Source organism: Arthrobacter sp. ok362 (genome assembly GCF_900102785.1).
GTDB lineage: Bacteria > Actinomycetota > Actinomycetes > Actinomycetales > Micrococcaceae > Arthrobacter.
In genome coordinates, this window is the sequence record NZ_FNGC01000005.1 from 1 (window position 1) to 227,162 (window position 227,162).

The 227,162-nt window shown below is 66.5% G+C and carries 206 protein-coding genes, 3 tRNA genes and 2 pseudogenes (1 of these 211 running past the window's edge); 86 read left to right on the forward strand and 125 right to left on the reverse strand.

Going from position 1 to position 227,162, the window contains the following annotated elements; translation table 11 throughout:
* The 4 genes from BLQ10_RS07960 to BLQ10_RS07975 all read left to right on the forward strand — a co-directional run.
* The coding region (locus BLQ10_RS07960) for a lyase family protein (protein ID WP_254785467.1) at positions 1–459 on the forward strand (459 nt) is incomplete at its 5' end.
* A 27-nt stretch (positions 460–486) separates the two neighbouring features.
* A complete protein-coding gene (locus tag BLQ10_RS07965; RefSeq protein WP_175558524.1) occupies positions 487–2,070 on the forward strand; it encodes an amino acid permease in 1,584 nt (527 codons plus the stop codon).
* Positions 2,071–2,201: 131 nt separating this feature from the next.
* A complete protein-coding gene (locus tag BLQ10_RS07970; protein WP_091560481.1) occupies positions 2,202–3,518 on the forward strand; it encodes an ATP-binding protein in 1,317 nt (438 codons plus the stop codon).
* Between the two features lie 7 nt (positions 3,519–3,525).
* Positions 3,526–4,203 (forward strand): transmembrane-type terpene cyclase, encoded by a 678-nt coding sequence (locus BLQ10_RS07975; RefSeq protein WP_217635800.1) that lies wholly within the window; start codon positions 3,526–3,528, stop codon positions 4,201–4,203.
* A 25-nt stretch (positions 4,204–4,228) separates the two neighbouring features.
* Here the strand turns inward: BLQ10_RS07975 and BLQ10_RS07980 are convergent, their stop codons facing one another.
* Both BLQ10_RS07980 and gluQRS read right to left on the reverse strand, forming a co-directional pair.
* The gene (locus tag BLQ10_RS07980) at positions 4,229–4,888 is read right to left on the reverse strand and encodes an HD domain-containing protein (RefSeq protein ID WP_091560484.1); all 660 of its coding nucleotides are present in this window, start codon (positions 4,886–4,888) and stop codon (positions 4,229–4,231) included.
* Between the two features lie 9 nt (positions 4,889–4,897).
* Entirely contained in the window at positions 4,898–5,833 is a 936-nt protein-coding gene (gene gluQRS, locus BLQ10_RS07985; RefSeq protein ID WP_091560486.1) for a tRNA glutamyl-Q(34) synthetase GluQRS, read from the reverse strand.
* Positions 5,834–6,171: 338 nt separating this feature from the next.
* Between gluQRS and BLQ10_RS07990 the strand changes: the two genes are divergently transcribed.
* Positions 6,172–6,630, forward strand: coding sequence for an Lrp/AsnC family transcriptional regulator (locus BLQ10_RS07990; RefSeq protein WP_175558535.1), 459 nt, complete (start codon positions 6,172–6,174; stop codon positions 6,628–6,630).
* 42 nt (positions 6,631–6,672) lie between these two features.
* Here BLQ10_RS07990 and BLQ10_RS07995 read toward each other — a convergent pair whose 3' ends face one another.
* Positions 6,673–7,128, reverse strand: coding sequence for an Lrp/AsnC family transcriptional regulator (locus tag BLQ10_RS07995; RefSeq protein ID WP_091560489.1), 456 nt, complete (start codon positions 7,126–7,128; stop codon positions 6,673–6,675).
* 118 nt (positions 7,129–7,246) lie between these two features.
* Between BLQ10_RS07995 and BLQ10_RS08000 the strand changes: the two genes are divergently transcribed.
* Positions 7,247–7,909 (forward strand): LysE family translocator, encoded by a 663-nt coding sequence (locus tag BLQ10_RS08000; protein ID WP_091560490.1) that lies wholly within the window; start codon positions 7,247–7,249, stop codon positions 7,907–7,909.
* Between the two features lie 15 nt (positions 7,910–7,924).
* Here the strand turns inward: BLQ10_RS08000 and BLQ10_RS08005 are convergent, their stop codons facing one another.
* The 6 genes from BLQ10_RS08005 to BLQ10_RS08030 all read right to left on the reverse strand — a co-directional run bounded on the left by BLQ10_RS08005 (position 7,925) and on the right by BLQ10_RS08030 (position 13,558).
* The gene (locus BLQ10_RS08005; RefSeq protein WP_091560493.1) at positions 7,925–8,281 is read right to left on the reverse strand and encodes a nuclear transport factor 2 family protein; all 357 of its coding nucleotides are present in this window, start codon (positions 8,279–8,281) and stop codon (positions 7,925–7,927) included.
* An 81-nt stretch (positions 8,282–8,362) separates the two neighbouring features.
* Positions 8,363–9,412, reverse strand: coding sequence for a hypothetical protein (locus BLQ10_RS08010; protein ID WP_254785468.1), 1,050 nt, complete (start codon positions 9,410–9,412; stop codon positions 8,363–8,365).
* Positions 9,413–9,444: 32 nt separating this feature from the next.
* Positions 9,445–9,945, reverse strand: coding sequence for a DUF456 domain-containing protein (locus BLQ10_RS08015; RefSeq protein ID WP_091560495.1), 501 nt, complete (start codon positions 9,943–9,945; stop codon positions 9,445–9,447).
* 95 nt (positions 9,946–10,040) lie between these two features.
* A complete protein-coding gene (locus BLQ10_RS08020; protein WP_175558525.1) occupies positions 10,041–11,252 on the reverse strand; it encodes an NAD(P)-dependent malic enzyme in 1,212 nt (403 codons plus the stop codon).
* A 284-nt stretch (positions 11,253–11,536) separates the two neighbouring features.
* On the reverse strand, positions 11,537–12,124 hold the full coding sequence (locus BLQ10_RS08025) for a TetR/AcrR family transcriptional regulator (protein WP_091560498.1): 588 nt from the start codon (positions 12,122–12,124) through the stop codon (positions 11,537–11,539).
* A gap of 153 nt (positions 12,125–12,277) precedes the next feature.
* Positions 12,278–13,558 carry an MFS transporter gene (locus tag BLQ10_RS08030; protein ID WP_091560500.1) on the reverse strand — a complete coding sequence of 427 codons (1,281 nt, stop codon included), beginning with the start codon at positions 13,556–13,558 and terminating at the stop codon, positions 12,278–12,280.
* A 118-nt stretch (positions 13,559–13,676) separates the two neighbouring features.
* On the opposite strand from BLQ10_RS08030, the gene rraA reads away from it, so the two are divergent.
* The 3 genes from rraA to BLQ10_RS08045 all read left to right on the forward strand — a co-directional run bounded on the left by rraA (position 13,677) and on the right by BLQ10_RS08045 (position 17,571).
* Complete coding sequence (rraA, locus tag BLQ10_RS08035) at positions 13,677–14,153, forward strand: ribonuclease E activity regulator RraA (RefSeq protein ID WP_091560502.1); 477 nt, start codon at positions 13,677–13,679, stop codon at positions 14,151–14,153.
* A gap of 103 nt (positions 14,154–14,256) precedes the next feature.
* Entirely contained in the window at positions 14,257–15,915 is a 1,659-nt protein-coding gene (locus BLQ10_RS08040; RefSeq protein ID WP_091560504.1) for an MDR family MFS transporter, read from the forward strand.
* Positions 15,916–16,107: 192 nt separating this feature from the next.
* Positions 16,108–17,571 carry a sugar porter family MFS transporter gene (locus BLQ10_RS08045; protein WP_091560506.1) on the forward strand — a complete coding sequence of 488 codons (1,464 nt, stop codon included), beginning with the start codon at positions 16,108–16,110 and terminating at the stop codon, positions 17,569–17,571.
* Between the two features lie 118 nt (positions 17,572–17,689).
* Here BLQ10_RS08045 and BLQ10_RS08050 read toward each other — a convergent pair whose 3' ends face one another.
* The 5 genes from BLQ10_RS08050 to BLQ10_RS08070 form a co-directional block, all read right to left on the reverse strand.
* Positions 17,690–18,916, reverse strand: a complete 1,227-nt coding sequence (locus BLQ10_RS08050) for an MFS transporter (protein WP_091560508.1) — start codon at positions 18,914–18,916, stop codon at positions 17,690–17,692.
* 36 nt (positions 18,917–18,952) lie between these two features.
* Positions 18,953–19,435 carry a MarR family transcriptional regulator gene (locus BLQ10_RS08055; RefSeq protein ID WP_091560511.1) on the reverse strand — a complete coding sequence of 161 codons (483 nt, stop codon included), beginning with the start codon at positions 19,433–19,435 and terminating at the stop codon, positions 18,953–18,955.
* Between the two features lie 177 nt (positions 19,436–19,612).
* Positions 19,613–20,761, reverse strand: coding sequence for a mannitol-1-phosphate 5-dehydrogenase (locus BLQ10_RS08060; protein ID WP_091560513.1), 1,149 nt, complete (start codon positions 20,759–20,761; stop codon positions 19,613–19,615).
* Complete coding sequence (locus BLQ10_RS08065) at positions 20,761–22,749, reverse strand: PTS mannitol transporter subunit IICBA (protein WP_091560515.1); 1,989 nt, start codon at positions 22,747–22,749, stop codon at positions 20,761–20,763. Before BLQ10_RS08065 ends, BLQ10_RS08060 begins: the two co-directional genes overlap by 1 nt.
* Before the next feature lie 58 nt (positions 22,750–22,807).
* Positions 22,808–23,536 (reverse strand): TetR/AcrR family transcriptional regulator, encoded by a 729-nt coding sequence (locus BLQ10_RS08070; protein ID WP_091560519.1) that lies wholly within the window; start codon positions 23,534–23,536, stop codon positions 22,808–22,810.
* 185 nt (positions 23,537–23,721) lie between these two features.
* Between BLQ10_RS08070 and ptsP the strand changes: the two genes are divergently transcribed.
* The 3 genes from ptsP to BLQ10_RS08085 all read left to right on the forward strand — a co-directional run bounded on the left by ptsP (position 23,722) and on the right by BLQ10_RS08085 (position 26,264).
* Positions 23,722–25,407 carry a phosphoenolpyruvate--protein phosphotransferase gene (ptsP, locus tag BLQ10_RS08075; RefSeq protein WP_091560521.1) on the forward strand — a complete coding sequence of 562 codons (1,686 nt, stop codon included), beginning with the start codon at positions 23,722–23,724 and terminating at the stop codon, positions 25,405–25,407.
* A gap of 78 nt (positions 25,408–25,485) precedes the next feature.
* Positions 25,486–25,848 (forward strand): helix-turn-helix domain-containing protein, encoded by a 363-nt coding sequence (locus BLQ10_RS08080; RefSeq protein WP_091560523.1) that lies wholly within the window; start codon positions 25,486–25,488, stop codon positions 25,846–25,848.
* A gap of 191 nt (positions 25,849–26,039) precedes the next feature.
* Positions 26,040–26,264, forward strand: coding sequence for a hypothetical protein (locus BLQ10_RS08085; RefSeq protein WP_254785469.1), 225 nt, complete (start codon positions 26,040–26,042; stop codon positions 26,262–26,264).
* Between the two features lie 31 nt (positions 26,265–26,295).
* Here the strand turns inward: BLQ10_RS08085 and BLQ10_RS08090 are convergent, their stop codons facing one another.
* Entirely contained in the window at positions 26,296–27,516 is a 1,221-nt protein-coding gene (locus BLQ10_RS08090) for a PucR family transcriptional regulator (RefSeq protein WP_091560527.1), read from the reverse strand.
* A 244-nt stretch (positions 27,517–27,760) separates the two neighbouring features.
* Here BLQ10_RS08090 and ald point away from each other — a divergent pair, with 244 nt between their 5' ends.
* Positions 27,761–28,879: an alanine dehydrogenase gene (gene ald, locus BLQ10_RS08095; protein ID WP_091560530.1), complete on the forward strand. Its 1,119-nt coding sequence runs from the start codon at positions 27,761–27,763 to the stop codon at positions 28,877–28,879.
* 106 nt (positions 28,880–28,985) lie between these two features.
* On the opposite strand, the gene BLQ10_RS08100 is transcribed toward ald, so the two are convergent.
* From BLQ10_RS08100 to BLQ10_RS08125, 6 genes are all read right to left on the reverse strand, one after another.
* Positions 28,986–30,041, reverse strand: coding sequence for a Gfo/Idh/MocA family protein (locus tag BLQ10_RS08100; RefSeq protein ID WP_091560532.1), 1,056 nt, complete (start codon positions 30,039–30,041; stop codon positions 28,986–28,988).
* A 158-nt stretch (positions 30,042–30,199) separates the two neighbouring features.
* Positions 30,200–31,897: an ABC transporter family substrate-binding protein gene (locus tag BLQ10_RS08105; RefSeq protein ID WP_091560535.1), complete on the reverse strand. Its 1,698-nt coding sequence runs from the start codon at positions 31,895–31,897 to the stop codon at positions 30,200–30,202.
* Positions 31,898–31,981: 84 nt separating this feature from the next.
* Complete coding sequence (locus BLQ10_RS08110) at positions 31,982–34,150, reverse strand: dipeptide ABC transporter ATP-binding protein (protein ID WP_091560538.1); 2,169 nt, start codon at positions 34,148–34,150, stop codon at positions 31,982–31,984.
* Positions 34,147–35,151 (reverse strand): ABC transporter permease, encoded by a 1,005-nt coding sequence (locus BLQ10_RS08115; RefSeq protein WP_091560541.1) that lies wholly within the window; start codon positions 35,149–35,151, stop codon positions 34,147–34,149. The genes BLQ10_RS08110 and BLQ10_RS08115 overlap by 4 nt, the downstream gene beginning before the upstream one ends.
* A 2-nt stretch (positions 35,152–35,153) precedes the next feature.
* Positions 35,154–36,140, reverse strand: coding sequence for an ABC transporter permease (locus tag BLQ10_RS08120; protein ID WP_091560544.1), 987 nt, complete (start codon positions 36,138–36,140; stop codon positions 35,154–35,156).
* Between the two features lie 360 nt (positions 36,141–36,500).
* Positions 36,501–37,133, reverse strand: a complete 633-nt coding sequence (locus BLQ10_RS08125) for a TetR/AcrR family transcriptional regulator (protein ID WP_217635801.1) — start codon at positions 37,131–37,133, stop codon at positions 36,501–36,503.
* A 126-nt stretch (positions 37,134–37,259) separates the two neighbouring features.
* Between BLQ10_RS08125 and BLQ10_RS08130 the strand changes: the two genes are divergently transcribed.
* From BLQ10_RS08130 to BLQ10_RS08140, 3 genes are all read left to right on the forward strand, one after another.
* The gene (locus BLQ10_RS08130) at positions 37,260–37,823 is read left to right on the forward strand and encodes an NAD(P)H-dependent oxidoreductase (RefSeq protein WP_091560546.1); all 564 of its coding nucleotides are present in this window, start codon (positions 37,260–37,262) and stop codon (positions 37,821–37,823) included.
* Between the two features lie 169 nt (positions 37,824–37,992).
* Positions 37,993–39,285: an aminotransferase-like domain-containing protein gene (locus BLQ10_RS08135; RefSeq protein WP_091560548.1), complete on the forward strand. Its 1,293-nt coding sequence runs from the start codon at positions 37,993–37,995 to the stop codon at positions 39,283–39,285.
* A 112-nt stretch (positions 39,286–39,397) separates the two neighbouring features.
* Positions 39,398–39,826 carry a universal stress protein gene (locus BLQ10_RS08140; RefSeq protein ID WP_091560550.1) on the forward strand — a complete coding sequence of 143 codons (429 nt, stop codon included), beginning with the start codon at positions 39,398–39,400 and terminating at the stop codon, positions 39,824–39,826.
* A gap of 4 nt (positions 39,827–39,830) precedes the next feature.
* Here BLQ10_RS08140 and BLQ10_RS08145 read toward each other — a convergent pair whose 3' ends face one another.
* The gene (locus BLQ10_RS08145) at positions 39,831–41,441 is read right to left on the reverse strand and encodes an AMP-binding protein (RefSeq protein ID WP_091560553.1); all 1,611 of its coding nucleotides are present in this window, start codon (positions 41,439–41,441) and stop codon (positions 39,831–39,833) included.
* A 243-nt stretch (positions 41,442–41,684) separates the two neighbouring features.
* On the opposite strand from BLQ10_RS08145, the gene BLQ10_RS08150 reads away from it, so the two are divergent.
* The gene (locus BLQ10_RS08150) at positions 41,685–42,023 is read left to right on the forward strand and encodes a hypothetical protein (protein ID WP_091560555.1); all 339 of its coding nucleotides are present in this window, start codon (positions 41,685–41,687) and stop codon (positions 42,021–42,023) included.
* A 229-nt stretch (positions 42,024–42,252) separates the two neighbouring features.
* Here the strand turns inward: BLQ10_RS08150 and BLQ10_RS08155 are convergent, their stop codons facing one another.
* The 4 genes from BLQ10_RS08155 to BLQ10_RS08170 form a co-directional block, all read right to left on the reverse strand.
* On the reverse strand, positions 42,253–43,800 hold the full coding sequence (locus BLQ10_RS08155; RefSeq protein WP_091560558.1) for a dihydrolipoamide acetyltransferase family protein: 1,548 nt from the start codon (positions 43,798–43,800) through the stop codon (positions 42,253–42,255).
* A 9-nt stretch (positions 43,801–43,809) separates the two neighbouring features.
* Complete coding sequence (locus BLQ10_RS08160) at positions 43,810–44,790, reverse strand: alpha-ketoacid dehydrogenase subunit beta (protein WP_091560560.1); 981 nt, start codon at positions 44,788–44,790, stop codon at positions 43,810–43,812.
* The gene (locus tag BLQ10_RS08165; protein WP_091560562.1) at positions 44,790–46,064 is read right to left on the reverse strand and encodes a thiamine pyrophosphate-dependent dehydrogenase E1 component subunit alpha; all 1,275 of its coding nucleotides are present in this window, start codon (positions 46,062–46,064) and stop codon (positions 44,790–44,792) included. The genes BLQ10_RS08160 and BLQ10_RS08165 overlap by 1 nt, the downstream gene beginning before the upstream one ends.
* Before the next feature lie 147 nt (positions 46,065–46,211).
* The gene (locus BLQ10_RS08170; RefSeq protein WP_175558526.1) at positions 46,212–47,330 is read right to left on the reverse strand and encodes a histidinol-phosphate transaminase; all 1,119 of its coding nucleotides are present in this window, start codon (positions 47,328–47,330) and stop codon (positions 46,212–46,214) included.
* A gap of 106 nt (positions 47,331–47,436) precedes the next feature.
* On the opposite strand from BLQ10_RS08170, the gene BLQ10_RS08175 reads away from it, so the two are divergent.
* Entirely contained in the window at positions 47,437–47,823 is a 387-nt protein-coding gene (locus BLQ10_RS08175; protein ID WP_091560566.1) for a phage holin family protein, read from the forward strand.
* Here BLQ10_RS08175 and BLQ10_RS08180 read toward each other — a convergent pair.
* Positions 47,774–49,243 carry an alpha/beta hydrolase family protein gene (locus tag BLQ10_RS08180; RefSeq protein ID WP_175558527.1) on the reverse strand — a complete coding sequence of 490 codons (1,470 nt, stop codon included), beginning with the start codon at positions 49,241–49,243 and terminating at the stop codon, positions 47,774–47,776. The genes BLQ10_RS08175 and BLQ10_RS08180 overlap by 50 nt on opposite strands.
* Positions 49,243–49,584 (reverse strand): hypothetical protein, encoded by a 342-nt coding sequence (locus BLQ10_RS08185; protein ID WP_254785470.1) that lies wholly within the window; start codon positions 49,582–49,584, stop codon positions 49,243–49,245. Before BLQ10_RS08185 ends, BLQ10_RS08180 begins: the two co-directional genes overlap by 1 nt.
* A gap of 228 nt (positions 49,585–49,812) precedes the next feature.
* Here BLQ10_RS08185 and purB point away from each other — a divergent pair, with 228 nt between their 5' ends.
* From purB to BLQ10_RS08210, 5 genes are all read left to right on the forward strand, one after another.
* Positions 49,813–51,255 carry an adenylosuccinate lyase gene (gene purB / locus BLQ10_RS08190; protein ID WP_091560568.1) on the forward strand — a complete coding sequence of 481 codons (1,443 nt, stop codon included), beginning with the start codon at positions 49,813–49,815 and terminating at the stop codon, positions 51,253–51,255.
* Positions 51,252–51,923: a histidine phosphatase family protein gene (locus BLQ10_RS08195; protein WP_091560571.1), complete on the forward strand. Its 672-nt coding sequence runs from the start codon at positions 51,252–51,254 to the stop codon at positions 51,921–51,923. Before purB ends, BLQ10_RS08195 begins: the two co-directional genes overlap by 4 nt.
* A 142-nt stretch (positions 51,924–52,065) precedes the next feature.
* Positions 52,066–56,919: an NAD-glutamate dehydrogenase gene (locus BLQ10_RS08200; RefSeq protein ID WP_091560574.1), complete on the forward strand. Its 4,854-nt coding sequence runs from the start codon at positions 52,066–52,068 to the stop codon at positions 56,917–56,919.
* Between the two features lie 167 nt (positions 56,920–57,086).
* Positions 57,087–57,590 carry a GNAT family N-acetyltransferase gene (locus tag BLQ10_RS08205; protein WP_091560577.1) on the forward strand — a complete coding sequence of 168 codons (504 nt, stop codon included), beginning with the start codon at positions 57,087–57,089 and terminating at the stop codon, positions 57,588–57,590.
* 142 nt (positions 57,591–57,732) lie between these two features.
* Positions 57,733–58,167: an acyl-CoA thioesterase gene (locus tag BLQ10_RS08210; RefSeq protein WP_091560580.1), complete on the forward strand. Its 435-nt coding sequence runs from the start codon at positions 57,733–57,735 to the stop codon at positions 58,165–58,167.
* Positions 58,168–58,221: 54 nt separating this feature from the next.
* Here the strand turns inward: BLQ10_RS08210 and BLQ10_RS08215 are convergent, their stop codons facing one another.
* From BLQ10_RS08215 to BLQ10_RS08225, 3 genes are all read right to left on the reverse strand, one after another.
* Positions 58,222–58,614 carry a nuclear transport factor 2 family protein gene (locus BLQ10_RS08215; protein WP_091560582.1) on the reverse strand — a complete coding sequence of 131 codons (393 nt, stop codon included), beginning with the start codon at positions 58,612–58,614 and terminating at the stop codon, positions 58,222–58,224.
* Between the two features lie 126 nt (positions 58,615–58,740).
* Complete coding sequence (locus tag BLQ10_RS08220) at positions 58,741–59,931, reverse strand: 4-hydroxybenzoate 3-monooxygenase (protein WP_091560585.1); 1,191 nt, start codon at positions 59,929–59,931, stop codon at positions 58,741–58,743.
* Positions 59,932–60,024: 93 nt separating this feature from the next.
* Entirely contained in the window at positions 60,025–60,804 is a 780-nt protein-coding gene (locus BLQ10_RS08225) for an IclR family transcriptional regulator (protein ID WP_091560588.1), read from the reverse strand.
* A 138-nt stretch (positions 60,805–60,942) separates the two neighbouring features.
* On the opposite strand from BLQ10_RS08225, the gene BLQ10_RS08230 reads away from it, so the two are divergent.
* Positions 60,943–62,241, forward strand: coding sequence for an MFS transporter (locus BLQ10_RS08230; protein ID WP_254785471.1), 1,299 nt, complete (start codon positions 60,943–60,945; stop codon positions 62,239–62,241).
* Here the strand turns inward: BLQ10_RS08230 and BLQ10_RS08235 are convergent.
* Positions 62,238–63,320: an FUSC family protein gene (locus BLQ10_RS08235; protein WP_091560592.1), complete on the reverse strand. Its 1,083-nt coding sequence runs from the start codon at positions 63,318–63,320 to the stop codon at positions 62,238–62,240. The two genes, BLQ10_RS08230 and BLQ10_RS08235, sit on opposite strands and share 4 nt — an antisense overlap.
* A 198-nt stretch (positions 63,321–63,518) precedes the next feature.
* On the opposite strand from BLQ10_RS08235, the gene mscL reads away from it, so the two are divergent.
* Positions 63,519–64,016, forward strand: coding sequence for a large conductance mechanosensitive channel protein MscL (gene mscL / locus BLQ10_RS08240; RefSeq protein WP_254785472.1), 498 nt, complete (start codon positions 63,519–63,521; stop codon positions 64,014–64,016).
* On the opposite strand, the gene BLQ10_RS08245 is transcribed toward mscL, so the two are convergent.
* Together BLQ10_RS08245 and BLQ10_RS08250 are read right to left on the reverse strand one after the other, a co-directional pair.
* Positions 64,013–64,228 carry a helix-turn-helix transcriptional regulator gene (locus tag BLQ10_RS08245; protein WP_091560594.1) on the reverse strand — a complete coding sequence of 72 codons (216 nt, stop codon included), beginning with the start codon at positions 64,226–64,228 and terminating at the stop codon, positions 64,013–64,015. The two genes, mscL and BLQ10_RS08245, sit on opposite strands and share 4 nt — an antisense overlap.
* A complete protein-coding gene (locus BLQ10_RS08250; protein WP_091560596.1) occupies positions 64,225–64,641 on the reverse strand; it encodes a hypothetical protein in 417 nt (138 codons plus the stop codon). Before BLQ10_RS08250 ends, BLQ10_RS08245 begins: the two co-directional genes overlap by 4 nt.
* A gap of 142 nt (positions 64,642–64,783) precedes the next feature.
* Between BLQ10_RS08250 and BLQ10_RS08255 the strand changes: the two genes are divergently transcribed.
* Positions 64,784–65,377, forward strand: coding sequence for a DinB family protein (locus BLQ10_RS08255; protein ID WP_091560599.1), 594 nt, complete (start codon positions 64,784–64,786; stop codon positions 65,375–65,377).
* A 95-nt stretch (positions 65,378–65,472) separates the two neighbouring features.
* Complete coding sequence (locus BLQ10_RS08260) at positions 65,473–66,378, forward strand: ACT domain-containing protein (protein ID WP_091560602.1); 906 nt, start codon at positions 65,473–65,475, stop codon at positions 66,376–66,378.
* On the opposite strand, the gene BLQ10_RS08265 is transcribed toward BLQ10_RS08260, so the two are convergent.
* A complete protein-coding gene (locus tag BLQ10_RS08265) occupies positions 66,375–67,334 on the reverse strand; it encodes a diacylglycerol/lipid kinase family protein (protein WP_091560605.1) in 960 nt (319 codons plus the stop codon). The genes BLQ10_RS08260 and BLQ10_RS08265 overlap by 4 nt on opposite strands.
* Positions 67,335–67,507: 173 nt before the next feature.
* On the opposite strand from BLQ10_RS08265, the gene BLQ10_RS21985 reads away from it, so the two are divergent.
* On the forward strand, positions 67,508–67,744 hold the full coding sequence (locus tag BLQ10_RS21985; RefSeq protein WP_139164199.1) for a hypothetical protein: 237 nt from the start codon (positions 67,508–67,510) through the stop codon (positions 67,742–67,744).
* A gap of 36 nt (positions 67,745–67,780) precedes the next feature.
* Here the strand turns inward: BLQ10_RS21985 and BLQ10_RS08270 are convergent, their stop codons facing one another.
* From BLQ10_RS08270 to BLQ10_RS08325, 12 genes are all read right to left on the reverse strand, one after another.
* Entirely contained in the window at positions 67,781–68,587 is an 807-nt protein-coding gene (locus BLQ10_RS08270; protein WP_091560608.1) for an IclR family transcriptional regulator domain-containing protein, read from the reverse strand.
* A gap of 60 nt (positions 68,588–68,647) precedes the next feature.
* Entirely contained in the window at positions 68,648–69,334 is a 687-nt protein-coding gene (locus tag BLQ10_RS08275) for a 3-oxoacid CoA-transferase subunit B (protein WP_091560610.1), read from the reverse strand.
* A 1-nt stretch (position 69,335) separates the two neighbouring features.
* On the reverse strand, positions 69,336–70,025 hold the full coding sequence (locus BLQ10_RS08280) for a 3-oxoacid CoA-transferase subunit A (RefSeq protein WP_091560612.1): 690 nt from the start codon (positions 70,023–70,025) through the stop codon (positions 69,336–69,338).
* A gap of 5 nt (positions 70,026–70,030) precedes the next feature.
* Positions 70,031–71,230 (reverse strand): thiolase family protein, encoded by a 1,200-nt coding sequence (locus BLQ10_RS08285; protein WP_091560614.1) that lies wholly within the window; start codon positions 71,228–71,230, stop codon positions 70,031–70,033.
* On the reverse strand, positions 71,227–71,682 hold the full coding sequence (gene pcaC, locus BLQ10_RS08290) for a 4-carboxymuconolactone decarboxylase (RefSeq protein ID WP_091560617.1): 456 nt from the start codon (positions 71,680–71,682) through the stop codon (positions 71,227–71,229). Before pcaC ends, BLQ10_RS08285 begins: the two co-directional genes overlap by 4 nt.
* Positions 71,679–72,497 (reverse strand): alpha/beta fold hydrolase, encoded by an 819-nt coding sequence (locus BLQ10_RS08295; protein WP_091560619.1) that lies wholly within the window; start codon positions 72,495–72,497, stop codon positions 71,679–71,681. The genes pcaC and BLQ10_RS08295 overlap by 4 nt, the downstream gene beginning before the upstream one ends.
* On the reverse strand, positions 72,490–73,989 hold the full coding sequence (locus BLQ10_RS08300) for a lyase family protein (RefSeq protein ID WP_175558528.1): 1,500 nt from the start codon (positions 73,987–73,989) through the stop codon (positions 72,490–72,492). The genes BLQ10_RS08295 and BLQ10_RS08300 overlap by 8 nt, the downstream gene beginning before the upstream one ends.
* Positions 73,986–74,570 carry a protocatechuate 3,4-dioxygenase subunit alpha gene (gene pcaG / locus BLQ10_RS08305; RefSeq protein WP_091560621.1) on the reverse strand — a complete coding sequence of 195 codons (585 nt, stop codon included), beginning with the start codon at positions 74,568–74,570 and terminating at the stop codon, positions 73,986–73,988. The genes BLQ10_RS08300 and pcaG overlap by 4 nt, the downstream gene beginning before the upstream one ends.
* A gap of 7 nt (positions 74,571–74,577) precedes the next feature.
* Positions 74,578–75,420 carry a protocatechuate 3,4-dioxygenase subunit beta gene (pcaH, locus tag BLQ10_RS08310; RefSeq protein ID WP_175558537.1) on the reverse strand — a complete coding sequence of 281 codons (843 nt, stop codon included), beginning with the start codon at positions 75,418–75,420 and terminating at the stop codon, positions 74,578–74,580.
* 96 nt (positions 75,421–75,516) lie between these two features.
* Positions 75,517–77,508 (reverse strand): sugar phosphate isomerase/epimerase and 4-hydroxyphenylpyruvate domain-containing protein, encoded by a 1,992-nt coding sequence (locus BLQ10_RS08315; protein ID WP_091560623.1) that lies wholly within the window; start codon positions 77,506–77,508, stop codon positions 75,517–75,519.
* On the reverse strand, positions 77,508–78,389 hold the full coding sequence (locus tag BLQ10_RS08320) for a shikimate dehydrogenase (RefSeq protein WP_091560625.1): 882 nt from the start codon (positions 78,387–78,389) through the stop codon (positions 77,508–77,510). Before BLQ10_RS08320 ends, BLQ10_RS08315 begins: the two co-directional genes overlap by 1 nt.
* A 172-nt stretch (positions 78,390–78,561) precedes the next feature.
* Positions 78,562–79,404: an IclR family transcriptional regulator gene (locus BLQ10_RS08325; RefSeq protein WP_175558529.1), complete on the reverse strand. Its 843-nt coding sequence runs from the start codon at positions 79,402–79,404 to the stop codon at positions 78,562–78,564.
* Between the two features lie 225 nt (positions 79,405–79,629).
* Between BLQ10_RS08325 and BLQ10_RS08330 the strand changes: the two genes are divergently transcribed.
* Complete coding sequence (locus BLQ10_RS08330; protein WP_091560628.1) at positions 79,630–80,946, forward strand: MFS transporter; 1,317 nt, start codon at positions 79,630–79,632, stop codon at positions 80,944–80,946.
* A gap of 141 nt (positions 80,947–81,087) precedes the next feature.
* Here the strand turns inward: BLQ10_RS08330 and BLQ10_RS08335 are convergent, their stop codons facing one another.
* Complete coding sequence (locus BLQ10_RS08335) at positions 81,088–82,176, reverse strand: ATP-dependent DNA ligase (RefSeq protein WP_091560630.1); 1,089 nt, start codon at positions 82,174–82,176, stop codon at positions 81,088–81,090.
* Positions 82,177–82,281: 105 nt separating this feature from the next.
* On the opposite strand from BLQ10_RS08335, the gene BLQ10_RS08340 reads away from it, so the two are divergent.
* From BLQ10_RS08340 to BLQ10_RS08350, 3 genes are all read left to right on the forward strand, one after another.
* The gene (locus BLQ10_RS08340; protein WP_091560632.1) at positions 82,282–83,277 is read left to right on the forward strand and encodes a TIGR03885 family FMN-dependent LLM class oxidoreductase; all 996 of its coding nucleotides are present in this window, start codon (positions 82,282–82,284) and stop codon (positions 83,275–83,277) included.
* Entirely contained in the window at positions 83,274–85,013 is a 1,740-nt protein-coding gene (locus BLQ10_RS08345; protein WP_091560634.1) for an alpha-amylase family protein, read from the forward strand. Before BLQ10_RS08340 ends, BLQ10_RS08345 begins: the two co-directional genes overlap by 4 nt.
* Positions 85,014–85,179: 166 nt before the next feature.
* Positions 85,180–85,416, forward strand: coding sequence for a hypothetical protein (locus tag BLQ10_RS08350; protein ID WP_091560637.1), 237 nt, complete (start codon positions 85,180–85,182; stop codon positions 85,414–85,416).
* Positions 85,417–85,420: 4 nt separating this feature from the next.
* Here BLQ10_RS08350 and BLQ10_RS08355 read toward each other — a convergent pair whose 3' ends face one another.
* From BLQ10_RS08355 to BLQ10_RS08365, 3 genes are all read right to left on the reverse strand, one after another.
* Positions 85,421–85,747 carry a MoaD/ThiS family protein gene (locus tag BLQ10_RS08355; protein ID WP_254785473.1) on the reverse strand — a complete coding sequence of 109 codons (327 nt, stop codon included), beginning with the start codon at positions 85,745–85,747 and terminating at the stop codon, positions 85,421–85,423.
* A gap of 16 nt (positions 85,748–85,763) precedes the next feature.
* Positions 85,764–86,888 carry a WD40/YVTN/BNR-like repeat-containing protein gene (locus tag BLQ10_RS08360; protein WP_091560640.1) on the reverse strand — a complete coding sequence of 375 codons (1,125 nt, stop codon included), beginning with the start codon at positions 86,886–86,888 and terminating at the stop codon, positions 85,764–85,766.
* A 79-nt stretch (positions 86,889–86,967) separates the two neighbouring features.
* Positions 86,968–87,180 (reverse strand): hypothetical protein, encoded by a 213-nt coding sequence (locus BLQ10_RS08365; protein WP_091561015.1) that lies wholly within the window; start codon positions 87,178–87,180, stop codon positions 86,968–86,970.
* A 150-nt stretch (positions 87,181–87,330) separates the two neighbouring features.
* Here BLQ10_RS08365 and BLQ10_RS08370 point away from each other — a divergent pair, with 150 nt between their 5' ends.
* From BLQ10_RS08370 to BLQ10_RS08385, 4 genes are all read left to right on the forward strand, one after another.
* Positions 87,331–87,828, forward strand: a complete 498-nt coding sequence (locus BLQ10_RS08370; protein WP_091560642.1) for a universal stress protein — start codon at positions 87,331–87,333, stop codon at positions 87,826–87,828.
* A 227-nt stretch (positions 87,829–88,055) separates the two neighbouring features.
* Complete coding sequence (locus BLQ10_RS08375; RefSeq protein WP_091560644.1) at positions 88,056–88,418, forward strand: metal-sensitive transcriptional regulator; 363 nt, start codon at positions 88,056–88,058, stop codon at positions 88,416–88,418.
* A 67-nt stretch (positions 88,419–88,485) separates the two neighbouring features.
* A complete protein-coding gene (locus BLQ10_RS08380) occupies positions 88,486–88,716 on the forward strand; it encodes a heavy-metal-associated domain-containing protein (protein ID WP_091561021.1) in 231 nt (76 codons plus the stop codon).
* Positions 88,717–88,803: 87 nt separating this feature from the next.
* Positions 88,804–91,101: a heavy metal translocating P-type ATPase gene (locus BLQ10_RS08385; protein WP_091561018.1), complete on the forward strand. Its 2,298-nt coding sequence runs from the start codon at positions 88,804–88,806 to the stop codon at positions 91,099–91,101.
* 46 nt (positions 91,102–91,147) lie between these two features.
* Here BLQ10_RS08385 and BLQ10_RS08390 read toward each other — a convergent pair whose 3' ends face one another.
* Together BLQ10_RS08390 and BLQ10_RS08395 are read right to left on the reverse strand one after the other, a co-directional pair.
* A complete protein-coding gene (locus tag BLQ10_RS08390) occupies positions 91,148–91,420 on the reverse strand; it encodes a DUF2277 domain-containing protein (protein ID WP_091560646.1) in 273 nt (90 codons plus the stop codon).
* Between the two features lie 98 nt (positions 91,421–91,518).
* The gene (locus BLQ10_RS08395; protein ID WP_091561023.1) at positions 91,519–92,472 is read right to left on the reverse strand and encodes an EamA family transporter; all 954 of its coding nucleotides are present in this window, start codon (positions 92,470–92,472) and stop codon (positions 91,519–91,521) included.
* A 215-nt stretch (positions 92,473–92,687) separates the two neighbouring features.
* Between BLQ10_RS08395 and BLQ10_RS08400 the strand changes: the two genes are divergently transcribed.
* A complete protein-coding gene (locus tag BLQ10_RS08400) occupies positions 92,688–93,230 on the forward strand; it encodes a CGNR zinc finger domain-containing protein (RefSeq protein ID WP_091560648.1) in 543 nt (180 codons plus the stop codon).
* A 58-nt stretch (positions 93,231–93,288) separates the two neighbouring features.
* Here BLQ10_RS08400 and BLQ10_RS08405 read toward each other — a convergent pair whose 3' ends face one another.
* The 3 genes from BLQ10_RS08405 to BLQ10_RS08415 form a co-directional block, all read right to left on the reverse strand.
* The gene (locus BLQ10_RS08405; RefSeq protein WP_091560651.1) at positions 93,289–93,651 is read right to left on the reverse strand and encodes a hypothetical protein; all 363 of its coding nucleotides are present in this window, start codon (positions 93,649–93,651) and stop codon (positions 93,289–93,291) included.
* A gap of 84 nt (positions 93,652–93,735) precedes the next feature.
* Positions 93,736–94,329 (reverse strand): hypothetical protein, encoded by a 594-nt coding sequence (locus BLQ10_RS08410; RefSeq protein WP_091560654.1) that lies wholly within the window; start codon positions 94,327–94,329, stop codon positions 93,736–93,738.
* A 20-nt stretch (positions 94,330–94,349) separates the two neighbouring features.
* On the reverse strand, positions 94,350–95,705 hold the full coding sequence (locus tag BLQ10_RS08415) for an MATE family efflux transporter (protein ID WP_175558530.1): 1,356 nt from the start codon (positions 95,703–95,705) through the stop codon (positions 94,350–94,352).
* A gap of 149 nt (positions 95,706–95,854) precedes the next feature.
* Here BLQ10_RS08415 and BLQ10_RS08420 point away from each other — a divergent pair, with 149 nt between their 5' ends.
* Together BLQ10_RS08420 and BLQ10_RS08425 are read left to right on the forward strand one after the other, a co-directional pair.
* Positions 95,855–96,289 (forward strand): DoxX family protein, encoded by a 435-nt coding sequence (locus tag BLQ10_RS08420; protein WP_091560657.1) that lies wholly within the window; start codon positions 95,855–95,857, stop codon positions 96,287–96,289.
* 145 nt (positions 96,290–96,434) lie between these two features.
* Positions 96,435–97,409 carry an acyl-CoA thioesterase gene (locus tag BLQ10_RS08425; RefSeq protein ID WP_091560658.1) on the forward strand — a complete coding sequence of 325 codons (975 nt, stop codon included), beginning with the start codon at positions 96,435–96,437 and terminating at the stop codon, positions 97,407–97,409.
* A 6-nt stretch (positions 97,410–97,415) separates the two neighbouring features.
* Here the strand turns inward: BLQ10_RS08425 and dnaB are convergent, their stop codons facing one another.
* The gene (gene dnaB / locus BLQ10_RS08430) at positions 97,416–98,801 is read right to left on the reverse strand and encodes a replicative DNA helicase (RefSeq protein ID WP_091560661.1); all 1,386 of its coding nucleotides are present in this window, start codon (positions 98,799–98,801) and stop codon (positions 97,416–97,418) included.
* A gap of 772 nt (positions 98,802–99,573) precedes the next feature.
* Between dnaB and BLQ10_RS08435 the strand changes: the two genes are divergently transcribed.
* On the forward strand, positions 99,574–100,041 hold the full coding sequence (locus BLQ10_RS08435) for a hypothetical protein (RefSeq protein WP_091560662.1): 468 nt from the start codon (positions 99,574–99,576) through the stop codon (positions 100,039–100,041).
* A gap of 3 nt (positions 100,042–100,044) precedes the next feature.
* Positions 100,045–100,617 carry a hypothetical protein gene (locus BLQ10_RS08440; RefSeq protein ID WP_091560665.1) on the forward strand — a complete coding sequence of 191 codons (573 nt, stop codon included), beginning with the start codon at positions 100,045–100,047 and terminating at the stop codon, positions 100,615–100,617.
* Positions 100,618–100,648: 31 nt separating this feature from the next.
* On the opposite strand, the gene BLQ10_RS08445 is transcribed toward BLQ10_RS08440, so the two are convergent.
* Positions 100,649–101,278, reverse strand: a complete 630-nt coding sequence (locus tag BLQ10_RS08445; protein WP_091560667.1) for an FMN reductase — start codon at positions 101,276–101,278, stop codon at positions 100,649–100,651.
* A gap of 139 nt (positions 101,279–101,417) precedes the next feature.
* On the opposite strand from BLQ10_RS08445, the gene BLQ10_RS08450 reads away from it, so the two are divergent.
* Complete coding sequence (locus tag BLQ10_RS08450) at positions 101,418–101,840, forward strand: DUF1801 domain-containing protein (RefSeq protein WP_091560670.1); 423 nt, start codon at positions 101,418–101,420, stop codon at positions 101,838–101,840.
* Between the two features lie 114 nt (positions 101,841–101,954).
* Here the strand turns inward: BLQ10_RS08450 and rplI are convergent, their stop codons facing one another.
* The 4 genes from rplI to rpsF all read right to left on the reverse strand — a co-directional run bounded on the left by rplI (position 101,955) and on the right by rpsF (position 103,726).
* Positions 101,955–102,407 (reverse strand): 50S ribosomal protein L9, encoded by a 453-nt coding sequence (gene rplI, locus BLQ10_RS08455; protein ID WP_091560672.1) that lies wholly within the window; start codon positions 102,405–102,407, stop codon positions 101,955–101,957.
* A 17-nt stretch (positions 102,408–102,424) separates the two neighbouring features.
* Positions 102,425–102,664 (reverse strand): 30S ribosomal protein S18, encoded by a 240-nt coding sequence (rpsR, locus tag BLQ10_RS08460; protein WP_003800144.1) that lies wholly within the window; start codon positions 102,662–102,664, stop codon positions 102,425–102,427.
* Positions 102,665–102,789: 125 nt separating this feature from the next.
* A complete protein-coding gene (locus tag BLQ10_RS08465; RefSeq protein ID WP_091560674.1) occupies positions 102,790–103,365 on the reverse strand; it encodes a single-stranded DNA-binding protein in 576 nt (191 codons plus the stop codon).
* A gap of 55 nt (positions 103,366–103,420) precedes the next feature.
* Complete coding sequence (gene rpsF / locus BLQ10_RS08470; RefSeq protein ID WP_090582123.1) at positions 103,421–103,726, reverse strand: 30S ribosomal protein S6; 306 nt, start codon at positions 103,724–103,726, stop codon at positions 103,421–103,423.
* A gap of 274 nt (positions 103,727–104,000) precedes the next feature.
* Here rpsF and BLQ10_RS08475 point away from each other — a divergent pair, with 274 nt between their 5' ends.
* On the forward strand, positions 104,001–104,684 hold the full coding sequence (locus BLQ10_RS08475) for a DUF1345 domain-containing protein (RefSeq protein WP_091560675.1): 684 nt from the start codon (positions 104,001–104,003) through the stop codon (positions 104,682–104,684).
* 33 nt (positions 104,685–104,717) lie between these two features.
* On the opposite strand, the gene BLQ10_RS08480 is transcribed toward BLQ10_RS08475, so the two are convergent.
* The 13 genes from BLQ10_RS08480 to BLQ10_RS08540 form a co-directional block, all read right to left on the reverse strand.
* Positions 104,718–106,034 carry a M18 family aminopeptidase gene (locus BLQ10_RS08480; protein ID WP_091560678.1) on the reverse strand — a complete coding sequence of 439 codons (1,317 nt, stop codon included), beginning with the start codon at positions 106,032–106,034 and terminating at the stop codon, positions 104,718–104,720.
* A gap of 455 nt (positions 106,035–106,489) precedes the next feature.
* Positions 106,490–107,977, reverse strand: coding sequence for an amino acid permease (locus BLQ10_RS08485; RefSeq protein ID WP_091560681.1), 1,488 nt, complete (start codon positions 107,975–107,977; stop codon positions 106,490–106,492).
* A gap of 285 nt (positions 107,978–108,262) precedes the next feature.
* The gene (locus BLQ10_RS08490; RefSeq protein WP_091560683.1) at positions 108,263–109,030 is read right to left on the reverse strand and encodes a response regulator; all 768 of its coding nucleotides are present in this window, start codon (positions 109,028–109,030) and stop codon (positions 108,263–108,265) included.
* Positions 108,990–110,363, reverse strand: coding sequence for a sensor histidine kinase (locus BLQ10_RS08495; RefSeq protein WP_091560685.1), 1,374 nt, complete (start codon positions 110,361–110,363; stop codon positions 108,990–108,992). The genes BLQ10_RS08490 and BLQ10_RS08495 overlap by 41 nt, the downstream gene beginning before the upstream one ends.
* Before the next feature lie 35 nt (positions 110,364–110,398).
* Positions 110,399–111,289 carry an ABC transporter permease gene (locus BLQ10_RS08500; protein ID WP_091560687.1) on the reverse strand — a complete coding sequence of 297 codons (891 nt, stop codon included), beginning with the start codon at positions 111,287–111,289 and terminating at the stop codon, positions 110,399–110,401.
* 3 nt (positions 111,290–111,292) lie between these two features.
* Complete coding sequence (locus BLQ10_RS08505) at positions 111,293–112,234, reverse strand: ABC transporter ATP-binding protein (protein WP_091560690.1); 942 nt, start codon at positions 112,232–112,234, stop codon at positions 111,293–111,295.
* Positions 112,235–112,414: 180 nt separating this feature from the next.
* Entirely contained in the window at positions 112,415–113,911 is a 1,497-nt protein-coding gene (locus BLQ10_RS08510; protein WP_091560693.1) for a bifunctional phosphatase PAP2/diacylglycerol kinase family protein, read from the reverse strand.
* 54 nt (positions 113,912–113,965) lie between these two features.
* Positions 113,966–115,153 (reverse strand): MFS transporter, encoded by a 1,188-nt coding sequence (locus BLQ10_RS08515; RefSeq protein WP_091560696.1) that lies wholly within the window; start codon positions 115,151–115,153, stop codon positions 113,966–113,968.
* A complete protein-coding gene (locus BLQ10_RS08520) occupies positions 115,150–115,923 on the reverse strand; it encodes a DeoR/GlpR family DNA-binding transcription regulator (protein WP_091560699.1) in 774 nt (257 codons plus the stop codon). The genes BLQ10_RS08515 and BLQ10_RS08520 overlap by 4 nt, the downstream gene beginning before the upstream one ends.
* A gap of 120 nt (positions 115,924–116,043) precedes the next feature.
* Positions 116,044–117,726 carry an ABC-F family ATP-binding cassette domain-containing protein gene (locus BLQ10_RS08525; RefSeq protein WP_091560702.1) on the reverse strand — a complete coding sequence of 561 codons (1,683 nt, stop codon included), beginning with the start codon at positions 117,724–117,726 and terminating at the stop codon, positions 116,044–116,046.
* Between the two features lie 42 nt (positions 117,727–117,768).
* Positions 117,769–119,781 (reverse strand): penicillin-binding transpeptidase domain-containing protein, encoded by a 2,013-nt coding sequence (locus BLQ10_RS08530; protein ID WP_091560704.1) that lies wholly within the window; start codon positions 119,779–119,781, stop codon positions 117,769–117,771.
* 46 nt (positions 119,782–119,827) lie between these two features.
* Positions 119,828–120,484 (reverse strand): response regulator, encoded by a 657-nt coding sequence (locus tag BLQ10_RS08535; protein WP_091560706.1) that lies wholly within the window; start codon positions 120,482–120,484, stop codon positions 119,828–119,830.
* Positions 120,481–121,908 (reverse strand): sensor histidine kinase, encoded by a 1,428-nt coding sequence (locus BLQ10_RS08540; RefSeq protein WP_091560708.1) that lies wholly within the window; start codon positions 121,906–121,908, stop codon positions 120,481–120,483. Before BLQ10_RS08540 ends, BLQ10_RS08535 begins: the two co-directional genes overlap by 4 nt.
* A gap of 188 nt (positions 121,909–122,096) precedes the next feature.
* Between BLQ10_RS08540 and BLQ10_RS08545 the strand changes: the two genes are divergently transcribed.
* Together BLQ10_RS08545 and BLQ10_RS08550 are read left to right on the forward strand one after the other, a co-directional pair.
* The gene (locus BLQ10_RS08545; protein WP_091560710.1) at positions 122,097–123,197 is read left to right on the forward strand and encodes an ABC transporter permease; all 1,101 of its coding nucleotides are present in this window, start codon (positions 122,097–122,099) and stop codon (positions 123,195–123,197) included.
* Positions 123,198–123,243: 46 nt separating this feature from the next.
* Entirely contained in the window at positions 123,244–124,011 is a 768-nt protein-coding gene (locus BLQ10_RS08550) for an ABC transporter ATP-binding protein (RefSeq protein ID WP_254785474.1), read from the forward strand.
* On the opposite strand, the gene BLQ10_RS08555 is transcribed toward BLQ10_RS08550, so the two are convergent.
* From BLQ10_RS08555 to BLQ10_RS08570, 4 genes are all read right to left on the reverse strand, one after another.
* Positions 124,008–125,456, reverse strand: coding sequence for a phytoene desaturase family protein (locus BLQ10_RS08555; protein ID WP_091560713.1), 1,449 nt, complete (start codon positions 125,454–125,456; stop codon positions 124,008–124,010). The genes BLQ10_RS08550 and BLQ10_RS08555 overlap by 4 nt on opposite strands.
* Positions 125,453–126,931, reverse strand: coding sequence for a glycosyltransferase family 87 protein (locus BLQ10_RS08560; RefSeq protein WP_091561030.1), 1,479 nt, complete (start codon positions 126,929–126,931; stop codon positions 125,453–125,455). The genes BLQ10_RS08555 and BLQ10_RS08560 overlap by 4 nt, the downstream gene beginning before the upstream one ends.
* Positions 126,932–128,106: 1,175 nt before the next feature.
* Positions 128,107–128,691 (reverse strand): histidine phosphatase family protein, encoded by a 585-nt coding sequence (locus tag BLQ10_RS08565; RefSeq protein ID WP_091560715.1) that lies wholly within the window; start codon positions 128,689–128,691, stop codon positions 128,107–128,109.
* A complete protein-coding gene (locus BLQ10_RS08570) occupies positions 128,692–130,170 on the reverse strand; it encodes a CCA tRNA nucleotidyltransferase (RefSeq protein ID WP_091560717.1) in 1,479 nt (492 codons plus the stop codon).
* A 171-nt stretch (positions 130,171–130,341) separates the two neighbouring features.
* On the opposite strand from BLQ10_RS08570, the gene BLQ10_RS08575 reads away from it, so the two are divergent.
* The 6 genes and pseudogenes from BLQ10_RS08575 to BLQ10_RS22720 all read left to right on the forward strand — a co-directional run.
* Entirely contained in the window at positions 130,342–130,890 is a 549-nt protein-coding gene (locus tag BLQ10_RS08575) for an NUDIX hydrolase (RefSeq protein WP_254785475.1), read from the forward strand.
* Positions 130,891–130,952: 62 nt separating this feature from the next.
* The gene (gene murJ / locus BLQ10_RS08580; protein ID WP_091560720.1) at positions 130,953–133,025 is read left to right on the forward strand and encodes a murein biosynthesis integral membrane protein MurJ; all 2,073 of its coding nucleotides are present in this window, start codon (positions 130,953–130,955) and stop codon (positions 133,023–133,025) included.
* Positions 133,026–133,196: 171 nt separating this feature from the next.
* Complete coding sequence (locus tag BLQ10_RS08585; RefSeq protein WP_091560722.1) at positions 133,197–134,777, forward strand: protein kinase family protein; 1,581 nt, start codon at positions 133,197–133,199, stop codon at positions 134,775–134,777.
* A 242-nt stretch (positions 134,778–135,019) separates the two neighbouring features.
* Positions 135,020–135,976, forward strand: coding sequence for a thioredoxin-disulfide reductase (trxB, locus tag BLQ10_RS08590; protein ID WP_091560724.1), 957 nt, complete (start codon positions 135,020–135,022; stop codon positions 135,974–135,976).
* Between the two features lie 37 nt (positions 135,977–136,013).
* Positions 136,014–136,340: a thioredoxin gene (gene trxA / locus BLQ10_RS08595; RefSeq protein WP_091560725.1), complete on the forward strand. Its 327-nt coding sequence runs from the start codon at positions 136,014–136,016 to the stop codon at positions 136,338–136,340.
* Between the two features lie 3,601 nt (positions 136,341–139,941).
* Positions 139,942–140,348: pseudogene (locus BLQ10_RS22720) on the forward strand (leucine zipper domain-containing protein); the annotation flags it as partial.
* Between the two features lie 1,825 nt (positions 140,349–142,173).
* Here BLQ10_RS22720 and BLQ10_RS08605 read toward each other — a convergent pair.
* The 8 genes from BLQ10_RS08605 to rpmH all read right to left on the reverse strand — a co-directional run bounded on the left by BLQ10_RS08605 (position 142,174) and on the right by rpmH (position 147,914).
* Positions 142,174–143,436 (reverse strand): ParB/RepB/Spo0J family partition protein, encoded by a 1,263-nt coding sequence (locus BLQ10_RS08605; RefSeq protein ID WP_091560731.1) that lies wholly within the window; start codon positions 143,434–143,436, stop codon positions 142,174–142,176.
* A gap of 68 nt (positions 143,437–143,504) precedes the next feature.
* Positions 143,505–144,572 (reverse strand): ParA family protein, encoded by a 1,068-nt coding sequence (locus BLQ10_RS08610; protein WP_091560733.1) that lies wholly within the window; start codon positions 144,570–144,572, stop codon positions 143,505–143,507.
* Between the two features lie 87 nt (positions 144,573–144,659).
* The gene (rsmG, locus tag BLQ10_RS08615; protein WP_091560735.1) at positions 144,660–145,310 is read right to left on the reverse strand and encodes a 16S rRNA (guanine(527)-N(7))-methyltransferase RsmG; all 651 of its coding nucleotides are present in this window, start codon (positions 145,308–145,310) and stop codon (positions 144,660–144,662) included.
* Between the two features lie 16 nt (positions 145,311–145,326).
* Complete coding sequence (locus BLQ10_RS08620; protein WP_091560737.1) at positions 145,327–145,929, reverse strand: Jag family protein; 603 nt, start codon at positions 145,927–145,929, stop codon at positions 145,327–145,329.
* A complete protein-coding gene (gene yidC, locus BLQ10_RS08625) occupies positions 145,929–146,906 on the reverse strand; it encodes a membrane protein insertase YidC (RefSeq protein WP_091560738.1) in 978 nt (325 codons plus the stop codon). Before yidC ends, BLQ10_RS08620 begins: the two co-directional genes overlap by 1 nt.
* Positions 146,907–146,922: 16 nt before the next feature.
* Positions 146,923–147,333, reverse strand: coding sequence for a membrane protein insertion efficiency factor YidD (gene yidD / locus BLQ10_RS08630; protein WP_254785477.1), 411 nt, complete (start codon positions 147,331–147,333; stop codon positions 146,923–146,925).
* Complete coding sequence (gene rnpA / locus BLQ10_RS08635; protein WP_091560741.1) at positions 147,326–147,736, reverse strand: ribonuclease P protein component; 411 nt, start codon at positions 147,734–147,736, stop codon at positions 147,326–147,328. Before rnpA ends, yidD begins: the two co-directional genes overlap by 8 nt.
* 40 nt (positions 147,737–147,776) lie before the next feature.
* The gene (gene rpmH, locus BLQ10_RS08640; RefSeq protein WP_003800212.1) at positions 147,777–147,914 is read right to left on the reverse strand and encodes a 50S ribosomal protein L34; all 138 of its coding nucleotides are present in this window, start codon (positions 147,912–147,914) and stop codon (positions 147,777–147,779) included.
* A gap of 460 nt (positions 147,915–148,374) precedes the next feature.
* On the opposite strand from rpmH, the gene dnaA reads away from it, so the two are divergent.
* The 11 genes and pseudogenes from dnaA to BLQ10_RS08690 all read left to right on the forward strand — a co-directional run bounded on the left by dnaA (position 148,375) and on the right by BLQ10_RS08690 (position 160,762).
* Positions 148,375–149,796, forward strand: coding sequence for a chromosomal replication initiator protein DnaA (gene dnaA / locus BLQ10_RS08645; protein ID WP_018775671.1), 1,422 nt, complete (start codon positions 148,375–148,377; stop codon positions 149,794–149,796).
* A 587-nt stretch (positions 149,797–150,383) separates the two neighbouring features.
* Positions 150,384–151,508 carry a DNA polymerase III subunit beta gene (dnaN, locus tag BLQ10_RS08650; protein ID WP_091560743.1) on the forward strand — a complete coding sequence of 375 codons (1,125 nt, stop codon included), beginning with the start codon at positions 150,384–150,386 and terminating at the stop codon, positions 151,506–151,508.
* Positions 151,509–151,543: 35 nt separating this feature from the next.
* Positions 151,544–152,491: pseudogene (gene gnd / locus BLQ10_RS08655) on the forward strand (phosphogluconate dehydrogenase (NAD(+)-dependent, decarboxylating)); the annotation flags it as partial.
* A gap of 27 nt (positions 152,492–152,518) precedes the next feature.
* Positions 152,519–153,757, forward strand: a complete 1,239-nt coding sequence (recF, locus tag BLQ10_RS08660; protein ID WP_091560747.1) for a DNA replication/repair protein RecF — start codon at positions 152,519–152,521, stop codon at positions 153,755–153,757.
* On the forward strand, positions 153,754–154,314 hold the full coding sequence (locus BLQ10_RS08665; RefSeq protein WP_091560749.1) for a DciA family protein: 561 nt from the start codon (positions 153,754–153,756) through the stop codon (positions 154,312–154,314). The genes recF and BLQ10_RS08665 overlap by 4 nt, the downstream gene beginning before the upstream one ends.
* A gap of 465 nt (positions 154,315–154,779) precedes the next feature.
* On the forward strand, positions 154,780–156,825 hold the full coding sequence (gyrB, locus tag BLQ10_RS08670; RefSeq protein WP_302847303.1) for a DNA topoisomerase (ATP-hydrolyzing) subunit B: 2,046 nt from the start codon (positions 154,780–154,782) through the stop codon (positions 156,823–156,825).
* 60 nt (positions 156,826–156,885) lie between these two features.
* Entirely contained in the window at positions 156,886–159,624 is a 2,739-nt protein-coding gene (gene gyrA, locus BLQ10_RS08675; protein ID WP_139164200.1) for a DNA gyrase subunit A, read from the forward strand.
* Positions 159,621–160,256, forward strand: coding sequence for a DUF3566 domain-containing protein (locus tag BLQ10_RS08680; protein ID WP_091560755.1), 636 nt, complete (start codon positions 159,621–159,623; stop codon positions 160,254–160,256). The genes gyrA and BLQ10_RS08680 overlap by 4 nt, the downstream gene beginning before the upstream one ends.
* A 98-nt stretch (positions 160,257–160,354) precedes the next feature.
* Positions 160,355–160,428: transfer RNA gene (locus BLQ10_RS08685), tRNA-Ile, on the forward strand.
* Positions 160,429–160,497: 69 nt separating this feature from the next.
* Positions 160,498–160,614, forward strand: a complete 117-nt coding sequence (locus BLQ10_RS22535) for a DLW-39 family protein (protein WP_216699097.1) — start codon at positions 160,498–160,500, stop codon at positions 160,612–160,614.
* Positions 160,615–160,686: 72 nt separating this feature from the next.
* Positions 160,687–160,762: transfer RNA gene (locus BLQ10_RS08690), tRNA-Ala, on the forward strand.
* A gap of 59 nt (positions 160,763–160,821) precedes the next feature.
* Here the strand turns inward: BLQ10_RS08690 and BLQ10_RS08695 are convergent.
* A complete protein-coding gene (locus BLQ10_RS08695; protein WP_091560757.1) occupies positions 160,822–161,190 on the reverse strand; it encodes a cupin domain-containing protein in 369 nt (122 codons plus the stop codon).
* Positions 161,191–161,321: 131 nt separating this feature from the next.
* Between BLQ10_RS08695 and BLQ10_RS08700 the strand changes: the two genes are divergently transcribed.
* Positions 161,322–162,266 (forward strand): DMT family transporter, encoded by a 945-nt coding sequence (locus tag BLQ10_RS08700; RefSeq protein ID WP_091560759.1) that lies wholly within the window; start codon positions 161,322–161,324, stop codon positions 162,264–162,266.
* Positions 162,267–162,360: 94 nt separating this feature from the next.
* Here the strand turns inward: BLQ10_RS08700 and BLQ10_RS08705 are convergent, their stop codons facing one another.
* Together BLQ10_RS08705 and BLQ10_RS08710 are read right to left on the reverse strand one after the other, a co-directional pair.
* Positions 162,361–163,233 carry a glycosyltransferase family 2 protein gene (locus tag BLQ10_RS08705; RefSeq protein ID WP_091560761.1) on the reverse strand — a complete coding sequence of 291 codons (873 nt, stop codon included), beginning with the start codon at positions 163,231–163,233 and terminating at the stop codon, positions 162,361–162,363.
* 200 nt (positions 163,234–163,433) lie between these two features.
* Positions 163,434–164,420 carry a hypothetical protein gene (locus BLQ10_RS08710; protein WP_091560764.1) on the reverse strand — a complete coding sequence of 329 codons (987 nt, stop codon included), beginning with the start codon at positions 164,418–164,420 and terminating at the stop codon, positions 163,434–163,436.
* A 155-nt stretch (positions 164,421–164,575) separates the two neighbouring features.
* Here BLQ10_RS08710 and BLQ10_RS08715 point away from each other — a divergent pair, with 155 nt between their 5' ends.
* Both BLQ10_RS08715 and BLQ10_RS08720 read left to right on the forward strand, forming a co-directional pair.
* Positions 164,576–165,121: a peptidylprolyl isomerase gene (locus BLQ10_RS08715; protein ID WP_091560766.1), complete on the forward strand. Its 546-nt coding sequence runs from the start codon at positions 164,576–164,578 to the stop codon at positions 165,119–165,121.
* Positions 165,122–165,130: 9 nt separating this feature from the next.
* Positions 165,131–165,997 (forward strand): rhomboid family intramembrane serine protease, encoded by an 867-nt coding sequence (locus tag BLQ10_RS08720; protein ID WP_091560769.1) that lies wholly within the window; start codon positions 165,131–165,133, stop codon positions 165,995–165,997.
* Between the two features lie 1,244 nt (positions 165,998–167,241).
* Here the strand turns inward: BLQ10_RS08720 and BLQ10_RS08725 are convergent.
* Together BLQ10_RS08725 and BLQ10_RS08730 are read right to left on the reverse strand one after the other, a co-directional pair.
* Positions 167,242–167,847 (reverse strand): DNA-3-methyladenine glycosylase I, encoded by a 606-nt coding sequence (locus BLQ10_RS08725; protein WP_091560771.1) that lies wholly within the window; start codon positions 167,845–167,847, stop codon positions 167,242–167,244.
* 106 nt (positions 167,848–167,953) lie between these two features.
* Positions 167,954–168,208 (reverse strand): cell division protein CrgA, encoded by a 255-nt coding sequence (locus BLQ10_RS08730; protein ID WP_091560774.1) that lies wholly within the window; start codon positions 168,206–168,208, stop codon positions 167,954–167,956.
* 178 nt (positions 168,209–168,386) lie between these two features.
* Here BLQ10_RS08730 and BLQ10_RS08735 point away from each other — a divergent pair, with 178 nt between their 5' ends.
* On the forward strand, positions 168,387–169,196 hold the full coding sequence (locus BLQ10_RS08735) for a class E sortase (RefSeq protein WP_091560777.1): 810 nt from the start codon (positions 168,387–168,389) through the stop codon (positions 169,194–169,196).
* Positions 169,197–169,366: 170 nt separating this feature from the next.
* Positions 169,367–170,008, forward strand: coding sequence for an anthranilate synthase component II (locus BLQ10_RS08740; RefSeq protein ID WP_091560780.1), 642 nt, complete (start codon positions 169,367–169,369; stop codon positions 170,006–170,008).
* Positions 170,009–170,095: 87 nt separating this feature from the next.
* On the opposite strand, the gene pknB is transcribed toward BLQ10_RS08740, so the two are convergent.
* The 7 genes from pknB to BLQ10_RS08775 are packed head-to-tail and all read right to left on the reverse strand — an operon-like array spanning position 170,096 to position 179,876.
* A complete protein-coding gene (pknB, locus tag BLQ10_RS08745; protein ID WP_091560782.1) occupies positions 170,096–172,078 on the reverse strand; it encodes a Stk1 family PASTA domain-containing Ser/Thr kinase in 1,983 nt (660 codons plus the stop codon).
* A 6-nt stretch (positions 172,079–172,084) separates the two neighbouring features.
* Positions 172,085–173,935, reverse strand: a complete 1,851-nt coding sequence (locus tag BLQ10_RS08750) for a protein kinase domain-containing protein (RefSeq protein ID WP_091560784.1) — start codon at positions 173,933–173,935, stop codon at positions 172,085–172,087.
* Positions 173,932–175,389 (reverse strand): peptidoglycan D,D-transpeptidase FtsI family protein, encoded by a 1,458-nt coding sequence (locus tag BLQ10_RS08755; RefSeq protein WP_091560786.1) that lies wholly within the window; start codon positions 175,387–175,389, stop codon positions 173,932–173,934. Before BLQ10_RS08755 ends, BLQ10_RS08750 begins: the two co-directional genes overlap by 4 nt.
* On the reverse strand, positions 175,386–176,831 hold the full coding sequence (locus BLQ10_RS08760; RefSeq protein ID WP_091560788.1) for an FtsW/RodA/SpoVE family cell cycle protein: 1,446 nt from the start codon (positions 176,829–176,831) through the stop codon (positions 175,386–175,388). Before BLQ10_RS08760 ends, BLQ10_RS08755 begins: the two co-directional genes overlap by 4 nt.
* Entirely contained in the window at positions 176,828–178,645 is a 1,818-nt protein-coding gene (locus BLQ10_RS08765) for a PP2C family protein-serine/threonine phosphatase (RefSeq protein WP_091560790.1), read from the reverse strand. Before BLQ10_RS08765 ends, BLQ10_RS08760 begins: the two co-directional genes overlap by 4 nt.
* A gap of 2 nt (positions 178,646–178,647) precedes the next feature.
* Positions 178,648–179,130 (reverse strand): FHA domain-containing protein FhaB/FipA, encoded by a 483-nt coding sequence (locus BLQ10_RS08770; protein ID WP_091560792.1) that lies wholly within the window; start codon positions 179,128–179,130, stop codon positions 178,648–178,650.
* Positions 179,127–179,876, reverse strand: coding sequence for an FhaA domain-containing protein (locus BLQ10_RS08775; RefSeq protein WP_091560795.1), 750 nt, complete (start codon positions 179,874–179,876; stop codon positions 179,127–179,129). Before BLQ10_RS08775 ends, BLQ10_RS08770 begins: the two co-directional genes overlap by 4 nt.
* Positions 179,877–179,987: 111 nt before the next feature.
* Here BLQ10_RS08775 and BLQ10_RS21990 point away from each other — a divergent pair, with 111 nt between their 5' ends.
* The 3 genes from BLQ10_RS21990 (at position 179,988) to BLQ10_RS21995 (ending at position 183,322) form a co-directional block, all read left to right on the forward strand.
* Positions 179,988–180,197 (forward strand): hypothetical protein, encoded by a 210-nt coding sequence (locus BLQ10_RS21990; RefSeq protein WP_139164201.1) that lies wholly within the window; start codon positions 179,988–179,990, stop codon positions 180,195–180,197.
* Between the two features lie 63 nt (positions 180,198–180,260).
* Positions 180,261–180,343 (forward strand) — tRNA-Leu (locus BLQ10_RS08780).
* A gap of 435 nt (positions 180,344–180,778) precedes the next feature.
* Positions 180,779–183,322 (forward strand): zinc ribbon domain-containing protein, encoded by a 2,544-nt coding sequence (locus tag BLQ10_RS21995; protein WP_139164202.1) that lies wholly within the window; start codon positions 180,779–180,781, stop codon positions 183,320–183,322.
* 185 nt (positions 183,323–183,507) lie between these two features.
* Here the strand turns inward: BLQ10_RS21995 and BLQ10_RS08790 are convergent, their stop codons facing one another.
* On the reverse strand, positions 183,508–184,200 hold the full coding sequence (locus tag BLQ10_RS08790; protein ID WP_091560799.1) for a TetR/AcrR family transcriptional regulator: 693 nt from the start codon (positions 184,198–184,200) through the stop codon (positions 183,508–183,510).
* Between the two features lie 181 nt (positions 184,201–184,381).
* Between BLQ10_RS08790 and BLQ10_RS08795 the strand changes: the two genes are divergently transcribed.
* From BLQ10_RS08795 to BLQ10_RS08810, 4 genes are all read left to right on the forward strand, one after another.
* Positions 184,382–185,770, forward strand: coding sequence for a flavin monoamine oxidase family protein (locus BLQ10_RS08795; RefSeq protein WP_091560801.1), 1,389 nt, complete (start codon positions 184,382–184,384; stop codon positions 185,768–185,770).
* Positions 185,771–185,813: 43 nt separating this feature from the next.
* A complete protein-coding gene (locus BLQ10_RS08800; protein ID WP_091560803.1) occupies positions 185,814–186,737 on the forward strand; it encodes a universal stress protein in 924 nt (307 codons plus the stop codon).
* Between the two features lie 14 nt (positions 186,738–186,751).
* Positions 186,752–188,272: an APC family permease gene (locus BLQ10_RS08805; protein WP_091561032.1), complete on the forward strand. Its 1,521-nt coding sequence runs from the start codon at positions 186,752–186,754 to the stop codon at positions 188,270–188,272.
* An 86-nt stretch (positions 188,273–188,358) separates the two neighbouring features.
* On the forward strand, positions 188,359–188,823 hold the full coding sequence (locus BLQ10_RS08810) for a phage tail protein (RefSeq protein WP_091560806.1): 465 nt from the start codon (positions 188,359–188,361) through the stop codon (positions 188,821–188,823).
* 35 nt (positions 188,824–188,858) lie between these two features.
* Here the strand turns inward: BLQ10_RS08810 and BLQ10_RS08815 are convergent, their stop codons facing one another.
* The gene (locus BLQ10_RS08815) at positions 188,859–189,497 is read right to left on the reverse strand and encodes an NADPH-dependent F420 reductase (RefSeq protein ID WP_091560809.1); all 639 of its coding nucleotides are present in this window, start codon (positions 189,495–189,497) and stop codon (positions 188,859–188,861) included.
* 51 nt (positions 189,498–189,548) lie between these two features.
* Complete coding sequence (locus tag BLQ10_RS08820) at positions 189,549–190,181, reverse strand: hypothetical protein (RefSeq protein WP_091560811.1); 633 nt, start codon at positions 190,179–190,181, stop codon at positions 189,549–189,551.
* Positions 190,182–190,367: 186 nt separating this feature from the next.
* Here BLQ10_RS08820 and BLQ10_RS08825 point away from each other — a divergent pair, with 186 nt between their 5' ends.
* Positions 190,368–190,745 (forward strand): VOC family protein, encoded by a 378-nt coding sequence (locus BLQ10_RS08825; RefSeq protein WP_091560813.1) that lies wholly within the window; start codon positions 190,368–190,370, stop codon positions 190,743–190,745.
* A 30-nt stretch (positions 190,746–190,775) separates the two neighbouring features.
* Here the strand turns inward: BLQ10_RS08825 and BLQ10_RS08830 are convergent, their stop codons facing one another.
* Positions 190,776–191,384 (reverse strand): NADPH-dependent FMN reductase, encoded by a 609-nt coding sequence (locus BLQ10_RS08830; RefSeq protein WP_091560815.1) that lies wholly within the window; start codon positions 191,382–191,384, stop codon positions 190,776–190,778.
* A 464-nt stretch (positions 191,385–191,848) separates the two neighbouring features.
* Between BLQ10_RS08830 and BLQ10_RS08835 the strand changes: the two genes are divergently transcribed.
* Complete coding sequence (locus BLQ10_RS08835) at positions 191,849–193,036, forward strand: diacylglycerol/lipid kinase family protein (RefSeq protein ID WP_175558531.1); 1,188 nt, start codon at positions 191,849–191,851, stop codon at positions 193,034–193,036.
* Between the two features lie 202 nt (positions 193,037–193,238).
* Here BLQ10_RS08835 and BLQ10_RS08840 read toward each other — a convergent pair whose 3' ends face one another.
* The gene (locus BLQ10_RS08840) at positions 193,239–193,634 is read right to left on the reverse strand and encodes a DUF5997 family protein (RefSeq protein WP_091560821.1); all 396 of its coding nucleotides are present in this window, start codon (positions 193,632–193,634) and stop codon (positions 193,239–193,241) included.
* A gap of 133 nt (positions 193,635–193,767) precedes the next feature.
* On the opposite strand from BLQ10_RS08840, the gene BLQ10_RS08845 reads away from it, so the two are divergent.
* Both BLQ10_RS08845 and BLQ10_RS08850 read left to right on the forward strand, forming a co-directional pair.
* Complete coding sequence (locus tag BLQ10_RS08845; RefSeq protein ID WP_175558532.1) at positions 193,768–194,523, forward strand: LysR family substrate-binding domain-containing protein; 756 nt, start codon at positions 193,768–193,770, stop codon at positions 194,521–194,523.
* 39 nt (positions 194,524–194,562) lie between these two features.
* Complete coding sequence (locus tag BLQ10_RS08850; protein WP_091560823.1) at positions 194,563–194,895, forward strand: DUF6221 family protein; 333 nt, start codon at positions 194,563–194,565, stop codon at positions 194,893–194,895.
* A 520-nt stretch (positions 194,896–195,415) separates the two neighbouring features.
* Here BLQ10_RS08850 and BLQ10_RS08855 read toward each other — a convergent pair.
* Positions 195,416–196,108 (reverse strand): GntR family transcriptional regulator, encoded by a 693-nt coding sequence (locus BLQ10_RS08855; protein WP_091560825.1) that lies wholly within the window; start codon positions 196,106–196,108, stop codon positions 195,416–195,418.
* Positions 196,109–196,214: 106 nt separating this feature from the next.
* Between BLQ10_RS08855 and BLQ10_RS08860 the strand changes: the two genes are divergently transcribed.
* From BLQ10_RS08860 to BLQ10_RS08875, 4 genes are all read left to right on the forward strand, one after another.
* Positions 196,215–196,973: a LamB/YcsF family protein gene (locus BLQ10_RS08860; RefSeq protein ID WP_091560827.1), complete on the forward strand. Its 759-nt coding sequence runs from the start codon at positions 196,215–196,217 to the stop codon at positions 196,971–196,973.
* Between the two features lie 111 nt (positions 196,974–197,084).
* The gene (locus tag BLQ10_RS08865; protein ID WP_091560829.1) at positions 197,085–198,422 is read left to right on the forward strand and encodes an MFS transporter; all 1,338 of its coding nucleotides are present in this window, start codon (positions 197,085–197,087) and stop codon (positions 198,420–198,422) included.
* Between the two features lie 49 nt (positions 198,423–198,471).
* On the forward strand, positions 198,472–200,148 hold the full coding sequence (locus tag BLQ10_RS08870; RefSeq protein WP_254785478.1) for a 5-oxoprolinase subunit B/C family protein: 1,677 nt from the start codon (positions 198,472–198,474) through the stop codon (positions 200,146–200,148).
* Positions 200,148–201,911 (forward strand): ATP-binding protein, encoded by a 1,764-nt coding sequence (locus BLQ10_RS08875; protein ID WP_091560831.1) that lies wholly within the window; start codon positions 200,148–200,150, stop codon positions 201,909–201,911. The genes BLQ10_RS08870 and BLQ10_RS08875 overlap by 1 nt, the downstream gene beginning before the upstream one ends.
* Before the next feature lie 444 nt (positions 201,912–202,355).
* Here BLQ10_RS08875 and BLQ10_RS08880 read toward each other — a convergent pair whose 3' ends face one another.
* The 5 genes from BLQ10_RS08880 to BLQ10_RS08900 form a co-directional block, all read right to left on the reverse strand.
* Positions 202,356–203,006: an IclR family transcriptional regulator gene (locus tag BLQ10_RS08880; protein WP_091560834.1), complete on the reverse strand. Its 651-nt coding sequence runs from the start codon at positions 203,004–203,006 to the stop codon at positions 202,356–202,358.
* A gap of 20 nt (positions 203,007–203,026) precedes the next feature.
* On the reverse strand, positions 203,027–204,718 hold the full coding sequence (locus BLQ10_RS08885; RefSeq protein WP_091560836.1) for a thiamine pyrophosphate-binding protein: 1,692 nt from the start codon (positions 204,716–204,718) through the stop codon (positions 203,027–203,029).
* A gap of 76 nt (positions 204,719–204,794) precedes the next feature.
* Positions 204,795–206,174, reverse strand: coding sequence for a 2-hydroxycarboxylate transporter family protein (locus BLQ10_RS08890; RefSeq protein ID WP_091560838.1), 1,380 nt, complete (start codon positions 206,172–206,174; stop codon positions 204,795–204,797).
* 144 nt (positions 206,175–206,318) lie between these two features.
* Entirely contained in the window at positions 206,319–207,191 is an 873-nt protein-coding gene (locus BLQ10_RS08895; protein WP_091560841.1) for a hydroxymethylglutaryl-CoA lyase, read from the reverse strand.
* The gene (locus tag BLQ10_RS08900; protein ID WP_091560844.1) at positions 207,192–208,427 is read right to left on the reverse strand and encodes a CaiB/BaiF CoA transferase family protein; all 1,236 of its coding nucleotides are present in this window, start codon (positions 208,425–208,427) and stop codon (positions 207,192–207,194) included. It lies immediately after the preceding gene.
* A 383-nt stretch (positions 208,428–208,810) separates the two neighbouring features.
* Here BLQ10_RS08900 and BLQ10_RS08905 point away from each other — a divergent pair, with 383 nt between their 5' ends.
* Positions 208,811–209,881, forward strand: coding sequence for an isocitrate/isopropylmalate dehydrogenase family protein (locus tag BLQ10_RS08905; RefSeq protein ID WP_091560845.1), 1,071 nt, complete (start codon positions 208,811–208,813; stop codon positions 209,879–209,881).
* A gap of 131 nt (positions 209,882–210,012) precedes the next feature.
* Complete coding sequence (locus BLQ10_RS08910; RefSeq protein ID WP_091560848.1) at positions 210,013–211,002, forward strand: NAD(P)-dependent oxidoreductase; 990 nt, start codon at positions 210,013–210,015, stop codon at positions 211,000–211,002.
* A gap of 261 nt (positions 211,003–211,263) precedes the next feature.
* Here BLQ10_RS08910 and BLQ10_RS08915 read toward each other — a convergent pair whose 3' ends face one another.
* The 5 genes from BLQ10_RS08915 to BLQ10_RS08935 form a co-directional block, all read right to left on the reverse strand.
* The gene (locus BLQ10_RS08915; protein ID WP_091560850.1) at positions 211,264–211,590 is read right to left on the reverse strand and encodes a hypothetical protein; all 327 of its coding nucleotides are present in this window, start codon (positions 211,588–211,590) and stop codon (positions 211,264–211,266) included.
* Between the two features lie 282 nt (positions 211,591–211,872).
* Positions 211,873–213,033, reverse strand: coding sequence for a glycerate kinase (locus tag BLQ10_RS08920; RefSeq protein WP_091560852.1), 1,161 nt, complete (start codon positions 213,031–213,033; stop codon positions 211,873–211,875).
* Between the two features lies 1 nt (position 213,034).
* A complete protein-coding gene (gene dctA, locus BLQ10_RS08925) occupies positions 213,035–214,522 on the reverse strand; it encodes a C4-dicarboxylate transporter DctA (RefSeq protein WP_091560853.1) in 1,488 nt (495 codons plus the stop codon).
* Between the two features lie 113 nt (positions 214,523–214,635).
* Positions 214,636–215,733 (reverse strand): tartrate dehydrogenase, encoded by a 1,098-nt coding sequence (locus BLQ10_RS08930; protein ID WP_091560856.1) that lies wholly within the window; start codon positions 215,731–215,733, stop codon positions 214,636–214,638.
* A gap of 141 nt (positions 215,734–215,874) precedes the next feature.
* Positions 215,875–216,765, reverse strand: a complete 891-nt coding sequence (locus BLQ10_RS08935; protein WP_091560858.1) for a LysR family transcriptional regulator — start codon at positions 216,763–216,765, stop codon at positions 215,875–215,877.
* Positions 216,766–217,030: 265 nt separating this feature from the next.
* Between BLQ10_RS08935 and BLQ10_RS08940 the strand changes: the two genes are divergently transcribed.
* Together BLQ10_RS08940 and BLQ10_RS08945 are read left to right on the forward strand one after the other, a co-directional pair.
* The gene (locus BLQ10_RS08940; RefSeq protein WP_091560860.1) at positions 217,031–218,560 is read left to right on the forward strand and encodes a CYTH and CHAD domain-containing protein; all 1,530 of its coding nucleotides are present in this window, start codon (positions 217,031–217,033) and stop codon (positions 218,558–218,560) included.
* A 108-nt stretch (positions 218,561–218,668) separates the two neighbouring features.
* Entirely contained in the window at positions 218,669–219,607 is a 939-nt protein-coding gene (locus tag BLQ10_RS08945; protein WP_175558533.1) for a 5'-3' exonuclease, read from the forward strand.
* 82 nt (positions 219,608–219,689) lie between these two features.
* Here the strand turns inward: BLQ10_RS08945 and BLQ10_RS08950 are convergent, their stop codons facing one another.
* From BLQ10_RS08950 to arsB, 10 genes are all read right to left on the reverse strand, one after another.
* Positions 219,690–219,866, reverse strand: coding sequence for a CsbD family protein (locus BLQ10_RS08950; RefSeq protein ID WP_091560864.1), 177 nt, complete (start codon positions 219,864–219,866; stop codon positions 219,690–219,692).
* A gap of 206 nt (positions 219,867–220,072) precedes the next feature.
* The gene (locus BLQ10_RS08955) at positions 220,073–220,690 is read right to left on the reverse strand and encodes a PadR family transcriptional regulator (protein ID WP_091560867.1); all 618 of its coding nucleotides are present in this window, start codon (positions 220,688–220,690) and stop codon (positions 220,073–220,075) included.
* A 153-nt stretch (positions 220,691–220,843) separates the two neighbouring features.
* Positions 220,844–221,758, reverse strand: coding sequence for an alpha/beta fold hydrolase (locus BLQ10_RS08960; RefSeq protein ID WP_091560869.1), 915 nt, complete (start codon positions 221,756–221,758; stop codon positions 220,844–220,846).
* Positions 221,759–221,842: 84 nt separating this feature from the next.
* Positions 221,843–222,952 carry a cation diffusion facilitator family transporter gene (locus tag BLQ10_RS08965; protein WP_254785479.1) on the reverse strand — a complete coding sequence of 370 codons (1,110 nt, stop codon included), beginning with the start codon at positions 222,950–222,952 and terminating at the stop codon, positions 221,843–221,845.
* Positions 222,949–223,326: an ArsR/SmtB family transcription factor gene (locus BLQ10_RS08970; RefSeq protein WP_091560871.1), complete on the reverse strand. Its 378-nt coding sequence runs from the start codon at positions 223,324–223,326 to the stop codon at positions 222,949–222,951. The genes BLQ10_RS08965 and BLQ10_RS08970 overlap by 4 nt, the downstream gene beginning before the upstream one ends.
* On the reverse strand, positions 223,323–223,763 hold the full coding sequence (locus BLQ10_RS08975; RefSeq protein WP_254785480.1) for a DinB family protein: 441 nt from the start codon (positions 223,761–223,763) through the stop codon (positions 223,323–223,325). Before BLQ10_RS08975 ends, BLQ10_RS08970 begins: the two co-directional genes overlap by 4 nt.
* 91 nt (positions 223,764–223,854) lie before the next feature.
* Positions 223,855–224,277 (reverse strand): arsenate-mycothiol transferase ArsC, encoded by a 423-nt coding sequence (locus BLQ10_RS08980; protein WP_091560874.1) that lies wholly within the window; start codon positions 224,275–224,277, stop codon positions 223,855–223,857.
* Positions 224,274–225,704 carry an FAD-dependent oxidoreductase gene (locus tag BLQ10_RS08985; protein WP_091560876.1) on the reverse strand — a complete coding sequence of 477 codons (1,431 nt, stop codon included), beginning with the start codon at positions 225,702–225,704 and terminating at the stop codon, positions 224,274–224,276. Before BLQ10_RS08985 ends, BLQ10_RS08980 begins: the two co-directional genes overlap by 4 nt.
* A 172-nt stretch (positions 225,705–225,876) precedes the next feature.
* Positions 225,877–226,299, reverse strand: a complete 423-nt coding sequence (locus tag BLQ10_RS08990; protein WP_091560878.1) for an arsenate reductase ArsC — start codon at positions 226,297–226,299, stop codon at positions 225,877–225,879.
* A 28-nt stretch (positions 226,300–226,327) separates the two neighbouring features.
* Positions 226,328–227,162, reverse strand: partial view of an ACR3 family arsenite efflux transporter gene (gene arsB, locus BLQ10_RS08995; protein ID WP_302847301.1) — the 3' portion only. The gene runs 266 nt beyond the window's last position; only the last 835 of its 1,101 coding nucleotides appear in the window; the start codon falls outside the window, past its right edge — the gene reads right to left on this strand; the stop codon is at positions 226,328–226,330.

Here is a 227,162-nt window from a genome sequence, read left to right on the forward strand (position 1 = left end):
GCGGTGCAGTCCGGCTCCTCGATCATGCCCGGCAAGATCAACCCGGTCATCCCGGAAGTGGTCAGCCAGGTGGCCTACGAGGTGATCGGCAACGACGTCACCATCACCATGGCAGCAGAGGCCGGCCAGCTCCAGCTCAACGCCTTCGAACCGATCATCGTCCACAGCCTCCACAAGAGCATCTCCCACCTGGAAGCCGCCTGCCGCACCCTCACGGCCCGCTGCGTCCGGGGCATCACCGCGAACACCGAACGGCTCCGGCTCACGGTGGAACAGTCAATCGGCCTCGTCACCGCCCTCAACCCCCAGCTGGGCTACGCCACGGCCACGGCCATCGCGCAGGAAGCCCTGGCCACCGGCAAGGGGGTCGCGGAGCTCGTGCTCGAACACGGGCTGCTCACTGCTGAGCAGCTCACCGAGCTCCTCAGCCCGCAGCGCCTGGCCAACCTGAGCAAGTAGCGCACCTCCGAACCCCGAAGGACCCCCATGACTCATCCCGAAACTGCCCGCGCCCCAAAACAGCCGGCCCCACAACAAGAGGCCGTCTCCGACCACACCATTCCGGCGCATGCCCATGCCTCCGGAGCCGCCCTCCACGCCGAGGACCAGGGCTACCACAAGGGCCTGAAACCCCGGCAGGTCCAGATGATCGCGATCGGCGGCGCCATCGGCACCGGCCTGTTCATGGGCGCCGGCGGCCGGCTCGCGACCGCCGGACCGGCCCTGATCATCAGCTATGCCGTCTGCGGGTTCTTCGCCTTCATGATCCTGCGCGCCCTCGGCGAACTCGTGATGCACCGGCCGTCGTCGGGCTCCTTCGTTTCCTACGCCCGCGAATTCTTCGGTGAAAAAGCCGCGTTCGTCACCGGCTGGCTGTACTGGTTGAACTGGGCCATGACGGCGATCGTGGACATCACCGCCGTCGCGCTGTACATGAACTTCTTCAAAAAGTACTGGGCGCCCATCGCGGACGTGCCGCAGTGGACGTGGGCCTTGGCGGCCCTGATCCTGGTCCTTGGCCTGAACCTCATCAGCGTCAAGGTGTTCGGCGAGCTTGAATTCTGGTTCGCGCTCATCAAGGTCGTGGCGCTCGTGTCCTTCCTGCTCGTAGGCGTCTACTTCGTCATCTTCGGCACGCCCGTTGCCGGCCAGGAGGTCGGCTTCAGCCTGATCGCGGACAACGGCGGCATGTTCCCCAACGGCCTGTTGCCGGCGATCGTGGTGATGCAGGGCGTCGTGTTCGCCTACGCCTCGATCGAACTGATCGGCACCGCCGCCGGCGAGACCGAAAACCCGGAGAAGATCATGCCGCGGGCCATCAACACGGTGATCGTGCGCATCGCGGTGTTCTACGTCGGCTCGCTCGTGCTGCTTTCCCTGCTGCTGCCCTACAGCTCCTACAAGGCCGGCGAAAGCCCGTTCGTGACCTTCTTCGGCTCCATCGGGGTGGACGGCGTGGACGCCATCATGAACCTCGTGGTTCTTACCGCGGCGCTGTCCTCGCTGAACGCCGGCCTCTACTCCACCGGCCGGATCATGCGTTCGATGTCCGTTTCAGGTTCTGCGCCGAAGTTCGCCGCCCGGATGAACAAGTCCGGTGTCCCCTACGGCGGCATCACCCTCACTGCCGGCGTGGCTGTCCTGGGCGTGATCCTGAACGCCGTGGTCCCGGCCGAGGCCTTCGAGATCGTCCTGAACGTCGCATCACTGGGCATCATCAGCACCTGGGCCATGATCGTGCTGTGCCAGATGCAGCTTGCCCGGCTCGCAGCCCGCGGGGAAGTCCTCCGGCCCGCGTTCCGCATGCCCGGCGCACCCGTCACGGGCTGGATCACCCTGGCCTTCCTCCTGGCGGTGCTGGTCCTCATGGCATTCGACTCGCCCGTAGGAACGTGGACAATCGCCTCCCTCGTGGTTATCGTCCCGCTCCTGATGCTCGGCTGGCGCCTCTGCAAGCACCGCATCCTGGAAATCGCCGCCGTCCGCGACGGGTTCACCGGCCCGTATCCGCTTGTCGCCACCCCTCCCGCAGGGAGGAACACAGCGAGCGCCGGCGGCGATTCGGAGTGACACCCCGGCATTCCGCCTCCGCGTAACCGAACGCCGCGCAGCCTCCCGGCCCGGATGGTTCGCATATGCTCAGCAGAGACGCCCATACTGGCGCCCACCGGCTCAGCGACGAACCATCCGGGAGAGACTTCATGACCAATTGGCGGATCAGGGACTTCCATTCGGCGGACCTCGACGGCATCCTGCATCTCTGGGAATCCCTCAAAGAATCGAACGTGGAGCCCGTCTACGCGCTCTCCGAGGTCCTGGCCTCGTGCGAAAAGGACCACGCCGTCGTCGCGGTCCAGGGTGAGCAGGTGGTGGGCGCCGCCGTCGGACGGGCCGCCCATGACCAGGGCTGGATCGTTTTCCTGGCCACGTTGCCCGAGTTCCGGGGCCGCGGGATCGGCACCTCGCTGCTGGCCGCGGTCGAGAACCGGATGGCCCCGCACGGGCTCAACAAGCTCTCGGCCCTGATGCCCGAATCCGAAACCCGGGTGGAGGCGTTCCTGGGCCGCGGCTTCGCGCTGAAGAAAAACCTGCGCTACTTCGAACGGAAAATCCCGGTCCAGCGCCAGGAGCTGGAACCGCTCAGCCTGCTTGGCGGCCGGATCCTGGCCCGTGACCTGTGGGAGAACGTGGCCGGCATGCGCCGCGAAAAGGAACTCCTGGAACGCCGGCTGGTCCTTCCGCTCGCCGAGGCCGATCTCGCCGACGAATACGGCGTGGTGCCACCGCGGGCCGTGGTCCTCTTTGGGCCGCCCGGTACCGGCAAGACGACGTTTGCCAAGGCAATCGCGTCCCGGCTCGAATGGCCGTTCGTGGAGGTCTTCCCCTCCCGGCTGGCCGCCGATCCGCAGGGACTGGCCGGGGCGCTGCGCGAGACGTTCCTGGAAATCGCCGAACTGGAGCACGCGGTGGTCTTCATCGACGAGGTCGAGGAGATCGCCGCGCAGCGCTCGGGCGAACCGCCCTCTCCCCTGCAGGGCGTCACCAACGAGCTCCTCAAAATCATCCCCGCCTTCCGCGAACAGCCCGGCCGGCTCCTGGTCTGCGCCACCAACTTCATCCGCGCCCTCGACTCGGCGTTCCTGCGCCACGGCCGGTTCGATTACGTCATCCCGATCGGCCTGCCGGACCGCCAGGCCCGGGAGGCCATGTGGCAGCGCTTCATCCCCGTTGCCGTGGTGGACGACGTCGACGTCGAGCTCCTGGTGGACCGGACCGAGGGCTTCTCCCCCGCGGACATCGAGTACGCGGCCCGCAGCGCCTCCCAGCGGGCGCTGGAAAAGGCGGTGTACGACGACGGCGGCGCGGCGTCCGGGGGCTACCCCGCCTCCCGCGCGGCTGTCCGGAAGGGCCCCTCGACCCAGGACTATCTCGATGCCGTCCGGGATACCCGGACGACGGTCAGCGACGAGGTGCACCAGGACTTCCTCGAGGACATCGACGCCCTGGGCCGGGTGTAGGCGAAGCGTGAACCTGTTTCTGACCATTGTGAGCGGCCTGGCCTGGACTGTGGTGTACGTCGATGCCATCCGGATCGGCTTCAGGGACAGGAGCTACGCGATCCCAGCCGCCGCGCTCGGGCTCAACTTCGCGTGGGAGGCCATCTACGCCGCCCGCTCCATCGCGACGGGAGTTACGGCGCAGGGGTTCTTCAACATTGCGTGGGGACTGGCCGACGTCGTAATCGTGTACACCTTCCTAAAGTTCGGCCGCTCCGAGCTGCCGGCCTGGGTGACGCGGCGGCTGTTCATCGGCTGGGCGGTCCTGCTGGGCGTCACGTCCTTCGCCGTCCAACTGCTGTTCGTCGCCGAATTCGGCTGGGATGACGCGGCCCGCTACGCGGCCTTCCTGCAGAACCTGCTGATGTCCGGACTGTTCATCGCGATGTTCGTTGCCCGCGGCGGGCCCCGGGGCCAGACCCTGCTGATCGCCGTGGCGAAATGGATCGGCACCCTCGCGCCCACCCTCGCCTTCGGCTGGTCCGGCCACTCGCCGCTGATCCTGGGCGTAGGGATTCTCTGCAGCGTCTTTGATCTGGTGTACATCGGGCTGCTGTGGCGGTCCCGGCCCCGTCGGCAGATGACTCCGATCGGTCCCCGCGGGCGCGGGGGGCTGGAGGCCGCCACCGGAAGCCGGGAGCCCTAGAGGGTGAGGACGTAGGCACGCATGCTTAGTCCCGGGCGGACTCGGTTTCGCCGGCGGGAATCTCGCCCGGCGCTGCGGCCGTGACTCCTGCGGGGTCGTCGTCGTAGGAGAGGAACTCGTAGTCGGTGTCGTCCGCCTCGTCGAGCCTGTCGTCCAGTTCCTTCAGCAGCCACGGATTGATCCGGGCCAGGATTTTCCGGGTTTCCTCGACAGGGACGGCGGCGTAGAGCACCGGCCGGGCGTCGTCGTAGCGGGTGACCGGGGGCTTGTCCGGCCACTTCTCGGCCAGCGCCTTGACGCGTTCGGGCAGCGAATTGTGCGCGTTGTCGGCAATCTTCACGAGCGTTGCATCGTGGTCCTCGGCGATGTACCGGATTCCGGCCTGGTAGTCGTCCGGGTTCTCATGCAGGCGCTTCGTGACCCGTTCGATGATGTCCACTGCGCGCTCGGAGACACCCATGTCCAACAGTGCCTGCCGTGTCATCGGGGTGTCCTCGGCAATGTCGTGGAGGTACCCGGCGATCCGGATGTCGTCGTCGAAGTCCGCCAGGGCATCCCCGACGGCGAGCACATGCTCCCGGTAGGGCCGCTTGAGCTTGTCCTTCTGCCGGTTGTGGGCCACCTCGGCCAGGACCTTGGCTGTCTCGACGGTGAAGCGGGGCTGGGGTTGTGCGGGCTCGGTCATGAACCCAGCCTACGCGCCGCGGCTGTCCGTTCGGGCCCGGATGCCGGTTCCCGGATGTGCTCCCGGCATGCCGGGCCACACCCAGGGTTCGCGCGGCAGGGCGGCCGGGTCGAAGACGGCAAGTGCATGTTCCAGTCGGCCGGGCGGGAGGCCGACGGATGCCAGCAGCGTGTCCCGGACCTGGTCCGCGGTCACGCCGGCCAGGGCCAGGTCGGCAAGCGTAACGGCGCCGTCGCGCTTGGCCAGCCGGGCGCCGTCGGCGTTCAGTACCAGCGGCACATGCGCGTATTCCGGTACAGGCATATTCAGGAGGGACGCCAAATATGCCTGCCGCGGCGTGGACGGCAGCAGATCGTCGCCGCGGACCACCTGGTCGATGCCCTGAGCGGCATCGTCCACCACCACGGCCAGGTTGTACGCGGTCACCCCGTCGTTGCGCCGGAGCACGAAGTCGTCGACCACCCCCGTGTAGTTGCCGTGAAGCACGTCCCGCACCGTCGCCTCCGCCACGGTGGAACGGAGCCGGACAGCAGGCGGCCGGGCGGCCCGTTTGGCCTCGCGCTCGGCGCCGGTGAGGTTCCGACACGTCCCCGGGTAGGCGCCCAGCGGAGCGTGCGGCGCGGACGGGGCCTCCTGGATTTCCCGGCGGGTACAAAAGCACTCGTAGGTCAGGCCGGCCGCCGTCAGCTGCGCGATCGCCTCGGCATACAGGTGCTCACGGTCCGTCTGGCGCACGACGCCGCCGTCCCAGCTCACGCCGATCGCCCCAAGGTCGCGGAGCTGCTCAGCCTCGGCGCCTGCCCGGGCACGGTCCAGGTCCTCCACCCGCATCAGGAACCGCCGCCCCGCGGACCGGGCGAAGAGCCACGCCAGGATGGCCGTCCGGAGGTTGCCCACGTGCAGTTCGCCGGAGGGACTGGGGGCGAAACGGCCAGCTGAGGTCATGGGATAAGCCTATGCGGAGCAGCACAAGAGCCCCTCAGCTACCGATGACTTCGGGAAATCCGACGTCGGTGGCTCAGGGGCTCTTGCCGCGTTGTGGCGCGTTGTGCGGAGTGACGATGCGTGAACAAGAGTCAATCAGCGGCGGGTTCCTTGCGGGAGCCTCATCGGGGGTCCGGGTGATGTGCCGGGGTGTCCGTAGCCTTCGGGATCGTGGCGGTGGCCCCGTTCCCTTTGTTGTCATCATTTGAGCAGAGGCCCTACAGTTGGTGCAACGGACCGGCGCTGAAGTAGCCAATCTGATCAACTACAGCCGCGACAGTGAACAGGAAGTGGTCATTTTGCAGGAGCTCGACGCGACGGACCGGCGGATCCTCGGCGCGCTGGACGAAGATCCCCGCGTGCCCGTCATGGTGCTGGCGCAAAAGCTGGGCCTGGCCCGCGGAACGGTCCAGTCCCGCCTGGAGCGGATGGCGGCGTCAGGCGCTCTCCGTCCGAACAGCAGCCGGGTTCTGCCGTCCGCCCTGGGCCGAGGCGTGGCGGCCGCCGTGAGCGCGGAACTGGATCAGAGCCACCTCAACGAGGCGATCGCTGCCCTGCGCAATATCCCGGAAGTCCTCGAATGCCACGCCCCGGCCGGCGACACCGATCTCCTGATCCGGGTGGTGGCCAAAAGCCCCGACGATCTCTACCGCGTGTCCGAGGAAATCCGGCTGTGCCCCGGAATCATCCGAACCTCAACGAGCATGTTCCTGCGCGAGGTCATTCCCTACCGGACCACGGGACTGCTCGGCGCCTGAACTCTTCGTCGTGCCCGGCGCCCCCGGCCTTCCAGTCTTGGCTTAGACCGGCGGTCCGGCGTTGGCTTTCAGGTTCTTCATGACCAGCGTTGACGTCAGGCGTTCGACGCCGGGCAGCGAGGTCAGTTCGCTGTCATAGAAACGCTGGTAGGACGGAAGGTCCTCCGAGATGACCTTGAGCAGATAGTCCGGTGAACCGAAGAGCCGCTGGGCCTCCACGATGTTGGGATTGTCGGCCACCCGGTTCTCGAAAATCTCCATCGTGGAACGGTCCACCTGCCGCAGAGTCACGAACACGATCGCCTCGAAACCGAGCCCCACGGCAGCTGGATCAATGTCCGCCCGGTAGCCCCGGATGATCCCGGCGGCCTCCAGATCACGCAGCCGGCGATGGCACGGAGCCACGGTCAGCCCGACCTTGGCCGCCAGGGCCGTGGCAGTCATTCGGCCATTCGATTGGAGGTAGCGCAAAATACTTCTGTCAATATTGTCGATCACGCAATTATCTTACCCAAAACCTGCGATTCTTCAGTAAATAAGCGAGCACTTTCGGGCCGAATTTGCCTAGAGTTTTCCTTGTACCCGCCACGAGGTGCCGCACCCCTTGGAGCCCGCCATGAACCCCCAGCTTTTCCTCGCCTTCCTGGTTGTCGCCGTCGCACTGGCATGCACCCCCGGCGTCGACTGGGCCTATTCGATCGCGGCCGGGCTCAGGCAGCGCAGCTTCGCGCCCGCCGTCGCTGGGCTCTGCGGCGGCTACGCCCTCCACACGGCGCTCCTGGTGCTGGGACTGGCGGCACTGCTGGCCGGGATGCCCGGCGTGCTCGGCTGGCTGACGGCCGCGGGCGCCCTCTACCTGCTCTGGCTGGGCTTCAGCACCCTACGGTCCTGGCGCGGAGCCAGCTTCAGCACCAGCAATGCTGCCCCCGCTGCGGCCGCGCCCGCGAGCCAGTTCCGGATCTTCCTCCAGGGCATCGGCATCAGCGGGATCAATCCCAAGGGCCTACTGTTCTTCGTGGCCCTGGTGCCGCAGTTCGTCAGCCCCGACGCCGCGTTGCCGGTTCCGGTCCAGTCGGGACTGCTCGGGCTTACCTTCGTCCTGCTCGTGGGCGTCATCTACAGCTGCGTGGCACTCCTGGCGCGTAAACTGCTGCAGGCCAGGCCGGGCGCAGCGCGTCAGGTGACGCTGGCCAGCGGGATCATCATGCTGATCCTGGGCGCCTTGCTGCTCGCCGAACAGATCGCGCCCGCCATCAGCGCGGCCATGAACCGCGGGTGAGGGCGGGCATCCCGACTACTTGCGCTGCATGTACCACTCAGTGAAGGACGACGCGCGGCCGTCCGCGGTCAACTGGATGACCCACAGGTTGTCATAGCTTCGGCTGTTGCCCCGGTAGGTCGTCAGGCCCTGCACAAAGGCCCGGCCGCCGTCGACCCCCAGTATCTTCCACTCAAACGTCCAGTCATCCGGTTCATCGCGCCCGGCAAGCCAGTGCTCGACGATATCGTCCCGGCCCCGCCACGGTTCGGCTTCCTGGGGGCTGGTGGCATAGATGGCGTCCTCCGTAAACAGCGCCCGGATGTCCTCCGGATCGTTGGTCGTCCACGCCGTGATGTAGTGCTGCATCCAGCGCTCCACCGCATCTCTCATGCCTCGTTTGTACTCCGCGCCAAAGGGGCCCGCAAGAGTAGTCGATACGTGGATTTGGCCGCGATCGAGCGCGGAAGACTGTCAGTCGTCGTCAGCGCGCCCGTATTCGCGGTCCCAGAGTTCGTGCATTTCCGCGTCCTTGCGGATGGCCTTCACGGCCTCCAGCTGTGCCGGTTTGTGGCGCTGCCATTCCCTGGCTCCTAGGGTCTTGCGGCCCGCGTCCAGGAGGAGCAAGGCAGTGTCCGTCAGCGCGTCACTGCGGAGGGTGAAGTCTGTCTTCCTGCGCCGCTGGACTTCCTGCAGGGCTGAACGCGAGGCGGTGTAGGCTCCGAGCCTGCGCAGGGATCGGGCACGCACCAGCAACAGCGCGGCGGCCAGATCGTCCGCGTTCAGCAGCCCCTCGGTCTCCGTCACTACGTCAACGTCGCGTCCCAGCTCGGCCTCAAGCGAACAGCGGGCCAAGGCCAGCGGCAGCGACGGCGGCAGGCCGGCAAGCGCCGCAAGCGCCGCCTCCGTCTGGCCGGTCTCCCGCAGGGAATGGGACAGGGCCAGGAACACGGCCTCCTCGCTGAAGAGCACCGGAACCTCGATCCGCTCCGCCACCTCCACCCTCGTGACGACGCCGGCCAGGTACACGGCCGCGTAGCGGTTGGCGTCCTGGTCGTTGCGCAGCCTCAGGCCGTGCTGCAGGAGCTCGGACGCACGCAGATGCCCGCCGTGGGCATAGGCCAGCAGCCCGGCCATGAGGTAGCAGACTCCAGCCCAGCCGGGGTAGGCGCGGGCCAGGGCGATCAGGGGGTCCGGATCGGTGCTGCCGAAGACGGCGGCGTGCACGGCTTTCATTCTCTTGGCGGACGCCCGGCCTCCCACCCTGCCCAGGCGGGGCACCCCGCCCTCGGCGGCCAGCGTCCCGGGGGCCCGGCCTGCCATGAGCCCGGTCACCACGGAGCCCACGTTGCCAGCCAGGCCGCGGACGGGTGTCCGGACCACAGCCTTGCGGAACGGCGTCAGGTCCCGGGTGTCCGTGTACGGCCTGCGTTGGTCGTCCGGAATTGGGCCGTCGGGAATCCGGCCAATGGGAATGTGGCCGTCGGGAATGCGGGGGGCGGATTCGCCAGGTCCGGCGCTCATGCCCCCATGGTAGTAGGCTCCGGCAGGCCCTGCTAGGCGGCCGAGGCCACCCAGAGGCCGATGACCCAGGTGCTCGCGGCGAGGCAAGCGAGGCCAAATTCCACGATCATGCCAAAGCCCGTGGCCTTCAGGGCGGCCCAACTCGAGGCCACCGCCGTGCCGAAAACGCGCGTGCGCTGCAGCTCGCTGAGCAAGAGCCCGGCGGCGAAGCCCACGAAGAGCCCCACCACGGGGATGATGAACATGCCGGCCACGCCCAGCACCAGGCCCACCACCACGGAACGGCTCGGGATGCTGTGCTCTTTGAGCTTCCGGCCGGTCAGGACGGCGCTGGCGGCCATGCCGGCCAGGACGAACACCAGTCCAACCCCAAAGACCACCCAGCCGGTAGTCCCGGCGCCGCCCCACAGTGCCCAGGCAAGCAGGCTCGCTCCGATCAGGATGCCGCCGGGCAGGACAGGAACGATGGTCCCCGCCACGCCCACCAGGATGGCGAGGCCGCAGAGGACAGTCACCAGAGTCTCGGGGTTCATGGGCCCAGTCTAGGCCGGGATCGGCCCCTACCGTGCCCGCCAACGGCGGCGCTCCCCGAAGGCAGCGCCGCCGTCACTGTGTGGGCCGCAGTGCTCTACTCGGCTTCCACCGCCGCGGCGACGGCAGCGGAGACGGCGGGGGCCACGCGCGGATCCAGCGGGCTGGGCACGATGTAGTCCGCGGAGAGATCGTCCTCGGCCAGTTCTGCGATGGCCCGGGCCGCGGCGAGTTTCATGGCCGGTGTGATCCGGCGGGCGCCGGCGTCGAGGGCGCCGCGGAAGATGCCGGGGAACGCCAGAACGTTGTTGATCTGGTTCGGGAAGTCGCTGCGCCCTGTGGCGACCACGGCCGCGTACTTGCTCGCGACCTCCGGCAGGACTTCCGGGTCCGGGTTGGACAGGGCGAACACGATCGAGCTGTGGTTCATCAGCTTCAAGTGCTCCTCGTCCAGCTTGGCGGAGGAGACACCGACGAACACGTCGGCGCCGAGCAGCGCCTCTCCCGGGCCGCCGGTCACACCGCGCGGGTTGCTGCGCGCGGTGAGCTGGGCCTTCTTGCTTGCCGGATCGGCCGCGATGTCGGCGCGGTCCTTGCTGATCGTGCCGCGGGAGTCCAGGAGGACAACGTCGCCGATTCCCGCCGTCAGCAGGATTTCGGCGACGGCGATCCCGGCCGCCCCCGCCCCGGAGACCACCACGCGCAGGCTATCGAGCGTCCGGCCGGTCACCTTGGCGGCATTGGTCAGGGCGGCGAGGACCACGACGGCGGTGCCGTGCTGGTCATCGTGCATGACCGGGCAGTCCAGCGCCTCGATGACTTTCTCCTCGAGTTCGAAGCATCGGGGCGCGGCGATGTCCTCAAGGTTGACGGCGCCGAAGCTCGGGCGGAGCCGGACAAGCGTCTCGACGATTTCGTCAACGTCGGTGGTGTTGAGGACCAGCGGGATGGAGTCGAGTTCTCCGAAGGCCTTGAAGAGCGCAGACTTGCCCTCCATCACGGGCAGCGAGGCGCTGGCGCCGATGTTGCCCAGGCCCAGCACGGCCGTGCCGTCGCTGACCACCACCACGAGGCGCTGGGCCCACGTGAGCGTCTTGGCGAGCTCCGGGTTGGCGTGGATGGCGCGGCTGACCTGGGCGACACCGGGCGTGTAGGCGATGGAGAGGTCGCGCTTGCTGGCCAGCGGGACGGTGCTGGAAATCGAAAGCTTGCCGCCCTCGTGGGATGCGAAGATTTCCTCGTCGCTGAGCACGGCTACTGCCTCAGCCGGGGAGGTGGAATCGGCGGGAATGATCGTTTCAGTGGACACGTCGTTGTCTCCTGGGACTCACCGTGGGCGCACGGCTCATGGAAGCTCAAGCAGGGATGCTCAAGTTGGTCTGGCGGGGGCGGCGGCGACCAGAGGTGGCGGTCGCCGGTGGATCCCCGATTTGCTGGCGTCAGCCGTATCCGGTCCAGCAATGGTAAACAAGGGATCCCGCCGGTTGCGCCGGTCGGGAGCGGCGATGTGCCCTGGTGAAACGTTTCCCCATGTCTTTAAGTGACCCGGATCACGCGTAGGAAGGTGGTTTCCGGATCTTTGGTCTAGACCGGTTACGCGGCCTGCGGGGTTCGCTGCAGGAGCGAGCAGGCCTTCTTCAGGTCCTCCTCCGCTTCGAAGAGGGACAGCCGGCGGCATCGGACGGCCTGGACCAGTCCCGTAACCGTCAGCAGCAGGACCCGGGCGACGGCGGCGTCGTCGCACGCGGCCGTCACCGCCTTCTCGGCCGTCGCATCGATCTCGCGCAGCAGCCTGGTGGTGTCGGTGTCCTTGGCGTAAACGGCCCGGTTGAGGCTTTGCTCCACGGCGGGCTGCATGAGGCGCATGTGAAAGATCTCCATCACCACGCCCACGAGGGCCTGGGCCGGAGCCTTCCCCGCCTCGGGCGTGCTCCCCGCGAGCAGTTCGGCCAGTTGCTTGCGGTACAGGGCCAAGACCAACTGGGTGGCCGAGGGGAAATAGCGGTACAGGGTCCCCAGCGGCACATCCGCCTTGGCCGCCACCTCGGAAAGGACCACGGAGTCCAGGCCCTTGCGGGCAAACGCCGCGGCAACGTCAAGGATCCGCACGTAACGGAGTCTTTGTCGGGGCAGGGTGGGGGGAGGGGCCATCGGTGGAAGATCTGAGTGAAAATCAGGCATCAGCAGCGTTCCGGGGGTCGTTTTTCTCGGCAGCCGGGCGCGATCCCGCCCACCGCGCTGCCGCGGCAATTGCGGTCCACTATACGCCACGAACCCGGGCCTCCCGCCAGTCAAACGGGGGCACGGGAAACCCCGCCACGGGACGGGTGCGGCTCAGTCCACGCCCTTGATCTTCACCACGAACACGGCGCCGAGAAGCCCGATCACGGCGGCCGCCACATACAGCGAAACGTACCCTCCCCAGAGCGTTACGAACGGAAAGGCAATGAGCGGGGCGAGCACTTGCGGCAGGGAGTTGGCGATGTTGATGACGCCCAGATCCTTGCCCCGGTTCAGGGCCGTGGGCAGCACCTGGGTGATGAGCGCGAAGTCCACCGCCAGATAGCAGCCGAAGCCGATGCCCAGCACCGACGCGCCGATCAGCGCGCCCGGCCAGGTGGGCGCGAACGCAAGAATGAGGGAGGCCGCGGCGATCACTGCGGAAGAGATGATGACCAGCGGCTTCCGGCGGCCCATCCGGTCGCTCAGCCGGCCGCCGATCACGCTGGTGATGATCACCATGACCGCATACAGGCCCGTGAGGATCAGGACACCAAATTCGGGCTCGATGCCTTGGGTTTCGCGGACCCGGACGGCGTCGTGGAGGAAGAACAGCAGGTAGAGGGTGACCATGTGGTTGCCGATGTTCACCAGGAGCCGCGTCAGCCAGGCCCAGGCAAAATCCGGGTGGCGGGCCGGGGAAATCCAAAAGCCCCGCACAAAGCCGGCCAGGCTGAACGACGGACGGGCTTGCGCGGGCAGCGGAACGTCGTCGTTCTTGAAGTAATAGAGCACGACGCCGGCCAGCAGCGCCACCGCGCACACCAGGTAACCGACGGCGAAGTTTCCCGTGACGGCGGCGGCGATCACCGCGCCGAGGAGGATCCCGACCGTCTGGCCCATGGCGGCCAGTCCGCCCACCGTGCCGCGCTGCGGGACCGGCACGCGGTCCGGGATGGCGGCGGTGATGGCGGCGTAGGCGCCGTTGCAGCCGGCCTGCACGAGGCACCAGAGCAGCGTCATGACGGCGACGTTCGGCGCCCCGGCGAGCGCGATCAGGGCTGCGGCGCCAAGGACCGCGCCGAACAGCACCCACGGCACGCGGCGGCCCAGCCGGGAGGTGGTGCGGTCGCTGAAGGCGCCGAACAGGGGGTTGGCCACGAGGGACACGGCCGCCCCTGCCCCGGTCACGAGGGCGAGGATGGCCTCCTTGTCCCCTTCGCTGAACGCCGCCGCCTGTTGTCCGAGCAGCACTTGGATCGGGCCGAAGAACGCCGCATTGATGCCGAGGTTGACCAGGACCACGCCCGCGGTCCAGACCGGACGGACTCGGCGCTCAGGCTCGGCGAGCGCCGCCGACGGCGGAGCAGCGCTCGGTAGGTCGGACAAGCTCATGTGGTTCCCCCCGGAACTGGCGACTCAAGCTGATGATCTGTGTGAGGCCAGACTATCGTGGGCATCAAGATCCGCCGTCTACTTTTCAGCACGTCTACTTTCCAGCAAGGGAGAACCAGTGGCCGCATCCAGCATCAACACCGCCGACCTTTACGATGACCGCGGCGAGGAGCTCAGCTCCTTGGCCGTGCAGTTCCAGTCCCTCGGCGGACAGTCGCACTTCAGCGGGCCGGTCCGGACCATTCGGTGCTTCGAGGACAACGCGCTGGTTAAGTCCGTGCTGGCCACTCCCGGCAACGGCTCCGTGCTGGTGGTCGACGGCGCCGGTTCCCTCCGCACGGCGCTGATGGGGGACATGATCGCGGCGAGCGCCGTCGCGAACGGCTGGGCCGGCGTCGTAATCAATGGCGCCATCCGGGACCGGCTCGCTATCGCGGGGCTGCCGCTGGGGGTCAAGGCGCTGGGCAGCAACCCGCGCAAGAGCGCCAAGGAAGGCGCCGGGGCCATCGACGTGCCGCTGGAGATCGACGGCGTGGCCATCCGCCCCGGTGCGATGATCTGGTGCGATCCGGACGGGGTCCTGGTGGAACGCTGAGGACTTTCTTCTCCCCGCGGTAGTGACGGGAACAATTGAGCCAGTAACATAGTTACTGAAAGCAACTATCAGCTTGATCCCCACACTTCACCTTGGAGCAGTCATGTCCAAAACCACCTCCGTGCGCGCCGCAGGAGAGGTCCTGACCCACCGTCAGACCATCACCGTCATGGTGGGACTCATGCTCGGCATGTTCCTGTCTTCGCTGGACCAGACGATCGTGTCCACCTCGATCTACACGATCGCCAACGACCTCGACGGTCTTTCACTGCAGGCCTGGGCCACCACCGCATACCTCATCACCTCTACGGTGAGCACGCCGCTCTACGGCAAGCTCAGCGACATCTTTGGTCGCCGCCCGCTGTACCTCATCGCCATCCTGATCTTCCTCGCCGGCTCGCTCTACGCCGGCTCGGTCCACTCCATGACCGAGCTCGCCATTGCCCGCGGCATCCAGGGTATGGGCGCCGGCGGCCTCCTGGCCCTCGCCCTGACCATCATCGGCGACATCGTGGCGCTCAAGGACCGCGCCAAGTACCAGGGCTACTTCATGTCGGTCTTCGGCATCTCCTCGGTCCTGGGCCCGGTGATTGGCGGCGCCTTCGCAGGCACCGAAACCATCCTCGGAATCGACGGCTGGCGCTGGGTCTTCCTCATCAACCTGCCGATCGGCCTCGCCGCCCTCGCAGTGGTGTTCATGTACCTGCACCTCCCGGCCAAGCATGTGAAACAGAAGATCGACTACTGGGGCGCGGCCGCCATCACGCTGGCGATCGTTCCGCTCCTTCTCGTCGCCGAACAGGGACGCAGCTGGGGCTGGAGCTCCGCCAACTCCTACCTCTGCTACGGACTGGGCGTTGTCGGCATCATCGCGTTCCTGCTGGCCGAACGGCATGCCGCCGACTACGCGCTGATCCCGCTCCGGCTGTTCCAGAACATCACGTTCGGCCTGTCCTCGCTGCTGAACTTCATCATCGGCATCGGCATGTTCGGCGCCATCGCGATGCTTCCCATGTACCTGCAGCTGGTCAAGGGTCTGACACCCACCGAGGCCGGCCTCATGATGATCACCTTCACGGTGGGCATCCTCACCGGCTCCATCACGGCCGGCCGGACCATCTCCGCGTCGGGCACGTACCGGATCTTCCCGATCCTCGGCACGGCAGTGCTGACCGTTGCCGCCGTCGTGATGGGCCTTTCCCTCGGAGTCGACACGCCGCTGTGGGTACCTGGCGCCATCGCCGTGTTCTTCGGCCTGGGCCTGGGCTTCTGCATGCAGCCCCTGACGCTGGCCATGCAGGTTTCCGTTCCGTCGAAGGACATGGGCGTGGGCACCTCCTCCGCCGCGTTCTTCCGCTCCATGGGCGGCGCGGTGGGCACGGCCGTGTTCATCTCGATGCTCTTCAGCCTCGCCGCGGACAAGATCGCCACGGGCATGAAGGACGCCGCGCAGAATGCGGACTACCTCAAGGTGCTCAAGGACCCGGCCGTGGCTGCCGATCCTGCCAACGCCAAGCTCTACGAGTTCTTCAAAAACGGTGCCAGCAACGATTCACTGAACGACACCAGCTGGCTGCATACCGCCAACTCGACGCTGACCCGCCCCATCACCGAGGGCTTCGCGCAGTCGATCGACGCCGTCATGCTCACCGCCGCCGTGCTCACCGGCATCGCCTTCCTGATCACCTTCGCCCTGCCGAACAAGAAACTCACGGACCCGAAGGCGGCCGCCAGGGAAGTCGCCTCGGCCGCAGCCCACTAGGCACGTTTCGACGGCTGGTTAACGTCACGGCAGGCAGTCTCTTGGACTGCCTGCCGTTCGCCGTCTGCCGCCCGGGCAAAGTGTATGTTTCGTCTCACTTTCCGGGGGTTGTGACAGGCGGCACGCCGGCTCGGGTGTAAGACTGGGTAGCTGCGGCGAAGGCCGTGGACCGCGAACTGCCAAGGGAGCCGTATGACCATCACCCAGGACCAGACCGCCGCCAAGATCCCTAAACGGGTCATTTGGCTGGCCGTGGCGGGCGCCGTCGGCGGCTTCCTCTTCGGCTTTGACTCCTCGGTCGTCAACGGCGCCGTCGACGCGATCAAGGACGAATTCGCGCTCAGCGAGGCCGTGACCGGCTTCGCCGTCGCCGTGGCCCTCCTCGGCTGCGCGGCAGGCGCCTACCTGGCCGGGAAGGTCGCCGACCGCTACGGCCGGATCCCGGCCATGAAGCTGGGCGCGCTGCTGTTCCTCATCAGCGCCATCGGCACCGGGTTCGCGTTCGGCGTCTGGGACCTGATCTTCTGGCGCCTGGTGGGCGGGCTCGGCATCGGCCTGGCATCCGTGATCGCTCCGGCCTACATTTCCGAGATCTCCCCCCGCCACGTCCGTGGCCGCCTGGCCTCGCTGCAGCAGCTGGCGATCACCACTGGCATCTTCGCCGCCCTCCTCTCCGACGCCCTGTTCGCGACTTCGGCCGGCGGAGCGGACCAGACCCTCTGGTTCGGTTTGGAGGCGTGGCGCTGGATGTTCATGGCTGCCGCCGTCCCCGCGGTCGTCTACGGCTGGATCGCCTACACCCTGCCCGAATCGCCGCGGTTCCTGGTGTTCCAGGGCAAGAACGAGGAGGCCCTCAAGGTCTTCAAGTCGATCGCCCCGAACGAGGACTCGGACCGGCACCTGCGCGACATCAAGAAGGCGATCGACGAGGACAAGCTCGCCGGCCAGAAGGGATCCCTGCGCGGCAAGGCCCTGGGCCTGCAGCCGGTGGTCTGGATCGGCATCATCCTTTCGGTGCTGCAGCAGTTCGTCGGCATCAACGTGATCTTCTACTACTCCACCAGCCTGTGGAAGGCCGTGGGCTTCCAGGAAAAGGATTCGCTCACCATCTCCGTGGCCACCGCCATCACCAACATCCTGGTGACGCTCGTGGCGATCGCCCTGGTGGACCGGATCGGGCGCCGTCCCATCATGCTGGCCGGCTCCATCGGCATGGCCCTTTCGCTCGGCACCATGGCCCTGGCCTTCAGCTCGGCCACCGGGTCCGGGGACGCGATCTCGCTGCCCGGCGCGTGGGGTCCGGCCGCGCTGGTCGCCGCCAACGTCTTCGTCATTAGCTTCGGCGCCTCCTGGGGCCCGCTGGTGTGGGTGCTGCTGGGCGAGATCTTCCCGTCCCGCATCCGCGCCCGCGCCCTGGGCCTGGCCGCGGCCGCGCAGTGGATCGCCAACTTCGCCATCACCCTGAGCTTCCCCGTCATGGCCGCGGCCTCTTTGCCGTTGACGTACGCCATGTACGCGCTGTTCGCGGCGGCGTCGTTCTTCTTCGTCATGTTCAAGGTGCCGGAGACCAACGGCATGTCCCTGGAACAGGCCGAAACCCTGTTCGTGCCGAAGGGTTCCGCAAAGGAGTCTGCGAAGGAGTCCGCCAAGGCCTGAGCCGGCGCCGTGTGAGATCGGCGCTGCACTCTGCGACGTGACTGAGAACGCCCATGCTTCCCCGGAAGCATGGGCGTTCTCTGTCACTTCGGCGGCTTCTGGACGAAGCCAGGCGTCGCTAGACCACGTGCGGCTCGTGCGCTGCCAGGTAGCGACGTCCGCCGAAGACCACGGCAATCGCGGCCACCATGGCCAATGCGCCGGCGAAGAACGGCACCTGCGGGCCGAAGTGCTCGCCCAGCTGCGCGGCGGCAAAGGGTGCCAGGGCGCCGCCCATCCAGCGCACGAAGTTGTAGCCGGCGGAAGCCACCGGCCGCGGCGAATCGGAAACGCCCATGGCCAGCTCCGTGTAGATGGTGTTGTTGACGCCCAGGAGCGCCCCGGAAATCACCACGAGGACGACGACGGCGGGAACCGAGTGCCCGGCGGCCAGGCCCAGTCCCACAAGGTCCAGCATCAGCAGGACCAAGGTGCCGATGAGGACCTGGACTGCTCCGAAGCGGTTCTGCAGCACGGGGGCGGCAAACACCGAGAAGACAGCGACCGCGACGCCCCAGCCGAAGAACACACCGCCGATCCCGTAGGCGTCCATGCCGAGGATGAAGGGCGTGAAGGCGAGTACGGTGAAGAAGCCGTAGTTGTAGAACAGGCCGCTGGCCGCCGTCGTCCGGAGCCCCCTGTGCCCCAGGGCAAGCAGCGGATCCCGGAGCCGGACTTTCCGCTCGGGCAGCGGGGTCTTGGGCAGCAGGGCAATGAGCGCGATGAAGGCGGAGGCCATCAGTACGGCCGTGCCGAAGAACGGTGCGCGCCACTGCCAGCCGCCCAGCACTGCACCCAGGAGCGGGCCGAGGGAAATTCCCAGGCCGAGGGCGGCCTCGTACAGGATGATCGCCGTGCCGGCACCGCCGCTTGCGACGCCGACAATCACGGCCAGCGCCGTGGCCACGAACAGGGCGTTGCCCAATCCCCAGCCGGCCCGGAAGCCGATGAGCTCAGCCACGCTGCCCGAGGTGCCGGACAGTGAGGCGAACACGACGATCACCGCCAGTCCGATCAGCAGCGTCCGCTTCCCGCCGATCCGGGAGGAGACGTAGCCCGTGATCAGCATGGCGACGGCGGTCACCAGGAAATAGCTCGTAAAAAGCAGCGACACCTGGCTCGGGGAGGCGTCCAGGTTCTTGGCGATCGCCGGCAGGATGGGGTCCACCAGCCCGATGCCCATGAAGGCGAATACTGCCGCCAGGGCCGTCGCCCACACCGCCTTGGGCTGTTTGAGTAGTGAGGCCTTCTCGGCTTCGAGGGTAACTTCGGCTGCCGGCAGGGTGTCGGCGGGGTGGCCGTGCATGGGGCACTCCTAAATGATGGGAATTTCGGTTAGATGTCAGGCCTGGAGCGTCGCGTTGATCCTGCCCATGACCGGCAGGGCAGCGGCGAGGGCGGCGCGGTCATCGTCCGAGAGGGACGAGAGGATGCCGGCCAGTACGGCGTTGCGGCGCTCATTGGCAGATGCGACGGCGGCGGTGCCGGCCTCCGTGAGGGTCACCCGGACGGCGCGGGAGTCGTTGGGGTCCGGTTCCCGGCGGGCGAGGCCGGCACGCTCGAGCTTGATGATCTGCTCGGTGGCGCTCGGCACTTTGACGCCGAGGTTCCGGGCGATTTCGCCCACCCGCACTCCGCTGGCGGAGGAAGCACTGCCACCCGAGCCGGGTGCGGCGTCCATCAGCATCTTGAGCATGCTGAGCTGGGCGGCGCTGAGCTCGCCGTCGGCGTCCAGACGGCGAACGAGGTAGATGCTGTGGCGCAGGGCCTCGCGGAAGTCCTGGGCGAGGGCGAGAAGGCCGGGGGCCGGTTCACTGGCGTTCATAGTTAGGTAGCCTAACAGTTAGGCTACCTAATGGTCAAGGAAACCGAGTTGCCCTTTCATTCTTGGTCGCTAAAACCGGCCAGGAGCCATAAGTGATAGCGCATCGGAAAGCGCGCCGACGCCGGAACCCAGGCGGGTTCCGGCGTCGGCATTTCAGTGCTCGGCGTGGCAGGAGGGCTAGACGACAGCCTTGGCTTCCTCGATAAGGGACGAGACCGCGGCAAAGAGCGGGTGGTCCGCCGCCAGGCCGGTGACCGTCTCCGTGGCCTCGTCCGGCGTGGACGCGGAGAGAATTTTCGCCAGCTCCACGGCCTCGGCGTCGGCCGGATCCTTGAAGCGCAGGGCCGCGGCGATCGCCCCGAGCAGCGCCTCGGGGACAATTCCGCGTTCGGCCAGCTCGGCAGCGGGGCCGATGAAGCGTTCGTGCCGGCTGAGTTTGCGCAGCGGGGCACGGCCCACCCGGTTGACGGTGTCCGGCAGGTGCGGGTTGGAGAAGCGGCCCAGGATCTTCTCCACGTACGCTTCCTGATCCCCGCGGTTGAAGCCGTGCTTGGCCACCAGCAGCTCCTTGGTCTCATCCAGGACGGCGCGCACGTCGGCCGCGACGTCCTGATCGGCCATGGCCTCGGAAATCTTGCCCAGGCCGGCCTCGAAACCGAAGTAGGCCGCCGCCGCATGGCCCGTGTTGACGGTGAACAGCTTCCGTTCGATGTACGGCTCCAGATCGTCCACGAAGGTCGCGCCCGGGATCGCCGGTTCCTTCCCGGCGAACGGCGTGCGGTCGATCACCCACTCATAGAACGTCTCCACCGTGACGTCCAAGCCCTGCCCGGCCTCCTGGTTGGGCACAATCCGGTCCACCGCCGTGTTGGCAAACACGGCGGCATTGTCCAGGGACCCGGCGGCCGGATCCCACTGGGCAGCGACTTCGGACTTCAGGATGTTGGTTGCGTTGATCGCGTTCTCACATGCCATCACCTGCAGCGGCGCCAGCCCGGGGGCGCGGGCGGCGATCCCCTTGGCGATCACAGGCGCCACAAACTTCAGGATGTGTGGCCCGACGGCGGTGGTGACGATGTCCGCCGTCGCGATTTCCGCGACGACGGCGGTTTCCTGGGTGCCGGAGTTCAGCGCACGGAAGTTCTCGACGGTACGGACGGCGGGGTTCTCTCCCACTTCGTGGACCTGGTAGCTGTCCGTGGCGGCCAGCTCGGTGATGAGGGCGTCCGCGACGTCGGCGAACACCACCTCATACCCCGCCTCGTGCAGCAGCAGGCCCACGAATCCGCGCCCGATGTTTCCGGCTCCGAAATGAACAGCCTTCACTAGGAGTTCACCTTTCCGAACAGGGCCAGCACTTCGTCAACCGTGGTGGCCGCCTCAAGCTGGGCCACCTGGGCCTTGTTGGTGAAGACCTTGGCGATCGAGGACAGGATGTGCAGGTGTTCGTTGTTGACACCGGCCACGCCGACCACGAACTTCACTTCCTTACCGTTCCAGTCGATGCCGTTCGGGTAGCGGATTACCGACACCGCGGACTTCATGATGTGGTCCTTCGCGGCGTTGGTGCCGTGCGGAATCGCAAGGAAGCTGCCCATGTAGGTGGAGACGGATTCCTCGCGTTCGTGCATGGCGTCAACGTAGCCGGAGTCGACGGCGCCGCGGTCCAGCAGCAGCTGCCCGGCCTCGTCGATCGCGGCGTCCCGCGTTGTGGCGGTGCCGTTGAGGACGACGCTTTCGGCCACCAGGATACCCGCAGGACCCGTATCGGCGCCCGTCTCAGCGTCCGGCTCGGCCTCCGCGGGGGCCTCTGTGGTGGCGGCCGCGGCAGTGGCCGCTCCCGCGTCCGTCGTGTCTGCTTCCGTGTTGCTGGCCTCGACCAGTTCCACGATCTCGTCGTACCGCGGGCTGTTCATGAAGTTGTCCACCGAGACATGCACGGCGCTGGCGGTCGCGGGCTTGGCCCGTTCGGTCAGGTCCTGGTGGGTGATGACGACGTCGTACGTGTCGGTGAGGTTGGCGATGGCGGAGTTGGTGACCTTGACGTCCGGGAATCCGGCAGCCTTGATCTTGTTGCGGAGCACCGAGGCGCCCATCGCGCTGGAGCCCATGCCGGCGTCGCAGGCAAAGACGATGTTCTTGATCGGGGTGGCGAGGACGGCGACGCCGCTGGCACCCACGCCCTCACCGATCAGGGCCGCGGAAACCGAGCTCTTCTTGCCCTTCAGGGCCTCCATCCGGTGAGTGGCCTGGTCGAGGTCGTCTTCGGCGGGCGCCTTGCTGGCTTTCAGGACCACCGAGGCGATCAGGAAGGACACCGTGGTGGCAAACAGGACGGAGAGCGTCACGCCGACGTAGCTGTCGCGTGCTGTTGAGGCGTAGACCGCGATGATGCTGCCCGGGGCTGCCGGGGACCGGAGTCCGGCGCCGGTGACGACGAGCGTGAAGATGCCGGTCATGCCGCCGCCGATTGCGGCGAAGATCGTCATCGGCTTCATCAGGACGTACGGGAAGTAGATCTCATGGATACCGCCGACGAACTGGATCACCGCTGCGCCCGGCGCGGATGCCTTGGCCAGACCCTTGCCGAAGAATGAAAAGGCGAGGAGGATGCCGAAGCCCGGACCGGGGTTGGCTTCGAGCAGGAACAGGATGGACTTGCCCTGCTCAAGCGCCTGTTGCGTGCCCAGCGGGGTGAGGATGCCGTGGTTGACGGCATTGTTAAGGAACAGGACCTTTGCGGGCTCGATGAAGATGCTCGTGAAGGGCAGCAGGCCGTTGGTGACCAGGAATTCCACCACGGCGCTGGCGCCATTGCTGAAGGCCTTCACGATGGGGCCGACCACCAGCATGCCGACGACCGCCATGGCGGCGGCAAGGATGCCTGCCGAGAAGTTGTCGATCAGCATTTCGAAGCCGGGCTTGACGCGCCCTTCCCAGATCTTGTCCGCCTTCATCATGAGCCACCCCGTGAGCGGCCCCAGGATCATGGCGCCGATGAACATGGGGATGTCCGTACCGACGATCACACCCATGGTGGCCACCGCACCCACCACGCCGCCGCGCACGCCGTAGACCATCCGGCCGCCCGTGTAACCGATCAGCAGCGGGAGCATATACGTGATCATGGGCCCGACAAGCTTGCCGAGCTCCGCGTTGGGGAAGAAGCCCGCCGGGATGAAGAGCGCCGTGATGAAGCCCCACGCGATGAAGGCGCCGATGTTGGGCATGATCATTCCGGACAGGAACGTCCCGAATTTCTGCACGTGGACGCGCATGCTGGTGCGCGGTTTCGCAACTGTCTCTGTTGCCATGTGAGTTCCTAACCGTCATTCCCGCTGCTTTGCAGGATGGTCCGATAATTTCGCCGAGCTAGCTGGTGGAGCTGTTGGAGATCCGGTGGAGCCATTCGAGGAAGAGCTTGAGTTCCGAGCTGGAGAGCTGGTCCGAGTGGGACGCCTGGAGTGCTGCGTTCAATGCGATGGCCGCCACAACCACTGAGGATTTTCCGCTGTCGACAGAACCGTTGTCCCGGGCCTGTTCGGTGGAAACCGCAAAGATCATGGCGTCGCGGGTCATGGCGGAGAGCTCGAGGTTCCGCTCCGGCACCTTTTCCGCGATCAGCATGAGGGTCACGCCCACGTTGGCCGCCAGGATGGACCTGGCCGCCTCCTTGGGCGGGACGTTGAGCTGGCCGGAGACGGCCGCCTTGTTGAGCATCTCCTCCATGAGGGCCTCGGCATCGGCGACGATCGCCGGACGGCTCTCAGGGCGGATATTGCCAAACATGACGAGGTACAGTTCCGGCTGTTTCAGCCCAAACTGTACATGGTTGTCCCACATCCTCCGGATGTCCTCCAGCGGTTGGCCAGAGGGCGCGAAGTCACGTTCGCCCGCGACATATTCGTCAAAACCTGCTGCGACGACGGCGTCGAACAGCCCTTCCTTGTCACCAAAGTGGTGGTAGAGGGTCGGTGCCGTGACACCGGCCAGCTGTGTGACCTGGCGGGTCGAGACCGCGGATCCGCCCGAGTTGGCCAGCAGCTCGGCGGCCGCGCGCAGCAGCCGGGCCTTGGGTGGTAGCTGGCCATCGATACTCATAACCGCTACCCTAGCACCTATAGCAACGCTATATGAACTGCATCACATACAATTTTTGCAGGTGCCGTAACCCGCCCGTTGACGTAGCCGTCAGCCGCAGGCACAAATGATCAGCAGGGTCAGCGGCGGCACCTGGTTTACCGGCTTAGTGGCCACTGGCCTACGACAGAGAATGAGGACCTTCAGTGCAGAACTTCCCAGGAGTAGGCGTTAGCCCCGGCCGCATCATCGGCACCATCCGGCAGATGCCCAAACCGATCAGCGAACCGCCCACCGGAGAGCAGCTTCCCTCCGGCGTCACGGCGGAGGAGGCGACGGCGGCACTGAAGGCCGCGGCGAAATCCGTCCACGAGGAACTCAAGGCCCGTTCCGAGACCGTCACCGGCGACGGCAAGGCCGTCCTCGAGGCCACGGCCCTCATGGCCACCGACACGATGCTGCTCAAATCCGCCGCCAAACTGATCGGCCGCGGCACGTCCGGTCAGCGGGCGATCTGGGAAGCCGGCGCCTCCGTCTCGGAAATGCTGCACAACCTCGGCGGTTACATGGCCGAGCGCGCCACGGACGTCCTGGATGTCCGGTCCCGGATCGTGGCGGAACTGCGCGGAGTTCCCGCGCCGGGCATTCCCGTGTCCTCCACCCCGTTCATCCTCATCGCCGAGGACCTGGCCCCGGCCGATACCGCCACCTTGGATCCGGAGAAGGTCCTGGCCCTCGTCACCGCCGGCGGCGGCCCGCAGTCGCACACCGCGATCATCGCCCGGTCGCTGGGCCTGCCGGCCGTGGTCGCCGCCGTCGGGGTCGACGAGCTCGCCGACGGCACCGAGGTGTACGTGGACGGTGCGGCGGGCCTCATCACCGCGAACCCGGATGAGTCCCAGCGCGCGGCAGCAGCCCACTGGGCCGCCACGGCGTCGCTGCTGTCCGCCTTTGACGGGACGGGCACGACGTCGGACGGCCACCTCGTTCCGCTCCTCTCCAACGTCGGCGGCGCCAAGGACGCCGTGGCCGCGGCCGGCCTGAACGCCCAGGGTGTAGGGCTGTTCCGGACCGAGTTCTGTTTCCTGGAGCGGGACACCGAACCGACCGTGGAGGAACAGGCCGCCGCCTACAAGGGCGTCTTCGACGCCTTCCCGGGCAAGAAAGTAGTGCTCCGTACGCTCGACGCCGGCGCGGACAAGCCGCTGCCGTTCCTGACGGACGCCACCGAGCCCAACCCCGCCCTGGGCGTCCGCGGCTACCGGACCGATTTCACTACGCCGGGGGTCCTGGAGCGCCAGCTGCAGGCGATCGCCCTGGCCGAGAAGGCATCCGAGGCCGACGTCTGGGTGATGGCCCCGATGATTTCCACCGCGGAGGAGGCGGCCCGTTTTGCCGCGCTGTGCGCCACGGCAGGGATCAAGACTCCGGGCGTCATGGTGGAGGTCCCGTCGGCTGCCCTGACGGCAGAGGCCATCCTCCGCGAAGTCGGCTTCGCAAGCCTGGGCACCAACGACCTCACCCAGTACGCCATGGCCGCCGACCGCCAGCTCGGCCCGCTGGCCGCCCTGAATACCCCGTGGCAGCCGGCCGTACTGCGGCTCGTGGGCCTGACGGTGGAAGGTTCGGCGGCCGAGGGGCACAACAAGCCGGTGGGCGTGTGTGGCGAGGCTGCCGCGGACCCGGCCCTCGCAGTCGTCCTCACGGGGCTGGGCGTCACCACGCTGTCCATGACGGCGCGTTCCATCGCGGCCGTGGCCGCCGTGCTGAAGACTGTCACCCTGGCCGAAGCGCAGGAGCTGGCCAAGCTGGCCTTGTCCGCACCGAGCGCAACTGAGGCCCGGGCATGGGTCCGGGCAAAACTGCCGGTCCTGGAGGACCTTGGGCTGTAACCGCGGGTCCGTCGGTGGGCCCGCGGACCGGCCCACCGACGGACCCTCGCGCTGCGATGCTGCCGCTAGGATGCACACATGGCACTGATAGCTCCCCGGGTGACGGCCGGCCTCCCGGCCGAGGATGCGCAGAAACTCCGGTACGCCCTTGACGGCAGCCACGACATCACCGTGTTCGTCGACGGCACCGTCCACCGGCTGCCGCCCGCGGCGCGGGACGCCGTCGTCGATTTGCTGGGCCGCTTCAGCCGCGGCGAGGCCGTTACGGTCAGCAGCGTCGAGGAGATGCTCACGACGTCCCGGGCCGCAGAGCTTGCGGGGATCTCGCACACGTACCTGCGGAACATGACCGACCGCGGCGAGATCCCGGTCGAATACCGCGGAACGCACCGACGGATCCGGCTGGCGGACATCATGGCGTGGCTCGAAACGCAGAAGTAGCATAGTGCGGGCGCCAGTTCGCCGGCCGGCCAGGATGACGAGGGCGCCGGTGTTCAATGAACAGATGCTTAATGAAGAGATGCTTCATGAAGCAGTGATAAGGATCAAGCAACGATCCCGCTCGCGCGCGGAAACACTGATATCGCGCGGGTTACGCTTGAATTGTGGGTAAATTCAGAGGGTGGCACATCATGGCAGGCATCGCCGCCATGCTGCTCGCTGGCATCCTCGGAACCGCGATGGGCCTGAACATCACCGCCACTTATTTGGCCAGCGGCGTCGCGTTCGTTGCAGTCTCACTCTGGGTGGACAGCCGGATTACCCGCCGACGGAGCGCCGTCCGCCATCCCGGTCCCGACGCCGGCCAGGACGCGAACGTGGCCCTCGACGCCGACTCCTCCAAGCGCGAGGGCTAGGCCGCGGGCTCAAATCAGGCTCAAATCAGGGTTAGATCCGCGGCCGGCCGGCCCAGCGCCGTGCTTTGAGCGCAGCATGTAGTTCCAACCGCACCATTCCCTTCAACGGATCCACGCCCAGCAGCTGGCGGATCCGGCCGAGCCGGTTGTAGATGCTGCTCCGGTGCAGGTGCAGCTTGGCCGCGACTTCCTGGACCGAGCCGTCGTTGTCGTAGAACAGCTCCAGGACGGGCAGCAGCTCGTGGTTGCGGTCATGGTCCTCGAGGATGCGGAAATACACGGATCCCGCGTCTGCCCAGGCCCCCGCGCCGCCGCCGGCCGAGGCCAGGAGCTGGTAGACGCCGGTAGCCCGGCAGTCGACGAGCTCGCCCAGCTGCGGATCCACTGCCGCGGCCTGGGCCGCCTGCCGTGACTGCCGGTAGGCCTCGGCGAGCTCCCGCGGCTTGGCAAATCCCTCGCTCGTGCCCAGGATGATCCGCCGGACGGTGCGCCCGGAGCGTTTGGCGAGTTCCAGTTGGTAGTGGACCAGCACCTGGGCGTGGTCCGCGCGTCCCGTGGATTCCTTGAAGAGCACCACCGCGTGGGTCTCCGTCCCGGCGCTGAACAGGGCGGCGTCCACCCCGATGGTCGCCTGCAGCGCCGCGGAGCGGTGAATGAGTGTGTCGGCGATGGGGTCCGAGCCCCCGGCCCAGCCATCGGCGTCCAGGACGGTCACCAACTGCCAGGGCCCCTTGCCCTGGACCTCTTTCCAGCCCGCCACGGCCGCCGCCGCGTTGGCCTCGCCGGCGCAGGCGGCCAGGAACTCCTGTTCGCGGCGGCGGCGGAACTCGGTTTCGGCCGTGTTGGAATCCAGCAGCAGGGAGGACAGCTGCTCCAGCTCCGGTGCCACGTCCTGCAGTTGGGCGAGGACGGTCGCGGCGCTTGGTTCCTCGGCGTCGAGCTGGACCCAGAGGTACCCCACCCGGAAGCCGCGCACCAGCAGCGGCACGCACACACGGCCCAGCATGCCGAGATCTTCGTTGGCCGGCACGACGACCGGCCGGACCGCCGTCGCAATCCCGTGGGAGAGCTGCCAGGCGATGACGTCCACGGGGACTCGCTTGCTGAGCAGGAAGTTCACCCGGACGCGGTCCGCATGGGATTGGTTGGAGCTGTAGGCGAGGAGCAAACCGTCGAGGTCCTCGAGGGAGAGGCCGCGGCCCAGCCGCTGCGCCACCTGCTCCACGAGCTGCTCCACGTCCTGCTGCTGCATCCTGCCAGACTACTGCCCGGGCCCGCCGCACTGCGAATGCATTCGTGACGGACACCAGCCGACACCTGACGCCCGGCGCCTCGACAAATGTCTATACCCGGATTTGAAAAATCCCGGAATTACGCGGGCGACGGCCAAGGCGCGGCAGGGGCACCTGTCGCGTGCCTCACAGCGGGATTTATTCTGGAAGTACGAATCCCCCGCTCATCCAGGCCCATGAAGCCAACATCCACTGGAGCTATAAATGATCATCGGTGTACCCAAAGAGATCAAGAACAACGAATTCCGCGTCGCCATCACCGCTGCTGGCGTCCACGAGTTCCGCACCCACGGCCACTCCGTCCTCGTCGAGCGCGGCGCGGGCCTGGGCTCGGGCATCACGGACGAGGAATATGCGATCGCCGGCGCCGAGATCGTGGCCGACGCCGATGACGTGTGGGCACGCGCCGACATGGTCATGAAGGTCAAGGAACCGGTCAAGGCCGAATACCACCGCTTCCGCAAGGGCCTGATCCTCTTCACTTACCTGCACCTGGCCGCCGAGCCGGAACTGACCCAGGAACTGGTCAACTCCGGCGTCACCGCCATCGCCTACGAGACCGTCCAGGAAGGCCGGACCCTGCCGCTGCTGGCGCCGATGTCCGAGGTTGCCGGACGCCTGTCCGTCCAGGTGGGCGCCACATCGCTGATGGCTCCGGCCGGCGGCAAGGGTGTGCTGCTCGGCGGCGTCCCCGGTGTCCGCCCGGCCAAGGTGGTTGTCCTGGGCGCCGGTGTTGCCGGCACCAACGCCGCCGCGATGGCGCTCGGCCTGGGTGCCGACGTCACCATCCTGGACATCAACATCAACCGCCTGCGCGAACTGGATGCCCAGTACCAGGGCCGGCTGAAGACGGTTGCCTCCAACGCCTACGAGATCGAGAAGTCCGTCGTTGACGCCGACCTCGTCATCGGGTCGGTCCTGATCCCCGGCGCCAAGGCCCCTAAGCTCGTCACCAACGAGCTCGTGTCCCGGATGAAGCCCGGCTCCGTGCTGGTGGACATCGCCGTGGACCAGGGCGGCTGCTTCGAGGACACCCACCCCACCACGCACCAGGAACCGACGTACAAGGTCCACAACACGATCTTCTACTGCGTCGCCAACATGCCCGGCGCCGTCCCGAACACCTCCACGTACGCGCTGACCAACGTCACCCTTCGCTACGCCGTCTCACTGGCGAACCTGGGCGTCAAGGCTGCGTTCGAGCGCGACGCCGCCCTGGCCGCCGGCCTGAACATCGCCGGCGGCAAGGTTGCGCACCGCTCGGTCTCCGAGGCGCACAACCTGCCCCTCGTCGCCGACTGGCACGAACTGGTCTCCGCGTAACCAGCTGGTTTCCGCGTAGCCAACACTTCATCGGCTGCTCCGTAACCGCCCTTTTGGACCCCCAGAACGGCAGTTACGGAGCAGTCGATTGTTGTTTAAGGCCGGCTCAGGCCAGGGACCGGGCCTGCTCGATCAGCTGCAGCACCTGAAGCGGGCCCGCGGGGTCGACGGGGACGGGCAGCGCAGAGGCGGCACCGCCGTCGGCGATCTTTGCGGCCAGGATCCGGTAGAACTCCGGGTAGGCGCCGCGCTCGGTGGGCAGCCGGTCCAGATGCCCGTCGCGTCCCAGCAGCCCGGCCCAGTCCGGGTCCTCCACGCCGTAGTCGGCGTCCAGCGGGCCGCCGCCGGCCACGATGTAGGGCTCCTGCGGGTCCACGCCGTGCTTGGTGAAGCCGCCCCCGCTGCCCAGGATCCGGTAGCGCGGACCCTGCTGGGCGCACAGCATGTTCATCCAAAGGTGGCTGGTTACCCCGGAGCCGTGCCGCAGGGCCACGAAGACGTCGTCGTCAGCTTTCTCGCCCGGCCGCCGGACCTGCAGTTCCGCGTGCGTCACCGTCGCCGGCCCGAAGAGCTGCAGTGCCTGGTCCAGCAGGTGGGTGCCGAGATCAAACAGCACCCCGCCGCCGTCGTCGGCCGTCGCGGCCGCCTTCCACGCCTTGGCGACCTCGGGCGACCACCGCTCAAAGCGGGACTCAAACCGGGCCACCGCGCCGAGGGCACCCGCGTCTACGAGGGCTTTCACCGTAAGGAAGTCACCGTCCCAGCGCCGGTTCTGGAACACCGTGAGCACCCGGCCCAGCCGCGCGGCCAGGTCGATGAGATCCTGCCCCTCGGCGCTGCGCACGGCGAACGGCTTGTCGACGACGACGTCGAGCCCGGCTTCCAGCGCCGCCTTCGCCAGCGGATAGTGGGTGGCGGGCGGCGTGCCGAGCACCAGCAGGTCCAGCTCACCGGCGAACTCCAAGATAGCGGCCGGGGTATCAACGATCCGGGCCGCCGGGTAGCTGCGCGCGGCGGCAGACTGCCGGCCGGCGTCGGAAGTGGAGATGGCATCCAGCGAATAGGCGGGGTTTGCGGCGATGAACGGGGCGTGGAAGACGCTGCCCGAGAGGCCGAAACCGGCGACGGCGGTGCGGATCGGCCGGGCTGAATCGTTGCTCATGGTGCCTAGGCTACCGCCCGCCCTGGTAGTTGGACCCGTCGGGTTGGTTGAGCGGGTGGCCGGTTAAGCGAACGAGGCCGGCACCCCCGGATGCGTCCGGGGGCGCCGGCCTCGGCCGTGCTGCTTGTTATTGCTTGGTGCTTCTCAGCTGGCTGGTGCTAGCTCTTCTGCCAGCCGACGACGCTCCAGTCCGGGGTCTGGAACAGGCTGGCGCCGTAGTTGGCCAGGCCGGTGCGGGCGAAGTAGATCTGCGGGCCGTTCATGATGACGCCCATGGAGAAGTACTTTTCCATGTGCTTCTTCTCGACGTCCATGGCGGCCTTGTTGCGCTGGGCGTCGTCCTGGATGGACGCGAGGTCCTTGATGGCCTTGTCCAGCTCGGCATCGCCGAGTTTGTTCTCGTTGGTCGTGGACTCGTAGAACTGCTTCACGGCGGAGGTGGCGTCGGCGCCCACCGTGTAGCCGCTGATGGTGAGCTGGAAGTCACGGCTGCCAACCACCTTGCCGAAGTCGGCGTCGCCGCGCTGGTCGATGCCAACTTCCATGCCGGCCGCCTGGAGCTGCTTCTGCAGCGTCTGCACGGTGGCCAGTGCGGTGGGGTCGTCGCCGAAGTTGGTGATCTTGAACGACGCCGGGACGCCGTCCTTTTCCATGATGCCCTTGGCGTTGGCCTTGTAGCCGGCCTCGGTCAGGACCTTTTTGGCCGCGGCGGCGCCGGTTTCCTTGACCGGGTAGTTGTCCTGGTAGTACTTCGAGAACGGCATCAGCATCATCGAGCCCGAGCTGTTCTCGTCCCAGTTCAGGCCGCCGAAGCGGACGGCGCGGATGGCGGGACGGTCAACGGCGGTGAAGATGGCCTTGCGGACGGCGACGTCGGTGAGCGGCGCCTTCAGTGCGTTGAGGTTCAGGCCGCCGGCGAAGAGGCGCTGGCCGCGGCGGACCTCGGAGTTCTTGGAGCCTTCAAGCTGCTTGTACTTGGTCAGCGTGCGGCCGTCGGCCATGTCGACCTCGCCGTTCTTGAAGGCGGCGATCTCGGCGCTTGCCTCGAGCTGGCGGAAGATCACCTTGTCCAGGACCGGCTTGTCTCCCCACCATTTGTCATTGGGAACAAGGGAGACAGTCTTCGCGGCAGAGTCGTATTTGTCGACCTTGAACGGGCCGGCCATCCACTCCGGGTGCATTTCGCCGGAGAAGCCGGTGTTGAACAGTTCCGGGGTGTTGACGGCCTGCGGGATGAATCCCCCGAACATATCGCTGAGCGGGTACACCGGTTGCGTGGTGGTCACAACGACTTCCTTGTCGCTGCTTCCGGCCTTGACGGAGTCGATGAACTCGTAGGCGCCGGAGCTGACGATGTCGATGTCCTTGTTTTTGCCGTTGAGCATCTTCCACGTGTTTTCGAACGTGGCGGCGTTGATCGGAGTGCCGTCGTTGTAGGCGGCCTTCGGGTTGATCTTGATGGTGATGGTCTGCTTGCCGTTTTTGACTTCGCTCTTGAAGTCTTCGCAGAAGTTCTTGTTGAGGTTGGCGGTGCCGTCGAAATCCAGCTTCCAGCAGCCGACGTAGCCGGCTTCGTCGATCGGGTAGTGCAGTTCGGTGTTGTCCGCTGAGTTGCCCGCGTTGGAGAAGCCGTTGAAATCCGGTCCGATGTTGCCCAGGGGCAGCGTCACGGTGCCGCCCTGCTTCAAGTCGCCGGCCTTCTTGGCGTTGACGCTGACGAGCTTGCTGAGGTCGCCGGAGGCATCCTGTGCCTTGGCGCTCTCGGCGGTGGTGGAGGCGCCACCGCTGCCGCAGGCAGTCAGCGCAAGCGCCGCCACGACGGCGGTGAGGGCGCCGATCTTGGTGCGATTTTTCATGAGATCCCCTTCATTTTTTTCGTGCGAGTGTGATGCATGGGTGGTCTGGCGGATTCGTGCTCCGGATGTTGCTTACCGGGTGGGTCAGTGGTTTTCGTGGACAACCACCATGTCCGCGTCCAGTTCGCCGTCCGGGTAGAAGCAGGCGAACTGCTGGTCGGTGGCGGCCGGTTCCAGGACGGGCTCGAGGGTCAGGCACTTCTCCTGCTTGGCCGGCGGCAGGGCCGCAAACACGGGACAGCGGGTGGCGAAGTTGCAGCCTGCCGGCGCCTCCAACGGCGAGGGCAGGTCGCCCTGGAGGATGATCCGTTCGCGGGTGCGCTCCAGCTCCGGATCCGGTACCGGGATCGCGGAGAGCAGGGCCCGGGTATAGGGGTGGCGGGGGTTGTCGAAGACGGCGTCGACGTCTCCGATCTCCACGATCTTGCCCAGATACATGACGGCAACGCGGTTGGAGATGTGCCGGACCACGGAGAGGTCATGCGCCACCATGAGGTAGCTCAGGCCGAGTTCGGCCCGGAGCTTGTCCAGGAGGTTGATGACGCCGGCCTGCACTGACACGTCGAGGGCGGAGACGGGTTCGTCCAGGACAACCAGCCGGGGGTTCACGGCGAGGGCGCGGGCAATGCCGATGCGCTGGCGCTGGCCGCCGGAGAACTGGTTGGGGAAACGGTTGACGTGGTCCGCCTGCAGGCCCACCAGCTCCATGAGCTCCATGATCCGCTTCCGGATGGCCGGCCTGGACATGCCCAGGTTTTCCATCGGCTCGGCCAGGACCTCGTAGACGGTGAAGCGCGGATCCAGCGCCCCGGTGGGATCCTGGAACACCATCTGCAGTTCCCTGCGCATGGCACCCTTGGCCTTGGCGTCGGCGGCGTGCTTGTTGCTCAGCCCGCCGATCACCACTTCGCCGTCCTGGTCCTTGTGGAATTCCATGATTTCCAGCAGGGTGGTGGTTTTTCCGCAGCCGGACTCCCCCACGATCGAGAAGCACTCGCCCTCGCGGATATCGAAGCTCAGCCCGTCCACGGCCTTCACCGTGCCGATCCTGCGCTTGAGCAGGGCGCCCTTCATTAGGGGAAAGTGCTTCTTGACGTCCCGCAGTTCCAGGACAGTCTTGCGCTCGTGCCGCGGAAGCCGGTCAAAGCGGGATACGGGCACGGCCGGAGCGGCGAAAACGGCGTGGGCGTCGACGTCGGCGAGTGCTTCGCTCTTGATGCACGCGGCACGGTGTTCCGTGCCGGGAACCACCGTCCGCAGGTCCGGTTCGCCGTCGAGGCACGCCTCGCTGGCCAGCGGGCAACGCGGCGCGAAGGAGCAGCCAGTGGGCGGGTTGGTGAGGTTCGGGGGGATGCCCTCGATCGGGACCAGCGAGGTCTTTTCCGCGACGTCCACACGCGGTACCGCTCCGAGCAGGCCCATGGTGTAGGGCATCCGCGGGCTGTAGTAAATGTCGTCGACGCTGCCGGTTTCCACCGGCCGGCCGGCGTACATGACCATGATGTCGTCGGCCATGCCGGCGACCACGCCGAGGTCGTGCGTGATCATGACGACGGCGGCGCCGGTCTCCTCCTGCGCGGCGTGGAGCACCTCGAGGACCTGCGCCTGGATGGTGACGTCCAGCGCCGTCGTCGGCTCATCGGCGATCAGTACCCGCGGGTCGTTGGCAATCGCGATGGCGATCATGACGCGCTGGCGCATGCCGCCGGAGAACTCGTGCGGGAACGCCTTGAGCCGGTCCTTGGGGCTGGGGATGCCGACCAGGCCCAGGAGTTCGACGGCGCGGGCTTCCTTGGCCTGCTTGCTCATGGTCGGGTTGTGGACGGTCAGGGCCTCGACGATCTGGGTGCCGACCGTGTACACGGGGGTCAGGGAGGACAGCGGATCCTGGAACACCATGGCGAGGTCGTTGCCGCGGTAGTTGCACATGGCCTTGTCGCTGAGTCCCAGCAGTTCCTTGCCCTTGAGCCGGACGGAACCGCTGATTTCCGCCGTCGGTGGCAGCAGGCCCATGATCGCCATGGACGTGACCGATTTGCCGGAGCCGGACTCGCCCACGATGCCCAGCGTCTTGCCGGGCAGCACGTCGAAGTCGATGCCGCGCACCGCATGCACCACGCCGTTTTCCGTGTTGAACCGGACATTGAGGTCCCGGACGGAGAGGACCGCGTCGGTAGGAGCGTGCAGCCCGGCGACGCGGAGGCGCTCGGCGGTGCTCTGGGCGGTGTCCCGTGCGGTGGTATTGCTGGTCATTTGTTCTTCTTCTGTGTCTTGCCCGTGAGTGTCTTGCCAGTACGGGCGTTGCTCCGCTTGGCGCGGCCAACGGAGCTGGAGCTGGGGTCGAACGCGTCGCGGAGGCCATCGTTCATCATGGCCAGCGAGCCGGTCAGCAGGAACATCACGATCAGGGGAGCCCAGAACATCCACGGAAAGGTGGAGACCTGGGAGGTGGACTGGCCGATCAGCACGCCCAGGCTCACGTCCGGGACCTTGATGCCGATGCCGATGAAGGAAAACGCGACCTCGGCGAGGATGGCGCCGGTGACCCCGCGGGTGACTTCCAGGACCAGCAGGGAGCCGATGTTCGGCACGAGGTGCCGCCAGACGATCCGGCGCGGCGGGATGCCCATGTACTGGGCGGCTTTGACGAAGTCACGCTGCATGAGTGACAGCGACAGGGACCTGATCAGGCGTGCGGTGCCCATCCAGCTGAAGACAAGCAGCACGATGATGAGCAGCAGCCAGCTCGGGACGGCGTTCTTCAGGCCGTTGGCGCCGCCGCTTGTGGCCACCGCAACCACCAGCAGGGCCGGCATCATGATCAGGGCTTCGAGGATGAACAGCATGACCTTGTCCACTTTGCGGCCGAAGTACGCCATGGTGCAGCCGTAGACAGCGGCGATCAGCACGGAGACGAGGCCGACGACGACGCCGATCAGGATGGAGACCCTGGTGCCCTCGACGGTCAGGGCGTAGAGGTCGATCCCGGCCTGGGAGGTGCCCAGCAGATGCTCCGCGGAAGGCGGCACGCCGATGTTGAAAGGGTCGATGGTCTCCTTGTCCCAGCTGCTGAAGAAGCCGCCGATAAAGGACAGGAGGGTCAAGGACAGGAAGATGACCAGGCCAGCGACGGCAGTCCGGTTGCGCAGGAAGCGCCGCAGGATGATCCGCGACTTGCCGATCACGACGTCGTCGCTTTCGATCTTTCCTTCGTCGAGAACGGCGGCCGGGTCAATTGTGTTGAGGTTGGTCATGATTACTGCACCCGCACTCTCGGGTCGACGAGCGTGGTGGCGAAGTCAGCGAGGATCGCCCCGACCGCGAAGATGACGGAGCCGTAGGCGAGGGTAGCGGTGGCCGCGTTGACGTCCTGCAGGGCGATCGAGTCGATGGACCAGGACCCGACGCCGTGCCAGGCGAAGATCTTCTCAGCGAAGAAGCCGCCGGCGAAGATGGCCGGGATGGTGAACGCAATGCTCTGCGCCACGGGGATGAAGGACACCCGCAGGGCGTGGCGGCTGATGGCCTGGTTGCGCGTCAGGCCCTTGGCCCGTGCCGTCCTTACGAAGTCGGCGTTGACGTTGTCCAACAGGTACTGGCGCTGGGCGATCTGGTACGCGCCCCAGCCCACAATCGTGATGGCGAAAGTGGGCACGGCGTAATGGGCGAGCATGTCGACGACCTGGGCCCAGCCGTCGCCGTCGAGCCCCGGAGTGGAGATGCCGGTGACGAAGAAGACCCGCTCCCCGACCGATTCGTTGATGTTGATGGCGCCGAGCTGCACCAGGAAGTAGGCGATCGGGGCGGGAACGATGTACATGAGGTAGCTGTACGAGGTGATGACCCTGTCCGAGGCCTTGTACTGGCGGGCGGCGGTGTAGACGCCGAGGGCGACGCCGATCACCAGGGTCAGGATGATCGAAGCCAGGAAGAGCCGGGTTGAGATCCAGACCCGGTCGCCGAACTCGGCGTTGATGAAGGCACCGTTGGGGCTCCGCCCCCAGTCCCAGCGGGTGAGGATGGCCGTGAGCCAGTCGACGTAGCGCTCCCACGGGTTGAGCGTCGGATCCAGCCCCTTGAGCCGGAAGGAGTTGACCACCTGCTCTGGGGTGGGCCGCGGGATCCGCTCCTGCTCAAGCAGCGCCGGCTGCAGTGTGCTCACCGCCAGGAGGTAGCCGGCACTGGTGGTCAGGAAGATCATGAAGACATACGTGATGGCACGTTTGGCGAGGTATCGAAGCATGGAGCGGCTAGTTCTGGATCGCCATTGCCTGAGCGGATCCGGGCGCCAAGGCGGCGGCTGGACGAGCCGGTCCGCCTGCCGGGGTGACAAGAATATTCACAACTTCGATCCTTCCGTCGTCCCCCATACGGAAGCGGGTTCCGCCGCCGGTCCGGGATCATAGGCCAGCTGGTTTCCGGCCGCCCGCAGGCCTTACGGCTGAGTCCTGGTGGACTATGCTGCGGGTCACATTCCAGAGGAAGCTATCACATATACCGGGCCGCGCCGCGCTCCCGGCGGCCGCGACACGGCGGGTCCACTACAGATCGTTATGAATAACTCCGTGGAATGGATTTTGCCCGCGGAACCGGCAACGCCGCGCTACGGTCCGCCCACGACGCGCGTGACAAGTTCCCGCCAGGTTTCCGCGAGCCGCTCGGGCGCAATCCCGTGCACGCCGACGGAATGGAGCAGCAGTTCCGGCTCCAGCGCCGCCCCCAGGGCCGACGCCATGAGCCACGGGTCCGCCGTCACGCCGGCTTCGCGCAACAGCATCTCAAGGTGGCGCTGCCAGAGGACGGCCGGCGGTACATCGAACCTGTTGTAGGCCGAGGCATCGGCGGCCCGGGCCAGTTCCCCGAACTCCAGGGTCCAGGCAATGCGGGCGGAACCCACGGCGATCAATCGCTCCAGGGGCGGCGCGCCGGGACCCACCGGGGGCGGACCGAACATGAACCGGCCCTGGAATTCGGCCTCGGCATCACTAAGGAGGGCCATCATCAGCCCGGCACGGCTGCCGAACCGCCGGAAGATCGTCCCTTTGCCGACTCCGGCGCGCTGCGCCAGCCGGTCCATGGTGAGAGCGTCGACGCTGGATTCCTCGACGATTTCCCGGGCGGCGCAAAGGAGCAGTTCCCTGTTGCGCGCCGCGTCACGGCGCCCGGATTCTGCGGCAGGCGCGGCGGGACGCCCTCCCCCGGACTGGGCACCGGGACGGATCGGGATGAGGCTCACACCGCTGAGTCTAGCGCCTCGGAATATAACCGGACCGCAGTCCGTTTAGCATGGGTGAAGGCCCCCAAAGCCCCACGATCCGCCAGCCGCCGGAACCATCCTGCGGCGTGATGCACAGGAGTACACATGTCCAAGAAGACCATCCTCACCCTCGTCGGCAGCCTTCGCGCCGGCTCCACCAACCTGCAGCTGGCCGAGGCCATTGCGCTTAACGCCCCGGAACAGGTGGACGTGGTCATTCACGAGAGCCTGGGCAACATCCCGTTCTACAACGAGGACATTGACGTCGAAGGCCAGGTGCCCGCGGCCGCCGCCGCCCTGCGTGCCGCCGCCAACGACGCCGACACCATCCTGCTGGTTACGCCGGAACACAACGGCACCGTCCCGGCGTCGCTGAAGAACGCCATTGACTGGCTGTCCCGCCCGTTCGGCGCCGGCGCCCTGTCCGGCAAGCCCACCGCGGTTGTCGGAACCGCCTTTGGCCAGTTCGGCGGCGTTTGGGCCCAGGACGAGGCCCGCAAGGCCGTCGGCATCGCCGGCGCCCAGGTCCTCGAGAACGTCAAGCTGGCAGTCCCCGGCTCGATGGTCCGCTTCGCCGAGGTCCACCCCAAGGACGACGCCGAAGTTGTCGAGCAGATCAAGGGCGTGTTCGACGCGCTGGCCGAGGCCCCCGCCGCGGAAGCGGCCTAGGCCCTCCGCACTCCGCTCCACAACACCCCGCGAGGCCCCCGGCAGCATGCAACTGCCGGGGGCCTCGCGGGTTCCGGATTACGTGCGGTGTGCGCCGGCGCCTAGCTGAAACCAAGCGCTCGAAAACAATCGTTTCCTCCCGTGCAACATGGGTAGTATCCTAGGGACTGTGACCCACGAAACACTTGATGCCGCCGCAGCAGTACTTCCGGCCGAGGCCATTGACGCAATCGAACGTGCGGCTACGTCCGCCCACCGCCACGAGATCCTGTTCTCGGAGCGCGCAGCAAATATCAAGCAGTCCGCAGTCCGGGACGTCTTCGACATCTCGATGCGTCCCGGCCTCGTTTCCCTCGCCGGTGGAAGCCCCTACCTGCAGTCCCTGCCGCTGGAACGCCTTGGCCAGACCGCGGCGAAGCTCATCGCCGACCAGGGGATGACCGCCCTGCAGTACGGCAGCGGCCAGGGCACCGAGGAACTCCGCGCCCAGATCTGCGAGGTTATGGCAGCGGAAGGGATCCTCGACGCCGACCCCGCCAACATCGTGATTACGGCCGGTTCGCAGTCCGCGCAGGATGTGGCCACCAAGGTCTTCTGCAACCCAGGAGACGTGGTCCTCGTGGAAGATCCCACCTATGTGGGCGCCCTCAACACGTTCGAGGCCTACGAGGTGGAGGTCGAAGCCGTGCCGATGGACGGCGACGGCATCGTCCCGGACCTGCTGGAGGCGAAAATCGCCGCCCTCCAGACCGCCGGCAGAAACATCAAGTTCCTCTACACCATCCCCAGCTTCAACAACCCGTCCGGGATCACCCTTTCCGCAGAACGCCGGCAAGCGGTGGTGGATATATGCCGACGCGCGAATATCTTGGTGCTGGAGGACAACCCCTACGGACTGCTCCGCTTCGACGGCAAGCCGCTCACTCCCTTGCGGGCAGCCAACCCGGACGACGTCATCTACATGGGCTCCTTTTCCAAGATCTTCGCCCCGGGGCTGCGGATCGGCTGGGCCCTCGTTCCGGCCCACCTGCAACGCCGGTATTACCTGGCATCAGAGGCCGTCACGTTGTGCCCGCCGACCCTGAACCAGATGCTGGTATCGGCCTATCTGCGCGATTACGACTGGCGCGGCCAGATCGAGACGTACCGCGGGCTGTACAAGGAACGCTGCGAGGCAATGCTCGCCGCTCTGGCCGAATACATGCCGGACGGACTGAGCTGGACCCAACCCGACGGCGGCTTCTTCGTGTGGGTTACGCTGCCCGAAGGCGTGGACACCTACCCGCTGCTAAAGAAGGCCATCGACGCCGGCGTCGTCTTCATCCCGGGAGCGGCCTTCACACCGTCGGACGACCCGTCGAACAAGATCCGGCTGGCGTTCAGCGCGGTGCCGCCCGAATCGATCCGTGAGGGCGTGCGGCGGCTCGCGCCGGTCCTGCGGGACGCGTTGGCCGCACTGTAGCGTGAACACGGCAGGGTTCGCTGGGGCTCGTTAAACAGCACTAGTCGTTAAGCCGCAGGGCCCATCGAACAGGCACATTGAACAGCATTACTCGTTGAAAGAGGAGCAGTCCATGACCGGAATTATCGTTGTCGGCGTCGACGGCAGTGAAACTGCCCTGCGGGCGGCGCACACCGCGCGCGACCTCGCAGTTTCCATGGGGGCGACACTTCATGTGGTCAGCGCCTTTGACAGCGACAGGACCCAGGTCTTCGGCAGCGGCAGTGACGAGTGGATCATTTCCGACGCCGGCAACGCGGAGAAGGTCGCGCGGACGGTGGCGGACGGCCTGCGCCGCCCGGACACCACCGTCACCCATGCCGCCGCCCGGGGCAAGCCCGCCGAGGCCCTGATCCGGGAAGCCGAACGGACCGGCGCCCGGATGATCGTGGTCGGCAACCGCCGCATGAGCGGGATCGGCCGGGTCTTGGGGAGCGTTGCGAACAGCGTGGCCCACAACGCCCCCTGCGACGTCTACATCGCCAAGACCGACGCCGACTAAGGCGCTACCGCTTCTCTGGCACAGCGGCTGGCTCTGCGGACTGGAGCATCCGGCGCAGGATTTTCCCTGAGGCGGACTTCGGCACGGCCTCGATGAATTCGACCCGGCGGATCTTCTTGAACGGCGCCACCTTGGCCGCCACGAAGTCCATGACGCCCGCCATATCCAGGGCATCGCCGTCCGCGCCGGGCTGGCGGACCACGAACGCCTTGGGCACTTCCTGGCCGTCGGCGTCGAGGGATCCGATCACCGCTGAGTCCGCGATGCCGGGGTGCGTGAGAAGCAGCGCCTCCAGCTCCGCCGGGGCGATCTGGTAGCCGTTGTACTTGATCAGTTCCTTGAGCCGGTCCACGATCGTCACAACCCCGTCCGCCCGCACCGTGGCGATGTCCCCGGTGCGCAAGAAGCCGTCCGCGTCCAGGGTGTCTGCGGTTTCCTGTGGCCGGTTGAGATAGCCGAGCATCACGTTTGGCCCGCGGCACAACAGGTGCCCCGGCGCGCTGGTTCCTTTTGCGGGAACGGGGATGTCCTCCCCCGTGGCCGGGTCCACGAGGCGGCACTGCATGTTCGGCACCGTGTAGCCCACAGAGCTGACGGGGACGCCGCGGCCGTCGCGCGGGATGAGGTGCGATACCGGGCTCATCTCGGTCATGCCATAGCCCTGCAGAACCCGGCAGCCGAGCCGTTCGGCCAGGCGGGTGCCGAGCTCACCGTCCAGCGGCGCCGCGCCGGAGAGGGTGGTGTGCACCGAGCCGAGGTCGTACTCGGCCACCAGCGGGTGCTTGGACAGCGCCACAGCCACGGGAGGTGCGATGAACAGGTAGCTGCACCGGTGCTCCTGGATGATCCGCAGGAACTCGGGCAGATCGAACCTGGGCATCGTGACGAGCCTGGCCCGCTGGCGCAGGGCGAGGTTCAGCAGCACGGTCAGCCCGTAGATGTGGAAAAAAGGGAGCAGCGCCAGGAGCCGGTCCTCGGGTCCGACGCCGAGCAGCCCCCTGGACTGTTCCACGTTGGCGATCAGATTTCGATGGCTGAGCATGACACCCTTCGGCCGGCCCGTGGTGCCGGACGAATAAGGCAACACGGCCACATGCGTGGCCGGATCGAACGAGACGCGGGGCGCCGGCGCGCCCATGGCGAGCAAGTCACCCAGCGAGGGGTGGCCGTCGGCGCCGTCGAGCACCACGAGCCGCGACGCCGGGATCCCGGTCCTTAGGGCGGCCTCCCGGGCGGCCGGCAGCAGCGCCGAGACGGTGAAGAGCCAGCCGGCGCCGGCGTCGGTGAGCTGGTTGGCGATCTCGTCCGCCGTGTACAGCGAGTTGATGGTAGTGACCGTGGCGCCTGCCCGGAGCAGACCGTGGAAGACGGCCGCAAAGGCGGGAACGTTGGGGCACAGGATGGCTGCCACCCCGTGGACGCCGAGACCTTGGGCGGCCACGGCACCGGCGAGGGCATCGATCTGCCCACGGAGCTCCCGGTAAGTGGTTTCCGCACCGCTGGCGCCGTCGACGACGGCGACCCGGTCCAGGTCCTCCTCTGCCAGAGCGCCGAAGAGGTAGTCGTAAATGCCGAGATTGGGAACATCGACGTCGGGGTACGGGCTTGAAAACACGCAACATCTCCTTTGATCCGCGTCCGCCCGGGCTGTCGGCGGCTGGTGTCACTCTAATGCCGGGGCGCATCTCCGGGGCGCGACGGCGCGGACTTGACCGTGTATCGAACTTGATCAGGATCACCCCCTCCCGTGGGCAGCCTCACCGTCCAGTGAGCCTCCCGGAAGGGACCGGCTCGATAAAATGGGAAGTGCCCTGCGATGGTGCGGACAGCCGAGAACCCACCTACCCAAGGGAACCCCATGATCACTCTTCAGCGCCGCCAGCTGGTTGGCCACGACATCCTGCTGGCCCGGCACGGCAACCACATCAGCGCCATGCGCGTGGACCGCAGTGCCGGCCGTGTTGTTGCGTTCCTGGACGACGGATCAACAGACAGCGCCCCCAACTTGATTGCCCCGGGCCTGCGTATGCCCGACACCTTGCGCAGCGTGCTCCGTGAGGACTGGAAGTTCCTCACCGGGATCAGCGCGTGCAGCGTGGTGCTCGCGGGCCTGATGTTTGCCGCCTCGGCCGCCGTCGCAGGCATGAGCGGCGATCCCGCGCTGATTCAGATGCTGACGGCGTACTCGGGAAACTGAGCCGCCCGGGCAGACCGGCCTGATACTGACGTAACCCCGCCGCTGAATGCCTCAGCGGCGGGGTTCTTTGTTTGCCTCTTGGCCGCGGCCCGGGTCGAACGCTCCGTCCCAGTTGCCGGCCCGCGGGACGTCGCGGCGGCCGGGGAACCCGCGGTATCCCGCGGGTGCAGGGCTGCGGGAACCGAAGTAACTGGGCAGGAGCGCAGCGGGCTGCGGTCCGCGGGCCGGGTCAGTCCAGCAGCAGTGCCGGCTCTTCCAGGATGGCGGCGACGTCGGCCATGAAACGGGCCGAAAGGTCACCGTCCACCACCCTGTGGTCGAAGGAGCCGCCGAGGGTGGTGATCCAGCGCGGAATGACTTCGCCGTCCAGGACCCAGGGCTTTTGCTTGATAGTGCCGAACGCCACGATCGCGACCTCGCCCGGGTTGATGATCGGCGTGCCGGTGTCGATCCCGAGGGCGCCGATGTTGGTCACGGTGAGCGTGCCGCCTCGCATCTGTGCGGGCTGGGTCTTGCCTGCCCGCGCCGTGGTGGCGAGCTCGTTCAGGGCCAGGGCCAACTGCTTGAGCGAGAGGTCCTGGGCGTTCTTGATGTTCGGCACCATCAGTCCGCGGGGGGTGGCGGCCGCGATGCCCAAGTTCATGAAGTGCTTGACGTGGATCTCCGCGGAATCGCTGCCGTCCGGGTTGTCCACCCACGTCGCGTTGACACTCGGGTTTCGCGCCGCGGCCCAAATGACCGCCTTGGCCAGGATCAGCAGCGGGGAGACCTTGATGCCTTCGAAGTCGCGCGAGGCCTTCAGGCGCTTGACGAATTCCATGGTGCGGCTGGCGTCGACGTCGACAAAGATGCTGACGTGCGGCGCCGCGAACGCCGATTCGACCATGGCTTTCGCGGTGGCCTTGCGGACCCCCTTGACCGGGATCCGCTCGATCCGCTGGTCCTGCGGGCGGCCGGACTTGCCCCAGAACGAGTCAGCCTTGTCCACCTCGGCGTCACGCTGGGCCTGGTAGCTCACCAGGTCCTCGCGGGTCACCTCACCGCGGGCGCCGGTGGGCACAACGTCGGCCAGGTTGATCCCGAGGTCCCGGGCGATCTTGCGGACCGGCGGCTTGGCCAGCACCTTGCCGACCAGGCCGCTGATGGCACCGCCCAACGTGGGGCGCGGGTCAACGGTGTCGGCCGGCCCGGCGGTTTCGGCAGCCGGGCGGCCGGCGGCGTCCGGGCTGATCCGGATGTCGTGGGCCTCGACCGGTTCGAACACCGGGGCGGCAGCGCCGGGGCCGGCCGCGGCTGCCGGGGTTTCGTTGCCAGCGGCCGAGGTGGCGGCGGGGGCGGAAATCCTCCGGCGGCGCTTGACGGCGTCGGCCTTGGGACCGGAGCCCACAAGCGGGCCGCCCGCCGGGCGCCCGGCTGCTTCGCCGGCGTCGGACGTGTCAGCCTGCAGCGTGCCGTACATGGGCGCCGCGGCGGCCGGCTCCGGGGCGGGGGATGCCGGGGCGGCAGGTGCCGGCGTGGCCGGCCCCGGGGCGGCGACGGCGTCACTCACGCTGATGATCGGCGTGCCGACATCCACCGTGACTCCCTCGGGAACCAGCAGCTCCGTGACGGTCCCCGCGAAGGGCGAGGGCAGTTCCACCAGGGACTTGGCCGTCTCGATCTCGCACAGGACGTCGTTGATGGCCACGGTGTCGCCGGGCTTGACCTTCCAGGCGACGATTTCTGCCTCCGTCAGCCCCTCGCCGACGTCGGGAAGGTTGAACTTGTTGAGCGTCATGGGTCCTCGTCAGTACGCCAGGGCGCGGTCCAGCGCCTCAAGGATGCGGTCGATGTCCGGCAGGTAGTCTTCTTCGACCTTGGCCACGGGATAGGGCATGTGGAATCCCCCGACGCGGATGACAGGAGCCTCCAGCGAATGGAACGCCCGTTCGCTGATCCGGGCGGCAATTTCGCCGCCGATCCCGCCGAAGGTGGGGGCCTCGTGGGCCACGATCAGCCGGCCGGTCTTCTGGACCGATGCCGTGACGGTGTCGAAATCGATCGGCGAGATGGAGCGGAGGTCGATCACCTCGACGCTGTGGCCGTCCTCGGCGGCGGCCTCCGCCGCTGCCAGGGCCACGGGCACCAGCGGCCCGTAGACGACGACGGTAGCGTCGGTTCCCTCGCGGAGCACGTGCGCCTTGAAAGGGTCCGCGGACGCGCCGGGGGTCTCGGTGTCGACCTCGCCCTTGAGCCAGTAGCGGCGTTTGGGCTCGAAAACGATGACGGGATCCTGGCAGTCGACGGCCTGCTGGATCATCCAGTAGGCATCGTGCGGATTGGACGGCGTGATGATGCGCAGTCCGGCCGTGTGGGCGAACAGCGCCTCCGGCGATTCGGAGTGGTGCTCGATCGAGCCGATGCCGCCGCCGTACGGGATGCGGATGACGACGGGAACGGTCAGGTTGCCGTTGCTGCGGGAGTGCATCTTGGCCAGCTGGGTGGTGATCTGGTTGAACCCAGGGAACACGAAGCCGTCGAACTGGATCTCGCAGACCGGCTGGTAGCCGCGCAGGGAGAGGCCGATCGCGGTGCCGATGATGCCGGATTCGGCCAGCGGGGTATCCACAACACGGTCGGCGCCGAACTCTGCGATCAGACCGTCGGTGACCCGGTAGACGCCGCCGAGGGCCCCGATGTCCTCGCCCATCAGCAGCGAGCGGGGGTTCTTGTTCAACGTGGCCCGCAGCCCCTCGTTGATGGCTTTCGCAATGGTCATGGTGGTCATTACTGGGCCGCCCTGTCTGTCTGCTCAGCCTGTGCCGGATCTGATGTTGCCTGTGCGGTTTCGGCGTCGGCGAACCCTGCGCTGTATTCCTCGAACCAGGCCAGTTCCTCGGCCACCAGCGGATGGGCCTCCACATAAGTGTTGGCGAAGGCAGTCCGGATGTCCGGGGTTTCGAGGTCGTAGGTGGTTTTGCGGACATAGGCTGCGAGCTCGTCGCCGTCGGCCTTGACCTGCTCGAAGAAGGTGTCGTCCGCGAGGCCCTCGGCCCGGAGATACTTCTCCAGCCGCGCCAGCGGGTCCTTGGCCCGCCACAGGCCCTCTTCGGCGGATCCACGGTACTTGGTGGGGTCGTCGGCCGTGGTGTGCGCCCCGACCCGGTAGGTGAACGCCTCGATCAGCACCGGACCGTTGCCTTCGCGGGCCTGCTCCAACGCCCACTCGGTGACGGCGTGGACGGCGATCACGTCGTTGCCGTCCACCCGGATGCCGGGGAAACCGTAGCCCTTGGCGCGGTTGGCGAGCGGGATGCGGGTCTGCACGGAGCTCGGCACGGAGATCGCCCAGTGGTTGTTCTGGCAGAAGAAGACCACGGGCGCCTGGTAGGACGAGGCGAACACCATGGATTCATGGACGTCCCCTTCGGAGCTGGCGCCGTCGCCGAAGTACACCATGACGGCAGCGTTGGGCTCCACGGCCTGTCCCGCTTCCGCGCTGGCGGCGTTGGCGGCCGCCAGCTTCTGGTCCCGCTGGATGCCCATGGCGTAACCGACGGCGTGCGGAGTCTGAGCGGCCAGGACCAGCGTGTAGAGGTGGAAGTTCGTGTCCTTCGGGTTCCAGCCGCCGTTGGAGACGCCGCGGAACTGACGCAGCAGCTCGGCCAGGTCCACGTTCCGCGTCAGGGCCACGCCGTGCTCGCGGTAGGTCGGGAAGATGTAGTCCTGCGGCTGGCTGGCCCGGCCGGAGCCGATCTGGGCGGCTTCCTGGCCCGTGAGCGGGACCCACAGGGCCAGCTGGCCCTGCCGCTGCAGTGCGGTGGCTTCCACGTCGAAGCGGCGGATCTTGGCCATGTCCGCGTAGAAGCCGCGCAGCGTGTCCGGATCCAGCTTCTCGGCGTACTTTGAGAAAACCGGGTCCGAGCCCAGAGTGCCGTCAGGGCCCAGCAACTGCACCATCGGCTCGGCTGGGGCGCCCAGTTGGGCCTCGGCCTCCGCCTCGAGCTGGTCATCCATCTCGGTTCCGTCGAACTCGGTAGAGGGCAGATGTGTGGCGCCCATACCGTCTCCTTGCTTGCCGCATCCGAATGCGCCGCAATCGCTGGGATATATGCCGGATACGGAATACATTCCGCGTCCGGCATATATTTTGGCTTACTGGTCCTTACTGTATCCGCACGGGGCGGACTGAACGTGCCGTGTTAAGCGCTAGGAACGCCGTGGCGGTTTTGTATAGATCGCACAGAGCTCCAGGAACCGGGTGTTGGCTTCCGGTTCGCCGATGCTGACTCGGACGCCCTCGTTGCCGAAGGCGCGCACGGACAATGCCCGCTCGGCCGCCAGGGCGGCGAATTCCGCGCTGTTTGCGCCCAGATTGAGCCAGACAAAGTTACCTTGGGCCTCCGGAACGAACCATCCGAGCTCCTGCAGTCCGGCCGTGACTCGGTCCCGTTCGTCCACCAGGCTTTGTACCCTTTCTACAACGTCAGCAAAGTGCTCGATCGACGTCACGGCAGCCGTTTCCGCGATTTGGGACACCGCGAAGGGTGTGGCGGCGACCCGCAGGTGCTGCGTGAGGTCGGGCCGGGAGACGCTGTAGCCCACGCGGAGTCCGGCGAGGCCGTGCGCTTTCGAGAACGTCCGCAGGACGACGACGTTGGGGTACTTGCGGTACATGGCGATGCCGTCCACAGCCTCGCCGGCGCGCACGAATTCCTGGTAGGCCTCGTCGATGACCACTACGACGTCGGCCGGAACGGCCTTGATGAAGCGCTCCGTTTCCTCGGTGGTCAGGATGGGCCCGGTCGGGTTGTTGGGTGTGCACAGCAGGATCATCCGGGTCCGCGCGGTCACTGCGGCAGCCATGGCGTCCAGGTCATGCCGCCCGTCGGCCGTCAGCGGGATCCGGACGCTCTCGGCGCCGGCCAGTCCGACGCAGATCGGGTAGGCCTCGAACGAGCGCCAGGCGTAGATGACTTCGTCGGCCTTGCCGTCGTCGTTCTGGCCGGCGAAGGTGGTCAGCAGCTGGTTCAGTGCGCCCAGGCTGCCGGCACCAGTGACGATGTCCTCGGCGGGAACATCCAGGAAGCGGGCGAGCGATTCGCGCAGCTTGCTGCTGAGCGGATCGGGGTAGCGGTTGAAGTCGGTCTGCGCCGCGATGGCCTGCTGCACTGCAGGGATCGGGGGCAACGGGTTTTCGTTGGAGGACAGCTTGTAGCTGACCAGGCCTTCCACGGGGACGGGCGGCTTTCCGGCCGCGTAGCGGGGGAGGAGGTCTACCACCGGACGGGGCCTGATGCCCCCGGCCGGGTTCTCTGATGAAGTCATGCCAACTAGCCTACTTCGGGTCGCTGCCGCTGTTGGGGGATGGCCGCTGCCGCAAGGGGGAATATGGTCCCTGCCGCTGTCCGCGGGCGTATGACAGCATGGGGCCATGCGCTCATTCATCGTACGAGTCATCATCAACGGGCTGGCCCTGGCAATCGCCTGCTGGATCCTCACCGGGCTGGATATTTCCACCCAGAGTGACGGCACCATCAGCATCGTCCTGGGCTACCTGTTCATCGGTCTGATCTTCGGCCTGGTCAATGCGTTCGTCAAGCCGATCGTCAGCCTTCTGTCGCTGCCGATCACCATCCTCACCCTGGGCTTGTTCACGGTGGTCATCAACGCGGCGATGCTCTGCCTGACGTCCTGGATCAGCAGCTACACCACTGTGCACTTCACCATCGACTCGTTCTTCTGGACCGCGGTGTTCGCCGCCATCATCATCAGCCTGGTGTCCCTCGTGGCGAGCTTCCTTCCCGCCCTCGACCGCTAGAAGCTCCCGGGCCGTGCCGCGGTCCAGGAGCCGCGGGCGGTCCCGGCGCTGCTGGCGTTCCCCGCGGTGCCGGCCGGTCCTCGCGCCGGAGCGAGAACCGGGTCACCGTCGCGGCCCCACCGGTTCCCACCACTGCGGCCAGCGCAGCTGTGGAGTCCTGCAGCGTGTTGTCCCGGCTCGCCGAGACGAGCGCGGCACCCTCCGCGTAATTCTCCAGCCGGTGCCCCGGACCCAGGCCAAAGTCCTGCAGCGGCGCCACGGCCAGCGGGTTGGTGAGGGTCACGGTCACCCGGTCCCTGGTGTCCGGGTTGGCCAGTCCGTCCGCTCCCGGCACCCAGTCCTGCTCGTGTTCCAGGTGCAGGCTGCGGATCCCCGGTCCCGGGCTGATACCGCCAACCGGCGAGCCCGCGGTCAGCACGAATTTCAGATCGTACTCGGCCAGGACAGCCCGGTCCTTGCTGAGGTTCATCGCGTGGATCCCGCCCTGGCTGTAGCCAACAGCCACGAGCTGATCGCCGGCCTCGGCTCCGGCCTGCTGCAAAGCCTGCCGGATAGCGCCTGCCGTCCATGCCGAGTCGTAGCCCAGTGCTTCGGCGATTCCGGCGGGGTCAAAGGGGTTGGTGCCTTCCGGCAGGCCGCCCTGTTGGGTTCCGGGGATGATCACCACCCACGCGGGCCGGGTCCCGCCGTCGACCTCGATGACCTCGATCCGGCCACCTTGCTCCCCCACTGCTCCGGCCCGCCGCAACAGCCCCGCCGGTGAGAGGTCGACGTCGGCCGAAAACGTCTCCCGGCCCACGATGCTGACAGGCCGGGGCTTGAGGAACGCGAGTCCCGGCGCGTCCGCGGCGTCCCGGACCAGGCGGCGGATGTCAGTGGGCCCGCTCAGGGCTCCGGCGACGGCGGCCAGGGGCCCGGGCAGGCCAAGCAGCACGGCGAGATTCCGGGGCGCCATGGCGATCCAGTCTTCAACGATGCCGCGCACCCCCGGCAGGGCGAAGGGCTCCGGCGCTGCGCCGTACTCGGAGCGGTGAAGCCCCATCCGCAGCAGCAGGGCATTCCGGGCTTCGGCATATTCGTACTCGCGGTGGCTGGCGCGGACGTCGTCGCCGATGCGCTGAAGTTGTGACCGAACGCGGCCGATGTCCCGGCCGGCCTCCCCCACGGCGATGATGGCGTCGCTGCCGCTGGTGTAGGAATCGAACTGATAGGGGAAGAGTGCGCGCCGGGCGGCGTCGGCCTCCACTTCAACCGATTGCAACTGCCGGACCACTCCGTCCAGCGCGGCAGCACCGGCCAGCAACTCCTCAAACTGGAAGCTCACCCCGCCGATTCCGCCCCGGATTCGCAGGCTGCCGTCGGCCGGCGGCGCCGAAACCCCGGGGGTGCCGCCGGAGCCTGCCGGAGTCACCTCCGCCATCAGGGGCCCATCCGGTCCGCGGGCCGCGCCACGTTCCGGGCGTGCCGGAGCACCACGGCAACAGCATCGAGCAGGGAGTCCCGGCTTCGGCGCAGCGCGGCCGCGTGCAGGGACAATGCCAACCGGTAAGCGCGGCCGGCCGGTGACTGCCACGTCTGCAGCTCAAGTCGGGCGAGGGCGGAGAGCACCGCATCCGCCTCATCGGCGCACCTCGCAACGCGCCCAGCGAGCTGCTGGACTTCATAACTGCGCGAAGCGCACTCGAGGGCATCGGCGGCCGTCACGCCAAAAACAGCCACGCTGGCTGCCGCTCCGGGCGCCATCCCACTGCCCTGCGACATCCAACTACTCTGCGCCATCCCACTGCCCTGCGACATCCAACTACTCTGCGACATCCAACTACTCATGAACCGACGCTAACGGGCAGCCAGGACCGACCAAAGAGCGCCGCCGGGCTATGTGGACAACGCCCCGGACGCCGTCCCGTACGGGCCGGGCAAAGTCACACGGCGATGTCATAAGGACAGGTGCGCTTAAGGCCCGGTGGCACTTCGTGAAAGAATCGGCACATGCCTGAAACTGCCGCCACAGCTGATACCCGCACGCCGTCCGGACGCCTGGCCCTCGCCGCGTCCGACCACCAGATCGCGCTCGGTCCGCTGGATGGCCGCTACCAGTCCGCCGTCGCGCCGCTGGTGGACTACCTTTCCGAAGCGGCCCTAAACCGCGACCGCGTGGCGGTGGAGGTTGAGTGGCTGATCCACCTCACCGGCAACAGCGTCCTGCCCGGGGCCGGCCCGCTCACTGCGGAACAGCAGCAGCAACTGCGCGCGATTGTCACGGAGTTCGACGCCGGTTCCGTCACCGAACTGGCCGAGATCGAGGCGGTGACCGTGCACGACGTCAAGGCTGTCGAGTATTACATCGGCCGCCGCCTGCCCGGCATCGGGATCGACAACCTGACCGCCATGGTGCACTTCGGCTGCACGTCCGAAGACATCAACAACCTCTCCTACGCCCTGGGCGTCAAGGGGGCCGTGGAGGACGTGTGGCTGCCCGCGGCCCGCGCCCTCGTTGCCCAGATCAGCGCCATGGCCGAGGACAACCGCGCGGTGCCGATGCTCTCCCGCACCCACGGCCAGCCGGCCACGCCCACCACGCTGGGCAAGGAACTGGCCGTCATTGCGCACCGGCTCAACCGGCAGCTGGACCGGATTGCCCGGACCGAATACCTCGGCAAGATCAACGGCGCCACCGGCACCTACGCCGCCCACGTTGCCTCCGTCCCGGGCGCCGACTGGGAGCACGTCTCCAAGGGCTTCGTCGAAGGCCTCGGCCTGACCTGGAACCCGCTCACCACCCAAATCGAAAGCCACGACTGGCAAGCCGAACTGTATGCCGACGTCGCGCGTTTCAACCGCATCCTGCACAACGTCTGCACCGACATCTGGAGCTACATCTCGATCGGCTACTTCGTCCAGATCCCGGTGGCAGGCGCCACCGGCTCCTCGACCATGCCGCACAAGGTGAACCCGATCCGTTTCGAGAACGCCGAGGCCAACCTCGAGATCTCCTCCGGCCTGCTGGACGTGCTGGGCTCCACCCTGGTCACCTCCCGCTGGCAGCGCGACCTCACCGACTCCTCCTCGCAGCGCAACATCGGCGTGGCGTTCGGCCACTCGCTGCTCGCCATCTCGAACGTCGCCAAGGGCCTGGACCGGCTCAAGGTTGCCGAGGACGTGCTGGCCGCTGACCTGGACACAAACTGGGAAGTCCTCGGCGAGGCCATCCAGATGGTCATGCGCGCCGAGGCCATCGCCGGCGTCGAAGGCATGGAGAACCCGTACGAGCGGCTCAAGGACCTGACCCGCGGACAGCGCGTGGACGCCGCCCGGATGCAGGAATTCGTGCAGGGCCTCGGCCTCTCCCCCGACGCCGAAGCCCGGCTGCTGGCCCTGACCCCGGGCAAGTACACGGGCATCGCGGACCAGCTGGTGGACCACCTCAAATGAGGCTCCTGCTCATCCGGCACGGCCAGACGCCCGGGAACGTCCTCGGCCAGCTGGACACCGCCCACCCTGGGCCCGGGCTGACCGAGCTCGGGGAGCGGCAGGCTGAGGCCTTGTCCCGCGCCCTGGCGAACGAGCGGATCCATGCCCTCTACGCTTCCACCCTGATCCGGACGCAGATCACGGCCGGACCCCTCGCCCGGGTGCATGGGCTGGAAACCGAGGTGCTGCAGGGCATTCACGAGATCGAAGCCGGGGCACTGGAGAAGCTGACGGACCACGAATCGCACAAGCGGTATATGGGCACCATTTTTTCCTGGGCGGACGGCGACCTGGACCGCCGGATGCCCGCCGGTCCCAGCGGCCGGGATTTCTTCGAGCGCTACGACGCCGCGATGGCCAATGTAGCGGCACGGGTCAACGGAGCGGGAAGCACAGGGTCCGTAGCCGTGGTCAGCCACGGCGCAGCCATCCGGGTATGGGCCGGCCTGCGGGCGGGCAACATCGGACCGGACTTTGCCATCAGGCACGTGCTGGACAATACCGGAATCGTTGCGCTGGAGGGCGATCCTGACAGCGGCTGGGAGCTCATCCACTGGGACGACAGCCCAGTGGGCGGCCTGGCGCTGGCGGACCCGACGGCGGAGGATCCCACCGGCCGTCCGGCGTAGTAGGCGGTCCGACCCCGGCGCGGCGTACCCTGATTGCCGGGACTGGACTGCCCACCGGAACGCGGCGATGATGAAAACAGGCGTGGGTGCAGGATGGTCGGCCGCGACATGCGGTTGATCCGCGCAATGGAGGCGCAGGGTCATGTCAGGCAAATCGGTACACCCGGGGCATGCGCCCGGCGGCGTCTTCCCCGGCATCGATGAACAGTTCCTCGCGGCGTACTACGAGCACACTGCGCCCGAGGACCTGCAAGGCTACAGTCCCGAAAATTTGGAGCAGAGGGCCAGGCGACATGCTGCGCTGGCGGACAGCCGCCGGGCAGGCTACGCGGCCGTCGACGTCCTGAACGAAAGGGATGCCAGCGTCCTCCTGGTGGTTGCCGACGCCATTCCGCACCTGCTCCATTCGCTCACTGCGGAGCTGGCCCGCCAAAACGAGTCAATCCGATTACTGGTGCATCCCAATTTTCTGGTCCGGCGGGATCCGTCGACGGACCGGTTGCTGGAAGTACGGCATGGGTTATCGCAGTCCGGGCCGGCGGGCCGAATCGCCGGCATCCCGGGCGCCGCGGCGACCGGCACCGCCCAGGACCCGCCGGGCTGGAGATCCGAAACCTGGGTGGCGGCGGAGATAGGCCGACTGCCGGGGTCGCATGCCATCGCGGAGCTCACCGACAGCGTGCGGCGTGTCCTGGCGGACGTCCAGTTGGTCGCTGATGACAGCTCCGCCATCCACGCCAGCCTCGCCCGCGCCATCAACTCCCTGGACCGGCTGCCCGCCGGCATGGTTCCAACTCCGGAGCAGCTCGGTGAGCTCTTGGGCTGGCTGGACCGCGGCAATTTCATGTTCCTGGGATACAGCGAATATGAATACTCGACGGAGGGCCCGGATGTTGTGTCGTTGCGGCCCGGCGCGGGGCTGGGCCTACTCAGGGACGGGCGGCCGGAGGCCCGCCAGCCCGTCACGGGGCTGCCCCATCCGCAGGTCCTCACCATCTCCATTTCGGATCTGAGATCGTCCGTCCCCCGCCCGGCTTACCTGGATGAAATCCTCATCGGGACCTTTGGCAGCGCCGGGACGGCCACGGGAGAAGTCAGGTTTGTTGGCCTCTTCACCCCGGGCGCCACGGGCCGGTCCGTGCGGCGCATCCCGGTCATCCGGGACAAGGTACGCGCCGTCCAGGAGCGCTTCGGCTTCACCGGGGCCTCCCACCCTGGCAAGCAGCTTCTGACCGTCCTCGAGTCCTTCCCCTTGGACGAGCTGTTCCACCGGGACCTCGATGAACTTTCCGGGCTTGCCCGTGAGATCCTGCTCCTGCAGGCCCACCATCAGACACGGGTATTCCTGCACGCTGACAGTTACGGGCGCTTCATGACCGCCTTGGTGTTCCTCCCCCGGCACAGGTACAGCACGGCCATCCGTCTTCGGATTGAACACGAGCTTAAACAGGCTTTCAGGTCCTCCTCGCTCGAGTTCGAAGTCAGGCTTAGTGAATCCCCGATGGCCCGCGTGTTCTTCCGGATATTGCTGCCAGCCGGCGGGATGCCCGACGTCGATCCCGCTGCAGTGGAGCGGAGCATTATCAGCGCGACGCGAACCTGGGCCGAGGGCCTGGACGAAGCGCTCCGTGACGGGTTGCCGTCCGCGGAGGCCACCCGGTTGTCGGCCCTGTGGTCGGCCGCCTTCCCGGCCAGCTACCGGGCTGATTTCGAAGTCGAGGACGCGGTTGAGGACATCAGACGGTTTGAGGAGTTCGATCTCGACGGCATGGGCGGGCGGCCGCTGAACGATCCGCAGCTTTCCGTATATGTCCGCGCCGATGCCTCCCCGACGCTGGCCGAAGACGCACGGATCCGGCTTTACCTAACCAAGGCCCATAGCCTGACGCGGATCCTGCCGTTTTTCCACAACCTCGGGTTGGAGGTGCTGAATCAACGGCCCTTCGATGTGATGCGCGGGAGCGACGGGCCTCTGTTCCTTTATGACCTTGGTGTCCGGTACCCAGCCGGCGTGGATCCGGGCCGGACCAGCGGGCTGCTGGGGGATGCCTTCGGAGCAGCAATGCGTGGGGACTCGGAATCGGACCGCTTTGACGGCCTCGTACTCCGGGAGGGCATCGAATGGCGCCAGGCGGCCATCCTGCGCAGCTATGCCAAGTACCTGCAGCAATTGGGCACAACGACCTCCTACGGCTTTATGGCCGACACCCTGCTGGTCAATGTCAGGGCAACCCACGCGCTCCTGGCACTGTTCCGGGCCAAGTTCGATCCCGAGTTGGAGGCGCCAAGCCGGTTCGGGGACACCGAGGCGGCCCGAAGGGATCTGCTGGACGCGATCGACGACATTCCCGTCCTCGACGCCGACCGACTGCTGCGCACCTTCATGAACCTGGTGGAATCCACGCTCCGCACAAACTACTTCCAGGGGAGGCCCCACCTGAGCTTCAAGCTGAAGCCTTCCGCCATCTCGGGTGCGCCGTTTCCCCGTCCAAAATACGAAATCTGGGTGTACTCGCCCCGCGTGGAAGGCGTCCACCTGCGCTTCGGGGCACTGGCCAGGGGCGGGCTGCGCTGGTCCGACAGAAGCGAGGATTTCCGTACCGAGGTCCTTGGCCTGGTCAAGGCGCAGAACGTGAAGAACTCGGTGATCGTGCCCACCGGCGCCAAGGGCGGTTTTTATCCCAAGCAGTTGCCGGACCCCTCCTTGTACCGCGACGCCTGGCTGACGGAGGGCCTGGAGTGCTACCGGATCTTCGTCCGCGGGCTGCTGGACGTAACCGACAACCTGGTCACCACCGCGCACGGCGAAACAGTGGTGCCTCCGGCGCGCGTGGTGCGGCACGACGACGACGACTATTACCTCGTGGTGGCGGCGGACAAGGGAACGGCGTCATTTTCCGACGCCGCGAATGCGGTGGCCGAGGAGTACGACTTCTGGCTGGGCGATGCCTTCGCGTCCGGCGGGACCGTGGGCTATGACCATAAGCAGATGGGCATCACGGCCCGCGGGGCCTGGGAATCGGTGAAACACCATTTCCGCGAACTCGGCATGGACTGCCAGGAAGAGGACTTCACCGTTACCGGCATCGGCGATATGGGCGGCGACGTCTTTGGGAACGGGATGCTCCTCTCCCGTCACATCCGACTGGTGGCGGCTTTCGATCACCGGCACATCTTCCTCGACCCGGCGCCGGATGCGGGGGCTTCGTTCGAGGAACGGCGGCGGCTCTTTGCCCTCCCCCGCTCATCCTGGGCGGAATACGATCCAGCGCTGATCAGCGAGGGCGGTGGTGTCCACTCCCGCCGGGCCAAGTCCATCAGCATTACTGAACAGGTCAGGAGCTCTCTCGGCCTGGACCCGGGTACCGTGTCGCTGCCACCCCACGCACTGCTTCAGGCCATCCTCCGGGCGCCCGTGGACCTTCTGTACAACGGCGGCATCGGAACTTACGTCAAGGCCTCGTCGGAGGGCAACGCGGACGTTAGCGACAAGGCGAACGACCCCGTCCGGGTCAACGGCAATGAGGTGCGGGCGAAGATCGTCGCCGAGGGCGGGAACCTGGGAATCACGCAGCTCGGCCGGATTGAGGCCGCCCTGTCCGGCGTCCTGCTGAATACCGATGCAATCGACAACTCAGCGGGCGTGGACTGCTCGGATCATGAGGTGAACATCAAGATCTTCGTGGACCGGATGATCGCGGCGGGAAAGATGGCGTCGCCGGAACGCACCGGCTTCCTGCATTCCATCACGGACGAGGTGGCCCGTCTTGTCCTAGCCAACAACGCGGACCAGAATGTCCTGCTCTTCAACGACCGGCAACTGGTGCGGGAGTGGAGCCCGGGCTTCGAACGGACCATGGATTGGCTCGAGAACGCCACCGACCTTGACCGCAGGCTGGAGGGCCTGCCAAGCAACGAACAACTCCGGGAACGGCTGCGGTCAGGTGAGGGCCTGACCGCGCCGGAACTGTCGGTGCTGGCCGCCTACGCCAAGATCGAACTGGCAGGGGAGCTCAACTCCAGCGACCTTGCCGACGACCCGTGGTTCCGGCGCGTCCTCCGCGGCTATTTCCCGCGCCAGCTGTCCGAACGCTTTGAAGCAGAGTTGGAGGCCCATCCGCTGCGCCGCCAGATCGTTTGCACAGTCGTGGCCAACGACATGGTCAACCTTGGCGGAATCACGTTCGCTTTCCGCGCCATCGAGGAAACCACTGCGACGGCCGCCGGTGTAGCCAGGGCCTTTGTGGTGGCGCGGGAAGCCTACGACCTGCCGTGGATCGTCAACCGGCTGGCCGCACTGCCCGCCGGATATCCCAACGAACACGTCGCCGAAGCGACCCTGCACATGCGCAGGGTCCTCGACCGGGCAACGCGGTGGTACGTGACTCACGACCATCGCGACCAGCCGGTGGACACGGCCTTGGGCAGGATCCAGCCCACAATGGAACTGCTGCGGACCCGCACAGTGGACTACCTCCGCGGCTCGGACCTGGACCGCGTGCAAGAGACGCTCGGGCACTGGGACGCCGTCGGGATGCCCCGTGAGCTGGGCCTGCGCGCCTCGGACCTGTTGGAGAGTTTCGGGCTGCTGGACATCTCCGTAATCTCCGAACAGGTGCGCGAACCGATCGCGACCATCGCCGACGTGTACTACGCGGTGTTCCAGCGAATCGGCGCCGCGAACCTGCTGCTCAGCATCACCGACCTGCCGCGGCAGAGCCGCTGGGACGCCCTCGCGCGGGCCGCCCTGCGCGATGATGTGTATTCCGCCGTGGCGGACATGACTGTCTCGGTGATGGAGACCACCCAGGGCCATAGTGCCGCAGACGCCGGCACGTCCGATGCCGTGGAGCGCATCGTGGTGTGGGAACGCGGCCACCAGGAGCAGCTGGTACGTATCAAGGACACCTTCGCGGAAGTCACCAAACCGGGCCAGGTGGATATCGCCTCGATCTCTGTGGCGTTGAAGCTCCTGAGGACAATGGTGCGCCGATAGACTGTGGCCTTCGCCAGGTCCACCCGGAAGTCGAGTTGGAAGCCGCAACTGCACTGCCATCCATCCATCCATCCACAGTTCTCCCGACGCTTACCGGCATGAAACACACCCGAAACGGCTGGTGCCTAGCCTTAGGTTGCATAGCACTTCGGCGAATCGAGGCAGTGATGCAGACCAACCCGCGGCTCAACATCCGTCAGGTCACTTGGGCGAACCCCGTCGGCGCGGACCTGAGGGCCGCCCAACAGGCAGAACTCGAGGCGCGCTTCGGCCGGCCCGACCACGAACCCGGGCCGCCGCCGTCGGAAGCGGACACGGCAGTGTTCCTGGTGGCGCACGACAAGGCCTCGGGCCAGCCGGTCGGCTGCGGCGGCCTTCGCATGCTGGACGCCCTGACCGCCGAAATCAAGCGCCTCTATGTGCTGCCCTACACCCGCGGCTCCGGGGTAGCGAGCTCCATCCTCGCGGCGCTGGAAGCCCACGCCCACGCATTGGGGGTCACCACCCTGACGGCGGAGGCCGGCTCGGTGCAGACCGACGGCCGGCAGTTCTACGAGAATTCGGGTTTTGTGCCCGTGCCGAACTTCGGGCCGTATGTCGGCGTGGTGCACTCGTACTGCTACGCGAAGCCGATCGATTCGCACAGCGCCGCGCACACCGCGATGGCCTGAGGGCGGGCGGCAACGCAGACCGGCGCCGGCGGCGGAAGTGGAACTGCCAGCACCGCCGGTGCCCGTGCCGTGCCGTGCCGTGCCGTGCCACAACGCTGCGTCACACAGCGCCGCCCGTCACGTAGTCGGCTAACCTCGCACTATGGAATCGGCCGACATCACCTTCCGCACCCGCAAATGGGTGCGCCCCGAGGACCTCAACGCCAACGGCACCTTGTTCGGCGGGAGCCTGCTGAAGTGGATCGACGAGGAGGCGGCCATTTACGCCATCCTGCAGTTGGGCAATGGCCGGGCGGTCACCAAGTACATCTCCGAAATCAACTTCGTCAGCTCAGCCGTCCAGGGCGACCTGATCGAAATGGGCCTGACCGCGACCCGCTTCGGCCGGACGTCGCTGACCATGCGCGCCGAAGTCCGGAACATGATCACGCGCCGAAGCATCCTCACCATTGATGAGATTGTCTTCGTGAACCTGAGCCCGTCCGGGAAGCCCGAACCGCACGGCTACACCGAAATCACCTATGACCGGGACCGGATTCCGACTCATCACCTGACCGAGACCCTGGAGCAGGACTAGGCCGCGCCTGTCACGTCGGCGCCTGGCACGCCGCCGTCGGACGGTGCCGTTCGGTCAGGTCCAGAAATCGTCTGCCTTGGCCGTGTCCTCGAAGTACTCCCGCCCTTCGGCGATCTTTCCGTCGCGGACCACAAACGTGATGACGGTAGCCAGGTCAATTGTCTTGCCGTTGCCTTGGGCCTGGGTCTGCTGGATCCCCACGGTGTACTTTTCACCGCCGACGACGTCTTGGAGGTTCGCTTGGAAGGAACCCTGGGAACGGGCGCCGAGCTCGCCGAAATAGCTCATGATTGCGTCCCGGCCCTGCTTGGTCCCGGACAGCACGCCGCTTCCGGCTGCGTACCAGACTGCGTCCTCCGCGAACAGGTCGCTGAGCGTCGCCATATCCCCTGAGTTGAAGGCCGCGTACCCCTGCCGGACCAGTTCAACATTCTCTGCGGTTCCCATGATCAGTCACGCCTCCGTCATCCTTGTCGGATCATGCTGGGACGGTTCAAGGGTAGTCCTGGCCCCGGTGCCTGTCGATGGAAATATCCACTGCCGCCGGTGCCCGGCCGGCCCCCGCGGGTGTGCCTAGCGGGCTCCCGGCCAGCCGGTGTAGGCCTCCGCGAGGTAGGCGCGGCCGTGGCGGGAGGACACCACGGAATGAAGCTCGCCGAGCTGGCGGGCGCGGGAGAAGTCGTCGGCGTCGGCGTGGGTGTGCAGCATGGAGGTCATCCAGTAGGAGAACTGCTGGGCCTTCCACACCCGGTTCAGGGCGCGGTCGCTGTAGGCGTCCAGAAGCACGGTGGAGCCGGTGGAGTAGAAGCTGTCGAAGCCCTCGAAGAGGACCTTGACGTCGTTCAGCGCCAGGTTCAGGCCCTTGGCCCCGGTGGGCGGCACGGTGTGCGCCGCGTCTCCGGCGAGGAACAGGTTGCCGTGCCGCATGGGGGCGTGGACAAAGCTGCGGAATTTCAGGACCGTCTTGTCGATCACCGGCCCTTCCTTGACCTCGAAGCCGTTGCCGTTGACGCGGCTGCGGAAGGCGTCCCAGATGCGGCCCTCATCCCAGTTGTTGACGTCCTCGTTGGGGTCGCACTGGAAGTACATCCGCTGGACCGTCTCAGTGCGCTGGCTGATCAGGGCGAAGCCGTTCTCCGAGTTGGCATAGATCAGCTCGTCGGAGCTGCGCGGCGCCTCGGCCAGAATGCCGAACCAGGCGAAGGGGTACTGGTGGAAGTACCATTTGCGCTGCGCCTCGGGAATCTGGACGCGGCAGTGGCTGCGCGAACCGTCCGCGCCGGCGATGAAGTCGGCCTGAAGTTCGTACTCGACGCCGTCCGCATCCGTAAACCAGACCTTGGGCTTGGCTTCGATGTCATGGATGGTGGTGTCCGTGACGCTGTACCGGACGTCCCCGCCGTCGGCCAACCGGCGTGCGGAGAGGTCCAGGAACACGTCCGTCTGCGGGTAGAGCCAGACCGATTCCCCGACGAGGTCCTGGAAGTCGATCCGGTGGCTTTCGCCGTTGAAGCGCAGTTCGATTCCGTCATGGCGGTCGCCGTCGCGCAGCACGCGGTCGGAGACGCCGCTGTCGACGAGCATGTTGACCGAGCCGTGCTCCAGGATGCCGGCGCGGACCGTCTCTGAGATCTCCTGGTGGCTGCGGAGCTCCAGGACGGTGGATTCGATGCCTGCCTTGGCCAGCAGGTGGGACAGCATGAGCCCGGCCGGGCCGGCACCCATGATGGCTACCTGGGTGGTGATGACTTTTCGCTGTGCCATGTGCGTCTCGCTTCGTTGCGGGGCCCGGGCGCTCAGAGCCGGGGCCGTTTTCGTCTTCTGGCTAACAGTGTGCTCGGCGGGGCGTGATGCGCGTTACATGAATTCCGCTGAATGGAATGAGGGGCTCTCGCGGGGCTCGCCAAGCCGCCGCCCGATCCCGCGGGCTGCGGTCTGGAGGGCGGGAACGAGCGCCTGCAGGCGCACTTCGCGAAGGGGAACGACGACGCCGAGGGCCGCCACGGCGCGTTTCCTGCGGTCCAGCACGGGCACGGCGATCCCCCACGTGTCCGGGTCTACGACGCCGGCCAGCTGCGCATACCCCTGGTGGGCAGCTTCGCCAAGGAGCGCACGGAGGTCCTGGGGGGCCAGCCGTCCGGTCGGATCGCTGAATCCTTCGAGGTACTCGGCCTGGACGTTGCGGGGCTGGTTGGCCATGAGCACCAGCCCGGCGGAGGATACGTGCACGGGCATCCGGCCGGCCACCTGCGCACGGTTGGCGACCGAGCCGCGGCGGGACATCCGCTCCACAAAAAGCGCTTCCCGGCCTTCCAGCACGGCGAGGTTCACGTTTTGGTTGAGCACCTGCTGGATGTCCTCCATGAACGGCAGGGCGGCCTGGCGGAGTTCAAGCGTGGGGGAACTGCGGTTGGCCAGCTCCCAGAGCCGCAGGCCCAGGCTGACGGACCCGCCGGGACCGACCACAAGCAGGCCGTGCCCGGCCAGCTGCCGGACGAGCCTGTGCGCGGTGGTCAGCGGGAGTTCCGCCCTCGCGGCCAGCTCCGAGAGCTGCAGAGCCGTGACACCCTCCGGGAAGGCGGCAATCAGCCGCAGGATCCGGTCCACCACCGAATCGCCGGAGTTCGAATTGGCCACGACGCTCCTTCCATTGAATGGTTTTAAGTGTCCCACGCAACACGGTCGGGTGATAGAACTCTCACAATAGAAGAGGCTGGCCAACACTGGCCGGGCACACGGAATCACGTAAAGAATATCGCTGAGGTAGCAATGTCAATGTCGTCATTGGGTAACAAATCACGGTGGCCCGTGTGGCTCTGCTGGCTGGCCATGGTGCTGGACGGCTTTGATCTGGTGGTCCTCGGCACGGTCATTCCGACCCTAATCAAGTCGCAGGAACTTGGCTTCGACGCAGTCGGAGCGACATTCGCGGCGACCATCTCCCTGGTGGGCGTGGGGCTCGGCGCACTCTTCATCGCCCCGCTCTCGGACCGCCTGGGCCGGCGGAACCTGCTGGTGGCCTGCGTGAGCTGGTTCTCCATCTTTACGATCGCCGTCGTCTTCGCGCCCAACGTGGCCTGGTTCAGCACATTCCGGCTGCTTGCCGGCCTCGGCCTCGGCGCCTGCCTGCCCGCCGCGCTGGCCTACATGAACGACTACGCCCCTGCCGGCACGGCCGGAAAGTCCACCACCCGGACCATGACCGGATACCACGTCGGCGCCGTGGCCACGGCGTTCCTGGCCCTCATGGTGATTCCGAGCTGGCGGACCATGTTCGTGGTGGGCGGCCTGGCCGGCCTTGCCCTGGCCCCTCTCCTGTGGTTTAAGCTTCCGGAAACCCTCCCGCCGGTCCTCCACATCCCCGCAGCCGCCAAGTCCCCGGCGGCCGCCTCACCGGCCGGCGCCCCGGTCCGCGCGGAAGCCGCGGCTGTGGCCGCACCGGCGGAAGAACGCGCCAGCTTCCGGGATCTGGGCCGCAAGCCCTACCCGCTGATCGCAGCCGGCGTGGCCGTGGCGTCCTTCATGGGGCTGCTGCTGGTCTACGGCCTGAACACCTGGCTGCCGCAGCTCATGGCCTCCGCCGGCTACAGCCTGAACGCCGGCCTCGCCCTGCTCCTGGTCCTGAACGTGGGCGCTGTTGTGGGCCTCCTGATCGCCGGGGTTCTGGCGGACCGGCACGGCACCAAGAGGATCGTCCTGCTCTGGTTTGGCCTCTCCGCCGTGTTCCTCGCCGCGCTCAGCATCCAGATCCAGAACGAAGTCGTGCTCTATGCCGCCGTCTTTGTCACCGGCGTGTTCGTCTTCAGCTCCCAGGTCCTGGTCTACGCCTGGGTCAGCCAGCTCTTCCCGGTCCGGCTCCGCGGCACCGCCCTGGGCTTCGCCGCCGGCGTAGGCCGGCTGGGAGCCATTTTGGGCCCGGCCGTCACCGGCGCGCTGGTCGCCGCCGGCATTGCCTACCCGTGGGGCTTCTACGTTTTCGCCGCCGCCGCAGTCCTGGCGGTCCTCGCCCTCGCCTTCGTCCCGCAGACCGTCGCGGCAGTGTCCCGCACCGGCGCCAGCGTCGGGCGCTCCTAGGAGAAGCGCCCGGGGGTCCTCGTCCCGCGGCAGCCCCTGAGGCGGCGCCACGCGCCGGGCGCCAGCACGACGGCGATGCCGACGGCGGCGCCGATGATGGTCTCCACGATCCTGTCGCGGAGCAGGATGCCGGGCGGCACGGGTGCCACGAGGAGCGTGGACGTCAGCGCCAGCGGCGTGACGAAAACCTGCGCCAGCATGTACTGCCGGGCGATGAACATCTCGGCGCCGAACTGGCACGCGGCAATCACCAGCACCGTCTGCCAGGGCGTCGGCTGCAGGAGCAGGATTCCGGCGAGCAGCACCAGCCCCAAAGCGGTGCCCGCGATGCGTTGCAGGCCGCGGCTGACGCGGTGCCGGGTGGTGTGACCCACGAGCGGAACGACGGCGGCCACCATCGCCCAGTAACTGTGGCCAACTCCAAGCCACTCCCCGGCCAGGGTACCCAGCGTTCCTGCCACCCCTGCCGCCACGAGGTAGCCCGCGCTTTCGTGCCACGCGGTGCGCTTCTCCTCCGGCGTGAGGGCCGCGGGCCTAGGATTCACCCACGGGGTCCGGTGGCTCCGGGCCACCCGCGAGGACTGGCCGATCACCAGGGAGAGAGCGACCGTGAGCACCGCGACGAGCATGCACTGCCACAGCGGCGGCTGGTTGGGGATTGACGCGATGGCCGCGAACGCAAAGATATGGAACAGCGAGCCCGCGGGACGCAGGCGCCACCACGCGACAACCAGGGAGCAGCCCCACGCGATCACCGTGGTGGCCACCACCAGGACCCAGGCAGCGCCTGCCGCGGAAAGCCCGGCAAGAGCGTCCACACGCTCAGTGAGGGCGGCCAGGAACATCACCAGCAGCATCAGCCCACCGGCCCGCACCTGGAGGGTCAATCGCCTGGCGTGCGGCTCATTCCGGCCGTAAATCCCGGTGAAGGCGCCGAAGGAAGCGAAGATGGCCAGATCCAGGCGGTCCAGCAGCACCAGCGTGATCAGCGGAACAAAGACCCCCACGGCGCAGCGCAGGGCGACCTGGTGGTCCTTGTTGCCCGGGGCGATGGTGAACATCTCGGAGAACAGCTTCACGGGCTTGTCTTCACGGGTCGGGGGGCCTTTCGCAGCGGTCGGAGTGGTACGACGGCGTCACTGGCATCCACGCTGGATGTTACTCCGGAACCCCGCAGCTGCAGCATCGAGTCCCGTTGATCGGGATCTGCCGGACGCCCGCGAAGTGGTAGCGTCTATCGGTTGAGTCAAGCCAGCAACGTACACCGGAGGTTCCCCATGCTCAAAGGATTCAAGGATTTCATCCTGCGTGGCAACGTGATCGAACTGTCCATCGCCGTCGTGGTCGGCACCGCCTTCACCGCCCTGGTCAGCGCTTTCACCACAAACATCGTCAACCCGATCCTCGCTGCTGCCGGCGGCGTCGAGACCCAGGGCCTGGGCTTCCACATCTGGCCGGGCAACGACAAGACCTTCGTCAACATCGGCGCCGTTGTGACGGCCTTCCTGACCTTCCTCATTACCGCCGCGGTGGTGTACTTCATCTTCGTGGCCCCCATGAACCGGATCAACCGAATGGTCAAGCACCGGCTCAGCGCAGCCGAGCCCGCGGAAGAGCCGATCCCGGCCGACACCGCGCTGCTGGCCGAGATCCGCGACCTTCTCGTCAACCTGGCCGGTCCGGTGTCCGACGGCGGCCGCGCCGGCGTCGCGGAGCATCCGGCCGGGAACACGCCGTCGGCCGTCCCTGCCGGAGTCACAAGCCGCCAAGCTTAAGACTCTGGGACTTCTTGTTCCTCGGGCGGGGTAAAGATGGACTCAATGGGTTGACCGAAGAGCCGGGCGATACGGAAGGCCAGTGGCAAAGCGGGGTCGTAGCGGCCTGTTTCCAGCGCGTTTACGGTCTGCCGTGAGACGCCGAGCCGGTCAGCGAGTGCACCCTGGGTCCAGCCGCGGCCCTCCCGCAGTGACTTGAGCTGGTTTTTCATCGTCTTCCAACGACCGCGCCGGAGATAATCCACCCGAGCATGCCTGCGCCGTAGATGATCCACCCGACTCCAGAAATGCTGAGCCCGGCGATCTCCAGGAAGGCCAGGGTCACGGAAGCAATCATGGCGACGGCAAACCCTCCCCCGAGCGCCTGCAGCAGGAGCAGCCGCTGGTAGTCGTCAATCCGCCGCACATGGCGCAGCACGGCGCGCACGATCCACAACGCCGGAATCACCGGCAGGACCGCCCAGAGGAATCGCCACGGACTATCGCCGTCGAGGCCCCCCCACACCAGCACGCCGACGAGCACCACCGCGTAAGCGAGTATGCCAGGCCAAAATTCACGTTGATACGCGCGGGATTTCTCGCGATCGCCCTCGCTACGATCCTTGCTGTCAAGTTTGTTTGTCATGGCTCTATCTTGGAGTCATGCGCCAGCCCTGTCAAGGACGCTTGTCATTGATATTTGGCCGGCTCTATGGCGGGCAGGAGGTCCGGAGTACTTTGATGTAGACGCCCCCGCCACGCGAGCCTGGATGCCGAGGAGGAACACCATGCCGGATGTTCACTGGAACCACGAGCTGGTGGATCAATTGGACTGGCATTTTGCCAATCAGGCCCGCCCGAGGCTGGATGGGTTGACTGACGACGAGTATTTTTGGGAGCCGGTTCCGGGCTGGAGTCTCCGACACAGGGACGCCTCAACGGCCCCGACCGCGCCGGGTACGGGTGATTTCACCATTGATTTCAGCTACCCGGAGCCCGTTCCGGCTCCGGTGACGACCATTGCCTGGCGCCTGTGCCACATTCTGGTCGGCGTGCTGGGCGCGCGCACGGCATCGCACTTTGACGGTCCTGCAGTGGATTACCAGAACTTCGCCTACCCAGGCACTGCGGCCCTGGCACTGGCCCAACTGGACGAGTATTACGCCCGGTGGATCCAGGGCGTGAAGAGCCTTGACGAGGCGGGTTTGGGGGCACCCTGCGGCGCGGCCGAAGGTCCGTTCGCCGATGCACCCATGGCAGCACTGGTCCTGCACATCAACCGCGAGACGATCCATCACCTGGCCGAGGTCGCCCTGCTCCGCGACCTCTACGCGCACCGTCACTTGCTGCAACGCGGCTCGGAGGGTGAACCAGGCCTGTAGCGAGTCCTCTCCTGCACTGTCCTGGTCCAAGTGCCGGTCCGAAACCGTCACCCGGCGGCAACCCGGCCGAAACAGCTGGCCGGAATCATGGGAGTATGACGCGCAAAGCCCAGCCCCCCGCCACCTCCGAGTTGCGCTGCGAAGTGTGCGGCCAGATGCCCGAACCGACCAAGGCGCGGCTGACCCTCGCCAATGTCGCCGTGATGCTTCCGATCGAATTGCTGGTGCACGCGGCTGTAGTGGAAACCCACTTGCCTTACGTTGCAAAGGTCCTGGTTCTGACCATGACCGCGACCATCCTGGTGATCTGGGTGGCCGAACCCTCGGCAGCCCGGATGCTCAGGGGCTGGCTGCATGCCCCGGCCCTGCGCCACCGCAAACGGCTCGTCGCCGCGCCTGCCCTGTGGCGGGCGCGGACCGTCCTGAAAGACAAGCCCGGGTCGCTGCAGAAACTGACGCAGGCCCTGGCCGGGCTGAACACGAACATCCTCAGCATTCATGTTCACCCCGTGGCCGGCGGCGTGCTGGACGAGCTCGTGCTCTCGGCACCGGGCGAAGTCCGCGAAACCGAGTTGCTCCGGGCGCTGCGGGCGGGCGGCGGAGCGGATCCGCACGTCTGGGCGACCACCGCCCTGGCCATGGCCGACGGGCAAACCGGCGCACTGAGCCTGGCCGCCCGGATCGCCGCCAGTCCGGAGGAGCTGCCGCTGGCAGTGGCGGAACTGCTGCGGGCGCGGATCGAGCCGGCGGCGGATGCGGACACTGCGACGGCGGAACGCGACCTCGCAGGGAACGGCACCCCACGGGAGGGCACAGGCAGCACCTTCCTGAGGATCCCGACCGCTTGGCACGGCCCGATCACCTTTTCCCGGTCTGGCGAACCGTTCACTCCGGCGGAGTCCGCGCGCGCCCACCGCCTGGCCGAACTTGCGGAGATCCTAGCGCACAGGTCGGGCTCGCCGGTTGCCGGCGGCAGATCCCCCGAAGCGGAGTCCGCCTAGACGGCGGCCATTCTGATCTTGAGCGCGTCCGGATCCAGGGTCACGGCCAGGTGCTTCCCGGTGCCGAGATGATCGCCGTCCAGTTGAAACTCCTGCTCGCGCTCCAGGGTGATTTCGGCAGTTCTTCCTTGGAAGTAATCCACGGACTCGGTCTCGTTCTTGTTCCGGCCGAAAATGCCGGCAATCACGCCGAGCCAGCCGAGCCGCCCACGGGGGGACAGGATCAACAGGTCAAGCACGCCGTCGTCCACTTCCGCCTCAGGGAAGATCTCGATGCCGCCCATGATTTTGCCGCAGTTTCCGACCATGACGCTGCGGATCCGCCGCCGCACGGGGTGCTGGCCGTCAATGCTGATCCTGGCCTTCACCGGCTTGCCGGGGAGTTTGCGGATGCCCGCCTCAACGTAGGCAAGCCAGCCCATCCGGTCTTTGAGCACATCCACGGTGTCGGCCATGATGGCGGCGTCATACCCGAGTCCGGCCATCACCAGGAACACCTGCTCGTCATCCGACCCGTCAAGGGTCGCCTTGACGACGTCGACGGATCTGTCGCTGCCGCTGAGGACGTCGTAGCTGGCGGCCACGGGGTCGGTGATGTCGACGCCGAGGTTGCGGGCCAGCAGGTTGCCGGTGCCCAGGGGCACCAGGCCCATCGGCGTTCCGGTGCCCGCGAGGACCTCCGCCACGCAGCGGACTGTTCCGTCGCCGCCCGCCGCGATCACGACGTCGACCCCGGCGTCCAGTGCCTCCCGGGCCTGGCCAAGCCCGGTGTCCTCCTTGGTGGTCTCCAGCCACAGCGGCTCGGCCCAGCCCTGGGTCTCGCACAGGCGGAAGAAGGAGGCACGGAAGCTCTCGCCGGGAGACTTCATGGGGTTGATAACCACGGCGGCGCGCCTGGACGCTGCGTTGTCCTGGGTGTTCGGGGTTCCCGGAGTCGCGGTGTTGTTCTCTGTCATGGCGTCCTTAGGGGCAATTGGGCGAAATAGTACCCGAACTGAAATCCTAGCCGCAGTGCCCGCGTAACCTCCGCAGGGCCGGCGCGAATCGTGGACGTGCGCTCCGCCACCTCACTAGACTGGGCTTCGTGATGTTCCGGGGGCTGCACTCCGGACGCCGAAAGCGGGGGCAGATGACTGAACCAGAGAATTATTCAGCAACAGCTGAATCATCCAGCATGGATCCCCACGACTGGGGCCGGGCGATGGCACTGGCGCTCACGCGACTGGCCGAGCAGATCGAGCCCGAAGGCAGCGACGACATCCATGCCCTGGTGGTGGGCCGGGACCTGCACCTGAAAATCAGTGACGAGCCCGGGGGCGTCACGATCACGGTTTCCACAGAGCCCATCCGAGACCCCGCTCCCTGACGGTCCTTTTCCCAGACGTCCCGTCAGAGACGTGGTTCACCGTCCCGAGGTCAGGTCCTCGGAGATAACTTCCGCTGTGGCCACCGTCGCCTCACGCACGGCCTTGAGATAGGCAGCGGGGTCGGCCTGAGCGGACACCGTCTGGGCCTGCAGCGAGACGTTGATGGCCGCCACCACCTTGGGCCCGTCATGGACCGGCGCCGCAATGGACATCAGTCCCAGCTCCAGCTCCTGGTCCAGCAGGCACCAGCCCTGGGTGCGGACCGTATCCAGCTCCGCCAGAAGGGCAGCCCGCGTTCCGATGGCTCCCGGAGTGAGCGGCCGGATCTCGGCGGCCGCGAGGTAGTCTTCCAGCTTCGCCGGCGGCAGGGCCGCGAGCAGCACCCTGCCCATGGACGTCGCGTAGGCGGGGAAACGGGTGCCCACCGTAATGCCGACCGTCATGATCCGCCGGGTGGACACCCGGGCGATGTAGGCGATGTCGGTGCCCTCGAGCACCGCGGCCGACGTCGACTCCCCCAGTTCGAGCGAGAGCTCCTCCAAATGCGGTTGGGCCAGCTGCGGCAGGGACAGCCCGGACAGGTAGGCGTAGCCGAGCTGCAGCACTTTGGCGGTCAGGGCGAAGATCTTGCCGTCCGAACGGACATAGCCCAACTCCGCGAGCGTGTGCAGGAACCGCCGGGCCGTGGCCCGGGTCAGCTCGGTCCGGGCCGCCACCTCGGTCAGCGTCATCTTGGGGTGATCCGTGTCGAACGCACGGATCACGGCGAGCCCGCGCGCCAGCGACTGCACGTACTGGTCGCTGGCCGCAGGCGCGCCGCCGCTCTTGGCTGGCTCAATCATTTCTCGCCTTTCGGTCCCGCATCACTTTAGCCGTGCGCAGGTCATCCGGCCGCAGGCCCTTCAGCTCGGGTCCGCCGCCCGGAGCGGCACCGGGACCATGGCCTGGAGTTCCTCGAGCGTGCAGCCGAAGGTCTCGCGGACCTGAACGCCGTCGAGTCCGGTCAGGAAGACGGCCTTGTCAGTGTAGATGCGGGTCACGCAGCCGATCCCGGTCAGCGGGTAGGTGCAGGCCTCCACGAGCTTGGACACGCCGTCGCGGGTCAGGAGCGTCATCATGACGAAGACGTCCTTGGCGCCCGTGGCGAGGTCCATGGCGCCCCCGACGGCGGGAATCGCGTCCGGCGCCCCGGTGTGCCAGTTGGCGAGGTCCCCCCTGGCCGAGACCTGGAAGGCGCCCAGCACGCAGATGTCCAAGTGCCCGCCGCGCATGATCGCGAAGGAGTCCGCGTGGTGGAAGTAGGACGCCCCGGGAAGCTCCGTCACGGGGATCTTGCCGGCATTGATGAGGTCGCCGTCGATCTGGTCCCCGGCAGCTTCCGGGCCCATGCCGAGCATGCCGTTCTCGGTGTGGAGCGTGATGTTCTGCTCCGGCTCGAGGTAGTTGGAGACCAGCGTGGGCTGGCCGATGCCGAGGTTCACGAAGGACCCGGGCTGGATGTCGCGGGCCACAAGGCGGGCGAGGTCGTCACGGCCCAGCGGCTTGTCGGATGCCTGGATGCCGGCCTGGCTGTTGGACTGGATGCTCATCTCAGGCCACGCTTTCTGTCTTGCCTGCGGCTGCGGCCACACGGACGATGCTGTTGACGTAGATGCCGGGGGTCACGATGACTTCCGGGTCCAGGCCGCCTGTGGGTACGATCTCGGACACCTGGACGATGGTGTGTTTCGCGGCGGCGGCCATGATGGGACCGAAGTTCCGTGCGGTCTTGCGGTAGACGAGATTGCCCCTGCCGTCCGCCGTGAGGGCCTTGATCAGGGCGACGTCGGCGTGGATGGGAGTCTCGAAGACCTGGCCGCGGCCGTCGAGGATGCGGGTTTCCTTGCCCTCGGCGAGCATGGTGCCGTAGCCGGTGGGCGTGAAGAAGCCGCCGATCCCAGCTCCCGCGGCGCGGATCCGCTCCGCGAGGTTCCCCTGCGGGACGAGTTCGAGTTCGATCTCGCCGGCCCGGAACTTGGCGTCAAAGTGCCAGGAGTCGGACTGCCGCGGGAAGGAGCAGATCATCTTCTTCACCCGGCCTTCCTTGATGAGCAGGGCCAGGCCCTGATCGCCCTGGCCGGCGTTGTTGTTCACCACGGTCAGGTCAGTGGCGCCGCAGTCCAGCAGCGCGTCGATCAGTTCGAACGGCTGCCCGGCGTTGCCGAAGCCGCCGATCATCACGGTGGAGCCGTTCTTGATGCCGGCGACGGCCTCCCCGACGGTGTCAATGAAATTCAGCATCTCCCTTAACCCTTCACGCCAGAAGTTACGTTTTCGAGCACGACGGCCAGGCCCTGGCCGACGCCGATGCAGATCGCGGCGACGCCCCAGCGCTGCCCGGAGGCCTGCAGGCTGCGGGCCAGGGTGCCGAGGATGCGCCCGCCGGAGGCCCCGAGCGGGTGGCCCATGGCGATCGCGCCGCCGTGCCGGTTCACAATTGACGGGTCGATGCCCCAGGCGTGGATGCAGGCCAGGGACTGCGCGGCGAACGCCTCGTTGAGTTCGACGGCGCCCACCTGGTCCCAGCCGATGCCGGCCTTCGCGAGGGCCTTGTTCGCGGCCTCGACGGGGGCGTAGCCGAAGTACTGCGGGTCGTTGGCGTGCGCTCCGCGCCCGGCGATGCGGGCCAGCGGGTCCAGGCCGAGGATCCCGGCGGCGGCCTCACTGCCCAGCCACGCCGCGGAGGCACCGTCGGAGAGCGGGGAGGCGTTGCCGGCGGTGACGGTACCGTTCTCGGCGCGGAACACTGTCTTGAGGCCGGCGAGCTTTTCGGCTGAGGAACCGGCCCGAATGCCCTCGTCGCGGACCAGGTCCGTGCCCGGGACCGGGACCACGAGGTTGTCGTAGAAGCCCTCGTCCCAGGCCGCGGCGGCCAGGTTGTGCGAACCGGCCGAGAATTCGTCCTGCTGTTCGCGGGTCACGCCGTACTTCTCGCGCAGCCGTTCGGTGGCCTCGCCCAGCGAGATGGTCCACTCCTTCGGCATGGCCTGGTTCACCAGGCGCCAGCCCAGCGTGGTGGAGGCCAGGGTCAGGTCCCCGGCCGGGTAGGGCTTCTCGGTCTTGGGCAGCACCCAGGGCGCGCGCGACATCGACTCGGCACCGCCGACCAGCATGAGCTCGGCGTCGCCGGTGTTGATCTGCCGGGAGGCGATGATCGCCGCGTCCAGGGAGGACCCGCACAGCCGGTTGACCGTGGTGCCGGGGACCGAGACCGGCAGCCCGGCCAGCAGGGTGCCCATGCGGGCGACGTTGCGGTTTTCCTCGCCGGCGCCGTTGGCGTTGCCGAAGACCACCTCGTCGATCCGTTCGACGTCGAGGGCCGGGGAGCGCTTGACGATCTCACCGATCACGTGCGCGGCGAGATCGTCCGGCCGGACCCCGGCGAGCCCGGAGCCGAACTTCCCGAACGGGGTCCTGACGGCGTCGTACACAAAGGCCTGGTTCATGGGTTCTTGTCCATTTCTGCCTCGTCCATGGAATGGAACACTTGCTGGGCGGTCTTGAAGGCGGTGTTGGCGGAGGGGACGCCGCAGTAGATGGCGGTCTGGAGCAGGATTTCCTTGATCTCGTCCCTGCTCAGGCCGTTGGTGATGGCGGCGCGGATGTGCATGGCCAGTTCTTCCCAGTGCCCGTGGGCCACCATGGCGGTAAGGGTGACGGCTGATCGCATCTGGCGGCTGATCCCGGGCCGGGTCCAGATGCCGCCCCAGGCGATCCGGGTGATCATGTCCTGGAAGTCCTCGGTGAAGGAATCCTTGTTGGCATTGGCGCGGTCCACGTGCGCGGCGCCCAGAACCTCGCGGCGGACTTTCATGCCGCCGTCGTAGATTTCCTGGCTGGTCGCGCCGGGCTGGACAACACCATTGCGTTCGGGCCCATTGCGTTCCGGCCCGGTCATGCGCCCGCTCCCTGGGTTTCGGTCCAGGTGATGAGGCCCTTCAGCAGCCCGGCGATGTGGCCCGGCGCCTCGAACGGCGCCAGGTGTGCCACGCCCTCCAGGCTGACGGCCGTGGCAGTGCCGCCGCCGGAGGTGATGCCCGCGGCGACTTCCTCGGCCATGGACGGCGGGGCGACGGCGTCGAGGGCGCCGGCAACAACCTGGGTGGGGACGCGGATGGTGCCAAGCTGGTCCCTCACGTCGAAGCTGGCCAGGGCCTCGCAGCAGAAGGCGTAGCTGAGGCGGTCGGCGTCCCGGAGGGTGTGCAGGAGCCGGCTGCTGAGCTCGGGCTGGCTCTCCATGAATCCCGGGGCGAACCAGCGCTGCGCCGAGCCCTGGATCATCACGGGGGTTCCCTGTGTGCGCACGGTTTCGGCGCGCTCCAGCCAGCCCTCGGGAGTGCCGATCTTCGCGCCGGAACACTGCACGGAGAGGCTCTTGAGCCGGTCGCCGTGCTTGATGCCAAGCTGCAGGCCGGTGGCCCCGCCGAGGGACACCCCGGCGTAGTGGAACCGCGCACCCGGGGCGATCGAATCGACCAGGCCGATCACGGCGTCCGCGAGGTCGGCGACCGTGAAGGTCTCCTGGGCCGCCGGCGAGACGCCGTGCCCAGGCAGGTCCCAGGCGACGACGTCGACGTCGTCGCCCAGCAGCGCGCCGGTCTGGCTCCAGACCAGGGAGGATGTTCCGAGCGAGGGTCCGACGATGAGGAGGGGCTTCTCGCCCAGCGCGCGCTGGGGCGAAAGCAGGACTGCTTTGACGGTGGGTCTAACCACGGGAGGCTCCATTCTGGAGTTGGTGGGCGGCGCCGGCCGGGCCGGCGGCGTATTCCGGGTAGGCCGCGAGGATGCGGCGGGAGATGTCGACGGCCTGGCCGAGGTAGTTGGCCGGGTGCAAAAGCTCCTCAAGCCGGGCGTCGGTGAGCAGTTCTTCGGGGACAGCCGCGCGAAGGAGTGCCCGGTAGATCCCCGCCTGCTCCGCGGCCGGGGCCTGGAGTGTCTTGTCCACAACGGCCTGCAACTGCTGTTTCCCGGTCCGGCCCAATCCCGTCTCGGCGCTGCGCAGGTCCAAAAGTGGCGCGACGGCAAAGTTGACGGCTTCTGAGAGCAGCAGCGGGCCGGCGAGGTTCAGGTTGCGGCGCATCGCTGCCGGGAAGACCTCCAGGCCTTCGGCCAATTCGCGCAGCTGCGCCGCGGCGCCGAGGGCCAGACGCAGCAGCTGGCGCAGAGCCGCCCATTCGCTGTGCCAGGCGCCGTCGGGGCGTTCGTCGTTGAAATTGGCGGCCGCGAGGTGCAGCTGTGCGGCCAGGGCGGGGGCCTGCAGGGCGGCGCTGCGGATCAGCACGGAGAGCACCGGGTTCTGCTTTTGCGGCATGGCGGAAGACACGCCCCGCCCCGCGGCGCGCGGTTCCGCGAGCTCGGCCACTTCCGGCCGGCTCAGGAACAGGACGTCCGCGGCCATCTTGCCGGCCGCGTCCGTCACGGCCGCCAGCGCGTCGCCGAGCGCGGTCACGGCCAGCCGGTTGGTGTGCCACGGGGCGGGAACGGTGGCGAGACCCAGGCGGGCGGCAAGCCGGTCCGCGAGGTCCAAGGGAGTCAACACAGTCCCTTCGGTCAGCACCGTCCCGGCGGCAAGGGTCCCGGCGGCGCCGCCGGTCTGTACCGGCAGTTCGAGGGCCTCGAGCCGGCTGGCCGCGGCGGCAAGTCCGTTGAACCACTGCGCGGCCCGCAGCCCGAAGCTGTAGGGCAGCGAGTGCTGGGTCAGGCTGCGGGCAACACAAAGCGTGTGCCCATGGGCTTCGGCAAGGCTGGCGAGAGCGGTCGTTGCCGCCTTGAGCTCGGCGAGCAGCTCGCGCACTGCCCCGGCGGCCAGCACCATCAGGGCCGAGTCGAGCACGTCCTGGCTGGTCAGCGACGTGTGCACGGCCTGTACCGCGCCAAGTCCGGCAGCGTCCAGGTTCCTGACCTGTTCCCGGAGGTCGGCGAGCAGCGGAATGACGGGGTTGCCGCCGCCCTGGGCGCGGACGGCGATGCCCGCGACGTCGTACCGCTGCACGTCCGCGGCGGCGGCCACCACCGCGGCGGACCCGGCCGGGGCGAGGCCCGCCTCGTCCAGGACCGCCGCCCAGGCAGCCTCCACCTTGAGGATGGCGGCGAGCACGGCACGGTCCCCCGCCAACGCTGCCACCAGCGGGGACGCCGACACGGGGCTGAGCAGGCCAAAATCACCGGGCAGGCCGGCGTCGCCGTCGGTTTCGAAGGAAGTCACGTCGAGGGACCCTCGGCGTCGCTGAAATCCAGGAACACGGTCTCGCCCTCGCCCTGCAGGCGGATGTCCCAGCTCAGGCCGCCGTCGGGATCCCGGCGCGCGATCAGGGACCGGCGCCGGTCCGGGTCCAGCGAGCTGAGCAGCCGGTCCCGGGCCAAGGCAGCCTCGTCCTCCGGGAGGTAGACCCTGGTGAAGAGGCGGTTCATGAGGCCGCGAGCGAACACGGCCACCGCGATGAACGGCGCAGCCCCGGCTTCGGTGGGGCCGGGGTTCACGGTGGTGAACGTGAACGTGCCGGTGTTCCCCACGGCTGTGCGGCCGAAGCCCGTGAAGGTGTAGCCGTCACGGACCAGGGAGCCCGTGTGGTGCGGGACGTTGCCGTCCGCGTCCGCCTGCCAGATTTCCAGGATCGCGTCCGGGATCGGGTGGCCCGCACCGTCATACACGGTGCCCTGGAGCCGGACGGATCCCGGGGAACCGGGGGCCAGGAGCTCGCGGTCCTTGGCGTAGGGCAGGGCGTAGCCGAAGAACGGTCCGACTGTCTGCGCCGGTGTCGGCGCCAGTTGGGTGGGCTTATTCATGGCGCTCCTATTCATGATCATCGCCTTCCGCTCCGAGGGCCTCGTTTTCGGTCCAGGTCCGCTTGGACCCGGTCAGGACGATGTCCCAGTTGTAGGCCATGGCCCATTCAGGTTTCGTCTGCTCATGGTTGTAGGTGGCCACGAGCCGGTCGCGGGCGTCCTGGTCCACGATCGACTGGTAGATCGGGTCCAGCGGGAACAGCTGGTCTCCCGGGAAGTACATCTGGGTGATGATCCGCTGGGTGAATTCCGAGCCGAACAAGGAGAAATGGATGTGAGCCGGCCGCCAGGCGTTGAGGTGGTTCTTCCACGGGTACGCGCCGGGTTTGATGGTGGTGAAGCGGTAGGTGCCGTCCGGGCCCGTGATACAGCGGCCGACGCCGGTGAAGTTGGGGTCGATGGGCGCCGGGTGCTGATCGCGCTTGTGGATATAGCGGCCGGCGGAGTTGGCCTGCCAGATTTCGACGAGCTGTCCGGCGACGGGGCGTCCGTCGCCGTCGAGCACGCGGCCGGAGACCACGATGCGTTCGCCCAGCGGCTCGCCGTTGTGCGCGATGGTGAGGTCCGACTCGAGCGCGTGGACGTCCATGTGCCCGAACGCCGGAGAGTACAGTTCAATGGTTTCCGGGTCCGCGTGGTGCAGACTCTTCGTGGGGTGGCGCAGGACGCTGCTGCGGTACGGCGCGTAGTCCAGCCGCGGCTGGATCTCGGCCGGGGCACCGCCTTTGAGGGCCCGCGCGTAGGCCTCGCCGATCGCCTTCATTTCGGCGCTGAGTTCCGCCTGCGACTCCGCGGCGGCATCGAGCGGCGCGTACGTCTTTGGTGCGGCCTCCGTGGTCTCGTTGGCCAAGTCCTCGGTGATCGTGTCAGCGTTGAATATCTCAAGGTTGATTTCTTCAGGCACAGCAGCCTCCTTTCGATGGTGTGGTTGTTGTTCGGATGGGGATCAGGGACGACGGGCCAGCTGGTGCAGGTGGTCGTACTGGACGGCGTGCCGCACGGGCGCGTTCGGAGCGCCGTAGCCGTCGTAGGCGCCGCGGCGTTCCACCATTTCGAAAAACACGCTGCCCACCGTGGCCGTGTAGAAATGCAGGAATTCGCCGTCGGCATCACGGTCATAGAGCAAGTTGAGGTCGCGGAGCGTGGCTAGGAACTCCGGCTCCAGCGCGAACCGGGCATCGAGATCCTCGTAGTAGTTCGCCGGGATCTGCAGGAAGTCCAGGCCGCGGTCCCGTGCAGCCCGCGCCGTCGCCACCAGGTCCTCCACCGCGAACGCGATGTGTTCCTGGTAACCGGAGCGGGGGCCGGCAGCTGCGCCCGGCGTGGTCCCTTCCTGCTGGATCAGCGGGGCCAGGTTCAGCACCAGGCGGACGCCCCGGTCCTGCGTAAGCATCACCTGGGACCGGACCAGCCCGGTGGGGCTGGCCACCTCGGCGAACGGCTGCGGTTCCAATGCGAGGGCGCTGGCGTAGAAGAGCACGGCCTCGTCGAAGTGCTGCCACGGCTGCGCGAGGTTGACGTGGTCGATCACGGCGCCCGGGTTCCCGGCCCGGTCCGCCGCCGGGAGGTCCAGGCCGTCGCCGAATTCCCGGGTCCACGCGGCGGTGCCGTCCGGGTTTCCCTGGCACAGGAAGATCTCGGTGGAGTCCGGCGCGGCGAAGCCTTGGAAAATCTCCTCGTTGGCCTGGCTCTTGCGCGGCACGGCCGGGGCCTTGAGCTGCTGGGCGCGGGCGGCGGCGATCACCGGGGAGTCGACGTCGAAGCCAACGGCGGAAATTGCAGCGGAAATGGCGGGCGCGGCGGCTGGCGCCTGCTGGCCCGTGGTACCACCGGCGGACGCGGCGGTCGCTGCTGTGCCGAAGGCGGCCGGTTCCTCGTTGATGATCACGCGGGCCTGGCCCATGGTCCACAATTGCACGTCCTTGGTCCGGTGGCGCCCGTTGAACGCAAACCCCAGCTGGCCGAGCAGGGTTTCCAGGCCGGCGGTGTCCCCTGCGCGGACCTCGGCGAAGTTGAAGCCGGCGGGTTCCGCCACCCGGGGAAGCGTGGCAAGCTCCATGGGGTAGCGGCGCCGGGCCGGGGCGCCGGCCGCCTTGCCTGCGGCAGAGGCCGGATTTGCCTCAAGCCACGCGGCGCTCTGCTCTTCGAGCCAGATCAGCGACCGCATGGCGTCCACAGCTGTGCGTTCGATGTCGGACTGGCGGAAAACGTCGTTGAACACCTCCAGCGACACCGGCCCGGTGTAGCCGGCGCGGACCACGTGGCCCATGAACTTGGCGAGCTCGAACTGGCCCTCGCCCGGAAACACCCGGTAGTGCCTGCTCCAGGACAGCACGTCCATGGACAGCTTGGGGGCATCGGCCACCTGCACGAAGAAGATCTTCTCGGGGTTGAAGGCCTCGATCGGCGCGGTGTCCCAGTCCCGGGAAAGGATGTGGAAGGAGTCCAGGCAGGTGCCCAGGTTGGGGTGGTCCACCGCGTCAACCAGCCGGTGGGCGTGCTCGTAGTCGTTGACGTACTTGCCCCAGGCCAGGGCCTCATAGGCAACCTTGACGCCGTGTTCACCCGCGAGGTCCGCGAGCCGGGAGAGCTGGGCGGCCCGGAGCTCGTCATCGTCGATCGTGGCCGTGCCAACGTTGGAGCAGAGCAGCATGGTGTCCACGCCCAGCCGGGACATGAGCCGGAACTTGGCATCCGCGCGGCGCAGGTTGGCGGCGAGCAAGTCCTCGGGAACGCTGTCGAAGTCGCGGAACGGCTGGTAGAGGTCCAGGTTGAGGCCGAGGTCGGCGGCGAGTTTCCGGACGTCCTCCGGGCTCAGCGGGGACGTCACGAGGTCCTGTTCAAAGATCTCGATCCCGTCGAAGCCGGCCACGGCGCAGGCCTGCATTTTTTCCCGCAGGGTGCCGGCGAGGCAGACGGTGGCGATTCCGGTGCGCATCAGGCGGCCACTTCTTCCGCGGCCACAAGTTCCAGGAAGTGGGAGCGCATGCGGTCGGCGTCGGCCTGGCGCCCGGTGAAGATCCGGAAGGCGTCCGCCGCCTGGCCCACGGCCATCCGGCCGCCGTCGAGCACGTCGCAGCCCTTGGCGCGCGCCTCGCGGACAAGCTCGGTTTCGATTGGCCGGTACACGATGTCGGCCACCCAGTGCCGGGACTCCACGAGGGACATGTCCAGCGGAACGCCCGGGTGGGCGGCCATGCCCACGGGGGTGCAGTGCACCAGACCGTCGGCCCGCGGCATGAGCTGCGGGAGCTCCGCCGTCGTCCGGGCACTGACGGTCCGGTCCGGGAAGAATCCGGCGAGTTCGGCCGCCCGGGCGGCGCAGCGCGCCGCGTCGGTGTCCACGAGGTCCAGCTCGCGGACCCCCGCGGTGAGCAAGGCGTAGGCGACGGCGGAACCGGCGCCGCCGGCACCCAGCTGCACCACGCGGTCCAGGGTGGCGCCGGGGAGCCCGGAGGCCAGCGCCGCCGCGAAGCCGGAAAAGTCGGTGTTGTAGCCGATGAAGCGGCCCTCGCGGATGATCACGGTGTTGACGGCGCCGAGGCGCCGGGCGTCGGCGGAGACCTCGTCGAGGTAGTCGAGCACGAGCTGCTTGCAGGGATGCGTGATGTTCAATCCGTTGAACCCGAGGCTCCGGGCGCCGGCGAGCAGCTCCCCCACGGCCTGGCCCGGCAGGCCCAGTTCGGTGAGGTCGATGGGGCGGTAGAGGTATCGGAGGCCCTGCACGTCGCCTTCGCGTTCGTGCATGTAGGGCGTGAGGGAGGGCATCACGCCGTCTCCCACGAGGCCTACGAGGAAGGACTCTGCTCGATTGCTCATCCGGTTAGCTCCTTTGACAACTGCACTCGGCGGGCGGTGACGCTTGCGGCGTCCGCGGCGGACCGGGTGATGGGGATTACATTACAGGCTTTGTTCACATGTTGCACTATTGTTCGAATGACGAACATATTATGGCGACGGCGGCGCCGGCGGGCTTCCGCCAGCGTTGCCGTCACCGCTGGGGCAGCCTGGCCGACAGCTCCGCGGCCGCCGCCTGGAGCAACGGCACGAGGGCCACCAGGGACTCCATGCTCAGGCGGAACACCGGGACCGCCGTGGCCAGCGAGGCGAAGGCGTGCCCCTGGGCGCTGAGGACCGGGACGGCGACGGCGCGCATGCCGAGCTCGTTTTCCTCGTCCATGGTGGCGAAGCCCTGGCGCCGGACCTGCTCGATTTCCGCCCGGAAAGCGTCGCGGTCCGTGATGGAGAGCGCCGTCAGCGGTTCCAGGGGCAGCTCTTCGACGAGCTGGGCGCGGGTAGCGTCGTCGGCGAACGCCACCAGCGCCTTGCCCACCGAGGTGGTGTGCAGTGCGCCAAGATGCCCGGGGTCGCTCGTGACCCGGAAGGTCTGCGGGCCGTCCACCTTGTTCACCGTCAGGTGGTGGATGCCATCCCGGACGGAGAGGATGGTCGCCTCGCCCGTTTCCTCGGTGACTCGCCGCAGGATGGGCAGGGCCGTACCCGCGAAGCCGTGGTGGTTTGAGACGCGCTGGCCGAGCTGGAAGACCCGCAAGCCCAGGTGGTAGCGGCGGCCGTCGGGCTCGTAGTCCACGAAGCCGTCCCGCGTCAGGGAGCCAAGCAGGCGGTAGGTGGTGCTGAACGGCAGCTCGGCCCGGCGAGAGATTTCCGCGGCACTGGCGCCGCGCGGCTCATCCCCCAGGAGGACCAGCAGGCCCAGGGCCTTGCCCACCATGTCCGTCCGCGAGTCCTCCCGGGCGGCCTTGGCAGGCTTCGAGGGAGCTTCTGCCGGGCGGCCGGAAGCGGCGGGGACATCTGTGTCTTGATTCACACTCATGCATTCATGTTCCCACATAGTGAGAGCTATTTCTAGATGGTGATTATTTTTCTTGACAAGTGACTGCGCTCACAGTCATGCTTGCTACATCGCACAAGTAGCTTCCACCATGTGGCTACTCGTCCGGGTCTTTCCACGGACTTCCGGTTGCACCACACTTGAACAAACGGCAGCCGAGACCTTCCTGATCCATCCGCGACAACGTCGTCACACCAAAGGAACACCATGAGCCACACTGTCCCGTCCACGACGCCGGGTATAACCACAGGAGGGACGCCGAAGAAGGCGGCCCTTGCCAGCTTCCTGGGCAGCGCCGTCGAATACTACGACTTCTTCATCTTCGGCTCCGCAGCGGCGCTGATCTTCCCGCACGTCTTCTTCCCGGACGCGGACACCAACGCGGCCATCATGTCGTTCGCGACTTTCGGTTTCGCCTACGTGGCCCGTCCGGTCGGCGCCGTCATCCTCGGCCACTTCGGCGACAGGGTGGGCCGTCGGAAGGTCCTCATGTTCACGCTGCTGCTGATGGGTGCCTCCACGTTCGTTATCGGCTGCCTTCCGGACTTCAAGACGGTCGGCTGGTGGGCTCCGGCACTGCTGGTGCTGGCACGGCTCTGCCAGGGCCTGTCCGCAGCCGGCGAGCAGGCGGGTGCGTCCTCGATGACGCTTGAGCATGCCCCCGATGGCCGCCGCTCCTTCTTCACTTCCTGGACCCTGACCGGCACGCAGGGCGGCCAGATCCTCGCGGCCCTCGTCTTCATCCCCGTCCTGGCCCTGCCTGACGAGATCAAGTACACCATCGGCTGGCGCATCCCGTTCTGGCTCAGCGCCGTGGTTGTGCTCGTCGCGTTCTTCATCCGCCGTACCCTGCACGAGCCGCCGGCATTCGAGGAAGCCCGGAAGACTGCCCAGATCTCCAAGCTCCCGGTTGCCGACCTCCTCAAGAGCCACTGGCGCGATGTCCTCCGCGTCATCGCCTGCGCGTTCATCGCCGCAGTGTCCACCGTATTCGGCACCCTGGCCATCAGCTACGCCAAGAACGTCGCCGGCGTGGACGGCACCACCACCCTCTGGCTCGTGGTGGGCGCCAACTTCCTGGCCCTGGGCACCCAGCCGCTGTTCGGCATGCTCGCGGACCGGATCGGCCGCAAGCCCGTCTTCATCTACGGCGCACTCTCCAGCGCGGTCCTGACCCCGGTGTTCCTGCTGAGCCTCGAATCTGGCAGCGTCCCGCTGATGTTCCTGGCAGCCATCGCCTTCTTCTCCTTTGGCTACGCGGCAGCAAACGCGGTCTGGCCCTCCTTCTACGCCGAGATGTTCAGCACCAACGTCCGCTTCTCCGGCCTCGCAATCGGCACCCAGCTGGGCTTCCTGATGGCCGGGTTCGCCCCTGCGATCGTCGCGGCCATGGGCGGCATCCAGGCCGGCGGTTGGGTCCAGATCTCCGTCTTCACGGCCGTCATCTGCGCAATCGCCACCATCGCGGCACTGACGGCCAAGGAAACCTTCCGCGTCCCCACCCGGGAGCTCGGCGTTAAGTAACCCCGCCAAGTAACCCCGCCGCGACACTCCCGCCCGGTTGCCCGGGCCGCATCACCGAAAAGCCCGGCGTGTTCACGCGACACGCCGGGCTTCCTGCGTGTCCCGCGCCTGTACGGAAAAGCGACCGGGCAGGAGCGTCGGTCAGTCCTTGCCGGCGCCCAGCACCGCGGCGAGATCGAACTTCACTGGTTCCTCCAGCTGGTCATAGGTGCACGAGCGCGGATCCCGGTCCGGACGCCAGCGCACGAACTGGGTGGTATGGCGGAACCGTTCGCCCTCCATGTGGTCGTACTTCACTTCCACCACGCGCTCGGGCCGGAGCGGGGTGAAGGACAGGTCCTTGCCGCCGCTCCACCGGCTTCCCTCGGCCTTCCGCGGCGTCCGCGCCCCCTCCTCCTGCCGGGCCCAAGCCCAGGGGTGGTCCTCGAAACCGGTGACCAGCTCCTGCAGCTCGGCAAACAGCTCCGTGCGCCGTGCCATCGGGAAGGCGCCCACGACGCCGACATTCGCCAGCACCCCGGCGGCGTCGTAGAGTCCCAGGAGCAGCGAGCCGATCCGGTCGGGACCGGAGGTGTGCACGCGGTATCCGGCGAGCACGCAGTCCGCCGTCCGTTCGTGCTTGACCTTGACCATCGCACGCTTGTCCGGCTGGTAAGTACCCTCCAGCGTCTTGGCCACGATGCCGTCAAGTCCGGCGCCCTCAAACTGCCGGAACCAGCGCTGCGCCGTGTCGCGGTCGGAAGTCGCGGCCGTCAGGTGGACCGGGACCGCGCTGGCTGCGAGTGCGCGTTCGAGCTCCCGCCGGCGCTCGGCGAAGGGTTTGCCCGTGAGGTCCTCGTCGCCCAGCGCCAGCAGGTCGAACGCCACGAAACGCGCCGGGGTCTGTTCCGCGAGCAGCTTCACCCGGCTGGCGGCCGGATGGATGCGCTGCTGGAGCGCTTCGAAGTCGAGCCGGTCCCCGGAGGCCGCCACCAGGATGATCTCGCCGTCCACCACGCAGCGTTCCGGCAGCTCCGTCTTCAGCGCCTCGACGAGCTCGGGGAAGTAGCGCGTCATCGGCTTACCGTTCCGGCTGCCGATCTCCACCTCGTCGCCGTCGCGGAAGATGATGGAGCGGAATCCGTCCCACTTCGGTTCAAAGAGCCAGCCCTTTCCGGGGTCCTGCACCGGCAGGGCTGGGAGTGCTTTGGCCAGCATGGGCGCAATGGGAGGCATCAACGGCAGTCGCATAGCGCCCATTCTTGCGCCGCGGGCACGGCACCGCCAGCCCCGAGGCAGGGTTTCCTCAACGAGGGGTTCCTCGACACGGCCCCGCCCCCACGGTAGACATGGGTGATGGCTACCATCGGGTTCCACGCCTCGCATGAACAGATCAGTCCCGGCCATCTCCTGAAGGACGTGCAATTGGCGGAGCAGGCCGGCTTCGATGCCGCCATGTGCTCGGACCATATTGAACCGTGGTCCGTCCGGCAGGGCCACTCCGGGTTTGCCTGGTCCTGGCTCGGGGCCGCGCTGGCCACCACCGGGCTGCGCTTCGGGGTGGTGACGGCGCCTGGGCAGCGTTACCACCCGGCGATCATCGCGCACGCCTCAGCCACCCTGGCGGACATGTTTCCCGGCCGCTTCTGGATGGCCCCGGGCAGCGGCGAGTACATGAACGAGCACGTCACGGGCGAGGCCTGGCCGCCGAAGGAGACGCGGCAACGCCGGCTGGAGGAGTGCGTTGACATCATCCGCCGGCTCCACGCCGGCGACGTGGTCACGCACCACGGGCTCGTCACCGTGGAGCAAGCCCGGATCTGGGACGTTCCAGAGACCAAACCCCCGCTCATTGCCCCGGCCGTGAGCGTGAAAACAGCGCGCAGGGCGGCGGCCTGGGCGGACGGACTCGTCACCGCGAACCAGCCGCCCGAAAAGCTGAAGGACATGCTGAGGGCCTACCGGGACGCCGGTGGCCGCGGGAACGCTGCCCTCCAGGTCCACCTGTCCTGGGCGCCGACAGAGGCCGAGGCCGTCGCGATCGCCGTCGACCAGTGGCGCACCAACGTCTTTGCGCCGCCGATTCCCTGGGACCTGCCCACGGCGGCCCATTTCGACAGCGTCGGCGCCGGTGTCCAGGAGGACCAGGTGCGGGCGGCCGTCAACGTCTCCGCAGATGCCGGGCAGCACGCCCAATGGCTCGCCTCCTACCTGGACCTCGGATTCGATGAGCTGTACCTGCACTTCGTCGGCCAGGAGCAGGCGCCGTTTATTGACGCCTTCGCCGAACACGTCCTCCCCCAGCTCCGCCCCGCTGGACAAGCCCTGACCGGAACGGACGGTGCGCTGTGAGAATCGCCGAAACCTCTGACCTCTGGTGGAAAAACGCGGTGATCTACTGCCTGGACCCGGAGACATTCTTCGACGGCGACGGTGACGGCACCGGAGACTTCGGCGGGCTGATCCAGCGCGTGGACTATCTTGCCGCGCTCGGAATCACCTGCATCTGGCTCATGCCCTTCTACCCCTCCCCGGACCGGGACGACGGCTACGATGTCACCGACATGTACGGCGTGGACCCCCGGCTCGGGAGCCTGGGGGATCTGGTGGAATTCATCCGCACCGCCAACGACCGCGGCATCCGGGTGATCGCGGACTTTGTCATCAACCACACCTCCGACCGGCACCCGTGGTTCGTCCAGGCCCGGAAGTCCGTGGACAACCCCTACCGCGACTACTACGTCTGGCGAAAGGACACGCCGCCGGACACCTCGGACCAGGTGGTGTTCCCAGGCGAGGAAACGTCCATCTGGAACCAGGATAAGGCCACCGGTGAGTGGTACCTGCACATGTTCGCCAAACACCAGCCGGACTTGAACGTGATGAATGCCAAGGTGCGGGACGAGATCGCGAAGTCGATGGGATTCTGGCTGCAGCTGGGCCTGGACGGCTTCCGGCTGGACGCGGTGCCCTTCTTCCTGGAGTTGCTCGGCGAACCCAAGGACGAGGCCGCGAAAATCGACCCGCACCAGTACCTGAGCGCCCTGCGCAGCTTCCTCGACCGGCGCCACGGCAGTGCCGTGCTGCTGGGCGAGGTCAACCTCCCCTACAAAGAACAGCTGAAGTACTTCGGCGGCCCGCCCGGCAACGAGCTGAACATGCAGTTTGATTTCCTCTCGATGCAGAACATGTACCTGTCGCTGGCCCGGCAGGACGCCCGGCCGCTCGCCCGGACGCTCAGCAGCCGCCCGAAGATCAATCCTGACAACCAATGGGCCATGTTCGTCCGGAACCACGACGAACTTACGCTGGACAAACTCAGTGATGCCGAACGCGAGGAGGTCTTCGCAGCCTTCGGCCCTGATCCCGACATGCAGATGTACGGCCGCGGACTGCGGCGGCGGCTGCCCACCATGCTCGGCGGCGACCCGGCCAGGATCCGCATGGTCTACTCCCTGATGTTCTCGCTGCCGGGCACCCCGGTGCTCTTCTACGGCGAAGAGATCGGGATGGGCGAAGACCTGCGGGCGAAAGGCCGCTCGGCCGTCCGCTCCCCCATGCAGTGGGACGACGCCGGGAACGGCGGCTTCTCCACCGCCCCGCCCGGGGACCTCGTGGCCCAGCCCGTGGACGGACCCTTCGGGCCAGCGCATATCAACGCCGCGGCCGCGAAACGGGATCCCGACTCGCTGTGGAACTTCATCGCGACGCTGATCCAGCGCTACCGGGAATGTCCCGAGCTCGGCTGGGGCAGGTTCGAACTCATCAAGCACGCCTCGCCGGCGATACTGCTGCACCGCTGCACGTGGGACGGCTCCACGGTGATTATCGCTCACAACTTCGGCGCCGAACCGGCGTCTGTCACGGCCGCGGCGGCAGCGCCGGAGGAGGAGGGCGAGGAAGGCGGGCCAGATGGTCCGGACGGGAAGGGCGGTGCGGGGCGTTCGTACGCCGGGGCCGTGCTCCGGGACCTGCTCGGCGGCGAGGACATCCCGCTTTCCGACGACGGCGCTTTCGAACTCCCGCTGGACCGCTACGGGTACCGGTGGTTCCGGGTCCAGCACCCGGGGGAACGCCGACTCCCCTGAGGGCGTCCGCCGAATGTGCGGCCGCGGCATGAAGGGAACCGGTAACCGCGGCGCCGTCGAAAACTAACCGGCCCCTTACCGTGCTGAAACGCGGACGCAACATTGGCGCAGGACACTGGAAGTGCCGGCAAGAGCAGGCACCCACTCCAGTCCGGGAGGCCCCGCCATGTTGAAGGAAGCGAAAACCCATGTCACCCGTATCCGCGCCCTCGACCAGTTGCACCGCGGCGATGAGATCGAGGCGCGCCTGCGCGTGGGCCCGAACTACGACGACGTCGTGGTCCGCCGCGGCAGCGTCCAGGAAACGGCCCCCGGAATCGGCGTCGTCTGGATCATGGACCGCCAAACCGGCATGCGCAAAGCCATCGATGCGGACGAATGCACGCTCTGGCGGGTCGCCTGACGCGTCAGCCGCCGGCCACTGACTGGATGATGAGGACCTCCTGGCCCGGTGCCACGGCAGTCACCAGGCCCTGCAGCCGCCGGATTTCATTCCCGTTGACGTATATATTCACGTAACGGCGAACGGCTCCCGTCTCGTCCCGCAACCGCCGCGACAACGCCGGATAGTCCCCGGTCACCGCGTTCAGCAGCCACTCCACCGTCACCGATGCCTCCGCGGGCGCAGTCAGGATGGACTGCCCGCCGGCCAGCGGTTGGAGGACGCTCGGCAGGACCACACTGATCGCCGAGTCCGCCGGCATGGCGCCGCCGCTGATCATGGCGCTGTTCATGGGATTTGTCATCCCTTCACGGCCGCGCCGGGAGCAGGGCCGCGGAAACCACCGCTGCCCGCACGCACAGCACATCCGGCAGGTGCGAGGCCACTTCGGTGAAGTGTTCCCCCTCGTCAGCGCTGGCGTAGACACTGCCGCCCCGCGTCCCGAAGTAGACGCCCGCGGGCTCCGCGCCATCGACGCTGGCGGCATCGCGCAGCACGGCGTTGTACTCGGCGTCCGGGAGCCCGGCGTCGAGCCGTTTCCAGCTGGCGCCGGCGTCATCCGTCCGGTGCACGGCCAGCTTCCCGTCCGGCGGAATTCGTTCGCCGTCAGCCTTCAGGGGGATCACCCAGGCCGTACCGGCCCGGCGCGGATGCGTCAGCATCACAAAACCGAAGTCCGCGGGCAGCCCCTCGGCGATCGACTCCCACGATTCGGCGTCGTCGTCGCTGCGGTACACGCCGTGGTGGTTTTGGGCGTACAGGCGGCCGTCGACGGCGGCGTCGGCCGCGATCTTGTGGACACACTGGCCGAATTCCGGGTTGGGATCCGGCATGAAGTAGGCGGAAATCCCCTTGTTGCGGGGCTCCCAGGAGGTGCCGCCGTCGAGCGAGCGGTAGACCCCTCCCGTGCTCATGGCGACGTGGACTTTCTCGCCCGTGGGGTCAACGACGATCGAGTGCGCCGCGGCGCCGCCATAGCCGGCGCCCCATTCGCTGCGGTGCGGATGGTCCCAGAGGCCGCGGTTGAGTTCGAAGTGCTCACCGCCGTCGGTCGATTTCCAGACGGAGATCGGTTCGCAGCCCGCCCACACGACGCCCGGGCGGGAGTCGGCGTCGGGGTGGATCTGCCAGATCCGTTCCAAGGCGGCGTCGGTGCCGTCGGGGAACGTGATGGCGCCGTTTTCGGGTTCGTTCCAGGTTTCGCCCAGGTCATCGGAGTGGAAAACCGTGGGACCCCAGTGCTCGGAGCGGACGCCCACCATGATCCGGGTCCTGCCATCCCGGGTATCGATCCCGATGCTGGGCACCTCACTCATCAGAAAATGCGGTCCTGACAGGGACCAGTCCCTTCGGTCCGGGCTGGTCGCCAGCCAAAGGCCCTTCTTGGTCCCGATCGCCAGGACATAACTCTCTGCATTTGCCATGCGTCCCATGCAACCATCCCCGCCGGAAGGCCGCAATGGTTTTCTACCGGCGCCGCCGGTATGCGCTACCGCGCCGGCGGCATCCGTATCAGTCGACGAACTCCGACTGCGTCTCGATGAAGTCCCAGTCCGTAGCCGTCAATACTGCGGCGCCGCCGGCGGACGATTCAGCGGAACGGGGGCCGCCGGCGGCGGCGATCCCCTGCTGCACGGCCTCGGGCAGTTCGATGGTCCGGAGGTTTTCCCGAAGCCATTCCTTGCTCGCCAAATCCAGATCCAACCACCACATGTAGATCTCCACGGTGGCCACCTCCTCCTGTGTTCTTCAACCGTAGGCCCCGTCCGCGGGCTGTTCAAGGGACTCCGCGGCAATCGGCGTCAGCACCGCCCGAGCTGCGGGAAGGGGAAGTAAGCCCCTGTTCAGGGCGGCACCGCGGCGCCAGAATGAAGTATGTCTGACGACTCCGCCAACGGCCCGGCGCCCCTCGTGGTGGGCGTGGTTCCGGGACAGCATCCCGAGGTGCTGCGGGTGGCGGCATCCCTTGCGAAGACCTTAGCCGCGCCCATGATCTGCGCCTACGTGGATGAGGCAAGCTACCTCGTGGAGTGGGATCCGACGCGGTCCGCGCACCGCCTGTCGCTGCATCCGGACGCGGACGACGCCCGGATCCGCGCGACCACCCAGGAGTTGCGTTCGATCATGGAGGCACGCTGCGCAAGCCTGGGGATCGACTGCACGCTGCGCACCCTGGCCGGGGACCCGGCCCGGGCGATCGGCAGGCTGGCCGCGGACGCCAACGCGTGCATGATCGTGGTGGGGACCCCCGAACGCGGCATCGGCCACCGCATTACCGCGGCGCTCAACGGCTCCGTGGCGGCGTGGCTGAGCCATCATCAGGAGCGTCCGATCCTGATCGTTCCGGCGGTCGCTCCGGCGGGTAGAAAATAAAGCGAAAGTACTTATTCGGAGCGCTGGTGTTATCCCACTACCGCCGAGTAAGCTCGATGTGTAGGCCGGACGAACCGCCTACCCCATAGCTGCTCCGGAGTGCGTATCCCCCAATAACGCACTCCGGAGCTCTTTAATTTGCACAACGTTCCAGATTCAGCGCCAGCCCGCACCGCCACCCCGCACGGAGGCTTGAAAGATACCCCTAGGGGGTATAGGTTGAGTGCATGAGCGAGTCAGAACTTCCCGGCACGGCGAGCCTGGACCCCGCGAGCTTGGACACGGCGCCCCTCGAGCAGCACGGCTACACCGCCAACAAGGATGCCTACCTTCGCCGGCTCAAGCGGATCGAAGGGCAGGTCCGCGGCATCGCCCGAATGGTTGACGAGGACAAATACTGCATCGACATCCTCACCCAGGTCGCCGCCGTCACCAAGGCCCTGCATGCCGTGAGCCTGGGGCTCGTCGAGGAACACATCGGGCACTGCGTGGTCGGCGCCGCCGCCGAGCCGGATCCGGAGCTTCGGGCCGAGGCCATCGATTTCAAAGTCAAGGAAGCCACCGATGCCATCGGACGCCTCCTGCGCTAGGACCTGCACCACCCACCACACCACCGGGCCGGGGAACCACCACCTGCCCAGCGACAAGGAGCACGCCATGGCCACCGTTTCCACCACCGTCAACGTTTCCGGCATGACCTGCGGCCACTGCGTGTCCTCCGTCAGTGAAGAACTTGAGGCGCTCTCCGGCGTCGAAAAGGTCGACGTCGATCTCAAGGCCGGGGGCATCTCCACCGTCACGATCACCTCCAACGAAACACTCTCGTCCTCCGAGATCGGCGAGGCAGTCGCGGAGGCCGGCTACCTCGTGGTCGCCAGCGAAGCCTAAGTGACGTTCGCGGCGGGCGCAGACGCCGGCCAACGGCAGACGCCGTCGGACGGCACCAAGCTAATCGACCGGGAAAAGAAGGGCGCAGTGAGCAGCGAGCAGTTGTTGGACCAGGCCGAAAGCCGCGTCATTGACCTCGATATCGAGGGCATGACCTGCGCCTCCTGCGTCAATCGGCTCGAGCGCAGGCTCGGAAAGCTCGACGGCGTCGAGGCCAGCGTCAACTTGCCCCTCGAGTCGGCCCGTGTCAGCGTCCCGGCGGACATTACCGACGACCAAATCACCGCCACGGTCGCGGCCGCTGGCTATAAGGCCACGATCCGGTCCCCCAGGTACCCGGGCACACCGGTTGAGCCTGCAGAACTCCCGGCCAGCACCGGGGTTCCGGCCGGCTCGGCCGCGCCCTCGCTCCGCCCGCGGCTCGTCGCGGCAGCCGCCCTCACCGTGCCGGTGTTCGCGATCTCGATGATCCCGGCGCTGCAGTTCCCGAACTGGGGGTGGGCGGCCGCTGTCCTGGCGTTGCCGGTGGTCACTTGGGCGGCGTGGCCTTTTCACCGTGCCGCGGCCGCCAACGCCCGGCACCTGGCCTCGACCATGGACACCCTGGTGTCAATCGGCGTGATTGCAGCCTATGCGTTCTCGGCCGGCCAACTCCTTGCCGACCCGCGCATGACCGAACACCCGGCAGCCGAGGGCATGGGCTCCGGCGGCCTGTATTTCGAGGTCGCATCCGTGGTCACCACGTTCCTGCTGCTCGGCCGCTATCTGGAGGCCAATGCCAAACGCAAGGCAGGCGACGCCCTCAGGGCCCTGCTGGACTTGGGGGCAAAAGACGCGACGGTCCTGCGCGACGGCACCGAGCACAAGATTCCGGCCGATCAGCTGGCCGTCGGAGACGTGATCGTGGTCCGCCCCGGCGAGAAGATCGCCACCGACGGCGTGGTCTTCGACGGCTCCTCGGCCGTGGACGCCTCCCTCGTGACCGGCGAATCCGTGCCGGTGGAAGTCGGCCCGGACAGCCAGGTCACCGGGGCCACCATCAACACCTCCGGCCGGCTCCTGGTCCGCGCCACCCGCGTCGGATCCGAAACCACCCTGGCCCAGATGGGCCGCCTCGTCTCTGCGGCGCAGACCGGGAAAGCCCCGATCGCCCGACTCGCAGACCGCATCAGCGCCGTCTTCGTACCGGTCGTCCTGGCCATCGCCACCCTCACCTTCGGGGCCTGGCTGATGGCGGCCGGACCGGCCGTGAGTCCCGAGGAAGTCCGGGCCGCCTTCACCGCCGCCGTGGCCGTGCTGGTCATCGCCTGCCCCTGCGCCCTGGGGCTGGCCACGCCGGTGGGCCTGCTCACGGGAACCGGCCGCGGCGCCCAGCTCGGCATCCTGATCAAGGGGCCGCAGGTCCTCGAGGACACCCGGACGGTGGACACGATCCTGCTGGACAAGACCGGGACCGTCACCACCGGCCGGCTTGCCGTGGACGGCATCCAGGGCTTCGGACCGTACAGTGAAGCCGAGGTCCTGCGCCTCGCGGGGGCCGTGGAAAACGCCTCCGAGCACCCCATCGCCCGGGCCATCGCCACTGCGGCATTGGCCGCGGAGCGCTTGAACAGCGACGGCGCCGGCCACCCCGCCGTCGCCGGCTTCCGTTCCGCGCCCGGCGGCGGCGTTCAGGGCACCGTGGACGGCCGGCTCGTAGCCGCGGGGCGCACCGGCTGGCTGCTGGAGCTCGGCATCGCCCCGGCACCGGCACAGCGGGAGGCGCTGGCCGCTGCCGAAGACGCGGGCGCCACGGCCATCTGGGTTGCCGTTGACGGCGAAACCGCCGGCATCATCCGCCTGCGGGACACCGTCAAGCCCGGCTCCGCAGCCGCGGTCACCCGGCTCCGGGAACTTGGGCTCCGGCCGATCCTGCTGACCGGTGACAACACCGCCGTGGCCGCGCAGGTGGCGGCCGCCGTCGGGATCAGCCCGGACGACGTCTTCGCGGGTGTGCTCCCGGAGGGCAAGGTCGGGGCCGTGCGGAAGCTGCAAGCGGCGGGCGCCATTGTGGCGGTGGCCGGGGACGGGGTCAACGACGCCGCGGCGCTGGCGCAGGCGGACCTGGGCATCGCGATGGGCTCCGGCACCGACGTCGCAATCGAGGCTGCCGATCTAACGGTGATGGGCAACGACCTCGGGCAGGTGGCGCAGGCGATCGAGCTCTCCCGCCGGACGCTCGGCACCATCAAGACCAACCTATTCTGGGCGTTCTTCTACAACGCCGTGGGCATTCCGGTGGCAGCCCTGGGCCTGCTCAACCCGATGATTGCCGGCGCCGCGATGGCCGCCAGCTCGGTGCTGGTGGTGGCCAACTCGCTTCGGCTGCGCAGCTTCGGCAGCTAAGCCGGCATTCGCCCGGGCGCCGCTGCCTCAGGCGGGCGCCGCTGGCTCAGGCCGCGCCGTAGCGGACGGCAGCCCGGGCTTTGGCCTTAGCGGCTTCCTCCCCGCGGTCCTTTGCCGGGGCGTGGGTCACCAGGGAGTCGAGCAGGTGCTGCGTCGCGTGGGCAATCTCATGCACAGCCTGGTTGAAGGCCTCTTCGTTGGCCTTGGAAGGCTTGGTGCTCCCACTGATCTTGCGCACGTATTGCAGCGCCGCAGCCTCCACCTCGGCGGTGGTCGCGTGGGGCTCAAAATTGTGGAGGGTCCGGATGTTTCGGCACATATCTCCATGCTAAATGCCTTCGGGCCAGGGAACGAGGGCCCTGGCCCGAATGCTGGCACCCGGCAGGCGGGCCTGCGAGGGCTGAGGTGGGTGGCGGCTTACGGCACGGGCTCGCAGTCGTTCGCGTGATCCAGCGCTGCCGCGCCGGTGCCGGCCGGGGCGCGGAGCTCGTCCAGCCGGACCAGCACCACGCCCCCGACGATCAGCAGCCCGCCCAGGAGCTGGATGGATCCGGGCAGTTCGCCGAGCAGCAGCCACGCCCAGATGACGGCGAACAGCACCTCGGTGAGCGAGACAAAGGACGCGACTTTCGAGCCCAGCGCCCGCGCGGCGACAATTCCGGACACGTACGCCACCACCGTGGCCAGGACCACGAGGCCGCCCAGGGCCACCCACCACGGGGTCACCCAGGGTCCGAGGCGGGTGTCGGCGGTGCTGAAGGCCATCGGCAGCAGCCCGGTTGCCGCGGTCAGCCACATGACGATCGCGCCCACCATGAGCCCGCCGGAGGCCAGGACGATGGGCGGGAGGGTGTCGTTTTCCTTGGCCGTGATGAAGAAGTAGATGGCGAGGCAGACGGCGGCCGCGATCCCCCACAGCACGCCGATGAGGTCGACCTTCACGGCTCCCGTGAGGTCCAGGACCAGGACCAGCCCGCCGAGGGACAGGAGCGTGCCGGCAATGGTCAGTGGCCGCGGCCGTTTCCGGCTGACGGCCCACAGCCAGAGCACGATCAGGACCGGCGCGAGGTACTCCAGCAGCAGGGCGACGCCGACCGACAGCCGGGACACGGCGTTGAAGTAAAACAGCTGGCAGGCGGCGACGCCGATGAATCCGAACAACACGACGGTCAGCCAATTGTCCCGGAGCTGGTGCCACCGCCCGCGCAGGGCGAAAATGGCGGGGACGGCCAGAATCAGGGCCGCGCCCGTGAGCCGGGCCGTGACGGCCGCGCCGGGTGTCCACCCCGTTTCCAGGAGCGCCTTGGCGAATGACCCGGAGAGCCCGAACACCGCGGACGAAAACAGGGCGACCCCCAGGCCCGAGGCCATGAAGCCCGATGCCGCGCCGGCCCGCTGGGCCCCCTGCGCTGCTCCTTGGCTCGCGCCCCGCGTGGCGCTGCCCGGTTCGGAGGCGGGCCGGTGGGCGGCAAGGTCTCGTACCGGGGCGGCGGCGGGGCGGTGGGGGGCAGACACGGCAATCTCCTGTCAGGAGTAAAGTAGGGTTATGGTCATGACATTACGCCCGGACGAGGTAAGGAGTCAAGATGGTTTTTGCCCCTGACACGGAAGTTGCCCTGCGCTCTGTGGTCAACCTCATCAACACCTCCGCCAACGGCGAGGAGCATTTGGCCACCGCGAAAGATCTGGACGACTTCCTGGACGCCGAGGGCTTCACCGGTTCCCGGATCCGGGACGAGGCCGAGCTGGCAAGCGTGCGGCACCTGCGCAGCGAGCTCGCCGAGCTCTGGCTGGCGGACGAGGCCACTGCCGCGGAGACCGTGAACCGGCTGCTCCGGGAGGCCCGGGCGCTGCCCCAGCTGGTCAAGCACGATCCTTGGGACTGGCACCTGCACGCCACCACCCCGGAGGCCCCGCTGGCCGACCGGATGAGTACGGAGGCGGCCATGGCGATCGTTGACGTGATCCGCAGTAAGGAAACGGACCGTCTGCTGGTCTGCGCCGCGGACGACTGCGACGCCGTCGTGCTGGATCTGAGCCGCAACCGCTCGAAGCGCTACTGCGACACGGGAAACTGCGCCAACCGCGCGCACGTGGCCGCGTACCGGGCCCGGAAAGCCGCGTCCTGACGGCGACGGCCCGGGCTGTGGCCCTCGCTGCTAAGCCTGCGGCGGTAGGCCTGCGGTGTTAGGCCTGCGGGCCGCCGTCACGGGAATCGCCGGGGCCGGCCTCGGGGCGGGGCTGCGCTGACGGGCCGCCGTGGCCGGAGGACGGGCGCTTGGAACTGAGGTTGACGCCGGAGCCCTTGCCCAGGTCCGCGGGGTTGTCCTTGTGGCTCATCGCGAGCATGGCGGCCACCACCAGGATCACAATGAAGGCGATCCCGGCGCCGGTCAGCGCGAGGTCGAACCGGGGTGAGCGGGCGCTGCCGCCCGAGGCGAAGATCAGGACGCCGAAGAACACCACCACGGCCCAGAACGCCGAGAACATGAGCGGTCCCTTGACCGAGGTCCGCAGGCTGCGGGGCGCTCCGGGTTTCTGCTGTGCCAAGGTGTTTTCCTCCTGCAGCCCGCGCGGGGAAGCGTGGCTGTCTTGTTACCGCAATTGTTCTACGCCGGGTAGAACCTGTCCGTACTAGTTTACGGCCTCCACGGAATCGCCCGGAGCATCATGCCGCAGGGTCAGGCCGGACAGCATCCACAGGACGCCGCCGATGATGGCCCCGCCGCCCGCAACACCGAGGAGCGCGTGCGCGCCGAGGCCGATGAAGAACGGCAGCGCGATTGCAGTGCCCAGCCCGATCACGCCGGAGGCGATCCAGTCGCGGGCCAGCACGGACCGTCCGCGGGCGAGGACGCCCGCGACCAGCTCCGCGGCGCCGGCCACGCCCAGGCCCACGGCCGCGATCGTTCCGAAGACGAGTGGGGCCGGGATCAGGGCTACGGCCGCGCCGGCTCCGGCCAGGGCTGCTCCGCCGGCGGAGAGGATCCTGCCGGCGCCTTCCCGGGGGCGGAGCCCGGTCTTGGGCACGGTCCAGAGCATCGCCACACCGGTGGCCAGCAGATAGAGGCCGCCGGCCCAGCCCATGCCGGCCTCGGACGGCGCGGCCCAGAACACGGTGACCGCACCAAACACGAGCGCAACGGCCGCCCTGACGAGCACGGGCTTCCAGAGGTCGGCCGCGGCGCGGATGGCAGGGGTCGCGTCAGGCGCTGCGGGAAGAGTCACCCGTCCAGTTTAGTGCGAACTCAGCGGGCGCCGAGGACCATCCACTTCTCCGTCCGGGCCCGGAGGCCGAGCGTCAGCGCGCGCGCCGCCATGTAGCCCAGGGAGAAGGCGGCCCACAGCCAGAGCAATCCCGCCCCGGCACTGGCGCCGGAATACCCCACGGCCAGCAGCAGCGGTAAGTAGGCCGCGAGATTGACGACGCCGGCGATCGCCAGATAGCGGGCGTCGCCCGCGCCGATCAGGACGCCGTCGAGGACGAAGACGTAACCGGCCAGCGGCTGCCCGGCGGCGAGCACCCAAAGGGCGAGCGTCAGCGCCCCCCGGACTTCGGCGTCGGACGTGAAGAGGGCGCCTGCCCACGGCGCCGCCGCAGCCAGGACGATCCCGGTCAGGACGCCGAAGCCGAGCCCCCACCGCGTCATGGTGCGCGTCAGCGCGCGTGCCGTCACCGGCCGGCCCGCGCCGAGTTCCTTGCCGATCAGGGCCTGGGCCGCGATCGCAAGGGCGTCCAGCGCGAAGGCGAAGAACGTGAAGATAGTCATGGCCAGCTGGTGTGCGGCGAGATTGACGGGACCTTGGGCGGTGGCCACAACCACCGTGGCGAGAATCGCGATTCGAAGGCTGAGCGTGCGCAGCATCAGCCAGGAGCCCACCCTGGTCAGGGCCCGGATGCCGCGCCAGTGCGGCCATAGGGGCACCCCGTTGTTGCGGGCGTTGCGCCCGACGATCAGCACATAGACGCCCGCCATGGCCCACTGTGCGATGCTCGTGCCCACGGCCGAGCCGGTCACGGACCAGCCCAGTCCGTAGACGAGGACCAGGTTCAGCGCGATGTTCAACGTGAAACCGGCGGCGGCGACGAATAGCGGGGTCCGGGTGTCCTGGAGTCCGCGCAGCACTCCGGTGCCCGCGAAGATGAGCAGCATCGCCACGAGGCCGGGCATGGACCCGCGCAGGTAGTCCACGGCAAACCCACGCACCTCACCGCGGGCGCCCATCACTTCGAGGAGCGGCCCGGCGGCCAGGAACCCGGCTACCGCCAGGACGAGTCCCAGCAGGAGCGCCAGCCAGACGCCGTCGCGTCCTGCGGCGAGGGCTTTCGCAAGCTGGCCGTTGCCAATTGCCCGCGCCACTGCCGGCGTCGTGGAGTATGCGAGGAACACCATGAGTCCCACTGCCGTGTGAAGGACCGCCGATGCCAGCCCCACGCCGGCCAGCTCGGCCACGCCGAGATGGCCCACGATTGCCGAATCCGCGAGCAGGAACAGCGGCTCGGCGATCAGCGCGCCGAAGGCCGGCACGGCCAGGCGCAGGATCTCCCGCCGGTGCCCTGTAGACGGCGGCAGGGTCGTGGACAGCGGAGGGGAAGGATGCACGGCTTAACCCTAGCCGGGCCCATGAATCGACACCGCACGTCTTTTAGTTGACATTTCAACTAATTTTCGGGAAGACTTGATCTTGAACGCAATCGAAGTCGCGGCGGCAAACAGCCACGACGCCTCCTATTTACGAAACGGTATTTCCCATGAACCAGCCCGCACTGACCACCTCCGCCCGAACCGTCCTGCGCGTCATCGCGGGCTTCTTGTTCGCTGCCCACGGCTGGCAGAAGTTCTACGAGTTCACCATCCCCGGCACCCAGGCCGCCTTCACCCAGATGGGCGTTCCGGCGGCACAAGTCGCTGCCCCGGTGATCGCGACCCTCGAACTGGTCGGCGGTATCGCCCTGATCCTGGGCGTCCTGACCCGCGTGTTCGCCGTTCTCCTCGCCGTGGACATGCTCGGCGCCCTGTTCCTCGTCCACGCCTCCGCTGGAGTGTTCGCCGCTACCGGCGGCTACGAACTCGTCCTGATCCTTGCTGCCGCCGCCCTGGCCGTGGCCCTGGTCGGGGCGGGCAAAGTCTCCGTGGACAAGGTGCTCTTCAGCGGCGCCAACTCGAAGCTCCGCGTCCTGGCCTAAGGCATTCACGGCATACAGCGCGCGACGGCGGGCGGTCACCTCCTGGTGGCCGCCCGCCGTCGCATGTCATCGGGTTATGGCGTCCCGGACAGCGATTGTGTCGCAGGCCCGCGGCTCCTGCCGGGCCTTTCAGTAAACTCGCAGCATGAGCGAGAACGCGCCCAATTCCGTGACCCTGCGCTTCCTCGCGGCCCCCACCGATGTCGGCCACAGCGGCTCGGTCGACGCCGGCACCGTGCTCGAGTGGGTGGACAAGGCGGCCTATGCCGCCGCCGTCGGCTGGGCAAAGTCCTACTGCGTGACGGCCTACGTGGGGAACATCCACTTCGCGGACCCGGTCAACAGCGGCGACATGGTGGAGGTCGAGGCCACGATCGTCTACACCGGGCGGTCCTCGATGCATATCCGCACCGTGGTGTCCTCAAGCGATCCCAAGGGCGGACCGGCCACCATGCGCAGCCAGTGCATCGTGATCTTTGTGGCCGTGGGCGCGGACGGCAAGCCCATCCCGGTGCCGCAGTTTGAACCCGTGACGCCGGAAGAAATCGATCAGCGGGACGACGCGCTGGCCCGGATCAAGGTCCGCGAGGACATCGTCCACGCCATGAGCGGACAGGAATACACCGACGCCGGCACGGCAGAGCGCGTGGTGCTGCGGTTCATGGCGGCGCCCACGGACGTGAACTGGGGCGGCAAGGTCCACGGCGGCATCGTCATGAAGTGGATCGACGAGGCCGCCTACGTCTGCGCCTCCCGCTACTGCGGGAAGGACACCGTGGCGGTCTTCTCCGGCGGTGTGCGGTTCTACCGGCCGCTGCTGATCGGCCACGTCGTGGAGGTGGAGGCCCGGCTGGTCTACACGGGCACGAAGGGCATGCACATTGCCGTCCATGTCCGGTCCGGAGATCCCAAGGGGCGCGAGCTGAACCTCACCACCTATTGCCTGACGGTCATGGTCGCCCGCGACGAGGCCGGCACCTCAGTCCCGATTCCGCAGTGGGTCCCGGTCTCCGGCGAAGACGTCCGGCTCCACGCCCATGCTCGCGAACTGCTGGAAATCCGCGGCCGGGCGCCGGGCAACCGGCTGCCCAACCACCTGCTTGCGGCAGGCGAAATCTAGGGCCGGCTAGAAGCCGCCGCCACCGCCGGCGTCGGCCGCCATGTTGGCAAACCGCGAGTAGTGGCCCTGGAAGGCCACCACAATGTCCTTTGTGGGACCGTTACGGTGCTTGGCGATCAGGATGTCCGCCTCGCCGGCGCGCGGGGACTCCTTGTCATAGACGTCTTCGCGGTGCAGCAGGATCACCATGTCGGCATCCTGCTCGATGGAGCCGGATTCGCGCAGGTCCGAGACCATGGGGCGCTTGTCCTGGCGCTGCTCGGAGCCACGGTTCAGCTGCGACAGAGCGATCACGGGCACCTGGAGTTCCTTGGCCAGGAGCTTCAGGGCGCGGGAGAACTCGGAGACTTCCTGCTGGCGGGATTCCACCTTCTTGCCAGAGCTCATGAGCTGCAGGTAGTCCAGGATCACCAGCTTGAGGTCGTGCTGCTGCTTCAGGCGCCGGCATTTGGCACGGATTTCCATCAGCGACATATTGGGGCTGTCATCGATGAACAGCGGGGCATCGTTCATGCGGCCCATGGTGGTGGCGATCTTGGACCACTGCTCGTCTTTAATGGTGCCCTTGCGGAGGTCCTGGAGACCGATGGTGGCCTCGGCGGACAGCAGGCGCATGGCGATCTCGTTGCGGCCCATTTCGAGCGAAAACATGACGGTCGCGAGGTTGTTCTTGATGGCGGCCGAGCGGGCGAAGTCCAGCGCGAACGTGGACTTGCCGACGGCGGGGCGGGCGGCGATGACGATCATCTGGCCCGGATGCAGGCCGTGGGTCAGTTCATCGAGCTCATAGAAGCCGGTGGGGACGCCCACCATGCCCTCGCCGCGGTGGCCCGAGGCCTCGATCTCGTCAACGGTGGATTCCATGACGTCCTTGAGGACCACATAGTCCTCGGCGGTCCGGCGTTCGGCGACGGCGTAGACCTCGGCCTGGGCCTGGTTGACCAGGTCTTCGACCTCGCCGTCCTGTCCGTAGCCGAGCTGGACAATCTTGGTGCCGGCATTGACAAGGCGGCGCAGGACCGCGCGTTCGCCCACGATTTCGGCGTAGTAGCCGGCGTTGGCGGCCGTGGGGACGGTCTGGATGAGTTCGTGCAGGTAGGCGGGTCCGCCGATCCTGTTGATTTCGCCGCGCTTGGTCAGCTCGTCCGAGACCGTCACGGCGTCCGCGGGCTCGCCCCGGCCGTAGAGGTCGATGATTGCCTCGTAGATGGTTTCGTGGGCCGGACGGTAGAAGTCCTGGCCACGAAGGATCTCGACGACGTCGGCGATGGCGTCCTTGGACAGCATCATGCCGCCCAGGACTGACTGCTCCGCGGGGATGTCCTGCGGGGGCTTGCGGCTGCCCTCGCCTCCCCGCGTACCCTCGACTGAGTCCAGATGCGTAACTGACAAAACTGCCGTCCTTCATTGTGTGCCGTGGCGGATGTCCGTTCGCCGCGGCGCGTAAGCCCAGTGCCTTAATGCCCTGTGCCTTAGAATCCTGCGTCTTAATGCCCAGTGCCTGAGTGCCCAGTGCCCTGTTGCTCAACCGCCGTGTGGCCCAGCCGCCGTGTGGCCCACCTGCAGTGATGCCCAGCGGCAGTGATGCCCAGCGGAAATACCCGGCACATGCCGGCCGCTCAATTTTTATCAGTGAGCTCCGACAGTTCTCGCCGGTCCGGCGCACCGCTGTTATCCACAGCGTTGGTGCGGCCGCATGCCACCGGGATCCGGGGGCGGGGTCCTGGTTGGCACCACCCGGCGACCGCAGGTTTTCCGCTTCCCAGGCCCGATATCCTGCAACGTTATCCGCCGATCGGGCAGGCACCAACCCGGCCTCCCCGCTCCCCTGTGGATAAGCTGTGCACTAGTGCCTGGTGCTTGTGCACAGTCTGTGGGTATACCTGTGGATAGAAAAAAAGTTAAGCCCGTAATCCGCACTTGACCTGCGGAAACATTGGATTCATCTTGTGGACACAAAACATTTTCCGCCAACCTTCATCCACAGCCTGCACCTTGCGGCTGGGGAATACATTGTGGCGCCGGAGGCCACATTCGCCGCCCAATGTGCACATTTTGTGACCGGACTCATGCCCCCGGGCCGAATTGACGCCGGCCGCGGCGCACTGTAGGAGAGGTGCGGAACATGCTGTGGATAAACCGCAATCTGGCATAAGCTCTAAACATGGGCGATGTACTGGTAGTCATGTTGCCTGCCCTCATACTGACGGCGGTGCTGTGGGCGGCGACCACGGCCCTGAAGCCGCGGAATTTCGGCATCTCCGAGGCCGAGCGCTATCAGCGAGAACTGGCGGTAAAGTCCCAGGCCCACTACGCGGCGCAGGTCCAGGCTGCAGAGGCCGCCCGTGCCCGGATCGAAGCGACCACGCGCCCCAGCCAGAACTCACAGCAGCAGTCGCAACAGGCCGACCACGCCCGCTCCGCCCTGCTGACCCGGGGCGGCTCCGCCCCCGCAGGGGCCCGCCGCGGCCACGAGGACGCGCTGCTCGCCGTCGGACACCTAAGCCCCCAGCTCCTCTTGGAACTGCAGTCGCTGGCCCGCGGCGGTCACAAGCTCAAGGCCATGCGGCTGCTGCGGGAGTCGACCCACTCGGACTTCAAGACCGCCAAGAATTACGTAGATCGGCTGTAGCGCATGGACTCCCTGCTCATTCCCGTACTGATCCTGGTACTCGTGGCTGCCAGCGTACTGCTGGCCATCCGGGCCTGGAACCACCGCAGCGAACACCCCCGTCCGGCTGCTGCGCCACAGCCAAGCCCCGACTCCGCGGAGCTGGCGCGCGCGGCGGCCGCAAGGCTCACCCAGGAGCAGCACCGGCGGCTGTACGCCCTGATCGCGCAGGGGCAGGCGATGGCCGCCATCAAGGTGTACCTCGAGGCCACAGGCGAGGGCCTCCGCGCGTCCCGCGACGCCGTCGCGGCACTGGCGGCGCACCCCCAGCCGTTCCGCGCCCCGGAGGCCGCGCCGGAAGCCGTTCCGGACGAGGACGACGTGCCACAGCGGTTCGCATACCGCTACCGCGCGATCGCCAGCAAGGGCGATGTCACGCGCGAGGTGAGCAGCAACATGCTCAATGATGAGATCTACGGGAGGATCCGCACCCTGGCCAAGAGCGGCGACACTGAGGCCGCAGCAACAGCCCTGACCCGCCACTCGGATATTTCCATGAAGCAGGCCAGGGAATTCATCGCACTGCTCGGCGACTGAGCAACCAAAGTCCGTGGCCCTGTGCGCTTCTCTACCGCTGGCCGGTGATCCCGGCGAGCAGCTGCTCAAACGGCAGCGACTCCAGCGCGGCCGGCTTCTGCCGCGGGCCTGAGTCCTGCAGCAGGCCGACAAACTCCCCCGCCGCCCGGTCAACGCGCACCGAGAGCGGCGAGCCGCCGTCGTCGTCGTTGTTTCCCCAGTCCTGCGGTCCGGCGAAGACCGCGGTGGGGGCGATCCGGGTGCGCAGGTAGGTGAAGAGCGGCCGCATCGCGAAGTCCAGCACCATCTGGTGCCGGTCCGTGCCGGCGGTGGCCCCGAGCAGAACGGCCTTGCCTTCCAGCGTCTTGGGATCGAGCACGTCGATGAAGGACTTGAAAAGCCCGCTGTAGGAGGCGCTGAACACGGGGCTGACGGCGATCACGCCGTCAGAGGCCACGACGCCGGCGATCACTTCGGCCAGCCGCGGAGCCGCATAGCCGGTCACGAAGTTGTTGGCGATGTCCACGGCGAGATCCCGCAGCTCCACGACCTCGATGTCCACGGCGTAGCCGGCCGCGGCAAGCTGCCGTTCGGCCGAGGCCGCCAGCTGGTCCGCCAGCAGGCGGCTCGACGAGGGAACGCCGAGTCCGGCGGAGATAACGGTGATACGGCGGGTTTCCACGGAGCGCTCCTAAGTTGAATCCTGGTCAGCAATGCAGTTACATGCGTTTGCATCTACCTCTAGAAGCGGCGGGTGCGTGGATTTATTCCCGGCACACGTCTTGCCTGACAGGGCTGCCGCGCTCTGCCAGACTGCCCTCATGGCTGAAAACAAAACGCAGGCAACCGGCGCGTCGGTGGAGGAGTTCCTGGCCGCCGTCGAGCATCCGGTCCGGCGCGGCGACGGGTTCCGTCTGCTGGCGCTGATGTCCGGAATCACGGGGGAGCCGGCGCAAATGTGGGGTCCGACGATTGTGGGGTTCGGCCGCTACCACTACAAGTACGCGAGCGGCAGGGAGGGTGATGCTGCGGCGGTCGGATTCTCCCCCAGGAAATCCAGCCTGTCGCTCTATGGCCTGACCTACGGGCCGGAGGCTGCCGAACTGCTCGGCAGGCTGGGCAAGCACAAGGTCGGTGCCGGCTGCCTGTACGTCAACAAGCTCGACGACATCGACGAGGCCGTGCTGGCGGAACTGATCCGGCTCGGCTACCGGCATGTCACCATGGTGCTTCACCACGGCTAAGTGCAGCCGGCAGGGTTGTTGGCCGGGTTAAAGCAGAAGGCCCCCGCCTTCGGTCCCTCAGAGGGGTCCGAAGACGGGGGCCTTCCAGCAGTTCAGGACTGCAGCCGGTGAGGGCTACTTGCCTGCGACTACGTCGAGTTCGATCACAGCGGAAACGTCGTCGTGCAGACGGACGTTTGCCTGGTAGGAACCGGTCGACTTGATGTGTGCCGGCAGTTCAACCTTGCGCTTGTCGATGCGGCCCAGGCCAGCGGCCTCAACAGCGTCGGCGACGTCGCCCTGCTTGACGGTGCCGAACAGGCGACCGGTAGCGCCAGCCTTGACGATCAGCTTGACCGGCTTGGCGGAGAGTGCAGCAGCCTGCTTCTGAGCATCTTCCAGGGAAGCGTGCTCGCGGGCAACGCGAGCAGCCTTGATGGACTCAACCTGCTTCTCGCCACCCTTGGACCAGGTCAGGGCGAAGTTGCGGGGCAGCAGGTAGTTACGTGCGTAACCGTCCTTGACCTCGACAACATCGCCAGCAGCACCGAGACCGGTTACTTCGTGGGTCAGAATGAGCTTTGCCATGTTAGTTAATCCCTTCCTTAGCCGCGGCCAGCGCCGGAGTAAGGCAGCAGAGCAACTTCGCGGGCGTTCTTGATTGCCTGGGCGATCTTGCGCTGTTCCTGCACCGTGACGCCAGTGACGCGACGGGCGCGGATCTTTCCGCGGTCGGAGATGAACTTGCGCAGCAATGCTACGTCCTTGTAGTCGATGACAGTGATGTCAGCGGCCTTCAAGGGGTTGGACTTTGGTTTGGGCTTACGGAGTTCAGCCTTAGCCATCGTGGAGCTCCTATTCGATGGAGCCCGTGGATATTGATCCACGGGATGGTGGTGATCCGGCGCGGTCTGCACCCGGCCGCCTTGCGGCGTCCAGGCGGTTTTCGTTGCCGGACCTTAGATGTTGTTTAGAAGGGAGGTTCGGAATCCGGGCCGTTGCCCCAGCCGCCGCCCGCATTGCTGACCCCGGGCGTGGCCCACGGGTCTTCCTGCGCGGCGGGCTGGTTGCCGCCCCATGTTCCACCGGTGTTGCCGCCCTGGTTTCCACCCTGGCCGCCACCGAAGCCACCGCCGCTGTTGCCGCCGCCGAAGCCACCCTGTCCACCCTGACCGCCGGAGCGCTGGGTGCGGTTGACCTTGGCATTGGCGTAGCGCAGGCTCGGGCCGATTTCATCGACCTCGAGCTCGATAACGGTGCGCTTCTCGCCTTCTTTTGTTTCGTAGGAACGGCTCTTCAGGCGGCCGGAGACGATCACGCGCATGCCCTTGGTGAGGGATTCGGCGACGTTTTCGGCTGCTTCGCGCCAGACCGACGCGCGGAGGAACAGGGTTTCCCCGTCCTTCCACTCATTGGACTGCCGGTCGAAGGTGCGGGGAGTAGAAGCGATGGTGAAATTCGCTACGGCCGAACCGGACGGTGTGAACCTGAGTTCGGGGTCATTGGTGAGGTTACCGATAACCGTGATAGTGGTTTCGCCTGCCATCTACTGCCTCCTTGTGCGTTCCTGCGGGGATGAAGATTGAAGGTTGGCTGCTGAATTACTCAGCAACAACTTTCTGCTCTTCGGGGCGGGTGATCTTGGTGCGCATGATGGTCTCGTTGAGACTCAGCTGGCGGTCAAGTTCTTTGGCGGTAGCCGGCTCAGAGGTGAAGTTCACCACGGCGTAGATACCTTCGGACTTCTTCTGGATTTCGTAAGCCAGGCGACGACGGCCCCAGATGTCAACCTTTTCGATGGTTCCACCATCGTTGGTGATGACGTTCAGGAACTTCTGAAGCGACGGCTCAACGGCACGCTCTTCGACCTCGGGGTCGATGATTACCATCAATTCGTAAGGACGCATATGTGAACCCACCTCCTTTGGGCTAAGCGGTTACGGCATTTCCGTAACAGGAGGTTCATTTGCGGTGTCATGCAGTGCCCGGCCGCCGGAACGGAGGCAGGGCGCAGCACAGACTTCAATATCCTAGTGCATGGGGGTTGGTTTCGGCGATTCCTGATGGGGCCACGCTAGCCCCGGGCGCCCGGCGGCGGGAACCGGGCACGACCCTCATGTGGAAAACCGCCGCACACCCGGGATCGGGGAGCAGGCACAGGGTCTGTGCCATGATCTGAAAATGGATTCCGACACTGACACCACCGCCCTGCCGCCGCCGGTCCGCCGCAGCCGGCTCCGCTTTGCCGTCATGGTGCTGGTGGGGTTGCTGGCCGCCGGGGCGACCGGCCTGTCGGGTCACTGGGTGGAGGCTCCGGCCGTCGGCTGGGGTTGCGCCGCGGCCTGCTACATCGTTTGGGTCTGGCTGGTCGTGGGCCGCTTGGACCCCGCCGAAACGCGCGACCACGCCACGGCCGAGGACCCATCCCGCAGTGCAACCGACCTGCTGATTCTGGCGGCGAATGCGGCGAGCCTCGTGGCGGTGGTCGCCGTCGTCATCGATTCACACAGCAGCGACAGCGCCGCCCGACTCGGCGGCGGAATGCTGGCGCTGGCCTCGGTGGCTCTGTCCTGGCTGCTGGTCCAGACCTTGTTCACCCTGCGGTATGCGGAGCTCTATTACAGCACCGAGACCCGTGCGGGAGCGGCGGTTGGCGGGATCAACTTCAATCAGACCGGACCCCCGCAGTACACGGATTTCGCCTATCTGGCCACGAGCCTCGGCATGACATACCAGGTCTCGGACACCGCGCTGGAGAACCATAGTGTGCGTGCCGAGGCGCTCAAGCACAGCCTGTTGTCGTATGTTTTCGGGACCATCATCCTGGCCGCCACACTCAACCTCGTGGTCGGGCTGACCGCCTAGCACCGACTAGGGCTGGGCGTGGCGCCGGGGAAGCTACGTCGCCGTCCGGAAAAACGTCCGGGTCACCGTGGCAAGCCGGTGCGGGTCCTCGACTCCGCAGAGTTCGCGCGCCGAGTGCATCGACAGCAGGGGCACGCCGACGTCGACCGTCCGGATTCCGAGCCGGGTGGCGGTCAGCGGGCCGATCGTCGAGCCGCACGGCATCACGTTGTTGGAGACGAATTCCTGGTACGGAATCCCGGCGTCGGTGCACAGCCGCGCCCAGAGTGCGGCCCCGGCGGCGTCGGTCGCGTAGCGCTGGTTGGCGTTGATTTTCAGCAGGGGGCCGCCGTTGAGGACCGGCCGGTTGGCGGGATCGTGCCGCTCCGGATAGTTCGGGTGCACGGCATGGCCCGCATCCGCCGAGACGCAGAACGACGCCGCGAAGGCCTGCCGCCGCTGGCTTGCCGAGGCTCCGAGCCCGTCGGAGACCCGCACGAGGACGTCCTCGAGGATCGGCCCGCACGCGCCGGAGCGGGAGGCTGAGCCGATTTCCTCGTGGTCGAAGGCGGCCACCACGGCGATCGGCGCACTGTTCGGCAGTGGCGTGGCGGCGTGGGCGATCAGTGCCGTGAGCCCGGCGTGCGTCGCGGAGAGGTTGTCGAGCCGGCCGGAGGCGAAAAATTCGCCCCGCGCACCGAAGACCGCCGGGGCCTGGGTGTCCGCAATGACGACGTCGTACCCGCCGATCTGCGCCGGATCCACCGCGGCATCGGTAACCCTGTCCGCGAGGAGCCCGAGCAGGTCCTCGCCGGCGGGATCGCCCAGGCCATAGACCGGATTCATGTGTTGCTGCTTGTCCAGGGCCAGGCCTTCGTTTACGGCCCGGTCCAGGTGGATGGCGAGCTGCGGGAAGCGCAGCAGCGGGCCTGTGGCTGTGAGGTGCTGTGTGCCGTCGCGCATGACGAGCCGGCCGGCGAGCTGGAGTTCGCGGTCCAGCCAGGAGTTCAGGAGGGGCCCGCCGTAGACCTCGACGCCGGCCTGCAGCCAGCCGAACTTGCCGGTGGTGGGCTTCGGCTTGAGTTTGAAGGACGGCGAATCCGTGTGGGCGCCGAGGATGTTGAAGCCCGTGGTCGGTCCGGCACCCGGTGGCACCACCCAGGCGATGAGGGCGCCGTCGCGGATCACGTAGAACTTGCCGGCAGTCGCGGCCTCGGCCTCGGGCCAGGGCTGCAGCTCGTCCAGGCCCGTGAAGCCCGCCGCGTCCAGCCGGCGCGCGGCTTCGTGGACGGCGTGGAAGCTCGACGGCGACGCGCTCACATACGCGCCGAGGTCGTGGATGTGCTCTTCGGCAGTGCTCGGTGTTGGCATGGCTCCGAGTCTAGCCCGGCACGCCCGGAGCCCCGGGTTGGTTCGGCGCCGGGCGCCAGGGGACTATGCGAATGGACATGTCCCGCGGTGCGCACGAACATGCCCATCCCTCGGTCTAAGCAATGGACATGTTGGCGCTATGTCCACTCTTGGGCGTTCGGGGAGGGCATGTCCGGAGTTCAATCCTCGAAAGGTGCTCTCCGGCTGCAGCGACGACGTGGACATGTCCCCGTTGCTCCGGACATGCCCACGTATCCGCACACGGGAATGGGCATGTCCCCCGATCCCCAGGGACATGCCCAGCCCCCGGGCCAAAGGATGGACATAATGCCGCTATGTCCACTCGTGGGCGCCGGGGGAGGGCATGTCCGGTGGTGTGGGGGGCCGGAGACCGGGTGACCTGCGCCCGGCGTACCCGTGACCCGAACCTGGGCCGGCCCTGAACCGCCCCGGACCTACGACACCGGGCGCGCGCCCATCACGGCGTCCTCGGCAGGAGCGGCGGCAGGAGCCTTGGCGTCAACCACCGCGGCGTCCTCGGCAGGAGCCCCGGCGGCCCCGGCAAGAGCATCTGCTGCGGGAACCGTGGCCTTGGAGCCGTTGCTGCGGTAGCGGAAGACGCCGATCCCCACCACGACGGCGGCGAGAGCCAGCGAGAGCAGGAGCGATTCCCGCGTGGATTCCAGGATCACCATCCCGATCAGCAGGGCCACAATGCTGACGATGGACACCCAGGTCAGGTACGGGAACAGCCACATTTTCAGCTGGAGGTCCTTGGCGGCGGCGCCCATTCGGCGGCGCAGGATCAGCTGGGAGGAGGCGATCACGAGCCACACGAACAGCGCGATGGCACCGGAGGTGTTGACCAGGAAGAGGAAGACCGTGTCCGGGGCGATGTAGTTCAGGCCAACGGTGATGAAGCCGACCACCGTGGAGGCCAGCACCGCGGCCGCGGGCACGCCGTGCTTGGAAATTCGCGTCCATGACTTGGGGGCGTCGCCGCGGCGGGACAGCGAGAACAGCATGCGGCTGGCCGTGTAGAGGCCCGAGTTCAGGCAGGAGAGCACCGAGGTCAGCACCACAATGTCCATGATGGTTCCGGCGCCGGGGATGCCGAACAGCTCGATGACCGCAACGTAGGGGCTCTTGGCGACGGAGGCGGAGTTCCAGGGCAGCAGGGTGACCACAATGGCGATGGAGCCGATGTAGAAGACGAGGATGCGCCAGACGGTGGACTTCACGGCCTTCTTGACGGCGTCGACCGGGTTTTCGGACTCGCCGGCGGCGATGGTGGCGATTTCCGCCCCGAAGAAGGAGAACACGACCACGAGGATGCCGGCCAGGACGGCGCCGGGACCGTTGGGCATGAACCCGCCGTTGCCGATCAGGTTGTCCAGACCGGGCGCCGGAACGCCGGGGACGAGGCCGAGGATCGCGGCAGCGCCGAAGAGCAGGAAGAGCACGATTGCCGCCACCTTGATGGAAGCGAACCAGAACTCGAACTCGCCGTACGACTTCACCGACCCGAGGTTGGTCAGCGTCAGCAGCACCATGAGGGCAAGAGCCCACACCCACTGGTCAATGCCGGGGACCCAGCGGTGCATGATCGCGGCCCCGGCCGTGGCCTCGATGCCGAGGACAATGATCCAGAACCATGCGTAGAGCCAGCCGATGCTGAACCCGGCCCAGCGGCCCAGGGCCTTGTCGGCGTAGGTGGAGAATGAGCCGGTTTCCGGGTTGGCCGCGGCCATCTCCCCCAGCATCCGCATGACGAGGATGACGACGAGTCCCGCCGCGGCGTAGGCAACCAGAATGCCCGGGCCGGCCTGCTGGATCGCCGCACCCGAACCGACAAACAGTCCGGCACCGATCACGCCGGCGATGGCAATCATGGACAGATGCCTGGGTTTCAGGGATTTTGAGAGCTGCTGGTCAGCGTGCATGGAAGCGCCGTCCTTCGTGGGGGTTCAGGCCCGCTCTTTGCCGGCACGGAATCGAATCCATGCTGTGCGGCGGACCACAATGTCGTTTCACACTAGACCGCGCGGCATGAGCTCCGTCTTGTGCAGTCCCACAAATGACGCCCGACAGGACCGGGCCATCTCCCAACAGGAGAGCCTTAGAGGCAACCAAAGTTGCCCCCTAGGCAATTCGGCAATGTGTGTGAAACCACTGCTTCAGGTACTACCCGCCCGTAGCAGACTCTCCCGGCCGGCGGGCCGCTCCCGTCAGTAGTCCGTGTTGCTCGGCACCACGAGGCCGGTCTCGTACGCGTATACGACGGCCTGGACCCGGTCGCGGAGATGGAGCTTGGTCAGGATCCGGCGCACGTGTGTCTTGACTGTGGCCTCGGACAGGAAGTACCTGTGCGCGATTTCGGCGTTGGAGAGCCCCTCCGCCATCGCCCCGAGCATCTCGTTTTCGCGGGGGGTTAGGTCCTCCAGCAACGGATCCCTCGCCGGGCGTGCCGGGCTGCCGGCCGGCTGGCCGCCGCCGTCCGCCCCGGCGCGCTGTCCGCCGTCGCCGCCGTCCATTGCGGCAGGATCCATGCCGGCTCCGGCGCCGCGGACATAGGTCTCCAGCAGCCGCTGGGTAACGCGCGGGGCCACGACGGCGTCGCCGCTGGCCACCACCCGCACCGCGCTGATCAGTTCCGCCGGCGCCACGTCCTTGAGCAGAAAGGCCGAGGCCCCGGCCCGCAGCCCGGCAAAGGCGTATTCATCGAGGTCAAAGGTGGTCAGGATGATGATCTTGGCGTCCGAACCCGAGGCCGCGATGGCCCGGGTGGCCTCGATCCCGTCCAGCATCGGCATCCGCACATCCATCAGGACGACGTCGGGCGCGAGTTCCCGGACGTGGCGGACCGCTTCGGCACCATTGGACGCCTCGCCCACGATGCACAAATCGTCTTCACCTTCCAGGATGAGCCGGAAGCCCATCCGAAGCAGCGGCTGGTCATCCACCAGCAGGACGCGTACCGGTCCGTTGTCGAGCATTGTTCCCCCCTGTATCCGTGGCATTCTCGCCATTGCAGTTCAGTTCCGCGTGCACGCGCCAGCCGCGCTCACCCGTGCGCCCGGCGTGCACGGTGCCTGCGTAGATCCTGGCCCGCTCCCGCATCCCGGCGATTCCGTGCCCGGTCCCGACGGTGTCCAGTGAGTCGGCCTGCGCGGCGGCCCCGGCACTGCCGGAATCAACTTTGCCCCTGCCGTCGTCGACCACTTCAATGCTGACGCGCGAACCGTTGCGGACAATGCTGACGTCCACGCGGCTGAGCGCACGGCCATAGCGCAGCACATTGGTCAGCGACTCCTGCACAATCCTGTAGACGGTCAGCTGGAACGCCGCATCGCCGGGCAGGGACGGGCCGGTGTGCGTGTAGTGCAGCGGCAGTCCCGCGGTGCGGAAGCCCTCGAGCAGTGTGGCCAGGCTGCCTCCGGACACCAGCGGCTCGCGCGGGGCGTGTCCCGTGGCGGCGTCCTCGCGCAGCACGCCAAGGACGCGGCGCATGTCGGCCAGCGCGGTGCGTCCCGTCCGGGAAAGTTCGGCCATGACGCCGGCGGCGCGGGCCGGATCCTTTTTGACCACGACGGCGGCGCCGTCCGACAGGCTGATCATGACCGTCAGTGAGTGCGCCACGACGTCGTGCATTTCGCGCGCGATCCGGTTCCGTTCCGTGACGGAGCCCAGCTGCTGGGCGCGGGCGGCCCAGGCGGCGATCTCGTGTTCGTGCTCGCGCCGCTGCCGCACGGAGATCCCGATCCCCGTCGCGATCACGTTGGAGAGCGTGATGCCGATGCCGGCCGCGATGCTCGTGAGCAGCTGGAAATTCTCCGGCGTGCGGACCGCCATGTCCGGGAGCCGCCCGTCCAGAGGCCCCACGGCCAGCAGGAAGTACAGGAGCAGAAGCGGGGCTGTGGTCAGGGCCAAAGCGGCGAGGGCGAACCGCCGCGTGCGGACGACCGCGACGGCGTACAGCGAAAACCAGAGCCCTGCGGAGACATTGGATCCCCAAGGATGCAGGAAGGTGACGGCCAGTTCCAGTGCCCCCACGGCCACCGCCACCTGCACCGGATAGGCCCGTCGGAAGAGCAGGACGGGCGCGGCCGCCGCGAGCAGTACCGCCACCGGCCAGTCGCCGTGCATGATCGACTCGACCGCCGTCGGCGTGACCAGGACCAGGTAGCAGAGCACCACCAGGACATCCATGACCCGCGGATTGGCCAGCAGGTAGCGCCGGAGCCGGCCGCGGCGACGGGCGGTGAGTTCGGCGAGGGACGCATCGGCCGGACCGGCCGACGCGTCCCTCACAGGTACTGCATCGATCATGCTCTGAGCCTAGACGCTGGGCTTGCGGGCCCGGGCTAGACGTCCCGCTTCTTGAGCAGGATGGCGGCCAGGAGCACCGGGACCACAACCCAGGCGCCCAGCACAAGGCCGGCCTGCCAGGCTTCCAGGGTGTCCGGGACGTGCTCCACGGCGGTCAGGGGATCCACGGTGTTGCCGGGCAGGTACTTGCGGGCCTCCACGAAGAAGTCGCCCGGAATCAGCTGGAACGCGATGGGCGCCACGAAGAACAGGCCAACCAGGCTCATGATGCCGCCTGCCGAGTTGCGGATCAGCGTACCCAGCGCCATGCCGATCGCCGCGACCGCTGCCACGTAGAGGCTGTTGACAACGAGCAGTTTGACGGACTGCGAGCTGCCCAGGTCCAGGCCGAGGCCGTAGTTATCCAGGATGGGCACCGACACGAACCCGGCCACCACGGTGGAGGCGGCGGTGATGACGAAGGAGGTCAGCACCACCACCACGAGCTTGGCCGCGAACGCAGGGATGCGTTTGGGCACCGCCGCGAACGTGGACCGGGCCATGCCCGTGGTGAACTCCGAGCTCATCAGCAGCACTCCGAGGGAGCCCAGGATCAGCTGGGCAAACGCGATGCCGGAAGTAGGTACGCCGACGGCGAGGTCACCGCCCTGCGCCGCGAACCTGGCGCCCGCCTCCGGGTCCTGGGCCGCGGCTTCGGAGAACTGTCCCGTCCCCCAGGCCGAAAGCGCCCCGAACCCCACCATGACCACCACGGTGGAGCCGAGCAGGATCAGCGTGGAGAGCAGGGTGCGGAACTTGATGAATTCGGAGTTTAGGACCCGCGGGAAGCTGGGGCCGGGGCCGGAACTGCTGCCGCTTCCGGAGAGCTGCGCACGGGTATCGGCGCCGCGGGGCGATGGCGTGGATTCAACGGTTGTGGAGCTCATGGCTTAGTTGCCTCCGGCTTCGACGGGAACGGCGCCCGTGGTGATCAGCGAGTGGTATTCGACCTCATCCTTGGTCAGTTCCATGTAGGCCTCCTCGAGGCTGGCCTGCAGCGGGGTGAGTTCGTAGATCATGACGTGGTTCTCCAGCGCTGCGGTGGCGATCTGCCGCGGCTCCAGGCCTGAGACTTCGAGGAGCTCGCGCTCCTGGACCTCCACCGAGACGCCGGTTCCGGCCAGCAGCTGCATGAGCCGGTCCGGCTGGTCTGTGCGGACCCGGGTGCGGCCCTGGCCCTTGCCGGTGATGATTTCCTGGATCGGGGCGTCTGCAATGATCTTCCCGCGGCCGATCACGATCAGGTGGTCCGCCGTGACGGCCATTTCGCTCATGAGGTGGCTGGAGAGGAAGACCGTGCGCCCCTCGGAGGCCAGATACTTCACCAGGTTGCGGACCCACACCACTCCTTCCGGGTCGAGACCGTTGACGGGCTCGTCCAGGATGACGGTCTGCGGGTTGCCGAGGAGTGCGGCGGCGATGCCCAGCCGCTGGCCCATGCCCAGTGAGAAGCCGCCGACCTTCTTCCTGGCCACCTCGGCCAGCCCGGTCATCTCAATGACTTCGTGGACCCGTTTCTTGGGGATGCTGTGGGTCGCGGCCATGGCCAGCAGGTGGTTGTAGGCGGAGCGGCTCGTGTGGACGGCCTTGGCGTCGAGCAGTGCGCCGACGTCGCGCAGCGGGGCGGTGTGCCCGGTCAGCGGCGACCCGTTGACGGTCACTGAGCCCGACGTCGGCCGGTCCAGCCCCATGATCATGCGCATGGTGGTGGATTTTCCGGCCCCGTTCGGACCCAGGAAGCCGGTCACCCGGCCGGCCTCGACGGTGAAGTTGACGCCGGCGACGGCGGTCTTGTCGCCGTAAACCTTGGTCAGGCCTCGTGCTTCGATCATGGAAGCGTTCCTTTGCGTAGCGGGAGATGGTCCGGGGCACCGCAGTCACGGGCCCGTCTGCACACCACGCTACCGAGGCCGTGGGCGTATTTCGCCGGTCTCAGGGATGATTCAGGGGCGAATCAGGGTAGTCCGGGAGGATGACACTCCTGCCCGCCGCGGATCTGGGGGCGGGCGGGCTTAGCCGAGCGGCGAGTAATAGGTCAGGGCGTCGCGGCGGACCGTGAACTCCACGCTCCGCACCCCGGGCATGACCTCTCCGTCGACGGCGAGGACCATGGGCCCGTCGCCGGGTTCCACCGTGATCCGGTCCGTTTCGCTCAGATGGGTGATCCCGGACGTGCCCACGGTGCCCGTGAGCACGGCCCAGAGCAGCCGCAGCCGGGCGAACGGCTCATCGGCAGTGATCATCCGCAGGTCCAGGACCCCGTCCGCCAGCACGGGGCGCACCAGCGGTGCGTGGTCGCGGGGGTAGTAGCGGCCGCGGCCGATGTACAGGATCCACAGCCGATGCCGCACGCCGTTGACGATCAGGGTGGTGGGGGTGCCGGCCGCGAAGGTCCGGAACATGGCCACCACTCCGGCCAGGGGTTTGCCCAGTGCTGGCTGGAGCTGTTCGCGCCGGCGGACCAGGTTCGGGTAGAGACCGATGCTGGCCGTGTTGAGCATTATCAGTTCGAGGTGCTCCGGACTGTCGGGGAGCCCACGTTCGACGCTCACGTGGCCGACGTCGGCCACTGCGGCCTCGCCGTGGGAGGCCGCCTGGACCGCCGCCACCAGGGTGGGCGTCCCGGCGTCGCGGGCGAAGTGGTTGAGCGTTCCGCCGGGGAGCACCAGCAGCGGGAGGGAACGTTCGACGGCGGCGGCCGCCGCGGCGCCCACGGTTCCGTCACCGCCCCAGACGCCCAGGGCCGCGATGCCCGGCTGTGTTGCGACCCGGGCGATGCCTGCGTCGACGGCCCCGTCGTGCCCGATTTTCTTTATATACGCTTTGGGGAATGTTTTTTGCAGGGCGTCAACTGTCTCGTCGGCATAGGACCCGCCGAGGGTGTTGACCGCGATGCCGAGCCCCTGACCCTCCGGGAGTTCCGCGGCCCGGACGACGCCGCGGCGGGTTTCCGGGAACGGCGGCCGGACGGGCCACCACTTCCGCGTCACCATGGCCGCGCCGGCGCCGATCGCGGAACCGAACAGCACATCCGAGGGCCAGTGGGCCCCGGTGTGGACCCGGGAGTAGGCCACCCCGGCTGCGACGGGGGCCAGCGCAGCACCCAGCGCCGGGCGGACCATGCCGACTCCGAGCGCGAAGGCCACCGCGGAGGCCGAATGGCCCGACGGCATCGACGAACTCGTCGGTTGCGGGTTGACGAAGCGGAAGGCCGGAAGGTGTTCGGGCAGGGGGCGCGTCCGGGGCAGCAGGGTCTTGAACACGAGGTTCGTGACCGCCGATGCCACGCCCTGCGCGATGAGCCCATGTACCGCTGCCCGGCGCGTCTTTCCGGACACCAGGGCCATGGCCCCGGCAACGCCGAACCAGAGTTTGCCTTTGTTGGCGGCAGCGGACAGGCGGCGGAAGAACTCGTCATGGCCTCCGCCCGGCAGATTGGAGACGCGGCGCACGAGTTTGCGGTCGAATTTCGACAGGCGGCCGGGGGCCTTCCTCAGCATGGATCGCATTTGACCACCATACTGCCGGATACGCCCAGCCGAAGGCCGGTCTCGGCGGGGCACCTACCTCGAGGGCAAGGGCTTCGCGGCTCCGGCGAGCACAAGGGCCACCAGAATAGGAATCCCGATCGCCAGCAGGGCGGTCCTGATACCGGTGGCATCGCCCAGGTAGCCCAGCAGCGGCGGCCCGGCGAGGAAGGCAATGTAGCCCAGCGTGGACACGACGGCCACCCGGGCGGCGGCCTTCCTGGGGTCATCCGCCGCGGCGGACATCCCGATCGGAAATGCCAGAGCGGCGCCCACGCCCCAGAGCACGGCACCGGCAGCGGCCAGCCAGATGGTTCCTGCGAACACGAAGAGGCAGAGGCCCGCGGCTGCTGCGGCCATGCTGGCACGGAGCACGCCCACGCGGCCATAGACGTCGATCGCGCGGCCGCCGAAAAAGCGCATGGCGGTCATTGCCAGCACAAAAGCGGCGAACAGCAGCGCGCCCGTGGATTGTTCAGCGCCCAGGCCGTCAACCGCAGCCTTGGCAATCCAGTCGTTGCCGGCGCCTTCAGTCAGGGTGGCGCCGAGAACCACCACGCCGATCAGCAGCGTGCGGCCATCCCGCCAGGCCAAACCGCCCTTGCCTTGGTCCGTGTCCCCGGCGGCGGGCGCCTCGGCGGGCAGATGGGGCAGGAAATACCGCGGGGCCACCGTGGTCAGGACGGCGACGACGGCGGCTATGACCAGAAGGTGCGCCGGGAGCCCGACCCCCAGGGTGGACAGTCCGGCGCCGATGAGGGCGCCGACGAACGCGCCGCCGCTGAAGGCCGCGTGGAACTGCGGCATGATGGTCCGGCCGAGCCGGTGTTCGACGTCGGCACCTTCGATGTTCTGCGAAACGTCCCAGAGCCCGACGCCGATCCCGAAGAAGAATAGGGCAATCGCAGTCCCCGGGACGGAGGCCGCCATCAGGGACAGCGCGACGCCGACGCCGGCCGCCGCGGCCACCAGGCCGGCACCCCGGACGGTGTTGGCGGTGCCGATCCGGCCGACGACGAACCCGGCCGTGGGCAGGGCGATCAGCGAGCCGACCGCCAGGCACAGCAGCAAGGTTCCCATCTGGCCCGCGGTGATGTGCAGGATCTCCGTCACCGCCGGGATGCGGGCTGCCCAACTGGCGAAGACTAATCCGTTGATCCCGAAGACAAGGAAAGTCGCCCCCGCGGCAGCCTTCAGTTGCGGGACGGTTGCGGTACTGGTCATACGATCACTGCTTCCACCGAGTGTTGTGCGAGTTGGCCAAGTTCTTCACGGCTGAACTGCCGGTCGGTCACGATGGCATCCACGGCGTCCAAGGATGCGACGAGGGCGACGGCGCTGGCGTTCCATTTGGATCGGGCACAGGCGACGATCACCCGGGCCGCGGATTCCAGGCCGGCGCGCTTGACTGCGGCGTCGTCGAGGTCGTGAGCCAACAGCCCGTCCCTGAGGTTCACGGCGCAGGGCGTGACCACGGCGGCGTCGAAGCGCAGCGAGCGGATGTTGGCTTCCGTCATGGGCCCGCGGAAGGACAGTTCACCGGGGACGAGGCTGCCGCCCGGCATCAGGAGTTCGGGGCGGCGCCCGGCAGGCACATCGTCCAGGGACAGCGCGGTGACGGCCCGCAACGACATTGGCATGATCGTCATCTCGCGTTGGCGCAACTGGCGGGCGATCTCCGTGGCGGTGGTGCCGCTGTCCAGCCAGAGGTGTCCCCGGTCCTGGAGCAGGGCGGCCACACCGGCGGCGATCCGCACCTTGGCGGTGTGGTCCTCCAGCTCGCGCTGTCCGTATTGCGGGTTTTCACCGCCGAAAACCAGGCTCTTGGCTCCGCCGTGGACCCTCCGCAGCACACCGTGCAGGGCCAGGGTGTCGAGATCCCGCCGGATGGTGGCACCGGAGGCGCCGCAGGCGGCCATCAGGTCGTCCACCGTCACCTGGTCCCGGTTGCGAAGCAGTCTTCCGATCAGCCGGTGCCGCTCATCAGTGTTCATGCTCAAATGCTAACGGCTTGTGATCATTTAATCATTTGTTGCGCGGCTCTTACAGCCAAGCGCGCTCACTCAGCGCCCCTGTATTCCAGCGGAACCGGCGCTGCATGAGCCCGTGTCGGCTTAGCGGGCGCGTTGGACGCGCTTTTCGTCCCAGACCGGTTCGGCCGACTCGTAGACCCTGCCGTCGGAGCCGAAGACCAGGAAGCGGTCAAAAGTGCGGGCGAACCAGCGGTCATGGGTGACTGCCAGGACGGTGCCTTCGAAGTGGTCGATCGCCCGTTCCAGGGCCTCGGCCGAGTGCAGGTCCAGGTTGTCGGTGGGCTCGTCGAGCAGCAGCAGCGTCGCGCCGGAGAGCTGCAGCAGCAGGATCTGGAACCGGGCCTGCTGGCCGCCGGAGAGGGATTCGTACTTCTGCTCGGACTGCGCCGCCAGCCCGTAGCCGTCCAGCGCACCGGCGGCGGCTTCGCGGCCCATCCCGGAGCGGTGCTCGTCGCCGCGGTGCAGGATTTCGAGCAGCGTCTTACCCAGCAGGTCGGGCCGGACGTGGGTCTGGGCGAAAAAGCCGGGCCGGATCCGCGCGCCGAGTTTCACGGTGCCCTCATGGGGCACCTCCGCGATCTCGACGTCGGACACCGGCAGGTGCTCCCGCTCCGGATCCGTGCCGCCGGTGGCGAGCAGGCGCAGGAAGTGGCTCTTGCCCGAACCGTTGGAACCAAGGACGCCCACCCGGTCGCCAAACCAGATCTCGGTGGAGAACGGCTTCATCAGGCCCGTCAGTTCCAACTTCTCCGCCACGACCGCGCGCTTGGCGGTGCGACCGCCCTTGAGCCGCATCTGCACGTTCTGCTCGATCGGCAGCGCCTCGGGCGGACCGGCCTCGAGGAACTTCGCGAGCCTGGTCTGCGCGGCGTGGTAGCGGTTGGCCATGTCGGAACGGAACGCGGCCTTGTTCTTGTACATGTTGACGAGTTCCTTGAGCTTTACGTGCTCCTCGTCCCAGCGCTTGCGCAACTCCTCGAAGCGCGCGTTCCGGTCGGCCCGGGCATCCACGTAGGAGCCGAAGCCGCCGCCGTGGATCCAGGCGCCGGCGCCGTTGATGCCCGGTTCCAGCGTGACGATGCGGCCGGCGGCGTTGTTGAGCAGTTCGCGGTCGTGGCTGATGAAGAATACGGTCTTCTTCGACTCGTTCAGCTTGGCCTCGAGCCAGCGCTTGCCCGGGACGTCGAGGTAGTTATCCGGCTCGTCCAGCAGCAGCAGTTCGTCGGGGCCGGCGAAGAGGGCCTCGAGGACCAGCCGCTTCTGTTCGCCGCCGGAGAGGCTCGACGCCGGGCGGTGCTGCGCCCGGTCGAACGGCAGGCCCAGGGCGGCCATGCAGACCTCGTCCCAGACCGTTTCGACGTCGTAGCCGCCGGCGTCTCCCCAGTCCACGATGGCCTGCGCATAGGCCATCTGGGTGGGCTCGTCGTCGTGCTCCAGCATGGCGAGTTCAGCCTCGTTGACGGTGCGCGCGGCGGCGGCCAGCGCGGGCGGGGCCGCGGAGACCAGGAGGTCGCGGACCGTGGAGTCATCCCGGACCTGGCCCACGAACTGGCGCATGATCCCCATGTTGCCGGAGCGGCCGATCACGCCTTCATCTGCAACGAGGTCGCCGGAAATGATCCGGAACAGCGTCGTCTTGCCGGTGCCGTTGGGCCCGATCAGCGCCGTCTTGGTGCCGTCCGGGACCTTGAACGTCACCCCGTTGAGCAGCTGGGTGCCGTCGGAGAGGAAGTAGTCGATGCCGGAAACGTCAATATGAGCCACGCGTTCAATCTTCCCACGGGCTCCCCGGCCGGCGGCGCCGGCTCAGCCGGCCCGGGTGAGGAACTCCTTGAGCAGCGGCCCGGACGTGGTGGCTCCAAGGCCGCCGTCCTCGACGAAGACGGCGACCGCCAGGTCCCCGTGTGTCGCCACGATCCAGGCGTGGGTCTTGGGCGGGGTGTCGTCGCCGAACTCGGCCGTGCCGGTCTTTGCCCCGACAGGCGCGCCGGGGACGGAGGCCAGGAACCCCGCGTGCCCGCTGGTCACGACGGCGCGCATCATGTCCTTCAGCGACGCCGCCTCGGCTGCCGTGACCGGCGTCCCGGCGGCCTTGGCCGGTGCAGGGGCGGCCGACGCCGCCGCATCACCGGACGGCGGGACCGGCGCCGAGCCGGTAGTCTCAGTGCCGGGTTTTTCAGCGCCGGCGGCCGGGTCGGCGACGCCCTCGTTCGGGTTCAAGACGAGACGGGCCGCGACCGGGGCACCCTTGGCGACCGAACCGGCCATGATGGCGGCGGCCAGCGGGGACAACAGCACCTTGCCCTGGCCGATCATGGAGGCGGCGTGTTCGGTGCCGGCGGCCTCGCCCGGGACCGAGCCGAGGAAGGCGGCTGCCCCCAATGCGGATGCTTCGACGGCGACACCGAGGGAGGTGGCGGCTGATTCGAGCTGCGCCTGGCTGACGCCGTCGCGCGCATTGATGAAGGCCGTGTTGCAGGAGTGGGCAAAGGCATCACGCAGCGTCACGGACCCAAGGGAGGACTCAGGGTAACCCTCGGCGTTCTTGAAGGTGCGGCCGTCCACCGTGAGGGTTGGCGGGCAATCGACCTTCGAATCGGGGGTCATGCCGTTACGGAACATGGCCAGGGAATCGACCATCTTGAAGATCGATCCGGGAGCGTACTGGCCCAGCATGGCGGTGTCGTAGCCGTTGCTGCCCGGTCCCGAGGCTGCCGCGAGGACGGCACCGCTGGAGGGCCGGAGTGCCACGATGGCCGATGCCGGGCCGACGTCGGCCAGGATATCCTCGGCCAGTTGCTGCAGCTTCGGATCCAAAGTGGTCTTCAGGGGCGCCCCGGCCTTCATCTCGGTCCGGAACAGCACCCTGCGCGGGTCAGCCGCCTTGATCTCCTCGGCAGTGAGGCCGGCTTTCTGGGCCCTGATCGCAATCCCGGCGCTTCCGCGCAGCTGGGCGTCATACTGCTGCTGGAGGCCGCCCGTGCCGGTGGTGTCGCCGGGCTTAAGGGCGCCGCCGGACTTCTCGATCTGCTCGGCGTTCGCCTCGGCGGCCGTCCCCAGCAGGGCCCGCGCGAACGTGCGGGTGGGCGCCAGGGGGAGAGAGTCGGGGATGGCCCGTCCGCCGGGAATCGCCGAAATCTGCGCGTCCGTAATGGTCCGGTTGCCGTCCTCGCGCAGCGTGATAGCGGGGACGAAGGCCTCGGGACCGGCCGCAGCGACCTGCTTGGCGTAGGCCGCCGGATCGACGCCCACCAGCTGGGCCAGCTTGGTGGCCGAGTCTGCTGCGTCGGCACCTCCGAGGGCAGGCTTGTCGACGCCGACATTGACCACTGGCCGGTAGGTGACCAGGGGGACGTCACCTGCACCCAGGATGGCGGCACGCTGCGGGGTTTCCGTGGACCGGGTGACGATCTCGCCGTCAGCGAGGTCTGGCACCAGCATGGCCGGTTTCCACACGGTGAGCCACTTGTCGCCTGACTTCTTCAGCTGCGCGGAAACGGTGTATTTCCATTCCTCTGCGCCGACTTTCCAGGTGTAGTTGAGCGGAACGGTGGCCGTGTCCGCGTCGAATTTCAGCTCTCCGGCCTGCACGGCGGGTTTGTCCGGGTCAAGTCCCTTGAAGATTTCCTTGAGCTGGTCGTTGGCGGCGCCGGAGTCCTTCCCGTCAAAGCCGACGGATCCGACGTCGAGCGCGGACACCGCGGTGGCGAGCTGCTTGGCAGCGTCGGCGGCACCGGCCCGGCCGTCGCCGCAGGCTACCAGCGAGGCGCCAAGAACAAGACCCACAAGGGCCAGTGAAAGTTTTGATGAGTTCCCCATGGCGCTATTATGCCCCGGACCACGGACAACTCCCCTGTCACACCGCCTAGGGCCGCCGGATGATCCTGCGCTGCGCGGCCACGGCGATCGCGGCAGTGCGGTTGTCGACGCCGAGCTTGCCGTAGATGTGCACCAGGTGGGTCTTGACCGTGGCCTCGGAAATGAACAGCTGCTTCGCGATCGCCCGGTTTCCCATCCCGGTGGCCAGCAGTTCGAGCAGCTGGATCTCGCGGGCGGACAGGGCCGGCTCCGGATTCCTGATTCGGCCCATCAGCCTGGCGGCGACCTCGGGTGCCAGCGCCGTCCCGCCGGCCGCGGCGGAGAGCACCGCCTGGCGGATCTGCTCCGGCGGGGCGTCCTTGAGCATATAGCCGCTGGCGCCGGCCTCGACGGCGGCGAGGATGTCGGCGTCAGAGTCATAGGTGGTGAGGATGAGCACCGGGGGCGCCGGCTGCCCGGCCTCTCCGGCTTTGATCCGGCCGGTGGCGGTGACGCCGTCCATGCCCGCGCCCATCTGGAGGTCCATGAGCACCACGTCCGCGGGCTCGCCCAGGGTATGGAGCTTGGCCAGTCCGGTGAGGGCGGCGTTGCCGTCGGCGGCCTCGGCCACCACGGTGATGCCCTGCAGATCACCCAGCATCGCCCGCAGCCCGGCCCGGACCACCGGGTGGTCGTCCACCAGGAACACCCGGATGTTATTCATGGCCGGTCCCCGCTGGCTTGCGCCGACGCGGCGTTGGAACCGGGCGCGGTACCGGGCGCGGTACCGGGCGCTTCGCCCAGTGGCAGCCGGATGGCCACGACGGTTCCCTCACCCGGGGCAGACTCGATGTCCAGCTGGCCGTGGAGGGCGGCCACGCGTTCCCGCAGCGACGTCAGCCCATAGCCGGAACCATCGGGACGGGCCGGCAAGGCCGCGGGGTCGAACCCGGTGCCGTCGTCGTAGATGTCCATGGCCACTTCCGGGCCCAGGAAGGACAGGGTGACGACGGCGGTGCTCGCCTGCGCATGGACCCGGACGTTGGCCAGGCTGGCCTGTGCGGCCCGGAGCAGGGCGCTCTGGTGGGCGCCGGGGAGTTCCACGGGCACACCTTCGACGTCGAGGCGGCAGCGCAGCCCGGTACCCCGCGCGGCGGTCTCCACTTCGGTCTTTTCACACAGCCGGAGGAGGCCGGCCACGAGGGAGCCGTCCTCGAGATCGGGGGACTGGAGGGCCCGGACGAAGTTGCGGGCCTCTGCAAGATTGGCGGCGGCCGTGTCCCGGACAATGCGGAGCCTTTCCCGTGCGACGGCGGGTTCGCCGTCGTCCAGGGCCTTCTCTGCTGCGCGCCCCATCAGCACAATGCTGGACAGGCCCTGGGCGAGGGTGTCATGGATTTCGCGGGCCAGCCGGGTGCGCTCGGCCAGGGTACCGGCATCGTGCTGGGTTCGCGCGAGTTCAGCACGGGTGCGACGGAGTTCCTCGGCCGCCAGCCGCTGGTTTTCCGCCTCCAGGAACAGCGCCCGGTAGGCCAGCCCCGTGACCACAGCGAAGGCTGCGCCGAACGCGGGCCCGAGCACCATGGGCAGCTGCGGCGCCAAGCTGGCCGGATCCGCACTGGCCTGCTCCGACGGTGCAATACCGCCGTTGTGGAACCAGAGCGCCCCAACGACAAAAAGGGTGCTGAGTGCGATTGCCGGCAGCGCCAGCCGGCGCCGGAGCACGTGCAACTGCAGGAAGAACAGCGGGAAGGCCAGCCAGACGAAGTCGGCGCTGGTCCAGATCAGCAGCAGCCACAGGACGCTGACGCCGCCCAGCCACCAGGCCGAGTAGGGCCGCGGATCGAACCGGGTCCGGTGGGCTGCGTGCCGTTTCTCCAGGACGGTGCCTACGAGGTAGAAGGCGGCGAGCAGCAGTGCCAGCAGCAGGGTGGCCCAGCCCTGGCCCGCGATTCCGCCAGCCAGGAGCCGGACCAGCGCCACCAGGAGCAGTACCGCGAAGCCGACGTGAAGGCTCACGCGAAGGACGCGCAGAATGACGGCCGCCCCGGTGGACTCCGCGCCCGCATGCGGAGCGCCGCCATGCGGCGTGCCCTCGTGCCGTGTGCCGTGGACCGTGTTGCCGGCGTTGCCGGCGTTGCCCTCCATGCTTCCAGCGTAGTGCCGGCAGGGCAGGGCTCCTGCGGAAAACGGCCCGCCACCGGCGGAATCAACCTTTTGGTTGACCGCCGGGCCATCCGCGCAGTGCCGGCGATCCAACCGTGCGGCCGATGCCTCCGAACCGGGCGGCGGGAAGGCTTAAAGCAACGTCACAAACTTCACGAAAAAGGACAACCATGTATCTCGCCATCCGCGATATCCGCTTTGCCAAGGGCCGGTTCGCCCTGATGGGCGCGGTCGTCGCGCTCATCACGCTCCTGCTCGTCATGCTTTCCGGGCTCACCGCCGGACTGGGAAACCAGTCGACGTCGGCCCTCGCTGCCCTCCCGGCCGACCAGCTGGTCTTCGGCGCCCCGGCCGGGAGCGCACCCAAGGCCTCGTTCACGGAATCCGAAGTCACGCGCGCCCAGCAGGCGCAGTGGTCGGCACGCGATGGCGTCGCCCGGGCCGATGCCTTAGGGATCAGCCAGAGCCGCTTCCAGGCGCTGGGCGCCGGAGGCGTACCGGCACGCACGGCAAGCGTGGCCGTCTTCGGCACTGAGCCCGGCACGCCTCTGGCTCCCGCCCCGCTGACAGAGGGAACCATCGCCGTCGGAGCGGGACTGGCGAAGGACCTCGAGCTCAGCATCGGCAGCCGCGCCTCGGTGGGCGGCAGGGACCTCGTGGTGGCGGCCGTCGTTCCGGAGCAGTGGTATTCACACGCCGGAGTCGTGTGGACCACGTTGGCTGATTGGCAGAAGCTGGCACATATCCAAGACGCGGGCGCCGCGACGGTGCTGGCCGTGAAGTTTGACTCCGACACCGGGTCCGGGACGGATACCGGTGCCGCCAACAAAGCCGCGGGAACCGTCAGCACCACCGTCGACGGATCCTTCCAGGCCCTGGAATCCTACAAGAGCGAGAACGGCTCGCTGCTGCTCATGCAGGCGTTCCTGTACGGCATCTCGGCCCTCGTGATTGTCGCCTTCCTGACGGTCTGGACAATCCAGCGCACCCGCGACATCGCCGTGCTGAAGGCACTCGGCGGGTCCGCCCGTTACATCCTCCGGGACGCCATGGCGCAGGCCGCTCTGGTTCTGCTGGCCGGCGCCGCGGCGGGTGGGCTGGCCGGAGTGGCCGGCGGGATCCTCGCATCCCAGGCGGCGCCGTTCCTCCTCACGCCCTGGACAACGCTGCTGCCCATCGCCGGAATTGTGCTCCTGGGTCTGGCCGGGGCAGCCCTGGCGGTCCGCAACGTGGCCCGCGTCGATCCGCTCATCGCCCTCGGCGGCAACTGACCGGCCCCCGGGCCCGGTTCCGTACATTCTTTGAAAGGCATATCTCGTGAATTCCGCACTGAACATTTCCGCACTGAACAAGTCCGCCCTTAACCTTGTCAACGTCACCCTGGAGTACCCGGACGGAGACGGCACCCTCAAGGCCCTGGACGACGTGAACCTCAAGGTTCGCGCAGGGGAGTTTGTGTCCCTGATCGGCCCCTCGGGGTCCGGAAAGTCGTCCCTGCTGGCCGTCGCCGCCACCCTCGTCCGGCCCTCCGCCGGCTTGGTGGTGATCGATGGCCAGGACGCCGGCGGACTGCCCGACGCCGGGCGCACCGCACTGCGCCGGGACAAGATCGGCATCATCTTCCAGCAGCCCAACCTCCTGCCCTCGCTCACGGCGATGGAGCAGCTGGTGATCACCCAGCGCCTGCGCGGGGGGGCCGCCCGGGCGGCCGGGGAACGCGCCGCAGGCCTGCTGGACCTCGTGGGTCTCGGGCACGCCCTCGCGAAGCGGCCCCACCAGCTCTCCGGCGGGCAGCGCCAGCGCGTCAACATTGCCCGGGCACTCATGGGAAATCCTGCAGTGCTGCTCGTGGACGAGCCGACGGCGGCCCTTGACCACCACCGCAGCGAGGCGATCGTCCGGTTGCTGCGGCAGGTCACGGACGAGTTCAGCGTGGCGACCGTCATGGTCACCCACGACACCGATTTCGTCCCGATCACGGATGCCGTGGCGAGCATGCGCGACGGACGGCTGTCCGCCACTGCGGCGACGGCGGCGACGCCGGTGGCGGCGGACACGCGGTCGGGGGCCCCGGGATTGGGTTAGGGGACCCGGTAGCCGAGGTCCGGGACGCCGAGCCCGAACATGTCCTTGAGGGCATACCTGGCGGCGAGGAAGCCGGGCATCCCGGTGACGCCGGGACCCGGCGGGGTGGACGACGAGCACAAATACACGCCGGGCAGCGGCGTCCGCCATGGAACCGGGCTCAGCACCGGCCGCCGCAGGACGCCCCAAAGGTCCATGCGGCCGGCGCCGAAGTCCCCGCCGACGTAGTTCTCGTCGTACGCCGCCAGCCCTGCGGCCGTCGTCACCTTGAACTCGACCACCAGGTCCCGGAAGCCGGGCGCGAAGCGCTCCAGTTGCGCCATGACCGCGTCGCTCATATCCACCGTGGAGCCGGCCGGAACATGGCAGTAGGTCCACAGGATGTGCCGGCCGGCCGGGGCGCGGCCGGCATCGAAACGCGAGGGCTGGGAGAGCAGCACGTAGGGCCGGTCCGGATGCCGTCCGGAGGCAACCAGGCGCTCCGCTTCGGCGGTTTCTGCCCTGGTGCCGCCCACGTGCACTGTTCCGGCATCGGCAAGGGCCTCCGCCGCCCACGGCACCGGTCCGGAGAGGATGAAGTCGACCTTGCAGGCCGCGTTGCCGAAGCGGAAGGACTCCAGGGCGCTCCGGTAGCGTGCCGGGAGCCTGCCCTCCGCCAGGTGCAGCAGCGCGGGGGCCGCCACATCCAGCAGGGTCACCCGGGCCGGCGGCAGCTCCGCGAGTGAAGTGATCTGCCTCCCGGTCTCGATTACCCCGCCATGGGCTTCGATGTCGGCGGTCAACGCCTGGGCAATCGCGGCGGATCCGCCGCGCGGAACAGGCCAGCCGCCGGCATGCCCCAGGGCGCCCAGCATAAGGCCGGCGCCGGCGGCGGCGACCGAGGGCAGCGGCGCCACGGCGTGTGCGGCGACGCCGCTGAGCAGTGCGGGAGCCAGGTCCTGACTGAACCTCGCATTCCACAGCGGCGAGCCTTGTTCGAGCGCCCGGAGGCCGAATGCGGCGGCAGCCACGGGATCTCCGGGAATCCGCAGCAGCTGGTTCAGGGTCAGGTCTGCGACTCCCTCCACCCGCCGCACAAGAGGCTCCATGAGCCGGCGGTACGCGGCGCCGTCGGGCCCGAGTTCCGCAACAGTACGCTTCAGGGAACGGTAGGCAAGCGCCGCACGGCCGCCGTCGAGCGGGGATCCGTACGAGAGTTCCGGCACCTCCAGGGGCACCCGCCGGGCCAGCTCAAACCGGCGGAAGAAGGGTGAGGCCAGAACCATGGGGTGCACGGCCGAACAGACGTCGTGGAAGTGGCCCGGTTCCATCAGTTCGGCGGTACGGAGTCCGCCGCCGGGGGTGGCGGCCGCCTCGAACACGTGGACTTTGAGTCCGGCCCGCGCCATGGTCACCGCCGCGGCCAGCCCGTTGGGGCCGGAACCGACGACGGCGACGTCAGTCATGTGCTGCGGCCTTCCGCCACGGCACTCTTCCGCCACGGCACCAGGGACGCCGCGGGCCGGCGGAGATTTATCCGCAGCCAGTCCGGGGCACCGTCGAAGGGTCCGCCATGCGGATCATCGATCCGGTGGCCGCGGATCACGTCGGAGGACGGATCCCAGATGTCCCAGGCGACGCGGGCCATCAGGTAGGCGGTGGCGAGCATGTGGGCAACCACCGCCAGGACGTAATAGGGCATATCGATGTTGTGCTGGGTCGAACCGCCGCTGGTGGCCTGTCCGAGGTACATCCAGATGGCGGCCCAGTGCAGTGCTTCGATGGTCTGCCAGATGAGGAAGTCACGCCAGCGGGGCCGGGCGAGGGCGATCAGGGGGATCAGCCACAGCACGAACTGCGGCGAGTACACCTTGTTGGTCAGGATGAATGCGGCGACGATCAGGAATGCCAACTGCGCGATCCTCGGCCGCCGGGGTGCTGTCAGCGCGAGGACCCCAATCAGGATGCAGGCCAGGAGGAACAGGTCCATTGCGAGGGAGTTGATGGCTTCGGCCTGAAGCGGGTTCCAGCCCAGCCGGTCGGCCACCAGGTTGTAGGCGAACCAGGGGGAGCTGTAGCCCGCCGGCCGCTCCTGCGTGAACTGATAGAAGTACTTCCAGCCGTCCGGATTTGCCGCGGCCACCGGGAGGTTGACCGCCAGCCAGGCCGCGGTTGCGGCACCGGCAGTGATCAGGAGCGCCCGGATGCGCCCGCTCCGGAGCGCCAGCAGCAGAACGGCACCGAGGATCAATAGGGGGTAGAGCTTGGTGGCCGTGCCCAGGCCGATGAAAATTCCGGCGAGGACAAGCTTGTTTCGCGAAAAGAAGTACATGCCAAGAGCCAGCAGGCCCACGGCCCACATGTCCCAGTTAATGACGCCGGCAAGGATGATGCCGGGAGCGAGTGCAACCATCGCCGCGTCCCAGGACCGCCGCCGGTTCGTCCGCGCCGTGGCCAGCACGGTGATGACCCAGACGGCGGCGATCAGGGTGGCGTTGACGTCGAAGTAGCCAAGGACGCGGGGGTCCCCGGTGCCGGCGCCGGGCACCAGAAGCGCCGTGGCGCCCGCGATGAACCCCATCAGCACGGGGTACTCAAAGAGACTTCCCTGGGTGATGAAGGGGAAGGCGCCGTCGCCGAGGCCGCGGTTGCGGAACAGCTCCGGAAAGTCCGAGTAGCACGTGGCGTAGAACTGTCCGGGTGTTTCCCAGCCGTTGGTGCGGCAGAAGTTCTTCAGCAGAATCCCGGCCAGGGCGGCGAGGACTGTAAGAATCACCAGGACACGCTCCACCGTGAAGAATCCTGGCGAAACGATCCCGGGCGCCGAGCGGTGGCCCAAAGGACCGCCTACCAGTTCCGTGAAGTTTCGGAGAAAAGGGTCGCTGCGGCTCGGGATGACCAATCGGACCCGTTTGCGCTCCGGCGGCTTTGTCTCCTGCATGACCTTGAGCTTACCGGGGGCCGCTGCCCGGTGCCGCGCTGCGGCGTTCCTGGCACGTCGGATCGCCGGCCACGCCGTAACGGGGGAGATGGAGGGGCTTAAAAGGGGGAGCCCGTGCGTCGCCGCACGGGCTCCCCGGGGATCGGTTCCGATTTCAGTCATCAGGTTCTCCTTCGCTGCGGACAGTCCTGCCAGTAACAGGCTTCGTCCCCGCACGGGATTGGTCCATGCACCAGTGGCGACAGTGTCCGGTAGTCAGCAGATCAGGGGTTCAGCGAATCAGGCCGGCCTGATGCATGGCGAGGAAGGTGTCGTCTCGCCTTTGGTCCAGGAGTTGGCCGTTGAAGCGGGTTGACTCCCTGTGTGCCAGCTTTCGGAACAGGACCCTATAGAGCTTGTTCATCATGGTTCTTACCTCCCCTCGGGGGCTTGATCGGTGCGTCTTGGCGGCGGATACGGCGGTGCGGTGGGTTGAAGCGGTGGTTGCGGTAGCCACAGGGACCTTTCGTTGGTGGGGGATGCTGCCCGGCCGAAGGCAAACAAGGGGGCAAACAGGAGGCATTAGAAATGGCCGGATGAAACGGACGGGCGTATTTTTGGGCGCGACAAATAGAGCCGTGGTGTGTTGAATTCGAATAGCCGATTCCAGGCGCAACAATTAGTCGCAAAATCCCTGGGCTTTTACTAAGCCGGAATTCCGGAAACGGAGAAGTTATTCGATGGAGAATGGCCCCTGGACGCGGTAACGCCGAGACCCCAACAAGAAGCTCGGTTCCGAACTATGGGGAGGCTGCGCAACCGCGTGGTTCCGCCTGTTCAGGCTGCCGTCACTAGGCGTTCCGTTGAGGAAGCCAGCTGCCGCCGGCCCCAGGCTGTATTACCTGTATTACCTGGGACGGGAAAGCGGTCAGGAAACAGTCAGTCCGACATTTGGGCGCGGCACAGCGAACGAGGCCGGGGTGGCGGTGGCGGTGAACATCCATCCGCTAGTCAAAGTAATCATCATTTTCCCAACCTCCTTTTCTGTCCTGCCGTGGCTCCGGCTGACTGACCGGGCGACGCGCGCCGTGACCCCGGCAAGTCGCTCTGGGGTCAGAAATAAAAATACACCACGAATGCGGCAGTTGCCTACCGAATTCATAAACTTTCTTTGACTTTTGTTTTAAAAACCGGTTTTAGAGTCCCCAGCGCACGATTGCCGGGGTCTTCTTGTCCCATCCCAGCGTGCAGACTTTGGCAGTCCCCAACACGAAATGCCGGCCCTCGCGGGGGTCGAGTCCGAGCCACCGGGCGGTCAGGATGCGGGAGAAATGTCCGTGCGCGACGATCAGCACATTGTCCAGGCCCGATTCCAGAACCCGGGCCACGATCTTGTCCGCCCGGGCGGCGACGTCGTCGAGCGCTTCACCGTTGGGCACGCCGTGCGTCCAGATCAGGTATTCGGGGTTGTCCTTGCGGATGAGGTCTGAGCTGATGCCCTCATAGTCGCCGTAGTCCCATTCCACCGCCAGCGGCTCCAGTTGGGCGTCGGGGTAGCCGGCGAGCTCGGCGGTCCGGCGGGCGCGGCGCAGGGGCGAGGTCAGCACGAGGTCGAAGTCGACAGTTTCGAGCACCCTGCGCGCCTCCACCGCCTGCTGCTCACCCTCCACGGTGAGGGGCATGTCGGTGAGCCCGGTGTACTGCCCGCTCTTGGACCACTCTGTTTCGCCGTGCCGCAGGATCCACAGTTGGGGGCGGGGGCCGTTGGATGGTGCAGTCACTTAGGACTCCTCAGTAGTGGAAAGTTCGGCGCCGGCGGGCGCCGCCTCGGGCTGGGCCGCCCACCAGTCCCGCAAGCGGGATTCGGCGACGGCGGGATCGAGCGGACCGTGCTCCATGCGTTCTTCGAGCAGGAATTTGTAGGCGCGGCCCACCACGGGACCCGGCCTGAGACCGAGCAGGGCCATGATCTGGCCACCGTCAAGGTCCGGGCGGACGGCGTCGAGGGATTCCTGTTCGCGCAGCGCCGCAATCCTGGCCTCGAGGTCATCGTAGGCGAAGGACAGCCGGTCCGCCTTGCGCTGGTTCCGGGTGGTGACGTCGGAGCGGGTGAGTCGGTGCAGACGCTCCAGGAGGGGCCCGGCGTCGGTGATGTAGCGGCGGACCGCGGAATCGCTCCAGCCGGCCTCACCGTAACCGTAGAAGCGCATGTGGAGCTCCACGAGCCTGGCCACGGCCTTGATGGTGTCGTTGTCGAAGCGGAGCGCCTTCATGCGCTTGGCCGTCAGCTTGGCACCCACCATGTCGTGGTGGCGGAAGCTCACCGCACCGCCGGGTTCAAAACGGCGCGTGGCCGGCTTGCCGACGTCATGCATCAACGCCGCGAACCGCAGCACAAAGTCCGGGCCGGGAACCGGGCCGTCCGCCTTCGATTCCAGGGCGGCGGCCTGTTCCAGGACCTGGAGCGAGTGCTGGTAGACGTCCTTGTGGCGGTGATGTTCATCGGATTCGAGTCGCAGGGCCGAGACTTCAGGCAGCACCAGGTCCGCGAGTCCGGTATCGACCAGCAGGTCCACGCCGGCCCGCGGCTGCGCGGCGCAGATGAGCTTTATCAGTTCATCGCGCACACGTTCGGCCGAGATGATGCTGATCCGTTCCGCCATGCGGACCATCGCCTCGCGGACTTCGGTGTGCACCGACACCCCCAGTTGGGCCGCGAACCTCGCCGCGCGCATCATGCGCAGGGGGTCGTCGGAGAAGGACGTTTCCGGCGGTCCCGGTGTGTTGAGGATCGAGGCGTGCAGGTCGCGGACGCCGCCGAAAGGATCGACGAGCTCCAGCATGGGAAGCCGCAATGCCATGGCGTTGATGGTGAAGTCCCGCCGCAACAGGTCATCCACGAGGGATGTTCCGAAGGCCACTAGCGGCTTGCGGGACTCCGGATCGTAGGCGTCGGCCCGGTACGTGGTGATTTCGATCTGGAAGTCGTCCTTGCGCATCCCGATGGTGCCGAAGGCGCGCCCGATCTCCCAGTAGTTGTCCGCCCATTTCTTGATCAGGGCGACGGTCTGGTCCGGAGTGGCGTCGGTGGTGAAGTCGAGGTCGGGCGAGATCCGGCCAAGAAACAGGTCACGGACGGGCCCGCCCACGAGGGACAGCTCGTGGCCGGCGTCGACGAAGCGCTGCCCGAGCTCCAGAACCACCGGATCCACCTGGAAAGAAACGGTGTGGGAGTCAGTCTTGTGATGTGCGTGCGCCATAGTTACTTAAGCTTGTCAGAAAACCGCGCCAGCACCACACCGGAACCCTCGAGGATCCGGCCGGTTCGTCACGATTGCCGACGAACCGACGCGGGCCGACTTTCCCGGCCGTCCACTTTCCGGCCATGTTTAGGTCATCAACTGCGGGCAAGAGTAGTTAGAGTGGACCTCATGGCCCATCCCGTACCGAGCGCTCCCGGCAGGAGGACAAACGCACCGTTGCCGTCGGCAATAGGTGCCAATGTCGCGCCTGTCCAGCACACGGGCCACGCTTCCCTGCCCACCGTGGAGGAAATCTCCGCCGGGGGCGTCGTGGTGGACATGTCCGACGCCGACCTGCGGGTAGCGATCATCGCGCGTCTCAACCGCGGCGGCCGTCTCGAGTGGTGCCTGCCGAAAGGGCACCCGGAAGGCAAGGAAAGCAACGAGGAAGCTGCCGTCCGCGAGATCGCGGAGGAAACCGGGATCGAAGGCAAGATTCTGGCACCGCTGGGAAGCATCGACTACTGGTTCACCGTTAGCGGCCACCGCGTCCATAAGACCGTGCACCACTACCTGTTGAGGGCCACGGGCGGGGAACTCACCATCGAAAACGATCCGGACAAGGAAGCCGTTGACGTTGCGTGGGTTCCCATCCAGGAGCTGGCCCGCAAACTGTCCTTCCCGAATGAGCGCCGCATCGCGGACCTGGCCAAGGAAGTCCTCCCGGAAGTCCGCTGAAGGCCGCAGGTGCGGCCGGTCACGGCCACCGATAGCGACTAATGCCCCAAGCGGGTGAGACGATGAAGACGATGTCATCTGCCAAACCCGCCCCCGTCCCCTCCGGCCCCGCCGATTCCAAAGCTGTCCAGTCCGGAGAAGCCCGTTCCAGCGCCATCATGGCGGCCGGAACGCTCATTTCACGTTTCCTGGGCTTCGCCAAGACGTGGATGCTGGCGGCCGCCTTGGGACTAGGCTCCTCCGTCAATGACACCTTCATCAATGCCAACAACCTCCCTAACCTGATCTTCCTGCTGGTCGCGGGCGGGGTGTTCAATGCTGTTCTGGTGCCGCAGATCATCAAGGCCAGCAAGGCGCCGGACAAGGGTGCGGATTACATCAGCCGACTGCTGACGCTAGCGGTCCTGGTGCTGCTAGTGCTCACGCTGCTGGTCACGGTGCTGGCGCCTATGGTCATTCAACTGACCACCCAGGGCTACTCGCCGCAACAGAAGGCCCTCGCGGTGTCGTTCGCGTTCTGGTGCCTTCCGCAGATTTTCTTCTACGGCCTGTACGCCCTGTTGACCCAGGTCCTGAACGCCCACGGAGCCTTCGGGCCCGCGATGTGGGCGCCGATCGTCAACAACATCGTGGCAATCGCCGGGCTGGGGATGTTCATCGCCATCATGGGCGCCAACGAGGCCAATCCCCACACGATCGATAACTGGGGGTCCTTCCAGACCATCCTCGTGGCCGGGTTCTCCACGATCGGCGTCGTTACCCAGACCGCCGTCCTGCTCATTCCTGTGTTCAGGCTCCGGCTGGGGCTGCGGCCGCGCTTCGGCTGGCGCGGGGTCGGGCTGGGCCACGCCGCGAAGCTGAGTATCTGGACCCTGGCGACGGCCGCCGTGGGGCAGTTGGCCTTCCTTTACGTCATGCGCATCGCCACGATTCCGGGCGCGGAACGGGCCCGCCTCCAACAAGCGGGGGATCCCGCGGCGGCCGGCATTCCGGGCAACGCCGTGCTGGAGGTGGCCAGCCAGCTGTACCTGCTGCCACACTCCATCATTGCCCTGTCCCTGGCCACCGTGCTGTTCAACCGGATGACCCGGGCGTCGCAGGACGGAGACCGGGCCGCGCTGCGCAGCGCGCTCTCCCACGGGCTGCGGACCATGGCCGTGGCCACCGTCTTCGGCGCGCTGGCGCTCTTCGCGCTGGCCGGGCCGCTGGGCATGTTCTTCTCCGGCAACGTGCGCCTGGACGGCGTCATGCTGGCCCAGACCCTCACCATCCTGGCCCTCAGCACCCCCTTCATGAGCGCCAACTTCATGATGTCGCGGGTGTTTTACGCCAATGAGGACGCCCGGACGCCGTTCTTCATCCAGCTGGTCCTGGCGCTGGTCAACGTGGCGGCCGCGTTCGCAATCCAGTTCCTGCCGTTCGATCAGATCATCTTCGCCATCGCCATCCTCTACACCGGCGGCAACATCCTCTCCGTGGTCGTCAGCGCGGTCTTCCTGCGCCGGCTCCTGGGCCACCTCGACGGGCCTCGCATTGCCAGCTCCTACATCCGGATGGGCTACGCGGCCCTGGGTTCCGCCCTGGCCGGAGCCGTGGCCCTGTGGATGCTGGGCAGCTACAACCCGGACGGCTACGCCTGGAGCGACCGGATCGCCGCTCTGGTGACGATCGTCGTCGTCGGTCCCGTCATGCTGGCCGCCTACTTCCTGCTACTGAAGCTCTTCCGGGTGACTGAGCTGCAGGACCTCCTGCAGCCGCTGCTGGGGCGGCTCCGGCGCCGGGCCGCCGAGCCGGGCACCGAGCCAGGCACTGAACCACAGGCCGATGGCGCACCGGGGGTGCGAAGGGCACCGGAGCGGGCCACCACCTCGGTGGATACAGGCCTGATTCCGCGAATTTCCGGCGGATTCGACGCCGAGTCGTTCCGCGTCGGCCCCGACATCCGGGAAGTGGACCCGTTCCCGTACGGGCGTCCGCCCGGTCCGGAAGGCGGATACCTGCCGGCCGAGGACCTCCCCAGCACCGCACAGGGCGGTTTGGGCCGGGGCGATGCTCCTTTGCCGGGCCGCCGGACCTACCAGGGCCCGGCCGGTCACAACCCCTATTTCCCGTTTGGCCGGAAAAAGAAAAAATGAGCCCGGCTCCGTTTCGAACCGCCGTGCTCACGCGGCCCGGACAGAGCATCGGCTAGGATCGAAGACTAACAAGGGAAGTTGCGGACCAGCGGTCAACCGGCTTACCGGAGGGCACACGGTCGCTCTCGGAGTGACCACGTCGGCAGGTCCCGGATAGTCTAGGAGGAGCCCGTGTCCCACCCGATCGATGTCGGATCAGTACTCGGTGGCCGCTACAAGGTCACAGCCACCGTACTGACCTCACATGACCAGGATCTGGTGCTGGACGGTGTGGACCAGGTGCTTAACCGTCCCGTGAGCATCCTCGTCGCCGGCCCGGGCAACGCCGATCAGGTGGCCCAAAGTGCCCGTGAAGTGGCCACGGGCGAACGTCCCGGCAGCGTGCAGATCCTTGACCTTGGCGTCAGCGATTCCACCACGTATCTGATCACCAACCACACCTCGGCGGCGGACCTCCTGGATCTTGTGGTGTCATCCAACCCGCCGTACGTCGAACCTTTCTTCACGGACACCTTGGGCAGCGAAATCTTTGGGCAGGCCCGCTCCCACGAACCCGAAACCTACGACGGACTCTACGACGACGAGGAAGTCGACGCCGGGTACATCAACTACGGGCAAACCCAGACCGCAGCCGGACAACCGCCGGTTTCCCCCGCGGCTCCCCCCGCCGGAGTACCGTCCCGGCCCGCGTCGGCGCCCGCCGCCGCGAATGGTGCGGCAGCGGCAGCGGCCGCCGGAGCGGCAGCAGCGGCCGCTAGGGCCAGCAAAGCCCCCACAACCGCACCACAAGAGACCGCGGCACATACGACGGCGCCGCAGCCCGTCCAGGGCGGCACGGCATCCCGCCAGGCCGGCTCGGCAGCGCAGCAGCCGGCAACCGCCGCTGCACCTAAAGTTTCCTTGTGGTCCGACGACGACCACACCGGCGACGACACCGGCAACAACCAGCATGGTGCCGAGCACCACGGCGGCGCAGCCGCGGCCGCCGGCCTGGCCGGAGCCGGTTTCGACACGGCGGATCGGGCTCCGGGCACCTTCCCCGCCTCCGCGCGTGCCGCCGTCGATGAGGATGAGGACGAGTACGAAGACGGAGACGAGCCCAGCCGCGAACCCCGCTCCATGCGCTGGCTGGTGGGCGGGCTCCTGGCTGCCGTGCTGGTGGTGGGCCTCATCTTCGCGGTCACCAACCTTGGCAGTCTCTTCAAGAGCAGCCCGCAGACCACCGCCGCAGCCTCCGCGGCGTCCAGCGCGCCGGAACAGTCCACCGCGCAACCGACGTCGACCGCCAGCGTGGCGCCGGCCGCCGGGCCGCCCGTCATCGAGGGCGTGACGCGACTCGGCAACTTCGATTTCGCCGGAAATTATGACTCAGACCTCGTCAAGACGTTTGACGGGAACGGCGCGAGCTTCTGGTCCGACATGGAATTCGCCACCGAAGACTGGGGCGGACTTGCCTCCGAGGTCCCGTTGGTCGTCAAGCTGAAGGACCCCTCCAAGATCTCCTCCGTCACCCTGAGCCAACTCGGCGCCTCCGGCGGCAGCATCAGCGTCTTCACCAATGACAGCCCGTCCCTGGACGGCGCGAAGCAGATTGGCAGTAACAGCTTTACGTCTCCGGACCTGACGATGCCGCTGGCTGAACCGGTTACGGCGCAATACGTGATCGTGTCCATCAAGACGCTTCCCAAGCTGGCCGCTCCCAAGACCCGATACGGGTACGGCCTGCGCTTGGCCGAGATCAAGGTTCAGTAGCGGCCCTGTTCAGTAGCGGACCCTGTTCAGTAGCGGACACTGTTCAGTGGCGGCCCGTGTGCGGTCGCGCCCCTGTAATCCGGGGCTGTGTCCGGGTCCGGCCGCGGCAAACCGGTACCCTGAGTAGTGGTGTTGCTCCGTAAGGCCCATTTCGGCCGGAATATTCAATGCCCGGTAATAGTTGTGCCATGTGGCCGGCCATAGAGGCGGGCGCATCGACAAAGGAAGAGGTTCACCGCTCAGTGAGCAACGCAGAAAACACTGCCTCCGAAGTGCGTGATGTCATCATCGTCGGCTCCGGCCCGGCGGGCTACACCGCAGCGGTGTACACGGCGCGCGCAAACCTGAAGCCGCTGCTCCTGGCAGGCTCGGTCACGGCCGGCGGTGAACTGATGAACACCACGGACGTGGAGAACTACCCGGGGTTCCCCGACGGCATCATGGGCCCGGACCTCATGGAGAACTTCGAGAAGCAGGCGGCGCGCTTCGGCACGGAAATCCAGTTCGAGGACGTTACCGAGCTGGATCTCGACGGCGACGTCAAGACCGTCACCATCGGCACAGGGGAGACCTTCAAGGCCCGCGCGATCATTCTTTCCACCGGCTCGGCCTACCGTGAGCTTGGACTGCCGAACGAGAAGCGGCTTTCGGGCCACGGGGTCAGCTGGTGTGCAACCTGCGACGGTTTCTTCTTCAAGGATCAGGACATCGCGGTAATCGGCGGCGGCGATTCCGCCATGGAAGAGGCCCTGTTCCTCACCAAGTTCGCCAAGTCCGTCACCGTTGTGCACCGCCGCGACACCCTCCGCGCTTCAAAGATCATGGCCGACCGCGCCTTGGCCCACGAGAAGATCAACTTTGTGTGGAACACCGGCGTGGAGGACGTTTCGGGGCAGGACAAAGTCACCGGATTGCGGTTGAAGAACCTGGTGGATGGCGCGGAAACGGAACTTGCCGTGACCGGAGTGTTTGTTGCAATCGGCAATGATCCCCGCACTGATTTGGTCAAGGGCAAGCTCGAACTGACCGCAGAGGGAACCATCGCGGTCGACGGCCGCACGTCAAAGACCAGCGTCCAGGGTGTTTTCGCCGCCGGCGACGTGATCGATCCCACGTACCGCCAGGCGATCACCGCGTCCGGTTCCGGTTGCGTGGCGGCCCTCGACGTCGAGCACTACCTCGCAGATTTCCACGCCTAAACGGCGCGCAGCAATCAACGGAAGAGAGACAAAGGTTATGAGCAACGCAAAAGACGTAACTGACGCCAGCTTCAGCTCTGATGTACTGGCCTCCGAGAAGCCGGTCATCGTCGATTTCTGGGCCGAATGGTGCGGCCCCTGCCGCAAGCTGGGACCGATTCTTGACGAGATTTCGGTCGAATACAGCGAGAAGGTTGATGTGGTCAAGGTAAACGTTGACGACAACCCGGCCATCGCAGCCGAGTACGGCATCACCTCCATCCCGGCTGTTTACCTGTTCCAGGGCGGCGAGGTCAAGAGCACCGTTATCGGTGCCCGGCCCAAGCAGTTCTTTGAGAAGGAATTCGCGGACGTCCTGTCCTAGGCTGACCGAAAATGGCCCCCGCTTCTGGCGGGGGCCATTTTTTTGTGCCCCACGCCACTGAAGGCAATGGGGCTGCTCGGGTCGGCTGTCCGGCTCGCGCCAAGTCCTTTCTGGACGAATAGAGCAAGTCTCAAGGGTTGCCTATCGATGCAATATTCTGTCCGTGGGACGTTACAGCCGATATCTCAGAACCCTGTCGTTGGGGGATGCGTCTACCCGTTGTGCAGGAGTCCTGGACTGCTCGCATCACCCTGTCTGGTCGCGAGGTCGGGTCGCCGGTCGTCGAGTTTCACGTGAAATTCGTGTTTCACGTGAAACATGGGGATCGGGGGACTCGTGCGCGATTGCGCATATCCCGAGGAACACAGGGTCGGGGAGCGGCTGGGTTGTACGAGCGTGCGCGCTCCAGTGACAATAGCACGGTCGCGCCGGACGGTTTCACGTGAAACGGTGAATCCAGGTGCGGGGGCCAGGCCACCCTGATGGAGGCGGGGATGGTACTGGCAGGGCCCGAGGCAATAGTGGGCAACGTGCCGAAGTCGACATCGCGGATGGCTTTCTCGGCATCATCATGAGTTACGACTGCAGGTCGCGCGGCGATTGGCTGATCACGCCCTACATACCAACGTAGCCATTCTCTGTCGGTGCCGAGGCTATACCGCCACTGCGGGAATGCACGGTTTTCTGCACTGGCCCCTCGCTGTAGTCCAGGTTCCACGCCAGGTGAGCATGCGATCCGGAAGGATTCCAGACCAAGTGAGCGGGCGATCTCGGAGGCATTCACCCACCGAGTGTCGGGATTTCCGGAGTAGCCGACGAAATCCCCGCCTTTATCCAGGCCCGTGAACGATTCTTGTTCCTTGTTGCCGCCAACCAACCACGCGCCCTCGTTGCAAGCCCGGTACAGCAAATGTTTCACGTGAAACATGGCACGACGCTCAAGCCGGGATTGGTCGACCAGGCCCCCGCAACGATGTTTCACGTGAAACCGGGACTAACACCCGGCACTGACGACGACTCGACAGTAGAAATGACAGTTCACTATTAGATATCTCTTCAGTTGCGACCGCTGACATCCCCTTCCCATTCACTGAGGAGGCGCAAACGGGGACCCCGTCTGTTCCCTTCCTGCGCCCGTGGTCTTCCTTCCGTTGCGCCCCTGAGCACCATCTGCAGCAATGCATACAAATTGCTCAACACCAGTGAATGTCGCAGAGAAAGAGCCATTCTACTCATCTCCATAGCAATTTTGCCCACCTGCGGCCTCGATCCCCACTATTCGTCATCTCAATTCCCGCGTAGATCACGACGGGATAAGAGCCAGCTGCAGCATTCTCGGGTTTCACGTGAAACATACCAAGGGACTTGGAAGCACCGGAAGAGCCGCAGCCACCAAAGCCTCTCTGGTACCTAATGGGGGATAAGCGCCCGTTCCAGGTTCCGTCAGCCGCGCCATCACCGGGTAGGTGTGAAGAAGTCAATGGGCGGGCGGCGCGTGAATAGAGCGCTCAACCGGCAGGCTAACGTCATAGGGCGACGACCGGTACCACTTCATCGGTTCCCCATACGGCCTCCCACAGGCAAACGTCCGAGACTGCATGAGGCTGCTCGGCGCGGGACGCTGTGGACCACCCCGAATCGCTAAGCGACGCTGCCGCCTGTGACGCGTCGGGGAAATATCGACAGTAAGTTGAATGCACAGCCATCTCTGGACAGCTCATGTTGTCTGATTTAAGGGCACGCCAAGCACCAGCGATCGAACTCGGGGCTACTGCGGCAGCAGCCATAGCAAGGAACTCTTCCGTTTAACTCCTTGGATGACGCATGGCGGGCCGCTTATGGCAGATCGGAAGCCGGATCACAGTTCCCTTGCCACCGCGCGTTCGCCGGCCCCACGCGAGCCTGGCGACGACAGTTCCCGCCGCGACAGATCCACACCGGCTCCCGCGCATGGTGGGGCCCCGCGACAGATCCACACCGGCTCCCGCGCATGGTGGGGCCCCGCGACAGATCCACACCGGCTCCAGCGCTTGGTGGGCCCCCGCGATAGATCCACAACCGGCTCCGCCATGGTTGGCACCCGGAAGCTGGCCAAACAAAGCCAGCCAGTTCTCTAGGCCCCACCTTGCCCCAGTCGCTGATCTGCTCGTCTTGGCACGTCCAGCCAGGGCCAGGTTCGGACGTCGTCCCGATCGTGCCCTCCTCGTCCATCGCCTGCTAAGCCGGACTGCTGACCTCCGGCTCAGTTCAGTTTCTAGCTAGCTCAAGCCCCATGACGGCGCTCTAGCTAGCCGGGCCATCGGGGGCCCCTTGTCTGCGGAAGGAGGCACTCGTTCTGCGGTGGTTTTGTGTACGCCGATTATCCGGGGTTGTTCGTTGCTGGGAAAGAGGGAAGTGCGCTCACCCCTCATCCCCACGTTCGTGTCCATGCTTTCCCCGTCGAACTGCTGTAGGTGTCTGCGTCCCGGCGACAGCTCCATCCATGACCGGCTGTTGCGGACCGACCGAGTGCACTCATACCGCCGCCCTCCAGGCGAGATCCTCGATCGCTCCGTGCCCATGAGCAAATACCGCCCAGGAGCAAATCACCGCTGCCTTGATAACACCGTCTTGTGAACCCCATGCTCCAGTTATGCGCCAACGAGGATGCATCTCGGATGTCATCCGGGTCGCAAATTCGAGGTCAAGGAGGCCCGCAAATTCATGCGCACCCAGCGCGTCTAGGAACTGCAGGAACCGTCACCTCAAAGATATCCACCACGTTCTCCACAGAAGTTATTCACACAGTTATCCACAGGGCATGAGAGATTGTTCACACCCACACCCTGAAGACCGACTAAGCGTCGTTGGGTCTTCCGGCACTGACCGATAGGCAGGCTGTCCACGGTGCCTTGGTATTGCCGCGAGAAATCCACCCAGGCCCTTGGTGACCCGGCCAAGAAAAGAGCCAAGTACATAGAAAAATTAACCCTAGGACGTCGATTTAATACATCTTCACCAGTGCTTCCGGCCTCGTCCTTCCAGTCAACGATTATGTTTCACGTGAAACAGATCATGAGCCCCAACCGAAACATCGACGTGTGCGCCACCACCCCCGCTGACGTCCACTTCAGCCCGCCCCACGGAGCTTCCGTCCGAAACTAATCCACAAAGTTATCCACAGCGATATCCACCGCAGTATCCACCGCTCTATCCACCGTGGGCTGGCAAGGGCAGAAGCCTTGGACGGCACGGAGAGCCTCGCCTCGTGACGCCGCTCAGCCGCCGTACCGCAGCCCCTGGAGCACCGTGCCCACCAGCTCTCACGAGTCCGATGATGTTGGCCCGGACCGCTTCACCACGAACGACTCGACCATTCACCGACATGCAGCACCTGCCAAGGCGGAGCGAACAGCGCATGCCCAGGAGGGGGACCGGGGGAGCCGACCGGTTCTTCATCCGTGCTCCCAGCTTCGGCAATCCGCCATTGGTCACATCTCCGTGTCATGCTGCGCGGTACGCCAGTCTCGGACTGGGTGTACCGCGCCGGCACGTTTGTTGACACGCGGGACCTGAAAACGAGGAGGACCGCCGAGCTAGGTGGAAGTGCGTGGCTGCCGGCCGCCCTGCCCATATCGCGGCGGAGCTGGGCATGCCCCGGCAGACCGCGCACCGGTCGTTCAGGAGGTTCCGGGCCGAGGGGGCGGCAGGGCTGCCGGACCGCTCGTGCCAGCCCAGGTCGACACCCACACGCGCGAGTGCCAAACGTGAACGGGCAGTCGTGGACGCCCGCAGGTCCTCCCGGTTCGGTCCGCCGCGGGTCGCGGCGCTCACCGGGGTCCCGGCACGGACAGTGTGACGGATCCTGCAGCGGCACGGGTCCCGCGGCTCGCGGAGTGCCATCCGCTGACCGTGGCTCCGATCCTCACTGTCCGGACCACCGCGAACCGGTACGAGCGCGCGGCCCGGGGAACTCATCCATCTGGACCTGAAGAAGCTGGGGCACACCCCGACGGCGGCGGCTGGCGGCCAACCGCATCTTGCCATTCGGGTCAGATCGGCTCTGCTGCAGGCACGACCGACCCATAATCTGAATCGAAACGGCACTGAGTGTCCTCCACCCACGATTCACCGGCATTCCGCATTGGGAGCCCCGCGCATCACTGATCCTGGTGGAAGTGCCCCCGAGACTTCCTTGGAGCGGGAGTGACTGGCGTCCGGTGGCGCTTTCATCGTCGCTGCGCTCCCGCAGAACGCACAGTGGCAAGCTGGGGCACCCGGTGGCGCTTCATTGTCGCTGCACTCCCGCAGAACACGTAGTGGCAAGCTGGTGGGCACGGCGCAGTCGACGAGTTCGATGGGGAAGCCCCGATACCGGCGTGGCGCTGTACTGCCGTGCTGCTGTGTCGGGGCACGCTGACATGAACGAACTGACATCCATAGCCAGAACCGCAACTGGCGGAGGCCCAGGGATGGCGCGGCAGGCAGACGATTATGGTACGGCCGGCGAGCCGGCCGGGGGGATCTACAGGGCTCGCAGCTCCGTATTACCAGGCAGCCCCGTTCGACTCCGATGAGGGGCGCTCCGCCGCATCCCTTGCGAGGTTAGATTTTCCGGCTGCGTCGGCAACACATAGACTTCCATCCCGAGGCCCACGTTAGGGTCCTCAGGCTGACAACGACGCCCGGATCAACGGCCAAAGCTCGCCGGTCCGGCGCAATTAGACGGTGTCGCTCAACCCTGGGACCGCAGCAACCCGTTGGCGGTGGACCGAGCGCGTTGAGGGCAAAGGGCCACGCCATACCCGGCCCGGGCACCCACCGACCGGGCACCTTGTGACAGCCTCATTGACTGGGTCACAAGCGGGACATTCGAATCCCCGCGGTTGCCTTCAAGCGTGCGCCGCAACGACCCCACGTCGGAAGCATGCGGCGGGTTTGCAGGGTCCTAGAGCCGGCCGCGCTAAGCGGGCAGTTCCAGCAGCCGGGACGCGTGACCACCGGTGGGCAACAAACAGGAACGGGCACGTTTTCTTGAGAGGCTCAACCTTCGTGGCGCGGCCCCTGGGTACCTGGTCGATCATCTCGAATCGGTCGACCTCCCTGCCCAGCGCACCGCCGGTTCACAGCTGCAGTGCGGTCGCTCAGCCGCATCGCAGTCGCCCAGTCGGAGTTCGCGGTCGGAGTGCGCAGGACGGAGTGCGCGGTCGGCGAGCCGAGCCCCGGGCGGACGCTGACCGTCGGGGCGGCCGGGGTCAGCCGTCGAACGGATGCTTGCGCGCGGATCCGCTCTCGTCCTGCGGCCTCGCCCGGCCTACGGGGAAGAGATGAGTGCCTTGGTCTGAATTCGCCGGTCCTGTTTCACGTGAAACAGTGATCGACTGCTCGTGAGCAGATCCTAAATAAGCAACGGAAGAGGACGATGACGACCGCCCCGGGGCGACACGATTGTGGAGTCGCGGACTCTGCAGCGCCATTCCCGCCCGCACGTGGTCCGTCCAGCGACTCCGCAGTCCCAGGAAGGCCCGGCCCCGTAGGCACCGGCAGGAAGAGTGGACCCTGCACAGGGCATTTCCGAGGACCGCTGCGCTGAGAACTATGAGTTCACTATTCCGGGCAGTAGGGGTGAGTGCCTCGCTGCCTGCGATGAACACGCGCTCAAAGCTCAGCCGCAGAGTACTTCCACGCGTCCGTCCCGCGAAGTGAAGCCCCAAAATGGGCGGTCCTCCAAAGCGAAAATAGTGGGCGTCCGCGCCGGGGAAATCGTTGGGCACTGCAAAACCGGAGATAACGAGAAAGGAGGGTCTGTTTCACGTGAAACAGACCCTCCCGGAAATACTCAGCGATCTAGGACCTAGCTGGGCGCCCCAGGCGTCAGTACGTCCATGATGCGGTTCAGGTCCTCGACGCTGGCGAACTCAATGCTGACACGACCCTTACGGGCGCCGAGCGAGATCTTGACGTTGGTATCAAGGCGGTCAGACAGCGAGGACGCCAGGTAGTCCAGCCGTTCGTGGCGGGCTCCTGGGCGCGGGATGTTGTTCTTGGCCGGCGAGGCGGGGCTCTGGTAAAGGGTGACGGCTTCTTCGGTCGCCCGGACCGACATACCTTCCGACACAATCTTCTGCGCCAGCCGTTCCATGGCCGCGGCGTCCGGGAGTGCCAGCAGCGCGCGGGCGTGACCTGCCGAGATAACATTTGCGGCAACGCGCCGCTGAACCAGCGGGGGAAGCTTCAGCAGCCGCAGTGTGTTGGACACCTGGGGCCGCGAACGTCCGATCCGGTCCGCCAGCTGCTCGTGGGTAGTTCCGAAGTCCTCGAGGAGCTGCTGGTAGGCAGCAGCCTCTTCGAGCGGATTCAGCTGGCTGCGGTGCAGGTTCTCCAGCAGCGCATCGCGAAGGAGGTCGTCATCGGTGGTATCACGGACAATCGCGGGGATCGTTTCCAGACCCGCGGCCTGTACTGCACGCCACCGCCGCTCACCCATGACGAGCTCGTAGGGTTCGCCACCTTCTTCGGTTGACGTACGGACCACAATTGGCTGAAGGACCCCGATTTCCCGCACGGAGTGCACCAGCTCCGCCATGTCGTCTTCGTCGAAGACCGAGCGCGGCTGTTTGCGGTTGGGATGGATATCAGTGACTGGAATTTCGGCAAACCGGACACCGGGCACCTCAACGAGTTCTACAGAGCGATCGTCGTCTTGCTCCGACGTCGACTCGAACGGCAACTGTTCGCCGGCGTCGGGTTCGGACGCCTTGGCAGCACCAGGCGATGATTTCGGCACAGCCGTTTTCCGGGCGGGAGTCTTCTTGGACCCTGCATCGGCACCGCCGGCAGCTACGTCGGTTTTGGAAACAGCGCTGCCGGCTTCAGCGGCATCAAGAGTGACGTCAGAAAGATCATCGGCCTTGGCGCGGTCGGACTCCGGTGCCGTGGCCTGTCCGGCGTCGACGTCAAGGAGCGCCTCCGCGTCGGAAGTCTTTTTTCGGGCTTCAGGAAAGAAGAGGTCCACGGGCCGGGATGGGGCAGCGCCGTTTCCGGAGGCGTTAGCCGCGGCGGAACTTGGAATGAGTGCGCCAAGTCCACGGCCGAGGCCGCGTCGCTTATCGCTCATGGATAAATCCCTCCAGTGGAAGAGCCGGGATTCACCTGGCTCTGGCTAGTGCAATTCTTGAAAAGATTCTAACGTTCCGCGATTTCCGCTGCGGCTTCCAGATAGGACAGGGCGCCGCTGGAAGAAGGATCATACGTCATGACAGTTTGCTGGTAGCTCGGTGCCTCGGAAATACGCACCGACCTCGGCACCACGGCACCGAGCACCTGCTTCGGGAAGTGCTCCCGAACCTCGGCTGCCACCTGGGCAGCGAGGTTGGTCCGGCCGTCATACATTGTCAGCAGAATCGTGGAAACAACCAGATCGGCGTTCAAGTGCTTCTGGATCATCTCGATGTTCTTCAGGAGCTGGCTGAGTCCCTCGAGGGCGTAGTACTCGCACTGGATCGGGATGAGGACTTCACCGGCCGCACAGAAGGCATTGACCGTCAGCAGCCCGAGGCTCGGCGGGCAGTCAATGAAGATGTAGTCCAGCCGCTCCTCGCCATTCTTGGCGCGCTCCTTGGAGTACACATCGATTGCGCGGCGCAGCCGCTGCTCGCGGGCCACCAGGCTGACGAGTTCGATTTCGGCGCCGGCAAGGTGGATGGTGGCGGGCGCACAGATCAGGTTGTCGATGTCGGGGCACGGGGCCACGACGTCCTTCAGCGGGACATCGTTGATCAGCACATCGTAAATGCTGTCGACGTCTGCGTGGTGCTCGATTCCCAGAGCTGTGGAGGCGTTGCCCTGCGGATCGATGTCGATCACGAGCACGTTCAGGCCCGCGGCGGCAAGCGCGGCGGCGATGTTGACGGTCGTCGTCGTCTTGCCGACGCCGCCCTTCTGGTTGGAGACGGTGAACACCCGGGTTTTTTCCGGTTTGGGCAGTTGGCGGCCGAGCAACCGTTCGCGGCGCTTGTTTTCATGCGCGAGTTCCCGGGCGATGGGGCTGGAATCGTCGATGGAGTCCAGCACATTTCCGGAGTGTGGAAGAGAGGTTTCACGTGAAACACCGGCCATGCCGGTCGACTTTGCAACCGAAGCCGTGTGATTTCCGGAGTAGTCAAAAGCTACTGCAGGAGCCGTAAACGCCCGTGCGGACCCCAAGGACACAAACGGCGGGATCCGTTGTGTGGAGGCTTCGCTACTGCTCACTATGACACGCTCACTCTCATTCGGCTTTGACTGCCGGTTACTAGCCTAACCTCTTCCCCTCAGACTCCCCGGGCACCGGGGCCGGTGCTAGGTAATCTTTTGAGGCTTGTTCACTACGATTCGCACAACGGTGGTGGGTTCCTCGAGCAGGTCCTCACCCACCACCACCACGGACGTCTTAGTGCCGCCCAGCTTGCGGATAATCTTGGCGGCCTTTTCGATTTCCTCGCCGGCGCTGCGTCCCTTGATGGCAACGACTTCACCCTTGCCGGCCAGGAGCGGAATGGTCAGTCCGGCGAGATTGGACAGCGCGGACACGGCGCGGGCCGTCACGACGTCGGCGTTCACGAGTCCCACCGCGAGTTCCGCGCGCGTGCGCATGATCGTGACGTTCTCGAGGCCCAGGTCATCCACCACCTCCTGGAGCCAGATGACGCGGCGCTCCAGCGGTTCGATCAGGGTCAGTTCCAGGTCCGGCCGGGCGATGGCCAGGCACAGTCCGGGCAGGCCGGCACCGCTGCCGACGTCGGCGACATGGCTTCCGTGGGCAATTTGGTTCTCGATCACGGCGCAGTTAAGCACGTGCCGGCTCCACAGCCGGGGTACTTCGCGGGGGCCGATCAGGCCCCGTTCTGTCCCGGACGTCGCCAGGTGCTCGACGTAGCGGGTCGCCAGTTCCAGGCGGTCACCAAAGATGGACTCTGCTGCCTTGAGTTCGGGGGCGGTAATTTCAACCATCAAGCTAGTCAACGGTTCAGTCTGCGGAGACAACGATGTGCCGGTCGGCGCCTTCGCCTTCGGACTCGCTGACGAGCCCCAAATCGGCGACGGCGTCGTGCACGATCTTGCGTTCGTAGGCGCTCATCGGAGCCAAGGCAACGGCCTCGCCGGAATCCTTGACTGCGGCGGCGGCGTCTTCAGCAATCTTCTGCAGGTCGCCGGCACGCTCCGCACGGTACCCGTTGATATCCAAGACCAGGCGGGACCGGTTCTCCGTCGAGGACAGCACGGCGAGCCGTGTCAGTTCCTGGAGCGCCTCAAGGACTTCGCCGTCACGGCCCACAAGGCTTTCCAGCCCGGCCGATTCTTCCTCGGCAACGATCGAGATATACGTGCGACCGTTGCGGACCTCGATGTCGATGTCGCCATCGATGTCCGCGATGTCCAGCAGCTCCTCGAGGTAATCCGCAGCGACGTCGCCTTCTTCTTCGAGGCGGCTTGCGGAAACACTCTTGCCGGTGCCGGCCTCTGCGTCCTGGGATGCGTCCTCAGACGAGTCCTGGGCCGCGTCCTGGTCGTCGTCCCGGTCTTCGTCAAACTCAGCGGAAATAGCGTGTTCGGTGCTCTCGGCAGACATTACTTCCTCTTCCTGTTCTTACGTTGCGGCTGGACGCGCTGGGACTTGCCCTCCACGGCGGCGGCAGTTGCGGACGCCTCGGCTGCCTCGGCGTCGACCTTCTTGCCGCCCAGGAGAGGCAGTGCGGGCAGGCCCCTGGCGGCCCGGCGCTCGGCGAGGGCCTTGGCGGCCGGGGAACCGGGCGTAGGCATCCGGCGGATCACGAAGAACTGCTGTCCCATGGTCCAGAGGTTGGTGGTGGTCCAGTAGATCAGGACGCCGATGGGGAAGTTGATGCCGCCCACGCCGAAGACCACCGGCAGGATGTACAGCATCATTTTCTGCTGGCGCATGAACGGGCTCGCGAGGGCCTCTTCGGACATGTTCTTGGCCATGATCTGCTTCTGCGTGATGAACTGCGAGGCCGTCATGGCCAGGATCATCACGATGGAGAGGATCCACACGGCCGTTTGATTGCCGCCGCCGCCGTGAAGCAGGGAGGCCGAGAGCGGGGCGCCGAAAATGGTGGACTCGTCGAATTGCTTGACCTGTTCGGCGCTCATGGCGCCGATGCCTTGGCCGCTGAGCTTGGCGGAGCTGATGCCGGAGAGCACCTGGAAGAGGGCGAAGAAGAAGGGCATCTGGATCAGCATGGGCAGGCAGGCTGAGAACGGGTTGGTGCCGTGCTTCTTGTACAGGGCCATCTGTTCCTGCGCCATGGCCTGGCGGGACAGCTGGTCGGTCTTGCCCTTGTACTTATTCTGCATCTTCTTCAGATCCGGCTGCAGCAACTGCATGCCGCGCTGGGCCTTGATCTGCTTGACGAAGACGGGAATCAGGGCAGCGCGGATAACCAGCACGAGCCCGATGATCGACAGGGTCCATGTCCAGCCATTGGCCGCCGGCATGCCGATGGCGCTGAGGCCGTCATGGAAGCCCACCATGATGGCTGAGACCAGCCATTTGAAAGGCGCCAAGATTGTTGCAAACAAGTCCATACGATATCCCTATTCGTCAGGCCGCAGAGCGGCCTTCTCCATCAGTCTGAGCAGCCAGGTACTTGTCCGGATTGTTCAGCACAACAATTGTGGGGGTGCGGTCTGCGGGCCACTCGCATTTGCCGGCGGGGACATGGTCCACACCGCCGGCATTCCATGGGTGGCAGCGCAACAGGCGCTTGGCAGCCAGCCAGCTTCCTTTCACGGCACCGTGTACCGTGATCGCCTCAAGGGCATAGGCCGAACAGCTGGGGAAGAATCGGCACACCTGGCCGTACAGCGGCGAGACCACCTTGCGGTAGGCCATCAGCAGCAGGATGAGGATGTTGCGGGGCAGGTTCCAGACGGCAGCCGCCAACCGGCTCAGTGCCGATCCGGGCGCCGCAATGAACAGGCGGGGGACGACGGCGGCAGTTGAGTTACGCACGCGGGGTCCCTTCCTGTGTTGTCTCATAAGAACCTGGTGAAGCAGCCTCTGGAAGGCGGTTGCCCAGCCGTTTCATGGTCGTTTCCAAAGCGGCGTCATAGTCGGCGAGCAGCTGGTCCCAGCTGGCCCCCGCCGCGGCGGGCAGTGCCCGGACCACGATGGCGAACCCGCTGCCGTATTTCTGCAACGACAATGCGCCGGCTTCTCTCAGTCTCCTCTTAACGAGGTTCCTGACAACAGCGTTCCCGACACTCTTGGAAACGATGAATCCGATCCGGCTTGGTTCATCGGCAGCGAGAGCTGCCGCATATAACACTACGTTCCGGCGTCCATTGCGGACACCGGAACGTACAGTTGTTGAAAAATCGGTTGATGTCCGCAGACGGTTCCTGGTGGCTAGCACCGTTCAACTCGCACAGGGATATGGACCGACGAGTCAGTTATTAGGCCGACAGTTCGGTGCGGCCCTTGCCACGACGGGCTGCCAGGATGGCACGGCCGGCACGGGTACGCATACGAAGGCGGAAGCCGTGCTTCTTGGCTCGACGGCGGTTATTCGGCTGAAAAGTCCGCTTGCTCACGTTAGTTACTCCAGTGGATCAAAGGTGCGCCCACCCGATCAAGGGGAAGAACTGGCCGACGCTAAGTTTTGTATGTGCCACAGCTCCGACTCACACGACGCGGGGCGTCGGGGAGGTTCAAATGAAAGCGAAAAGCGGACACAAAGGACTTCACAACGTTAGGCCAAATCAGACATGAGAGTCAAACCGGCAGGGGGTCCGCAAGCTTTCCCCAGCTGTGGCTAACCCGCCCGCCAGCCTGTGGATGAGCCCGGTCACAGGCCCCTTTTGAGAACCACAACGGTGTAATTATCCACAGGACTGAACCCAGCTATCTTCTGGCGTTTTCATCCCCTACAGTGTCTCAGTAACCCCTTATCCACGGACTGTGCATAACCCTGTGGATTGAGCCGGGCCGGTGTACCGCTCCGGACCGCGTGGATGCACGTAATGCAGGCCAGCAAGTTTGAGGAACTGATTGATGACAGTAGACGAAGCCAACCAAGCCAACACTGTCGGAAGTTCCTGGCGGCGGGTTGTGAGCCTTCTGGAGAACGACCACCGAGTGTCGCCCCGGCAGCGCGGCTTCGTCATCCTGGCCCAGGCCCAGGGCCTGATCGGTTCCACCCTTCTGGTGGCCGTCCCCAACGAGCTCACCCGCGAAGTGCTGCAGACCCAGGTCAAAGAAGCCCTCGACGACGCCCTCCGCAGCGTGTTTTCCGACGAAATCCGCTGCGCGATCGACGTCGACACGGATCTGGTGCCCCTGCACACAGAACCCGAACCCGCTGTCGAACTTTCCCTGGCCGCTGACCCGACCGTGGAGTTGAAGCCGCAGCCGATGCTGCCGAGCACCTCGCACGAATTCGGCCGCCTCAACCCGAAGTACGTCTTCGACACGTTCGTGATCGGTTCTTCCAACCGGTTCGCCCACGCAGCCGCCGTGGCTGTGGCGGAGGCGCCGGCGAAGGCCTACAACCCGCTGTTCATCTACGGCGACTCCGGACTCGGCAAAACCCACCTGCTTCACGCGATCGGCCACTATGCGCGCCGGCTCTACAGCGGGATCCGGGTCCGCTACGTCAATTCCGAGGAATTCACCAACGACTTCATCAACTCCATCCGCGACGATGAAGGCACCAGCTTCAAGACCACGTACCGCAACGTGGACGTGCTGCTGATCGACGACATCCAGTTCCTGGCCGGCAAGGACAGAACCCTGGAGGAGTTCTTCCACACGTTCAACGCCCTGCACAACAACAACAAGCAGGTGGTCATAACCTCGGACCAGCCGCCGAAGCTGCTCGCCGGCTTCGAAGACCGCATGAAGTCGCGCTTCGAGTGGGGCCTGCTGACCGACATCCAGCCGCCCGAACTGGAGACCCGCATCGCGATCCTCCGGAAGAAGGCGCTCAGCGAAGGCCTCTCCGCTCCGGATGATGCCCTCGAATACATCGCCTCGAAGATTTCCAGCAACATCCGCGAGCTTGAGGGTGCCCTCATCCGCGTCACGGCCTTCGCCAGCCTGAACCGGCAGCCGGTAGATGTGGCCCTGGCCGAGATGGTGCTCAAGGATCTCATCACCGACGACGGTGCCCAGGAAATCACCTCGGCCCAGATCCTCACGCAGACGGCCGACTACTTCAAGCTCAGCATGGAAGAACTCTGCAGCAAGTCGCGCACCCGCACGCTGGTGACCGCACGGCAGATCGCGATGTACCTGTGCCGGGAGCTCACGGACATGTCCCTGCCCAAGATCGGGCAGGAGCTGGGCGGCCGGGACCACACCACCGTGATCCATGCCGACCGCAAGATCCGCGAACTCATGGCCGAGCGTCGGGTCATCTACAACCAGGTGACCGAGCTGACCAACCGGATCAAGCAGCAGCAGCGTAATTCCTGAGCCCTCCGTCGGCGCACTCTTACCTTATTAACAGGGCCCTGTGGACAACCCTGTGGATACTTAAGGGGACAACCGCGGTTAATGGGCTTAAAACCCTTAAGGCGCCTGTGGATCGGCGAATCGACCAAAAAACTTGTCCCCATCCACACCCTGTTTAAAACCTGCTCCGCCCACAGTCCATGAACAGGGCTTAACCGCGGATTCGCACGGCAGGATCGAGTTATCCACAGTTTCCACAGCAGTTATTAACACTACTAATCCCAAGAAAATGAAATTCCCTCAAACAACAATCTCCTTCCCACCTCCGAGCAGTGCCCCGGCCCGTTCCGGCCCGGCACAGAAGACCGGGCCGGCGAACAACACTGATGTAACCCGGGGATGGGAGAAACGCTCACCTTGGGGCTAAGCTGTCAGCAGTGCGTCCGTCCCGGACATCTTTTGTGGTTCCCTACCGGGCCATGAGGCCCGGGGAGGGCGGACGATTCCCTTGTTAGCGGAGTTCGGCATCCCTGCCGAGGTCCGCGGCAGCTTGAGCAGTCTTAGCGATTTTCAGCACTAACAGCAGCAATGAAAGGCGGCACCCTTCCGTGAAGTTCAGAGTCGAACGGGACGTCCTGGCAGAAGCCGTGACATGGACCGCCCGGTCGTTGTCTCCGCGGCCGCCCGTTCCCGTACTTTCAGGCCTTCTCCTGAAAGCTGAAGCCGGTACCGTCAGCCTCTCGAGCTTCGATTACGAGACCTCCGCAAGGCTCGAAATCCCTGCTGACATCAGCACCGAAGGCACCATCCTGGTATCGGGCCGCCTTCTCGCGGACATCTGCCGCAGCCTGCCGTCCGCACCCGTCGAGGTCGAAACCGACGGCAACAAGGTGACACTCACATGCCGCCGGAGCAGCTTCCACTTGGCCACGATGCCCGAGGCCGAATATCCGCCGCTGCCGGCCCTGCCGACCATCAGCGGCACCGTTCCCGGCGATTCCTTCGCCCAGGCGGTATCCCAGGTGATCATCGCGGCCAGCAAGGACGACACCCTGCCGATCCTGACCGGCGTGCGGATGGAAATCGAGGACGACCTCATCACCCTCCTGGCCACCGACCGCTACCGCCTGGCCATGCGGGAAGTCCCCTGGAAGCCGGTGACCCCCGGCATCTCCACGAGCGCTCTGGTCAAGGCCAAGACCCTCAACGAAGTGGCAAAAACACTGGGCAGCAGCGGTGACATCAACATCGCCCTCGCCGACGACGACAGCCGGCTGATCGGCTTCGAGAGCGGCGGCAGGACCACCACCTCGCTCCTGGTGGACGGCGACTACCCGAAGATCCGTTCGCTTTTCCCGGACTCCACCCCCATCCACGCCACCGTGCAGACCCAGGAGCTGGTGGAAGCCGTCCGCCGCGTCTCGCTCGTGGCCGAACGCAACACCCCTGTCCGGCTCGCCTTCACCCAGGGCCAGCTGCACCTGGACGCCGGCACCGGCGAGGACGCCCAGGCCTCCGAAGAGCTCGAAGCCCAGTTGTCCGGTGAGGACATCACCGTGGCCTTCAACCCGCACTACCTGATCGAGGGCCTGAGCGTCATCGAAACCAAGTTCGTGCGCTTCTCCTTCACCACCGCACCCAAGCCGGCCATGATTACAGCCCAGCAGGACGCCGAGGGCGAGGACCAGGGCGACTACCGCTACCTCGTCATGCCCGTCCGGCTGCCCAACTAGCCCGCACTGCTGCTCCGGACCTCCGGAGCAGCAGCAGCAGCTGTTGGCCGGCACGGCCGTCCCCAACGAAGCACCCAGCGCAGAAAAGAGTTCATCCCGTGCACATCGGACTAGTCGGCCTTGGAAAAATGGGCTTCAACATGCGCGAACGACTGCGCAACGGCGGGATCGAGGTCACCGGTTTTGACCGCAACCCCGACGTTGCCGACGTCGCTACCCTGGACGAACTCATCGCCGCCCTCCCGGCGCCGCGCGTGATCTGGGTCATGGTGCCCTCGGGCGACATCACCGACGCCGTGATCACCGAACTCGGCACCAAGCTCGACGCCGGTGACCTCGTGATCGACGGCGGCAACTCCCGGTTCACGGAAGACCAGAAGCACGGTGCCGCGCTGGCCGAAAAGGGAATCCACTTTGCAGACTGCGGCGTGTCCGGCGGGGTCTGGGGCCTCCAGAACGGCTACGGCCTCATGGCGGGCGGCGATGCCGCGGATATCGAACGCGCCCTCCCCGTCTTCGACGCCCTCCGTCCCGCGGGCGACCGGGCCGACAGCTTCGTGCACGTCGGCGGTGTCGGTGCCGGCCACTACGCCAAGATGGTCCACAACGGGATCGAATACGGCCTGATGCAGGCCTACGCCGAGGGATACGAACTCCTGGCCGCGAAGGAAATCGTCGCCGATCTTCCAGGGACTTTCCGAGCCTGGCAAAAAGGGACGGTCGTGCGCTCTTGGCTCCTGGACCTCATGGTCAAGGCCCTTGACGAGGACCCCGGACTGGAATCCATCTCCGACTACGTCGAGGATTCGGGCGAAGGCCGCTGGACCGTCGAGGAGGCTATTGCCAACGCCGTGCCGGCACCGGCGATCACGGCTGCGCTGTTCGCCAGGTTCTCCTCCCGCGAGGACAACTCGCCGGCCATGAAGATGGTGTCCGCGCTGCGCCACCAGTTCGGCGGCCATGCGACCCGGCCGGCCAATTAATCCTGCCTGTAAAGTCCTGAATCCCGCGTGTACCTAGAAAAACTCTCGCTCACAGATTTCCGCAGCTATGCCCAGGTCGATCTAGCCCTTGAGCCCGGAGTCACCGTCCTGGTGGGCTCCAACGGCATCGGCAAGACCAACCTGATGGAAGCGATCGGGTATCTGGCCACGCTCAACTCGCACCGGGTGAGCACGGACGCGCCGCTGCTGCGCTTTGGTGCCGAGCGGGCGATGATCCGGGCAAAGCTGGTCCGTGGCGAGCAATCGACCGTGCTGGAACTGGAAATCAACGCGGCGCGGGCCAATCGCGGACGCATCAACCGGAGCAATCCGGTCCGCGCCAGGGACCTGCTTGGCATCTGTCAGACTGTGCTCTTCGCTCCGGAAGACCTGGCGCTGGTCAAGGGCGATCCGTCCAGCCGCCGCCGGTTCCTGGACGAGCTTCTGGTCAGCCTCATGCCGCGCCACGCCGCGACCAGGAGTGACTACGACCGGGTCCTTAAGCAGCGCAACGCACTGCTTAAGTCGGCCCGGGCCGGGAAGTTCAGCGCCGGGCACGAGGCAACACTGGATGTCTGGGACCAGCACATGGCCAGGGCCGGGGCCGAACTGCTGCACGCGCGCCTCGAGCTGGTGGACCGCCTGCAACCGCACCTGAAGAACGCCTACGCGCAGCTGACCGACGGCTCCAAGGAGGCCGCTGCGGTGTACCGTTCCACGCTGCAGGACATCCTGGACGACGACGGCGCTGGGGCCAGTTCTGGAGCCAGAGCTGCGGACGGCGCCGCCGCAGTGACCGATGCCGATGCGGCTGCCGCACCGGCGGAGGACCTGCGCCTGCTCTCCGTCGAGCAGCTCACCGACCGCTACATCCAGGCCTTTGTCGCCGCCCGCCGCAAGGAACTGGAACGGGGCATCTCACTGGTCGGGCCGCATCGCGATGAGCTTGAGCTCGTGCTTGGATCGGCCCCGGCCAAGGGCTACGCCTCGCACGGAGAAACCTGGTCCATGTGCCTGTCTCTGCGCCTGGCCTCCTACTACGTCATGCTCGACGATGCCCGTACTGGCGGCTCGCCCCCGATCCTGATCCTGGACGACGTTTTTGCCGAACTTGATGTCCAGCGGCGGCGTAAACTGGCGGCAATAGTATCCGGCGCCGAGCAGGTGCTTGTCACTGCCGCCGTCGAGGACGATATCCCGGCGGAACTGACCGGACGGCGGGTGAAGGTCATCCCGGGAGGAATCGATGAGCAGGATAATCGATGAATAAGGATACCGACGGCGGCCTGCAGCCGGGCCGGGATCCCGACGACATCGATGCCGCCCAGGCAGCACTGAACCGGATGCGCGACGCCGCAGCGGCCCGGGGTGAAATCCGGCGGGCGCTCCCGCGTTCCGGTGCCGGCGCCCAGAAACCCGCCCGCGCCGCGCGGGGAACCCGCGGGTTCTCCCAATTCCATGGCACCGGCCGGGACCCGCTGGGTCTGGGAAAGGTCGTGGGACGCCTCGTGGCCGAACGAGGCTGGAGCTCGCCGGTGGCCGTCGGCTCCGTCATGGCTCAGTGGGCGGTGCTGGTGGGCCCGGAGATCTCGGCGCACTGCACTCCGGAGAGTTTTACGGACACCACCTTGCATGTTCGCACCGATTCCACGGCATGGGCGACCCAGCTGCGCCTGCTGAGCAGCAGCCTGCTGGAAAAATTCCGCACCGAGCTTGGCGACGGCGTGGTCACCAGCATCCAAGTGCTCGGACCCGCCGCCCCGAGCTGGCGCAAGGGCCTCCGGACGGTCAACGGCCGCGGGCCCCGCGACACGTACGGATAGCCGCGCGGCCCCAACCGCGCACCGGATGTGAAGCACTTCTTGCAAAAACTCTTGAAAAATCCGCAAGTGGCGTGTAGGGCGCTCGAACGCCCCGGAGTCGTATAGGCACCCTAGGGACGGACCCCGAAAGCCTTGCAGGGGGAGCCAGCGGCCTCTCAGCGGCACTTTCCCGCCCGTTTGGCGCCCTGGAATGCGGGTTTGGGTCCAATAACACGATAGAATCGGTGTAGATAACTGGGCGCCGGTGAAGCGTTGACTGAGTCCGTTTCCGACGCAATTTTAGCGTGCGGCGGACGGACCCAAGTCAGCGGAACACCCGGCGTCGTCAGTGACGTGCCTGTTGGCAGGAGCCTTTTCCACGGAAGAGGCAAGGGCCGGCCTTCAACGAACATAGAGGAGTCGAAAGCGCCTGTGGCTAACGACAATGCAGAGATCCCGGCAGTGGAAGACGTAGCGGAAGCGGTAGTGCAAGTCGCGGCAGCGGCGTCGTCGTCGGGGACCGCGACATCGCGCGAATACGGCGCCAGCGACATCACCGTACTTGAAGGTCTGGAAGCGGTCCGGAAACGTCCCGGCATGTACATCGGTTCCACCGGTCCCCGCGGCCTGCACCACCTCGTTTACGAGGTGGTGGACAACTCGGTTGATGAGGCACTGGCCGGCTACTGCACCCACATCGAAATCGTGCTGCAGGCCGACGGCGGCGTCAAAGTTGTGGACGACGGCCGCGGCATCCCGGTCGACATGCACCCGACCGAGCACAAACCCACGGTGGAGGTCGTCATGACTATCCTGCACGCCGGCGGCAAATTCGGCGGGGGTGGCTACGCGGTCTCCGGCGGCCTGCACGGCGTCGGCATCTCGGTGGTCAACGCGCTTTCCAGCAGGGTCAACACCGAAGTCCGCCGCCAGGGCCACGTCTGGCGGATGTCCTTCGCCGACGGCGGCAAACCGCAGGGCGGCCTGGTCCAGGGCGAGGAAACCTCCGAGACCGGAACCACGCAAACGTTCTACCCGGACGCCGGCATCTTCGAGACCACGGTGTTCGACTTCGAGACGCTGCGCGCACGCTTCCAGCAGATGGCGTTTCTGAACAAGGGACTGCGCATCACTCTGACCGACGAGCGCCGCGTCCCGGAGGAGCCGTCCGACGACGCCGACCTGGACCTGGACGCCGTCCACACCGAAGGCGAAGTCCCCGCGGAATTCCACACCGTGGTCTACCAGTACGACGACGGCCTGCTGGACTACGTCAAGCACCTGAACTCCGGCAAGAAGGTTGATGTGGTCCACGAGGACGTCATCGCCTTCGAGACCGAGGACACGGAACGGCACATTGCCCTGGAAATGGCGATGCAGTGGACCAACGCGTATTCCGAGAGCGTCCACACCTACGCCAATACCATCAACACGCACGAGGGCGGCACCCACGAAGAGGGCTTCCGCGCCGCGATGACCTCCCTCATCAACCGCTATGCGCGGGAGAAGAACATCATCAAGGAAAAGGAAGACAACCTCACCGGAGACGACATCCGCGAGGGCCTGACGGCAGTCATTTCCGTGAAGCTTTCCGAGCCGCAGTTCGAAGGCCAGACCAAGACCAAGCTCGGCAACTCCGAGGTCAAGGGCTTTGTCCAGCGTGTTGTCACCGACGGCTTGGGCGACTGGCTCGAGCGCAACCCCGGCCCCGCCCGGGACGTCATCCGCAAAGCCATTTCCGCAGCCCAGGCACGCATGGCGGCACGGAAGGCCCGCGACAACGCCCGCCGCAAAAGCCCGCTGGAGTCCTTCGGAATGCCCGGCAAGCTGTCGGACTGCTCTTCGAAGAACCCGGAGAACTGCGAGGTCTACATCGTGGAGGGTGACTCGGCCGGTGGTTCCGCCAAGCGCGGCCGCAACCCGGAGACTCAGGCCATCCTGCCGCTCCGCGGCAAGATCCTCAACGTGGAACGGGCCCGCCTGGACAAGGCGCTCGGCAATACCGAGGTCCAGTCCATGATCACGGCCTTCGGCACTGGCATTGGCGAGGACTTCGACCTCGCCAAGCTGCGCTACCACAAGATCGTGCTCATGGCCGATGCCGACGTCGACGGCCAGCACATCACCACGCTGCTGATGACCCTGCTGTTCCGCTACATGCGCCCGCTGATCGAGAATGGCTACGTCTACCTCGCCCAGCCGCCGCTGTACCGGATCAAGTGGTCCAATGCCCCGCACGACTACGTCTACAGCGACCGGGAACGCGACGCGAAGCTGCTCTCCGGCCAGGCTGCGGGCCGCCGTATTCCCAAGGACAACGGCATCCAGCGCTACAAGGGCCTGGGCGAGATGGACTACACGGAACTCTGGGACACCACCATGGACCCGGACCACCGCACCCTCCTGCAGGTCACCATGGACGACGCCTTGGCGGCGGACCAGACCTTCTCCGTCCTGATGGGCGAGGACGTTGAATCGCGCCGAAACTTCATTCAGCAGAACGCCAAGGACGTTCGGTTCCTGGACATCTAGCGGCTTCCGAGCCCTGAATATGCCCGGACTGATATATACCTGAAACGGAAAATATAGACTATGAGTGACGAAACACCCGAGGTGCCGGCCGGCTCCGAGCCCGTCCTTGAAGGCGCCATCCTCGACGGCGACGTACTGACCGACCGCGTCGAGCAAGTGGACCTGCAGACCGAAATGCAGCGCTCCTACCTCGACTACGCCATGGCCGTGATCGTGGGCCGCGCGCTGCCCGATGTCCGCGACGGCCTCAAGCCCGTCCACCGCCGCGTGCTCTACGCGATGTTCGACGGCGGCTACCGCCCGGACCGCTCCTTCAACAAATGCGCCCGTGTGGTGGGCGAGGTCATGGGCCAGTACCACCCGCACGGCGACACCGCGATCTACGATGCCCTGGTCCGCCTGATCCAGGACTGGACCATGCGCTACCCGCTGGCGCTCGGCCAGGGCAACTTCGGCTCGCCCGGCAACGACGGCGCCGCGGCCCCGCGGTACACCGAAACCAAGATGGCCCCGCTCGCCATGGAAATGGTCCGGGACATCGACGAGGAAACCGTCGACTTCCAGGACAACTACGACGGCAAGAACCAGGAACCCACCATCCTGCCGGCGCGGTTCCCGAACCTGTTGGTCAATGGTTCCTCGGGCATCGCCGTCGGCATGGCAACCAACATCCCGCCGCACAACCTCCGCGAGGTCGCCGACGGTGTGCAGTGGTACTTGGCCAACCCGACAGCCAGCCGCGAAGAGCTGCTCGAAGAGCTGATCCAGCGCATCAAGGGACCGGACTTCCCGACCGGCGCCACGATCCTGGGCCACAAGGGCATCGAGGACGCCTACCGCACCGGCCGCGGCTCCATCACCATGCGCGCCGTGGTCAACGTCGAGGAACTCCAGGGCCGCACCTGCCTGGTGGTCACCGAACTGCCGTACCAAGCCAACCCGGACAACCTGGCCATCAAGATCGCCGAACTCGTCAAGGACGGCAAGATCTCCGGCATCGCAGACCTCCGCGACGAGACCTCGGGCCGCACCGGCCAGCGCCTCGTCATTGTGCTCAAGCGCGACGCCGTAGCCAAGGTGGTACTGAACAACCTCTACAAGCACACCCAGCTGCAGGACAACTTCGCCGCCAACATGCTCGCCATCGTTGACGGGGTACCGCGCACACTCAGCCTCGACGCGTTCATCCGCCACTGGGTTACCCACCAGATGGACGTCATCGCCCGACGCACGCGCTACCGCCTGCGCAAGGCCGAGGAGGAAGCACACATCCTCCGCGCCCTGCTCAAGGCCCTCGACATGCTCGACGAGGTCATCGCCCTCATCCGCGCCTCCAACACCACCCAGGCCGCGCGCGACGGGCTGATGCAACTGCTCGACATCGACGAGCTGCAGGCCACGGCCATCCTGGACATGCAGCTGCGCCGGCTCGCGGCCCTGGAGCGCCAGAAGATCCAGGACAAGCATGCCGAACTCGAGACCCTGATCGCCGAGTACAACGCGATCCTGGCCTCCGAAGAGCGCCAGCGCGAGATCATCAGCACCGAACTGGCCGAAATCGTGGCCAAACACGGCGACGACCGCCGCACCAAGGTGCTCATGGGCTTCGACGGCGACATGTCGATGGAGGACCTGATCCCCGAAGAGGAAATGGTGGTCACCATTACCCGCGGCGGCTACGTTAAGCGCACCCGCAGCGACAACTACCGCTCCCAGCAGCGCGGCGGCAAGGGCATCAAGGGCGCCCAGCTGCGCGGGGACGACGTCGTGGAGCACTTCTTCGTCACCACCACGCACCACTGGCTGCTCTTCTTCACCAACCTCGGACGCGTCTACCGGGCCAAGGCCTACGAGCTCGCCGAGGCCGGACGCGACGCCAAGGGCCAGCACGTGGCCAATCTGCTGGCCTTCCAGCCGGATGAGCACATTGCCCAGGTGCTGGACCTTCGGGACTACCAGCACGCCCCGTACCTGGTGCTCGCCACCAAGCGCGGGCTGGTCAAGAAGACCCGGCTGGAGGACTACGACACCAACCGGTCCGCCGGCGTGATCGCCATCAACCTGCGCGACGGTGACGAGCTCGTCTCGGCCCAGCTGGTCTCCGAAACCGACGACCTCATGCTGGTCTCCCGCAAGGGACAGTCAGTCCGCTTCACCGCGACAGATGATGCGCTGCGCCCGATGGGCCGTGCCACCTCCGGCGTGACCGGCATGAAGTTCCGGGAGGACGACGAACTCCTCGCGGCCGACGTCGTCAAGGACGGCTCATACGTCTTTATCGTCACCGAAGGCGGCTTCGCCAAGCGGACCGCAGTGGAGGAATACCGGCTGCAGGGCCGCGGTGGGCTCGGCATCAAGGTCGGCAAGTACCAGGAGGAGCGCGGGCACCTTGTCGGCGCCCTCATTGTCCAGGAAGAGGATGAAGTCCTGGTGGTCATGGAGGGCGGCAAGGTGGTCCGCTCCTCGGTCACCGGTGTGCCCGCAAAGGGCCGCGACACCATGGGCGTGATCTTTGCCAAGCCGGACAAGAACGACCGCATCATCGCTGTTGCACGCAACAGCGAACGCGGGCTGGAAAGCGACGAGTCTGCCGAAGGCGAAGATACAGGCGACTATGCCGGCGAAGATGCACGTGACGACGCCGAAAATCGGGCTTCCGCGCCGGATGACGTAACGTTGGCTGAAAATGGCGGACTGCATGAAAAGTCCGCAGCGGCAGAATCAGTACCGGCCCCGGAGTCAGATGAGTCATCAGGCAATGCCGAGCTGGACGAAGACAACACCGGAGGTAACGAGTGAGTAATTCCGACTCATATCCCAATCCCAGCAGCGGCGTGCCGGGCGGTGTGCGGCAACCCGCCGCCGCACCGCGCGTAGGTGGCGCTCCCTCGCGTCCGCAGCAGCGCCCCGGCGTGTCCGGCGCAGCCGCCGGAACGGGACAGCGTCCCCCCGCGCCCGGCCAGCGCCCGACGGTCCCCGGACAGCGCCCCGCCGTCCCGGGCCAGCGCCCCGCCCAGTCCGGCGGGCAGGGCACAGCCGGGCTGATCAAGCCGGCTCCCAAGGCCAAGGTGCGCCGCGCCAGGCTGCTGGTCAGCAAGGTGGACCCCTGGTCCGTGCTGAAGATGGCCTTCCTGCTCTCCGTGGCGCTGGGAATCGTCACGGTCGTGGCGGCGATCGTGCTCTGGACCGTTTTGGACCTGACCGGAATCTTTGACCAGGTGGACAGCCTGCTCGGGACTCTCGCCGGCTCCGAAGGCGGCGGCTTTGAATTGAAGAAGGTGGCGTCCCTGGGGCAGGTGGCCTCGTTCGCGACCATCATCGCCGTGATCAACGTGGTGCTGCTGACGGCCCTGTCGATGCTTTCGGCGGTGCTGTACAACATTGCGGCGACGCTCGTGGGCGGTATTGGCGTGACCCTCACGGACGACTAATTCCCGTGCCTTTCCGCGGAATGCCGCGGGAAAAAGCCTCGATTTGAGATCGGGCCGGGATGTGCTGTACAGTCATATCTCGGCCCGATGAGGCATCGGGGCGTATAGCTCAGGCGGTTAGAGCGCTTCGCTGATAACGAAGAGGTCCCAGGTTCAAGTCCTGGTACGCCCACGGAACCAGTACTGGTTCTGGCAGAGGTTAGTGAAGGTTCGTCGATGACTGAACCGGAACGGAGTGCATGTGAAGAAGTTGCTGGTTATCGCAGCCACGGTCGCAGGCGTTCTCCTCTACAGGAAAGTGCAGGAATCCGAAGCCCGGAAGGTGATCTGGAGCAATTCAACCGATACGGTTGACTAGCCCGGAAGCTGGGGATGGAAGCTGGAAATCAGCTCTCCGGACCTAGGGTATGATTGTCGGGTTGCTTCTTATGGGGGCATGGCGCAATTGGTAGCGCACCTGCTTTGCAAGCAGGGGGTTCGGGGTTCGAGTCCCCGTGCCTCCACCATAGGAATAGCCCCGGACCGCGGAAGCGCGGTCCGGGGCTTTTTTCATGCCCTCCCTCAATCACTCCTTCGGCTTGGCGTAATCCGCCATTCCTTGCCAGTCGATGAACACATACGGCTCGTCGCCGAGTACCCAGGCATCATGCCCCGGCGGGATGACGCCGAAGTCGCCGGGCCCGAATTCGAGTTCTTCGCCGTCATCCATGACGACTTTGATGCGGCCGGAAATCGTGTAGCCGGTGTGGCTGGCCATGCAGCTGTCAGTTTTGGCGATCGGCTTGACGTGATCTGACCATTTCCAGCCTGGGAGGAAGGTGGCCCGTCCAACCGGGCCGGAGTCCAGGTTGACGAGGTCCACCCGGCCCATGCCCTCGGCAACAGGACGTGATTCTTCGGGATCGTCCAGGCTCTTGCGGATCATTGACGCCATGATGGTCTCCTTCTTCGATGATGGCGAAATCGGGATGTGAGACCGCGACTTAAGATTGGCACTGCGGTATGTGCCGGTCAAGACATAGCGGCTGTGACGGCCACCGAGGTCCGTCCCATTAGTGTTGGAACGTGAACTTCTTGCTTGCAGCCGTAGGGGTGCTCGGTGTGGCCTCGTCCGGACCGCTCATTGCCGCCACGCTGGGCGCCACGTCGGTCAGTGCCCTCGCCATCGCTTTCTGGCGCAACGCCATTGGAGCAGTCGTGATGGCCGGTCCGGTTGTGGTCCGCAGCCCCCGTCAGTTCGCAAGGGTGACCGGAGCGGAGTTCCGCTGGTCGCTGGCCGCTGCCGTGGCCCTGGCGTTGCACTTCGCCTGCTTTATCACCTCCCTGCAGCTGACCTCGGTCGCGGCGGCGACGGCGCTGGTGTGCCTTCAGTCAGGCTGGATCGCGATCTTCCAACTCTTCCGGGGGGTCCGGCTCCGCTGGCCGGTGCTGGTAGGGCTGGGGCTCGCCTTCGGCGGCGTCGTGACGATTACCGGTTTTGATATGGGTACCTCGCCCGAGGCGCTCGTAGGCGATCTCCTGGCCGTGGCCGGCGGCGCCCTCGCGGGCATCTACACGCTCGCCGGAGGCAAGGCGCGGCAGAGCATGGGCACCGGCGTCTACACGACCCTGTGCTACGGCATGTGCGCTGCAATTGTGGCGGGAATGGCGCTGTTGGCCGGGCAGCCGCTGGCAGGGTTCGAAGCCACCGGCTGGCTGGGGATCCTCGCCATTACCGTGTGCGCACAGCTGGTGGGGCACACGGCGTTCAACTATCTGCTGGCGACCATGAGCCCGCTGGTGGTGTCCATGATCATCCTGCTGGAAATCCCGGGAGCGGCGCTCTTGGCTGCGGCGTTCCTAGGCGAGACGCTTCCGGTCGGGACCTATGCCGGACTGGTGATGATCCTCGTGGGGCTCGCCGTCGTGGTCCTTGGGCAGCGCGGCTCACGGTCCGTCCGGGGCACAGCAGAGGGGCGCGCTGCGGAGGGCCCCGGAACAGAGCGGCTGGCGGAACTCGGCACCGACTAGACGCCGGCTAGGCCGCGCTCAGCGGCCCCCTAATTACCGCGTCTATTTACCGCGCTAGTCGGAAGTGCTTGTTGGCCGTGCTTGTTGGGCGCGCCTACTGGCCGCCGCGGCGGGCCGGCTGGGCCACGTTGACAGTGTGAATGGCGCGGAGCAATTTCGCCGGGAAATAGACCGAGAAGAAGACCACCATGGGTGCCTTCAGCGCCATCTTCTTGACGTTGTGGGCCTTGTAGGTGCGGTCGAAGCGCGTCACGTAGTAGCGGTAATCCCGCGGCGAGTCCTCAAGCCGCCGGGCCGACATACCCGAAATCATCTGCGCCCAGTACTGGATCCGGAGCTCGTGGTCGGCCAGGTGCAGCGAAAGGTCGATGTCCTCGTGCATCTCGTCCCGCTCGTCCCGGCAGGCTTCTGTTCGGATGGTTTCCCAGGCCGAGCGGCGCAGTGCCATGTTGGACCCGAAGAGGAAGTGATACTGGTGCTTAGCAAGCCTGAGCATCAGCTGACGCATTCTGTCGTCTGCCTTGAGCCCAAACCGGCGCAGGGGCATGTCGTAATAGACCACCGGACCGGTCGCAGCGTGCACAGACTCGTCAGCGAAGGCTTCCTGCACCTGCTCCACCCAGTCCGGTTCCAGCACGGAATCGGCGTCGATCCGCCCGAGGATGTCGCCCGTGGCGTGGTCCAGACCGAAATTGCGTGTGGGGATGAGCCCCTGATCGCGGTCCTGGCTGAGCAGGATGATGGGACTCTCCGGGTACTCCAGCTGCATCTGCCGCACGATCTCCGCCGTGCGGTCCTTGGACAGGTTGTCCACCACAATGATTTCGTGCGCAGGGACCGACTGATAAACCGCGGCGATCAGACACTGCCGGATGACGCTTTCCTCGTTGTACGCCGGGATCACAATAGATACAGTCGGCGGCGGAGCAATGAGCAAGGCATCCTGGGGTGATCTATGGGGTGACATCAACACAAATTTAGCATCTAGCCTGGCATTTGAAGGGGGACCGCGACGCGCCTCCGTCACGCCGTGTGAAAGCTGGCGGGTGAAACAAAAGGAGGGATCCCGCCGTAGCGGAATCCCTCCCTGGGAGAGTGCAGGACACCTGCCGGCAGCCGGACTGCCTCTGGCAGAGCCTCGACCCAGCCGGCCTGTGCCAGCCGGAGCTACTGGCCCGGCTTGTTTGCCCCGTTGTTCAGGTTGGACGCGATGTTGCGGACGGCCGTCTTGGCATCGGTGGCCACCTTTGCGGAAGTCTTCGCGGTGTCGTCGGCAACGTCTTTGGCCGCTTCCTTCACCTTGTCCGCCGCGTCCGCTGCGGGCCCGGATGCCTCGGTGGAAGCCTCGGCCGCAGAGTCCGCTGCCGCAACAGTCGCGGAGCCGGCCTTGTCGGCGGCGTCCTTCAGCGTTTCGCCGGCAGGGGTGGCCGCGGGAGCAGGCTTTACCGGCGTCGGTACCTTCCAGGGGTCCTCCACCGGCTTGGATGCCTTCCAGGCGGCGACACCGGCGGCAACTGCGGCAGCGATGATGCCGAAGATCAACAGGCCGCGGTGTTTGGGTTTCTGCTGCTTGGCAAGCTTGGCGCTAGCCGTCTTGCTGACATCGCTGGCGGCCGCCTTGATGTTCTTTCGTGCAGTCTTTGCGTGTCCCTTGGCAGTCTGGGCCTGCGCCTGGACACCATGGACCACACCAGAATCAATAAGCATCTGTGCGACGGCGTCCACGTGGGCCGGAGCGTTTTCCAGCGTGCGGTGGACGGCCACGGAAGCCTGCCCAATCTGGTCGGAAAGCCTGGGAAGGTACTCGACAACCACCCGGTCGCGTGCGTTGGCGATGACAGGTGCTGCCCTGTCCACAGCCTCGTGCAGGCGCGGCGTCGCGCTTTCCGCGGCGTCGTTAATCTTCGGCGCAAGCTGGGCCAGGCCATCCTGAAGGCGGGGGGTGACGGTGGCAACGCCACCGGCCAGATTGTAAGCCGCCGACTTGAGCCCCTCCTGGATTTTGGGAGAGGCGGTGTCCAGCCCGTGCTGCAGCCGGGGAACAGCCCAGTTCACGGCCGCCTCAACCCGCGGGGCCGCCCAATCCTTGGCGCTGTCTACTCCGGTGCTGACTGACTGCTCCAGGTCACGGGCAATACGATCCGTTTTCTTCACAACTACCTCCCGATTAATGTGACGGTTCTGTTGTTAGCCTACGTGTCTAGGAACGCACCGGCTATTCTTCAGACCGATTTCCAGTGGATTTCACCCAGCGCGGAACTGACTGTGCGGCCCTATGTGGGCGGGGCCGTCATGGAAGAATGGGCGCTATGACTGCCAACGCAACCGCAAAAGCCACTATCCACACGAGCCTCGGCGACATCGTCGTCAACCTCTATGGCAACCACGCGCCGAAGACCGTCGACAACTTCGTCGGGCTGGCCACCGGTGAGAAGGCCTGGACCCACCCGGAAACGGGCGAGGACAAGACCGGCACGCCGCTCTACAACGGCACCATCTTCCACCGCATCATCAAGGACTTCATGATCCAGGCGGGCGATCCCCTGGGTCGCGGCACCGGTGGACCGGGCTACAAGTTCGACGATGAAATCCATCCGGAACTGACTTTCAACGAGCCATACAAGCTGGCCATGGCCAACGCCGGTGTCCAGATGGGGCGCGGCACCAACGGTTCGCAGTTCTTCATCACCACCATCCCCACCGACTGGCTGCAGGGCAAGCACAGCATCTTTGGTGAGGTCGCCGATGCGGACTCCAAAAAGGTCGTCGACGCGATCGAAGGCGTCCGCACCGGCATGGGCGACCGCCCCGTCGAGGATGTCACCATCAACAGCATTGACATCGAAAAGCTCTAACCCCACACCATGAGCTACGGAGTTCCGGCGGCAGAGCCGTCCGCAGAGGTCCCGGTATGCCCCAGGCACCCGGACCGGCCCGCCTATGTGCGCTGCCAGCGGTGCGGGCGCCCTGCGTGCCCCGACTGCCAGCGGGCGGCCGCCGTCGGATTCCAATGCGTTGACTGTGTCAACGAAACCAAACGCACGACCCCGACAGTCCGGACCGTCTACGGCGGCGCCGTGACCGTCGGCAAACCCGTGGTCACTTTCGTGATCATCGGGCTGTGCGCCCTTGTCTACGCACTGCAGTGGATAGTTCCCAACGATGGGATCTACCAGCAACTGGCCTACGCTCCCGCCCTGACTGACGTGGAACCGTGGCGGCTGCTCACCTCGGCGTTCCTGCACTCGCAGGGATTCCTGCTCCACATCGTCCTGAACATGTACACGTTGTGGATTTTCGGCCAGATCCTTGAGCCACTGCTTGGCCACGCCCGCTTCCTGGCCATCTACCTGCTCTCGGCCGTCGGCGGATCCGTCGGCTTCCTCCTGCTGACCCCGGTATATCCCGTGAACGGCCCCGTGGGACTCGTGGGTGCCTCCGGCGCCATTTTCGGGCTGTTCGGCGCGCTGCTGGTGGTCCAGCGTCAACGCGGCGGCGAAGTCCGCCAACTCCTGGTCCTGATCGCCATCAACGGCGTCATCGGCTTCATGGTGCCCCAGATCGCGTGGCAGGCCCATCTCGGCGGCCTCGTAACCGGCGCCCTGAGCGCCGCTGTCATTGCCTACACCCCCCGCGGTCCCCGGCAGTCCCTGGTGCAGGCCATCGGCCTCGCCGCGGTCCTTGCCCTGGTGATCGTCGTGTCCGTCGTCCGGATGGCCAGCGCCGGCTAATCCAGCGCCGGCTAATTGCGACTGCGTCCCGCGGCGGCGCCCCTAGTATGCCTCTCCCTGCTTTGCTGTGCACCCCAGCGGCAGCCCCTGCTGGTTAACCCTTGTGGCGACGCTGCCGTGCACCTCTCTTCCAGTCCGGATCCGTCCGGGGGCACTTCGACACGAAGAAACCGCTTCTAGCCGACATATCGCGGTGACCGGCCCTCGAAGTCGCCCCGGACGGCGCCCCCACTCAGCTTGCCGGCAGGATCCCGGGCATCCGGCTGCACCCCGCAGAAAGCCAGACCGGAACCGGCATGGAGTACTGCGCGCGGAAGTTTTCCACATGGGTTATCCACATTGTTAATAACTTACAAGCGTGTAGTTCACAGCGGCGACCTGGATCTGACCGCCCGAGCTGGCGATTTTCCAGCGTTCAGGGGATGCGGCCGGCCTGATCTCCACACCTGTGGATAACTTCTGTGGGTTGTCCTGTTAGTAAGTGGACAACTTTGATCATTGAGTCCGTTACTTCCGCCGGCCGGAACCACGCGCTTCAGGGTCGTGCGGCCCCTAACGAACTGTCTCTGCCGCACTCTTCATCGTGCTGCCTTATCGCGCTGCTAAATCGCGCGGCGGTGTCGCTGCTGCCAAGGGTCAGGAGCCCCACAGCCGCCAGGAGCGGAACTGCGCACCTGCGACAGCCGGGGGTGTTTCAACAGGGTTATTCACAGAGTTAATAACTTGTCGGTCTGAGTATCCACGCGAATTCGCCCGCTTCATGGCGCCACCGCGGGGTTTGAGCCTCCTCCGTCCCGCCGGTTATCCCCAGCTGTGGATAAGTTGTGGGTAGAGGACTGTTACTAAGTGGATAACTTTTTCGGAGTGCGGACCCGGACCGGCAGATCCGTTCAGGCGCGTTCGAGTACCAACGTCCACGTCCGCCAGGCGCCAAATTGGGGCTTGGAGCCGGGCGCGGCACTTATCCACAAGCAATCCACACTGTTAATAACTTACAGCTGTGTAATTCACCTGCGGCGGGTCCGTCGCCGTCTTCTGTCCGCCCGGCACTGGGCCGTGACGCGAGCCGCGGCGGGCAGATATGCGGAAACTTATAAACAATGTGGATAAGTTTCCCCAGACTTGTGCACAGCTGTGGATAAACGGCATCCTCCGCTGCGCGGCACACGGCTGAGCACTGCGTGAGCTCCGCACGCGGTCGGCAGAGGTGCGGCCAGGTCAGGGGACTACACCGGCCCGCAGTGTTAGTGCGGCCAAACGCCCGACGTTCCGCGCCGGTGGCTGTCCAGCAGATGGGTGTCCACCATTCCGATAGCCTCCATGAGCGCGAACATCGTGGTGGGCCCGACGAAGGCGAAGCCCTTCTTGCGCAGCGCCTTCGAGAGCGCGATGGACTCGGCCGAGGTGGTGGGGACCTGGTCGTGGGAGCTGGGCCGGGGTGTGGCCACCGGCTGGAAGCCCCACACGAAGTCAACCAGGCCGCCGTCGTCCCTCAACGCCAGAGTAGCCCGGGCATTGGTGATGGTTGCCTGGATCTTCAGCCGGTTACGGACGATCCCGGCATCGAGCATGAGCCGCTCAACGTCGGCGTCCGTGAAGAGGGCCACGAGTTCCGGGTCGAAGTCCTTGAATGCCGCGCGGAAGGCCGGCCGCTTGCGCAGAATCGTCGCCCAGGACAGGCCCGCCTGGAACCCCTCGAGGCTGATTCGTTCGTAGAGGCCGTGCTCATCCCGGACGGGCATGCCCCACTCGGTGTCGTAGTACTCGCGCAGCATGGGATCAACAGATGCCCACACCGGCCGCGCCAGTCCGTCGTCGCCAATGGTTGCGCCGTTTAATGCCGGGGTCATCTGGATTCCTTCGCTGGGGCCGGGGATTAGTGCCGGGGGATTAACGACGACGGCCGGCACACTGTGTGTACCGGCCCGTCAGGGATTTGCGCCGCGGGGCCCTGGTTCAGGAACGCCAGCGCGTGGTCATCAGGAACCCGATGATCGCGATTCCGAATCCAGCGACGATGTTCCACGAGGCCCAAGACTGAACCGGGAAGGCGCCCTCGGTGATGTAGAACGTGATGATCCACAGCAGGCCAATGATCATCAGGCCAAACATGACGGGCTTGAACCAGACCGGATTGGGCTTGTAGGCCTCCGCAGCAGAAGTCTGCGGGGCCACACGGGCAGTCCTTTTACGCGGCTTCGACTCGGGCACTGATCCTCCTTGGCGGCTGGAACAAGAGCGGCAACGTGGCTTGATATCCTGCGGGAAGTGAGCCCCGCCGGCCAACGCGCTCTTGGTCAAGTTTGAATTCGTTTATCGGAGCCAATTCTAGCTGTAGTTCCGGCCAGACCGTGGACCCCGCAATCGCCCAGGAGGAGAACCCACAGTGATGCAGTTGGAGCAGGGATCCGGCCCGACGGCCCGCAGCCGCCGCGATCTGCTCCTGCGCAGCGTCCAGATCGCGGGCGAGCTGCTCATGAGCGCGGGCGCCATTCTCCTGCTCTTTGTCGTGTGGCAGCTGTGGTGGACGAATGTGGCCTCCGATGCCCGGCAGCGCGACGTCGTGAAGGACTTTGCCCGTGGGGCGGGAACAGCCGCTCCCGCAGTGCCCAGTCTGCCGGCGGCAAGCGGAGCGGCCGGCGGGGCGGCAGACAACAACGGCCCGGCGGCGGTTGCCGCCAAGCCGGTCGTTGCCCCCGAACCCGCCGAGGGCGCGACAATCGGCATTCTGTATGTTCCCCGGTTCGGTGCCGGGTACACGCGCCCCATCGTTCAGGGAACCACGCCGGCGGTGTTGGACACTCTGGGCATCGGGCACTATCGGGGCACGGCAATGCCAGGGGCCGCGGGAAACTTCGCCGTGGCCGGCCACCGGCAGACTCACGGTGCAGTCCTGGACCATATCGACGCCTTGGTGCCCGGGGACCGGATCTATGTCCAGACCCGCGAGGGCTACTATGTCTACGTGTTCCGGAACAGCCAGACAGTCCTCCCCTCCCGGACCGATGTACTGTTGCCGGTGCCGACGCAGCCGGGCGCCGCGCCGACGGAGAGCTACCTGACCATGACGAGCTGCAACCCGCGGTTTGGGTCCCAGGAACGCTTTGTGGCCTACGCCGTGCTGGAGCGGTGGCAACCTGTTTCCGCCGGGCCGCCGGCTGAAATTGCCCAGGCGGCCCGCGCGGCCAGGGAAGGCTGACGGATGTATGGCTGGCTTTTCCGCCACCTTCCCGGTCCCTTGTGGCTCAGGATTGCGACTGCGCTGGTGCTGGCGGCCGGAGCACTGGTATTGATGGTTCAGTTCCTTTTTCCCTGGCTGGCGCAATTCACCCAGTTAACAGATTCAACGATTGGTTCAGCAAAGCACCCATGAGTACAACCAAGATCCTGGTCGTAGACAACTACGACAGCTTTGTCTACACCCTGGTCGGCTATCTCCAGGAGCTCGGTGCCGAGACCACCGTGGTCCGCAACGACGACGTCACGCTCGCCGAGGCGATCGAAATGGCCGAGGCACGGGACGGTGTTCTCATCTCTCCCGGGCCGGGGAACCCCGCCGGGGCCGGCGTCTGCATTGAGCTGATCAAATGGTGCGGCAGCCGGGACAAGCCCATGCTGGGTGTGTGCCTGGGCCACCAGGCGCTGGCGGAGGCCTACGGCGGGACGGTGACGCACGCTCCCGAACTGATGCACGGCAAGACCTCCCTCGTCGAACATCACGGAACCAGCGTGTTTGCCGGGCTGCCCTCCCCGCTCACGGCCACCCGCTACCATTCGCTGGCGGCTGTCCGAGAGAGCATCCCGGAGGTCCTGGAGATCACCGCGGAAACGGGCACCGGCGTTGTGATGGGCCTGCAGCACCGCACCGCCCCGCTCTGCGGTGTCCAGTTCCACCCGGAATCTGTCCTGACCGAAGGCGGCTACCAAATGCTGGGCAACTGGCTCGAGTCACTCGGCATGGCCGGCGCCGCTGAACGGGCAGCGGACCTGAGCCCGCTCATCAAGCACTGACCCGGCGGTCACTGACGCGCCGGCCCTGACCCGGCCTGCCCGCGCCGGCGCGGCTGTCGCCGGCACTTCGGCGCAGCCCCGACCGGATTAGGGGAACAGTCCGTCCAGGACCGCGCCCTCCTTGGACGTGGTCTTGGTGGGCGTCGGCGTCGGAGTCGGCGTCGGTGTCGGCGAGGGAGGTGGCGCTGGTGCCTTCGCCACGGTCACGGTGATGGTCTTACCCTGTTCCACGAGAGAATCCGCGGCGTCGGCCTGGCCCGTCACCTTCCCCGGAGCCACCTGGGAATTCTCGACTTCGGTGGCTTTAAGTTTCAGGCCCTGCGCCGTCAGTTTCGCCTCCGCCTCCGCCCGCGGCAGTCCGATCAGCTGCGGCACAGCCACCTTCCCGGTGGAGACGACGATTTCGACGGCGTCCGCGACGGCCACGATCTGGCCCGGGGCCGGCTTGGTGGTGATGACAATGCCGACCGGGACCGTGGGGTTGTTGGACATCTTGGTGGTGAGGGAACCGGTCAGTCCCGTCTGGTGCAGGAGATCGCGGGCCGCCGCCTCCGTCCGGCCGGGCAGGTCGGTGGGGATGGTGATCGCGCTGGGGCCTTCCGAAATGTTGAGGATGATGTCCGAGTTGGCGTCCATGGAACTTCCCGACGCCGGCACGGTGCCAATGGCGGTGCCCTTGGGGATGCTCTCGTGCTGGAGCCGTTGGAGCTGTGGCTTGAAGCCGGCGTTGTACAGCCGTTGCAGGGCCTCTGATTCCGTCAGGGACGTCACCGTGGGAACCAGGACCTTGGTTGCCTGCGGCGGGGCCTGATTCATGAGGCTGTACAGCCACAGGCCGCCCCCGGCCAGTACCAGCAGCGTGAGGACCATCAGTGTCGCGATCCAGGTGCGGCGGCGCGACTTCTGGCGCGGCGTGTGCTCGCGTTCGACCGGCAGCGCCAGGGGCAGGTTGCCGGTGTCCGCCGTGCCATAGAGTTCGGTGCCCGCGGGCTGCAGCAACTGCTCGTCGTCGGACGTATCTTCGGCGGGCCGCAGCCGGCCGCCGGGGGAATCGTCGAGGAACTTGGCCCCTGTCAGCGAGAACGCTGCAGTGGGCGCCAGGGGGTCAGGCCGGGGAACGGCGTTGGTGGGGTCGGTGGGGGCCTCACTGGCGGTCGGTGCTGTCACCGGAACGCCGCTGCGTGCGGCCCGCAGGGCGCGGCGGAAGGCGGACGCGTCCTGGAAACGGTCCGCGCGGTTCTTTTGCAAGGCCTTCATCAGCACGCTGTCCAGCGCCGCGGAGACGTCCGGGTTGAGGCTGCTGGCGGGCTCGGGGATCTCCCGAACGTGCTGGTAGGCCACAGAGACGGGGCTGTCGCCGATGAACGGCGGCCGGTCGGTCAGCATCTCATAGAGAAGGCATCCTGCGGAGTAGAGATCGCTCCGCGCATCGACGGTTTCGCCCCGTGCCTGTTCGGGGGACAGGTACTGGGCAGTGCCCACGACGGCCTGGGTCTGCGTCATGGTGGCCGACGAGTCCGCCATGGCGCGGGCGATCCCGAAGTCCATGACCTTGACGCTGTTCGAATCCGCGCAAAACATCACGTTGGCCGGCTTGATGTCGCGGTGCACGATTCCGGCCTTGTGACTGTAATCGAGGGCGGACAGCACGCCGAGGGTGAAGTCGATTGCCTGATCGATGGTGACGTCCTTGGCCCGCACCATGTCGCGGATCGTCTTGCCGGAAACGAATTCCATCACGATGTAGGGCACCCGGACGCTGTCGTCGTGGTCACCGGGGACCGCGTGGTCCCCGGTGTCGAAGACAGCCACAATCGAAGGGTGATTGAGTGCCGCGACAGCCTGGGCCTCGCGCTTGAACCGTGCCTGGAACTGGGGATCCCTGGCCAGGTCAGGGCGAAGCAGCTTGACGGCCACAGTACGTCCCAGCCGGGTATCGACGCCGCGGAAAACGTCCGCCATGCCGCCACGGCCGATCAGCTCACCCAGCTCATAGCGCCCGCTGAGGACGCGCTGCGTGTTCGCCGGGCGTTCCTCCCTGTGCGACGGAGTGCGGGATGTATTGCTCATGATTGTTTAGGGTCCGGACTTAGTAGGTGAAGGTGTTGTGTCGGTGGCATTGGCTTCGGCGAGGTGGTAGGTCACGACGCTGCCGGCGGTCACCTTGGACCCGGAAGGAGGCTGCGAGCTCACGAAAGTGCCCGGCTCTTCCTTCTTATTCGTGGGACTGACGTCGGCTCCCTTGGCCCACCGCAGCCCGGCGCCCTGGATGGCCTGCTGGACCTCAGCCTCGCTTGCGCCCGACTTGATGGACGGGACGGAAACCATTTCCGGTCCCTTGGAGTAGCTGACGGTGATGGTGTCCCCGGGCTGGACCGCACCGGAGGGATCAATATTCGTGACGGTGCCCGGCGTCGCGTCGTTGACAACCTCGGCGCCGGTGACTTGCAACCCCTTGCCAATCAGCTCGTTGCGGACGTCGTTGTACGGCCGTCCCAGGTAGGCATCCGGGATCAGGTTAATGGCTGCCGGAGTGGACTCCGTGGGCGTCGCCGAACTGGGAGTGGGGCTTGGAGTCTCGGAGGGGGACGCGGAGGACGCCGAGGGGGTGGCGCTGCTCGGCTTCGCGGCACTGGATATGGCACTGGACGTGGCCGGCGCCTGCGAGGGAAAGAGATTGCCGGCCTGGCTCAGGACCACACCGACCAAGACGAACACCACCAGGAGGATCAGCGCAATCAGCGGCCACGTCCACGGGCTGCGTCCGCGGCGCTTCGGCTCTTCCTCCGGTTCGTCGTAGTCTTCCTCCTCCTCCTCCTCTTCCGGCACCCAGCTCCGCTCGGCCGCGAGGGCATCGGCGCGGTTGAGCGCGTTGCGGGCCCCGTAGCCGCTAGCGGCGGCAGCACCGGCAGCCAGGCCGGCCGCCGCGCCGGCACCGGCGGCGCTAACGACGGGCAGCGCGGAAGTTGCGGACGTCGACTTGTCCTGCGCGGCGCTGGAGCCAATGACGCTGGTGGCCGCTGTGGGGACGTCTACGGGGGCCGTGATGGGTCCGGTGGCTGCCTCGAAAAGCAGCATGCCCGGCACAGCTGCGTGTGCGGCGTCGATATCACCGTTGCGGATGGCCTCGGCTGCCTCGGACAGCTTGATGGCGTCAGCCGGGCGGTTCTTCGGATCCTTTGCCAGCATTGACATCAGCAGGGCGCGGACCGGCCTGGGCAGCGTGTCCGGCAGCGGCGGGGGCGCGTCGTTGACCTGGGCCAGCGCGATGGCGATCTGGGATTCCCCGGAGAACGGACGGTGTCCAGTGAGGCACTCGTAGCCGATCACGCCAAGGGAGTAGATGTCCGAGGCTCCGGTGGCAGTCTGCCCCGTGGCCTGTTCCGGTGCCAGGTACTGGGCGGTGCCCATCACCTGGCCGGTCTGGGTCAGCGGAACCTGGTCGGCCAGGCGCGCGATGCCGAAGTCGGTGACCTTGACGCGGCCGTCCGGGGTGATGAGCAGGTTCCCCGGCTTGACGTCGCGGTGCACGAGTCCCTGCGCGTGGGCAACAGCCAGGGCACGCGCCGTCTGCGCGATCATCGAAAGGGTGCGGTCCGGCGAAAGCACCTGTTCGTGCTCGATGATGCTGCTCAGCGGCTGACCCGGAACCAGTTCCATGACCAGGTAGGCCGAACCCTCTTCCTCGCCGTAATCGAAGACGTTGGCGATACCCACGTGGTTCAGGAGGGCGGTATGGCGTGCCTCGGCGCGGAAGCGCTGCAGAAATCCGGGGTCACCCGTGTATTCCTCCTTGAGCACCTTGATGGCGACAATGCGGCCAAGGATCAGATCTTTGGCTTTCCAGACTTCTCCCATACCGCCGATCGCAATGCGCGTGGTCAGCTGGAATCTGCCGCCGAGGGTGATTCCCGAAGTTGGCCTCACTTATTCAACACCGCCTCAAAAATCTTCTTCGCGTTCGGACTGGTTAGGTTTGCGCCAGTGGTGATGTCTACGCCTTCCATGACGATGGTGACAGCCACTTGCGGGTCATTTGCCGGGGCAAACCCGGTAAACCATGAGTTGTTCAGGCCGTTGCCGAGTTCCGCGGTGCCGGTCTTGCCGGCCACCGGGACACCGGGCACGGCCGCCCGGCTGGCGATGCCGTCGTCGACGACGCTGACCATCCACTCGTTGATCTGCCGCGCGATCTCCGGGGTGGTGGCGGTGCGCAGGGCCTGTGGTTTCGGTTCGCTGATCGCCCGCAGGTCAGGTGCGCGTACGGCCTTGATCAGGTTCGGCTGCATCTGCACGCCGTCGTTGGCGATCGCCGCCGTCATCGTGTTGATCTGGAGCGGGGTGGCCCGGACATCGCGCTGGCCGATCGAGGACTGCGCCAGCCCGGCGTCGTCCAGCGGATCGCTCGGGAAGAAGCTCGGGGCACTGTCCAGCTTCAACTGGTCGCCGAAGTCCTGCCCGAAGCCGAACTTCCCCGCCTGGTCCCCGATGGCCTTCTGCCCCAGGTCCAGGGCGATGCTGGCGAACGGCGTGTTGCAGGACTGCTGCAGGGAAAACGCGAACGACGCCGTGGTGCGGGTATAGCAGTTGCCGCCCGCGTAGTTGGGCAGCTTGTAATCGATGCCAGGGAATGACATCTCCGCCGGGTTGGGCAGGACGCTGTCCTTGTTGTACTTGCCCGAATTCAGCGCCGCCGCCGTGTCAATGAGTTTGAATACCGATCCTGGCGCCAGCAGGGCGCCCGTGGGCCCGCTGACGTTCTGGTTCAGGTTGATCCCGGGGACCTTGTTCAGTTCGGTGTAATTGGCCTGTTCGGCAACCGGGTCCTGGGTGGCAATCAGGTTGGGGTCATAGGACGGTTTGGAGACCATGGCCAGGATCGCGCCGGTCTTCGGGTTGGTGACCACGATCGATCCGCGCTGGCCGTCCGGGATGAGGTCGTAGGCCAGCTTCTGGATCTTGGGGTCCAGGGTCAGCTCCACGGACGCGCCCTTGGGCTGGTTGCCGAGGAACAACTGGCCCACCCGGTCCAGGAACTGCTGGTCCGAGCTGCCTGCCAGCTCATCGTTCATCGACTTCTCGAGTCCGGTGAGGCCGTAGTTCTTGGAGAAGTATCCGGTGATGCCCGCATAGAGCTCCGGCTGGGAGTAGGTCCGCTGGAATTTGCAGCTCTCCGTGGCGGGCACGGACTCAGCCACCGGGGTACCGCCGACAATGATCGCGCCGCGGTCGTTGCAGTAATTCTGCAAGATGGCGCGCCTGTTCCAGGCGTTGGCTTTGAGCTCGTCGGCGCCAACCACCTGCACATAGCTGAGCGCGCCGAAGACCAGCACGAACATCGCGATGGCGGCAATCCATGAATTGCGGATGGCCTGGTTCACAGCTGTTTCACCGCCTCGGTGGGTGCGTCGGGACTGGTTCGGGGATCCGGTGCCGGTTTGGAGGGCAGCATGGGGAAGTTCTTGCGGAGGCCCGGTTCCTGGCCGGGCGGCAGCGGCGTGGTATCCACCGGACCGCGCGCGGTGTGCGAAATCATGAGCAGCAAGCCGACAATGATCCAGTTCGCCAGGAGCGAAGACCCGCCGGCGGCGAGGAACGGCGTCGTGAGTCCGGTCAGCGGGATGAGGCGCGTGACGCCGCCGATCACCACAAAGCACTGCAGCGCGATCGCGAAGGAGAGCCCGGTGGCGAGCAGCTTGCCGAACGCGTCGCGGGTGCCGAGTGCGGCGCGGAAGCCCCGCGTGAACAGCAACAGGTACATCAGGACGATCGCGAAGACGCCGATCAGCCCGAGCTCCTCACCGAATGAGGCGATGATCATGTCACTGTTGGCAAACGGGACGAGGTTGGGCCGGCCCTGGCCGAGCCCGGTGCCGACCAGGCCGCCGTTGGCCATGCCAAACAGGCCTTCGACGATTTGGAGACTGCCGCCGAACTGCCGCCCGTACACCTCATCGGTGAAGGCGTTGAGCCAGCCGTCGATCCGCAGCGCGACGTGCGAGAAGACGCGGGCTGCCACGAAGCCGCCCACCACAATCAGGACCAGACCGATGATCACCCAGCTGATGCGGCTCGTGGCGACGTAGATCATCACCAGGAACAGGCCGAAGAACAGGATCGAGGAGCCGAGGTCGCGCTGGAAGACCAGCACGCCGATGCTCACGAGCCAGGCGGTGATCATGGGGCCCATGTCCTTGAACCGCGGGAACTGCACCGGGCCGATCTTCCGGCCAGCCAGCAGGATCAGGTCCCGGTTCGAGGACAGGTACCCGGCAAAGAAGATGGCGAGCGTGATTTTGGCGATTTCACCCGGCTGGAAGGTCATGGAACCGATCTTGATCCAGACGCTGGCACCGAGGACTTCTCCGGCGGAGATGCCGGGAACCAGCGGCAGGATCAGGAGCACGGCGCTGACGGCCAGCGAAATATAGGTGAAGCGTCGCAGGATCCGGTGGTCCTTGAGGAACCAAATGACCGCAATCGCGACCCCCATGGCAACCAGCGTCCAACGCAGCTGGTTATTGCCGGTGTCCTCGCCCACCCGGTCCAGCCGGTGGATCATGGCCAGGCCCAGCCCGTTGAGAGCCACCACGAGCGGAAGTATTACTGGGTCGGCATATTTTGCGCGGATCCGCAGGACCAGGTGGAACGCCAGGGCGGCCGCTGCCAGAAGGCTGGACTGGAACCAGAAGTCGGTATCGAACGCTTTTTGCCGGTCCACGCCCACGAGGGCTTGGGCGCCAATCCCGACAGCGAGGGCAAGGACCAGGAGGACCAGCTCCACGTTACGTCGTGGCCTGGGCACGGGGTCGATGGGTGTCATTTGGCCACCTCGCAAGTCGTAGTCGGGGTGGCGGATGGCGACGGCTTGGCCGTTCCAGCGGAGGCCGTGGCACTTGGTTTGGCCGTCCCTGCGGAGGCCGTGGCACTTGGTTTGGCCGCCCCTGCGGAGGCCGTGGCACTTGGTTTGGCCGTTGCGCCGGGGGAGGGAGTGGCGCCGGCGGCCGTCGCTGCGGGGGACGGGGTGAGGCATTCATCGGCCGGGGCGGTGGTGCCGGTGCGTTCCAGATTTTTGACGATCCGCTGCGCGTCGTAGAGATCGCGGGCGGGCACTGTCTGGCGCACTCGCTGCTGCGAAAATTCCGGAAGGTCGGACATCTTGATATCGGTCACCGCTTCGAGGGTGGAAAGTTGGATGGGCCCCAGACGCTGGGAGACGCCGTTGAAGATGGCCACGTGCTGATCGTGCTCGCCGATGTAGTAGCGCGTCTGCGTCCAGGCGTAGCCAAGCCACAGTCCGACGGCAAGTAGCGCGACGATCGCGGCGGCAATGGACACTGTGAGCCACCGGCGCGGCCGTCCGGCGGCCCTGAAGTCGACGGCGTCCTCCCGGTCCTGTTCCGACTTGTGCGTGAGGACCGTGGCCGCGCGCCGGGCCACGGTGCGTCCGGCGATAGAGGGAATGGACCCCGATTCCGCTGCCGCGGCGGCGGCCCCGACGAGTTCGTGGGGGCGCATGGAGAGTTCTTCACGCAGGACTTCAGCCGAGAGGTGTTCGCCCAGATGCGGGTCGGTGGTGATCTCTGGTTCCTTGCCCTCGGCATCCATCTGCGCGGCAGCGGCCGGCGTGCCGTCGGCCGGGGCCCCAGGAGCAGGGTCGGCCGTCGGCGGGACCGATGCACCCCCGGCCGCGGCCCGGGCAGCGGACCCGGCGTCGCTACCGGAGTCGTTCTTCTTCCCGGACTCGCCGGCGGACTTCTCGGCACCAAACAGAGGTCCGGCTGCCGCAGCGGGCGTCGAGGTCCCGGCGGCCGGCGCGGGCACGACGTCGACGGCGGCGGTCCGGACGTCATCGCGAGTCGGCTCGGCGATGTCGAGCACCACCACCGTCACGTTGTCCGGGGCGCCGGCCTCCAGCGTCAGTTCAATCAGCAGTTCGGCGCATTCGTCCAGGTCCTTCGTCTCCCGAACCGTGCGCTCCACGACGTGTCCGGCCACGTAGTTCAGGCCGTCCGAGCACAGCAGCCAGCGTTCCCCGGCCTGGACAGCCAAGGTGTCGAGATCCAGCTCCGGGCTGGCATCGACGTCCCCCAGCACGCGCATGAGGACGTTTTTGTGCGGATGCGTCTCAGCCTCTTCCGGGCGCAGGCGGCCTTCGTCAATCAGCCGCTGGACAAAGGTGTGGTCGATGCTGACCTGTTCGAACTCGCCGTCGCGCAGACGGTAGGCCCGTGAGTCGCCAATGTGGGCGAAGTGAAGCTTGCCCTCGGCTAGGAGGAGGGCCGTCACCGTGGTGCCCATCCCGGCGAGCTTGGGATTGATGTGGACCAGCTCGGACAGCAGGGAGTTGGCCGTCTGGATTTCGTCGGCGAGGACAGTGCCGGCGTCGCCGTCGTAGTCGTCATGATCCAGGTGGATCATGTCCAGGACGGTCGCGGCGGAGGCGACATCACCGCCTGCATGGCCACCCATGCCGTCGGCAACGACGGCGAGGTGCCGGCCCACGTAGGCGGAGTCGTCATTTTTGGCGCGTATGCGGCCGACATCTGAACGCGCGGCGTAACGCATGATGAGCGGCCGCTTCGGGGCTGTTGTTTTACCTTCGACCCTGTCTGCGGGGCGATCCGGGGCAGACATGGCTACGGCCTCAATTCAATGACCGTCTTGCCGATTCTCACGGGGACGCCCAGCTCCACCGGGAGGGCCCGGGTCAGCTGCTGGTCTGCCAGATAGGTGCCATTGGTGGAGCCGAGGTCCTCGATGAACCAGCGGCTGCCCTGCGGGAACAGGCGGGCGTGGCGGCCCGAGGCGTAGTCGTCCTCCAGGACGAGAGTGGCTTCCTGCGCCCGACCAAGGAGGATTGGGCTCGCCGCGAGGGGGATGGTGGTGCCCTTGAGCGGTCCCTCCGTCACGATCAGCTGGCGGGCCTGCTGTTTGACGGGGGCGGGCGGGGGCTCGGCGAGGGCCGGGTTCTTGCGCACTTGGCGTGCCGTTGGGGCCCCGGCCGCCGCTTTGCGACCGATCATCAGGTCGCGCCGCATGGCAGAGACAATGCTGAAGATCAACACCCACAGGAGGATAAGAAACCCGAAACGCAGGGCCGTGATGGTCAGTTCGCTCATGCGCGACCGCCTGGGTTGGCGGGCAGTAGGCGGAAGATGATTTTGGTCCGTCCCATCATGATCGTGGCGCCGTCAGCAAGTTCGGAACTGCCCACGATCTTTTGGCCGTTGACGTAGCTGCCGTTCGTGGAGCCGAGATCGATCGCCTGGGCCGCACCAGGCCCAGTCCGGATTTCCAGGTGGCGGCGCGAAACGCCGGTGTCGTCAATGAGGATGTCTGCTTCCGACGACCGTCCGAGGACGATCGACGGCGCGTTCAGCGAGTAGCGCTGACCGTCGATGTCCAGTACGGGTTGAAGCTGTGCCGGCTGGCGTGTCGGGGCCGCCGGTAGGTTGCCGTGAACTCCCTGCTGCGCAGGGGCGGACGGGGCGGAGGTTTTCTCGGTCCGCGAGATGATGTCGAAATCCCCGGCGCGGTGCTCTTCGTCGCGGCGGAAACTGATCCGGACCGGTCCTTGGAGGGTGTAGCCCTGGCTGCGGACATGGTTGATGACGACGTCGCATAGTTCTTCCGCGAGCGGCGTGCCCCATTCCTGGGCGCGCTGGAAGTCGTCGTCACTAAGGAGGACGTCAAAAACGTTAGGGGCCAAGGTGCGTCCCGCGGCAATCGTGATTGCCTTGTTGTCCACCTCGGTGCGGAGCCGGCTCGCGATCTCGACAGGCTCAACCTGGGCGCGAGAACCGGTGGAGAAGACTCCGCGGACGGCCTTTTCGATGCCGCGCTCGACTTTGTCCAGCAATCCCATGGTCCTTCTCCTTTCCTGTTGGCTGCAGCGCAGCGTTCGTTCCGGAACTCGGTTTCCAACTTTTTGCGAGCCCACTGTCAGCGGACACTCCTACATCAGATACTACTGGGCGTGTCTGGGAATGGCCTCAACGGACGCAGCCGGGCCGACGTCGAAATGAGCGCCAACTGCGCCCTGACGTGCGAGGACACCGCCGCGGCGGCCACCCGGGCAGGGCCCGGCGTGACGTTCGGCGACCGGACCCGCGTGGCGGGGAACACGCCGGGAGCGGGACCTGTCCGGCTCGATTGGTGTTTTCCCGCAGTTGTCCGTTATGCTTGATCTCGCTGCTTTTACGAGGTTGGCGGTCCGGGAAACCGGCCCTATCCGAGTGGAAGAAGTTGCGCGCGAGTGGCGGAACGGCAGACGCGCTGGCTTCAGGTGCCAGTGTCCGAAAGGGCGTGGGGGTTCAAATCCCCCCTCGCGCACGCATTCAATGAACCCCGGTCTTCGGACCGGGGTTCTTTGTTTAACCCCCTGCTGATGGGATCCGGGATCCGTGGCCCACGCGTCAGCAGGCCCGGCCTCTGGGAATCGATGGTCCCAGACGGAAGTCGGTCTCCGACAAACCCTTTGTCCTGCGGCCATTGGCGCTGCAAGAGGGGAGATCTCCAAAATCGCCCAAAAATGCAGCGAATTCCCGGAACGGACTGAACCTTGGGGGCCCTCCGCGGGGACTCCCCGGGAATTTGCGTAACCCATCGATTTAGAGAACGTTGACTTGCGCTCATGTTGCCCATTTTGTTGCGGGATACCATTTACGGCCCGACAGACCCGGAAAAAATAGGTCATGCGTAACTTGACCTTACAACAGGGTATTCTTCTCAACTGACTCAGCACGAAAATAGAATATTGGGGGATTAATGATTGAACAACAGCATCCGGAACTCAGACCGGCTGGGCCAACTAACGACAAGCCGACCGTCGCCGCTAACGGCGCATCCGGTGACGGAGATCGATCGGCGTCCGCGACTGTATTGACGTCAATGTCGACCATCTTGAAAGACTTTGACTATAAATCCTTGGTTCCCGGAGCTCTGGTCGGACTCGTCTCTTACCTGGCGATGGTCGTTCTCGCGGTAGTCACTCTCGTCCTGGCGTTGGTCGGCGTGAGCGCCAGCAATGGGGGCAGCGCAGAGATTCCCTCCAGTTCGATGTTCCCCAGCGGTACAGCGCCGTCACTCTGGTCAGTGGTGGTGCAGCTGGCAGTCCAGTTGGTCGTTATGAGCCAGCTCGGCGTCCTCGGTACCAGCGTAGACGCGACCATTCCTCTGCTGGGAAACGTGCACGGATCAGCAAACCTTTTTGCCGTCCCGCTCCTTCTGACAGCCCTGTCGGTCGTAATTCTCTTTCTTGGGGGCCGAATTGCCGCCAGAAGAACAACCGCTGAGGTCGGGGATGGATTATGGCGTGGATCGTTAGCAGCGGGTCTGGTTTTCAGCTTGTTAGTCAATGTCGGAGGCGGAATATTTAGCATTGCGCTGCCTCCGTCAGTAGTGAAGATTTCTCCGGTATGCGCTGTAACTTTTGGTTCGGTCGTGACTGCTGTAGTCCTCGGAATGTTCGCGACCCTGGCCGGTCGATTGTCGATGCGGCGTCGAGCCCAGGCCAAAACTGGGGTGAGGGCTGGGGCCCGCGCCGCTATTGAGGCAGTCGCAGTACACTACGGAATCTTCCTCGGCGTTGCGATCCCTTTTGCGGTCGTGGCCATGGGGATCAAGCTCGGCTGGCAGGCAACGCTGTCAGCACCACTGTGGGCGCCAACTGCAGGTTTGTTCCTGCTCGGGCTTGGTCATCTAAGTGCCCTAAACCGAACCTGGAGCGTCGGTTCGTCGATGTCTTCATCCGCGAATTCTTCCGGATCGGACATCGGATTCGGTTTCGGCAGCGGGCTGACGCAGTTCGGCGTCCCTGGCTGGATCGGTTGGCTGCTGCTGCTCTTGGCCCTCATCGCCATGGTTGCGACGTCTGTGTTTTGGTACTTGCGCCGCGGACCGCTCGCCGCGAAAAAGGCGTCGGACTGGGCGGTACTTCCTGCCGCGTTTCTGATTGCGGGGGCGCTGTCGACGTGGATCAGCACCGCCTCTGCCGCTTTTGAGGCCGGATCATTCGCATCCGGTGCCGGCACTGTGTCGCTGGCAGGATGGACGGCATTTGCCCTGATGGTCTGGGGTGCCGCGACGGAGGCGTCAGCTCGCTATTTGGCGCCTCATCTGAGCCGATACATACCCATGCGCCTGGTCCACAGGGTCGTCCACAACCAGGAGGAAAACCCCACGCCCGCAGCATCAGCCGATGCCCAGGATCCTTCCTCGGCCACTCGTCCGGTCGGCAAATCTGCGGGGGAGCCAGTTTTTGCAGCCCACCCCGCCCTGTTGCCGCGGGAGCCAATGGGTGCCGGGCGGAGGCGGGCACTCGCCTTGGTGTTCAGCGGAATAGGTCTGGTGGTGCTCCTGATTGTGGGAGGAGCCATCACGATCAATGTGCTCAAGGCCGGAAATGGACCAGCCAAACCCGTGGAAGCCTATCTCCAGGCACTGAAAAACGGTGACGCAACCACGGCGATGGCTTTGTCCGACCCTGGGCTTGCCAACGATCAGAGAGTGCTGCTGACCGACCAGGTGTATTCCAAAGCGAACAAGCGCGTTGACAGCTTCGAGATTGTTTCGTCAAAGGTCTCCGATGACACAGCGGTCGTCGTTGCGGAACTGCACCAAGACGGCCGAAAGACACAGACGAGTTTCAGCCTCCGCAAAGCGAATCCGGAACTACTGGATGATCACTGGAAGATGGAATCGGCGCCAATAGGGAGTGTGTCGGTTTCCACGAACAGCCCCGTGAACACGGTTCTCGTAAATGGGCAGGAAATCAACATCGGTTCCCGCTCGGCTGGCCTAAACCTGCCGGCGCTGCCGGGAGAATACGTTGTGGAACTACCGTCGTCCCAGAAGTACTTGACCGCAGCGAAGTCAACCGTTCTGGTTCCGTTGGACCTCCAAACCACGCCCACACTCTCCCTCGAAGTCGAAGCCTCCGAGGCGCTCAAAGCGGAAGCCATGGCGCAGGTCGATGCCCACCTCGCCGAATGCCTTAAGTCGACTGAGGGGCAGCCCACTGACTGCCCGTTCAGCATGTATAGCTCATCCAGTCACGCCAGGAACTTCCACTGGTCCATGCCCTCAAAACCGTCGTTCAGCCTGACGAGGGACCCGTACAGTGGCTCCGACTTTGCCCTACGTCTCAGCACGATTACGTCCGGCAAAGCGACCGTTAGCTATGAAGAGGACAACTCCTATGGCTTCGGTTCTCCAGAGTGGAAGCCGGCAACAGACACAATGTCCTTCTCCCTGGATGCCACGGTCACACTGGAGAACGGCGAAGTGAAGATCGTATACAGCAGGTACTAGTTGCACTGACGATGGTGGGACCACACAACAAGCCGCGGTAAAAGGGGTTCAAATCCCCCCTCGCGCACGCAATCGAAAGAACCCCGGTCTTCGGACCGGGGTTCTTTGTTTAACCCCATGCCTTATCTCAGGTTTAGCCCGGAGGGCCGGGCGCCCGGCCGGCAAGACTGCCGGCCCGGCGACCGCTAGGCCGCCCGCAGCGCCCCGAGTCCGGCGAGGAGTGCCTCGAGTCCCAGGCTGAAGGCGACGTCGGCCGGTTTTTCATGGCTGCCCTCGGCCAGGCGCTGGACGGCCGAGGTGAAATGCGGCGTCGAGGCGGCCATGGTCCCGGAATCAAATATGTCCGCCGGCGCCGTGACGTCGTACGCGGAGCCAAAGATGAAGGATTCGAACGCCACTATGGCCGGGACGATCCGCTCCTGCGGGAAGCCTGCGCGGAGGAAGCCCGCGCTGACGGCCTCATACATAGCCAGCGTCTTGGGGGCATCGGCCACGGGCAGCACGGCGATGACGGGGATCAGCGGTGTGTGCTTGGAAAACACATCGCGGTAGCTCCACGCCCAGTCACGCACGGCCTGCTCCCAAGGCCCGGCCTCGAAGGCCGCGACGTCCACGAATGAGGTCAAGTGGTCCTGGACCAGGACCAGCACGTCCCGCTTGGAGGAGACGTGGTTGTACAGCGCCGAGGGTGCCACATTGAGGGTTCGCGCCAGGGCCGCCATCGTGAAGCCGTCATAGCCGCTCTTGCCGATCAGTTGCAGGGCTGCCGTAGTGATGCCGTTCTGGTCCAGCACAGCCGCGGCGGGTCGGCCCACCCGGCGGCGCGGCTCGGCGACGGGGCCGTGCGGATCGGCGGGGGCGCTGGTTGCTGCCGTCATTCGGCGCCTTTCTTCTTAGCTCGGCTGGCGGTTTCGGAGATGTCTCCATTCTGCCCCTACTTTACGGGCGAAATTCACTCGGCATTGGGTCTTCCCTGAAGCGGAAGCAAGGTCTATCATTTTAAATGAACGGCATTCATTTAGTGGTCAGCATCACTCTAGCGGCCACGGAGAGGACATCATGCTGGAACTTGACCGCGACGTCGTCATCGTAGGGGCGGGCCCTTCCGGGCTGACCGCCGCCCGCGAGCTGAAGAAGGCCGGACTGAGTGTCGCAGTGCTCGAGGCACGGGACCGCGTGGGCGGCCGGACCTGGACCGACACGGTCGACGGCGCCATGCTCGAAATCGGCGGACAGTGGGTTTCACCGGACCAGACGGCGCTGCTGGCGCTAATCGATGATCTTGGACTGCAGACCTACTCCCGCTACCGCGATGGCGAATCCGTCTACATCGGCGCGGACGGCAAGCGCACCTTGTACACCGGCGAGAGCTTCCCCGTCAGCGGAACCACCGCCGCCGAAATGGACAAGCTCACTGCCCTGCTGGACTCCCTCGCCGCGGAGATCGGCGCCGAGGAGCCGTGGGCACACCCCAAGGCCCGCGAGCTGGACACCATTTCCTTCCACCACTGGCTCCGGCAGAACTCAACGGACGAGGAAGCCTGCAACAATATCGGCCTCTTCATCGCCGGCGGCATGCTGACCAAGCCCGCCCACGCCTTCTCCGCCCTGCAGGCCGTCCTGATGGCAGCCTCCGCCGGGTCCTTCAGCAACCTCACCGATGAGGACTTCATCCTGGACAAGCGGGTTGTCGGCGGGATGCAGCAGGTTTCACTGCTGCAGGCCGCGGAACTGGGGGAGGACGTCGTCCTCGACAGCCCGGTCCGCACCATCAACTGGACCGAGGACGCGAGCGGGGGACACCGCGTCACCGCAGTCTCTAAACGGGCCACCGTGAACGCCCGCTTCGTCATCATGGCCGTGCCGCCGAACCTCTACTCCCGGGTGTCCTTCAACCCGCCGTTGCCCCGCCGCCAGCACCAGATGCACCAGCACCAGTCGCTCGGCCTGGTCATCAAGGTCCACGCCGTCTACAGCACGCCGTTCTGGCGCGAGGACGGCCTCTCCGGAACCGCCTTCGGCGCCGGCGCCCTTGTGCAGGAGGTCTACGACAACACCAACCACGAGGACCCGCGTGGCACGCTGGTGGGCTTCGTCTCGGATGAAAAAGCCGACGCCATGTTCGAGCTCAGCACCGAGGACCGCCGCCGCGCCATCCTCGAATCCATCGCCTCCTTCCTCGGCCCGAAGGCCCTCGAGCCTGAGGTTTACTACGAGTCCGACTGGGGTTCCGAGGAATGGACCCGTGGTGCTTACGCCGCCAGCTATGACCTCGGCGGGCTGCACCGTTATGGCAAGGACCAGCTGAAGCCGGTCGGCCCCATCTACTGGTCCTGCTCGGATCTCGCGGCGGAGGGCTACCAGCACGTCGATGGTGCCGTACGGATGGGCCAGACCACGGCGGCCAGGATCGTCACCGCGGCCGACCGCACCTCCGTCACCTCCTAGAAACACCCCAACAGTTCGGTTCAGTTAAGAGAGGAACGGCCAGATGCGTTACGTAGTGGGGTACTCAGCCAATGCCAGAGGCCACGATGCCGTAAATCTGGCCGTTTCCCTGGCGCTGGGGCGCGGAGCGAGCCTGGATCTTGTGCTGGCGGTTCCCGAAGTGCAGCAGTCCGGGCACGCCCTCGCACCGAAGGTTGGCTTTGAAAATCTGCTCAATGAGCAGGCCCAGGAGTGGCTGGACCAGGCACTGGCACTGGTTCCGTCCGGTGTACCGGCCCAGACCCATCTCCGCAGCGGTGAGTCGGACGCGCACGCTCTGATCGAGGCTGCCGAGGAGTTCGGAGCGGATCTGCTCATCATCGGCGCGACCAGCAACGGGATCTTCAAGCGGTTCTCGATCGGGCCGGTGGCCAGCGCTCTGCTCCACGCCTCGACCGTCCCGGTAGCGCTGGCGCCGCACGGCTACCACCGCCAGGAGGCCCTGACGCGGATCAGTTGCGGACTCGGAAGCCGGGCGGGCGCCGAGAAGCTGCTCGATTTGGCAATCGGCATGGCCGCGAACCGGGACCTGCCACTGCGCGTGGTGTCACTGCTGGAACTCGACGGCGGCGACGCGGCCGATGCAGCCGGCGGCGCCGATGCGGCCCGGGAGTACGCGGCGAAGCACCTTGCCGCGGCCCTGCCGGGCGGCGATCAGGAAGCCGGGGAGGAACCGAAGACGGAAGTGGTCGTCGGACACGGACGGAGCATCGAGGAAGCGGTGGACCGGCTGGACTGGGAAGACGGCGAGGTCCTGCTGATCGGATCGAGCAGGCTTGCCAAGGGCCGGTCCATCTTCCTCGGCAGCACGGCCAACCGCATTCTGCGCGCCCTGCCGGTGCCGATGATTGTGGTCCCGAGCGACTATGAACTCAAGCAACCCAACCAGCCGGCGTCGAACGACATTCCCGGAGAGGCACAAAAATGAGCACCGAACGCGCGATGCCACAGGCATCGCACCCCGGACAACACACCGAACAGCACCACGGGCTGAGCGAGAAGGGCCTGAAAGCCGGATCGGTGGGGCTGATTGGCGCCGTCGTTATTGGCATTTCATGCATCGCGCCGGCCTACACCCTCACGGCGGCCCTGGGCCCCACGGTCTCCGAGGTCGGCGTGCACCTGCCGGCGATTTTCCTGGTGGGCTTCGTTCCCATGCTGCTGGTGGCGCTCGGCTACCGCGAGCTGAACAACGCGATGCCCGATGCCGGAACCTCCTTCACCTGGGCCTCGCGGGCGTTCGGCCCGTGGCTCGGCTGGATGGGCGGCTGGGGCCTGATTGCCGCGACCATCATTGTGCTCTCGAACCTGGCCGCCGTCGCGGTGGACTTCTTCTACCTCATGCTGGCGCAGATTTTCGGCAATCCTGAGCTCGCCGACCTCACTACGAACCTGCCGCTGAATATCGCCACGACGCTGGTGTTCATCGCCCTCGCGTGCTGGATCTCCTACCGCGGCATGGAAACCACCAAGTCAGTCCAGTATGTGCTCGTGGGATTCCAGCTGCTGGTGCTCGGCTGGTTCTCCGTGGCTGCGTTCAGCCACGTCGCCAACGGCACCGCCTTTGACGCCACCGCCATCCAAGCGGACTGGTTCAACCCGTTCGCGGTCGAATCGTTCTCCGCCTTCGCCGCCGGCGTTTCCCTGTCCATCTTTATCTACTGGGGCTGGGACGTCACGCTGACCATGAACGAGGAGACCAAGAACCCGGAGAAGACCCCGGGCCGTGCCGCCACCGTTACGGTGCTGGTCATCGTCATCATCTACATGACCGTCGCCCTGGCCACTCTTTCCTACGCCGGCATCGGCGACACCGGTCTCGGTGTCGGAAACCCGGAGAACCAGGGCAGCATCTTCGCCGTCCTGGCCGGCCCGGTGATGGGTCCCTTCGCGATCCTGATGTCCCTGGCCATCCTCAGCAGCTCGGCCGCGTCCCTGCAGTCCACCTTCGTCTCGCCGGCGCGCACCCTGCTGTCCATGGGCCACTACAAGGCCCTGCCGCAGAAGTTCAGCCGGATCAGCCCCACGCACAAGTCGCCAAGCTACGCCACGATTGCCTCGGCTGTGGCTGCCGCGGCGTTCTACGTCATTACCCGCACCACGTCGGAAAACGCACTGTGGGACACCATCACGGCGCTGGGCATGATGATCTGCTTCTACTACGGCATCACCGCCCTGGCCTGTGTCTGGTTCTTCCGCGCCGAGGCTTTCAGCGGCGCGAAGGCGTTCTTCTTTAAGTTCCTCGCACCCCTCCTGGGCGGCGTCATGCTGCTGGTCATGTTCTTCAAGACGGCCTACGATTCCATGGATCCCGCCTACGGTTCCGGCTCCTCGATCGGCGGTCTTGGCTTGGTCTTCATCCTCGGCATGGGCGTCATCCTGCTGGGCGTGGTGCTCATGCTGGTAATGGCCAAGCTCCGCCCGGAGTTCTTCAGGGGCAAGGTCCTGTCCCGCGGGCACTGAGTGCGCGGCCAGCTCACAGCGTTCGGACGTCGGCGCAGCACGTCGTCACGTTATCGTTGGTCCAACACATCTCATTAGGAGGGCGCATGCCGTACGTTGTTGACTTCGAGAACGTTTCCACTGTCGGCCTGGAATCGTCTCCGGTCGCCGAGGCACTCGCTGGGTTACGCGCCAACGAGGGCCGCTACTACCGCAACAAGTACGACCACATCTTCACCGTTAGCCCTGCAAGCGAGGTTCCCGAGGTGGTCGACCGGGTGAGTCGTATCCTCAGGGACGAGCGCGACATCGTCATCGGCTCCCGCCCGCTCGAAGCAACCGCCTTCGAAGTCGACGGTTTGCGGATGGATTACGTGTTCTACGAGTCCGGGCTGTCGATCAACGTCATGTACAGCATCGAGGACGGCGGGAAGCGAGCGGTCGGATTCAAACTGACCGACGGCATGGAGGTTCCAGAGGAACTGGCATCACGTTTCAAGTTCGCCCGCCAGAAATCAAAGCTGGCAGGCGTTATCCGCGGCTCCTACTTCGTGATCAAGGGCGAGTACTGATCAACTGATTTGGTGACGCCAACAGGGAGTCCGCCCTAATCGATGATTTTCAGGCCGGTGCCCCAGTTGAAGTTGGGATACGCGGGGTTGGCCTGCAGCGCCATCACCAGCAGCTGGAAGCCCTCCAGTTCGCGGGCGTGGCGTAGCCCGCCCACTTGGAGCGGACGCAGCCCGGCGGCCGCGGCGAAGGCCGCGACCTCGTTGCGGGCCTCTTCGGAGTCCGAGGCGATGAACACATCCACCGGCATGCCGCCGGCCGATCCGGAGCCCAGCGGGCCGGCGAAGGTGGTGTTGAAGGCTTTCACCACGCGTGCGCCCGGCAGCAGAGCGGCTATTTCCTCGGCGGCCGACGTCCCCGGGGCAACAACCAGCGAATCGAAGGTCTCGGTGTCGATCGGATTGCTGATCTCCACCACGGTTTTGCCGCTGAGCGTATCGCCGAAGTGCGTGGCAACTTCCTTGGCCGGGCCGAAGTAAAGCGCCAGGACGACGATGTCGCCGCCGGGAACCTCGCTCAGGCCGCCGGAGGTAGCGTTGCCGCCAAGTTCACCCGCGAGCTTGGCGGCATTCTCCGGCGTCCGGTCCAGAACCTGAACGGAGCGGGCGGCGGCGACGGCCCGGGTGCCGATCGCCCGAGCCATGTTGCCGCTGCCGATGATCGTGATGTCAGTCATGGTGTTTCCTTCCGAAGTTGCCTGGAACTGCGGGATCAGCAGTTCCCGGAGTCAGTTGCGGGCGTGGTCCGGGCCGGGCAGCCCCGTCGGGTTGACGCCGGCCGCGCGTTCGGCGACAGCCAGGGCGCGTTCCAGCTGTTCCACTGCAGGAGCGTAGGCGGCGTCCGTGCTGCCGCGCTCCGTATGACCACCGAGGCGCTCGGCAGTCCTGATGGCCCGGATCAGGGCCGCAGTTTCCGGCTGCCGGGGGTCGCTCATCGCGGGATAGTCAATCGAGAACCCCGGATCCAGTTCGTACCGCTGCCACCGGGCGAGGGCGCTCCGGTGCCGTGCGGCCGCCGCCTCGTTCTTGTGCTGGGTCTCCCGGCTGGCCCGGCGGGCATCCTGCCTGGCCAGCAGCCGGGGTGCCGCAGCCAGTGCCGCGAGGGCCGCCCCTGCGGCCAGCATCCCGAGCACCAGGCCGGCCCAGGGCCACGTCGAGGAGGCAAGGACCATGACGGGCACAACGACGGCGAGTCCGGCGAAAACGTCCCAAAATGCGCCGTCTGCACCTTCTGAGAGTCCGTCTTTATCTGCTAGATGCTTGCGGGCCAAGTAGACCGAGGCGAACGCCGCCCCGGTAACCAGGACGGCGAGGGCGAGGAACTGCCAGGCCGCGAGGGCACCGGATAGTGAAAGCGTCATTGCACACCTCCCCGGAACGGTCCCGGGCGGGCGCTGTTCCGCTAGTTCCATTGGAATCCCTGGCGGCGGGGTCGTCAATGCCCTGCCGGCCGGGGCGATGTCCGCCGCCAACACCGGGAGCCAAGGCCTGACCCGAAGGCCGCGTCGCGGTTCCGCCACGCTTTCTCCCGGCGTAGCCTTGGGGCCATGCGACTGAAAATGTGCAGTATCCACGTCAAGGATCCAGCCTCGGCCCATGAGTTCTACACCGGCATCCTGGGCTTTGAAACCCTGATGGCCATGCCGGAGCACAACCTGTTCATCGTCAAGGATCCGGACGGTGCCGGGGGCGCCGGCCTGCTGCTGGAGCCCAGTGACAACCCGATCGGAGCGGCCTACATGAACGGCCTGCACGACGCCGGAATTCCAGCCATCGTGTTTGGCGTGCCCGACGTCCGCGCCGAATATGCCCGGCTCGCGGCCAAGGGCGTGATGTTCCAGGCAGAGCCGTCCGAGGGGCCTGCCGGGACCACCGTGGTGATGGATGACGGCTGCGGGAACTTCGTGCAGCTGCACCAGGACTAGTTACCGGACCAACCGCACCCAGGGCAGGGCCTAGCGGTTCACCTTGTCCTTGTCCGGGTGCTCATCGCCGATATGACCGGGCGCGTTGGCGGCCAGGACCCGCGCGACGAAGGAGGCATACTCCTCCATGTAGTGGCGCAGCAGCCCGGCCGTGGCTTCGTCCGTGACCTCGCCGTCCTCGCCGTAGACTTCCGGGACGAAGCGGATGTACGCCTCGGGCGCATTCAGCTGCGGAGCGTCGAGGAAGCTCAGCACGCTGCGGAACGAGGACTGCATCACGGCCGTGCCGATGCCGCCAGGGGAGGCGCCGATGATCCCAGTGGGCTTGCGGGCGAAGGAGTTGGAGCCCCACGGCCGGGATCCCCAGTCGATGGCGTTCTTGAGCGCTCCGGGGATGGACCGGTTGTACTCGGGCGAGACGAACAAGATGCCGTCGGAAGCGGCGACGGCATCCTTGAGGGCCTGCCCTTCGGGAGGGTAGGCGGCATCAAAATCCGGGCTGTACAACGGCAGGTCCTTGATGGGGACCTCCGTGAACTCCAGCTCCGCGGGTGCAAGCCGGATCAAGGCCTTGGACAGCGTGCGGTTGATGGAATTGCTCGAGAGACTCCCGACAAAATATCCGATCTTGAAGGCCATGGCCTGTTCCTTCCCGATGCTCCGCCGGAGGCTGGTGAATTGGGATACGGAGGGGGATCGGGCCGGCGGTCCCGACTCATTCCGCGAGCATAGTCCCGCGGCCGCGGGATGAGAATAGGGGCCAGCGTTTAGGACGTCTCGGGACCTAAGGCTCTATCGTTCCTGTTCCGACGGTCAAGACTTGAGGTGAGAGACCGCGTCCCTCCAAGGTGCTCGAGCAACTGCTGGGGGCGACTGAGCGTCTTCGGCCGCCCCGAGGATGATATCTGAAGCATCCGGTCGTTGCCACGGGCCTCTAGCTCCGGGGCTTCGCCGCCGAACCGGCGGCAGAGCATCGCGGCACCGGGCGTCGACGCCGAATTGCAGCAACGGCCGCCGATCGTAGCGTGGCTCGTCCGCCGCAACTTCCGAGGAGAGCAATGCCCCGACTCCACCCGCCGCCGCCACTGCGCCAACACCCAGTCGTGACCAGGTTCCTGGAGAAGCGCGCCGAGCGACTGAACTTCGCGGTGAGTCGTTCGAGCAGATCCGACACCGGTTGGGTTGGGGCGTTCGTCGCCGGTATGGTGCTCGCCTTGGTGGGCATTGCGGTCATCCGCGGTATCCGCGTCCTGCGACGGTCGGAACCTCCGGGCCGCGCCGTTCCGCCGGCGGGCCATGCCGCCTTGATCGTGAACCCCCGCAGCGGCGGCGGTAAGGCCGATCGCCTTGGCGTGGTCAATGAATGCCGGGTCCGCGGCATTGAGGTGCTCATCCTGGAACCGGGACAGGACCTGACCGGGCTGGCCGAGGCCGCGGTGGCCCGCGGCGCCGATGTGCTCGGCATGGCTGGCGGGGACGGCTCGCTTGGGCTGGTCGCGGACGTGGCCGCCCGGCACGGTGTGCCCATGGTCGTGGTGCCCGCTGGCACCCGCAACCACTTAGCCGTGGACCTCGGCCTCGACCGCGGCAATGTTATCGGTGCGCTCGACGCGTTCGGAGCGGCGGTGGAACGCCGCATCGACCTCGGGCAGGTGAACGGCCGGGTGTTCGTCAACAACGTCTCGCTCGGGCTGTACGCGCAGATCGTCCGCTCCCCGGAGTACCGAAATGCCAAGGTGGACACCACCCTGAGCATGCTGCCGAGCATGCTCGGGCCCGGGAGCCGACCTTTCGACCTGCGCTTCAACGATCCGGCGGGGGAGCGGTACACCCGCGCGCACGTCGTCCAGGTCTCGAACAACCCGTATGGTTGCACGCCCGCCACCCTCGCCAACCGGCCGCGACTCGACGGCGGCCACCTCGGGGTGATCGCCGTCAAGCTCCCGGACGATCCGGCGGAAGCACGGCGCCAGCTGGCCCAGGCCAGCGGGCACCCGGAGGCCTTTCCCGGCTCCGTCGCCTGGGAGCCCTCGAGGTTTGAGGTGGATTCGGGTGGGCCGATCGACGTCGGCATGGACGGGGAGGCGATCCGCATGGCGGCCCCACTGCGGTTCACCATTCGGCCGGGAGCGCTGCGGATCCGCCTTCCCCGAGAGACCCGGCTCTCACCGGCGGCCCGTCCGCTCCCGGCCCGCTCGGCTCTGCGGGACTTGCTGCGCAGCGCGCTCGACCGTTGGTTGGAACTCCGGCCACCGCGGCCGCGTACCACCCCGCATCACCCGCCCGGGTGAAACGGCATCCCTACCGCGAAACTGGTATCCGAGTCCGACGCCGGAACTGCCCCTCTAATCTGCGCGCTAACCGCCATTTTCCGCTACCAGTCACATACCTCTAACGGCCCGCGGAAGAGTAGCAGGCCAAGTAGCGTTGCGAAAAACGTGCCAGCTGACTCTGCGAATCAGGGCCGGAAGGAAGCGTGTGGTGCTATTCAGCCTAGGCGCGGGCTTTTTTGGCGTCCTTCTTGGCGGCCTCGTCCTTGACCCGCTGGGCCTCGGCGCGGACGGCGGCATGAGTGGCGCGCTCGGCGACCAGCCATGCCGGGGGAGCCTGGAGCAGCGCGGTGATTTCCGCCGTCGTCAGCGCTTCCTCAACACCACCGCGGGACAGGCCGCTGATGGAAACGTTGAGTTTCTGCGCCACCACGGGCCGCGGGTGCGGGCCGTTACGGCGCAGTTCCGCGAGCCACTCCGGCGGGTTGGCTTGGAGCTCGGCGAAATCAGCGCGGGTGATGGCCGAATCCTGGAACTCCTGGGGTGTAGCCGGCAGGTAGATGCCAAGCTTCTTGGCAACGGTGGCCGGCTTCATGGACTGGGAGTTTGCAGAGGTCATAGTTCAAGGGTATCGGGCGGGATGCCCGCAGGGCACCAAACCCGCACCAAAACAGCACCAAACCAGCACCAAACCAATAAGGTGCCGCCACCGGGGCGGACCCCGGCGCCACCCCGGGCGGTACTGTGAACATGTGTCCGCAGCAGAAGAAGCACCCCAGACCCCCGACGAAACCGCCGTCGCCCCGGCCGAAGAAGTTGGGCGAGAGCTGCGCTTCGCGTACGTCGCCGGTGTGACACCCGGAAAATGGATCCGGCGCTGGGAGGAGCGGATGCCGGGCGTGCCGTTGCACTCCTTCATGTCCGACGACGGCGCGCAGCTGTCCGTGCTCCGCGACGGTTCCGCTGACCTGAGCTTTGTCCGGCTCCCGGTCGAACGCGAGGGTCTCAGTGTGATCCCGCTCTACGAGGAACAGCCAGTGGTGGTGGCACCCAAGGGGCATGAGATCTCTTTGTTCGAGGAAGTGGACCTGGCGGACCTGTCTGCCGAGACTTTTCTCGACGCACACGAGCTCGGCGGCGCCGCGATGGCCCTGCAGGTGGTGGCGTCCGGTGCAGGGCTGGTGATCCTGCCGATGTCCGTGGCCCGGCATTTCAACGTCAAGGACACCGTGGCGCGGAAACTCACGGGTGCGCCCGGCACGGAGATCGCCCTGGCCTGGCCCAGCGACGCCACGGACGAGGTCATCGAGGAATTCATCGGGATTGTCCGCGGACGCACCGCGGCGAGCTCCCGCCAGCCCTCGGCGCAGCAGGAGAAACCCAAACGCGAGCCCAAGCCGGACAGGCGCGGCACCGGAGCCGCCAAGAAGCCCAAGGTGGCGCAGCGTTATGCGCCGAACCCGGACAAGGGCCGCGGCAAGGGATCCCGGAAAAAGGGGAAACGTTAGGCGTAGCCGTGTGAGCGCGGCCGCGCATAGGCTCGGTTAGTGGACATCGTCGAGTTTTTGACCGCACGGATAAAAGAAGACGAAGCTGCCGCCCTGAAGCTGCTCGGCGACCCCACCCTTGCCGTGTCCGGCGAGTGGTATGAACGCCGCCTGCTCCGCGAGTGCGAGGCCAAGCGCCAGCTCATCGGCATCATTGAATCCGCCCGCCAGTCCGTGCTGGCCACCTTGGTCAGCCAGGACTATGGCGACGCCGGATGGGTGCCGGACGTCATTGAATGGACCACCCTGTCCCTGAACACCCTGGCCCTGCCGTACGCCGACCACCCTGAATACCAGGCCGACTGGCGGCCCCCGGGTAGGGACAACGGGTAGGGACAACGGGTAGGGCCACCCGGTAGCGGTCAACGCGGAAGCCGTCCACGTGCGCCGGAAACCTGCAGGAAACCTCTGCGGCCTACTCTGGTCACACCGCGGCATCCGCGGTCGAGGCGCTCATCGACTCCGACAGCGGGCCGCCCACCAGGAACAGGACCTTCCCCGTGGACCTGGTCCTCCGGGCGTCCCGCTGCTGCGTGCCGGTGCCCGCTGCGCCCGCCGTCCCGGTGGTGGCTGGGAAGTAGCGCGGGATACCGCAAACGAGAGCGACCCGGGTTGGCCCCCAAGAGGTCAGCCCGGGTCGCTGGTTTATTGCGCGGGTATTCGCTGGGCTGCCAGCGGGCCGCCGACGGCGCCGGCCCACCCGAATGGCGGGAAGCGGAAGCAGGTGCAAGCCTGGACCGGGCATCCGACGCGCAGAGTTTTCCTCGCCACGCGAATTTCCTACCGATACGGGAATGCCGGTGGCGGCAACAATTTCGCGCGTCGCGGGGCGTGCGCCCGGGCGGAATGCGGCTCAGTCCCCGTGGACGGCGGCCTGGCGCTCCTCGGAACGGTCCAGGTAAGCCAGCAGCAGCTCGCCGGCGCGGTCCAGGTCCCCGGCTTCGAGGGCGTTGCAGATTTCCTCGTTGTCCGGCAGGTAGCCCCGGTAGAAGTGCGCGTCCACGGTGGCCTTGTGGAAGAACAGCCGCATCTCGGCCAGGACCTGGGCCATGATGGTGTCCAGCCGCCGGCTGCCTGCCAGGGCCACGATCGCGCGATGGAAATGCTGGTTGGCGTTGCCTAGGCCCTCTTCGTCGTTGGCGGCGGCCGCGGCTTTGCCCTCTTCCACGGCCGCGCGGACCGCCGCCACGCGCTTGGCGCTGCCGCCGCCGCGGATTGCGCTCACTTCGATGGCGCGGCGCACGGTGTAGACATCGCGGATATCGCCGGGGCCAAGGCTGGCCACAAACACGCCCCGGTTCGGGTGTCGGACCACGAGGCGCTCGGCCGCAAGTTCGGCGAAGGCCTCGCGGACCGTGTTGCGGGAAACGCCCAGATCTTCGGCGATTGTCGATTCCGTGAGCCGGGCTCCCGGCAGGAGCAGGCCCTCCGCCAGTTGCAGGCGCAGTTCGGCCGCCACGCGGTCCGCCACGGAGGGAACGGCCACCCGCAGCCGCGCCGCGGCCGCGCCCAGGGCGGAGCCGGCAGCTGCGTCGGAAGTCGTCATAGTGCCGAATCTACACGATTGTCCAAATATTGAATCGTCGGATTGTTGAACAATCGGCCGAAGTGATGCATCCTAGTAGGGGGCTATCATGAGACGAGGATCACAAATGGCAACCATTGACCTGAACAGCGACGTCGGCGAGTCTTTCGGACGCTGGACCCTGGGCGACGACTCGGCGATGTTCCGCTCGGTCACCAGCGCCAATGTGGCTTGCGGATTCCACGCGGGCGACCCCAGCGTCATCCGACGGACCTGCCGCGAGGCGGTTGCCGCGGGCGTCGTGATCGGCGCCCACGTCGGCTACCGCGACCTGGCCGGGTTCGGCCGCCGCTTCCTGGACATCGATCCGACCGAGCTGGCGGACGACGTCGTCTACCAAATCGGCGCGCTGCAGGCGCTGGCCGCCGCCGAGGGCGGCACGGTCCGGTACGTAAAGCCGCACGGCGGACTCTACAACGCGATCGTCGCGCACACGGGCCAGGCGAAGGCCGTCGTCGACGCCGTGAAGTCCGTTGACCCGAACCTGCCGATCCTGGGCCTGCCGGGCTCGGAAGTGCTGCGCCTCGCCGAGGCCGCCGGCCTCCGCGCGGTCACCGAAGCTTTCGCCGACCGCGCCTACAACCCGGATGGCACCCTCGTATCCCGTACGCTCCCCGGAGCCGTGTTGGAGGACCCCGCTCTCGTCACTGAGCATGTCCTCCGGATGGCCACCGATTCCGCCGTCCGCACCATCGATGGCTCCATCCTGAAGATCCATGCAGAGAGCATCTGTGTGCACGGCGACTCCCCGGGAGCCGTCACCATGGCCGCTGCAGTGCGTGAGGCGCTCAACGCCGCCGGGATCGACACCGCCGCGTTCGTCTAAGGCACCTGCCTTCGCCCCGGCCGAACCTCACAGCGTTCCGCCGGACCCACCCGTATTTACCGCTGACTCCGCCCAAACAACAGGCAGCACCCGCACACCTGGAGGAAAACCATGACCACACCGCAGCAGGCCACCCCGGCCGCCCGCAAGCGGAAGATGCCGCCCGGCGCCCTCAAGGCCTACGTCGCGAGCCTTACGGGCACGTCGCTGGAATACTATGACTTCGCGATCTACTCCGTGGCGTCGGCCCTGGTGTTCCCCAAGGTCTTCTTCCCCGGAAACGACGAATACGTCGGGCTGCTGCTGTCCTTCTCGACCTTTGCAGTGGGCTACCTCGCTCGTCCCATCGGCGGCGTGATCTTCGGCCGGCTCGGTGACAAGATCGGCCGCAAGCACGTCCTCGTGACCACCCTGCTGCTGATCGGCCTCGCGACCGTGCTGATCGGCGCGCTTCCGGGCTACGCCACCATCGGCCTGGCCGCTCCAACCATCTTGGTGCTGCTGCGCCTGGCACAGGGCATCGGGGTCGGCGGCGAATGGGGCGGTGCCGTCCTGCTCTCGAGCGAATTCGGTGACGCCAAGCGGCGCGGCTTCTGGTCCTCCGCCGCGCAGATCGGTCCACCTGCCGGCAACCTGATGGCCAACGGCGTCCTGGCCGTGCTCGCCGCGACGCTGAGTGACGAGGCCTTCCTCTCCTGGGGCTGGCGTGTGGCCTTCCTCGCCTCGGCCTTGTTGGTGGGCTTCGGCCTGCTGATCCGGCTGAAGCTGGAGGAAACCCCCGTTTTCAAGGCCATCCAGGCCCACGGCGAACAGCCCAAGGCCCCCATCAAGGATGTCTTTACCAAGGAACCGCGCGCTCTCGTGTCGGCCGCCCTGTGCCGCGTCGGCCCGGATGTGCTGTACTCCCTGCTCACCGTCTTCATGGCCGTCTATGCCACCAAGGAGCTGGGCATGACCACGAGCAACGTCCTCAGCGCCATCCTGATCGGCTCGGCCTTTCAGCTGGTCCTGATCCCCGCGGCCGGGGCCCTCACGGACCGAGTCAACCGCCGTCTCGTTTACGGCATCGCCGCCGTCGGAACCGCAGCGTACATCCCCCTGTTCTTCCTCATGATCCAAGGCAAGTCGGTTCTCATGCTGACCATCGGCATCGTGATCGGACTGGCGTTCCACGCCTTCATGTACGGCCCGCAGGCCGCCTTCATCACCGAGCAGTTCCCGGCCCGGCTGCGCTACGCCGGCAGCTCGCTGGCTTACACCCTGGCCGGTGTGGTCGGCGGCGCCATCGCACCGTTGGTCTTCACCGCCCTCTTCGCCGCCAGCGGCAACTGGTTCCTGATCGCCGGCTACCTCGCGGTCGCCTCGGTCGTGACGGTGATCGGGCTCGCCATCGGACGCAACCCGCAGACCGACGAAGAAGAGCGGCTCCTCCAGGATGCCCGAGCCTGAGCGGCGCGGATCCTGTCCACCGGCACCGGCACAATGAGTGAGGCACCTCGTGATTGAGACAGCAGGGGAACCCCCGAAGGTAGGGAACGCAACAGTTCACAAGGTCCGCTCCGTGCGGGCCGTGGGAACGCGCGCGGTCCTGGCCGAGCTCTCCGGCACCCAGGACGTGCTTGCCCTGCAGGCACTGCTGCTGGAGAAGCCGCTGCCGGGCCAGCAGGACGTCCTGGCCGCGGCCGAGACCGTCCTGGTCAAGGCCGATTCCCCGGCCTCGGCCCGGCGCATCGCCGCCCGGCTGCTGCACCTCGACCTCACCGCGCCCGTCCGGCTCGACGGCGGGCTGGTGGTCATCGACACCGTGTACGACGGCGAGGACCTCGCCGAGGTCGGCCGGCTCACCGGACTGGGAACGGAGGGCGTGATTTCCGCCCATTCCGGCCAGGTCTGGACTGTGGCCTTCGCCGGCTTCGCCCCCGGCTTCGGCTACATGGTGGGGGAGAACCAGCAGCTGGAGGTGCCCCGGCGCAGCTCGCCGCGCACCGCCGTGCCCGCAGGTTCCGTGGCGCTGGCCGGCAACTATTCGGCCGTGTACCCGCGCCGCTCCCCGGGCGGCTGGCAGCTGATCGGGCGCACCAACGCCCGGATGTGGGACCTGAACCGGGACCAGCCCGCCCTGGCCGCCCCCGGCCACCGGGTGCAGTTCCGGCCCGTCCGGGATGCGGTCACGCTCGCCCCTGAGCCGGCCGGCACCGCGCCGGAACCGGCTGCCGCGGACGTCGCTTCCGGACTCCGGATCGTTGCGCCGGGCCTGCAGAGCCTTGTCGAGGACCTCGGTCGGCACGGCCATTCCGGCCTCGGCGTGTCCGCCGCCGGTGCGCTGGACCGGGCCTCGCTGCGCCGGGCCAACCGCCTTGTCGGGAACGCGCCGTCGGCCGCGGCCATCGAGACCGTCGCCGGCGGCCTCAAGGTCCAGGCCGTGGCGGACCAGGTCCTCGCGGTCACCGGCGCGCCGTCGGCACTGAGTATCGAGTCGGCGCCGGACAGCGCCGGCGAAACGTGGCACCGCACGGTGCCGATGGCCGCCCCGTTCGCGCTGCTCGACGGCGAAACCCTCAGCCTTGGCGCGCCGCGGAGCGGCTTCCGCAGCTATCTCGCGGTCCGCGGCGGGGTGGTTGCAGCCCTGGTGCTGGGTAGCCGCTCCACGGACACCATGTCCGGGATCGGCCCGGCGCCCCTGACCGCCGGGCAGGTGCTGGCCGCAGGCGGGGAGGCCGAATCCGGCGTCGTCGGGGCCCCCGAACTGCAGCCGGACTACCCGGGCACCGGGGTGACCGTCCTCGACGTCGTCCCCGGCCCCCGCGCCGACTGGTTCGATCAGGCGGCGCTGGACTCTTTCACCGCCCAGGACTGGTCCGTGCTGCCGCAGTCCAACCGGGTCGGCATGCGGCTGGACGGGACCGCGCTGCAGCGCAGCCGCCAGGGCGAACTGCCCAGCGAGGGCACCGTGGCGGGCGCCCTGCAGGTCCCGCCGGAGGGCCTGCCCGTGCTCTTCCTGGCCGACCATCCCATCACCGGCGGCTACCCGGTGATCGCCGTGGTGGTCGACTCCCAGCTGGACCTCGCCGCGCAGGTACCCATCGGCGGCAAGATCCGCTTCCGCTGGGCCGAATCTGCCACCACCGAACACGGCAACGAAGCCGCCACCACCGAAGAAGAAGCGAGTAACTGATGCGCAAGGTCCTGATCGCCAACCGTGGAGAAATCGCGGTCCGCATAGCCCGGGCCTGCGATGACGCGCAGCTGGCGTCCGTCGCCGTCTACGCCGATATCGACGCCGACGCCCTGCACGTCTCCGCCGCAGATGTTGCCTTCAGCCTGGACGGCAACTCGCCCGCGGACACGTACCTGAACATCCCCAAGCTCCTCGCCGTGGCGGCCGAGTCCGGAGCGGACGCCGTCCACCCCGGCTACGGCTTCCTCTCCGAGAACGCCGACTTTGCCCAGGCGGTCCTGGACGCCGGACTGACCTGGATCGGTCCGACGCCGGACGCGATCCGGCTGCTCGGCAACAAGATCACGGCCCGCGAGGCGGCCGTGCGGGCCGGCGCACCCTTGGTGGCCGGCAGCGACGGTCCCGTCGACACGGCTGCCGAGGCCCGGACCTTCGCCGAACAGCACGGCCTGCCGATCGCCATCAAGGCCGCTTTTGGCGGCGGCGGCCGCGGCATGAAGGTGGTCCGGGCCATCGACGAGGTCGAGGAAGCCTTCGACTCCGCCGTCCGTGAAGCAGTGTCCGCCTTCGGACGCGGCGAGTGCTTCGTGGAGCGCTACCTGGACCGCCCGCGCCACGTCGAGGCGCAGGTCCTGGCGGACTCGCACGGCAACGTCGTGGTCGTCGGAACCCGCGACTGCTCACTGCAGCGCCGGCACCAGAAGCTCCTGGAGGAGGCACCCGCACCGTTCCTCAGCCAAGAGCAGACCAAACTGATTTACGACGCCGCCAAGGCTGTCTGCCGGGAAGCCGGCTACTCCGGCGCCGGCACGGTGGAATTCCTGGTCGCCGCGGACGGCACCGTGGCATTCCTCGAGGTCAACACCCGACTCCAGGTGGAGCACCCCATCACCGAGGAAACCACGGGGATCGACCTCGTCCAGGAACAGTTCCGGATCGCAGCGGGGGAGCCGCTGCGCCTGGCAGAGGATCCGGCCCCGCGCGGACACGCCTTCGAATTCCGGCTCAACGCCGAGGACGTGGGCCGCGGCTTCCTGCCCTCACCCGGCACCATCGGCGAGTTCGCCGGCCCCACCGGCCCGGGCATCCGCCTCGACACCGGCGTCCGCTCCGGCTCCTTCGTCGCGCCGCAGTTCGATTCCCTGCTCGCGAAGCTGATCGTCACTGGCGCGGACCGCCAGCAGGCCCTGCGCCGCGCCCGCCGTGCCCTCGCCGAAATGCGCATCACCGGGGTCGCCACCGTGCTGCCGTTCCACCGGGCCGTGCTGGAGTCCCCGGACTTCACGTCCGAGGACGGGCTGGGCATCCACACCCGCTGGATCGAAACCGATTTCGCGGACAGTGCCTCGATCTCTGCCGATCCCGATTACAGCACCGCGGCGCCCGGCGGCGAACGCCGCACCATCACCGTCGACGTGGACGGCCGGCGCCTCGCCGTCGGCCTTCCGGCCGACTTGCTGGACGGTTGGACGCGCTCTGGCAGTCCGCTGCCCGCCGGGCTGTCCCTGGAAGCAGCGTCCGACGGCGGCGCTGCCGCCCCTGCCGACGCCGGGGAGCTGCGCGCCGACATGGCCGGGACCGTGGTGAAGTGGCTCGTTGAACCCGGCGCCGAGGTCTCGGCAGGGGACCCGGTTGTGGTCCTTGAAGCCATGAAGATGGAAACCCAGGTCTCCGCGCACCGGGACGGCACTGTCACTGACGTCCGCACCGGAGCCGGTGGAGTGGTCGCGGCCGGGGCAGTGTTGGCGCTGATCGGCTAGGTTCCCGAAAGTCCGGCTGGGCCGTCTCGCCGGTTTCACTGTCTCGATTTCGCCGGTGGATGACCGGCGCTGGTGTTCGGATCAATTCCCTGGGGATAGTCGCGCGGGGATGGCGTCGCCAAGGCTCAATTGTCCAGACAACGACTGGCAATTGAGTGGCGGCCAGAACGTCGATTCCCAGACCGAACATCGACAACCGATCATGTGCCGCCCTGCCGCTGGCAATCGAGTCAATAGCGTCAAGTTAGGGTCTGAGAGTTTCCCGCGCCATTGTCAGAAAAGATGCATCCGAACCCTATTCTGATACCCTTTCGGCCCCCTGCCTGACGTCAGGTTGGGGTGTACGGCAAGCTGGCTCTACCTCCGCGATCCCCTACTCCCGATCCGAGTGCCCAGGGGTTCCCAGGCCTGCGCGTGAAGCTCTAGCAACAGGTTTGGTACGTCTCATGTGCCTGTCGTGGCTTCCGCAATCCGGCGTGCGGCCTGAACCACCACATCGCCATAGTCCTTTCCGGGGGAAGTGGAGACCCGGGCCAGGGGCATGGCGAGGCAGACCGCGGCAATGATCGCCCCGTCGGCCCAGACGGGAGCACTGATCGAGCCCAGTCCGGGAGTGCGAACCCCAACAGATTCGATCCAGCCCGTCGCCGCCAATTCAGCCATAACCTCGTCGTCACCTGCGAGTAGACGGCCGCTGGACCCAAACGGCAAGGGCAGCCTTGACCCGGGAGGCAGTGTGGCCCGGAGCTCGTGCCGGCTGTCGACGCTGAGCAGGCAGAGGCGGTCATCACCCCGACGGACCCACAGCTGCGCTGACTCACCGGTACGGTCGCGCAGGTCATGAAGGACAGGCAAGCTGGCGTTTTCCAGCGCCGACCGGACGAACCGGTCACCCAGACGGAAGGCGCCGGAGTCGGCACGGCGAAGGAAGCCGTATTCGGCCAGTTGCAGCGCCAGGCGGTGCGCCGTGGACAGCGATAGGCCGGTGCGGCGGGACAGCTCACTGGCTGAAACGGCAGACCGGCCTACGGAATCGAGGATGGCGGCTGCACGTTCCAGAGTGCGGTTGCCGCCGTTTTTCTCAGGAGTGGGCATAGGGTCAGCCTACGTGTCCTCTATCCCTTCGCGGCCACGGACTCCACCATCCATTCGGCCACCACTTTCTGGGAGATCGCTACGTCCAGGACGAAGACGCCTTCGTCATGGGTGGCGAGCCAATTCTGAAGGTGCTGCAGGTCTGCCATGGTGCGAACCTTTGCGCCGGAGGTGCCGAGGGCGCGGCCGACGGCGGCGAAGTCTACTTCGTCAATCAGCATCGCGTGATCGTGCAGCCCCTTGACGGCGTATTGGTGCAGCTCTGCACCGTACGCCGAATCGTTGAGCACCACCACCACGCCTCTGCGGGTGGCCCGGATGAAGGTTTCGAAGTCGGCGAGGCCCATCAAGCCGCCGCCATCACCGCTGACTAGCACGGTGGTGCGCTCGGGGCGGGCAACAGAGGCACCGGCGGCGGACCCGAACCCGAGGCCGATTGACTGGAATCCACTGCCCACGAGGATCATGCCATGAGGGTCGGGGACGGACAGGTACATGGGTGCCCAGCCGATGAAGTGTCCGCCGTCCATCACCACGGAGCGTTCCGATGGCAGGATTGCGTTCAGGGCGGCTACGACTGCCCGGGGATTCAGCCGGCCGTCCGGGCCGAACTCCTCGGGGTTCTCGCTGGGGAGGGACGAGCGGAACGCGGGGCTTGCTACTTCGGGGGCACTGTCCCGCCAAGTTGTTGTCGTGGCAGTGGCCACGCGGTCCAGCAGGCCCTCGACGAAGGGGCGGATGTCCGCCCGGATGTACTCCGCGGACGGGATGTTGCCTGGGTCCGGTTCGTTATCGATCCGGACGATCTTCGTTTCCGCGGGGAACAGGGTGCCATAGCGGGTTTGGAACAGGTTCTGGCTGGCTCCCACGACCAGGACCATGTCTGCCTGGCGGGCGATGTCGAGGCGGTGAAGTCGGGTGAAGCCGCCTGCTATGCCCAGGTCCCAGGAGCTGTTGAATGCGTTGGCTGCCATGAGAGAGGTCATGAAGAGGGCGCCCAGGCGGTCGCCGAGATGGAGAAGGGGAGCTACTGCGTCGGCCAGGAGCATGCCCCGTCCGCCCAGGATCAGCGGCCGCTTTGCGGCGGTGAGAAGTCGGGCCACCAGGTCGAGGTCGCCAGGATTGGCGGGCCACGCCCGTTTGGTGGGCATAGGTTCAAGGGGCAGGGGATCGGATGGCGGGGCCGTGGCAAGGTCGTAAGGGATGGCCAGCACCACGGGCTGGACGGTCTGCAGGGCGAGGTCGAAGGCGCGGTGGGTGATGGCCTCTGCGTTGCCCGGGCCGGCGACGAGGGTGACGACACCGGCAGCTTCTGCCGCTTTGGCCTGGTCGACGTCGAAGGGCCGGGGACCGGTGGAGGGCGCGTCCCCCACCACCAGGACCAGCGGGATCCGGGCTATCCGCGCCTCGGCGAGGGTGGTGTAGGCGTTAGTAAAGCCGGCGCCGTAGGTTGTAGTCGCTGCTGCGATGTTTCCGGTGGCCCGATAGTAGGCGTCAGCCATGGCAACTGTGGCTGACTCGTGGCGTGCGGAGGTGAAGGGGCAGCCGCGGCGCGTCAGGCGGCTGATGAGGTGGACGTTGCCGTTGCCCATGAGGCCGAACAGGTGCGCCGCGCGCTGCGCAACGACGTCGGCGACAGCGGCCGCGACATGTCCCTCGTCCGGGAGTCGTGGCCGGTCCGCGAGTATGGCTTCAGTGCTGGTGCTGGTCATGGTTGTCCTTTCATTGGTATGGCACACAGCGGTGCCCGGCTGCTTGAGCCGGGCACCGCCGTCGAAGATCCTGCTGTTAGGCGAGGAATGGGACGATCAGCGACGTCACGAACAGGACGAGTGCTCCGCCCAGGCGGTTGGTGAGGGCGGCGAAGGGCATGAGGTGCATGCGGTTGGCGGCGCTCAGGACTGAGACGTCGCCGCTGCCGCCGGTGTCTGCCATGACCAGGCCTGGTGTGATGGATGCTTCGACGAAGTTGAACTTCACCAGCCAGCCAAGGACGCCGGAGGTCAGGGTGGCGATGACCACGGTGCATACGGTGAGCAGGATGAACAGCGGGTTGCTCAATGAAGCGAGGACATCGGTGATGTTGATGTAGGTCAGGCTGACGCCCACCAGGAGTGCCGGGACCAGGATGGCGCCGATCAGGTCGCCCCAGTCCGCTGTGGAGTCCTCAACATCCTGCGGGAGCAGGCCGAAGATCTTGACGGCAGCTGCTGCGATGATGGCCCACGCGTAGGGGTGCAGTCCGGGGGCGAAGGCGCCCATCAGGTTCCCGAAGACGAACAGGCTGCCGGCGATGAGCAGGCCTTTGCCCAGGGCGATGAACGAGGAGGCGTCGCGCTTGGGCGGCAGGGTTAGCTCGTCGGAGCGGCCCTTGATGCGCAGCAGCTGGCCGTGGCCGTTGAAGCCGACGAAGAGTTGCTTTTTGCGTTTGCCGAGGCCGTTGTAGATGCCGGCGATGAGGATGCACACGACGTTGGCCATGACGACGGCGGACATCAGGTCCCCCATGAAGTTGGCGGAATCGCCGCCGGTTGCCGAGGCGTACATTTTGGACATCGGCAGGGCTCCAACGCCCAGGCCGCCTGCCATAATGGGCGCGGCGACAAAGAGGATGCCTTGGATGAACCCGAAGCCCGTTGCGGCGGCGATGAGCCCGACCAGGACGAACGTGGCGATCAGGCAGCCCACAACGGGGACCGCGAAGCGCGGGCCGGCCTTGAGCAGGAGGGCGCGGGGCATGCCGAGGATGGATCCGGCGATGATGCCGACGACGAAGAAGTCCAGGAAGCCGTGGCCGTCGATGAAGTTCTGGACCACGGTGACCAGGTTTTCGGGCATGAGGCCGAGGTAAGCCAGCGTGGCGGGAGCGAAGGTGCACAGGATGGTCGGCAGCCCGAAGTCGCGGACCACCGGGAAGAGGTTGCCGATCCAGATGAAGAGCCCGCCGAGGAGGATGGTGGTGGCAAAGCCGACCACCATCGTGTCCGGGAGGTTGCCCGTAATTGCGGCGGTGAGGACCAAAGCGGCGAGGACGAGATAGAGCGGGGCGGGGATACTGGCGATTTTAAACCCGAGCCTGCCGGGGTAATGGGTGCCGGGACGGGTTCCCACAGTCTTGGTGACGGGGTGTTCGATACCACCGGTGGGGCCGGGGCTTGTCTCGCTCATGGCGTCATCCGTTTGTTCTTTAGTGGTCTCCGTGGTGCGTGGGTTTGTTGACATCATCGTCTCCAGAATGGTGGGAAGGAACTGTTCGGTGTGGAGGGTTTATTGAAGTGTTTTGAGGTTGAGCAGGGTTTAGCCGGTCGGGAGTTAGGGTGCCGGGTCCAGCAGCGCTGCGGGGGAGTGCGCCAGCACGTCGCGAGCCAGACGGACTGCGTCTGCCAGGCGGTTCTCATCGATGCCTGTCTCGTGGCCGGCGTCGTGCAGGTATTTGACGAGTTCCTCGGTGGCGATGTTGCCGTGGGCGCCGGGAGCAAACGGGCAGCCGCCGTAGCCGCCCAGGGCGGCGTCAAAGCGGACGACGCCGGCACTTGCCGCCGCGCCCGCCGTCGCCAGCGCCTGGTGGTGGGCGTTGTGCAGGTGGAGGTAGTAGGTCAGGTCTGGTTCGGCGTCGCGGACGTAGTCCAGGCTGGCCAGCACCTGCGCGGTGGGTGTGGTGCCCAGGGTGTCGGCCAGGCCGACGTCTTTGATTCCCATGTCTCTGAAGGCACGGACCACGCGAAGCAGGTACTTGGGGTCGATGCTGCCCTCGAAGGGGCAGGTGAATGCTGTGGAAATGCCCGCGAAGAAATGGGTTTGCGGGTACCGGGCAACGGTTGCGCCGATGTTGGCGAGGGCGTCCTCGACGGCTTGTCCGGCGTTGGCGTTGCTGTGCGCCTGGCTGGCCGAGGTGACTACCTGGATGTCCTGGGCGCCGGCCCCGACGGCACGTTCGATGCCCTTTCCGTTGAGGGCAAGGCTGGTATAGGTCACGCCCTCGACTGCCGGGAGCGAAGAGACTACGTCAGCGGCGTCGGCCATTTGCGGAACCCGCCGGGGATTTACGAAGGAGGCGGCCTCGAGGCGCCTGATTCCAGCTGCGATGAGGGCTTGGGCGATTTCCAGCTTGTGGGCTGTGGAGACGATGACCGGTTCATCCTGCAGGCCGTCACGCAGGAAGACGTCGGTGATCTGCACCTTCACCTAGCGCACCTCCTGCAGTCCGAGTTCGGCGATTTGGTCGTCGTCCATGCCCGCTAGGTCCCGGAGAACCTCATGGGTGTGTTGGCCCAGCTCGGGGCCGATCCACTTGACCTGGCCCTGGTGACCCGGGATTTTGGGCACGACGCCCGGGAAGCGGATCAACTCAGGTTCGTCCTCGATGACCACCTCGTGGGTCTGGATCATGTCGCGGGCCAGGTAGTGCTTGTCAACGGCGATGCTGGGCGCGTCATAGACGGGGCCAGCCGGGACGCCGGCGTGGTCCAGCTTGTCCAGCACCTCCGTCAGCGGCATGCTTCCGGTCCAGGCGGAGATGGCGCCGTTAAGCTCTTCCTCGCGGGCGCCGCGGGCCTCAGTGCCGAGGAGGGTTTCGTCCTCGGCGAGGTCGTCGCGGCCGATGGCCCGCATGAGCCGTTCAAAAACGGAGTTCGAGTTTCCCCCGATGACCACCTCGAGGTTGTCCTGGCACAGGTACGAGCCGGTAGGAACGACACCGGGCAGGGCGCCGCCGGTACGCTTGCGGATCATGCCGTAGGCGTCATAGTCCGGGACGAGGGATTCGAGGAGGCTGAAAACGCCTTCGTAAAGCGCGACATCGACCACTTTGGAGGTGCCCGTGTCCAGTCCACGGGCTTTCTGCAGCATAAGCATCAGGGCACCGATCACCCCGTAAAGGCCGGCGACGGTGTCACCCATGCTTGCTGCCGCCCGGCCCGCGGGACGGTCCGGCTCGCCGGTGACGTAGCGGAGTCCGGCGAAGGACTCGGCAGAGCTGCCGAAGCCGGCGCGGTTCTTATACGGGCCGGTCTGGCCGTAGCCGGAGATGCGGACCATTACGAGGTCGGGGTTGAGTGCCTGCAGTACTTCCGGGCCCAGGCCCCACCTTTCCAGCGTGCCGGGACGGAAGTTTTCGATCACGACGTCGCACTGCGCGGCGATCTTCTTGACCGCCTCGAGGCCGCAATCGGAGCGGAGGTCAAGGGCCACGGACTTCTTATTGCGGCCGATGGTGCGGAACAGCATGGACGTCGTGCCGCGGGTCTTGCGCCAGTCGCGAAGCTCATCGCCGCCGTCAGGCTTTTCAATCTTGATGACCTCCGCGCCGAAATCGGCAAAGAGGCGGGCCGCAAACGGCCCTGCGATAAAGCTGCCAAGTTCCAGCACGCGGATGCCCTGGAGCGGGAGGGAGTTCCCCTCAAAGTGAAGTTCCTGCGTCATGTTTTCCTGCCTGCGTCATTGAGTGCAAAGTCACCCCAATTCCCACTGAGTGGGAGAAGCTTGCCATATGGCGGATCGACGATAGCAGCGCAATGTGATGTGCGCAACAGGTCGGGGGTGGGTTCTCAGAAAGAAGGAGGAGTCGCGGCGGTGGTCGCGGCGGCGGCGGTCACCAGGCGCGGTGGGCTCCACGTGCTGCGTCAGCTGCTCCGAAGTTCATCTTGTGAGCTAGGTCATCTTCTGCTAGCGTCTTCCCACTTAGCAAACAATCTTTCCCATTGCGTGGGATTTGCTCGAGGGAACGCATCCGCGAAAGCGATGCTTACGCCCCCGGAGCGGACACCCTGCGCGGAAGCGCTCGTAATCAGCAAGGCAGGAAAACCATGACTCACTATGACATCGCTGTCATCCCCGGGGACGGAATCGGACCTGAAGTCGTCGAAGCGGCTCTGTCCGTATTGAATGAATGCGAAGCGCGCTATGGGCTGAAGCTTAATTACACGTTCTACGACTTCAGCGCAGACCTTTACCGCCGTACAGGAAGAAAAATCACCGCTGCCGATATGGATGAAATCGGCCAGAAGGACGCTGTGCTGTTCGGCGCGATGGGGCTCCCGGACGTGCGCGGACCGGAGGGTCTGGAACTGGGCGCCCAGGTTGAAATGCGGGCCCACTACGGACTTTTCTCAAGCCTTCGGCCGGTCCGGCTTTTTGAGGGAGTCGAGAGCCCTGTTAAGGCGAAGGACATCGACATGCTCGTGATCCGTGAAACCTCTGAAGGAATGTTTGCCGGACTGGCGGATCATCATGAGCCCAGTGACGAGAGTGCCAGTGACCGTATGACGATCACCCGCGCCACGTGCGAGAAGCTGTTTGACGTCGCATTTTCACAGGCGCGGGCACGCCGCAAGAGGGGCACGCCGGGGCATGTGACGTTGCTGCACAAGTCGAACGCATTGCGCAGCAACGTTTTGATGGAGAAGGTTTTCGACGAAGTCGCCGCCAAAAGCCCCGATGTCGGAAGTGCAAAATACTACATCGATGCGGGATCCATGTACATGGTGACTGATCCGGAACGCTACGACGTCGTCGTTTCAGAGAACATTTTCGGCGACATCGTGTCGGAGATCGCCGCCGGCCTCGTCGGAGGTCTCGGCGTCGCGCCTTCTGCGGACGTCAGCCTTACACACGGCGTGTTCCAGCCGTCGCACGGGAGTGCCCCGGATATCGCGGGCCAGGGGGTTGCAAACCCGGCCGCGATGATCCTGTCTGCCGCGATGATGCTGGAATGGCTGGGCGAACGCCGCGGCGACGACCTCTGCACCCAAATAGCACAGAACATTCAAATCGCCGTCGAGTCAGCGCTGGCAACAGGACCCTTGGCACGCGACTTAGGGGGACCAGCCGGAACCCAGGAAGTGCTGGACACCGTCGTAAAAGCCTTGCCGGCCTAGCTGATAGGTAGGCGGCCCCGTCGGCCCGCCGTGGCCATGACCGACTGACACCCCTCGCAGACACTCGTGTTCTGCTCACTCAGATTGTCAGGTCGCAGTCGACAGACATTGACTCAAGAAAGATGCCACCAATGACATACAAGGTTCTGTTCGTAAACCCACTGAACGATTACGTCGACCGTATTCTGGAATCGACGCCAGAGGGCTTCAACGTGAAAGTAATGCCGCTATCGGCGGATGTGTCGGAAATCTGCCGTGAAGTCGCGGACGCAGATTTCCTGATCTCCGGCGTCGACGTTCCCGAAGAGGTATTCCGGGCCGCCAAGAACGTGCAGTTTATCCAATACATGAGCTCCGGCTACGGCCAGCTTCCAGTCAGCATCCTGGACGAACTGGGTGTTCCGGTGGCCCAGATGAAGACCCATTCCATCTCTGTCGCGGAGCATGCTCTGACGTTGATGCTGACGGTGCTGCGGCGGATTCCAGCCTCCACGCAGTTGCTACGAGAAGGAAAATGGCGCCAGGACCTGGACGAGACGTCCTATTCAGAGCTGTACAACAAAACAGTCGGCATTGTCGGGCTGGGGAATATCGGCCGCTGGGTCGGCAAGATCGTCCACCACGGTTTCGGCGCCAATGTGATCTTCTACGACAATGCCGAGATCCCGCTGACCGTGTCGGAATTGGTCCCCGCCCGCGGCGTCCCGCTGGAGGAGCTGATGGCGGTGTCCGACGTCGTTTGCCTGAGTCTTCCCCTCGACGAGCAAACAAACAAGCTGATCGGACGGGACGAACTTGCCCTGATGAAGCGAAGCGGCATTCTCGTCAATGTTGGTCGCGGTGAAGTTGTGGATGAGGACGCGCTCATTGAAAGTTTGCGGCAGGGGCGCATCGCAGGAGCCGGACTTGATGTCTTCGACAAGGAGCCGCTGGATACCGGCAGTGAGCTGCTGAATATGGAACAGGTAGTCTGCACGCCCCACATGGCAGGCGTGGGCTGGGAAAACGTCCAACGCCGGATCGCGACCGTGTGGCAAAACTTCGACGCGGTCCTCCGTGGCGATCTTCCAAGCGGAGTTGTCACGGCGACGAAGCGCGCGGCCAGCGTCTCGGCCGCTTAGAGTCCGTCCGGGCGGAGCCGCCGATCTTCATCAGCAGCAACGTAGCCGTGTTTGCTCCGTCAGTACTTCAAGCACCGGCTTGCGGCCAGCCCCGCCCAGCCTCGTTCAGGTTGAGGAAAGGTACGCTATCGGCTCATTACACAGTCGAGGGGGGAGCGAGGTGTAGGTGATCCGCGCACGAAACCCGGAACGCAGGAGTCGTTGAAGGACCCAAGCCGGTCCCTGAACTCCATCGGCGCGAGGCCGAGCTGCATGTTCAGTTCAACGTCGCCTTCGAAACCGTTCATCGTCAAGCAGGCCGCGCCAGCCGTCCCCAGGGTCAAGCGCGTACAGGTCCTCGATGACTTCCACTTGGTCCAGCAGGCACCGGACCGCCAACTCCTGGGCCACGCGGGAGGGACCGGTCCAACCGTGGATCAGCGCACCGGCCATGTCGGCGGCAATGACCAGAAACTGCTGGGCAAACCGGGCTTCGTAATTCTCGGCGTGTCTGGGCGGCAGCCCGGACAGCACGAAGCTGCCGGCAATGTCCTGCCGGGTGATGTGGGCGAGGCTTCGCAGCTCGGCGACGTCCTGGAAGAGCTGCAATCAGGACAGCAGATGCCTCCCAGCGCGCACCGGCCAGCAGCCCTGCCTGGAACAGGCACTCGTCCCGCTGCCCGGGGGCGACAACTCCACGCGTTCTACGTCTCCAGGTCATCCCGTTCATAGCGCTGGGGTCTTCAGGACGCAGCTTGTACCCCCGACTGCTCAATACTGATGCCGGTCAGCTCGTTTCCCGGGTGCCGGCAGCACTAGCCAGGACCTTTTAGCGCAGCGAACGCCCGCCTCGGGTTACCCGGGCGGGCGTTTCTGTCTTCCGCGGCGAGGCTACAGCAGGCTCGTGCCGATGTCCTTGCCGATCCGGCGAAGCAGCGCGGCGGAAAGCTCGGGGTCTTTGGACGAGTTCTGATCGGTGTACTCGGCCAAGGTGTAGACCCGGGTGAGGTCCATTTCGGACCACCGTTCCTGGGGCAGGAGGGAGCGGCCGGCGACGGCGATGATTGGACGGGATCCGGATCGCCGGGCCACGGCCGCGGGCAACTTCCCGGCAAGGGTTTGTTCGTCGATGCTGCCTTCGCCGGTGATGACGACGTCGCAGGTGTCCTTGCGGGCATTGAAGTCCAGCAGGTCCAGGAAATAGTCGGCGCCCGAGACCTGCTTTGCCCCCAGCAGCAGGCACGCGTAGCCGATTCCTCCGGCGCTGCCGGCGCCCGCGTGTCCAGCCAACCGGGCCGCATCGGTGATGCCCGCCGCCGTCAGCCTGGCGACGACATGTTTGAGGCCCTTGTCGAGGGCCGCGATCTCCGCCGGTCCGGCGCCCTTTTGCGGACCGAAGACCGCCGGTGCGCCCTGGGCGCCGAGCAGCGGGTTGTGAACATCGCTGGCGACAATGAGCTCCGTGTCGGCCAGTTCGGGAAATGTGGTCCGTTCGATGGTGTGGATCTGTGCCAGCGCCCCGCCGCTGCCGTAGAGCTGCCGGCCGTCGGCGTCGCGGAAGCTGAACCCGAGGGCGGTGAGCATGCCCATGCCGCCGTCGGTGCTGGCGCTGCCGCCCAGGGCAAGGACGATCCTGGCCGGTTTCAGGCTGAGCGCGAACAGAATCGCCTCGCCGAAGCCGCGGCTGGAGGCATCCAGCGGCTCCATTGTTCCGCCCGGCAGGAGTCCGAGGCCGCAGGTGTTGGCCACCTCGACGACGGCGGTGGCGCCGTCGAACGCGATGCTGGCCTGGACGGGCCGGCCGGTGGGTCCTGCGACGGTGTAGCTGCGCCGGGTGAAGCCGGAGGCGACGGCGGCGTCCACGCTGCCGTCACCTCCGTCCGCCAGCGGAAGCAGTTCGCAGTGGATCGTCCCGGCCCCGCCGGTGACACCAGATGCGGAGCGGAGTCCTGATGCCAGGGCATCGGCCACTTCGCCGGCCGTGAGGCTGCCTTTGAACTTGTCGGGTGCGATCAGGGCTCGAACGCTTTTCGGGGCGGGTGCTGTGAACATGTCAGATGGTTTTCGAGTAGGCGGAACGGCGGTCGTCGCTGGATGGCTGGTCAACGTCGGCCGGTTCTGGGCGCTGGGGACTGATTTCCCTGGGCGTGTGACGGTCGTAGTCGGTCAGGTCAGCAGCGATGTCCGTGAACTCGTCGAGTGGTGTCGGATCCTCGCTGGGCAGGGGCTCAACCACTTCGCCGTTGAAGACGCGGCGGACACGGTCCGCGTCCAGCGTCCGGTCCCACCAGGCGATGAACAGGGTGGCGACGGCGTTGCCGGTGAAGTTCACCAAGGCCCGGCATTCGGACATGAACTTGTCGATGCCGAAGATGAGCATGATGCCGGCAGCCGGGATGGTTCCGATGGTGGCCAGGGTGGCCGTCAGGGCGATGAAGCCGCCGCCGGCGACGCCGGCCGCGCCCTTGGACGTGAGCAGCATGACCGCGATCAGGCCCAACTGCTGGCCGATGGTCAGCTCGGTGTTCGTGGCCTGGGCGATGTACACGGCGGCCAGCGAAAGGTAGATGGCGGCGCCGTCGAGGTTGAAGCTGTATCCGGTGGGGACCACGAGTCCGACGGTTTCCTTCTTGACCCCTGCATGCTCAAGCTTGCGCATCAGGCCCGGCAACGCCGGTTCGGCGGTGGAGGTGCCGAGGATGAGCAGGTATTCCTCCCTGAGGTGGCGGATCATCTTGAAGATGTTCAGCTTCAAAAAGGCCATGACGGATCCGAGGACCACGACGACGAACAGGATCGAGGTGGCGTAGAAGAGCACGATCAGCCCGCCCATGCTGGAGAGGGAGGAGACGCCGTACTTGCCGACGGCGAAGGCCATCGCGCCGAAGGCACCCAGCGGGGCGGCCTTCATGATGAAGCCTAGGATCTTGAACATGACCCCGGTGAGGCGTTGGACCCCGTCCAGGACCGGCGCGCCGACTTTGCCCATGGCGTTCAGGGCGATGCCGAAGATCACGGCGATGAAGATGATCTGGAGGATGTCGCCCTCCACGAAGGGCGCGGCGATGCTGGTCGGAATGATGTGGGTGAGGAACTGCCACCATTCCTGGTGGGCGCCGGCGTCGATGAGCTTGGCCGCGGAGTCCGTGGTCTTGATGGCGCTGGCATCGGCGTTGACGCCGTCGCCGAGGCGGAAGATGTTGATGGCGACTAGGCCGAAGAGCAGGGCGAAAATCGTGCCGATCTGGAAGTACGTCAGGGCCTTCAAGCCGGTCATGCCGACCTTCTTTAGGTCCGCGACGCTGGCGATGCCGCCGACGATGGTCAGGAACACGATCGGACCGATCAGCATTCTCATGGCGTTGACGAACGTGGTGCCGATCGGTTCCAGGGCGACGGCGGCGGTGGGCGCAAGCCAGCCCACGAGAATGCCGAGGACTATGCCGGTCAATACCCAGAAGTACAACTGCCTGTACCAGCGTGTCTTGGGGGCCGCTGTTTTCGCTGCCGCGGCGGTGCCCGTGGTGGTGATTGGTGCCATGATTCCTACCTCATTGTGGAATGTGAATGCCAGTGGTGTTTGAAGAATGAAGAGCTGGGTCGGGCGGGCGGCGGCGACGGTGCGCGGCGCCGCCCGCCCCGAACGTGGCCTGGCTAGACGGCGGCCAGGGTGTGGGTGAGGGCCTTGATGATGGCGTCGGTGACGTCATCGGTGTTGGTCTCGCCGCCGACGTCGCGCGTCAGGTGGCCGGCGGCCGTGGTCTGCTCGATGGCGGCCTCGATGCGGCGGGCTTCCTCGTGCAGGCCGAAGTGGTCCAGCATTAGGGCGGCGCTGGCAATCGCGCCGATCGGGTTGCTGATGCCTTTGCCGGCGATGTCCGGCGCGGAGCCGTGGACCGGTTCGAACATGGACGGGAAGCGGCGTTCAGGGTTCAGGTTCGCGCTGGCCGCCAGGCCGAGGCTTCCGGCCAGGGCCGAGCCGAGGTCCGAGAGGATGTCCGCGTTCAGGTTCGAGGCGACGACGACGGAGAGGTCTTCGGGGTGCAGGATGAACTTGGCGCTCATGGCGTCGACCAAGACGCTTTCGGTGGCCACGTCCGGGTAGTCCACGGCGACACGGTTGAAGACTTCGTCCCAGAGGACCATGCCGTACTGCTGGGCGTTGGACTTGGTGACGGAGGAGACCTTCTTCACCATGCGGGTCCGGGCGAGGTCGAAGGCGAAGCGCATGATCCGCTCGCAGCCCTTTTCGGTGAACAGTGCGGTCTGCAGGGCCACCTCGTTGCCCGGGCCGCGGCCGCTGAGGTTGCGGCCGCCGAGGCCGGCGTATTCGCCCTCGCTGTTTTCGCGGACCACGATCCAGTCGAGTTCGGTGTTGTCGGCCTTGCGCAGCGGGGACTCGATGCCCGGAAGGAACTTCACCGGGCGGATGTTGGCCCACTGGTCGAAGTTCTGGGTGATGTTCAGGCGCAGGCCCCAGAGGCTGATGTGGTCCGGGACATTTTCCCAGCCGACGGCACCGAAGTATATGGCGTCGAAGTCCTTCAGGGTTTCCAGGCCCTTGGGGTCCATCATCTGGCCGGTCTTTTCGTAGTAGCCGCAGCCCCACGGGAACTCGGTCCAGTCAAAGGCGAACTTCCCGGCGGAGTTCTCCGCCAGGGCGTCCAGGACGCGGCGGCCGGCGGAGACAACTTCCTTGCCGACGCCGTCGGCGGGAATTGAAGCGATGCTGAATTTCTGGGTGGCGCTCATGTGCCTACCTCCTCGTTGAGTGTGTTAGCAGCGTCACACTGCTTGTCCTCTTCAAGTAGACGGCCCGGCACCAGCCGCCGTCCAAGACCAAGATTCGATGCGCTAAATAGGCTCAACCTATTGGTCGCCGGCGTGGGGCCCTTAGGCGGCCGCCACATGCAGCTCTGCGACGGCCAAGAAGGCTTTGGCGGCGGGCGTCAGGTCGTCCTTCCGGCTCAGGATGGCGACGTCGAGATGGGACACGGGTTCGATCAGCAGGGTCCGCAATCCTGACTTGTGCGCCAGCGGCGCCCAGGATGAGGGCATCACGGCGTGGCCCACCCCGGCCAGGACCAGCGGCAGGATCGAGGTCCGGTGCGCGACCTCCACCACGATTTCAGTGTTGACGCCACGGGCCAGCGCATCGTCGACCAGCCAGCGCATCAGGGACCCGCGCTGGCTTGCGATCAGCCGGTGACCGCCCAGATCCTCACGCTGAATGGCCGTCCCCGGACCGTACGTGTCCGCCTGCGGGTTGACGATGAGGATCAACGGCTGGCGCTCAAGCTCCAGGACCTGGACGCCCAGGACTCGGATGGGGTTTGGGGATCCGGCCAGGCCGATCTCGGTGCTGCCGCTGCGGACGGACTCAACTACCTCCTCGGGCGTGAACGCCGCACTGACGTTGAGCCGCACCGACGGATGCGCCCGGGTGTACTCGGCGATCATGGACGTCAGCGGCTCAATGCCGGGGGAGGGCATAGTGATAATGTCCAACCGCCCGCTCCGCACGCCCCGCAGCGCCTGCACCGCGGACTGCGCGGCATCCAGGTCCCGCATGACGAGTCTGGCCGGCCCGACGAGTTCCTTGCCCGCTTCGCTGAGCACCGCGCGGCGGCCGATGCGGTGAAAGAGCGGCACCCCAAGGTCCTTCTCCAGGCCCGCGATTGTCTGGGAGAGGGACGGCTGGGCGATGAGCAGGTGCTCTGCGGCGCGGTTGAAACCGTCGTGGTCAACGACGGCCAGAAAATACTTCAGCTTCCGTGTGTCCACGCCAGCTCCTTCACGGTCCGGTCCTGGGGCTCGCGGTGCCCTGGAATACACGCCCGAGGGTGGCATCGCGTGAGGACCGTAAGCATAGATAGCCTACGCCTATCAGGACAGGGCGGGCAGCCTGCCCGGCATTGCTGACGGTCTGGTCGGGCTGTTCCTGCGGGCCTAGAATCGGGCTGGGCGCAAGGAGCCAAGGCACCGGCCGGAAACGCCCGCGGGAGAATCAAGTCCCTGTTCCACCGGTGCCAGTAGGGGGAGGACCGCCATGGAGACCACCGGAAAACTTGAAACGGAACAAAAGTACGACGCCGAGACCTCCTCAACGCTTCCGGACCTGCCGGGAATCCAGGGTGTGGACCACGTCGCGGAGCCCGTGACGGATCACCTTGAGGCTGTGTACTTCGACACCCCGGCCCTGACCCTCGCCGCACGGCGCCTGACCCTGCGGCGGCGCACGGGCGGAGCGGACGCCGGGTGGCACCTCAAGCTTCCCGCCGGAACGGACCAGCGGGAGGAAATCCATGCACCGCTGGGCCAGCCGGAGACCGTTCCTGAAGAACTGTCAGATCGTCTGCAAGTATTCACACGGGGCGACGAACTGGTGCCCGTCGCCCGGCTGAGTACGCGGCGCACCACCTACCGGCTCTACGGGCCTGAGGGTGAGCACCTGGCCGACTTCGCCGACGACCTCGTCCATGCCGAGGCCCTGCAGCCGCCAGGGCCGGCCCTCGACTGGCGTGAATGGGAGCTCGAACTCGTCCACGGAACCCGGGAGTTCCTCGACGCTACCGCCGAAACCCTGACGTCCACGGGAGCAGGCCACTCCGCCTATCCGTCCAAACTGGCCCGAACTTTTGGGGATGCCTGGCCGGCCGAACTCAGTCCCCGGACCGGAAAACCCCGGAAGAAACTCCGGAAGAAGGGGCCGGCAGCCGACGTCGTGACGGCCTATCTGGACGCACGGATCGAGGACTACATCGCCCATGATCCGGGCGTGCGGCTGGGGACACCGGATTCCGTCCACAAGATGCGGTCAGCGACCCGCCGGGCGCGCTCCGCCCTGGCCACCTATCGCAAACTCTTCAACCGCGCAGCGGTCCGGGAACTCCAGGCTGAACTGAAGTGGCTGGGCCAGATCCTGGGTCCGGCCCGCGACGCCGAAGTCATGCTGGAGCGGCTTCGCCAGCACCTGGTGGAACTCCCCGAAGAACAGAGGTCCGGCTCTTTGAACCAGATGATCGAACTGGAGCTGGTCGCAGCCCACAACGCAGGTTACAGAAACGTCCTCCAGACGCTCCAGACCGACCGCTATTTCCGTCTCCTTGGCTCCCTTGAGGACTTCCGGGACCACCCGCCTGCCAAGCCTCGCGCCTTCCGCCCCGCGCGCAAAGTGACGGGAAAGCTGGTGAACAAGGCAGCAAAACGGGTGGAGCGTTCCCGGAAGGCCGTCAAACGCTCCGCCGGCCGGACCGCCGGCGACACGGCGCTGCACGAGGTCCGAAAAGACGCCAAACGCCTGCGCCACGCGGGCGAATCGGTCATGGAGATCCACGGCAAACGCGCCGTCAAGCTCACTAAATCCGCTGGACGGCTCCAGAGCGTACTCGGCGACCATCAAGACAGCGTCATGGCGACCGCCCTGCTGCGGAGACTGGCGGCCATCCCGGACCTGCCCGTCGACGCTGATCTCGGCTTGCAAAGTTTGCTGGAGATGGAAGAACGCATTGCCCGGAAGACGGAGAAGAAAGCCCGCAAGGCAGGGAAAAAGCTTCGCGGCCTGCGGCTCCGCTCCTGATCCGGGAACGCGGAGGCCACCTGTCGTTTTACTGGTCGGACAGCGAGCGGGCAATCGCGGCAACTGTGCCGCCGTGGCGTTGCCGGGGCCTGCGTGTCAGGATCAGTCATGACCGACCGTCTGATGCTGCTCGATACCGCGTCGCTGTACTTTCGCGCGTTCTACGGCGTGCCCGACACGATCCGCCGCGCCGACGGCACCCCGGTGAACGCCGTCCGCGGGCTGCTCGACATGATCGCGCGGCTCACCACCGACTACGACGCGACGCATCTCGTTGCGTGCTGGGACGACGATTGGCGTCCGCAGTGGCGGGTGGACCTCATCCCGAGCTACAAGTCGCATCGAGTCGCCGAGGTGGTGGCCGGCGCCCCTGATGTGGAAGTCGTGCCGGACGCGCTCGAGGCGCAGATTCCGATGATCCGCCGGGTGCTCGAGCTCGCCGGCATCGCCGTCGTTGGGGCTGCCGAACACGAGGCCGACGACGTCATCGGCACCTACGCCAGCCACGCCGAGCTTCCGGTCGACGTGGTGACGGGCGACCGTGATCTCTTCCAGGTCGTCGACGACGCCCGTCAGGTGCGGGTGATCTACACCGCGCGCGGGATGAAGAACCTCGAAGTGCTGACCGACGCCGTCGTCGTCGGCAAGTACCGCGTGCTGCCCGGGCAGTATGCCGACTACGCGACCCTGCGCGGTGACAGCTCTGACGGGCTGCCGGGCGTCGCCGGCATCGGCGAGAAAACCGCCGCGTCGCTGCTCGGGGAGTACGGCACGCTCGACGGGCTGCTCGCGGCTGCCGCGGACGCAGGGAGCGGGCTATCCACTGCCGTGCGGTCGAAGCTCGCCGCGGCGGCGGACTACCTCACGGTCGCGCCCGCCGTCGTGAAGATCGTGCGGGACCTGGAGCTGCCGACGCTCGAGGCGGCGGGCGCGCAACTGCACCCGGTCCTCGGCGGTTCGTGGGCCGACCTTGAGCGTCTCGCCACAGAGTGGAACCTCGGCGGCTCCGTCGGGCGGCTCCGCGAGGCATTCGACCTGCGTCGGTAGGAAGAGCCCGTGGATTGTGTGGACAAAAGGCCGGGGCGGAGGTGCGATCCGGACCGCACCTCCGCCCTCCGGCTGCCTGTTTTCAGTGTTTCTTGAAGGCGTCCTTGACTTTTTCGCCGGCCTGCTTCAGGTCTGCTTTGACTTGGTGGCTCTTGCCTTCGGCCTTCAGCTTTTCGTCGCCGGTGGCTTTGCCAGCCGTCTCTTTGCCTTTGCCGTGGAGTTTCTCGGCGGCATTGTGGATCTTGTCACCCAGGCCCATGATGATCCTCCTTATTTGGTCGCCCCCGGGACGTGAATGCCATGGAGGCCACAATTAATTGTAGGGACAGAAGTGCCGAAAGTGGGGGGCGATAGTCCATCACCATTTGCGGTGGTCCGGGCCGCCGTGGTGTTCCCGGGGTCATTTCCGGGAGGGCCATCGGCAGGGGTCAGCGCCCGAAGCGGGGGCTGCCGTAAGCGGCGGTGTTAGTCGGCGAGGATGCGGTAGAGCGCGCGGCGGGTGTCATCGATTACTTCCATTGCGGCATTGCGTTGTTCCTCGGATGCCGAGAAGCGGAACTGGTGGATGACTCCCATGAGCTTGCCCACGCTCTGGTGAAACGCCGGCCCGGATCCCTGAGGATCGGTGTTCCACGCGTTCCCCAACTCCTCGGCGTGATCGGCCACATAAGCCTTGCCCGCCTCGGTGAGCGTGAACTCAGTGCGCCGGCCGTCACCCACGGGCGCGATCAGCTCCTCATCAACGAGCTGCTGGAGCGTCGGGTAGACGGACCCCGGGCTCGGACGCCAGGCCCCCGACGTCTTATCGGCAATTGTCTTGATCAGCCCGTAGCCGTTGGACGGTGATTCGGCCAAGAGGGACAGAATCGCCGAACGAACATCGCCCCTGTTGGCCCGCCGTGAACCGCCGGGACCAAAGCCGGGACCGAATCCTGGCCCGAATCCCGGACCGAAACCTGGCCCAAACCCGCGGCCCGGCCCGAAACCGCCGTGTCCGTGGGGTCCGCGCCGGCTCCTGCCGCGACCGAAGCGTCCCGGCGTGGGTGCGCCGTCCGTGAATTTGTCCTCGTGAATGCCTTTCATAACGGCATCGCCCTTCCATGTCAGTTGAATCTTCCTGATGGTCACCGATCAATCGGCGATAATTAACGATATATCGGTGAGTATCGCAGGTCAATGGTCGGTTCAACTGGATATTCGATGACTCCGGCAGGTTGCCAAGCGCCGGCGGACACGTCACTGAGACAGCAGGTCATCGAGCAGCCGTTGCACTTGCTCCGGCCGCTCGAGGTTCGCGAAGTGGCCGCAACGCGGGATCGTCACCTTCTGGACGTGCGGGACGATGCTGGCCAGCCGGACCAGGTCGGACGCAGGCGTGAACACATCGCGGTCCCCGCGGATCGCCAGGACGGGGGAGCGGATGCCGCGCCACTGGCCAAAATCGTAGTGCGCCGCAGCCCGGGCTGCCGCTGAGAAGCTGGCCGGCCGGGCGTCGTCGCCGAGCCCGCGGAGCACCCCGGCGGGGATGGTTGCGGGTTCTGCGAAGAATGGCGACATCAGCGGTCGCATCACACGGGTGGTCCCGATTGCGCGGACCAGTGCCGACCCTGCCGGACCCAGGGCCGCCATGGAGCGCATGGCCAGCAGCATGCCAACAAATGCCGGAAACCTGAGCAGGCTGCGAAGCGGCTTGCGGGCCGCCCCGGACACGCCGAATGTGGTAGCCGAAATGGTGGCCACGCTGGCGGTGCGCTCCGGCTGCGCCGCGGCAATGTGCAACGCCACGAAGCCTCCCATTGAGTGGCCAACCAGGTTCCACCGCCGGTAGCCGAGTGAGTTCAGCACCTCGGTGACAGCCCGTGCCATTGCCTCAATGCTGAATTGTTCCAGTCGGGCACCCGTGGTCGATTCACCCCAGCCCGGAAGATCAATCAGCACCCGATCATGGGCCGACGCCGCGGGAAGCAGCGCCCGGAAAGTAGTCCAGGATCCCGCGGCGCCATGAAGGTAGACATCCGCTGTGCCGGACGCGGTACGCCTGCCCCCGGTACCCCGCTGGACCCGTACCGTGCAGGGACCCAGCTCCGTGGGAACTAGCTCCCGCCGCAGCGCGGCCGTTCCCGTGGCGGCGGGTTCCTGCTGAACACTCATGGTCACCTTCTGTCCATGGTCTTTGAAAGTCATGGTCTCTGAAAGTGATTCGGAGCAGCAGGGGTGGAGGACCGGAGGCCGCCGTTATCCGTGGCTCGGGGGACGAGCTGGTTCGGCCGGCCCTGCCTGGGCGAACGTGGGCACGGTCGTCACGGATCCCACGTTCGGGAGTGCCTGGCGGGTGGCGTGGTCGAGTTCGTCGTGGATAGTGGCAAGCTCCCCTAAAAGGGTGATCGCGGTCAGTGGGATGGAAACCTCGACGTGAAGCCGGTGGCCGGACCAGCGCAGCCGGGACGTTGCGCCCTCGGGGGCGTGGGCGGTGACAACTGCTGCCAGGCGGTCCGTGAGGTTCGGGTCGACGCCGTCCATGAGCCGGCGCCCAATGTCGCGAATGGTTCCCCACAGCAGCACGGCGATTGCTGCGGAGATGAGCAGGCCCACGATCGGGTCCGCGAGGGGGAACCCGAGCCATATGCCGATGACTCCTGCGACGACGGCCAGTGAGGTGAAGCCGTCCGTGCGGGCGTGAATGCCATCGGCGACGAGCGCGGCGGAGCCGATCCGTCGTCCCACGCGGATCCTGTAGATCGCGACGAGTTCGTTGCCGGCAAAGCCCACAAGCCCGGCGGCGAGCACCCAGCCCAGGTTCTGGACCGGCTGGGGTTCAAAGAAACGGCGGATGGATTCGACGGCGGCCACGACGGCCGAGAGTGCGATCATCGCCACGATGAATAGCCCTGCGAGGTCCTCGGCACGGCCGAATCCGTAAGTGTACGTCCGGGTCGCGCGGCGGCGTCCGAGCAGGAAGGCGATCCACAGCGGCACGGCGGTCAGGGCATCGGAAAAATTGTGGACCGTGTCCGCCAGCAACGCCACGGAGCCGCTGATGAGGACGATGACCAGCTGGAACAGTGACGTGGCCCCCAGCCCGAGCAGGGAGACCTTGACAGCGCGAATGCCCTGGGAGCTTGTCTCCATGGCTGAGTCGATCGAGTCTGCCGCATCATGGGAGTGGGGCACGAAGAGCTCTTGCAGCCACCCCTTGAACCCGGTCGCGTGAACATGCCCGTGCGGGCCGTGGTGATGGTGATGGTCGTCGTCGTGAGCTTGAAGGTCGCCCTTGTCTGCGCCGCGGTCAGAGTGACCGTGCGCGTGCGGGTGGATGTCGTGGCCGGGATGCATCGGCTGGTTCATGCGCCGGTCTCCCTCTTGAGGCTGTGCGGAGCTGTGGTGTGATGCGGAGCTGTGCCGAGGGTGTGTTCGGCCTGGTGAATGGCGTCGGCCACGAGCTGCCAGGCGTGCCCATCCTGCAGGCGGTAGTAAACCTTGGTGCCTTCCTGGCGGGTGGCGACCATGCGCGCCAGCCGCATCTTGGCCAGATGCTGGGAAACTGCAGCCGCAGATTTCCCGGCCTTTTCAGCAAGCACGTTGACGGGCAGTTCGCCGTGGCGTAGGGCCAGGATCAGCCTGACCCGGGTGGCATCGGCCAGCATGGCAAAAACCTCCACCGCCAGTTCGACGTACTGGCTGTCCGCGGTGAGGGTGCAATCATCGCTATCTGCATTCATACGCAGATACTTGCATATAGCGGCGCCTCTCTCAAGACGGCGGCCAATCGTTGCTCCTCGTGGGAGCTCTCGCGTTCGAGCCGGCGGGAGAGTGCAGTGATGGTCTTGTCCAGCTTCCGGCTCATCCTGCGCCTGTCGTAGACGCGGGCGGCGGCCCGGGAACCCCAGTAGTTCACCACATCAAAGGGGCCGGTGCCCGCGTTCAGGACGGCAGCGAAAGCCCTGCCGACCGGGCGGGGGAGCCGACTGGCGACGTGGACCAGGGGAAGCAGGGCGCGGACCACCATGTAGCCGAAGACCATGTGGAAGAGCAGCTCCTCGTTGGTCCAGCGCCTGCCCTTACTCCTGCGGTCGAGATCTGCGGGCGTTGCGCCCTGCAGCAAGGCACTGAGGTCGCGGCGGTCGCGGCTGTACCCGGCCAGGATCTCTTCCCTCATCGGCTCCACGATGTGCGCTCCGGCGTCTTTGGTCCTCAGCCCGGCGCCGCAGATGGCCTCGCGGATCCTGGTGGCAGCGGGTGAGGTACGGTCAGTTTCCGGTGAGCTCCGCGTACAGCTTCTCGACGCGCGCCCGGATGTCGTCCCGGACCAGGTTCATGCGTTCTATGCCTTCGATGCCGCGTTCGGAGGGCTCGTCCGTATCCCAGAACTCGAGCCGCTTGCCCTCGCGAGGCTCGACTTTAGCTTCGTTGCCCAGGACGATAACGACGTCGGCCGCGTCCAGGACTTCGTAGGTGACGGGTTTGGGGTGTTCGCCGGTGATGTCGATGCCGAGCTCTGCCAGGGAGTCCACGGACTGGGGGTTCAGCGATTCGGCGGGCTTGGTCCCGGCGGAGTGCACCGTGACGGTTCCATTGGCGAGCTGGTTCATGAGTCCGGCGGCGAGCTGGGATTTTCCGCCGTTCTTGCTGCAGACGAACAGGACGCTGGGTGTTTTCGTGGTTTCGGTCATGCGTTCGATTCTTCCTTATCGGAGCTGGGGCTGCTGAGCAGTGATGCTGCCAGTTTTTCTTGGCTGGAGCGGCCGTGGGACAGCCCGGTGGGGAATCCGATGAGGACCGGCTCAGCAGCCGCGCAGCACGAGGACTCGGACGCGACGGCAACTGCGGCCGGAACATCGCAGCTGGTGCCGGCGTCGGTTGAGCAGACACCGGTTTCGGGGAGTTCGAGCTGGACGGTGTCCGCGGCCTCGCGGTCACCGGCCAGGGCGGCGGCGACGGAGCGGACCTGTTCGTAGCCGGTGGCCAGCAGAAACGTCGGCGCTCTGCCGTAGGACTTCATGCCGACAATGTAGAAGTCCTTTTCCGGGTGCGCCAGCAGCGCTGCCCCGTGCGGGGGGACCGTGCCGCACGAGTGGAATTCAGGGTCGATCAGCGGACCTAGCTCCACGGGAGCTTCGACGGCCGGGTCCAGGTTCAACCGGAGTTCGCGGAGGATGTTCAGGTCCGGGCGGAAACCGGTGCACGGCACAACGACGTCGGCCTCCAGCGTCCGCCCGTCAACCGAAGCTACGGTGACGGCGCCGCCGGTTGACGCGAGGGAAGCGATGCCGAAGCCGGTATGCAGCTCGATGGTTCCGGCCTCGACCAGGCGGCGGAGCCGTGCGCCGAGCTGGCCGCGGGCAGGCAGGTCGTCCAGATCCCCGCCGCCGTAGACTTTCGCGGCAGAGGCGCCGCGGATGGCCCAGAGGATCCGGGTGTCAGGTTCGTCCTTGGCGAGGTCGGCGAGGTTGATCAGGGTGTTGGCGGCGGAGTGGCCGGCGCCGACGACCAGGACACGGCGGGCGGCGAAAGCTCCACGGTCACTGCCGGTGACGTCGGGCAGCGGGGAGGAAATCCTGGAGGCGACGGCGGGTTCGCCGACGGCGGCCAGCCCGGAGGTGCCCAGCGGGTTGCGGTTGGACCACGTGCCCGAGGCGTCTATGACACCGGCGGTCGGGTAATCGCGGATGTCGCCGCCGTCGTGCTCGACGCGGACCACGAACGGTATGGTGTCGCGGCCGCGCGTGTGGGTCTTGTCCAGGCCCTGGCGAGTGATTGCGAGCACGCGGGCGCCGGTCTGCAGGCGCGAGGCGATCTCGGGAAGGGCGGCCAACGGTGTCAGGTACTGGTCGATGAGTTCCCCGCCGTAGGGCACGGCTGTGGGGCGGGGTGCTTCCCAGCCGGAGGCTTCGAGCAGGCGGACGGCGGCGTCGTCGATGTTGAACCGCCACGGGGAGAAGAGCCGGATGTGGCGCCACTGTTCGATCGCGGCTCCCGCGGAAGGCCCCGCTTCGAGGATCAGCGGTTCCAGGCCGCGTTCGAGCAGGTGGGCCGCGGCGGCCAGGCCCACGGGGCCGGCGCCGATCACTGCAACGGGAAGGTTTTTCGTTGAATCCATGTTTGTCCTCTTTCTCATCAGTGAGCGGGTTCGGGCGGGCCCGCCCGAAGGGGACCGGCGGACAGGGGGGGTCAGCAGCAGTCCTGATCCTCGTCGCAGCAACCGCCGCCGCAGCATCCGGTGTTCATTCAGCTCACCCCCTCTCCGTCCTTTGTCAGGCGTGCGGTGCCCGTTACTGGGCGGCCGGGGTGAGGGACGCGATCAGGCCCTCGATGCGGGCCCTGATCTCGTCGCGGATCGGGCGGACGGACTCGACGCCCTGGCCGGCCGGGTCTTCGAGTTCCCAGTCCTCGTAGCGCTTGCCCGGGAAGACCGGGCAGGTGTCGCCGCAGCCCATGGTGATCACTACGTCGGATTCCTTCACGGCCTCGGTGGTGAGGATCTTCGGGATTTCAGTGGACATGTCGATGCCGAGTTCTGCCATGGCCTCAACGGCTGCAGGGTTGACCTTGTCCGCGGGCTGGGAACCGGCGGAGCGGACCTCGATCCGGCCCTCGCCGAGGGTGGTGAGGAAGGCTGCGGCCATCTGGGAGCGGCCGGCGTTGTGGACGCAAACGAACAGGACTGACGGCTTCTTGGCGGTTTCGGTGGTCATGGTGATGTTCTCCTGCGGGTGTAAGTGGTCAGAGGGAGGCAGGGGCGGCTGGTTCGAAGAACCGCTTCCGCGCCCACAGCGCGGCGTAGACGAGGGCAACGAGCGCGGGGACCTCGATGAGGGGGCCGACGACGCCGGCCAGCGCCTGGCCGGAGGTCACGCCGAAGGTGCCGATCGCCACAGCGATGGCGAGTTCGAAGTTGTTTCCTGCGGCGGTGAACGCAAGCGTGGTGGTTTTGGCGTAGCCGAGGTCCAGCCGCTTTCCGATCAGCATGCCAGCACCGAAGACCACGAGGAAGTAGACCAGCAGGGGCAAGGCGATGCGGGCGACATCCAGAGGGCGTGAGGTGATGGTGCCGCCCTGGAGGGCGAACAGCAGCGTGATGGTGAATAGCAGGCCGTACAGCGCCCACGGCCCCAGTTTCGGCAGGAACGTGTTCTCGTACCAGTCCCTGCCCTTGGCACGTTCACCCATGGTGCGGGTGAGGAAGCCGGCGAGCAGCGGTAGCCCTAGGAAGACCAGCACGGACGCAGTGATGGCCCAGACGGAGAAGTCCGCGCTGGTGGTGGGCAGGCCCAGCCAGGAGGGCAGGAACTGGAGGTAGAACCAGCCCAGGGCGCCGAACGCGACAACCTGGAACACCGAGTTGATGGCCACCAGCACTGCGGCCGACTCCCGGTCGCCGCAGGCAAGCTCGTTCCAGATCATCACCATGGCGATGCAGCGGGCCAGCCCCACGATGATCAGGCCCGTGCGGTACTCGGGAAGGTCGGCGAGGAAAATCCAGGCGAGGGCGAACATGAAGGCCGGTGCCAGCACCCAGTTGATCACCAGGGAGGCGAACATCAGTTTGCGGTCGGCA

Bases quoted from the DNA above. Each gene is read 5' to 3' on its own strand.
- BLQ10_RS08065 (WP_091560515.1), bottom strand. From the start codon at position 22,749: ATGGCAACAGAGACAGTTGCGAAACCGCGCACCAGCATGCGCGTCCAC.
- BLQ10_RS08280 (WP_091560612.1), bottom strand. From the start codon at position 70,025: ATGCTGAATTTCATTGACACCGTCGGGGAGGCCGTCGCCGGCATCAAG.
- BLQ10_RS08880 (WP_091560834.1), bottom strand. From the start codon at position 203,006: ATGCCCACTCCTGAGAAAAACGGCGGCAACCGCACTCTGGAACGTGCA.
- BLQ10_RS08330 (WP_091560628.1), top strand. From the start codon at position 79,630: ATGAGCCACACTGTCCCGTCCACGACGCCGGGTATAACCACAGGAGGG.
- BLQ10_RS08575 (WP_254785475.1), top strand. From the start codon at position 130,342: ATGGCCCATCCCGTACCGAGCGCTCCCGGCAGGAGGACAAACGCACCG.
- BLQ10_RS08050 (WP_091560508.1), bottom strand. From the start codon at position 18,916: ATGCACGGCCACCCCGCCGACACCCTGCCGGCAGCCGAAGTTACCCTC.
- BLQ10_RS08040 (WP_091560504.1), top strand. From the start codon at position 14,257: ATGTCCAAAACCACCTCCGTGCGCGCCGCAGGAGAGGTCCTGACCCAC.
- BLQ10_RS07980 (WP_091560484.1), bottom strand. From the start codon at position 4,888: ATGACCGAGCCCGCACAACCCCAGCCCCGCTTCACCGTCGAGACAGCC.
- BLQ10_RS08860 (WP_091560827.1), top strand. From the start codon at position 196,215: ATGGCAACCATTGACCTGAACAGCGACGTCGGCGAGTCTTTCGGACGC.
- BLQ10_RS21985 (WP_139164199.1), top strand. From the start codon at position 67,508: ATGACTGAACCAGAGAATTATTCAGCAACAGCTGAATCATCCAGCATG.
- dctA (WP_091560853.1), bottom strand. From the start codon at position 214,522: ATGGCACCAATCACCACCACGGGCACCGCCGCGGCAGCGAAAACAGCG.
- BLQ10_RS08165 (WP_091560562.1), bottom strand. From the start codon at position 46,064: ATGGGCGCCACACATCTGCCCTCTACCGAGTTCGACGGAACCGAGATG.
- BLQ10_RS08210 (WP_091560580.1), top strand. From the start codon at position 57,733: ATGGAATCGGCCGACATCACCTTCCGCACCCGCAAATGGGTGCGCCCC.
- BLQ10_RS08440 (WP_091560665.1), top strand. From the start codon at position 100,045: ATGGACTCCCTGCTCATTCCCGTACTGATCCTGGTACTCGTGGCTGCC.
- BLQ10_RS08045 (WP_091560506.1), top strand. From the start codon at position 16,108: ATGACCATCACCCAGGACCAGACCGCCGCCAAGATCCCTAAACGGGTC.
- BLQ10_RS08495 (WP_091560685.1), bottom strand. From the start codon at position 110,363: ATGATCGATGCAGTACCTGTGAGGGACGCGTCGGCCGGTCCGGCCGAT.
- BLQ10_RS08480 (WP_091560678.1), bottom strand. From the start codon at position 106,034: ATGCCAACACCGAGCACTGCCGAAGAGCACATCCACGACCTCGGCGCG.
- BLQ10_RS08100 (WP_091560532.1), bottom strand. From the start codon at position 30,041: ATGAGCAACGATTCAGCCCGGCCGATCCGCACCGCCGTCGCCGGTTTC.
- BLQ10_RS08775 (WP_091560795.1), bottom strand. From the start codon at position 179,876: ATGGGATTGCTGGACAAAGTCGAGCGCGGCATCGAAAAGGCCGTCCGC.
- BLQ10_RS08945 (WP_175558533.1), top strand. From the start codon at position 218,669: ATGACCGACCGTCTGATGCTGCTCGATACCGCGTCGCTGTACTTTCGC.
- BLQ10_RS08875 (WP_091560831.1), top strand. From the start codon at position 200,148: ATGCGCAAGGTCCTGATCGCCAACCGTGGAGAAATCGCGGTCCGCATA.
- BLQ10_RS08705 (WP_091560761.1), bottom strand. From the start codon at position 163,233: ATGTCACCCCATAGATCACCCCAGGATGCCTTGCTCATTGCTCCGCCG.
- BLQ10_RS08475 (WP_091560675.1), top strand. From the start codon at position 104,001: ATGGATTCCGACACTGACACCACCGCCCTGCCGCCGCCGGTCCGCCGC.
- BLQ10_RS08000 (WP_091560490.1), top strand. From the start codon at position 7,247: ATGAACCCCCAGCTTTTCCTCGCCTTCCTGGTTGTCGCCGTCGCACTG.
- BLQ10_RS08715 (WP_091560766.1), top strand. From the start codon at position 164,576: ATGACTGCCAACGCAACCGCAAAAGCCACTATCCACACGAGCCTCGGC.
- BLQ10_RS08725 (WP_091560771.1), bottom strand. From the start codon at position 167,847: ATGACCCCGGCATTAAACGGCGCAACCATTGGCGACGACGGACTGGCG.
- BLQ10_RS08355 (WP_254785473.1), bottom strand. From the start codon at position 85,747: ATGAACAGCGCCATGATCAGCGGCGGCGCCATGCCGGCGGACTCGGCG.
- rplI (WP_091560672.1), bottom strand. From the start codon at position 102,407: ATGGCAAAGCTCATTCTGACCCACGAAGTAACCGGTCTCGGTGCTGCT.
- BLQ10_RS08810 (WP_091560806.1), top strand. From the start codon at position 188,359: ATGCCGTACGTTGTTGACTTCGAGAACGTTTCCACTGTCGGCCTGGAA.
- BLQ10_RS08905 (WP_091560845.1), top strand. From the start codon at position 208,811: ATGACTCACTATGACATCGCTGTCATCCCCGGGGACGGAATCGGACCT.
- BLQ10_RS08885 (WP_091560836.1), bottom strand. From the start codon at position 204,718: ATGACCAGCACCAGCACTGAAGCCATACTCGCGGACCGGCCACGACTC.
- gluQRS (WP_091560486.1), bottom strand. From the start codon at position 5,833: ATGACCTCAGCTGGCCGTTTCGCCCCCAGTCCCTCCGGCGAACTGCAC.
- pcaC (WP_091560617.1), bottom strand. From the start codon at position 71,682: ATGACCGGGCCGGAACGCAATGGGCCCGAACGCAATGGTGTTGTCCAG.
- BLQ10_RS08740 (WP_091560780.1), top strand. From the start codon at position 169,367: ATGAGTACAACCAAGATCCTGGTCGTAGACAACTACGACAGCTTTGTC.
- mscL (WP_254785472.1), top strand. From the start codon at position 63,519: ATGCTCAAAGGATTCAAGGATTTCATCCTGCGTGGCAACGTGATCGAA.
- BLQ10_RS08515 (WP_091560696.1), bottom strand. From the start codon at position 115,153: ATGACCAGTACCGCAACCGTCCCGCAACTGAAGGCTGCCGCGGGGGCG.
- BLQ10_RS08015 (WP_091560495.1), bottom strand. From the start codon at position 9,945: ATGAACCCCGAGACTCTGGTGACTGTCCTCTGCGGCCTCGCCATCCTG.
- BLQ10_RS08200 (WP_091560574.1), top strand. From the start codon at position 52,066: ATGTCAGGCAAATCGGTACACCCGGGGCATGCGCCCGGCGGCGTCTTC.
- BLQ10_RS08930 (WP_091560856.1), bottom strand. From the start codon at position 215,733: ATGAGCGCCACCCAGAAATTCAGCATCGCTTCAATTCCCGCCGACGGC.
- BLQ10_RS08265 (WP_091560605.1), bottom strand. From the start codon at position 67,334: ATGACAGAGAACAACACCGCGACTCCGGGAACCCCGAACACCCAGGAC.
- trxA (WP_091560725.1), top strand. From the start codon at position 136,014: ATGAGCAACGCAAAAGACGTAACTGACGCCAGCTTCAGCTCTGATGTA.
- BLQ10_RS08620 (WP_091560737.1), bottom strand. From the start codon at position 145,929: ATGTCTGCCGAGAGCACCGAACACGCTATTTCCGCTGAGTTTGACGAA.
- BLQ10_RS08865 (WP_091560829.1), top strand. From the start codon at position 197,085: ATGACCACACCGCAGCAGGCCACCCCGGCCGCCCGCAAGCGGAAGATG.
- dnaA (WP_018775671.1), top strand. From the start codon at position 148,375: ATGACAGTAGACGAAGCCAACCAAGCCAACACTGTCGGAAGTTCCTGG.
- BLQ10_RS08185 (WP_254785470.1), bottom strand. From the start codon at position 49,584: ATGTCGCAGGGCAGTGGGATGGCGCCCGGAGCGGCAGCCAGCGTGGCT.
- BLQ10_RS08320 (WP_091560625.1), bottom strand. From the start codon at position 78,389: ATGAGCAATCGAGCAGAGTCCTTCCTCGTAGGCCTCGTGGGAGACGGC.
- BLQ10_RS08830 (WP_091560815.1), bottom strand. From the start codon at position 191,384: ATGGCCTTCAAGATCGGATATTTTGTCGGGAGTCTCTCGAGCAATTCC.
- BLQ10_RS08920 (WP_091560852.1), bottom strand. From the start codon at position 213,033: ATGTTCACAGCACCCGCCCCGAAAAGCGTTCGAGCCCTGATCGCACCC.
- purB (WP_091560568.1), top strand. From the start codon at position 49,813: ATGCCTGAAACTGCCGCCACAGCTGATACCCGCACGCCGTCCGGACGC.
- BLQ10_RS08485 (WP_091560681.1), bottom strand. From the start codon at position 107,977: ATGCACGCTGACCAGCAGCTCTCAAAATCCCTGAAACCCAGGCATCTG.
- ald (WP_091560530.1), top strand. From the start codon at position 27,761: ATGATCATCGGTGTACCCAAAGAGATCAAGAACAACGAATTCCGCGTC.
- BLQ10_RS08540 (WP_091560708.1), bottom strand. From the start codon at position 121,908: ATGGAGGGCAACGCCGGCAACGCCGGCAACACGGTCCACGGCACACGG.
- BLQ10_RS08155 (WP_091560558.1), bottom strand. From the start codon at position 43,800: ATGACGCTCAACAAGTTCAACCTTCCCGACGTCGGCGAGGGGCTGACG.
- BLQ10_RS08665 (WP_091560749.1), top strand. From the start codon at position 153,754: ATGAATAAGGATACCGACGGCGGCCTGCAGCCGGGCCGGGATCCCGAC.
- BLQ10_RS08520 (WP_091560699.1), bottom strand. From the start codon at position 115,923: ATGAACACTGATGAGCGGCACCGGCTGATCGGAAGACTGCTTCGCAAC.
- BLQ10_RS08215 (WP_091560582.1), bottom strand. From the start codon at position 58,614: ATGGGAACCGCAGAGAATGTTGAACTGGTCCGGCAGGGGTACGCGGCC.
- BLQ10_RS08890 (WP_091560838.1), bottom strand. From the start codon at position 206,174: ATGAGCGAGACAAGCCCCGGCCCCACCGGTGGTATCGAACACCCCGTC.
- BLQ10_RS08825 (WP_091560813.1), top strand. From the start codon at position 190,368: ATGCGACTGAAAATGTGCAGTATCCACGTCAAGGATCCAGCCTCGGCC.
- BLQ10_RS08530 (WP_091560704.1), bottom strand. From the start codon at position 119,781: ATGGGGAACTCATCAAAACTTTCACTGGCCCTTGTGGGTCTTGTTCTT.
- BLQ10_RS08770 (WP_091560792.1), bottom strand. From the start codon at position 179,130: ATGAGCGAACTGACCATCACGGCCCTGCGTTTCGGGTTTCTTATCCTC.
- BLQ10_RS08800 (WP_091560803.1), top strand. From the start codon at position 185,814: ATGCGTTACGTAGTGGGGTACTCAGCCAATGCCAGAGGCCACGATGCC.
- BLQ10_RS08335 (WP_091560630.1), bottom strand. From the start codon at position 82,176: ATGCGACTGCCGTTGATGCCTCCCATTGCGCCCATGCTGGCCAAAGCA.
- BLQ10_RS08900 (WP_091560844.1), bottom strand. From the start codon at position 208,427: ATGACGCAGGAACTTCACTTTGAGGGGAACTCCCTCCCGCTCCAGGGC.
- BLQ10_RS08025 (WP_091560498.1), bottom strand. From the start codon at position 12,124: ATGCCTGATTTTCACTCAGATCTTCCACCGATGGCCCCTCCCCCCACC.
- BLQ10_RS08815 (WP_091560809.1), bottom strand. From the start codon at position 189,497: ATGACTGACATCACGATCATCGGCAGCGGCAACATGGCTCGGGCGATC.
- rsmG (WP_091560735.1), bottom strand. From the start codon at position 145,310: ATGGTTGAAATTACCGCCCCCGAACTCAAGGCAGCAGAGTCCATCTTT.
- BLQ10_RS08960 (WP_091560869.1), bottom strand. From the start codon at position 221,758: ATGAGTGTTCAGCAGGAACCCGCCGCCACGGGAACGGCCGCGCTGCGG.
- BLQ10_RS08980 (WP_091560874.1), bottom strand. From the start codon at position 224,277: ATGACCGAAACCACGAAAACACCCAGCGTCCTGTTCGTCTGCAGCAAG.
- BLQ10_RS08855 (WP_091560825.1), bottom strand. From the start codon at position 196,108: ATGACGACTTCCGACGCAGCTGCCGGCTCCGCCCTGGGCGCGGCCGCG.
- BLQ10_RS08545 (WP_091560710.1), top strand. From the start codon at position 122,097: ATGTATCTCGCCATCCGCGATATCCGCTTTGCCAAGGGCCGGTTCGCC.
- BLQ10_RS08465 (WP_091560674.1), bottom strand. From the start codon at position 103,365: ATGGCAGGCGAAACCACTATCACGGTTATCGGTAACCTCACCAATGAC.
- murJ (WP_091560720.1), top strand. From the start codon at position 130,953: ATGAAGACGATGTCATCTGCCAAACCCGCCCCCGTCCCCTCCGGCCCC.
- BLQ10_RS08375 (WP_091560644.1), top strand. From the start codon at position 88,056: ATGAGCGAGTCAGAACTTCCCGGCACGGCGAGCCTGGACCCCGCGAGC.
- BLQ10_RS08805 (WP_091561032.1), top strand. From the start codon at position 186,752: ATGCCACAGGCATCGCACCCCGGACAACACACCGAACAGCACCACGGG.
- BLQ10_RS08105 (WP_091560535.1), bottom strand. From the start codon at position 31,897: ATGAAAAATCGCACCAAGATCGGCGCCCTCACCGCCGTCGTGGCGGCG.
- BLQ10_RS08735 (WP_091560777.1), top strand. From the start codon at position 168,387: ATGCAGTTGGAGCAGGGATCCGGCCCGACGGCCCGCAGCCGCCGCGAT.
- BLQ10_RS08765 (WP_091560790.1), bottom strand. From the start codon at position 178,645: ATGTCTGCCCCGGATCGCCCCGCAGACAGGGTCGAAGGTAAAACAACA.
- BLQ10_RS08285 (WP_091560614.1), bottom strand. From the start codon at position 71,230: ATGAACCAGGCCTTTGTGTACGACGCCGTCAGGACCCCGTTCGGGAAG.
- BLQ10_RS08110 (WP_091560538.1), bottom strand. From the start codon at position 34,150: ATGACCAGCAATACCACCGCACGGGACACCGCCCAGAGCACCGCCGAG.
- gyrA (WP_139164200.1), top strand. From the start codon at position 156,886: ATGAGTGACGAAACACCCGAGGTGCCGGCCGGCTCCGAGCCCGTCCTT.
- BLQ10_RS07970 (WP_091560481.1), top strand. From the start codon at position 2,202: ATGACCAATTGGCGGATCAGGGACTTCCATTCGGCGGACCTCGACGGC.
- BLQ10_RS08315 (WP_091560623.1), bottom strand. From the start codon at position 77,508: ATGCGCACCGGAATCGCCACCGTCTGCCTCGCCGGCACCCTGCGGGAA.
- BLQ10_RS08325 (WP_175558529.1), bottom strand. From the start codon at position 79,404: ATGAGTGTGAATCAAGACACAGATGTCCCCGCCGCTTCCGGCCGCCCG.
- BLQ10_RS08115 (WP_091560541.1), bottom strand. From the start codon at position 35,151: ATGACCAACCTCAACACAATTGACCCGGCCGCCGTTCTCGACGAAGGA.
- BLQ10_RS08250 (WP_091560596.1), bottom strand. From the start codon at position 64,641: ATGACAAACAAACTTGACAGCAAGGATCGTAGCGAGGGCGATCGCGAG.
- BLQ10_RS08140 (WP_091560550.1), top strand. From the start codon at position 39,398: ATGACCGGAATTATCGTTGTCGGCGTCGACGGCAGTGAAACTGCCCTG.
- BLQ10_RS08570 (WP_091560717.1), bottom strand. From the start codon at position 130,170: ATGGCGCACGCACATCACAAGACTGACTCCCACACCGTTTCTTTCCAG.
- BLQ10_RS08255 (WP_091560599.1), top strand. From the start codon at position 64,784: ATGCCGGATGTTCACTGGAACCACGAGCTGGTGGATCAATTGGACTGG.
- BLQ10_RS08950 (WP_091560864.1), bottom strand. From the start codon at position 219,866: ATGGGCCTGGGTGACAAGATCCACAATGCCGCCGAGAAACTCCACGGC.
- pcaG (WP_091560621.1), bottom strand. From the start codon at position 74,570: ATGAATAAGCCCACCCAACTGGCGCCGACACCGGCGCAGACAGTCGGA.
- BLQ10_RS08555 (WP_091560713.1), bottom strand. From the start codon at position 125,456: ATGACTGACGTCGCCGTCGTCGGTTCCGGCCCCAACGGGCTGGCCGCG.
- BLQ10_RS08175 (WP_091560566.1), top strand. From the start codon at position 47,437: ATGCGCTCATTCATCGTACGAGTCATCATCAACGGGCTGGCCCTGGCA.
- BLQ10_RS08055 (WP_091560511.1), bottom strand. From the start codon at position 19,435: ATGAACGCCAGTGAACCGGCCCCCGGCCTTCTCGCCCTCGCCCAGGAC.
- BLQ10_RS08120 (WP_091560544.1), bottom strand. From the start codon at position 36,140: ATGCTTCGATACCTCGCCAAACGTGCCATCACGTATGTCTTCATGATC.
- BLQ10_RS08010 (WP_254785468.1), bottom strand. From the start codon at position 9,412: ATGAGCGCCGGACCTGGCGAATCCGCCCCCCGCATTCCCGACGGCCAC.
- BLQ10_RS08985 (WP_091560876.1), bottom strand. From the start codon at position 225,704: ATGGATTCAACGAAAAACCTTCCCGTTGCAGTGATCGGCGCCGGCCCC.
- BLQ10_RS08340 (WP_091560632.1), top strand. From the start codon at position 82,282: ATGGCTACCATCGGGTTCCACGCCTCGCATGAACAGATCAGTCCCGGC.
- BLQ10_RS08795 (WP_091560801.1), top strand. From the start codon at position 184,382: ATGCTGGAACTTGACCGCGACGTCGTCATCGTAGGGGCGGGCCCTTCC.
- BLQ10_RS08195 (WP_091560571.1), top strand. From the start codon at position 51,252: ATGAGGCTCCTGCTCATCCGGCACGGCCAGACGCCCGGGAACGTCCTC.
- BLQ10_RS08030 (WP_091560500.1), bottom strand. From the start codon at position 13,558: ATGAGCTTGTCCGACCTACCGAGCGCTGCTCCGCCGTCGGCGGCGCTC.
- BLQ10_RS07965 (WP_175558524.1), top strand. From the start codon at position 487: ATGACTCATCCCGAAACTGCCCGCGCCCCAAAACAGCCGGCCCCACAA.
- BLQ10_RS08500 (WP_091560687.1), bottom strand. From the start codon at position 111,289: ATGAGCTCCACAACCGTTGAATCCACGCCATCGCCCCGCGGCGCCGAT.
- BLQ10_RS08090 (WP_091560527.1), bottom strand. From the start codon at position 27,516: ATGCAGCAGCAGGACGTGGAGCAGCTCGTGGAGCAGGTGGCGCAGCGG.
- BLQ10_RS08245 (WP_091560594.1), bottom strand. From the start codon at position 64,228: ATGAAAAACCAGCTCAAGTCACTGCGGGAGGGCCGCGGCTGGACCCAG.
- BLQ10_RS08205 (WP_091560577.1), top strand. From the start codon at position 57,087: ATGCAGACCAACCCGCGGCTCAACATCCGTCAGGTCACTTGGGCGAAC.
- BLQ10_RS08275 (WP_091560610.1), bottom strand. From the start codon at position 69,334: ATGAGCATCCAGTCCAACAGCCAGGCCGGCATCCAGGCATCCGACAAG.
- BLQ10_RS08400 (WP_091560648.1), top strand. From the start codon at position 92,688: ATGGTTTTTGCCCCTGACACGGAAGTTGCCCTGCGCTCTGTGGTCAAC.
- BLQ10_RS08380 (WP_091561021.1), top strand. From the start codon at position 88,486: ATGGCCACCGTTTCCACCACCGTCAACGTTTCCGGCATGACCTGCGGC.
- BLQ10_RS08490 (WP_091560683.1), bottom strand. From the start codon at position 109,030: ATGCTCGACAACGGACCGGTACGCGTCCTGCTGGTGGATGACCAGCCG.
- BLQ10_RS08965 (WP_254785479.1), bottom strand. From the start codon at position 222,952: ATGAACCAGCCGATGCATCCCGGCCACGACATCCACCCGCACGCGCAC.
- BLQ10_RS08220 (WP_091560585.1), bottom strand. From the start codon at position 59,931: ATGGCACAGCGAAAAGTCATCACCACCCAGGTAGCCATCATGGGTGCC.
- BLQ10_RS08230 (WP_254785471.1), top strand. From the start codon at position 60,943: ATGTCGTCATTGGGTAACAAATCACGGTGGCCCGTGTGGCTCTGCTGG.
- BLQ10_RS08170 (WP_175558526.1), bottom strand. From the start codon at position 47,330: ATGACTTCATCAGAGAACCCGGCCGGGGGCATCAGGCCCCGTCCGGTG.
- BLQ10_RS08420 (WP_091560657.1), top strand. From the start codon at position 95,855: ATGAACCAGCCCGCACTGACCACCTCCGCCCGAACCGTCCTGCGCGTC.
- BLQ10_RS08790 (WP_091560799.1), bottom strand. From the start codon at position 184,200: ATGACGGCAGCAACCAGCGCCCCCGCCGATCCGCACGGCCCCGTCGCC.
- BLQ10_RS08260 (WP_091560602.1), top strand. From the start codon at position 65,473: ATGACGCGCAAAGCCCAGCCCCCCGCCACCTCCGAGTTGCGCTGCGAA.
- BLQ10_RS08975 (WP_254785480.1), bottom strand. From the start codon at position 223,763: ATGAGGGAAGAGATCCTGGCCGGGTACAGCCGCGACCGCCGCGACCTC.
- BLQ10_RS08510 (WP_091560693.1), bottom strand. From the start codon at position 113,911: ATGCGATCCATGCTGAGGAAGGCCCCCGGCCGCCTGTCGAAATTCGAC.
- BLQ10_RS08760 (WP_091560788.1), bottom strand. From the start codon at position 176,831: ATGACACCCATCGACCCCGTGCCCAGGCCACGACGTAACGTGGAGCTG.
- pknB (WP_091560782.1), bottom strand. From the start codon at position 172,078: ATGAGCAATACATCCCGCACTCCGTCGCACAGGGAGGAACGCCCGGCG.
- BLQ10_RS08955 (WP_091560867.1), bottom strand. From the start codon at position 220,690: ATGAAAGGCATTCACGAGGACAAATTCACGGACGGCGCACCCACGCCG.
- BLQ10_RS08395 (WP_091561023.1), bottom strand. From the start codon at position 92,472: ATGGCCTCGGGCCTGGGGGTCGCCCTGTTTTCGTCCGCGGTGTTCGGG.
- BLQ10_RS08350 (WP_091560637.1), top strand. From the start codon at position 85,180: ATGTTGAAGGAAGCGAAAACCCATGTCACCCGTATCCGCGCCCTCGAC.
- BLQ10_RS08560 (WP_091561030.1), bottom strand. From the start codon at position 126,931: ATGCAGGAGACAAAGCCGCCGGAGCGCAAACGGGTCCGATTGGTCATC.
- BLQ10_RS08360 (WP_091560640.1), bottom strand. From the start codon at position 86,888: ATGGGACGCATGGCAAATGCAGAGAGTTATGTCCTGGCGATCGGGACC.
- BLQ10_RS08150 (WP_091560555.1), top strand. From the start codon at position 41,685: ATGATCACTCTTCAGCGCCGCCAGCTGGTTGGCCACGACATCCTGCTG.
- BLQ10_RS08605 (WP_091560731.1), bottom strand. From the start codon at position 143,436: ATGAGCGATAAGCGACGCGGCCTCGGCCGTGGACTTGGCGCACTCATT.
- BLQ10_RS08840 (WP_091560821.1), bottom strand. From the start codon at position 193,634: ATGACCTCTGCAAACTCCCAGTCCATGAAGCCGGCCACCGTTGCCAAG.
- BLQ10_RS08820 (WP_091560811.1), bottom strand. From the start codon at position 190,181: ATGACGCTTTCACTATCCGGTGCCCTCGCGGCCTGGCAGTTCCTCGCC.
- BLQ10_RS08270 (WP_091560608.1), bottom strand. From the start codon at position 68,587: ATGATTGAGCCAGCCAAGAGCGGCGGCGCGCCTGCGGCCAGCGACCAG.
- BLQ10_RS08425 (WP_091560658.1), top strand. From the start codon at position 96,435: ATGAGCGAGAACGCGCCCAATTCCGTGACCCTGCGCTTCCTCGCGGCC.
- BLQ10_RS08695 (WP_091560757.1), bottom strand. From the start codon at position 161,190: ATGGCGTCAATGATCCGCAAGAGCCTGGACGATCCCGAAGAATCACGT.
- BLQ10_RS08940 (WP_091560860.1), top strand. From the start codon at position 217,031: ATGGAGACCACCGGAAAACTTGAAACGGAACAAAAGTACGACGCCGAG.
- BLQ10_RS08910 (WP_091560848.1), top strand. From the start codon at position 210,013: ATGACATACAAGGTTCTGTTCGTAAACCCACTGAACGATTACGTCGAC.
- BLQ10_RS08390 (WP_091560646.1), bottom strand. From the start codon at position 91,420: ATGTGCCGAAACATCCGGACCCTCCACAATTTTGAGCCCCACGCGACC.
- BLQ10_RS08970 (WP_091560871.1), bottom strand. From the start codon at position 223,326: ATGAATGCAGATAGCGATGATTGCACCCTCACCGCGGACAGCCAGTAC.
- BLQ10_RS08070 (WP_091560519.1), bottom strand. From the start codon at position 23,536: ATGAGTATCGATGGCCAGCTACCACCCAAGGCCCGGCTGCTGCGCGCG.
- BLQ10_RS08370 (WP_091560642.1), top strand. From the start codon at position 87,331: ATGTCTGACGACTCCGCCAACGGCCCGGCGCCCCTCGTGGTGGGCGTG.
- BLQ10_RS08160 (WP_091560560.1), bottom strand. From the start codon at position 44,790: ATGACCACCATGACCATTGCGAAAGCCATCAACGAGGGGCTGCGGGCC.
- BLQ10_RS08990 (WP_091560878.1), bottom strand. From the start codon at position 226,299: ATGACCACCGAAACCGCCAAGAAGCCGTCAGTCCTGTTCGTTTGCGTC.
- yidC (WP_091560738.1), bottom strand. From the start codon at position 146,906: ATGGACTTGTTTGCAACAATCTTGGCGCCTTTCAAATGGCTGGTCTCA.
- BLQ10_RS08080 (WP_091560523.1), top strand. From the start codon at position 25,486: ATGGCACTGATAGCTCCCCGGGTGACGGCCGGCCTCCCGGCCGAGGAT.
- rpsF (WP_090582123.1), bottom strand. From the start codon at position 103,726: ATGCGTCCTTACGAATTGATGGTAATCATCGACCCCGAGGTCGAAGAG.
- BLQ10_RS08005 (WP_091560493.1), bottom strand. From the start codon at position 8,281: ATGAGAGATGCGGTGGAGCGCTGGATGCAGCACTACATCACGGCGTGG.
- BLQ10_RS08720 (WP_091560769.1), top strand. From the start codon at position 165,131: ATGAGCTACGGAGTTCCGGCGGCAGAGCCGTCCGCAGAGGTCCCGGTA.
- BLQ10_RS08435 (WP_091560662.1), top strand. From the start codon at position 99,574: ATGGGCGATGTACTGGTAGTCATGTTGCCTGCCCTCATACTGACGGCG.
- BLQ10_RS21995 (WP_139164202.1), top strand. From the start codon at position 180,779: ATGATTGAACAACAGCATCCGGAACTCAGACCGGCTGGGCCAACTAAC.
- BLQ10_RS08180 (WP_175558527.1), bottom strand. From the start codon at position 49,243: ATGGCGGAGGTGACTCCGGCAGGCTCCGGCGGCACCCCCGGGGTTTCG.
- BLQ10_RS08085 (WP_254785469.1), top strand. From the start codon at position 26,040: ATGGCAGGCATCGCCGCCATGCTGCTCGCTGGCATCCTCGGAACCGCG.
- BLQ10_RS08450 (WP_091560670.1), top strand. From the start codon at position 101,418: ATGGCTGAAAACAAAACGCAGGCAACCGGCGCGTCGGTGGAGGAGTTC.
- BLQ10_RS08535 (WP_091560706.1), bottom strand. From the start codon at position 120,484: ATGAATAACATCCGGGTGTTCCTGGTGGACGACCACCCGGTGGTCCGG.
- BLQ10_RS08505 (WP_091560690.1), bottom strand. From the start codon at position 112,234: ATGATCGAAGCACGAGGCCTGACCAAGGTTTACGGCGACAAGACCGCC.
- rpsR (WP_003800144.1), bottom strand. From the start codon at position 102,664: ATGGCTAAGGCTGAACTCCGTAAGCCCAAACCAAAGTCCAACCCCTTG.
- BLQ10_RS08130 (WP_091560546.1), top strand. From the start codon at position 37,260: ATGTCCAAGAAGACCATCCTCACCCTCGTCGGCAGCCTTCGCGCCGGC.